This window comes from Synechococcus sp. MIT S9451 (assembly GCF_047304725.1).
GTDB lineage: Bacteria > Cyanobacteriota > Cyanobacteriia > PCC-6307 > Cyanobiaceae > Synechococcus_C.
In genome coordinates this window covers 719,248-948,494 of sequence record NZ_CP138971.1, presented here as the reverse complement: position 1 = coordinate 948,494, position 229,247 = coordinate 719,248, and the positions used below count along the sequence as shown (strand labels likewise).

218 protein-coding genes, 3 tRNA genes, 1 other RNA gene, 1 pseudogene and 1 riboswitch (2 of these 224 only partly in view) are annotated in these 229,247 nt (G+C 59.6%); of the genes and pseudogenes, 99 read left to right on the top strand and 124 right to left on the bottom strand.

All coding sequences use genetic code 11. The features are described 5' to 3' along the window. Positions 1–1,446, top strand: partial view of a glycogen/starch/alpha-glucan phosphorylase gene (locus tag SIB72_RS04910; protein ID WP_413744791.1) — the 3' portion only. Its footprint begins 1,077 nt before the window's first position; 1,446 of the gene's 2,523 nt are visible here — the last part of the coding sequence; its start codon lies off the left edge, out of view; its stop codon occupies positions 1,444–1,446. A 187-nt stretch (positions 1,447–1,633) separates the two neighbouring features. On the opposite strand, the gene SIB72_RS04905 is transcribed toward SIB72_RS04910, so the two are convergent. From SIB72_RS04905 to SIB72_RS04895, 3 genes are all read right to left on the bottom strand, one after another. Further along, a complete protein-coding gene (locus SIB72_RS04905) occupies positions 1,634–2,089 on the bottom strand; it encodes a hypothetical protein (protein ID WP_115118674.1) in 456 nt (151 codons plus the stop codon). A 38-nt stretch (positions 2,090–2,127) separates the two neighbouring features. Next, a complete protein-coding gene (locus SIB72_RS04900; RefSeq protein WP_115118676.1) occupies positions 2,128–2,493 on the bottom strand; it encodes a hypothetical protein in 366 nt (121 codons plus the stop codon). A 95-nt stretch (positions 2,494–2,588) separates the two neighbouring features. After that, positions 2,589–2,662, bottom strand: a tRNA-Arg gene (locus SIB72_RS04895). Between the two features lie 22 nt (positions 2,663–2,684). Between SIB72_RS04895 and rnpB the strand changes: the two genes are divergently transcribed. Next, an RNA gene (gene rnpB / locus SIB72_RS04890) (RNase P RNA component class A) lies at positions 2,685–3,078 on the top strand. 125 nt (positions 3,079–3,203) lie between these two features. After that, the gene (rnc, locus tag SIB72_RS04885; protein ID WP_413745049.1) at positions 3,204–3,878 is read left to right on the top strand and encodes a ribonuclease III; all 675 of its coding nucleotides are present in this window, start codon (positions 3,204–3,206) and stop codon (positions 3,876–3,878) included. On the opposite strand, the gene SIB72_RS04880 is transcribed toward rnc, so the two are convergent. Both SIB72_RS04880 and SIB72_RS04875 read right to left on the bottom strand, forming a co-directional pair. Beyond that, on the bottom strand, positions 3,845–4,717 hold the full coding sequence (locus tag SIB72_RS04880) for an ion transporter (RefSeq protein ID WP_413744790.1): 873 nt from the start codon (positions 4,715–4,717) through the stop codon (positions 3,845–3,847). The genes rnc and SIB72_RS04880 overlap by 34 nt on opposite strands. Then, positions 4,717–4,899 carry an NAD(P)H dehydrogenase subunit NdhS gene (locus SIB72_RS04875; protein ID WP_115016600.1) on the bottom strand — a complete coding sequence of 61 codons (183 nt, stop codon included), beginning with the start codon at positions 4,897–4,899 and terminating at the stop codon, positions 4,717–4,719. The genes SIB72_RS04880 and SIB72_RS04875 overlap by 1 nt, the downstream gene beginning before the upstream one ends. A gap of 68 nt (positions 4,900–4,967) precedes the next feature. Here SIB72_RS04875 and rimM point away from each other — a divergent pair, with 68 nt between their 5' ends. Both rimM and SIB72_RS04865 read left to right on the top strand, forming a co-directional pair. Next, positions 4,968–5,522 (top strand): ribosome maturation factor RimM, encoded by a 555-nt coding sequence (gene rimM, locus SIB72_RS04870; RefSeq protein WP_115118696.1) that lies wholly within the window; start codon positions 4,968–4,970, stop codon positions 5,520–5,522. 64 nt (positions 5,523–5,586) lie between these two features. After that, positions 5,587–7,053: a mannose-1-phosphate guanylyltransferase/mannose-6-phosphate isomerase gene (locus SIB72_RS04865; protein WP_413744789.1), complete on the top strand. Its 1,467-nt coding sequence runs from the start codon at positions 5,587–5,589 to the stop codon at positions 7,051–7,053. A gap of 12 nt (positions 7,054–7,065) precedes the next feature. Here the strand turns inward: SIB72_RS04865 and glmS are convergent, their stop codons facing one another. Together glmS and psaC are read right to left on the bottom strand one after the other, a co-directional pair. After that, positions 7,066–8,952, bottom strand: a complete 1,887-nt coding sequence (glmS, locus tag SIB72_RS04860; RefSeq protein ID WP_413744788.1) for a glutamine--fructose-6-phosphate transaminase (isomerizing) — start codon at positions 8,950–8,952, stop codon at positions 7,066–7,068. A gap of 52 nt (positions 8,953–9,004) precedes the next feature. After that, positions 9,005–9,250, bottom strand: a complete 246-nt coding sequence (gene psaC, locus SIB72_RS04855; RefSeq protein ID WP_007099573.1) for a photosystem I iron-sulfur center protein PsaC — start codon at positions 9,248–9,250, stop codon at positions 9,005–9,007. Between the two features lie 174 nt (positions 9,251–9,424). Here psaC and acpP point away from each other — a divergent pair, with 174 nt between their 5' ends. From acpP to tkt, 3 genes are all read left to right on the top strand, one after another. Then, positions 9,425–9,667, top strand: coding sequence for an acyl carrier protein (gene acpP / locus SIB72_RS04850; RefSeq protein WP_007099572.1), 243 nt, complete (start codon positions 9,425–9,427; stop codon positions 9,665–9,667). An 8-nt stretch (positions 9,668–9,675) separates the two neighbouring features. Next, positions 9,676–10,923 (top strand): beta-ketoacyl-ACP synthase II, encoded by a 1,248-nt coding sequence (fabF, locus tag SIB72_RS04845; RefSeq protein WP_115118702.1) that lies wholly within the window; start codon positions 9,676–9,678, stop codon positions 10,921–10,923. A gap of 86 nt (positions 10,924–11,009) precedes the next feature. Beyond that, on the top strand, positions 11,010–13,019 hold the full coding sequence (gene tkt, locus SIB72_RS04840) for a transketolase (RefSeq protein WP_413744787.1): 2,010 nt from the start codon (positions 11,010–11,012) through the stop codon (positions 13,017–13,019). A gap of 259 nt (positions 13,020–13,278) precedes the next feature. Here tkt and thiC read toward each other — a convergent pair whose 3' ends face one another. The 6 genes from thiC to ruvB form a co-directional block, all read right to left on the bottom strand. Further along, positions 13,279–14,733, bottom strand: coding sequence for a phosphomethylpyrimidine synthase ThiC (thiC, locus tag SIB72_RS04835; protein WP_413744786.1), 1,455 nt, complete (start codon positions 14,731–14,733; stop codon positions 13,279–13,281). Further along, positions 14,718–14,826, bottom strand: a riboswitch (TPP riboswitch). It overlaps the preceding gene by 16 nt. A 23-nt stretch (positions 14,827–14,849) precedes the next feature. Further along, a complete protein-coding gene (locus SIB72_RS04830; RefSeq protein WP_413744785.1) occupies positions 14,850–15,476 on the bottom strand; it encodes a HEAT repeat domain-containing protein in 627 nt (208 codons plus the stop codon). Beyond that, complete coding sequence (locus SIB72_RS04825) at positions 15,473–15,721, bottom strand: DUF3188 domain-containing protein (protein WP_115118708.1); 249 nt, start codon at positions 15,719–15,721, stop codon at positions 15,473–15,475. The genes SIB72_RS04830 and SIB72_RS04825 overlap by 4 nt, the downstream gene beginning before the upstream one ends. Continuing rightward, on the bottom strand, positions 15,718–16,911 hold the full coding sequence (locus tag SIB72_RS04820) for an amidohydrolase (RefSeq protein WP_413744784.1): 1,194 nt from the start codon (positions 16,909–16,911) through the stop codon (positions 15,718–15,720). Before SIB72_RS04820 ends, SIB72_RS04825 begins: the two co-directional genes overlap by 4 nt. Then, complete coding sequence (locus SIB72_RS04815) at positions 16,908–17,702, bottom strand: tetratricopeptide repeat protein (RefSeq protein ID WP_413744783.1); 795 nt, start codon at positions 17,700–17,702, stop codon at positions 16,908–16,910. Before SIB72_RS04815 ends, SIB72_RS04820 begins: the two co-directional genes overlap by 4 nt. Further along, positions 17,699–18,835 carry a Holliday junction branch migration DNA helicase RuvB gene (ruvB, locus tag SIB72_RS04810; RefSeq protein ID WP_413744782.1) on the bottom strand — a complete coding sequence of 379 codons (1,137 nt, stop codon included), beginning with the start codon at positions 18,833–18,835 and terminating at the stop codon, positions 17,699–17,701. The genes SIB72_RS04815 and ruvB overlap by 4 nt, the downstream gene beginning before the upstream one ends. A gap of 84 nt (positions 18,836–18,919) precedes the next feature. Between ruvB and smpB the strand changes: the two genes are divergently transcribed. Beyond that, the gene (gene smpB, locus SIB72_RS04805; RefSeq protein ID WP_115118715.1) at positions 18,920–19,420 is read left to right on the top strand and encodes an SsrA-binding protein SmpB; all 501 of its coding nucleotides are present in this window, start codon (positions 18,920–18,922) and stop codon (positions 19,418–19,420) included. 43 nt (positions 19,421–19,463) lie between these two features. Here the strand turns inward: smpB and SIB72_RS04800 are convergent, their stop codons facing one another. Continuing rightward, positions 19,464–21,530 (bottom strand): protein kinase domain-containing protein, encoded by a 2,067-nt coding sequence (locus tag SIB72_RS04800; RefSeq protein WP_413744781.1) that lies wholly within the window; start codon positions 21,528–21,530, stop codon positions 19,464–19,466. 115 nt (positions 21,531–21,645) lie between these two features. On the opposite strand from SIB72_RS04800, the gene egtB reads away from it, so the two are divergent. The 4 genes from egtB to SIB72_RS04780 all read left to right on the top strand — a co-directional run bounded on the left by egtB (position 21,646) and on the right by SIB72_RS04780 (position 24,593). Then, positions 21,646–22,848 (top strand): ergothioneine biosynthesis protein EgtB, encoded by a 1,203-nt coding sequence (gene egtB, locus SIB72_RS04795; RefSeq protein ID WP_413744780.1) that lies wholly within the window; start codon positions 21,646–21,648, stop codon positions 22,846–22,848. A gap of 98 nt (positions 22,849–22,946) precedes the next feature. Continuing rightward, complete coding sequence (gene egtD / locus SIB72_RS04790) at positions 22,947–23,858, top strand: L-histidine N(alpha)-methyltransferase (RefSeq protein ID WP_413745048.1); 912 nt, start codon at positions 22,947–22,949, stop codon at positions 23,856–23,858. Positions 23,859–23,862: 4 nt separating this feature from the next. Further along, the gene (locus tag SIB72_RS04785) at positions 23,863–24,108 is read left to right on the top strand and encodes a hercynine metabolism small protein (RefSeq protein WP_115016579.1); all 246 of its coding nucleotides are present in this window, start codon (positions 23,863–23,865) and stop codon (positions 24,106–24,108) included. Beyond that, positions 24,108–24,593, top strand: coding sequence for a hercynine metabolism protein (locus SIB72_RS04780; protein WP_413744779.1), 486 nt, complete (start codon positions 24,108–24,110; stop codon positions 24,591–24,593). Before SIB72_RS04785 ends, SIB72_RS04780 begins: the two co-directional genes overlap by 1 nt. Before the next feature lie 6 nt (positions 24,594–24,599). Here SIB72_RS04780 and SIB72_RS04775 read toward each other — a convergent pair whose 3' ends face one another. From SIB72_RS04775 to SIB72_RS04745, 7 genes are all read right to left on the bottom strand, one after another. Beyond that, the gene (locus SIB72_RS04775) at positions 24,600–24,863 is read right to left on the bottom strand and encodes a hypothetical protein (RefSeq protein ID WP_006042532.1); all 264 of its coding nucleotides are present in this window, start codon (positions 24,861–24,863) and stop codon (positions 24,600–24,602) included. 29 nt (positions 24,864–24,892) lie between these two features. Continuing rightward, a complete protein-coding gene (gene lysS, locus SIB72_RS04770) occupies positions 24,893–26,392 on the bottom strand; it encodes a lysine--tRNA ligase (protein WP_413744778.1) in 1,500 nt (499 codons plus the stop codon). Positions 26,393–26,451: 59 nt separating this feature from the next. Further along, positions 26,452–27,264 (bottom strand): response regulator transcription factor RpaB, encoded by an 813-nt coding sequence (rpaB, locus tag SIB72_RS04765; RefSeq protein WP_413744777.1) that lies wholly within the window; start codon positions 27,262–27,264, stop codon positions 26,452–26,454. A 91-nt stretch (positions 27,265–27,355) separates the two neighbouring features. Beyond that, complete coding sequence (locus SIB72_RS04760; protein WP_413745047.1) at positions 27,356–28,669, bottom strand: ABC transporter substrate-binding protein; 1,314 nt, start codon at positions 28,667–28,669, stop codon at positions 27,356–27,358. 35 nt (positions 28,670–28,704) lie between these two features. Next, entirely contained in the window at positions 28,705–29,211 is a 507-nt protein-coding gene (locus SIB72_RS04755) for a rod shape-determining protein MreD (RefSeq protein ID WP_115118774.1), read from the bottom strand. Then, the gene (mreC, locus tag SIB72_RS04750; protein ID WP_413744776.1) at positions 29,211–29,954 is read right to left on the bottom strand and encodes a rod shape-determining protein MreC; all 744 of its coding nucleotides are present in this window, start codon (positions 29,952–29,954) and stop codon (positions 29,211–29,213) included. The genes SIB72_RS04755 and mreC overlap by 1 nt, the downstream gene beginning before the upstream one ends. A 4-nt stretch (positions 29,955–29,958) precedes the next feature. Then, complete coding sequence (locus tag SIB72_RS04745) at positions 29,959–31,011, bottom strand: rod shape-determining protein (RefSeq protein WP_115118725.1); 1,053 nt, start codon at positions 31,009–31,011, stop codon at positions 29,959–29,961. A gap of 146 nt (positions 31,012–31,157) precedes the next feature. Between SIB72_RS04745 and SIB72_RS04740 the strand changes: the two genes are divergently transcribed. Continuing rightward, positions 31,158–31,550: a single-stranded DNA-binding protein gene (locus SIB72_RS04740; RefSeq protein WP_115118727.1), complete on the top strand. Its 393-nt coding sequence runs from the start codon at positions 31,158–31,160 to the stop codon at positions 31,548–31,550. Positions 31,551–31,612: 62 nt separating this feature from the next. Here the strand turns inward: SIB72_RS04740 and SIB72_RS04735 are convergent, their stop codons facing one another. The 4 genes from SIB72_RS04735 to ahcY all read right to left on the bottom strand — a co-directional run bounded on the left by SIB72_RS04735 (position 31,613) and on the right by ahcY (position 35,377). Next, positions 31,613–32,272: a DedA family protein gene (locus tag SIB72_RS04735; RefSeq protein ID WP_413744775.1), complete on the bottom strand. Its 660-nt coding sequence runs from the start codon at positions 32,270–32,272 to the stop codon at positions 31,613–31,615. A 39-nt stretch (positions 32,273–32,311) separates the two neighbouring features. Then, a complete protein-coding gene (locus SIB72_RS04730; protein WP_413744774.1) occupies positions 32,312–32,884 on the bottom strand; it encodes a hypothetical protein in 573 nt (190 codons plus the stop codon). Continuing rightward, positions 32,881–33,855 carry a glucosyltransferase domain-containing protein gene (locus SIB72_RS04725; RefSeq protein WP_413744773.1) on the bottom strand — a complete coding sequence of 325 codons (975 nt, stop codon included), beginning with the start codon at positions 33,853–33,855 and terminating at the stop codon, positions 32,881–32,883. Before SIB72_RS04725 ends, SIB72_RS04730 begins: the two co-directional genes overlap by 4 nt. Positions 33,856–33,946: 91 nt before the next feature. After that, positions 33,947–35,377, bottom strand: coding sequence for an adenosylhomocysteinase (gene ahcY, locus SIB72_RS04720; RefSeq protein WP_413744772.1), 1,431 nt, complete (start codon positions 35,375–35,377; stop codon positions 33,947–33,949). On the opposite strand from ahcY, the gene tsaE reads away from it, so the two are divergent. Next, positions 35,376–35,894, top strand: a complete 519-nt coding sequence (tsaE, locus tag SIB72_RS04715; protein WP_413744771.1) for a tRNA (adenosine(37)-N6)-threonylcarbamoyltransferase complex ATPase subunit type 1 TsaE — start codon at positions 35,376–35,378, stop codon at positions 35,892–35,894. The two genes, ahcY and tsaE, sit on opposite strands and share 2 nt — an antisense overlap. A gap of 18 nt (positions 35,895–35,912) precedes the next feature. Here tsaE and SIB72_RS04710 read toward each other — a convergent pair whose 3' ends face one another. Continuing rightward, complete coding sequence (locus SIB72_RS04710; protein ID WP_413744770.1) at positions 35,913–36,974, bottom strand: carbohydrate kinase family protein; 1,062 nt, start codon at positions 36,972–36,974, stop codon at positions 35,913–35,915. Positions 36,975–37,038: 64 nt separating this feature from the next. Next, positions 37,039–38,244: an 8-oxo-dGTP diphosphatase MutT gene (gene mutT, locus SIB72_RS04705; RefSeq protein ID WP_413744769.1), complete on the bottom strand. Its 1,206-nt coding sequence runs from the start codon at positions 38,242–38,244 to the stop codon at positions 37,039–37,041. A gap of 109 nt (positions 38,245–38,353) precedes the next feature. Here mutT and bioA point away from each other — a divergent pair, with 109 nt between their 5' ends. The 4 genes from bioA to SIB72_RS04685 all read left to right on the top strand — a co-directional run bounded on the left by bioA (position 38,354) and on the right by SIB72_RS04685 (position 45,056). Continuing rightward, complete coding sequence (gene bioA, locus SIB72_RS04700; RefSeq protein WP_413744768.1) at positions 38,354–39,622, top strand: adenosylmethionine--8-amino-7-oxononanoate transaminase; 1,269 nt, start codon at positions 38,354–38,356, stop codon at positions 39,620–39,622. 79 nt (positions 39,623–39,701) lie between these two features. Further along, positions 39,702–40,835 (top strand): efflux RND transporter periplasmic adaptor subunit, encoded by a 1,134-nt coding sequence (locus tag SIB72_RS04695; RefSeq protein ID WP_371410847.1) that lies wholly within the window; start codon positions 39,702–39,704, stop codon positions 40,833–40,835. Positions 40,836–40,840: 5 nt separating this feature from the next. After that, the gene (locus SIB72_RS04690) at positions 40,841–44,119 is read left to right on the top strand and encodes an efflux RND transporter permease subunit (protein WP_413744767.1); all 3,279 of its coding nucleotides are present in this window, start codon (positions 40,841–40,843) and stop codon (positions 44,117–44,119) included. Continuing rightward, entirely contained in the window at positions 44,109–45,056 is a 948-nt protein-coding gene (locus tag SIB72_RS04685) for an alpha/beta fold hydrolase (protein ID WP_413744766.1), read from the top strand. Before SIB72_RS04690 ends, SIB72_RS04685 begins: the two co-directional genes overlap by 11 nt. A gap of 49 nt (positions 45,057–45,105) precedes the next feature. Here SIB72_RS04685 and SIB72_RS04680 read toward each other — a convergent pair whose 3' ends face one another. Beyond that, positions 45,106–46,131: an RpoD/SigA family RNA polymerase sigma factor gene (locus tag SIB72_RS04680; protein ID WP_413744765.1), complete on the bottom strand. Its 1,026-nt coding sequence runs from the start codon at positions 46,129–46,131 to the stop codon at positions 45,106–45,108. Positions 46,132–46,243: 112 nt separating this feature from the next. After that, positions 46,244–47,626 (bottom strand): magnesium transporter, encoded by a 1,383-nt coding sequence (mgtE, locus tag SIB72_RS04675; protein ID WP_115119395.1) that lies wholly within the window; start codon positions 47,624–47,626, stop codon positions 46,244–46,246. Between the two features lie 88 nt (positions 47,627–47,714). On the opposite strand from mgtE, the gene SIB72_RS04670 reads away from it, so the two are divergent. After that, on the top strand, positions 47,715–48,194 hold the full coding sequence (locus SIB72_RS04670) for a glutathione peroxidase (RefSeq protein WP_115119470.1): 480 nt from the start codon (positions 47,715–47,717) through the stop codon (positions 48,192–48,194). Positions 48,195–48,202: 8 nt separating this feature from the next. Here the strand turns inward: SIB72_RS04670 and SIB72_RS04665 are convergent, their stop codons facing one another. Genes SIB72_RS04665 through gyrB form a run of 4 tightly spaced genes read right to left on the bottom strand, consistent with a single transcriptional unit; the run spans position 48,203 to position 51,297 of the window. Then, positions 48,203–48,601, bottom strand: a complete 399-nt coding sequence (locus tag SIB72_RS04665; protein ID WP_413745046.1) for a fluoride efflux transporter FluC — start codon at positions 48,599–48,601, stop codon at positions 48,203–48,205. After that, a complete protein-coding gene (locus SIB72_RS04660) occupies positions 48,598–48,999 on the bottom strand; it encodes a fluoride efflux transporter FluC (RefSeq protein ID WP_413744764.1) in 402 nt (133 codons plus the stop codon). Before SIB72_RS04660 ends, SIB72_RS04665 begins: the two co-directional genes overlap by 4 nt. Next, the gene (locus SIB72_RS04655) at positions 48,992–49,330 is read right to left on the bottom strand and encodes an SH3 domain-containing protein (protein WP_170953809.1); all 339 of its coding nucleotides are present in this window, start codon (positions 49,328–49,330) and stop codon (positions 48,992–48,994) included. Before SIB72_RS04655 ends, SIB72_RS04660 begins: the two co-directional genes overlap by 8 nt. Continuing rightward, the gene (gene gyrB / locus SIB72_RS04650; protein ID WP_115119389.1) at positions 49,330–51,297 is read right to left on the bottom strand and encodes a DNA topoisomerase (ATP-hydrolyzing) subunit B; all 1,968 of its coding nucleotides are present in this window, start codon (positions 51,295–51,297) and stop codon (positions 49,330–49,332) included. The genes SIB72_RS04655 and gyrB overlap by 1 nt, the downstream gene beginning before the upstream one ends. 117 nt (positions 51,298–51,414) lie before the next feature. Here gyrB and miaA point away from each other — a divergent pair, with 117 nt between their 5' ends. Continuing rightward, on the top strand, positions 51,415–52,359 hold the full coding sequence (miaA, locus tag SIB72_RS04645; RefSeq protein ID WP_413744763.1) for a tRNA (adenosine(37)-N6)-dimethylallyltransferase MiaA: 945 nt from the start codon (positions 51,415–51,417) through the stop codon (positions 52,357–52,359). Positions 52,360–52,424: 65 nt separating this feature from the next. After that, on the top strand, positions 52,425–53,084 hold the full coding sequence (gene infC / locus SIB72_RS04640; RefSeq protein WP_115018916.1) for a translation initiation factor IF-3: 660 nt from the start codon (positions 52,425–52,427) through the stop codon (positions 53,082–53,084). A 3-nt stretch (positions 53,085–53,087) separates the two neighbouring features. On the opposite strand, the gene SIB72_RS04635 is transcribed toward infC, so the two are convergent. After that, positions 53,088–53,840, bottom strand: a complete 753-nt coding sequence (locus tag SIB72_RS04635) for a dienelactone hydrolase family protein (protein ID WP_115119464.1) — start codon at positions 53,838–53,840, stop codon at positions 53,088–53,090. A 79-nt stretch (positions 53,841–53,919) separates the two neighbouring features. Between SIB72_RS04635 and SIB72_RS04630 the strand changes: the two genes are divergently transcribed. Further along, entirely contained in the window at positions 53,920–54,909 is a 990-nt protein-coding gene (locus SIB72_RS04630) for a GntR family transcriptional regulator (protein ID WP_115018918.1), read from the top strand. A gap of 36 nt (positions 54,910–54,945) precedes the next feature. Continuing rightward, complete coding sequence (gene cysE, locus SIB72_RS04625) at positions 54,946–55,716, top strand: serine O-acetyltransferase (protein WP_256359479.1); 771 nt, start codon at positions 54,946–54,948, stop codon at positions 55,714–55,716. An 11-nt stretch (positions 55,717–55,727) separates the two neighbouring features. Here the strand turns inward: cysE and secA are convergent, their stop codons facing one another. Then, positions 55,728–58,577 carry a preprotein translocase subunit SecA gene (secA, locus tag SIB72_RS04620; protein ID WP_413744762.1) on the bottom strand — a complete coding sequence of 950 codons (2,850 nt, stop codon included), beginning with the start codon at positions 58,575–58,577 and terminating at the stop codon, positions 55,728–55,730. A 102-nt stretch (positions 58,578–58,679) separates the two neighbouring features. Here secA and SIB72_RS04615 point away from each other — a divergent pair, with 102 nt between their 5' ends. Beyond that, positions 58,680–59,618 carry an N-acetylmuramoyl-L-alanine amidase gene (locus tag SIB72_RS04615; RefSeq protein ID WP_413744761.1) on the top strand — a complete coding sequence of 313 codons (939 nt, stop codon included), beginning with the start codon at positions 58,680–58,682 and terminating at the stop codon, positions 59,616–59,618. Positions 59,619–59,639: 21 nt separating this feature from the next. Next, entirely contained in the window at positions 59,640–60,095 is a 456-nt protein-coding gene (locus tag SIB72_RS04610; RefSeq protein ID WP_413744760.1) for a GNAT family N-acetyltransferase, read from the top strand. Between the two features lie 3 nt (positions 60,096–60,098). Here SIB72_RS04610 and SIB72_RS04605 read toward each other — a convergent pair. The 3 genes from SIB72_RS04605 to psbZ form a co-directional block, all read right to left on the bottom strand. Continuing rightward, positions 60,099–60,170, bottom strand: a tRNA-Gly gene (locus SIB72_RS04605). Between the two features lie 67 nt (positions 60,171–60,237). Next, a complete protein-coding gene (ribH, locus tag SIB72_RS04600) occupies positions 60,238–60,714 on the bottom strand; it encodes a 6,7-dimethyl-8-ribityllumazine synthase (RefSeq protein ID WP_413744759.1) in 477 nt (158 codons plus the stop codon). Between the two features lie 74 nt (positions 60,715–60,788). Continuing rightward, entirely contained in the window at positions 60,789–60,977 is a 189-nt protein-coding gene (psbZ, locus tag SIB72_RS04595) for a photosystem II reaction center protein PsbZ (RefSeq protein WP_115119380.1), read from the bottom strand. Between the two features lie 164 nt (positions 60,978–61,141). Here psbZ and mutS point away from each other — a divergent pair, with 164 nt between their 5' ends. Continuing rightward, positions 61,142–63,913, top strand: coding sequence for a DNA mismatch repair protein MutS (gene mutS, locus SIB72_RS04590; protein ID WP_413745045.1), 2,772 nt, complete (start codon positions 61,142–61,144; stop codon positions 63,911–63,913). A 23-nt stretch (positions 63,914–63,936) separates the two neighbouring features. Here mutS and SIB72_RS04585 read toward each other — a convergent pair whose 3' ends face one another. Further along, positions 63,937–64,584, bottom strand: coding sequence for a precorrin-8X methylmutase (locus SIB72_RS04585; RefSeq protein WP_413744758.1), 648 nt, complete (start codon positions 64,582–64,584; stop codon positions 63,937–63,939). A gap of 51 nt (positions 64,585–64,635) precedes the next feature. Between SIB72_RS04585 and holA the strand changes: the two genes are divergently transcribed. Together holA and SIB72_RS04575 are read left to right on the top strand one after the other, a co-directional pair. Then, positions 64,636–65,640, top strand: coding sequence for a DNA polymerase III subunit delta (holA, locus tag SIB72_RS04580; RefSeq protein WP_413744757.1), 1,005 nt, complete (start codon positions 64,636–64,638; stop codon positions 65,638–65,640). A 30-nt stretch (positions 65,641–65,670) separates the two neighbouring features. Further along, positions 65,671–67,473 carry an aspartate kinase gene (locus tag SIB72_RS04575; RefSeq protein ID WP_115119374.1) on the top strand — a complete coding sequence of 601 codons (1,803 nt, stop codon included), beginning with the start codon at positions 65,671–65,673 and terminating at the stop codon, positions 67,471–67,473. Positions 67,474–67,491: 18 nt separating this feature from the next. Here the strand turns inward: SIB72_RS04575 and SIB72_RS04570 are convergent, their stop codons facing one another. The 3 genes from SIB72_RS04570 to SIB72_RS04560 all read right to left on the bottom strand — a co-directional run bounded on the left by SIB72_RS04570 (position 67,492) and on the right by SIB72_RS04560 (position 71,302). After that, entirely contained in the window at positions 67,492–68,331 is an 840-nt protein-coding gene (locus SIB72_RS04570) for a methyltransferase domain-containing protein (protein ID WP_413744756.1), read from the bottom strand. Between the two features lie 10 nt (positions 68,332–68,341). Beyond that, positions 68,342–70,381 carry an excinuclease ABC subunit UvrB gene (uvrB, locus tag SIB72_RS04565; RefSeq protein ID WP_115119370.1) on the bottom strand — a complete coding sequence of 680 codons (2,040 nt, stop codon included), beginning with the start codon at positions 70,379–70,381 and terminating at the stop codon, positions 68,342–68,344. A 144-nt stretch (positions 70,382–70,525) separates the two neighbouring features. After that, positions 70,526–71,302, bottom strand: coding sequence for a DUF561 domain-containing protein (locus SIB72_RS04560; protein WP_413744755.1), 777 nt, complete (start codon positions 71,300–71,302; stop codon positions 70,526–70,528). A gap of 35 nt (positions 71,303–71,337) precedes the next feature. On the opposite strand from SIB72_RS04560, the gene tilS reads away from it, so the two are divergent. From tilS to SIB72_RS04535, 5 genes are all read left to right on the top strand, one after another. Further along, positions 71,338–72,372, top strand: a complete 1,035-nt coding sequence (gene tilS / locus SIB72_RS04555) for a tRNA lysidine(34) synthetase TilS (RefSeq protein WP_413744754.1) — start codon at positions 71,338–71,340, stop codon at positions 72,370–72,372. Positions 72,373–72,384: 12 nt separating this feature from the next. Then, complete coding sequence (locus SIB72_RS04550) at positions 72,385–73,152, top strand: hypothetical protein (RefSeq protein WP_413744753.1); 768 nt, start codon at positions 72,385–72,387, stop codon at positions 73,150–73,152. A 68-nt stretch (positions 73,153–73,220) separates the two neighbouring features. Beyond that, entirely contained in the window at positions 73,221–73,964 is a 744-nt protein-coding gene (locus tag SIB72_RS04545) for a peptidylprolyl isomerase (protein ID WP_413744752.1), read from the top strand. After that, on the top strand, positions 73,961–76,930 hold the full coding sequence (locus tag SIB72_RS04540) for a type I secretion system permease/ATPase (protein ID WP_413744751.1): 2,970 nt from the start codon (positions 73,961–73,963) through the stop codon (positions 76,928–76,930). The genes SIB72_RS04545 and SIB72_RS04540 overlap by 4 nt, the downstream gene beginning before the upstream one ends. A 1-nt stretch (position 76,931) precedes the next feature. After that, entirely contained in the window at positions 76,932–78,158 is a 1,227-nt protein-coding gene (locus SIB72_RS04535; RefSeq protein WP_115119358.1) for an HlyD family secretion protein, read from the top strand. 72 nt (positions 78,159–78,230) lie between these two features. Here SIB72_RS04535 and SIB72_RS04530 read toward each other — a convergent pair whose 3' ends face one another. The 3 genes from SIB72_RS04530 to SIB72_RS04520 form a co-directional block, all read right to left on the bottom strand. Then, positions 78,231–80,297 carry a ribonuclease J gene (locus tag SIB72_RS04530; RefSeq protein WP_413744750.1) on the bottom strand — a complete coding sequence of 689 codons (2,067 nt, stop codon included), beginning with the start codon at positions 80,295–80,297 and terminating at the stop codon, positions 78,231–78,233. A 91-nt stretch (positions 80,298–80,388) separates the two neighbouring features. After that, complete coding sequence (dapA, locus tag SIB72_RS04525) at positions 80,389–81,297, bottom strand: 4-hydroxy-tetrahydrodipicolinate synthase (RefSeq protein ID WP_413744749.1); 909 nt, start codon at positions 81,295–81,297, stop codon at positions 80,389–80,391. Between the two features lie 5 nt (positions 81,298–81,302). Continuing rightward, positions 81,303–82,286, bottom strand: coding sequence for an aspartate-semialdehyde dehydrogenase (locus SIB72_RS04520; RefSeq protein ID WP_413745044.1), 984 nt, complete (start codon positions 82,284–82,286; stop codon positions 81,303–81,305). A gap of 226 nt (positions 82,287–82,512) precedes the next feature. Here SIB72_RS04520 and tig point away from each other — a divergent pair, with 226 nt between their 5' ends. From tig to SIB72_RS04495, 5 genes are all read left to right on the top strand, one after another. Then, positions 82,513–83,943, top strand: coding sequence for a trigger factor (tig, locus tag SIB72_RS04515; RefSeq protein ID WP_413744748.1), 1,431 nt, complete (start codon positions 82,513–82,515; stop codon positions 83,941–83,943). Between the two features lie 46 nt (positions 83,944–83,989). Beyond that, complete coding sequence (gene clpP, locus SIB72_RS04510) at positions 83,990–84,679, top strand: ATP-dependent Clp endopeptidase proteolytic subunit ClpP (protein ID WP_413744747.1); 690 nt, start codon at positions 83,990–83,992, stop codon at positions 84,677–84,679. An 87-nt stretch (positions 84,680–84,766) separates the two neighbouring features. Beyond that, positions 84,767–86,122 (top strand): ATP-dependent protease ATP-binding subunit ClpX, encoded by a 1,356-nt coding sequence (clpX, locus tag SIB72_RS04505; RefSeq protein ID WP_115119348.1) that lies wholly within the window; start codon positions 84,767–84,769, stop codon positions 86,120–86,122. Positions 86,123–86,126: 4 nt separating this feature from the next. After that, positions 86,127–86,765, top strand: a complete 639-nt coding sequence (locus tag SIB72_RS04500; RefSeq protein WP_413744746.1) for a lecithin retinol acyltransferase family protein — start codon at positions 86,127–86,129, stop codon at positions 86,763–86,765. A 23-nt stretch (positions 86,766–86,788) separates the two neighbouring features. Then, entirely contained in the window at positions 86,789–88,870 is a 2,082-nt protein-coding gene (locus tag SIB72_RS04495; protein ID WP_413744745.1) for a DNA polymerase III subunit gamma/tau, read from the top strand. 153 nt (positions 88,871–89,023) lie between these two features. Here SIB72_RS04495 and SIB72_RS04490 read toward each other — a convergent pair whose 3' ends face one another. Both SIB72_RS04490 and SIB72_RS04485 read right to left on the bottom strand, forming a co-directional pair. Then, entirely contained in the window at positions 89,024–90,343 is a 1,320-nt protein-coding gene (locus SIB72_RS04490) for a glycosyltransferase (RefSeq protein ID WP_413744744.1), read from the bottom strand. Between the two features lie 38 nt (positions 90,344–90,381). Beyond that, positions 90,382–91,953: a SpoIID/LytB domain-containing protein gene (locus SIB72_RS04485; protein ID WP_413744743.1), complete on the bottom strand. Its 1,572-nt coding sequence runs from the start codon at positions 91,951–91,953 to the stop codon at positions 90,382–90,384. A gap of 57 nt (positions 91,954–92,010) precedes the next feature. On the opposite strand from SIB72_RS04485, the gene rpmI reads away from it, so the two are divergent. The 3 genes from rpmI to SIB72_RS04470 are packed head-to-tail and all read left to right on the top strand — an operon-like array spanning position 92,011 to position 93,229. Further along, positions 92,011–92,208 carry a 50S ribosomal protein L35 gene (rpmI, locus tag SIB72_RS04480; RefSeq protein ID WP_115018965.1) on the top strand — a complete coding sequence of 66 codons (198 nt, stop codon included), beginning with the start codon at positions 92,011–92,013 and terminating at the stop codon, positions 92,206–92,208. 60 nt (positions 92,209–92,268) lie between these two features. Next, a complete protein-coding gene (gene rplT / locus SIB72_RS04475) occupies positions 92,269–92,616 on the top strand; it encodes a 50S ribosomal protein L20 (protein ID WP_115018966.1) in 348 nt (115 codons plus the stop codon). A gap of 43 nt (positions 92,617–92,659) precedes the next feature. Then, positions 92,660–93,229, top strand: coding sequence for a hypothetical protein (locus SIB72_RS04470; protein WP_413744742.1), 570 nt, complete (start codon positions 92,660–92,662; stop codon positions 93,227–93,229). On the opposite strand, the gene SIB72_RS04465 is transcribed toward SIB72_RS04470, so the two are convergent. After that, on the bottom strand, positions 93,197–93,715 hold the full coding sequence (locus SIB72_RS04465; protein ID WP_413744741.1) for a hypothetical protein: 519 nt from the start codon (positions 93,713–93,715) through the stop codon (positions 93,197–93,199). The two genes, SIB72_RS04470 and SIB72_RS04465, sit on opposite strands and share 33 nt — an antisense overlap. A gap of 92 nt (positions 93,716–93,807) precedes the next feature. Between SIB72_RS04465 and SIB72_RS04460 the strand changes: the two genes are divergently transcribed. The 4 genes from SIB72_RS04460 to SIB72_RS04445 all read left to right on the top strand — a co-directional run bounded on the left by SIB72_RS04460 (position 93,808) and on the right by SIB72_RS04445 (position 97,314). Further along, positions 93,808–94,644, top strand: a complete 837-nt coding sequence (locus tag SIB72_RS04460) for a thiazole synthase (RefSeq protein WP_413744740.1) — start codon at positions 93,808–93,810, stop codon at positions 94,642–94,644. Between the two features lie 76 nt (positions 94,645–94,720). After that, entirely contained in the window at positions 94,721–94,888 is a 168-nt protein-coding gene (psb34, locus tag SIB72_RS04455) for a photosystem II assembly protein Psb34 (protein WP_115019167.1), read from the top strand. A 58-nt stretch (positions 94,889–94,946) separates the two neighbouring features. Continuing rightward, positions 94,947–96,143, top strand: a complete 1,197-nt coding sequence (locus SIB72_RS04450) for an NAD-dependent epimerase/dehydratase family protein (protein ID WP_413744739.1) — start codon at positions 94,947–94,949, stop codon at positions 96,141–96,143. Between the two features lie 25 nt (positions 96,144–96,168). Next, positions 96,169–97,314, top strand: coding sequence for a glycosyltransferase family 4 protein (locus SIB72_RS04445; RefSeq protein ID WP_413744738.1), 1,146 nt, complete (start codon positions 96,169–96,171; stop codon positions 97,312–97,314). Positions 97,315–97,323: 9 nt separating this feature from the next. Here the strand turns inward: SIB72_RS04445 and mrdA are convergent, their stop codons facing one another. The 5 genes from mrdA to cbiD all read right to left on the bottom strand — a co-directional run bounded on the left by mrdA (position 97,324) and on the right by cbiD (position 103,037). Next, entirely contained in the window at positions 97,324–99,135 is a 1,812-nt protein-coding gene (gene mrdA / locus SIB72_RS04440) for a penicillin-binding protein 2 (protein ID WP_413744737.1), read from the bottom strand. Between the two features lie 17 nt (positions 99,136–99,152). After that, a complete protein-coding gene (locus SIB72_RS04435; protein ID WP_413744736.1) occupies positions 99,153–99,572 on the bottom strand; it encodes a hypothetical protein in 420 nt (139 codons plus the stop codon). Positions 99,573–99,583: 11 nt separating this feature from the next. Then, positions 99,584–100,195: a hypothetical protein gene (locus tag SIB72_RS04430; protein WP_115119325.1), complete on the bottom strand. Its 612-nt coding sequence runs from the start codon at positions 100,193–100,195 to the stop codon at positions 99,584–99,586. A 64-nt stretch (positions 100,196–100,259) separates the two neighbouring features. Further along, positions 100,260–101,846 (bottom strand): glutamine-hydrolyzing GMP synthase, encoded by a 1,587-nt coding sequence (gene guaA / locus SIB72_RS04425; RefSeq protein ID WP_413744735.1) that lies wholly within the window; start codon positions 101,844–101,846, stop codon positions 100,260–100,262. Positions 101,847–101,903: 57 nt separating this feature from the next. Then, positions 101,904–103,037, bottom strand: coding sequence for a cobalt-precorrin-5B (C(1))-methyltransferase CbiD (gene cbiD / locus SIB72_RS04420; protein ID WP_413744734.1), 1,134 nt, complete (start codon positions 103,035–103,037; stop codon positions 101,904–101,906). 67 nt (positions 103,038–103,104) lie between these two features. Between cbiD and SIB72_RS04415 the strand changes: the two genes are divergently transcribed. Then, on the top strand, positions 103,105–104,256 hold the full coding sequence (locus SIB72_RS04415) for a pyridoxal-phosphate-dependent aminotransferase family protein (RefSeq protein WP_413744733.1): 1,152 nt from the start codon (positions 103,105–103,107) through the stop codon (positions 104,254–104,256). Between the two features lie 59 nt (positions 104,257–104,315). After that, positions 104,316–104,387 (top strand) — tRNA-Gly (locus tag SIB72_RS04410). A gap of 35 nt (positions 104,388–104,422) precedes the next feature. Here the strand turns inward: SIB72_RS04410 and SIB72_RS04405 are convergent. From SIB72_RS04405 to SIB72_RS04395, 3 genes are all read right to left on the bottom strand, one after another. Then, the gene (locus SIB72_RS04405; protein WP_115119317.1) at positions 104,423–104,605 is read right to left on the bottom strand and encodes a hypothetical protein; all 183 of its coding nucleotides are present in this window, start codon (positions 104,603–104,605) and stop codon (positions 104,423–104,425) included. Between the two features lie 110 nt (positions 104,606–104,715). Further along, on the bottom strand, positions 104,716–104,943 hold the full coding sequence (locus SIB72_RS04400; protein ID WP_413744732.1) for a hypothetical protein: 228 nt from the start codon (positions 104,941–104,943) through the stop codon (positions 104,716–104,718). Positions 104,944–104,980: 37 nt separating this feature from the next. Continuing rightward, the gene (locus SIB72_RS04395) at positions 104,981–105,364 is read right to left on the bottom strand and encodes a chemotaxis protein (protein ID WP_413744731.1); all 384 of its coding nucleotides are present in this window, start codon (positions 105,362–105,364) and stop codon (positions 104,981–104,983) included. A gap of 81 nt (positions 105,365–105,445) precedes the next feature. Between SIB72_RS04395 and SIB72_RS04390 the strand changes: the two genes are divergently transcribed. From SIB72_RS04390 to SIB72_RS04380, 3 genes are read left to right on the top strand one after another with little or no spacing between them, the layout of a single operon-like run. Continuing rightward, entirely contained in the window at positions 105,446–105,961 is a 516-nt protein-coding gene (locus SIB72_RS04390) for an AbrB family transcriptional regulator (RefSeq protein ID WP_115119313.1), read from the top strand. Between the two features lie 59 nt (positions 105,962–106,020). Beyond that, positions 106,021–106,440, top strand: a complete 420-nt coding sequence (locus SIB72_RS04385; protein ID WP_413744730.1) for a DUF6554 family protein — start codon at positions 106,021–106,023, stop codon at positions 106,438–106,440. Continuing rightward, positions 106,418–106,831: a hypothetical protein gene (locus SIB72_RS04380; protein ID WP_413744729.1), complete on the top strand. Its 414-nt coding sequence runs from the start codon at positions 106,418–106,420 to the stop codon at positions 106,829–106,831. The genes SIB72_RS04385 and SIB72_RS04380 overlap by 23 nt, the downstream gene beginning before the upstream one ends. On the opposite strand, the gene SIB72_RS04375 is transcribed toward SIB72_RS04380, so the two are convergent. Then, the gene (locus SIB72_RS04375) at positions 106,786–108,336 is read right to left on the bottom strand and encodes a DEAD/DEAH box helicase (RefSeq protein WP_170953815.1); all 1,551 of its coding nucleotides are present in this window, start codon (positions 108,334–108,336) and stop codon (positions 106,786–106,788) included. The two genes, SIB72_RS04380 and SIB72_RS04375, sit on opposite strands and share 46 nt — an antisense overlap. A gap of 213 nt (positions 108,337–108,549) precedes the next feature. Here SIB72_RS04375 and SIB72_RS04370 point away from each other — a divergent pair, with 213 nt between their 5' ends. Both SIB72_RS04370 and SIB72_RS04365 read left to right on the top strand, forming a co-directional pair. After that, entirely contained in the window at positions 108,550–108,984 is a 435-nt protein-coding gene (locus SIB72_RS04370) for an HNH endonuclease (RefSeq protein WP_115119309.1), read from the top strand. A 251-nt stretch (positions 108,985–109,235) separates the two neighbouring features. Beyond that, a complete protein-coding gene (locus SIB72_RS04365; protein ID WP_413744728.1) occupies positions 109,236–110,168 on the top strand; it encodes an SDR family oxidoreductase in 933 nt (310 codons plus the stop codon). On the opposite strand, the gene SIB72_RS04360 is transcribed toward SIB72_RS04365, so the two are convergent. Next, complete coding sequence (locus tag SIB72_RS04360) at positions 110,134–110,331, bottom strand: 4-hydroxythreonine-4-phosphate dehydrogenase (protein ID WP_413744727.1); 198 nt, start codon at positions 110,329–110,331, stop codon at positions 110,134–110,136. The genes SIB72_RS04365 and SIB72_RS04360 overlap by 35 nt on opposite strands. On the opposite strand from SIB72_RS04360, the gene pdxA reads away from it, so the two are divergent. After that, positions 110,330–111,352 carry a 4-hydroxythreonine-4-phosphate dehydrogenase PdxA gene (pdxA, locus tag SIB72_RS04355; protein ID WP_413744726.1) on the top strand — a complete coding sequence of 341 codons (1,023 nt, stop codon included), beginning with the start codon at positions 110,330–110,332 and terminating at the stop codon, positions 111,350–111,352. The two genes, SIB72_RS04360 and pdxA, sit on opposite strands and share 2 nt — an antisense overlap. Here the strand turns inward: pdxA and accB are convergent. Continuing rightward, on the bottom strand, positions 111,339–111,827 hold the full coding sequence (gene accB, locus SIB72_RS04350) for an acetyl-CoA carboxylase biotin carboxyl carrier protein (RefSeq protein ID WP_170953807.1): 489 nt from the start codon (positions 111,825–111,827) through the stop codon (positions 111,339–111,341). The two genes, pdxA and accB, sit on opposite strands and share 14 nt — an antisense overlap. Beyond that, positions 111,824–112,387: an elongation factor P gene (efp, locus tag SIB72_RS04345; RefSeq protein WP_115019175.1), complete on the bottom strand. Its 564-nt coding sequence runs from the start codon at positions 112,385–112,387 to the stop codon at positions 111,824–111,826. Before efp ends, accB begins: the two co-directional genes overlap by 4 nt. Positions 112,388–112,451: 64 nt before the next feature. Between efp and SIB72_RS04340 the strand changes: the two genes are divergently transcribed. After that, positions 112,452–113,525, top strand: coding sequence for a peptidylprolyl isomerase (locus SIB72_RS04340; RefSeq protein ID WP_413744725.1), 1,074 nt, complete (start codon positions 112,452–112,454; stop codon positions 113,523–113,525). A 10-nt stretch (positions 113,526–113,535) separates the two neighbouring features. Continuing rightward, on the top strand, positions 113,536–114,522 hold the full coding sequence (gene thiL / locus SIB72_RS04335; protein ID WP_413744724.1) for a thiamine-phosphate kinase: 987 nt from the start codon (positions 113,536–113,538) through the stop codon (positions 114,520–114,522). A gap of 75 nt (positions 114,523–114,597) precedes the next feature. Here the strand turns inward: thiL and gap are convergent, their stop codons facing one another. Then, positions 114,598–115,623, bottom strand: a complete 1,026-nt coding sequence (gap, locus tag SIB72_RS04330) for a type I glyceraldehyde-3-phosphate dehydrogenase (protein ID WP_115019001.1) — start codon at positions 115,621–115,623, stop codon at positions 114,598–114,600. A 219-nt stretch (positions 115,624–115,842) separates the two neighbouring features. Between gap and murC the strand changes: the two genes are divergently transcribed. From murC to SIB72_RS04315, 3 genes are read left to right on the top strand one after another with little or no spacing between them, the layout of a single operon-like run. Further along, positions 115,843–117,294: a UDP-N-acetylmuramate--L-alanine ligase gene (gene murC / locus SIB72_RS04325; RefSeq protein ID WP_413744723.1), complete on the top strand. Its 1,452-nt coding sequence runs from the start codon at positions 115,843–115,845 to the stop codon at positions 117,292–117,294. Beyond that, entirely contained in the window at positions 117,294–118,217 is a 924-nt protein-coding gene (murB, locus tag SIB72_RS04320) for a UDP-N-acetylmuramate dehydrogenase (protein ID WP_413744722.1), read from the top strand. The genes murC and murB overlap by 1 nt, the downstream gene beginning before the upstream one ends. A gap of 32 nt (positions 118,218–118,249) precedes the next feature. Next, positions 118,250–118,591, top strand: coding sequence for a YbaB/EbfC family nucleoid-associated protein (locus tag SIB72_RS04315; protein ID WP_115019006.1), 342 nt, complete (start codon positions 118,250–118,252; stop codon positions 118,589–118,591). Here SIB72_RS04315 and rsgA read toward each other — a convergent pair. Genes rsgA through grpE form a run of 4 tightly spaced genes read right to left on the bottom strand, consistent with a single transcriptional unit; the run spans position 118,566 to position 121,619 of the window. Next, the gene (gene rsgA, locus SIB72_RS04310) at positions 118,566–119,465 is read right to left on the bottom strand and encodes a ribosome small subunit-dependent GTPase A (protein WP_413744721.1); all 900 of its coding nucleotides are present in this window, start codon (positions 119,463–119,465) and stop codon (positions 118,566–118,568) included. The two genes, SIB72_RS04315 and rsgA, sit on opposite strands and share 26 nt — an antisense overlap. Beyond that, positions 119,458–119,700 (bottom strand): sulfurtransferase TusA family protein, encoded by a 243-nt coding sequence (locus SIB72_RS04305; protein ID WP_413744720.1) that lies wholly within the window; start codon positions 119,698–119,700, stop codon positions 119,458–119,460. Before SIB72_RS04305 ends, rsgA begins: the two co-directional genes overlap by 8 nt. A gap of 2 nt (positions 119,701–119,702) precedes the next feature. Beyond that, a complete protein-coding gene (dnaJ, locus tag SIB72_RS04300) occupies positions 119,703–120,836 on the bottom strand; it encodes a molecular chaperone DnaJ (RefSeq protein WP_115119293.1) in 1,134 nt (377 codons plus the stop codon). Between the two features lie 45 nt (positions 120,837–120,881). Continuing rightward, positions 120,882–121,619 (bottom strand): nucleotide exchange factor GrpE, encoded by a 738-nt coding sequence (gene grpE / locus SIB72_RS04295; RefSeq protein ID WP_413744719.1) that lies wholly within the window; start codon positions 121,617–121,619, stop codon positions 120,882–120,884. Positions 121,620–121,728: 109 nt separating this feature from the next. Between grpE and SIB72_RS04290 the strand changes: the two genes are divergently transcribed. Genes SIB72_RS04290 through SIB72_RS04280 form a run of 3 tightly spaced genes read left to right on the top strand, consistent with a single transcriptional unit; the run spans position 121,729 to position 125,861 of the window. Next, complete coding sequence (locus tag SIB72_RS04290) at positions 121,729–123,465, top strand: GspE/PulE family protein (RefSeq protein WP_413744718.1); 1,737 nt, start codon at positions 121,729–121,731, stop codon at positions 123,463–123,465. 10 nt (positions 123,466–123,475) lie between these two features. Next, positions 123,476–124,552, top strand: a complete 1,077-nt coding sequence (locus SIB72_RS04285; RefSeq protein WP_413744717.1) for a type IV pilus twitching motility protein PilT — start codon at positions 123,476–123,478, stop codon at positions 124,550–124,552. 10 nt (positions 124,553–124,562) lie between these two features. Continuing rightward, positions 124,563–125,861, top strand: coding sequence for a type II secretion system F family protein (locus tag SIB72_RS04280; RefSeq protein WP_413744716.1), 1,299 nt, complete (start codon positions 124,563–124,565; stop codon positions 125,859–125,861). Positions 125,862–125,898: 37 nt separating this feature from the next. Here the strand turns inward: SIB72_RS04280 and SIB72_RS04275 are convergent, their stop codons facing one another. Both SIB72_RS04275 and msrB read right to left on the bottom strand, forming a co-directional pair. After that, positions 125,899–127,194 carry an NAD(P)/FAD-dependent oxidoreductase gene (locus SIB72_RS04275; RefSeq protein ID WP_413744715.1) on the bottom strand — a complete coding sequence of 432 codons (1,296 nt, stop codon included), beginning with the start codon at positions 127,192–127,194 and terminating at the stop codon, positions 125,899–125,901. Continuing rightward, positions 127,121–127,633 (bottom strand): peptide-methionine (R)-S-oxide reductase MsrB, encoded by a 513-nt coding sequence (gene msrB / locus SIB72_RS04270; protein ID WP_413744714.1) that lies wholly within the window; start codon positions 127,631–127,633, stop codon positions 127,121–127,123. The genes SIB72_RS04275 and msrB overlap by 74 nt, the downstream gene beginning before the upstream one ends. A 71-nt stretch (positions 127,634–127,704) precedes the next feature. Between msrB and dusA the strand changes: the two genes are divergently transcribed. Further along, the gene (gene dusA, locus SIB72_RS04265; RefSeq protein WP_413744713.1) at positions 127,705–128,709 is read left to right on the top strand and encodes a tRNA dihydrouridine(20/20a) synthase DusA; all 1,005 of its coding nucleotides are present in this window, start codon (positions 127,705–127,707) and stop codon (positions 128,707–128,709) included. Between the two features lie 9 nt (positions 128,710–128,718). On the opposite strand, the gene SIB72_RS04260 is transcribed toward dusA, so the two are convergent. The 7 genes from SIB72_RS04260 to SIB72_RS04230 all read right to left on the bottom strand — a co-directional run bounded on the left by SIB72_RS04260 (position 128,719) and on the right by SIB72_RS04230 (position 136,162). Then, positions 128,719–129,243, bottom strand: a complete 525-nt coding sequence (locus SIB72_RS04260) for an RNA recognition motif domain-containing protein (protein WP_413744712.1) — start codon at positions 129,241–129,243, stop codon at positions 128,719–128,721. 130 nt (positions 129,244–129,373) lie between these two features. After that, positions 129,374–130,774, bottom strand: coding sequence for an argininosuccinate lyase (argH, locus tag SIB72_RS04255; RefSeq protein ID WP_413744711.1), 1,401 nt, complete (start codon positions 130,772–130,774; stop codon positions 129,374–129,376). A gap of 65 nt (positions 130,775–130,839) precedes the next feature. Continuing rightward, positions 130,840–132,249 (bottom strand): PP2C family protein-serine/threonine phosphatase, encoded by a 1,410-nt coding sequence (locus SIB72_RS04250; RefSeq protein WP_413744710.1) that lies wholly within the window; start codon positions 132,247–132,249, stop codon positions 130,840–130,842. Positions 132,250–132,287: 38 nt separating this feature from the next. Continuing rightward, on the bottom strand, positions 132,288–133,985 hold the full coding sequence (gene ftsY / locus SIB72_RS04245) for a signal recognition particle-docking protein FtsY (RefSeq protein ID WP_413744709.1): 1,698 nt from the start codon (positions 133,983–133,985) through the stop codon (positions 132,288–132,290). Between the two features lie 24 nt (positions 133,986–134,009). Then, a complete protein-coding gene (gene nusB, locus SIB72_RS04240; protein ID WP_413744708.1) occupies positions 134,010–134,651 on the bottom strand; it encodes a transcription antitermination factor NusB in 642 nt (213 codons plus the stop codon). A 28-nt stretch (positions 134,652–134,679) separates the two neighbouring features. Next, the gene (locus SIB72_RS04235; protein ID WP_115019026.1) at positions 134,680–135,429 is read right to left on the bottom strand and encodes a DUF502 domain-containing protein; all 750 of its coding nucleotides are present in this window, start codon (positions 135,427–135,429) and stop codon (positions 134,680–134,682) included. Positions 135,430–135,496: 67 nt separating this feature from the next. Further along, positions 135,497–136,162: an HpsJ family protein gene (locus tag SIB72_RS04230; RefSeq protein ID WP_244281507.1), complete on the bottom strand. Its 666-nt coding sequence runs from the start codon at positions 136,160–136,162 to the stop codon at positions 135,497–135,499. A 41-nt stretch (positions 136,163–136,203) separates the two neighbouring features. Between SIB72_RS04230 and queG the strand changes: the two genes are divergently transcribed. From queG to SIB72_RS04215, 3 genes are all read left to right on the top strand, one after another. Then, entirely contained in the window at positions 136,204–137,181 is a 978-nt protein-coding gene (queG, locus tag SIB72_RS04225; protein WP_413744707.1) for a tRNA epoxyqueuosine(34) reductase QueG, read from the top strand. Beyond that, positions 137,181–138,059, top strand: a complete 879-nt coding sequence (locus SIB72_RS04220) for a tetratricopeptide repeat protein (protein ID WP_115119271.1) — start codon at positions 137,181–137,183, stop codon at positions 138,057–138,059. The genes queG and SIB72_RS04220 overlap by 1 nt, the downstream gene beginning before the upstream one ends. Positions 138,060–138,128: 69 nt before the next feature. Further along, positions 138,129–140,636, top strand: coding sequence for a DNA gyrase/topoisomerase IV subunit A (locus tag SIB72_RS04215; RefSeq protein WP_413744706.1), 2,508 nt, complete (start codon positions 138,129–138,131; stop codon positions 140,634–140,636). Positions 140,637–140,671: 35 nt separating this feature from the next. Here SIB72_RS04215 and purF read toward each other — a convergent pair whose 3' ends face one another. The 7 genes from purF to SIB72_RS04180 all read right to left on the bottom strand — a co-directional run bounded on the left by purF (position 140,672) and on the right by SIB72_RS04180 (position 150,780). Continuing rightward, positions 140,672–142,105, bottom strand: coding sequence for an amidophosphoribosyltransferase (gene purF / locus SIB72_RS04210; RefSeq protein ID WP_413744705.1), 1,434 nt, complete (start codon positions 142,103–142,105; stop codon positions 140,672–140,674). 89 nt (positions 142,106–142,194) lie between these two features. Next, entirely contained in the window at positions 142,195–144,495 is a 2,301-nt protein-coding gene (purL, locus tag SIB72_RS04205) for a phosphoribosylformylglycinamidine synthase subunit PurL (RefSeq protein WP_413744704.1), read from the bottom strand. 65 nt (positions 144,496–144,560) lie between these two features. After that, positions 144,561–145,460 (bottom strand): RNA methyltransferase, encoded by a 900-nt coding sequence (locus tag SIB72_RS04200; protein WP_244281506.1) that lies wholly within the window; start codon positions 145,458–145,460, stop codon positions 144,561–144,563. Between the two features lie 21 nt (positions 145,461–145,481). Then, on the bottom strand, positions 145,482–146,657 hold the full coding sequence (dnaN, locus tag SIB72_RS04195; protein ID WP_413744703.1) for a DNA polymerase III subunit beta: 1,176 nt from the start codon (positions 146,655–146,657) through the stop codon (positions 145,482–145,484). Positions 146,658–147,123: 466 nt separating this feature from the next. After that, complete coding sequence (gene thrC / locus SIB72_RS04190) at positions 147,124–148,182, bottom strand: threonine synthase (protein ID WP_115119436.1); 1,059 nt, start codon at positions 148,180–148,182, stop codon at positions 147,124–147,126. Between the two features lie 82 nt (positions 148,183–148,264). Then, the gene (locus SIB72_RS04185) at positions 148,265–148,864 is read right to left on the bottom strand and encodes an alpha/beta hydrolase (protein WP_413744702.1); all 600 of its coding nucleotides are present in this window, start codon (positions 148,862–148,864) and stop codon (positions 148,265–148,267) included. A gap of 38 nt (positions 148,865–148,902) precedes the next feature. Then, positions 148,903–150,780, bottom strand: a complete 1,878-nt coding sequence (locus tag SIB72_RS04180; protein ID WP_413744701.1) for an ABC1 kinase family protein — start codon at positions 150,778–150,780, stop codon at positions 148,903–148,905. A gap of 66 nt (positions 150,781–150,846) precedes the next feature. Between SIB72_RS04180 and recN the strand changes: the two genes are divergently transcribed. The 4 genes and pseudogenes from recN to SIB72_RS04160 all read left to right on the top strand — a co-directional run bounded on the left by recN (position 150,847) and on the right by SIB72_RS04160 (position 159,479). Further along, positions 150,847–152,553 (top strand): DNA repair protein RecN, encoded by a 1,707-nt coding sequence (gene recN, locus SIB72_RS04175; protein ID WP_413744700.1) that lies wholly within the window; start codon positions 150,847–150,849, stop codon positions 152,551–152,553. A gap of 51 nt (positions 152,554–152,604) precedes the next feature. Further along, the gene (gene uvrA, locus SIB72_RS04170) at positions 152,605–155,580 is read left to right on the top strand and encodes an excinuclease ABC subunit UvrA (RefSeq protein WP_413744699.1); all 2,976 of its coding nucleotides are present in this window, start codon (positions 152,605–152,607) and stop codon (positions 155,578–155,580) included. Continuing rightward, positions 155,577–157,097: an alpha/beta hydrolase family protein gene (locus SIB72_RS04165; RefSeq protein WP_413744698.1), complete on the top strand. Its 1,521-nt coding sequence runs from the start codon at positions 155,577–155,579 to the stop codon at positions 157,095–157,097. Before uvrA ends, SIB72_RS04165 begins: the two co-directional genes overlap by 4 nt. A gap of 244 nt (positions 157,098–157,341) precedes the next feature. Further along, positions 157,342–159,479, top strand: a pseudogene (locus tag SIB72_RS04160) (HAD family hydrolase). 7 nt (positions 159,480–159,486) lie between these two features. On the opposite strand, the gene purT reads toward SIB72_RS04160, so the two are convergent. Continuing rightward, entirely contained in the window at positions 159,487–160,653 is a 1,167-nt protein-coding gene (gene purT, locus SIB72_RS04155) for a formate-dependent phosphoribosylglycinamide formyltransferase (RefSeq protein ID WP_413744697.1), read from the bottom strand. A 46-nt stretch (positions 160,654–160,699) separates the two neighbouring features. Here purT and SIB72_RS04150 point away from each other — a divergent pair, with 46 nt between their 5' ends. Next, a complete protein-coding gene (locus tag SIB72_RS04150) occupies positions 160,700–160,861 on the top strand; it encodes a cytochrome B6 (protein ID WP_413744696.1) in 162 nt (53 codons plus the stop codon). Positions 160,862–160,872: 11 nt separating this feature from the next. Here the strand turns inward: SIB72_RS04150 and SIB72_RS04145 are convergent, their stop codons facing one another. After that, positions 160,873–161,121 carry a hypothetical protein gene (locus tag SIB72_RS04145; protein ID WP_115119248.1) on the bottom strand — a complete coding sequence of 83 codons (249 nt, stop codon included), beginning with the start codon at positions 161,119–161,121 and terminating at the stop codon, positions 160,873–160,875. A gap of 314 nt (positions 161,122–161,435) precedes the next feature. Here SIB72_RS04145 and SIB72_RS04140 point away from each other — a divergent pair, with 314 nt between their 5' ends. Then, positions 161,436–161,690: a hypothetical protein gene (locus SIB72_RS04140; protein WP_413744695.1), complete on the top strand. Its 255-nt coding sequence runs from the start codon at positions 161,436–161,438 to the stop codon at positions 161,688–161,690. 223 nt (positions 161,691–161,913) lie between these two features. On the opposite strand, the gene SIB72_RS04135 is transcribed toward SIB72_RS04140, so the two are convergent. The 3 genes from SIB72_RS04135 to SIB72_RS04125 all read right to left on the bottom strand — a co-directional run bounded on the left by SIB72_RS04135 (position 161,914) and on the right by SIB72_RS04125 (position 164,729). After that, positions 161,914–162,969, bottom strand: a complete 1,056-nt coding sequence (locus SIB72_RS04135; protein WP_413744694.1) for a CDP-glycerol glycerophosphotransferase family protein — start codon at positions 162,967–162,969, stop codon at positions 161,914–161,916. A gap of 306 nt (positions 162,970–163,275) precedes the next feature. Then, positions 163,276–164,346 carry a phospho-N-acetylmuramoyl-pentapeptide-transferase gene (gene mraY / locus SIB72_RS04130; protein ID WP_413745043.1) on the bottom strand — a complete coding sequence of 357 codons (1,071 nt, stop codon included), beginning with the start codon at positions 164,344–164,346 and terminating at the stop codon, positions 163,276–163,278. A 131-nt stretch (positions 164,347–164,477) separates the two neighbouring features. Continuing rightward, positions 164,478–164,729, bottom strand: coding sequence for a DUF3134 family protein (locus tag SIB72_RS04125; protein ID WP_244281504.1), 252 nt, complete (start codon positions 164,727–164,729; stop codon positions 164,478–164,480). 65 nt (positions 164,730–164,794) lie between these two features. On the opposite strand from SIB72_RS04125, the gene SIB72_RS04120 reads away from it, so the two are divergent. Both SIB72_RS04120 and SIB72_RS04115 read left to right on the top strand, forming a co-directional pair. Beyond that, positions 164,795–165,019, top strand: coding sequence for a hypothetical protein (locus tag SIB72_RS04120; RefSeq protein WP_115119238.1), 225 nt, complete (start codon positions 164,795–164,797; stop codon positions 165,017–165,019). Beyond that, a complete protein-coding gene (locus SIB72_RS04115) occupies positions 165,019–166,224 on the top strand; it encodes an argininosuccinate synthase (RefSeq protein ID WP_413744693.1) in 1,206 nt (401 codons plus the stop codon). The genes SIB72_RS04120 and SIB72_RS04115 overlap by 1 nt, the downstream gene beginning before the upstream one ends. A 40-nt stretch (positions 166,225–166,264) precedes the next feature. Here the strand turns inward: SIB72_RS04115 and SIB72_RS04110 are convergent, their stop codons facing one another. The 4 genes from SIB72_RS04110 to SIB72_RS04095 all read right to left on the bottom strand — a co-directional run bounded on the left by SIB72_RS04110 (position 166,265) and on the right by SIB72_RS04095 (position 168,595). Continuing rightward, entirely contained in the window at positions 166,265–166,570 is a 306-nt protein-coding gene (locus SIB72_RS04110; RefSeq protein ID WP_413744692.1) for a hypothetical protein, read from the bottom strand. Between the two features lie 153 nt (positions 166,571–166,723). After that, positions 166,724–167,101, bottom strand: coding sequence for a 30S ribosomal protein S6 (rpsF, locus tag SIB72_RS04105; protein WP_115019066.1), 378 nt, complete (start codon positions 167,099–167,101; stop codon positions 166,724–166,726). An 81-nt stretch (positions 167,102–167,182) separates the two neighbouring features. Then, positions 167,183–167,671, bottom strand: coding sequence for a Tic20 family protein (locus tag SIB72_RS04100; RefSeq protein ID WP_115119234.1), 489 nt, complete (start codon positions 167,669–167,671; stop codon positions 167,183–167,185). 24 nt (positions 167,672–167,695) lie between these two features. Continuing rightward, entirely contained in the window at positions 167,696–168,595 is a 900-nt protein-coding gene (locus SIB72_RS04095; RefSeq protein WP_413744691.1) for a shikimate dehydrogenase, read from the bottom strand. 129 nt (positions 168,596–168,724) lie between these two features. Here SIB72_RS04095 and dnaK point away from each other — a divergent pair, with 129 nt between their 5' ends. Beyond that, complete coding sequence (dnaK, locus tag SIB72_RS04090; protein ID WP_413744690.1) at positions 168,725–170,635, top strand: molecular chaperone DnaK; 1,911 nt, start codon at positions 168,725–168,727, stop codon at positions 170,633–170,635. A 260-nt stretch (positions 170,636–170,895) separates the two neighbouring features. On the opposite strand, the gene pstS is transcribed toward dnaK, so the two are convergent. From pstS to psbQ, 3 genes are all read right to left on the bottom strand, one after another. Next, the gene (gene pstS / locus SIB72_RS04085) at positions 170,896–171,897 is read right to left on the bottom strand and encodes a phosphate ABC transporter substrate-binding protein PstS (RefSeq protein ID WP_413744689.1); all 1,002 of its coding nucleotides are present in this window, start codon (positions 171,895–171,897) and stop codon (positions 170,896–170,898) included. Positions 171,898–171,981: 84 nt separating this feature from the next. Next, a complete protein-coding gene (locus SIB72_RS04080; RefSeq protein ID WP_413745042.1) occupies positions 171,982–173,010 on the bottom strand; it encodes an NAD(P)/FAD-dependent oxidoreductase in 1,029 nt (342 codons plus the stop codon). A gap of 70 nt (positions 173,011–173,080) precedes the next feature. After that, a complete protein-coding gene (psbQ, locus tag SIB72_RS04075) occupies positions 173,081–173,539 on the bottom strand; it encodes a photosystem II protein PsbQ (protein ID WP_413744688.1) in 459 nt (152 codons plus the stop codon). 118 nt (positions 173,540–173,657) lie between these two features. On the opposite strand from psbQ, the gene purU reads away from it, so the two are divergent. Together purU and SIB72_RS04065 are read left to right on the top strand one after the other, a co-directional pair. Continuing rightward, entirely contained in the window at positions 173,658–174,485 is an 828-nt protein-coding gene (gene purU, locus SIB72_RS04070; protein ID WP_413745041.1) for a formyltetrahydrofolate deformylase, read from the top strand. Between the two features lie 30 nt (positions 174,486–174,515). Continuing rightward, positions 174,516–175,829 (top strand): O-antigen ligase family protein, encoded by a 1,314-nt coding sequence (locus tag SIB72_RS04065; RefSeq protein ID WP_413744687.1) that lies wholly within the window; start codon positions 174,516–174,518, stop codon positions 175,827–175,829. On the opposite strand, the gene SIB72_RS04060 is transcribed toward SIB72_RS04065, so the two are convergent. Genes SIB72_RS04060 through acnB form a run of 3 tightly spaced genes read right to left on the bottom strand, consistent with a single transcriptional unit; the run spans position 175,830 to position 181,580 of the window. Next, on the bottom strand, positions 175,830–177,410 hold the full coding sequence (locus SIB72_RS04060) for a B12-binding domain-containing radical SAM protein (protein ID WP_413745040.1): 1,581 nt from the start codon (positions 177,408–177,410) through the stop codon (positions 175,830–175,832). A gap of 56 nt (positions 177,411–177,466) precedes the next feature. Further along, on the bottom strand, positions 177,467–178,960 hold the full coding sequence (locus tag SIB72_RS04055) for a ClC family H(+)/Cl(-) exchange transporter (RefSeq protein WP_413744686.1): 1,494 nt from the start codon (positions 178,958–178,960) through the stop codon (positions 177,467–177,469). 19 nt (positions 178,961–178,979) lie between these two features. Continuing rightward, complete coding sequence (gene acnB, locus SIB72_RS04050) at positions 178,980–181,580, bottom strand: bifunctional aconitate hydratase 2/2-methylisocitrate dehydratase (RefSeq protein WP_413744685.1); 2,601 nt, start codon at positions 181,578–181,580, stop codon at positions 178,980–178,982. Positions 181,581–181,695: 115 nt separating this feature from the next. On the opposite strand from acnB, the gene SIB72_RS04045 reads away from it, so the two are divergent. Both SIB72_RS04045 and SIB72_RS04040 read left to right on the top strand, forming a co-directional pair. Then, positions 181,696–182,757, top strand: coding sequence for a 3-deoxy-7-phosphoheptulonate synthase (locus SIB72_RS04045; RefSeq protein WP_413744684.1), 1,062 nt, complete (start codon positions 181,696–181,698; stop codon positions 182,755–182,757). 126 nt (positions 182,758–182,883) lie between these two features. Continuing rightward, on the top strand, positions 182,884–183,219 hold the full coding sequence (locus SIB72_RS04040) for a hypothetical protein (RefSeq protein ID WP_413744683.1): 336 nt from the start codon (positions 182,884–182,886) through the stop codon (positions 183,217–183,219). A gap of 27 nt (positions 183,220–183,246) precedes the next feature. Here SIB72_RS04040 and SIB72_RS04035 read toward each other — a convergent pair whose 3' ends face one another. From SIB72_RS04035 to SIB72_RS04015, 5 genes are all read right to left on the bottom strand, one after another. Next, on the bottom strand, positions 183,247–183,897 hold the full coding sequence (locus SIB72_RS04035) for a diacylglycerol/polyprenol kinase family protein (RefSeq protein ID WP_413744682.1): 651 nt from the start codon (positions 183,895–183,897) through the stop codon (positions 183,247–183,249). Between the two features lie 31 nt (positions 183,898–183,928). Then, the gene (locus SIB72_RS04030) at positions 183,929–184,954 is read right to left on the bottom strand and encodes an RpoD/SigA family RNA polymerase sigma factor (protein WP_413744681.1); all 1,026 of its coding nucleotides are present in this window, start codon (positions 184,952–184,954) and stop codon (positions 183,929–183,931) included. A gap of 197 nt (positions 184,955–185,151) precedes the next feature. After that, positions 185,152–187,320 (bottom strand): polyphosphate kinase 1, encoded by a 2,169-nt coding sequence (gene ppk1, locus SIB72_RS04025; protein ID WP_413744680.1) that lies wholly within the window; start codon positions 187,318–187,320, stop codon positions 185,152–185,154. Positions 187,321–187,397: 77 nt separating this feature from the next. Next, positions 187,398–188,648 carry an MFS transporter gene (locus SIB72_RS04020; protein WP_413744679.1) on the bottom strand — a complete coding sequence of 417 codons (1,251 nt, stop codon included), beginning with the start codon at positions 188,646–188,648 and terminating at the stop codon, positions 187,398–187,400. Positions 188,649–188,681: 33 nt separating this feature from the next. Beyond that, on the bottom strand, positions 188,682–189,761 hold the full coding sequence (locus SIB72_RS04015; protein WP_413744678.1) for an anthranilate phosphoribosyltransferase family protein: 1,080 nt from the start codon (positions 189,759–189,761) through the stop codon (positions 188,682–188,684). 440 nt (positions 189,762–190,201) lie between these two features. On the opposite strand from SIB72_RS04015, the gene cynS reads away from it, so the two are divergent. Beyond that, a complete protein-coding gene (gene cynS / locus SIB72_RS04010; protein WP_413744677.1) occupies positions 190,202–190,681 on the top strand; it encodes a cyanase in 480 nt (159 codons plus the stop codon). A gap of 76 nt (positions 190,682–190,757) precedes the next feature. Here cynS and SIB72_RS04005 read toward each other — a convergent pair whose 3' ends face one another. The 4 genes from SIB72_RS04005 to SIB72_RS03990 all read right to left on the bottom strand — a co-directional run bounded on the left by SIB72_RS04005 (position 190,758) and on the right by SIB72_RS03990 (position 194,826). Further along, positions 190,758–191,498, bottom strand: coding sequence for a HEAT repeat domain-containing protein (locus SIB72_RS04005; RefSeq protein WP_413744676.1), 741 nt, complete (start codon positions 191,496–191,498; stop codon positions 190,758–190,760). A gap of 10 nt (positions 191,499–191,508) precedes the next feature. Then, positions 191,509–192,399, bottom strand: coding sequence for a formate/nitrite transporter family protein (locus SIB72_RS04000; RefSeq protein WP_115119207.1), 891 nt, complete (start codon positions 192,397–192,399; stop codon positions 191,509–191,511). A gap of 311 nt (positions 192,400–192,710) precedes the next feature. Then, the gene (locus SIB72_RS03995) at positions 192,711–194,324 is read right to left on the bottom strand and encodes a ferredoxin--nitrite reductase (protein WP_413744675.1); all 1,614 of its coding nucleotides are present in this window, start codon (positions 194,322–194,324) and stop codon (positions 192,711–192,713) included. A gap of 256 nt (positions 194,325–194,580) precedes the next feature. After that, entirely contained in the window at positions 194,581–194,826 is a 246-nt protein-coding gene (locus SIB72_RS03990; RefSeq protein ID WP_115019094.1) for a hypothetical protein, read from the bottom strand. 60 nt (positions 194,827–194,886) lie between these two features. On the opposite strand from SIB72_RS03990, the gene SIB72_RS03985 reads away from it, so the two are divergent. Beyond that, positions 194,887–195,609 (top strand): CbiX/SirB N-terminal domain-containing protein, encoded by a 723-nt coding sequence (locus tag SIB72_RS03985; protein ID WP_244281498.1) that lies wholly within the window; start codon positions 194,887–194,889, stop codon positions 195,607–195,609. Beyond that, entirely contained in the window at positions 195,606–196,391 is a 786-nt protein-coding gene (gene cobA / locus SIB72_RS03980) for a uroporphyrinogen-III C-methyltransferase (protein WP_413744674.1), read from the top strand. Before SIB72_RS03985 ends, cobA begins: the two co-directional genes overlap by 4 nt. On the opposite strand, the gene moaB is transcribed toward cobA, so the two are convergent. Further along, complete coding sequence (gene moaB / locus SIB72_RS03975; protein WP_413745039.1) at positions 196,388–196,909, bottom strand: molybdenum cofactor biosynthesis protein B; 522 nt, start codon at positions 196,907–196,909, stop codon at positions 196,388–196,390. The genes cobA and moaB overlap by 4 nt on opposite strands. A 35-nt stretch (positions 196,910–196,944) precedes the next feature. Between moaB and SIB72_RS03970 the strand changes: the two genes are divergently transcribed. After that, positions 196,945–197,223 (top strand): MoaD/ThiS family protein, encoded by a 279-nt coding sequence (locus SIB72_RS03970; protein ID WP_413744673.1) that lies wholly within the window; start codon positions 196,945–196,947, stop codon positions 197,221–197,223. 1 nt (position 197,224) lies between these two features. Beyond that, on the top strand, positions 197,225–197,686 hold the full coding sequence (locus SIB72_RS03965) for a molybdopterin synthase catalytic subunit (RefSeq protein ID WP_413745038.1): 462 nt from the start codon (positions 197,225–197,227) through the stop codon (positions 197,684–197,686). Here the strand turns inward: SIB72_RS03965 and SIB72_RS03960 are convergent. After that, entirely contained in the window at positions 197,650–198,522 is an 873-nt protein-coding gene (locus SIB72_RS03960; RefSeq protein ID WP_115119199.1) for an NAD-dependent epimerase/dehydratase family protein, read from the bottom strand. The two genes, SIB72_RS03965 and SIB72_RS03960, sit on opposite strands and share 37 nt — an antisense overlap. A 59-nt stretch (positions 198,523–198,581) precedes the next feature. Here SIB72_RS03960 and SIB72_RS03955 point away from each other — a divergent pair, with 59 nt between their 5' ends. After that, a complete protein-coding gene (locus SIB72_RS03955; RefSeq protein ID WP_413744672.1) occupies positions 198,582–199,379 on the top strand; it encodes a hypothetical protein in 798 nt (265 codons plus the stop codon). Here the strand turns inward: SIB72_RS03955 and glp are convergent, their stop codons facing one another. From glp to SIB72_RS03935, 4 genes are all read right to left on the bottom strand, one after another. Continuing rightward, positions 199,380–200,630 carry a gephyrin-like molybdotransferase Glp gene (gene glp, locus SIB72_RS03950; RefSeq protein ID WP_413744671.1) on the bottom strand — a complete coding sequence of 417 codons (1,251 nt, stop codon included), beginning with the start codon at positions 200,628–200,630 and terminating at the stop codon, positions 199,380–199,382. Then, positions 200,614–201,090 carry a cyclic pyranopterin monophosphate synthase MoaC gene (gene moaC / locus SIB72_RS03945; RefSeq protein ID WP_413744670.1) on the bottom strand — a complete coding sequence of 159 codons (477 nt, stop codon included), beginning with the start codon at positions 201,088–201,090 and terminating at the stop codon, positions 200,614–200,616. Before moaC ends, glp begins: the two co-directional genes overlap by 17 nt. A gap of 40 nt (positions 201,091–201,130) precedes the next feature. Then, a complete protein-coding gene (locus tag SIB72_RS03940) occupies positions 201,131–201,886 on the bottom strand; it encodes a carbonic anhydrase (RefSeq protein WP_413744669.1) in 756 nt (251 codons plus the stop codon). 78 nt (positions 201,887–201,964) lie between these two features. Next, positions 201,965–202,306, bottom strand: coding sequence for a hypothetical protein (locus tag SIB72_RS03935; RefSeq protein WP_115119189.1), 342 nt, complete (start codon positions 202,304–202,306; stop codon positions 201,965–201,967). A gap of 277 nt (positions 202,307–202,583) precedes the next feature. On the opposite strand from SIB72_RS03935, the gene SIB72_RS03930 reads away from it, so the two are divergent. After that, complete coding sequence (locus SIB72_RS03930) at positions 202,584–203,051, top strand: nitrate reductase associated protein (protein WP_413744668.1); 468 nt, start codon at positions 202,584–202,586, stop codon at positions 203,049–203,051. On the opposite strand, the gene SIB72_RS03925 is transcribed toward SIB72_RS03930, so the two are convergent. After that, the gene (locus SIB72_RS03925) at positions 203,032–205,254 is read right to left on the bottom strand and encodes a nitrate reductase (RefSeq protein ID WP_115119185.1); all 2,223 of its coding nucleotides are present in this window, start codon (positions 205,252–205,254) and stop codon (positions 203,032–203,034) included. The genes SIB72_RS03930 and SIB72_RS03925 overlap by 20 nt on opposite strands. A gap of 81 nt (positions 205,255–205,335) precedes the next feature. Continuing rightward, the gene (locus SIB72_RS03920) at positions 205,336–206,898 is read right to left on the bottom strand and encodes a NarK family nitrate/nitrite MFS transporter (protein WP_413744667.1); all 1,563 of its coding nucleotides are present in this window, start codon (positions 206,896–206,898) and stop codon (positions 205,336–205,338) included. Between the two features lie 293 nt (positions 206,899–207,191). On the opposite strand from SIB72_RS03920, the gene SIB72_RS03915 reads away from it, so the two are divergent. The 3 genes from SIB72_RS03915 to SIB72_RS03905 all read left to right on the top strand — a co-directional run bounded on the left by SIB72_RS03915 (position 207,192) and on the right by SIB72_RS03905 (position 209,430). Then, positions 207,192–207,779 (top strand): molybdenum cofactor guanylyltransferase, encoded by a 588-nt coding sequence (locus tag SIB72_RS03915; protein WP_413744666.1) that lies wholly within the window; start codon positions 207,192–207,194, stop codon positions 207,777–207,779. 2 nt (positions 207,780–207,781) lie between these two features. Continuing rightward, positions 207,782–208,825 carry a GTP 3',8-cyclase MoaA gene (locus tag SIB72_RS03910; protein WP_413745037.1) on the top strand — a complete coding sequence of 348 codons (1,044 nt, stop codon included), beginning with the start codon at positions 207,782–207,784 and terminating at the stop codon, positions 208,823–208,825. A gap of 113 nt (positions 208,826–208,938) precedes the next feature. Then, entirely contained in the window at positions 208,939–209,430 is a 492-nt protein-coding gene (locus tag SIB72_RS03905; RefSeq protein WP_413744665.1) for a redox protein, read from the top strand. On the opposite strand, the gene SIB72_RS03900 is transcribed toward SIB72_RS03905, so the two are convergent. The 8 genes from SIB72_RS03900 to SIB72_RS03865 form a co-directional block, all read right to left on the bottom strand. Beyond that, entirely contained in the window at positions 209,418–210,314 is an 897-nt protein-coding gene (locus tag SIB72_RS03900; RefSeq protein WP_413744664.1) for a transglutaminase family protein, read from the bottom strand. The genes SIB72_RS03905 and SIB72_RS03900 overlap by 13 nt on opposite strands. After that, positions 210,287–211,282, bottom strand: coding sequence for an alpha-E domain-containing protein (locus tag SIB72_RS03895; protein WP_413744663.1), 996 nt, complete (start codon positions 211,280–211,282; stop codon positions 210,287–210,289). The genes SIB72_RS03900 and SIB72_RS03895 overlap by 28 nt, the downstream gene beginning before the upstream one ends. Further along, positions 211,276–212,751: a circularly permuted type 2 ATP-grasp protein gene (locus SIB72_RS03890; RefSeq protein ID WP_413745036.1), complete on the bottom strand. Its 1,476-nt coding sequence runs from the start codon at positions 212,749–212,751 to the stop codon at positions 211,276–211,278. Before SIB72_RS03890 ends, SIB72_RS03895 begins: the two co-directional genes overlap by 7 nt. A gap of 140 nt (positions 212,752–212,891) precedes the next feature. Beyond that, positions 212,892–213,647 (bottom strand): type 1 glutamine amidotransferase, encoded by a 756-nt coding sequence (locus SIB72_RS03885; protein WP_413744662.1) that lies wholly within the window; start codon positions 213,645–213,647, stop codon positions 212,892–212,894. Beyond that, positions 213,644–215,353: an urease subunit alpha gene (gene ureC, locus SIB72_RS03880; RefSeq protein WP_413744661.1), complete on the bottom strand. Its 1,710-nt coding sequence runs from the start codon at positions 215,351–215,353 to the stop codon at positions 213,644–213,646. The genes SIB72_RS03885 and ureC overlap by 4 nt, the downstream gene beginning before the upstream one ends. 4 nt (positions 215,354–215,357) lie before the next feature. After that, complete coding sequence (locus SIB72_RS03875; RefSeq protein ID WP_413744660.1) at positions 215,358–215,678, bottom strand: urease subunit beta; 321 nt, start codon at positions 215,676–215,678, stop codon at positions 215,358–215,360. Between the two features lie 11 nt (positions 215,679–215,689). Further along, complete coding sequence (locus tag SIB72_RS03870; RefSeq protein ID WP_115019134.1) at positions 215,690–215,992, bottom strand: urease subunit gamma; 303 nt, start codon at positions 215,990–215,992, stop codon at positions 215,690–215,692. Positions 215,993–216,010: 18 nt separating this feature from the next. Then, positions 216,011–216,955: an urease accessory protein UreD gene (locus tag SIB72_RS03865; protein ID WP_413744659.1), complete on the bottom strand. Its 945-nt coding sequence runs from the start codon at positions 216,953–216,955 to the stop codon at positions 216,011–216,013. Positions 216,956–217,058: 103 nt separating this feature from the next. Between SIB72_RS03865 and ureE the strand changes: the two genes are divergently transcribed. The 9 genes from ureE to urtA (SIB72_RS03820) all read left to right on the top strand — a co-directional run bounded on the left by ureE (position 217,059) and on the right by urtA (SIB72_RS03820) (position 225,827). Continuing rightward, on the top strand, positions 217,059–217,568 hold the full coding sequence (gene ureE, locus SIB72_RS03860; RefSeq protein ID WP_413744658.1) for an urease accessory protein UreE: 510 nt from the start codon (positions 217,059–217,061) through the stop codon (positions 217,566–217,568). Continuing rightward, the gene (locus SIB72_RS03855) at positions 217,565–218,236 is read left to right on the top strand and encodes an urease accessory protein UreF (protein WP_413744657.1); all 672 of its coding nucleotides are present in this window, start codon (positions 217,565–217,567) and stop codon (positions 218,234–218,236) included. Before ureE ends, SIB72_RS03855 begins: the two co-directional genes overlap by 4 nt. Next, the gene (gene ureG, locus SIB72_RS03850) at positions 218,236–218,847 is read left to right on the top strand and encodes an urease accessory protein UreG (protein ID WP_413744656.1); all 612 of its coding nucleotides are present in this window, start codon (positions 218,236–218,238) and stop codon (positions 218,845–218,847) included. Before SIB72_RS03855 ends, ureG begins: the two co-directional genes overlap by 1 nt. 114 nt (positions 218,848–218,961) lie before the next feature. Then, on the top strand, positions 218,962–220,269 hold the full coding sequence (gene urtA / locus SIB72_RS03845; RefSeq protein WP_413744655.1) for an urea ABC transporter substrate-binding protein: 1,308 nt from the start codon (positions 218,962–218,964) through the stop codon (positions 220,267–220,269). Between the two features lie 100 nt (positions 220,270–220,369). Then, a complete protein-coding gene (locus tag SIB72_RS03840) occupies positions 220,370–221,524 on the top strand; it encodes an ABC transporter permease subunit (RefSeq protein WP_115119168.1) in 1,155 nt (384 codons plus the stop codon). Positions 221,525–221,527: 3 nt separating this feature from the next. After that, positions 221,528–222,805 carry an urea ABC transporter permease subunit UrtC gene (gene urtC, locus SIB72_RS03835; protein ID WP_413744654.1) on the top strand — a complete coding sequence of 426 codons (1,278 nt, stop codon included), beginning with the start codon at positions 221,528–221,530 and terminating at the stop codon, positions 222,803–222,805. Beyond that, complete coding sequence (gene urtD, locus SIB72_RS03830) at positions 222,802–223,557, top strand: urea ABC transporter ATP-binding protein UrtD (RefSeq protein ID WP_413744653.1); 756 nt, start codon at positions 222,802–222,804, stop codon at positions 223,555–223,557. The genes urtC and urtD overlap by 4 nt, the downstream gene beginning before the upstream one ends. Beyond that, positions 223,554–224,264, top strand: a complete 711-nt coding sequence (gene urtE, locus SIB72_RS03825) for an urea ABC transporter ATP-binding subunit UrtE (protein ID WP_413744652.1) — start codon at positions 223,554–223,556, stop codon at positions 224,262–224,264. Before urtD ends, urtE begins: the two co-directional genes overlap by 4 nt. A 255-nt stretch (positions 224,265–224,519) precedes the next feature. Further along, positions 224,520–225,827: an urea ABC transporter substrate-binding protein gene (urtA, locus tag SIB72_RS03820; protein ID WP_413745035.1), complete on the top strand. Its 1,308-nt coding sequence runs from the start codon at positions 224,520–224,522 to the stop codon at positions 225,825–225,827. A 199-nt stretch (positions 225,828–226,026) separates the two neighbouring features. Here the strand turns inward: urtA (SIB72_RS03820) and SIB72_RS03815 are convergent, their stop codons facing one another. The 3 genes from SIB72_RS03815 to queC form a co-directional block, all read right to left on the bottom strand. Then, positions 226,027–226,851: an aminotransferase class IV gene (locus SIB72_RS03815; protein WP_413744651.1), complete on the bottom strand. Its 825-nt coding sequence runs from the start codon at positions 226,849–226,851 to the stop codon at positions 226,027–226,029. Then, on the bottom strand, positions 226,848–228,140 hold the full coding sequence (locus SIB72_RS03810; protein WP_413745034.1) for an anthranilate synthase component I family protein: 1,293 nt from the start codon (positions 228,138–228,140) through the stop codon (positions 226,848–226,850). The genes SIB72_RS03815 and SIB72_RS03810 overlap by 4 nt, the downstream gene beginning before the upstream one ends. A 95-nt stretch (positions 228,141–228,235) precedes the next feature. Beyond that, the gene (queC, locus tag SIB72_RS03805) at positions 228,236–228,913 is read right to left on the bottom strand and encodes a 7-cyano-7-deazaguanine synthase QueC (RefSeq protein ID WP_413744650.1); all 678 of its coding nucleotides are present in this window, start codon (positions 228,911–228,913) and stop codon (positions 228,236–228,238) included. A 27-nt stretch (positions 228,914–228,940) separates the two neighbouring features. On the opposite strand from queC, the gene SIB72_RS03800 reads away from it, so the two are divergent. Next, positions 228,941–229,247: the 5' portion of an ecotin family protein gene (locus SIB72_RS03800; RefSeq protein WP_413744649.1), read on the top strand. The gene runs 260 nt beyond the window's last position; only the first 307 of its 567 coding nucleotides appear in the window; the start codon lies at positions 228,941–228,943; the stop codon falls past the right edge of the window.

The following is a 229,247-nucleotide window of genomic DNA, read 5'->3' as shown; positions in this document are numbered from 1 at the left end:
CTGACCTGGGAGAAGGCCTGGGAAATCACCACCCGCTCAGTGGCCTATACCAATCACACGCTGCTGCCCGAAGCTCTTGAGAAGTGGGACCTAGACCTGTTCTCCAATCTCCTACCCCGCCACTTGGAGCTGATCTACGAGATCAACAGCCGCTTCTTACAACAAGTGCGCCTGCGCTTCCCCGGCAATGACGCCATCATCCGCAAGCTGTCCATCATTGATGAGGACGGCGGCAAGGCCGTGCGCATGGCCCACCTGGCCACCATTGGCGCTCACCACGTGAACGGTGTGGCCGCTCTCCACTCCGAACTGGTGCGCACCCAATTGTTGCCAGAGTTCGCAGCCCTCTGGCCCGAGAAGTTCACCAACGTCACCAACGGCGTTACACCACGGCGCTGGGTGGCCCTGGCCAATCCCCCCCTGTCCTCCCTGCTGGAGCAACACGTGGGTAGCGACTGGATCTCCAACATGGAGAACCTGCGCAAGCTGGAAGCCCATCAAAACGACAGCGGCTTCCTCGAGCAGTGGGGCAACACCAAGCTGACGGTGAAGCGCAAACTGTCGAGCTACATCCATCGCCATACAGGCGTCTTGGTGGATCCCGCCAGCCTGTTCGATGTGCAAGTGAAGCGCATCCACGAATACAAGCGCCAGCATCTCAATGCGCTGCAGATCATCACCCAGTACCTGCGGATCAAGAACGGCCAGGCCGACGGCATGGCGCCTCGCACCGTGATCTTCGGGGGCAAAGCTGCTCCGGGCTATTACATGGCCAAGTTGATCATCCGCTTCATTAACGGCATCGCCGAAACGGTGAACGCTGATCCGGACATGGATGGCCGTTTGCGCGTGGTCTTCCTCCCCAACTACACCGTGAAACTGGGCGAGCAGGTGTACCCAGGATCCGACCTTTCCGAGCAAATCTCCACCGCCGGCAAGGAGGCTTCAGGCACCGGCAACATGAAGTTCGCCATGAATGGAGCGCTCACCATCGGCACCCTCGATGGTGCCAACGTCGAGATCCGCGACCAAGTCGGTGAGGACAACTTTTTCCTGTTCGGTCAGACGGTTGAGGAAATCGCTGCACTCAAACGCAGTGGCTATCGCCCATGGGAGGTGATCGACTCACGCCCCGAGCTTTCGGAAGCGATTCATCTGATCCAGACCGGCCACTTCAGCAACGGCGACGCCGACTTGTTCCGGCCCCTCATCGACAACCTCAGCAACAGCGACCCCTTCTTTGTGATGGCCGACTTCGCTGACTATCTACGGGCCCAAGATGCCGTTAGCCAGGCATGGAGTGATCGCAGTCAGTGGAATCGCATGTCTGTGCTGAATGCCGCTCGAAGCGGGTTCTTTTCCTCCGATCGTTCGATCCAGGAATACTGCGACCACATCTGGAAGGTGAAGCCACTCAAAGTGGACATCACCTGCGACGTGCGCTGATCGAGCGCCTCAGCCGTCCTGGATGCTGGCGATCGGAGCACCTCAGCGAGGTGATCATCCGCGTCAGCTCCAACTTCAACTCTTCAGCCAAGGATCAAGACTCAGCTGAAAAGCCCCCCTCAGGCTCATGGATGGATGGATCGAGACCGATCTGTGATTCAGAGCTCTCAGATCCAATGGAATCAGATCAGCTGCGATCAGGCAGATCAGGCGTCTGGTGCAGCAGGCGATTCAAGCGCAGGCGATCTGCATTCAGAGGATCAGGGGCGAGCTCGCCAGCCAGTTCACGGAACTTCTGTTCGATCGCTTCAGGGACGCGCACGTCGAAGATGCGTTCCATCAACGCCTCAATCGAGAACAGGTGAGCGTTGATGTTCTCCAGATCAGCCATGGCCTGATGCAGGGCGTCTGCTGGCTCCTCGGTGGGGCCCACCGGAGTTGCATGGGTCTGAGCTTCAGCCGGACGTGCTCCATGCTGCTTTTGAAGATCCTCCAGCACACGACCGGAAAGCGTGCGGAAGGCCTGAAGAGCAGCCCAACTGAGTTCTTGCTGCTGACGCAGAGTCGGTGATTCCCGAATCAGGCGATCGTGCTCGCGGTAGAAGCGCTGGCAGTCAGGGCATTGACAGGGCTCTTCAGGCACGTCAGACCCTCAAGATCAATCCCCATCATGACATCTGGTTAAGCAGCCAGAGGTGGCTCCCCGGAAAATCCATCGGAATCCGACGGGAAATCAGACAAACCATCGCCACCGTCCTCATCTCTGAGATCAGACATGGCCGGAAGAGGGATCTCAATCGACGACACCACTTGGATCACGTCACGAAGGCGCATCGAATCGGCAAACCATCCCATGGCCTGCTCGGTATCACCACGCCGTTCCGCATCACTGGCCTGATCTTCATGGGCTTCAGCCAAAAGCGCTAACCAGCACAGGCAGCGGGCCTGAACGACTGAGAGATCGAGGTCTGTGGGCTGGGAATCAGCGATGCGCTCGCTTTCCTGCTGCACCAAAAGTCGGAGCCGCAGATCGTGAAGCTGGGTCATGGAACCGGGTTCACTGCATCAACGCTAGCGACAGAGTGAGGGAACGCCACCCCGCTAGATGTAGTGGCGGCTACGGGATCACAAGGCAATCATCACGGGGCTGGCGGGACTCGAACCCACGACCTACGGTTTAGGAAACCGTCGCTCTATCCGGCTGAGCTACAGCCCCATTAACAGCCATTATGGGGTTTGAAAGCAGGCGAGGTGGTCGCGATCAGGGCATGCCTGCCTTCGGGCAGACATGGGCCTGGTTGAGGAAAGTCCGGGCTCCCCGATGGCCAGGCTTGCTGGGTAACGCCCAGTGCGGGTGACCGTGAGGAGAGTGCCACAGAAACACACCGCCGATGGCCGGTTCGCCGGCACAGGCAAGGGTGCAAAGGTGCGGTAAGAGCGCACCAGCAGCATCGAGAGGTGCTGGCTCGGTAAACCCCGGCTGGGAGCAAGGCCGAGGAACGACGGTTGGCCATCTACCCCGTTCCGCTTTAGTGCGCCGCTAGAGGTCGTCGGCAACGGCGATCCCAGATAGATGACCGCCCCCTTCCAAAGGAAGGAGAACAGAACCCGGCTTATGCCCTGCTTTCACCCTTTTCGCGCCCCACGTCTCTTCGGGCTCCACATCGCACTGAACTGTGCCCATCGATCTGGCCACTGCCTCCGCCCCCACCCCATCACGCAGCGATCAACTTCGCTGCTTCTGCGAGGTGCTGGGCATGAACACCGCCGACAGCCCGGATGAACCCCGCACCCTGTCCCTCCTGGATGAAGCCCTCACCCACACATCAGCGGGCCTAGCCATCCATCACGAACGCCTGGAATTTCTTGGCGATGCGGTGCTGAGACTTACGGCCAGTGAATTCATCGAACAGCACTACCCCCAGCTCCCCGTGGGAGAACGTTCAGCGCTCCGGGCCCAGATTGTTAGCGACCGTTGGCTAGCACAGCTTGGAAAGCAGATCGGGATCGACGCCATGCTTGTGATCGGCGCCAAGGCCAGGGGAGATGACGCCGGCCAAGCCACGCTGCGGGCGGAAGCCTGCGAAGCACTGATCGGCGCGATCTATCAAGCCTGGGGGTCTCTAGAACCGGTGCATGCCTGGCTCACACCGCACTGGCAGCGCACCAGTGCAGCGGTACTGGCTGACCCTCACAAGGGCAATGCCAAATCCGCCCTACAGGAGTGGAGTCAAGCCCGCAAACTAGGGCTGCCCGTCTACAACAGCCTTGAGACCAGTCGCCGCCATGGCGACCCACGCCGCTTCCACTGCCAGGTGGAGCTGAAGGGACACACCGTGGCTGAAGGATGGGGCGGATCTCGCAGGGACGCAGAGCAGAAGGCGGCCCAGGCGGCTCTTCAAAACGTTGAGGGAGACGGAGCCGAGCCTTGATGCTCGGCTCGTTCACGCTTCGGCAACTCTGCTCCACAGCGATCGCAGAAGCGAGCACGGTTGCGATGACTGACCTGACCGCAGTCAATGCAGCGTATGGCCCGCAAGCTTGCTCGAGCTCCGGACCGACGCAGACCCTCAACAGTGACGATGCCCGTGGGGATGGCAATGATCCCAAAGCCAAGCAGCATCACCAACGCCGCGAGGATTCGGCCCAGCGCGGTTTGGGGCACGATATCGCCATAACCAACGGTGGTCATGGTCACGATCGCCCAATAGACCCCCTGGGCAACGCTACGGAACTGACTTTCGGGGTGAACACTCTCCACCACCACCATCACGTAGCCCAAAACAACCTGAAGGATCAAGACAAACAGGATGAAGACAGTGATGCGACGGGCGCTGGCCCGAAGCGCCGCGCCCAGAGCGCGGGCTTCATCCATGAAACGCAGCAATTTGAACACCCGCAGAATGCGGCCGAACTTGAACACCCACAACACCAAACCACTGCTGATCTGGGGCACCGCAAAAAAGAGCACGGCGCAGAGATCGATCAAGCCATAGAAACTCCGCAAATAAGCCAATGGCCTAGGACTGGCCATCAGATGCAGGGCTAAGTCAGCCGCAAACACCGCCAAGGCCATGCGATCGATCAGATCGACCCAAACGGGAACAGCAACCTGAACTGACCCAGGCAGAAGTGGTGCGGGCTCGAACATCAAGCCCACAACACTGAGCAGGATGGCCCCGAACACCACAAGGTTGTAAAGACGACCCGCCGTTGTGTCGGAGTCGAGCACCACCCGCGCCAGGCGCCCGCGGATGGTGGTCTTGTCCATCAGCCGGCCTGGAGATCGCGCAGACGCAGGGTGACGAGCTTGTCCCAGTTACCGCCCTCAAACAGCACCGCAGCGCGATCGCCACTAATGCGCTGCACAAACCCGGTGTAACCGTTGTAAATCGAGGTGACATCCACCACTTTCACCGTGGCGCCGGGAAGGATCGGAGCACTGGTGGCCATGACAGGAAAACGATCAGAGCCTCAGTATCGCGTGACGCCATGATCAACAGACTTCTGAACGAGCGGCCATGGCCGGCCACGGCACCACCACCTCAAGCGATCCGGCTGAATGGCTCACCGTTGGCAAGGTCGTAGGCGTTCAAGGCCTGCGAGGGGAGCTGCGCATTAACCCCGCCAGCGATTTCCCGGAGCGGTTCACGGAACCCGGTGCTCGCTGGTTGCAAGCCAAAGGCAACCCGCCCAAGCCAGTGGAGCTCAAAAGCGGCCGTCAGCTGCCCGGAAAGAGCCTGTTCGTGGTGCGTTTTGAAGGCATCAATGACCGCAGCGGCGCCGAAGCCCTTGTGGGGCAAAGCCTTGTCGTACCAGCCGATGACCGACCCGAACTGGCTGAGGGTGAGTTCCACCTCCTCGACCTGGTGGGCCTGGAGGCCCGTCTCGGCACCGAGGGCACGGTGATTGGCACCGTCACCGACCTCACCAGCGCCGGGAACGACCTGCTGGAAATTGAACGGGACGATGGACGCCGCCTCCTGATCCCTTTCGTGGAAGCGATTGTGCCGGAGGTGCACCTCAAGGAGGGCTGGCTACTGCTCACCCCGCCACCGGGACTGCTGGAGCTGTGACCTCCAAGGGCTGACAGCGATAGGGACGTGGGGCAGGATCGAGCCATCACGCGTCCAGGCTTCGGTGAGCACCCCCTTAATCCCTGTGATTCTTTGCGGAGGCACAGGAACCCGTCTCTGGCCTCTTTCCCGCGCCAGCTACCCAAAGCAGTACTGGCCGCTGGGGGGCAGCGGTGAGGAGACCCTGCTGCAACAGACCCAGCAACGCCTGGAGGGGCTGGACGATCTGCAGGATCCGCTGCTGATCTGCAATGACGACCACCGCTTCATCGTGGCCGAGCAGATGCGCCAAATCGACGTGAAACCTGGTGCGATCCTGCTGGAACCGATGGGTCGCAACACCGCACCCGCCGTGGCCATCGCCGCCCTGCAGGCAACGGTCAAGGGAGAGGACCCGCTGCTGCTAGTGCTCGCAGCCGACCACGTCATCCGTGATGGCGAGCGCTTTCGCGCCACGGTTCAAGCCGGCCGGAGCGCAGCGGAGGCTGGGCGATTGGTGACCTTTGGCATCGTGCCCACGGCACCCGAAACCGGCTACGGCTACATCGAAGCCACTGAACCTTTACAAGCAAGAACTCTGAGCCCAGCCCCAATTGCACGCTTTGTAGAAAAACCAGACCAAGCCACCGCTGAGCAGTTCCTCACCACCGGCCGCTTCACCTGGAACAGCGGCATGTTCCTATTCCGGGCCAGCGCCATGCTGGCGGAACTGGAACGACTCGCCCCCGAGGTGGTGAGCTGCTGCAGGTCGGCACTGGAGCAAGACCATCCCGACCTTGACTTCCGTCGGCTCGACCACCATGCCTTCGCCCGTTGCCCCGAGGTGGCCATCGATGTAGCCGTGATGGAGCAGACCCAATTGGGCAGCGTGCTCCCCCTCGATGCTGGATGGAGTGATGTGGGGAGCTGGAGCGCCCTTTGGGACACCTCCAACAAGGACGCTGACGGCAACGTGCTGCGCGGCCGTGTCATCAGCGAAAACAGCCGCAACTGCTACCTACGCAGCGAGCACCGTCTCGTGGTGGGCCTAGGGGTCGAGAACCTTGTTGTGGTTGAAACCGATGACGCCGTGCTGATCGCCAATCGTGATCAGGCCCAGAACATCAAGAAAGTGGTCGCCCAACTGGAGGCTGACGGCAGCCCCGAGGGCAAGGCCCACCGCAAGATCTACCGCCCCTGGGGCCATTACACCGGCGTGATGGAGGGCAGCCGTTGGCAAGTCAAACGCATCTCCGTGAAGCCAGGCGAGAGCCTGTCGCTCCAGATGCACCATCACCGAGCTGAACACTGGGTCGTCGTGCGCGGTACCGCTTTGGTGGAGCGCGACGGCGATGAACAACTTGTGGGCGAAAACCAGAGCACCTATATCCCGATGGGCTGCCACCATCGCCTCAGCAATCCCGGACGCATCCCTGTGGAGATGATCGAGGTGCAGAGCGGCGAATACCTAGGCGAGGATGACATCGTGCGCTTCGACGATGTGTATGGGCGCAGTGATCAACAGCTTGATCCAAGCGAAAAAGCCGCCTGAACCCGCTTTGGATCACTCCACCGTGACGCTCTTTGCCAGGTTGCGGGGCTGATCCACATCAAGGCCGCGATGCGCAGCGATGTGATAGCTGAGCAGCTGCATCGGCACCACCGTGAGCAGGGGGCTGATCCACTCGCTCACCTCCGGTACCGGCAGCAGATCATCGAACAAATCAGTATCCGGGCCTTCAGGAGCTACACCGATCAAACGCGCATCCCTGGCCTTCGCTTCCTGAGCATTGCTGAGCACTTTCTCAAAGACATTGCCGGGTACTGCGATCGACACCACGGGCACACGGGAATCGAGCAAAGCAATCGGGCCGTGCTTCATCTCGCCAGCGGGATAGCCCTCGGCGTGGATGTAGCTGATCTCCTTGAGCTTCAGAGCACCTTCCAGGGCGATCGGATAGTTGATGCCCCTTCCCAGGAAAATCACATCCTGCGTTTCTGCAAAACGGTGGGCAAGCGCCTCTGACTGCTTGTCGTGCGCATCGACCAGCTGACGCAACTGGGTCGGAAGCTGGCGCAACTCCTGCACCAAATCATGGATCTCCGCATCACTGCGACGACCCCGACGGGCTGCGAAGGCCAAGGCCAAAGCGTAAAAAGCGAGCAACTGGCCCAGAAAAGTCTTGGTGGCAGCCACACCAACCTCAATACCGGCGCCGATGTCGAGGATCGCGTCCACCTGGCGCGCCAGGGAACTTTCCGGTCGATTGGTGATCCCCAACTGTCGGCTGGCATAGGCAGGATCTAGATGGCCAGCACGACGGTCCGACTCCATGGCCAGAGCCGCCAAGGTGTCGGCTGTTTCACCCGACTGGGTGACGCCGATCGTGAGGGTGTTCGGTGCCAACGGAGGCGGGGCATAGCGAAATTCACTGGCGTAGAAAACGCTCGTGGGGAGGCCAGCGAACTGCTCCAGCAGATAGCCCCCGACCTGGGCAGCATGGCGACTGGTGCCGCAGGCCAGGATCTGGATGCGCTCGACCCCGGCATAGAAGTCTTCATCAAAGGGCAAAGCAACAGGATTGCCGGCCGTTAAGCCTGCGGGTAGATGGCGTGCCACCCACAGTTCAGCTGTTTCCGGTTGCTCATGAATCTCCTTGAGCATGAAGTGGCGGAAATCACGCTTATCCGCCACTCCCTCCTGGTTACTGAGCACGGTGGGCGTGCGCTGCTGGCGCTCTCCTTGCGCGTTATAGAGCTCGATGCCGAGAGGACTGAGCAGAGCCACCTCCCCGTCTTCCATCGGCAAAATCGTGCGGGTGAAACCGGCTAGCGCAGGCGTGTCACTGGCGCAGATGAATTCCCCCTCCCCCAGGCCGATGAGCAGCGGCGCGGCGCGGCGCGCCACCACCAGGGCCCCAGGCACCTCCGCCCAAACCACTGCCAGCGCATAGGCCCCTTGCAGTGCGGGCAATACCGCTTGAAGAGCATTGAGCAACAGGGCACCACTGGGCTTCTCACCAGCAGCAACAAGACGGTCCAACTCGGCTCCCACCAGATGGGGAATCACCTCGGTGTCGGTCTCGGACTGAAAAACCACCCCAGCCGCTGTCAGCTCGTCCCGCAGGCTTCGGTGGTTCTCAATGATGCCGTTCTGCACCACCGCCACCCGTCCGGAACCGTTGCGATGGGGATGGGCGTTGTGTTCCTCCGGCTTGCCATGGGTCGCCCAGCGGGTATGACCGATGCCGCACAGCCCAGGGGCTCCCTCCTGGTCGACACGGGCAGTGAGATTCACAAGCTTTCCCTTGGCCCGAACGCAGTGCAGCTCACCGTTCTCAACGGTGGCCACACCGGCGGAGTCATAACCGCGGTATTCCAGCTGACGCAGACCCTCCAAAAGCAACGGGGAAGCGTCCCTAGAGCCGATCACCGCAACGATTCCGCACATACAAAAAAAGCCCGGCTGAAGCCGGGCTGAGCTTATTGCTTTTCAGAGGTGATCAGTAGGCCAAGCCCATGCTTCGGCTGGTCTCATCACCAAGATAAACACGGATGCTGAGGAAGTCCGTGGGACAGGCGGTTTCACAACGCTTGCAACCGACGCAATCTTCAGTGCGAGGAGATGAAGCGATCTGACCGGCCTTGCAACCGTCCCAGGGCACCATCTCAAGAACATCGAGAGGGCAGGCACGCACACACTGTGTGCAGCCGATGCAGGTGTCGTAGATCTTGACGGCGTGGGACATGCGTCCGGTCCTGAACAAATGGCTTGGCGCCAACGTACCCGCCATCAACGCAGCTGAACCACACTCACGCTGGGGCCTTCACCGTTGTTAACGACAGTGGGGGCTTGAAGAGGGGGCCAAAAGCAGGGGTCACTGAGGCCAGCCCGTAAGATGCGTCGTCCCGTCTTCACGGCTATGTCCCAGGAAGCGATCCTAGAAAAAGTCCGTTCGATCGTGGCGGAGCAGCTCAGCGTCGATGCCGGCGAGGTCAAGCCGGAGTCGAATTTCCAGAACGATCTCGGCGCCGACTCCCTCGACACCGTTGAACTCGTGATGGCCCTGGAAGAGGCCTTTGACATCGAAATCCCCGATGAAGCAGCTGAGGGCATCACCACCGTCGGTGACGCCGTCAAGTACATCGAAGACAAGCAGGCCTGAGGATTGGCATGGTGAAGGGTCTTCAACGCGTTGTGGTCACCGGCCTCGGCGCGGTGACACCGATTGGCAATACCGTTTCCGACTATTGGAACGGTCTCGCTTCGGGCTGCAATGGCGTAGCGGGCATCACCCTGTTCGATGCGTCAGCTCATGCCTGTCGGTTCGCTGCAGAGGTCAAGGACTTTGACCCCACTGGATTCCTTGAAGCCAAGGAAGCGAAGCGCTGGGATCGGTTCTGCAAGTTCGGTGTGGTGGCAGCCAAACAAGCTGTTGCTGATGCCGGCCTCGAGATCACCGAGGCCAATGCTGATCGAATCGGTGTCAGCATCGGATCGGGCGTGGGTGGGCTGCTCACGATGGAGACTCAGGCCCATGTGCTTGACGGCAAGGGCCCTGGACGGGTCAGTCCGTTCACAGTGCCCATGATGATTCCCAACATGGCCACTGGCCTGGCGGCGATCGCCCTTGGCGCCAAAGGTCCCAGTTCAGCTGTTGCTACCGCCTGTGCAGCTGGCTCCAACTCAGTGGGCGATGCCTTCCGGCTGCTGCAGCTAGGTAAGGCCGACGTCATGATCTGCGGTGGTGCTGAATCCGCCATCACGCCACTTGGAGTGGCTGGTTTCGCCAGCGCCAAGGCATTGTCTTTCCGCAACGATGACCCAGCCTCAGCAAGCCGACCCTTCGACAAAGAACGCGACGGCTTTGTGATTGGCGAAGGAGCCGGCGTGCTGGTCCTCGAGACCCTGGCCCACGCGGAGGCTCGAGGCGCCACGGTACTGGCCGAAGTGGTGGGTTACGGCACCACATGCGATGCCCATCACATCACCGCACCGACCCCCGGTGGCGTTGGTGGTGCAGCAGCAATCCGCCTCGCCCTTGAGGACGGAGAGATCAGTGCTGAATCCGTGGATTACATCAATGCCCACGGCACCAGCACCCCAGCCAACGACAGCAACGAGACCGCTGCGATCAAGAGCGCCCTTGGCTCTCGTGCTCTCGCAATTCCAGTGAGCTCCACCAAGTCGATGACAGGCCACCTCCTAGGAGGATCCGGCGGCATCGAAGCGGTGGCCAGCGTGCTGGCAATCCGCAACGGCGTGGTGCCTCCCACCATCAACTACGCCAATCCCGATCCCGACTGTGATCTGGATGTCGTGCCCAACACGGCCCGTGAGCACACACTGGGAACCGTGCTCTCCAACTCCTTCGGCTTCGGCGGCCACAACGTCTGCCTTGCCTTCCGTCGCATGCGCTGAACCAACCGATAGGTGGCACGCTTTCGTGCCGCCGACCCGTTGTTTCAGACTGACGGCATTCTTTACCGCTTCTCCACTCGTACGCCATGGTCGCCGCGCCCGCTTCTATCGACACGCTCTGCGTCAACAGCATCCGCATGCTGGCCGTTGACGCCATCAACAAATCCAAGAGCGGTCACCCCGGCCTTCCCATGGGCTGCGCTCCGATGGGCTATGCGCTATGGGACAAGTTCCTGAAGCACAACCCCAAGAACCCCAAATGGTTCAACCGCGACCGCTTCGTGCTCTCCGCGGGTCATGGCTGCATGTTGCTCTATGCGCTGCTGCACCTCACCGGCTACGACTCGGTGTCGATTGAAGACATCAAAAACTTCCGCCAGTGGGGCTCCAAGACCCCAGGACACCCTGAAACCTTTGAAACCCCGGGTGTGGAAGTGACCACCGGGCCTCTCGGTGCGGGCATCTCAAACGCAGTGGGCCTGGCGATCGCCGAAACCCATCTCGCTGCCAAATTCAACAAACCCGGTTCAACCCTTGTCGACCATTACACCTATGTGGTGATGGGTGACGGCTGCAACCAGGAAGGCGTCGCATCGGAAGCCGCGTCCTTGGCTGGACATTTGAAGCTGGGCAAGCTGATCGCTCTTTACGACGACAACAGCATCACGATCGACGGACGCACCGACGTGTCCTTCACCGAAGACGTTCTCAAGCGCTACGAGGCCTACGGCTGGCATGTGCAGCATGTGGCCGAAGGCAATACCGATGTGGATGCCATCACCAAGGCAATCGAAGCCGCCAAGGCTGTGACCGACAAGCCTTCGATCATCAAGGTCACCACCACCATTGGCTACGGCTCACCCAACAAAAGCGACACCGCAGGTGTGCACGGTGCCCCTCTGGGAGAAGACGAAACAGCCCTCACCCGTCAGCAACTGAACTGGAACTACGGCGCCTTTGAAGTCCCCCAAGAGGCCTATGACCAGTTCCGCCAGGCCATCGATCGCGGCGCCAGCCTCGAGGCCGAATGGAACCAAACCTTGGCCACCTACCGCACCCAATATCCAGCTGAGGCCGCTGTCTTCGAGCGGATGCTCCGGGGTGAACTCCCCGAGGGTTGGGATAAGAATCTGCCCACCTACACACCTGAGGACGGTGGACTGGCAACCCGCAAGCACTCTCAGATCTGCCTTGGTGCCCTCGGCCCCAACCTGCCCGAGCTGATTGGTGGGTCGGCCGACCTCACCCACTCCAACTACACCGACATCAAGGGTGAAACCGGCTCCTTCCAACCCGAGAGCCCCGAGAAGCGCTACCTCCACTTCGGTGTGCGTGAGCACGCCATGGCCGCGATCCTGAACGGCATTGCTTACCACAACAGTGGTCTTATCCCCTACGGCGGCACATTCCTGGTATTTGCCGACTACATGCGCGGCTCCATGCGCCTGTCAGCCCTCAGTGAGCTGGGTGTGATCTACGTGCTCACCCACGATTCCATCGGCGTGGGCGAAGACGGTCCTACCCACCAACCGATTGAGACCATCCCCTCGCTGCGTGCGATTCCGAACATGCTGGTGTTCCGTCCAGGCGACGGCAACGAGACCAGCGGTGCCTACAAGCTGGCGATCGAAAACCGCAAACGCCCCAGCGCCCTGTGCCTCAGCCGCCAGAACATGGCCAACCAGGCCAACTCCTCGATCGACAAAGTGGCCCTCGGTGGCTACATCCTCGAGGACTGTGACGGCACTCCTGAGCTGATCCTGATCGGCACAGGCTCCGAACTGGACCTCTGCGTTCAGGCCGCCAAACAGCTCAGCAGCGAGGGCCGCAAAGTACGCGTGGTTTCGATGCCCTGTGTGGAACTGTTCGACGAACAGAGCGACGCCTATAAGGAGCAGGTGCTTCCCTCTGCCGTGCGCAAACGGATCGTGGTCGAAGCCGCCGAAACCTTCGGCTGGCATCGCTTCATCGGTCTCGATGGCGACAGCGTCACCATGCACCGCTTCGGCGCTTCAGCACCCGGCGGAACCTGCATGAAGGAATTCGGTTTCACCGTGGACAACGTGGTGACCAAGTCGAAAGCTCTGCTGGGCTGATCCTCGACTGAGATAGGAATGACCTTCGGGTCCATTCAACCAAGCGTCCGAGCCCTCCTAACGGGGGGCTTTTGCATGGCATGCCATGGCGGCATGGCATGGCCCCTGGAGCACGACGCATCGCATGCGCAGCGAGGCAGAACTGGTCAGCCAGCACACCCAAAAGAAGCAGTCCACAACACAAAAAACCCCGGTGTCACCACCGGGGCAAAAAGACGATCAGCGCAAAGGAGTCGTCCGTCCTAAGACACCAGTCCGCTCAGGCTTTGTCCTGCTTCATAGTCACCAGCTCTGCAGCCCCCTTGGCCTTGAGCACGTCTTCCAAACCTTCGAGGTCTGCATCGGTGATCTTGGTCTGCATCGGGCAGTGCTTGGGCCCACACATCGAGCAGAACTCCGCCTGCTTGTAAATGTCGGCGGGCAGGGTTTCATCATGATATTCCTTGGCCCGCTCAGGGTCGAGAGAAAGTTCGAACTGCTTGTTCCAATCGAAGGCATAGCGGGCCCGGCTGAGCTCATCATCACGGTCACGGGCACCGGGGCGATGCCGAGCAATATCAGCGGCATGGGCGGCGATCTTGTAGGCGATCAACCCCTCTCTCACATCGTCTGCATTAGGTAGACCAAGGTGCTCCTTGGGGGTCACATAGCAGAGCATCGCCGTGCCATGCCAGCCAGCCATCGCTGCGCCAATGGCACTGGTGATGTGGTCATAACCAGGCGCAATGTCGGTGACCAAAGGACCGAGCACGTAGAAGGGGGCTTCATTGCACTCCTCCATCTGCTTCTTGACGTTGAACTCGATCTGATCGAGAGGCACGTGGCCCGGACCTTCCACCATCACCTGCACGTCGTGCGTCCAGGCGCGACGGGTGAGGTCACCCAGCGTCTTCAGCTCAGCCAGCTGGGCCGCATCGGAGGCGTCGTGCTGACAGCCAGGACGCAGAGAATCACCAAGCGAAAAGGTGCAGTCGTAGCGCTTGAAGATCTCGCAGATGTCGTCGAAGCGCGTGTAGAGCGGGTTTTGTTTGTGGTGATACAGCATCCACTGGGCCAGGATTCCGCCGCCGCGGCTGACGATCCCCGTGATGCGACCCTTCACCTTGGGCAGGTGCTCGATCAGCAAACCAGCGTGGATCGTCTGGTAATCGACGCCCTGCTGACAGTGCTTCTCAATGATGTGCAGGAAGTCATCTTCCGAAAGCTTCTCAATCGAGCCATGCACGCTCTCCAGGGCCTGATACACCGGCACGGTGCCGATCGGCACGGGTGAAGCCTTGATAATCGCGGTGCGCACATCATCAAGATTGACGCCGCCGGTGGACAGGTCCATCACGGTGTCGGCACCGTATTTCACCGCCAGGTTCAGTTTCTTGACCTCTTCCTCGGCATCCGAGGCATTGGGAGAGGCGCCGATATTTGCATTCACCTTGCACTTGCTGGCGATCCCAATCGCCATCGGCTCAAGATTTTCGTGGTTGATGTTGGCGGGAATGATCATCCGCCCCCGGGCCACCTCCTCCATGACCAAGGTCTCAGGCAGGTTCTCCCTCCTGGCCACATAGACCATTTCCTCGGTCACCAGGCCCTGACGGGCGAAATGCATCTGGGACACGTTGGACTGTCCGCGACGGGACTGAACCCAGGAAGCACGCATGATGAAAGAGCGATGGGACGCCCAGGGGTCGGCAAACCGGTGATCACGCTTGGTCACTTCCCTGCGCCGGCATGACCCGGATCAGGTTCGGAGGGTGTGATCTCAGCCCATTCTGTTGAGACAACAGAGCAGGCACCCCTAGTGTTGCTCGAAAGCTAGCAACGACATTCAGTTCAAGGCTGCAACCCATTTAGAGCAGCAGCCACCACGCGATGATCGCCGTCCTTCTGGAGCGAATGAAGCCAATGACGGGCCGTGGACGCCTGGGCAACTCCGTCATGGACAAGCCGGCCAAGGATTTCGGCGCCGCCGACGCGAACAGTGCCGTCGGCATCCTCAATCGCAAGCTGAGCCAGCTCCAGCAACCAGGCGGGATCAATCTGCGGCTGCTCAGCAAAGGCCGACAGGATGCTGCAACGCACCAACCAGGCATCATCTGCGGCAAACCTGTCGCGCAGCAGTGGCCAGGCCCGTTCGACGCCATAGCTGGCCAGTGAATTCGCAGCCTCTGCGCGCACGTTGGCATCCTCGTCATCTCGAACCAGGCGAGAGAGCACCTGCCAGCCCTGCTCACTGCGTCGAAGACCGAGCCCGCTGCAACTGAGCGATCGCACCACAAACGCCGCTTGCTCCGAACCCAACACCAGCAGGGGAACCACCACCGACTCCGTCTCTTCATCAGGCATCGCTCTCAATCGAGCCAGCGCAGGCAGAGCTCGCATCGGATCCCCAGAACCGATCGCTTGGCGCAAAGCCTGCGGATCGGGGAGGGGCTTGGGCTCATCCGGTGTGGAGGTCATTGCGCATCGTCTGAATCAAGGCGATCGGTTCGCGTGCTGCGCAGGGCCATCAAAAGGCGATAGCGCCGGCGACGCCGTCCGACCACTGCGCTGATCACCAGACCGATGCCCACCAGGATGGCAGGAAGCGCCTGCAGACGGTCGGTACCTTGACGCTGGATCAGAGCCACGATGCCAAGCAACACCAACAACGGGGCGGCCAGAGATAACCAGATATGTGCGGGAATGGCCTGACGAAGGGTCATGGGTTCAGGTCCGTCATCCAGGCCAACAGCGTGGCAGTGAGCACACGAATACCAACTTCCAAGCTGCCCTCCTCTGGGCAGAAACGACCGTGATGAAGCGGGGCGCAGCCCTCGGGGCCCGCCACTCCAAGCCGGAACATGCTGCCGGGAAGATCTTTCAACAGTTCCGCAAAATCCTCCGCACCGAGCGATGGTTGATCCAGACGCATCACCTGGGACCGACCAAGCTGATCAATGGCACAACGTTCCAGCAAATCGGTGAGTCCGGGATCGTTGTGCACTGGTGGAGCAATGCAGCGATAGGTGACCTCAGCGGAGGCGCCGAAACTGGAACAGATTGCCTGCACCGTCTCTTCAATCCAAGCGGGCAGGCGGTTATGGAGGTCAACATCCAGACAACGCACGGTACCGAGCAATCGCACCCGATCGGCAATCACGTTGAAGGCTTTACCGCCGTCGATCTTGCCAAAGCTGACCACCACAGGATGCAAGGCATCCAGACGACGGCTAATGGCCTCCTGCAAGCCAGTCACCACCCGCGCGGCAATCCAGATCGCATCCACGGATTGGTGAGGCCTGGCACCATGACCACCCTCGCCCATGACGATGATCTCCAGCTCACCGGCGGCGGCGGTGAGACTGCCACTGCGAACACCAATCGAACCAACGGCAAGGGTGGGGAACACATGAACGCCATAGAGGGCTGAAAGCCCCTCAAGGGCCCCGTCATCCCGCATCCATCGAGCACCCTCGGCCAGCTCTTCCGCTGGCTGAAATAAAAGACGCACCCCGCGAGGAAGGGGCTGATGCACCTGACAAGCCGCAAGCAGGCGAGCGACCCCAAGACCGATGCAGGTGTGCAGGTCATGGCCGCAGGCATGCATCACGCCCTGGCGCAGGGAGGCGTAGGGGAGTTCGGTGCGTTCCTCCACTGGCAACGCGTCCATATCCACCCGCAAGCCGATCCTTGGCCCATCGGAGGGTCCGAGTTCCGCCACAACACCGGTGCGGCCCACACCTTCACGCACGTTCCAGCCATGGTCGCGCAGATCACCTGCCACAAGGGCAGCGGTCTGATGCTCCTCACCACTGAGCTCAGGATGGGCATGCAAGTGGCGACGCAACTCCAGCAAGTCGGGAAGATGCTGGGCGAGGGCCTGGCTCCAAGCCGTGCTGGCCAGTTCGCTCATGGGACCTCCAATCTGAGAAAGGCCATCAGATCAGCCGTCGGTTGTGGCGGCCAGCGCCGAATTTCAAGCAGCCATTCCGCCTGGCGGTAGCGGGGATCCAGACCTGCCGCGGCTGCCCAATGGCTCTCAGCCTCACCTCGCTGGCCGCGTCGCCACAGCAAAGCGCTGAGGCCGGCACGAGCATCCGCAAACAGTGGGTAACGGCGGATCAGATTGCGCAACTCCCGCTCAGCCGAATCGAACTGCTCCAATTGGTACCGCGCCAGCGCCTCACTAGAGCGGGCCATGGCAAAGCCTGGTCTCGCCAGGGATGCTTGGCTGTAAAGCTCGGCCGCATCGTCCCAAACCGCCTGGGAGCCGAGCACATTGCCGAGGTTGTACAGGGCGGACGCTTCAGCAGGATCTCGAGCAAGGATCCAGCGATAGTCGGCTGCCGCGGCGTCCCACTGCCGAAGCGCTTCTTCTGCAGTACCGCGATTGAGATGGGGATCCATCTCCTCGGGGGATAGCTCCATAGACCGGGTCTGGTCTGCAATCGCACCCTCGGCATCGCCCAGCAAAAGGCGAACGTTGCCGCGGTTACTCAGAGCCGCCGCATCCTGCGGATGGTCTGTGAGAAAGCGGTCCCAAAGCAACAAGGCCTGCGATGCGTCCCCATTGCGACTGGCAACCAACGCCTGCTTGAACAGGGCCTGATCCGTTGAGGTGGCCGATAAAGCGGCCGCAGGCAAGGCCATCGGGAAGAACCAACAAGCCATCAGCACCAACAGCACGCAGGGAAGCCGGCTCATGCAGCGGGATCCTCCACAGCAGGATCCTTCAAAGTGGGCTCCCCCACCGCTGGCCAGCCGAGATGGCGCCGACCGGCAACCGTCACGACCCGGCCACGGGGGGTGCGCTGCAAAAATCCGAGTTGGAGCAGATAGGGCTCCACAACCGTTTCCAAGGTGGTGGCGTCTTCCCCCAGAGCGGCCGCAAGGGTATCGAGCCCCACCGGACCTCCGCCATGGGACTGCAGCAACAGCTCCAACAGGCGGCGATCACTGGCATCAAGGCCTCGACCATCAACCCGGTGCAAGCTCAGGGCTTCGTCCACCAGATCGGCGTCGATCAACACAGAGCCATCGGGCGGTGTTGAGTCACCGTTGACAGATACTGCTCGCACACTGGCCACGTCGCGCACACGCCGCAGCAGACGGTTCGCAATCCGCGGCGTTCCCCGGCAGCGGCGAGCGATTTCGGTGCAGCCATGGGCCGACAAGCTCAGGCCAAGCAGCCCGGCAGCCCGCTCAACGATCGCCTCCAGATCCTCCTGCCCATAAAACTCAAGCCGCTGCAACAGCCCAAAGCGATCCCGCAACGGGGAACTGAGAGAACCTGCCTTGGTGGTCGCCCCAACCAGGGTGAAGGGAGGCAAATCGAGGGTTCGCGTGCGGGCAGTACTGCCCTTTCCAACCGTGAGATCGAGGCGGCGATCCTCCATTGCCGGATAGAGCAGCTCCTCCGCCACGCGGGTGAGCCGGTGGATCTCGTCGATAAACAGCAACTCCCTTGGTTGCAGATTGACCAGCAGGCCCACAATGTCGCGAGGTCGCTCCAAAGCCGGGGCGCTAGTGATCCGACAGGGGACGCCAAGCTCTTCAGCCAGCACAAGAGCCATGGTGGTCTTGCCCAGGCCAGGGGGGCCGTAGAGCAGCACATGGTCGAGGGCATCGCCGCGGGCACTCGCCGCCTGCACAGCGATGCCAAGCACCTGCTTGAGCTCCGCTTGGCCGATGTAGTCATTCAGGCGGCGGGGCCGCAGGCTGTCTTCCCTGCCAGGAGCACTCTCCTGGGCAGAGCGTTCCGGTGACAGAAGCGGCGACGGATCCTTCAACTCCCGTCGCGGTCGCTTGGATCTGGCAGCTGAAGACTCGATCGCCATGGCACGAGCGTACCGAGCCCAGAGGTTGGATGGGAGTCAAGATCCCTCTAGGCTCGTGATTAGCAGCGGCAGCAGCGCAGCGTTATGGCAAAAGGCCCGGGCCGCAGGGGAAACAGCGGGAAGGATGCCAACGACAAGCCACGGATCCTGGCTGACAACCGCTTTGCGCGGCATCAGTACGACATCCTTGAAACTCTGGAAACCGGGATCGAACTACTGGGCACCGAAGTGAAATCGGTACGGGCCGGACAGAGCAACCTGCGAGATGGCTTCTGTCTGATCCGCAATGGCCAGATGCAACTGCACAACGTGCACATCTCTCCGCACACCCACGCAGGCAGCTATTTCAACCACGACCCCCTGCGCGTGCGCCGACTTCTCGCTCATCGGCGTGAGATCGACAAACTACGCATTCAACTGGACCAAAAGGGCCTCACCCTGATCCCCCTCAACCTGCATCTGAAAGGGTCCTGGATCAAGCTCACCATCGGCCTCGGCAAAGGACGCAAACTGCACGACAAGCGGGCCTTTGAGAAAGAGAAACAGACCAAGAAAGAAACAAAAGCAGCACTGTCGCGTTACTAATTCAACGCATCTATCACACGAAACAGTGCTCCACCGGCCTGTCTCAAGGCTGAGTGCTGTCGACGGGAGGAGCAGGCTCAACGGGATCAACCGGTGGAGCCATGGCGGGACGCGGGCCCGGAGCTTGAGGCGCCGCATCGATGGCGCCGCTAACGCCGGTGGCTGAATCAGGAATGGGATCAGAATCGACAGCCGGCAAGGGCTTGGGCGCAGGCCAATCCGCACGGCACGAAAGGGTGAGCACCCCGGATGACACCCCTTCATTGGTCACAAGCACCTGAACGGGCGATCCCGCATCCGGCGGGAGCGTCACCACCCGAAGCGGACCCCGTTGCGCTGCCACATCTCCATTGGCTCCGTACACAGTCATCTGCATCAGCGGCGTGCCATTGATGCCCAGCACTAACCGTCGGCCCTGCGGCACCTTGATCGAGATCAACCGAGCGCCCCCGGCCTGCACGCGGCTGGACAGCACCGTGGGCTGCCGTGGCCGGGCCGTGAGGGTTTCGATGCGCACATTCTCGAGACTGCGGATCGCCGCGGCAAACCACAACTGGCGATAGGGCTCTGGGGGCTTGGTTCCCATCGCCACCCCGGGCAGGAGATTCTGTGCCGAAGCCGTCACCAACTGCTCCACCACCTGAGCATCCACCCCCTGCTCGGTGAGCAGATCACGCTGCTTGCGCCAGTCAACCGCCTTGAGGCGTCCGAGACGGGCCCGCAACACAGGGGGCAACTGCTCGACTCTGGCCAGCCATTCCTCCGCCAACTCATTCCAGACCCGGCGCAAGGGCGCATCCTCCAGGGCATCCCCAGGCAGACGACCGTTGCGCTCGGGATAGCGAGCCAGCAGGCTGTCATCCACCAATTTCAGGAACCAACTGCGATCCACCTGCAGAGCCCGAAGACGACTGAGCAACTGCTGGCGCTGATCCACTTCCGCAGGCGGAAGACTGGCCTGCGGGGCCCGACCGATCAGATCGCGATCAGTGGAGGGAGCCGCACCAGGTGTCGTGCCCCGGGTCAACAGAAACCAACCGATGGCCGTTCCAACCACAGCCGACATGAGCAAAGCAACCACCACAGGCCAGAGCCGGCCTTCGGCCGCCTGCTGACGTTCATGCTCACGGGGGCGGGCACGCCGCCCCCCATCAGGGGCTGCTGCTCCTGACGAATCACGGTCTCCCTCAGGCGTGCCTCGATCCAACCGCGGCAGATCAGGGGATGTGACAGGACTCTCGCACTCCGGCACAGTTGCCGGCGCCAGCACCAAGGTGCGCTCAGCCCGCGCGATTGGTCCGGTGGTCTCAGGCATCACGACCGCCTGCAGCGCCTGCAGAGCTTCGGTCGCTCGCTCAAAGCGCTCACCCGAACGCTCGCTCAACAGGCGATGTAAAACCTCGCGAAAGTTCGAACCCAAACCCAAACCGTCGGGAATGCTCCAGGCCTGACCAACGGGATCCAGCAGCTGCTCCGGCCTACGACCAGTCAGCAACGCCAGGGCCGTAACCCCAAGGGCGTGCAAATCCATCCAAGCCGCTGCAGGCTCGCCGCGACCCTGGGCCTGGGGTGCAAAAGCAGCCGTTGCCCCAGACATTGGCTGGGCTCGCTGGCACTGCAGCAGCCCAAAATCGAGCAGCACCGGCATGCCGTCCTGATCCCGACGCAGCAAGTTGCTGGGATTGATATCACCATGCACCAGATCCTCGGCATGGAGGACCGCAAGCGCTGGCAGTAGCTGCCTCAGCAACAACAGGACTTCACCAGGACCGAACACCAGTTGACGGTCTGCTCGTTGCTTCTGGATCTGATCGAAGGTGGTTCCCTGCTGCCACTCACGCACAAGCCAGAGGGCACCTTCCTCTTCAAACAAACCGCCAAAACGAGGGATCTGGGGATGCAGAACTTTCTGCATCGCCGGCCAGAGCGAGCGAAACCGCTGCTGGGACGAAATCGACAACAACTCCCGCAGGGCCACAGGTGCTTCCGCAGCCAAGAGATCGGCACCTCGCCAGAGCAGACCCTGCGGTGCGGTGTGATCGGCCGCATCAACCGACGTGAGCTGCTGATCGATGCGGTAGCGCTCCGCGAGCACAGACCCGATCACCATCGCCTCCCCAGCAGTGGGCCGATGCTAGGGGCACTGTCATGGCTTCACCGCCATCTGTGGGGGTCTGCAGGGCTGACAGGATCTCCCTAGGGTCTGCCCCAACACATCTCAGGCCATGCCCTCCAGCACCCTGCTGCAACGGTTGCTGACGGTGCGCCATCAAAGCGAAGCACTGATCGCCCCCTTGGAGCCAGAGGATCTCTGCCTGCAGGGAATGGCAGATGCCAGTCCACCCAAATGGCACTTGGCGCACACAACATGGTTCTTCGAGACCTTCGTCCTGAAACCCTTCCAACCGGAGCACCGCAGTGCGGATCCGCGCTGGGGGTATCTGTTCAATTCCTATTACGAGACCGTCGGACCGCGTCAACCCCGCCCTGATCGCGGTTTACTCAGCCGACCACCCATGAAGGACATCACCTGCTGGCGCCAGCGGGTGAATGCATCCCTTGAAGCACTTCTCAACCAGGGGGAAGATCCTCGTTACTGCGAGCTGATCGAACTCGGATTGCAGCACGAACAACAGCATCAAGAGCTGCTGCTGATGGATCTGCTCGACGGCTTCAGCCGTCAGCCGCTTGAACCGAGCTACAACGCCAGCTGGGAACCTGCATCATCCACCTGCTCAGCGCCGTGCTGCTGGCTCGAGCATCCAGGTGGGTTAGTCGAAATCGGTGCCAGCCGCGACGCAATCGAACCTCGAGCCTTCCATTTCGACAACGAGGCCCCCCGTCATCGTGTCTGGCTGGAACCGTTCGCGATCTCCAGCCAGCTGGTGCGCAACGACGCCTACCAACACTTCATCGACGATGACGGCTACAAACGTCCTGAACTCTGGATGAGCGAAGGCTGGGCTATCTGCCAGCAGCGGGGCTGGCAAGCGCCCCGCTACTGGCGCCAGGACCACCCCGACGCAGCCTGGAGTTCGGAATTCACCCTCGCTGGTCGCCAACCGCTGGATCCCCACCAACCGGTCCGCCATCTCAGCTGGTTTGAAGCGGATGCCTTTGCCCGCTGGGCTGGCTTGCGGCTTCCAAGCGAAGCGGAATGGGAAATAGCGGCCCGCAGTCATGGAGATGCCCTGGAAGAAAGCCACGACACGCTCTGGCAATGGACATCCAGCCCATACCGTCCCTATCCCGGCTTTCAACCAGCAGCAGGTGCAGTGGGGGAATACAACGGCAAATTCATGACCTCCCAATTCGTGCTGCGCGGCAGTAGCCAGCTCACCCCAACGAGCCATGCCCGTCTGACCTATCGCAATTTCTTTGCCCCAGCGAGCCGCTGGATGGCAGCTGGCATTCGCCTCGCCCGATAACCATGACCAGGTCCGCTACTCGTGGCAGCACGAAGGCAACAAACGCCCTTACAACAGCACCGATCACGCTGATCGACCTCCATCCCCCCGCCACAGACATGCTGAAGCTGGTGCAGGCGGGATTGCGTTGCCAACCCAAGCAACTTCCGGCCTGGCTCCTTTACGACGCGGAAGGATCCCGGCTATTTGACCAGATCTGTGAACAGCCCGAATACGGACTCACTCGGACGGAAATCGCTCTGCTTGAACAGCAGGCGGATGCGATTGCCGCAGCCCTTGGACCCGGCGTGATCGTGGAATTTGGTGCGGGCAGTGCCCGCAAAGTGGGCCCCCTGCTCAGGGCCCTTCAACCAGCGGCCTATGTCGCCCTCGACATCAGCGCCAACCATCTCAGCCAGGCCACCCAGGCCCTGCAGCAGCTCCACCCCCAGGTTCCAATGCTCGGGATCTGCTGCGACCACAGCCAACTGACAGCGCTTCCCCCCGATCCGCTGCTCAACAACCAGCGCAGACTCGGCTTTTTCCCGGGCAGTTCCCTCGGCAATTTCAACCGCACAGAGGCCGTGCAACTCCTCAGCCGCTTTCACCACATCCTGGACGGTGGTCCACTGCTGCTGGGCCTCGATCACCCCAAACCAGCTTCGGTCTTAGAAGCGGCGTACGACGATGCAGCGGGAGTGTCTGCCGCCTTCGCCCGCAACCTCCTGCATCGCCTCAATCGCGACCTGAACGCAAACTTCCAACCCGACCAGTTCGTCTACCGAGCCCAATGGCAACCGGAACACAATCGCGTCGAAATGGCCTTGGTCAGCCGTTGTGAACAGAGTGTGACCATTGATAACCAATCCTGGTCGTTCAGGGCCAGGGAACCCTTGGTGACCGAATACAGCCTGAAGTACAACCCCGCCATGACCAGGACACTGACGGCTGCAGCAGGTTGGCGCATGCTGGATCGCTGGCATGATCCGGACGAAAGCCTGTCCTTGTATCTGCTGACACCAGCAGAATGACGTTATGAGCAGAGAAGAACAGCGCCAGACGATCCGCAGCCAACGCGAGACGCTGATCGAAGACCTTGAGCTCCTTTATGCGCAGGCGTTTGAACGCCTGGGCGGACTTGAACTGGGTGAAGGCTCTGTCGCCCGACTGACCCAGTTGCTGCTGCGCTCCCGTGATGCAGCAATCACCCCACTGCGACAGGAGATCGAAGCACCGCTGATCACACGAGCCCCCGACGCCAGCCCCGACTCCGTCGACTGATGGCACCCTCCTGGCTTGACGAACTCGAGCGCAGCCTCGAGCAACGACTGGATGCCTTTCTGCGCGCCAATCCTCACCAGAACGAGCTGCTGCAGCAGCAACATCTGCAGGACCGCCAGCGTGGCCTGCAGACCCGCCTCACACAACTGCAGGATCAAGCAAAAGACCTGCGCCGCCAACTTTTAGCCCTGGCCAGCGACGTTCGTGACTGGAACGCACGCAGCCAAAGAGCCCGTGATGCCGGAGCCCAGCCGCTAGCAGAGCGAGCCGATCAACATGTTCAGACCCTGATGGCACAGGGCCGTGAGCTATGGGGTGAACTGGATACGCTCGGAACCAACTTCCGAACAGTGGAACACCAACTCAGCCAACTGATCGCCGACGATCAAAAAGCCAGCCCTGATCGATCACTCAATGAGGACTGGGCGTTGTTTGAAGCCGAACAGGAACTCGAGCAGCTGAGGCGCAAAAACGGCCTCATCTGATCGTGCTCAGGCCTTGGGTGCGGGGGGCTCGAGGCTCACATTCTCGGGCGGCGGAGTGGGATCCGGATCGGCGATCAGCATGTGCTGAAGCACGATCTCAGGGCGCTCGCTATCGCGCCAGCGGATGCGATAGGCGGGCATCTTGGTGCCACGACTGGTGGTCTGCTCAACCGGCTCCATCACCCAACCCCGGCGCGACCGCCCCTGGGGATTGCGCTTGACCACCGCATCGGCGTGCTTGAAGCGGAAACCTACGCGCTCACCACTCATTGGAAGAGGACCCTGCCACTGAACCTTAATTATCCATGCTGAGGGGATGAAACGTCAGTACGGCTCTCCGGACGAAGCAGAGGGAAAGCGATCACATCCCGAATCGAGGGGCTATCCGTGAGCAACATCACGAGGCGATCAATCCCGATCCCAAGGCCTCCGGTGGGGGGCATGCCGATCTCAAGGGCATTCACAAAGTCCTCATCCAGGCCCTGGGCTTCCAGATCTCCAGCTGCCTTGCGCGCTTGCTGGGCCTCCAAACGTTCACGCTGATCGAGTGGATCGGTCAGCTCACTGAATGCATTGGCAGTTTCACGACCAACGATGAAAAGCTCAAAACGCTCCACCAAACCAGGCTTGCTGCGGTGCTTGCGCGCAAGCGGAGAGATCTCGATCGGATAGTCCGTCACAAAGGTGGGTTGGATCAGCGTCGCTTCCACCTTCTGCTCAAATGCCTCATTCAGCAGCCTTCCGACAGTGTCGGCCTGCTCAGGCACAACCAAGCCAATCAATTCCATTGCCGCTGCCGCCGCAGCCCGGTCGGAGAAGGTGTTGAAATCGAGCCCCGTGGCCTGGTGCACCAACTCATGCATGGTGGCGCGACGCCAGGGCGGAGTGAGGTCGATTTCCGTGCCCTGGTAGTTGATCTTGGTGTCTCCGCACACCTGCTCACACACCGTGGCGATCATCGCCTCGGTGAGCTCGATCATGTCGTTGTAATCGGCATAAGCCTGATAAACCTCCACCGTTGTGAATTCAGGGTTGTGACGCGTGCTAACTCCCTCATTGCGAAAGATGCGCCCGAGTTCGTAGACGCGCTCGAAGCCACCAACGACCAGTCGCTTGAGATGCAGCTCAGTGGCGATGCGGAGGTAAAGGGGAAGATCAAGCGTGTTGTGGTGAGTGATGAAGGGGCGTGCATCCGCACCACCCGCCTCCGACTGCAACACCGGCGTTTCGATCTCCAGAAACGATCGCTCATCCAGCCAACGCCGGATGCCGCTCACCAGCAGGGCACGTCGCCGAAAGGTTTCACGCGACTGGGGGCTGACGATCAGATCGAGATAACGCTGGCGGTAACGCTTCTCCACATCCGCCAGGCCATGCCACTTGTCCGGCAGGGGCTGCAGCGCCTTGGTGAGCATCTGCCAGCCGCTCACCTTCACCGAAAGCTCACCGCGATCAGTGCGGCGCAAGATGCCCTCCACACCGATCAGATCACCAGCATCCACCAAGCTGGTGATCTGAGCAAAAGCATCACCGAGGGATGATTTCTCTAGGAAAAGCTGGATCGTTCCGGTTTCATCGGCGAGGGTGAAAAAGGCCAACTTGCCCATCACCCTTCGGGTCATCACCCGACCGGCGACAGCCACCTCAACCGCACGCTCTTCTCCTTTTGGGAGATCCGCGTGATCCTTCTGCAACTGAATGGTGCGATGGCTGGGTGCAAAGCGCAGGGCATAGGGCCCCTGACCCATCTCGCGTAGGGCATTCGCCTTCTCAAGACGGGTCTCGCGCAGATCGGACACAACGAAGCAGTCAGTCGGGCGCCATCCTGCCCGAGCAGGGGCCCAAGCGAAGAGAATCGCTAGGCGTTGACGGCAACCTGAGGCAATTCACCCATGCGTTGGGAGGCATAACCAATGCCTCGAACCGTGAGAATCAGTTCAGGATTGCGCGGATCCGGCTCAAGCTTGCCGCGCAAACGGGCGACGTAGACGTCAACGACGCGGAGATCTGCCGCCCGACGAGGCGGATACCCCCAGAGCTGCTCCAGGATCTCAGCCCTGGGAACAACCCTGCCAGGCTCGCGGAACAGCAGCTCCAACAGACTGAATTCGGTATAGGTGAGCGAGATGCGATCACTGCCGCGACTGACCTGGCGGCGATTGGTGTCAACAACCAGATCACCCACCCGGAGCACGCCCTGGCCTACAGGAATTTCCCGAGGCTCTGCTGTGGCGGAACCGCGTCCGACCCGACGCAGGATGGAGGCAATTCGAGCTTCGAGCTCTTTGGGGCTGAAAGGTTTCGGCAGATAGTCGTCAGCGCCAAGGTCAAGACCAGCTACGCGCTCAGAAATCGCTTCAAGAGCCGAGAGAAAGATGATCGGCACACACGACTCAGCCCGCAGACGTCGGCAAACCGCAAAGCCATCCATCTTGGGCAGCATCACATCGAGCACCACCAAATCTGGCGACTCGTTGTGGAACATCTCCAGGGCCTGCTCGCCGTCTTCGGCGCAGATCACCCGATAACCCACTAACTGGAGACGCATCACCAGTACACGACGAACCGCGGGCTCGTCATCGACCACAAGGATCGTGGCTTGCGGCGATTCAGGAGCGTGGGATTTCGCTGCTTCGCTGCTTTTCGGGTTGGAGGACCCGCTCTCGGCCATGCGACCGCCGCCATGAAGAATCGCAACCCTACCCTTCCGCGAAGACAAAACCGGGAGTAATCCCCGCAGGACCGTCAGACTTTCGGTTCTCTTAATGTTCTGGCCAGCGGGCTTCGGCGTAGCGATTCCATTCCAGCGCAGCCTGTTCCACGGCCTGATCACTACTAATCTGGCCCAACATCGCCCGCTGCAACTGGGTGTAGATGATGCTCTGCAGGCGCTTGATCCCTGGCGAAGAGGGCACCAACACCCGGGCACGCTCCAGGGTGGCGAGAGATAACAGGCGGGCTTCACGCAACTGGGCCTGCTGAGAACCCTCCGGACTGGCCGCCTCCAACTGGGCGCGCACCTCAGCAAGGGCCTCCAGCGACGACGGCAACACCGGAGCCTCCTGCACAAAACGGGCCTGATTGGGCCCATTGGTGAGGAAGAGCGCCAGGGCCAGGGCCTCACGGGGCCGAGCACTCTGGCGGGGAACCGCCAGAGTCATCAAGGCCACATTGGCAGTGCCATCAGCTCCGGTGAGAGGTGGATGAGCTCTCGTCGCAGCCGCCACCTGGGGTGCGTTGGTCTGAATGCTGCGCAAGAACTCCGGACCCTTCGCCAATAACGCCAATGCGCCGCTTTGGTAGAGCTCAACAGCACGGCTCTGGCCCTGACTGACTACTTCACGGGGTAGAAGCCCCTGGCGGTAAAGATCCACCCAGAAAGCAAAGGCACGCCTCCCCTCAGGGGTTGCGAAGGCGGCACGTTGCCGATCATCCAGCAAGGTCACTCCCATCTGCACCAGCGATTCGAGTAACTCGGCAGAGTCATCCGGAACCACGGTGACAAACAGGGCATAGCGCCCAGTTGTCTCGCGAATAGCGCGGGCGAAAGCGGGCACATCCTTCCAACGCTGCGGCGGTTGCTTGAGCCCCGCCTGCTGCAGCAAGCCCTGATTCACCAGATTCAGCCGCACCGTGAGATACCAAGGCACCGCGATCTGTCCTGCCTGGGGATCGCGAGCCGCTGTCCAAACGGATGGCAAATAGCGATCTGCAGCACCCTCAGGCAACAACGGGGTCAAGTCGGTCAGTCCCCCTTTGCTGGCGAGATTGGCCGCGAAAGGGGGATTGAGATTCACGACATCAGGAGCAGTCCGAGCAAAGACAGCTGCCAGCAGCTTGCGCTCCACCGAACCCCAGGGAAGATCAGTCCAGCGCACAGGCGCATCGGGATGATCGGACGTCCAGGCCGTCATCACGCCCTCCATATAGGTATTGAATTTCGGCGCCAGTTGCAATGTCCACAGCTGGAGTGGTTGGTCTGCTCGCGGCTGGGGTCGACAACCGATTGCCAGCAGGGAGGATCCCGCTAGAGCAGCGGCGATCAGCGTCATCCGAAGTCGCCGATCCCAGTGCATCGTCCTCAGCGTTTGCATGCCGTCATGGTGACCGCTCATGCCCGAGAGCGCCGTCGCCAAACCAGCAGCTGCCACGAGGAGAGCATCGGTGCGAGCAAGCCAGTGATCACGGCCTGGGTAAGACAGAGATGCCAGGCCCAGTGCTGCAGCAATGGCGCATCGAGCCCCTGGACTAAACGCAACTGCAGCCAGAGACTGACACCAACCACCATGGCCCCGATCCAGGCCAGCAAGCCAAGATTGAGACTGCGCTGAATCGGTCGTCCCCGACGTCCCAATCGGCCCCACCACCACCCCAACAAGACCAGGGCCGGCAGTTGGGTTAGGCCATCAACACCAAGGCCATCAAGGACCAGGGCGATGGCCGCACCGGCAATCGCGCCTGAAATGGGTCCATCCACCAGGGCCCAAGGCAGCAACCACAACACCGCCCAGCTCGGACCCACTCCAGACAGAGTGAGCCAAGCCGGCTGGGCGAGGACAAGCATGGGGATAGCCAAAGCCGAAGCCACACAGATCGGCTGGGCATGCAAACGGGCCATCAGCGGGTCTGCACCTGCACCCAATCCACCGCCTCAGGAGCAGCGATCAGCTGCACCACCCCTTTCGGTGCTGGCACGGCGCGGCTGTTGAGCGACTGGATCACAGCGACCGGAAGGTTGGGAGGAAGCAGGGTGCTTGCTGGAGAGGTACTGACCAGATCACCGGGCCGCGCCTTGATGTCCTTGTCGATGAAACGCAACTGCGGCCGGGCGGTACCAACCCCGACCAACAATGCGTGCTGGCGCGTGCGAGGCACCCAAACGCCCACTTTGCTGCCAGGTGCTGTCAACAACTTGACCCTGGCGGTGGTGGGGGTGACGCTCTGAACACGGCCAATCAGGCCTCCTGGGCCAATGACCGCATCACCACTCGCAAGGCCGGCGCTTGCACCTTGCCCCAGTTCCAGCTGCTGCCACCAGGCTGCAGCGTTACGGGAGATCACTGCCGCCGCCACTTGACCATCCCCCGAACCACGGTTGAGCTCAAGCAAATCGCGCAAGCGGGCGTTGTCCTGACGGAGCAACTCAAGCTGGGCCTTCTGCTCCAGTGTTCCTGCTGACTGCAACCACTCCTTCTGAGCCGAACCCGGCCAGAACGGCCGACTCAGCAAGGCATAGGCATCGACAAAACCAGCACCCTTGCTCCAGCGCACAAGCGCTAAAACGACGAGGAGTGCAAGCCATGGCCAAAGCCGACGCCCTCCACGCCAACGGGGACCGGCTGGCCACTGAGAGGCCGCCATCCGATCAGGCCGTCACGGTGTTGCGCACGTATTCGGGAGTATCAAGCACCCGCTGAAGACGCTTGTAGTCCTCAAGCACCTGACCGCATCCGTTCACCACACACAGCAAAGGATCCTCAGCGATGTGCGTGAAAATCCCAGTCTCGTGGCTGATCAGATCACTGATGCCACGCACAAGCGCACCGCCACCGGCCAGCATGATGCCGCGATCAACGATGTCAGCAGCCAGCTCGGGTGGCGTGCGCTCCAGGGTGCGCTTCACAGCCTCAACGATGACGTTGAGGGGCTCGGCGATTGCTTCGCGGAGGTCACCAGCCTGAAGCTGAATCGTGCGGGGCAAGCCAGAGAGCAGATGCAAACCGCGCACATCCATCACCGTCTGGTCGAATTCGTTGTCTGGGAAGGCAGAACCAATTCGGATCTTGATCTCCTCCGCAGTGCGTTCGCCAACGACCAAGTTGTGCACCTTCTTCAGGTAAACACCGATCGAATCGCTGATCTCATCCCCCGCGACGCGGACCGACTCACTCAGCACGGTGCCGCCAAGGCTGAGCACGGCCACCTCGGTGGTGCCGCCACCGATATCCACAATCATCGTTCCCACAGGCTCAGTCACGGGCAGACCGGCCCCAATGGCAGCCGCTACAGGCTCATCAATCAGATGCACTTCCCTCGCACCGGCCAGGCCCGCCTCACGGACAGCGCGGCGCTCTACACCGGTGACGCCACTAGGGATACCAACCACCAGACGGGGGGCCACGATGCCTCGGCCTTCATTGCCTTTCTGGATAAAGGTCTTGAGCATCTGCTCAGCCGCATCGAAATCAGCGATCACCCCGTCGCGCAGGGGCCGGACGGCCTTGATATTGCCTGGGGTGCGGCCGAGCATCAGCTTGGCCTCATCACCCACGGCCAGAGGCACTCCCCGTTCCAGATCCAGGGCCACCACAGAGGGTTCCTGCAGCACAATGCCGCGGCCGGAAACGTAAATCAGAGTATTGGCGGTGCCAAGGTCGATGCCGATGTCGCGGGACAGCTGGAAGCGACGAAAAAGCACGGAACAAGGCTCAGGTTCGGCGAATCATAGGGGCGTTTCCCCAACCTTTCTGGGACCTTTTGAGACATCCGGACAGGAGGGTGGAACTCCTTGAAGGCAGCCACGAAAACCGTGGCGCATCATGAACCAACGAAGAGGAGGAATCCATGGGCGTCAATTCAGTCACCCTTGTGGGCCGTGCAGGCCGCGACCCCGAAGTGCGTTACTTCGAGTCGGGAAGCATGGTTGCCAACCTGACCATGGCCGTTAACCGCCGCAGTCGCGACGACGAGCCGGACTGGTTCAACCTTGAGATCTGGGGCAAACAAGCCCAGGTGGCCGCCGACTACGTCAGGAAAGGCTCTCTGCTTGGCATCATCGGCAGCGTCAAACTTGACCGCTGGACCGATCGCAACAGCGGTGAGGAGCGCAGCAAGCCGGTGGTGCGGGTCGACAGGCTTGAGCTGCTGGGATCGAAACGCGAAAATGAAGGTGGGGGAAACTACGGCGGCGGCGGCTTCGGTGGTGGCAGCCCCAGCGACGAGGAAGTTCCGTTCTGACCAGCACCGCGATCAAGCGGCCGGCACTGCTGGGGTGATCCAAGGGGGGATTTCCCCTTGGATCAATTGGCAGAGCGACGACGGCGCCAGATGCGCAGACCCAGCCAGATGCCTCCCGCCACAACAACGATCACCAGGCCAACCTTGATCAGCTTGGAGACAGGCTCGATCCAAAGCTCGACGTTGCTATAGCTCTCCCCCAGCAGGAATCCTGCGAGGGTGAGCAGCAAGGTCCAGATCAAGCTGCCGGCAGTCGTCCAGATCAGGAATGGCGCCATCGGCATCATCTCGATCCCTGCAGGCACTGAAATCAGAGTGCGAATGCCAGGCACCAGGCGACCCCAAAACACAAGGGCCGTACCAAAGCGATTGAACCAGCGGCGACTACGGGCCAGTTCAGCAGGGCTGATACCGATCCAGCGACCATGCCGCTCCAACCAATGCTCAATCCGCTCTTCATTGATCACGCGGCCGATGCCGTACCAGGGGAGGGCACCAAGCACCGTTCCCAGCAGACCAGCGAACACCACTGGTACAAACTGCAGCTGGCCTTGCTGCACCAGAAATCCCCCTAGGGGCATGATCAGCTCAGAAGGAATCGGCGGAAACAGATTCTCAAGAAACATCGCCGCGAAAATCGCCCCATATCCAGCCAAGGGGTTGACCGCCACCGCCTGCTTAATCAGCTCAGGCAGCTGGGTGATCAGTTCCGACAGTCCCATGAAGAGGTGTGAAGGCGTCGTCAGTGTTTCACAGCTGGCCTAGAGAGCCGGCCGCTCCGGGGCAATTTGGAGCACAAAGGTGTCATCAGTGACCCGCTGAAGCGAAAACTCCGAAGAGCAGATTGCATCCAGCGAGGGCTCACAGCCAGCTGGCCACCCACCCTCCAGCTCCTCAGGTCGTCGTTTTTCAAGATCAAGACCATGAAGCCGCAACTGGCTAAAGGAAAAAGTTTGATTGCCATCCAGAAGCGGAGGAATCAACCGATCCATCAAGGGAAATTTGCGAGTCGTGTTCTGCAAAACCGGAGAACGGGGCATCGTGCCGTCCACCACCAGAAAGCGCACTGGGTGCTCCATGTCACGGCTCTGCAGGGCAGAAGCAGCAGCCACGATGCGTGAAAGACGTGGCTGTTCGAAACGGGCCTGCGCCGCAAACCCATGGCCATAGGCATAGGAGACAACCACCATCAGCCAGATCAACGGCACCATGCCCAGGCTCCAGAAAGGACGACCGATTGAGCGCGACATCACCACGATCTGAAGAATGAGGCAGGTGCCGAACGGGCCGAGATAAAGCAGCACCCGTGGATGGCGAACGAATGACTCCCTCAACAGGAGCATCCCGCCTGGCGACAGCAACAAGACCAGGAACAAAATCCCACACCAACTGCCAACGCCACACGCCATGAGCGCCACTGCCGCACCAGCAATGCATAGGTGCAGATGAACAGACAACAAGGCAGCACTAGAGGCCAGCGACCAAAATCCGCAAGCAGCTGCTGCAGAGGCTCAATGACCGACGTGCTCAATGCCATCGGCAGAGCACTATCCAAAGGCTTCAGTTCAGCAGCACTGCTGGCGTAGCGATTCAGCCTGTGTTCAAACAGCAGGGAAAACAACAGCCGATAGAGGCCATAACCACCCGCATAAACAACAGCACTGAGGATGAGGCGCAACCGCAGGGAGAGCACCTGCCAAGGGCGATTCAAGAGGCCGAGCACCGACGCGATGCAGAGACACCCCGTCATCATCAGGAAGCCGTTGGCTCCCGGTTGGTAGAGATTGAAGGCAAACAGCTGCAGCACAAGGGCTGCTGCAACCCTTGACCAAGCAAAACGAAAATGCACCAACAAAGCGGCCGTTATGGAGCAAGCCAAAGCCGCTGCCATAAAGAGCGCGTCAAAGCCGTAAGACATGGCCTGCAACGCATAGGGCTGGGCCATCAGCGGCAGGCTGGCGATCGCCGTCCAGAACGGTGAACGAATGCCATGAACACGAGCAACGGCCACGCCAACGCTGGAGAGGAATGCAATCGCCACCAGCGTGTAAAGCGGAGCCACCGCCGTCGCCGGCGACCCAAAATTCAGCCACTCCACGAGGGTGTCCGCAAGCGGCCGACCCACACGAACCCAACCACGGCTGCCATCCATAGCCCGCTCTATGTCGTCGATATAGAGGTCAACCGAGAGGATCAAAGGCAGTAATGCAAAGAAGCCGGCGAACATCGCTGCTCCCCACTGCCGCCGGATCACGGGATCACGTGCCAGCCCGACCCATTCCCGCCAGATCATGAGATTTGCCATGGCTTAGACCCTGACACATCAAAAAAGCCAGGCCGCTCAAGCGACCTGGCCAAACAAAAAGCCCAAAGCAAACCGCTTTGGGCTGCAGTGATCAATAGCGATAGTGATCGGGCTTGAAGGGTCCCTCCACAGGCACATTGATGTAGTCAGCTTGTTCTTTGCTCAGCTCGCTGAGCTTGGCGCCGATGCGATCCAGGTGAAGACGAGCCACCATTTCATCGAGGTGCTTGGGCAGCACGTAGACCTCCTTGCCGTACTCACTGCCCTTCGTGAACAGCTCGATTTGGGCCAGCACCTGATTGGTGAAGGAGTTACTCATCACGAAACTGGGGTGGCCGGTGGCGCAGCCCAAGTTCACCAGACGACCCTCGGCCAGCAGGATGATGCGATTGCCATTGGGCAGGGTGATGTGATCCACCTGCGGCTTGATGTTGTCCCACTGGTACTCCTTGAGGGAGGCAACATCGATCTCATTGTCGAAGTGACCGATGTTGCAGACGATCGCCTCGTCCTTCATGCGCACCAAGTGCTCACTGCGGATCACCTGGAAGTTGCCGGTGGCGGTGACGAAGATGTCCATCTGATCGACCACATCGTCCAAACGGACAACGCGATAGCCCTCCATCGCAGCCTGCAGGGCACAGATCGGATCGACCTCAGCAATACAAACCGTGGCACCGAGTCCACGCAGAGACTGGGCTGAGCCCTTGCCCACGTCGCCATAGCCGACCACAAGAGCCTGTTTGCCAGCAACCATCACGTCGGTGGCACGCTTGATGCTGTCAACCAGCGACTCGCGACAGCCATAGAGGTTGTCGAACTTGCTCTTGGTGACCGAGTCGTTGACGTTGATCGCCGGGAAGGGCAGCTCACCGCTCTTCTGCATCTTGTAAAGCCGAGCCACACCTGTGGTGGTTTCCTCAGTCACCCCCTGAATCTGGGCCTTGGTTCGTGAATAGAAGCTTGAATCCTCAGCCAGCTTCTTCTTAATCGAGGCAAATAGGAAGGTCTCCTCCTCATTGGAAGGGTTGTCGAGCACGCTGATGTCCTGCTCAGCCTTGCTGCCCAGCATCACGAGACCGGTGGCGTCGCCACCGTCGTCGAGGATCATGTTGGGGCTGCCGCCATCACCCCACTCGAGGATGCGGTGGGTATAAGCCCAATACTCCTCAAGGGTCTCACCCTTGACCGCAAACACTGGAATGCCGCGGGCTGCCATCGCAGCAGCAGCGTGATCCTGCGTCGAAAAGATATTGCAGGAAGCCCAGCGCACCTCAGCGCCCAGTTCCACCAAGGTTTCCATCAGACAAGCCGTCTGAATGGTCATGTGCAAAGAGCCGGCGATGCGAGCACCCTTAAGAGGTTTCTCAGTGCCGTATTTGGTGCGCAGCGCCATCAGACCGGGCATCTCGGTCTCGGCGATGTCGAGCTCCTTGCGACCAAAATCAGCCTGATTCAGATCCGCAACGACATAGTCATCAGCGACCTGTAGGCCGGTCGTTGCCGTGGGTGTTGCCACCATGGTTAAAAAGCTCCCTGGGGAGAACGTGAACGGAAATCTCTGCAGAGTCGCCGAGGCTTCGGGCTCGCCAGATCGCCAATCTACAGACAACCGCTGGATCCTCGACGACCTAGAGGCCACCCACCGCCTGGGGCGTGATCTTGCCGGCCAGCTTTCGGCAGGGACAGTCCTGCTGCTTCAGGGCCAACTCGGTGCCGGCAAGACCTCCCTGGTGCAAGGCATCGCTCTCGCTCTTGGCATCCACGAACCGATCACAAGCCCCACCTTCGCCCTGGCCCAGCACTACCCCCAAGGTCAGCCCCCCCTGGTGCATCTCGACCTCTACAGGCTTGAACGCCCTGAATCGGCCAATGATCTATTTCTGCAGGAAGAAGAGGAAGCTCTGGCGATGGGAGCCCTACTCGTCGTGGAGTGGCCAGAGCGTCTCAAGCTGAACTGTCAGGACGCTTGGACGCTCCAACTGGATCATGGGCCAGGGGAAGGAAGGACTGCCGTCCTTCACCCACCCAGCTCATGAAGTGCTTGATCGATTGATTCAGCGCAGTCCAGAGACCACCGCTGCACTTTGCTGGAGGAAATGCTCCACGTCAGCCGCCGACGGCTGAGGGTCAATACCACCGGCACCAGCGCAGACCAAAGCACCACAGGCAGCGGCATAACGGATCACTTCCTCAACCAAAGCTGCAGACAGAACCAGAGGGGCACCACCCGAGGGTGTAAGAGCGAGAAGCTGATGCAGCAGCCCTGCTGTGAATGCATCCCCAGCACCGGTGGTATCCACCACCCTTGGCGGGGGCAGAACATCCATCGCACCAACGTGGCCAGCGATGCACCACTGCACGGGATGACCGCCATCAGTGACCACCACATCGGGGTGGGTAGGCAAACACTTGCTGATCGCCTCAGGGTTGTCGCTGTTGAACACCCAGATCGCTTCCTCCCGTGCCAGCTTGATCAATGAAGCCCGATCGAGCAAAGGCGCCATTGAGGCCAAAGCCTGAGGTGAAGGTCCTGCAGAGGGATCGGCGGCTGGATCCCAGAACGTGGGCCGCCAGTTGACGTCCAAGGCCAAACGCAGATCCGACTGATCCACTTGCTCAATGGCCCACTGGAGGGTTTCCGCTGACTCAGGCGTCGCCAGCGGAATCGTGCCGACCAATAACCAGCGAGCAGCTGACGCCAACGCAGGCCAGGACAACGACAGCTGCTGGCAATCAAGACCCTGATCAGCAAAACCCTCGCCCTGATCCCCGGCAAAGCCCTGAAACACCCTCTCCCCAGTTGCATCCCGGCGCACCAGCACCACCCGACTGGGGCGGACGGTATCGGCCTGAACACCCCTCAGGTCAACGCCACGATCCCGCAGTAACTCGTTAAAACTGGCGCCGATATCGTCCTCTCCAAGCCGGCCGAGGAAGCCCACAGGGGTGCCGAGACGGGCCAGAGCACAGGCCACATTGGCAGGGGCACCGCCAAGGCGATCATCGCAGTCAGACAGTGAGGCAGTCGCCGGATCACCGCCCAAAGGCCCCAGACGATCAACCAGTGCTTCCCCCAAACACAGCACCCATGGGGCACAGACCGCACGATTGGCCATCAGCTGGCATCTAACTTCCCGCAGCCTGGCTAGCAGTGCGACAACTGCCAACTGCGCAAACCACTCAACCCGAGACGGACTGATCCAACGCAGGCAAACCGAGATGGGTCATCAGCGCCGCGATGATGCGGGCATTAGCAGCAGGGAAGGGATAGGCCCCGAGCTCCTGGGGCTGCACCCATCGCACCTGCTGACTGGCCAAGGGCTGCGGCTCACCTGAGCACCAAGTGCAGAGGTACACCTCAAAACGCAGCCGTTTATGGCTGTAGGCATGATCCACGCAAATCAGCTCCTGATCCACCGTGACCTCGATCGCCAGTTCCTCCATCAACTCACGGGCAATCGTGGCCTGAATCAGTTCGCCTGGCTCCTGTTTGCCACCAGGGAATTCCCACATCCCCCCCAGTAAGCCCTCATTAAGACGCTGATCGATCAACACCTGGCCAGCTTGATTGAGCACAACACCCACACCGATCACCTGAAAGGGCACATCGCGGGGAGCTTCTTTCACGGGGTAATGATCAGGGCTGCCCGAAGCGTACGCAGCGCAAGCCGATTGCCACGGACATGAAGCGCAGGCCGGATGACGCGGCGTGCAGAGAGTCGCGCCCAAATCCATGAGGGCCTGATTGAGATCCCTGGCTCGTTGCGGCGCCGCAGCGATCAGGCACTGGCTCCAAGTCCAGAACAGCCCTTGATGGCGCATCGGCGGGTGCGAGTGGGCCATCACCCTGGCGAGCACCCGGCGCACATTGCCATCCAAAATCGCCAGGGGGCTATTAAAAGCAGAAGAGAGGATGCCACCCGCGGTGCTGCGACCGATGCCGGGCAGCAGAAGCCAGCGATCCAGTTGGTGAGGCCAAGCCTGAGGATCGGCCTCACCAATCGGCCTCAACTCTGCAAACAACTGCTGAGCTGCTGCAAGCAAACGACGAGCCCTGGAGTAGTAGCCCAGCCCCTGCCAGCGCAACAGCACCGCCTGTTCATCCGCTTCAGCCAAGACCTCGAGCCTCGGGAAGGCCTCCATCCAGGCCCGCCAGTAAGGAAGCACCACCTGGAGCTGGGTCTGCTGGAGCATCACCTCAGCGACCAGAACCCCATATGGAGGAAGGCTGTGCTGGGGTTCGGGCCATGCGCCATCAGGCATGAACATCCAGGGTTTTTGTGCCGGATCACGGCGGCCATGCTTCTCCCACCACTGCAACAACGCCTGATCAAGGTCAGCAGAGATTGCCTCCAAATCTGTTGTGCCTAAAGGCAGCGATGGCATCAGCAAGGTGCGCCCTATCGAGACGCATGATGCAAGACGACATCCATGACGGTGCGGCGATCACTGCAGCCACTCTGCAAATCTGAACTCACCAACGCAACCTGCCTGGATGCCCTGGCACCCGCACCTCTGGCACCCCACCACCCAGGTCGCCCTGCATCCTGAGCCCCTTCGGGTCAGCGGCGCCGACGGCTGTGTGCTGCAACTCGACGATGGACGCACTCTGATTGATGCGATCAGCAGCTGGTGGGTCACCCTGCACGGCCACAGCGAACCATCGATCGCAGCGGCCGTCGGCCTTCAGGCCCAGGTGATGGAGCAGGTGATCTTCGCCAACTTCAGCCACGAACCTGCCGAGCAACTCGCCACCCGATTGGCAGCCCTCAGCGGCCTGGACCGTCTCTTCTTTTCAGACAACGGATCCACTGCCGTAGAAGTGGCACTGAAAATGGCCTGGCAATGGTGGCGAAACCAAGGCAGTGACCGCCGTCGTCTCGTGGCTTTCGAAGGGGCATATCACGGCGACACCTTCGGAGCCATGGCCGTTGGGGACCGCTCGGTATTCACCGAGGCCTATGACGAACTGCTGTTTGATGTGGCCCGCATTAGCTGGCCCCATACCCACTGGGGAGACAGCGACATTGAAACGCGGGAGGCCCAAGCCCTCAACGAGCTAGACGACGCCCTGGCGGTTCCCACTGCTGGCGTGATTCTGGAGCCGCTGATCCAAGGCGCCTCTGGGATGCGCATGGTTCGGCCTGAATTTTTAAGGGCTGTAGAGGCACGCGTGCGCGACCGGGGCACACTGCTGATCGCCGATGAAGTGATGACGGGCTTCGGACGTACAGGCAGCCTGTTTGCGTCCCAACGCGCGGGAATTCAGCCGGATCTGATGGCCCTCTCCAAAGGCCTCACCGGCGGCTTCCTGCCCATGGGCGGCACCCTTGCGAGCGAGCGGATCTTTGCCGGTTTTATTAGCGAAGAACCACTGAAAACCTTCTTCCATGGCCACAGCTTCACCGCCAACCCTCTTGGCTGTGCGGCTGCACTCGCCAGCCTCGACCTGCTGGAACAACACCCCGAGCGCTTCCTCCACTTTGAAGGCCGACACAGACCCCATCTACAAGCACTCACAGCCCACAGCATGGTGAAACAAGTCCGCTGTCTCGGCACCATGGCCGCATTCGAGCTCGACTGCGGTAGCACCAACTATCTCAATCCTGTGGGCCGCCAGCTGCAGCGTCTTTGCCTTGAAGATGGCGTCTACATCAGGCCCCTTGGCAACGTGGTGTACCTTCTGCCACCGCTCTGCATCAGCGACAAACAACTGCAGAACTGCTACTCCGCCATCGGCGATGGCATCACCAAGCTCTACTGAGCTCGGTGGGACTGGGTGAGGTGACCTTAACCAAAAAGACTGGAAGCCAAAACCCCACCTAGGGTCTGAAAAAACAGTGATGATGCATCGCCAAATCCCGGTCTTGGCCCTGCTGCCATCCGTGATCGTGCTTGCGAGCTGCAGTCATCACCAGCACGACAAGACCCTCCTGTCGGTCAATACCGCCCGGATCAGAACGGCCACGTTCCAACCAAGACTTCAGGCCATCAGCCTGCTGGAATCCACCAGCAACGTGGCACTCAAGCCGGAAAGTGAAGGCCGCGTGGTGAAGATCGTGGCCCGCGAAGGCCAGCGCGTCAAAGCCGGTGAAACGATCCTGGTGCTGGACAACGTGCAGCAAAGTGCATCCCTCAACGCCTCCAAAGCCCAGGCCCGCACCGACCGGCTAAATGCGGAGCGCTACGAGTTCCTTTACCAGCAAGGTGCCGCCTCCGCCAAACAACGGGATCGCTACGTCACCCAGGCAATCGCCTCACGGGATCAGGCCCTCGCCGATGAAGCCACACTCGGATACAAATATGTGCGATCACCCATCGATGGAATCGTCGGCGATCTCGACACCGTGAAGCTTGGCGATTACGTCAGAACTGGCCAGTCCATCACAGGCATCGTCGACAACACCATGCTCTGGACGCTGATGCAAATTCCGGCATCACAGGCCGATGCTGTCAAAACTGGCCAGACCGTGAAGGTGGCGTCCCAAACCGATCCCCCCGTGAAAGGGAGCGGTGAGGTGACCTTTATCTCCCCCTACTTCGGTCTTCCCGGCAGCAAGAACGCACCTAACACGGTGATGGTGAAAGCCACCTTTCCTAACCTCACCGGACGGCTGAAAACCGGCCAGTACGTCAAGAGCGAAATCATTACTGGCGAACAACAACAACTGGCGGTGCCAGTGCAGGCCGTGATGATGCAGGCCCAGCAGCCTTTTGTGTATCGGCTGGTTCCCCTTAAAAAAGCATTGCCGGCGATCAAAGCCTCCGCGCATGCCTCCAAGCAAGCGCTGACAACGCTGGAGCGGCTGCCTGGAGACACACCGATCGTGATCCAGACCAAGGTTGAACTGGGGGATCTGCAAGACAACCTCTATCCCGTGACGTCGGGTCTTCAGTCCGGGGATCAAGTGGCAGTGAGCAACACCAGCCGACTGCGCAGTGGCATGCCGGTGAAGGTCAGCAAGGGAAGGAACTAATCGCAATGTCCTTCTCTGACAACTTCATCAAGCGCCCAGTCCTGACAACGGTCTGCAGCATTCTGATTGTGCTGATTGGCGTCATCGCGATCCCCACCCTGCCGATCGCCAACCTGCCGAATATCGCCAATCCTCTGATCCAAGTCACTGCGGTGTACGGCGGAGCGAATGCCGAAGTCACCGAGCAAGCGGTCACCAATCCTCTGGAGCAGCAGATCAACGGCGTGCCTGGGGTCAATTACATCTCGTCGAACAGCGACATGACGGGAAGCAGCACGATCAATGTCTATTTCGACCAGACAACTGATATCGACATTGACCAGGTGAATGTGCAGAACCGGGTTTCCCTGGCCCAGCCACAGCTGCCTAAGCAGGTGGCTGCTACCGGAGTTTCGGTCAAACAGAGCAACCCCTCCATTCTGCTTGCCTATGAGATCAGCTCAACCGAAGGGCAATTTGATGCTGCTTACTTAAACGGACTCGTGTATGAGCAGCTTTACTACCCCCTCTCACGGGTAGAGGGTGTTGCCACGGTCACCGTTTTCGGAGGAGCTAATCCTGCGTACTGGCTCTTTGTCGATCCCGAGAAGCTGGCCGCTAATCAGCTCACTGCCGAGGACGTTCTCAACGCAGTCAAGTCCCAAAATAGTGTCGCCGTTGGAGGCCTTGTTGGCGGTCCTCCAGCATCAGGCGAGCAGGCTTATACCTACCCAATTTTAGTTGAAAACAATGGCAATCTCATCTCGATCGAAGACTTCAACAACCTGATCGTCAACCGCTCTCCTGCAGGAAACTTGCTCAAACTCCAGGATGTTGGCGAGGTGCGCTATGGAACCAACACGTTCTCAGTTCAAGGAATTGACAAAAACGGCCACGAAGCCCTCACCCTTGCGGTTTATCAAACACCATCCAGCAATGCCCTCGATGTCTCCAATGCGGTGGTGGAAAAACTCAACCAGTTCAATTCCATTGTGCCTCCTGGGGTCACCGTCGATCAGATTTATGACATCGGTCAATTCATCGAAGCCTCCGTTGATGGGGTGATCGATGCCCTCGGCCTGGCGATCGTGCTGGTGCTGGTGATTCTATTTCTCTTCCTCCAAAATTGGCGGGCCACTGTGGTTCCCAGCCTGGCGATCCCGATTTCTTTAGTGGGTAGCTTTGCATTCCTGAAGGTCTTCGGTTTTTCCATTAACCAACTCACTCTCCTAGGCCTGGTGCTGGCCACAGGCCTTGTGGTTGATGACGCGATCGTGGTGATTGAAGCCGTATCCACCAACATCGAGAAAGGCATGAAACCTCGCGAAGCAGCCTTGGCCTGCATGGGTGAATTGTTCGGCGCCCTGCTGGCAACAGCCCTTGTACTGATGGCAGTTTTCGTGCCAGTGGCCTTCTATCCAGGCGGCATCGGAATTATCTACAAGCAGTTTGCGCTCACGATTGCCTTCTCGATTGCGATTTCAGCCTTCAATGCCCTGACCTTCTCGCCAATGCTCTCAGGCCTGATTCTCCCAAAACAGAAGCCACCCGAACCAAGAGGTCGCAGTTGGATCGTGGTTGGAGTGATTGTGGGCCTCGCCTTTGGACACTTCAGTGCCGCCGCTTTTGGCAGTTGGACCTATCTCGCCGGTGTCGCTGTGGGTGCCATCGCGGGTGCCAATCTGCCTCAGATCTTCCGTGCCTTCAATCAAGGCTTCGACTGGCTACAACAAGCCTATGGGAGCTTGCTGAACAAGCTGATTGCCCTGCGAAGACTCATCCTTATTGGTCTAGCAGCAGGCATCGTTCTTACCTGCTTTTCGTTTGCCGCTCTACCAACAGCCTTCATTCCCGATGAAGACCAGGGCTATGGACTCGGTATCTTCCAACTGCAAAATGGCGCCTCCTTGGTTGAAACCAAGAAGCTTGGCGCTCAGATCGCCAAGGTCCTAAGCGAAGAAGAGGACGTGGACAACGCCTCAATCATCAACGGCTCCGGCTTCAATGGCTCCAGCCCCGATCAAGGCATCTTCTTCTTCGGCCTCAAACCTTTGGAAGAGCGCAAAGGAGCCACGCATAGTTCAAAGGCAATCGTGAATCGGCTCAATGCGAAGTTGATCGAGCTCAGCGATGGACTGGCTGCAGCATCAGGGCCTCCTGCAGTTCCAGGTTTCTCCTCCCAAGGTGGTTTCTATTTCCAATTCAATGATCTCAGCAATGGTGCTTATAGCTTCAACGATCTATCTGATCTATCAGGCCAACTGATTAAAGAAGCAACCGCAAGCGGCGATTTCTCCAGCATCTATAGCCAGTTCAATCCCAGTTCACCGGCCATTGGCCTCAAGGTGAATCGGGACGTGATGGGAGCTCTCAACATCGACTATCAAGAGGCGATGAACAATGTTGCGGCACTGGCAGGAAGCAACTACTCAGGCTTGACATACGAGAGCGGCCAGGTTCGCAACATCTATCTCCAAGGAAGTCCAGACCAGCGCCAAAACATCGAAGACATCCTTAGCTTCTATGTACGCAATCGCGATGGCGAACTGGTACAGGTCTCCCAGTTCGCCGAAGCAAACCTGAGCAGCGCCCCACCGGTGATCAGTCATTACAACCTGAACCGCACTGTTCTGATCCAGGGCGTACAGGCCATTGGCAAGAGCAGCGGTCAGGCTCTCAGCAAGATCCAACAATTGTTCAAGGCTCAGAACTACACGAACATCGGTTCGGCCTTCACCGGCCTTGCCGCACTGCAACTCTCTGCCGGGAATGCAAGTGTGCTGGTGTTCGGGCTCGGTGTGCTCATCGTCTACCTCGTTCTTTCAGCCCAGTACGAGAGCTACATCACACCGGTGATCATCCTGGCCACCGTGCCTTTGGCCATGCTCGGGGCACTGGCTTTCCTTGCTGTTCGTTCCATTGATCTGAACATCTACGCCCAGGTCGGTCTCGTGACCCTGATCGGTCTAGCCGCCAAGAACGGCATCCTGATCGTGGAGGTCGCTGAGCAGAAGCTGACACAGGGCAAGAGCATTACCGAAGCCGCCGTTGAATCAGCCGAATCCAGGTTGCGACCGATCCTGATGACCGCCATTGCTGCCCTGGCAGGCTTCCTACCCCTGGTGGTGGCCAACGGTGCAGGTGCGAACAGCCAGCAGTCCCTGGGCACAGTGATCTTCGGCGGCCTCGTGGTGGCGACCGTTCTCTCTCTTGGGGTGGTGCCACCTTTCTATGTGACGGTCAAGGACCTGGAAGCTCGCTGGTTCGGCCCCAAACCGATCAACAGCCTGAACGATGCAAGCTGATCAGATCTGGCACTGGCAAGGACCCCAGCACCAACTGCTTGAGGTGGGTTGGTGCAGCCAGGAGTCAAGTCAGCACAGTGGTCCGGCCTTGATTCTGATCCATGGCTTCGGGGCCAACACAAACCACTGGCGTCACACCATCCCGGCTCTCAGCCGCCATGCCACCATCTACGCCCTCGACCTGATTGGATTCGGCAGCAGTAGCCAGCCGCGAGCCCTGCTCCAGAACGATGCTCAGGTCGTCCATCAAGACGGAGCTCTGCGCTACAGCTTCGATCTCTGGGGCGAACAAGTCGCCGACTTCTGCCGTGAGGTGGTGCAGCAACCAGTGGTACTCGTGGGCAATTCGATCGGGGGCGTGGTGGCACTTCGTGCCAGCCAACTGCTGAAGGCGACCCCCGGAAATAGTCCCTGCCGGAGCGTGGTGCTCATCGACTGTGCTCAACGGCTGATGGATGACAAACAACTCGCCACCCAGCCGGCCTGGATGGCGTGGATCCGACCGCTGCTGAAAACACTCGTGGCGCAGCGATGGTTGAGCTCAGCCCTCTTCCGCAATGCCGCCCGGCCTGGAGTGATTGAACGGGTGCTTCGTCAGGCGTACCCAAGCGGCGGCAATCGGGACGACGCCCTTGTGGAGCTGCTCTACAGACCAACGCAACGACAAGGTGCGGCCGAAGCCTTCCGAGGTTTCATCAACCTCTTCGACGATCATCTGGCTCCCGATTTACTCATGACACTGACCGTACCGGTGGATCTGATCTGGGGAGAACATGATCCCTGGGAGCCCCTCAGCGAAGCCCAGAACTGGGCAGAGCGCTTTCCGGTGGTACGCAGCCTGCATGTGATCGCCACAGCAGGACATTGCCCCCATGACGAGTGCCCTGATCAGGTCAATACCCTGCTACTGGAGTGCCTCCACAAGTCTTCAGACTGATCAGCGCAGAACCGCACTGATCAGCCAACAATCAGCAAACAACCCGGCTTCAGCAAGCCACGTAGGCCTCCACTTGATGGCTGAGGCGACGAAGACAGGCCAAACCATCGCGTTCAAGATTGCGAACCCTGTCTCGGCTAATGCCGATGATGCGGCCGATGCCAGTGAGGCTCATCGGATCCTCCCCCGTCATCCCGTAGCGCATCCGCAACACCTTCCGCTGCAGTTCCGGCAGTTGCTCCAACAGATCGCGCAGATCTCCCTTCAAGCACTCGCCTTCCACCTGCTCGGACAGCAGCTCTCCATCACCTGAGAGCAAATCCAGCAGTTCCGTGTCATCTCCGTCGCCCACCTTCATCTCCAAACTCACCGGCTGACGGGCACGGCACATCAGCTCCTTCACCTCCTCCTCCGGCAGCTCCACAAATCCAGCCAGCTCCGACACCGTCGGCGTCCGTCCCAGCTCTTGGCTCAACTCGCGTTGCCCTTTCTTCAGCTTGTTCAGCATCTCCGTGATGTGGATCGGCAGACGGATCGTTCGGCTCTTCTCCGCAATCGCCCGCGTGATCCCCTGACGGATCCACCAATACGCATACGTACTGAACTTGTAGCCCCGCGTTGGGTCGAACTTCTCCACTCCCCGCACCAGGCCGATCGTTCCCTCCTGGATCAAATCCAGAAGCTCCATATTCCGCTTGGTGTATTTCTTGGCCACGCTCACCACCAGCCGCAGGTTCGCCGCCACCATCCGCTCCTTTGCCCGTCTCCCCGCTTGAAACTTGCGCTTTAGCTGCACTGCACTTAATCCAGCCTTCTTGGCGAGCTCCTCACGCGGCACATCCTCCTCACCACGCTCACTCCTCAGCTCTGCTTCCAGCACCTCCAGTTCCATCAGCTCTTGCACCTGACGGCCCAGCGTGATCTCCTGCTGGTGGCTCAGCAGCGGCACTCGACCGATATCGCGCAGATACGAACGCACCATGTCGACATCTGCCACAACCGAGCGAGACCCGGAAGGCCGACGCGCTTTGGCGCTGGCGGAGGCAGCTGGGGCGAGAGCAGTAGCGGCGATCATGCGTGCTCCTTGGCGTTCATTGCGTTATGTAAAGAGTACCCCTAAAGAAGTGTAAAGAGACTCTCAGAAAAGAAACTGTCGCCAAATTAGGTAAATATCCCTAGTGGGCCTCTCAGGCCGCTAAGGGGAGATTCGCCAGCAGCCAGGCGGCGGTGCTGAGATAGATGATGACGCCAGCCACATCCGTGGCGGTGGTGATGAAGGGAGCCGACATCAGCGCCGGATCCAGGCCCATGCGATTGAACAAAAGCGGTAACGCCGCTCCAGCCGTAGCCGCCAAGGTGGTGATCGCCATCAGGCTGATGCCCACCGCCGCAGCGACCAAGGGCCCTCCACCACGCCACCAAGCGAACGGAACCACCACCAACAACATCAGCAAGCCCAGCAAGGCCCCGGCAATCGCCTCACGCACCACCACCCATAGGGGTCCAAGCGTCTGGATGCGCTGGGTGCTCAAACCACGAATCACCACTGTGGAACTCTGGGCACCAACGTTGCCGCCGCTACCCGTCAGCAAAGGAATGAAAGCGGTCAGCAACACCACCTCCTTCAGCACCTGCTCGTTGAGGGCAATCACCTCCGAGGTGAAAAAGCTGGCCACCACCAGCACCGTGAGCCAGACCACCCGGCGGCGGGCCACTGTGAACAGGTTGCTCTGGAAGTAATCGTCTTCATCACCCGCCTGCACAGCACCTGCTGCATAAAGGTCACGGGTTGCTTCCTGTTCGATCACGTCGATGACGTCATCAACAGTGACGATGCCCACCAACCGCTGCTCAAGGTCCACCACGGGAACAGCCAGGAAGTCATAGCGCTGGATCGCCCGAGCCACCTCCTCCTGATCCGTGTTGGTGCGCACGCTCACCACATCCCGCGTCATCACATCGCCGACGTGATCATCTGGATCGGCCGTGACCAGATCGCGAAGGGACAGGATGCCGGTGAGATGGCGCTCCCCATCGGTGACATAGAGGCTGTAAATCGTCTCCGTGTCCCGAGCGCGACGACGCACGATCGTGAGCGCCTGAGCGGCACTGTGGAACTCCTTGAGGTCAATGAACTCAGTCGTCATGAGACGACCGGCGGTCTCCGCCTCATAACCCAGCAACTGTGCGGTCACCCGACGCTCCGCCGGGCTCAGCTCCATCAACAACCGACGCACCACCTTGGCGGGAAGTTCATCAAACAACCGCACACGGTCGTCGGGTGACATCTCCTCAACGAGCTCGAGCACCTCTCCTGAGCGCAGTCGCTCCAGCAGGCTCTGCTGCACCGCCGGCTCGAGATATTCATACACCTCGATTGCTTCATCCTTGCTCAGCAAACGGAATGCGAGAGCCTGCAACGTTCGTGGCAGGCTGCCGATCGCCTCGGCAATATCCACAGGCTGAACAGGCTCCAGCAACAATTTGACGGCGTCGTAATTCCCCGCCGCCAGCATTGATTCCAGCTGCTGGGTCACCACGGACGCGACCACCCCAGTTGCCTCGTCCATCGGCCTGTGGTCTGGGCCTGCTCAGTGTATGGCCCATGCCTGCACCAAACAGTTCCCAGCTAGGGTTTTCGCTCCTAATCGGATGAGCATGGGCCTGAATGTGAATGGAGTGACGGTGCGCGGCGCCGATGGCAATGACAAAAGCCTCAGCGACTACGCCGGCAATGTGCTGCTGATCGTGAATGTGGCCAGCCGCTGCGGCTTCACCAAGCAGTATTCCGGCCTGGAAGCACTCAACAAAACCTATGGGTCTCAGGGCCTGCGCGTGCTGGGATTTCCCTGTAACGACTTTGGTGGCCAGGAACCCGGCACGCTTGAAGAAATTCAAGCCTTCTGCTCTACCACCTACGGCGCCAGCTTCGAGCTGTTCGACAAGGTGCACGCCATGGGCACAACAACCGAGCCTTACTCCACTCTCAACCAGATGGAGCCGGCCGGTGATGTGGCCTGGAACTTCGAGAAGTTCCTCGTGGGCAAGGACGGCAGCGTGATCGCACGCTTCAAGAGCGGAGTTGAGCCCGAGTCAACCGAATTGACAACCGCGATCGAAGCAGCACTGGCCTGCTAAGCCTCAGCTCAACGGGTCGGTACCGGGGCCGTCAGGGCCCGACCGACCCAAAATCCAAGCGCTGCGGCGCCGACACCCAGGCCAAGGGTCAAACCAATCAGGCCCAGGGCCTCAACCCATTGCCCAGAGGCAATCAGCTCAACACTGTTCACCATCCAACTGCTGAACGTGGTGAGCGATCCACAAAAACCAATGCCGAGGAGGAGCTGACGGCGGGGGCGACTGGGGCATCCAGCCAACAAGCCCAGCACCAAGGCACCGACCACATTGGCAACGAGATCCTTCTCGCCGAGATGGAGACCCAGTTGCCAGCGCAACACAGCGCCTGGAACAGCACCGATCGCCACCAGAACAAGCTCCCACAACTCCTGCTGAAGAGTGAATCGGCTCGTCTTCGCCTCCATCAGGCCACCCCGAGGCCATAGCCGAGTGCAGCCACCAGTAAGCCACCCAACACCGAACCGACTGCGAGCACAAGGCATTCCAGCCACTGATGGGCCCTGAGGGTGTTGAGCAACTCAACCGCAAAGGTGGAAAAGGTACTGAGACTGCCAAAGAAACCGGTGGCGATCAGCAATAGCAACGGTGCGGTCGCTGTGTCGGACTGGCATTTGCCACTCACGGTCAGTCCTGCCACAAGACCGAGACCAAACGCCGCGATCAGGTTGACCGCAAACGTTCCCCAGTGTTTGCGCGGCACCATCGGTTCGTAGTGGTTAACCACCCGCAGCCGCAACCACGCACCGGGAATGGCCCCCAATCCAACTAGGGCGACCTGACGGGTGAACAACAGGGCGTCAGCCATGCATCCAGCCACGCTGGACCGCACCAGGATGCTCAGTACCCACGGTTGAGGCCACCTGAACTTGCAGCCACTCCTCACCGTTTTCACATCGCCAACGCCGCAAGACCCGCAGCGGGGTGCCCAAGTCGAGTCGACGCAGAGAAGGAGCATTCACCCTGGGGGAGGCATGCAAAAGATCGTGGGAACCACTGATCAACGGCCCACCACCATCACGACGTCGCACTTCTGGAAGACGTCGATCTGCTCCTCCAGCGGGAAGGGCCGCCGGGGCCAGCAGAGCAACACCGAGCAGCCAGCTCCAGCGCATCGCGGTAACCAGCGAAGCCTGCATCAGATGTCGAGGTTGGTCATATCAAGTTCAGCGCTGTGGGTTTCAATGAATTCACGACGCGGTGCCACCTTGTCGCCCATCAGGATGGTGAAGATGCGATCGGCTTCGAGGGCATCTTCAATTTCCACGCGTTTCATCATGCGCGTGGTGGGATCCATTGTGGTCTCCCAAAGCTGTTTCGGCATCATCTCACCCAAACCTTTGAAACGCTGAATGTTGTAATTAGCTTTTTCTGGAAAGCTTGATAGCGTTTTTTGGAGATCTTGCTCGTTGTAGCAGTACGTGTGATTTTTTCCGCGCTCCACTTTGTAGAGAGGAGGGCAGGCGATGTAGATAAAACCACCCTCCACCAGCTCCTTCTGATAGCGGTAGAAAAAGGTGAGCAATAGGGTGCGGATGTGAGCACCATCCACATCAGCATCGGTCATGATGACAACGCGATGGTAGCGAAGATTCTTCTGATCAAAGTCTTCGCCTTTGATGCCAAGGCCAAGGGCCGTGATCAGAGCCTGAATCTCGGTATTTTTGTAGATTTTGGCATCGTCTGTTTTCTCAATATTGAGGATCTTTCCGCGCAAGGGAAGAATCGCTTGGAAACGACGATCACGGCCTTGCTTGGCGGAGCCGCCAGCTGAATCACCCTCAACGATGTAGATCTCAGACTCGGATGGATCCCTTGAACTGCAATCTGCCAACTTGCCGGGGAGCGTGGAGCTCTCCAACACGCTCTTGCGCCGTACAAGCTCACGCGCCCGGCGCGCTGCTTCGGCTGCATTAAAGGCCTGAATGGCCTTCTCCAGGATCATGTCGATCACTCCTGGATTGAATTCCAGGTACTGACCGAGAGACTCACCGACAAGACTGTCAACAATGCCGCGAACTTCGGTGTTACCCAGTTTGGTCTTGGTTTGACCCTCAAACTCAGGCTCCGGAACCTTCACCGACAGCACAGCGGTGAGGCCCTCGCGAATATTTTCACCAGCGAGATTGGAATCAGCTTCTTTGCGCTTACCGCGCTTCCGAGCAAAGGTGTTGAGCGTGCGAGTCAGAACAGTTTTCAGACCCTCAATATGGGTGCCGCCATCAACAGTTCGGATGTTGTTGGCGAAACCAAGAATACTGTCGGAATAGGCATCAACACACCACTGAAGAGCTGCTTCAACCGAGACACCATCTTTCTCGGCATTCACATAAATAATCTCCGGATGAAGGGGTTCCTTCTCCGCATTCATATAGGCAACGTATTCTTTGATACCACCTTCGTAGAAATAAATTTCTTCGTGAGGCTCACCTTCTGGACTTCGGGCAGATTCACGCTCATCGCGAAAGACGATGCTGACTCCGCCATTGAGATAAGCAAGCTCTCTCAGCCTGGCGGAAAGAGTGGAGTAATCAAAGACAATGCCAACCGTAAAAATATCGATGTCTGGCTTGAAGCAGACACTCGTACCGGTGCGGCCATTCTCATCAGCGGGCTGATCTTCTGAGCGAAGACTGCCAATGGCTGCACCACGTTCAAAGCGCTGACGGTGCACCTGACCCTGACGGCGGACCGTCACCTCAACCCATTCACTCAGGGCATTAACAACGGAAACCCCCACCCCATGGAGGCCTCCAGACACTTTGTAGCCACCGGCACCGAACTTGCCGCCGGCATGCAGCACCGTGAGCACTGTCTCCAAAGCACTCTTGCCAGTGCGCGGGTGCACGTCCGTCGGAATGCCTCTGCCGTTGTCGGTGACTGAGGCTGAGCCGTCCTCACCAAGGACGACAAGGATCTCTGAGCAATGCCCAGCCAGAGCCTCGTCGACAGAGTTATCGACAACCTCGTACACCAGGTGATGGAGTCCACGCGGCCCTGTGGTGCCGATGTACATCCCCGGGCGCTTACGGACTGGCTCAAGCCCTTCGAGGACCTGAATCTGTTCAGCGCCGTAGGCGGCTTGAACCTTTGAGGCTTCGCTCATGCGTTCGTGGTCTGCAAAGCCTCCTGTCAGGCTGAATTTACCACCGGTGCACCAGAGGCGCTTGCAGAGGCCTCTGAGGCGTCATTTTTCCCAGGGGTGCACCCCCAGGATTCACCCATGGGCGACACCAGTGCCATTCCCACCAGCCCCGACAACCCCAATCAGGCAGCACATCATCCCCTGGTGATCGTGGTGCTGGGCCCCACCGCCAGTGGCAAGACGGCGCTTGGAATCGCCCTGGCCCAGCAGCTGCAACTCGAGGTGATCAACGTCGATTCCCGCCAGCTCTACAGGGGGATGAGCGTGGGTACGGCCAAACCCACACCCGCCCAGCAAGCCGAGGTCACCCACCACCTGCTCGACCTGCGCAACCCAGACCAGCCTCTAACGCTCCAGGAATTTCAGGGCGTGGCGATGGAGGCGGTCAACCGCTCGATCGCAACGCGGAGCATGGCCCTCCTGGTGGGAGGAAGCGGTCTCTATCTCAAATCCCTCACCAGCGGTCTCAAGCCACCTGCCGTGGCGCCACAGCCTCAGCTACGCGCCCAGATGGAACAGCTCGGGCAACCGCTCTGTCATGCACTGCTGCAACAGTCAGATCCAGAGGCCGGTCGTCGGATCGCACCGGCCGACGCGGTGCGCACCCAACGCGCGCTTGAGGTGCTCTATGCGACCGGACGCACCATCAGCAGCCAGCAGAGTGCCAGCCCCCCGCCCTGGAGGGTGCTGGAACTGGGGCTCGACCCGATCGACCTACGTGAGCGAATCAGCCATCGAACACGCCAGCTCTACGTGGATGGCTTGCTGGAGGAAACGGATCTACTACGCCAGCGCTTCGGTGCTGACCTCCCCCTCCTTCAGACCATCGGCTACGGGGAAGCGCTGCAGGAACTGGACGGAACCCTGAGTCGCGAGGATGCAATTGCCATCACCACCCGACGCACGCAACAGTTCGCCAAACGCCAGCGAACTTGGTTTCGCCGCCAGCATCAACCCCACTGGCTGAGGAGTAAGGAACCCTTCAACGAAGCGATGAATCTGATCAAAGGAGGTCTAGTGTGAGAGGAGAAGTGCCTGCGTTTGTCCAAGCTGGGCCGCCGTCCTTCCCTGTTCCCTCAACACCCTGAATGGCTCCACGTCCCCGTTTTGATCGACGCGCTCCTGTTCGTGAGCTCCCCAACATCAACGAACGCATCAATTATCCGCAGCTGCGAGTTGTTGATGCTGATGGCACCCAGCTTGGCGTGATCGACAGGGAAGAGGCGCTATCTGTCGCCCAGGAGCGCGAACTTGACCTGGTGCTGGTGAGCGAAAAAGCCGATCCTCCGGTCTGCCGGATCATGGATTACGGCAAGTTCAAATTTGAGCAAGAGAAGAAGGCCAAAGAAGCCAAGAAAAAGTCGCATCAGACCGAGGTGAAAGAGGTCAAGATGCGCTACAAAATTGACCTGCATGACTACGACGTCCGCATTGGCCAAGCCCAGCGTTTCCTCAAGGCTGGTGACAAGGTGAAATGCACCGTGATCTTCCGCGGTCGGGAGATTCAACACACCGCCCTCGCCGAAGTGTTGCTGCGGCGGATGGCCAAGGATCTTGAAGAGCAGGCCGAAATCCAACAGCCTCCGAAGCGTGAAGGCCGCAACATGATCATGTTCCTCACACCGCGCAAGACGCCGCTGGTGAAGAAGGACAAGGACGACGACCAACCCGTCGTGAAGGCAGTACGGACCATCACAGCCCCTCCCCGTGCGGCCAGGATGAGCGGCAAAAGCGGCACCACCCCATAACGCTCAAGCGTGAAGGTGGTCGAGCAACAGTTGCCAACCCAGCTGTGCCGCTACTGGATCATGGTTGCTGCGAGCTTCACACATGAAGCCATGATCAGCCCCATCAATGCCCACATAGCGCAACCGCTCTTCTGAAGGGTCAGATGCTTTCAAGGCATCCGCTATCTGCTGCTGGTCCGCTGGTGGAATCAGCGGATCGGCTGCAGCGCAAATGCAGGTGAGATTGCCAGCGACTCGATCCAAGAGCTCCAAACTGGGCGGCCCTCCACCAGGGCGGCCTTGGCAAACACCGGCGCCGTAAAAGTCAAAACTGCTCTGCACCTCTGGAAGCGTGGCCGCAAGCAGGGCAGCATGGCCCCCGAAACAAAACCCCAACACTGTGAGCTCCGTGCAGCCCTGCGTCCGCAGCCAGGCGGCGGCATGGCGAACGTCAGCGAGGATCCCCGCCATGGTGGTGCTGTCTTTGTGACGGCGCCCCTCCGCCAGCGCATCCGGGTCGTAACCCAACTCCAACTGCGGCGCTGTGCGCGCAAACAGCGGCATGGCCAGCGCCGGCACCCCTTCTGCGGCGATCCGATCAGCAATGCTGCGCACCCAGGCATTCACGCCAAACACCTCAGGTAGCACGAGGACAGCACGAGAACGACACTGTTTAGTGTCATTTACTGGCGCCCACCAACAGCGCAGTGGTGCATGCGAACGGGCAAGTGTGTGCCAATGAGAGGGAGTTTTTAAAGCGCGCTCAGGAATTGGCATCAGGACACAGACCACCCAACCAATTGTCACCAGGACGATCACTTCTTAGGGTGGCCGCAATTCGATCCGGTCCACCGGCGTGCGATTCCACATTCAGCAGGAAAGCGACATTCCGGCTTCGACCCAGCTTTACAACCAGATCTGCTTCGCGATCGCCGCCCGGCACTACCCGCCAGGCCACCGGCTACCAAGCACCCGCCAGCTCGCGATGCAGACCGGTCTGCATCGCAACACCATCAGCAAGGTCTATCGCCAGCTGGAAACCGACGGCGTGGTGGAAGCGATGGCCGGGTCTGGCATTTACGTGCGTGACCAGCAAAAACCCCGAGAAGTGCGCACCCCTGTGCACATCCGCAACCGTGGGGTGACAGATCTCGACCGCGAGGTGCGCAAATGCGTTGACGGACTCCTCAATGCCGGCTGCACCCTGCAGCAGACCCGGGAACTGCTCACGCGCGAGATCGACTGGAGACTGCGCTGCGGCGCGCGGGTGCTGGTGAGCACTCCGAGGGAGGATATCGGTGCCTCCATGCTGATTGCTGAAGAACTCGAGCCAAGCCTGGATGTGCCCGTTGAGGTGGTGCCGATGGAGGAGCTCGAGAGTGTTCTGGAGAGCGCCAGCAATGGCACCGTGGTGACAAGCCGCTACTTCCTGCAGCCGATCGAGGAGCTGGCCAAACGTCACGGCGTGCGCGCGGTGGCAGTGGATCTGAACGACTTCCGTGAAGAACTCAATCTGCTCAAGGAACTCAGAGCCGGAAGCTGCGTGGGCCTGGTGAGCATCAGCCCGGGCATCCTGCGTGCCGCCGAGGTGATCTTGCACAGCATGCGTGGCAATGAACTGCTGTTAATGACCGCAACTCCAGACGTGGGTAGCCGGCTACTGGCACTGTTGCGAGCCTCCAGCCATGTGCTCTGCGATCGGCCAAGCCTGCCCCTCGTGGAACAGAGCCTGCGCCAGAACCGGTCCCAGCTGATGCGCATGCCCCAAGTGCACTGCGCTGAGAGCTACCTGAGCAGCGACACGATCGAACTGCTGCGCAAAGAGATCGGTCTGCAGACCAACTGAAAGACCACAGCCCGCACCCCTGACAGGTGATGATGCCTGCACCAGGCAAGCGTCCAAACTGACAAGGCCATGTTCAAGCAGATCCGAGCTGACATGGCCCTCATCCGTGAGCGGGACCCTGCGGCACGAGGCGCTCTAGAGATCCTGCTCTGCTATCCGGGCTTTCAGGCCATCACAGTCCACCGTCTCAGCCACCGGCTGTGGCACTCCCGCCTACCCCTCAAACTTCCAGCTCGGCTGCTGAGCCAGCTAAGCCGGGGCCTGACCGGTATCGAAATTCACCCCGGTGCCCGCATCGGCAGCGGCGTGTTTATCGACCACGGCATGGGGGTGGTGATCGGCGAAACCGCCGAGGTGGGAGACCACTGCCTGCTGTACCAGGGAGTGACCCTGGGAGGAACAGGCAAGGAAAGCGGCAAACGTCACCCCACCCTCGCCAGCAATGTGGTGGTGGGAGCCGGTGCCAAGGTGCTGGGGGCTCTGAAGATCGGCACCAACACCCGCATTGGAGCAGGCTCGGTGGTAGTGCGCGACGTGGAGGCCGATTCCACCGTGGTCGGGATTCCCGGCAGGGTGATTCACCAGAGTGGAGTGCGGATCAACCCGCTAGCCCACTCCGCCTTGCCAGATGCCGAGGCCAACGTCATTCGCAACCTGATGGAGCGAATCGATCAACTGGAGAGCCAGGTGGGCACCCTGCAGGCCTGCCTCAAGGCCGTCGCAGCGGGACGGCCGATCAGTGAGGTGCGTAGTGGCAAATCTCAGAACCTCAAGGACCGAGAGATCCTCGAGTTCTTGGGGGACTGACCCAGAGACAATCAGGCGCTTGCTGTCTGCTGAGCCGCAGGAGCTGGCTGGAACATGAACATCGAATAAATCACGTTGCGGCGCATGTTGGTCATCATCTCCAGGAACATGTCATAGCCCTCATTCTTGTATTCGATCAGCGGATCTTTCTGGCCATAACCGCGCAGGCCAACCGATTCGCGCAGCGCATCCATCGCTTGGAGATGCTCCCGCCAGAGGGTATCGATCTGCTGGAGAATGAAGAAACGCTCAGCTTCGCGCATGAGGCCTGGGCGTTCTTGTTCAATCTGGCCCTCCTTGAGGTCGTAGGCGTTGCGTAGCTGCTCCTGCAGAAATGCCTTGAGGTCATCCATGGAGAGACCACTGAGTTGATCGGGCTTTAGATCCTCAAGCAGATAGACAAACTCCTGAACCTTGCCCACCAGCTGACCAAGATCCCACTCCTCAGGCGGGAGATCGGGGTTCACATAGGCCTCAACGATTTCATTCATCGTGCGCTCTCCATAGCCAATCACCTGCTTCTTAAGCTCACGCCCCTCGAGCACGCGGCGCCGTTCGGTGTAGACAGCCCGGCGCTGATTGTTCATCACTTCGTCGTACTCAAAGACCTGCTTACGGATGTCGTAGTAATACGTTTCCACCTTCTTTTGCGCACCTTCGAGAGAGCGGGTCAACATCCCCGACTCAATCGGCATGTCCTCCTCGACGCGGAAGGCATTCATCAGTCCAGCGACCCGGTCACCACCAAAGATGCGCAGCAAGTTGTCGCCAAGCGACAGGAAAAAGCGAGTGCTGCCGGGGTCCCCCTGGCGGCCGGCTCGACCTCGTAGCTGGTTATCGACACGACGGGATTCATGCCGTTCAGTGCCGATGACATGGAGACCACCCGCCTCACGCACACGAGCCTCTTCCTGTTTGACCACCTCGTCGTATTCCGCCTTCACTCGGCCAATCGCCGACCGCAAAGCGGCAATCTGCTCATCCTCAGTAGGAGCCTTCTCTGCCGCCGTGGCAATGCGATCCTCCAGCTCAATCACGCTGAGGGCACGATCACCCCAGGCCTTGATCAGATCACGAGCAAGATCGGCCAGCGCCTGGTCCGTGTCATCACTGAGTTGACAGGGATACAGGCTGCCGATGGCCCTGGCTTCGCTCGGTGCGCTGCCGTGGGGCCCTGAGGAAGGCGCTGCCTTAGCCGCAAACCCAGAAGCCTCTTGACTGCGCTGGAGAGGCACAGGTGGGCGATGACCCTCCTCCGGCTTGACCAGCCTGGGCAAGAGCACCTCTCGCAACTTCAGGCGTGCCATGTAGTCACTGTTTCCACCGAGAATGATGTCGGTACCGCGGCCCGCCATGTTGGTGGCGATCGTCACAGCACCGGAGCGGCCGGCCTGCGCCACGATCTCAGCCTCCCGCTCCACGTTTTCTGGCTTGGCGTTGAGCAGGTTGTGAGGAATGGATTCCTCGGCCAACAGGGTGCTGAGCAGCTCGCTCTTTTCGACGCTGGTGGTACCCACCAGGACCGGCCGGCCATCGTGGTGGATCTGAGCGGTCTCTTTCGCCACCGCTCGCCATTTAGCGGTTTCAGTTTTGTAAACCTGATCGGCCAGATCACGGCGGGCTCGCACTCGATTGGTGGGCACAATCGTGGTCTCGAGTTTGTAAGTCTTCTCGAACTCCACTTCCTCAGTCTTGGCCGTCCCTGTCATCCCGGCTAAGCGGGGGTAAAGCAAAAAGAAGTTTTGGTAGGTAATCGAAGCCAGCGTCTGTGTTTCCGGCTGAATCTGCAGGCTCTCTTTAGCTTCGATCGCCTGGTGCTGCCCATCACTCCAGCGTCGACCAGGCATCACCCTGCCGGTGAATTCATCAACAATCACGGCTTCGCCATCACGCACGATGTAGTTCACATCGCGGACGAACAAATCCTTTGCCTTCAGCGCATTCGTAATGTAATGCGCCCAGGGATCTTGAGGGTCATAAAGATCACTCACACCAAGTAGTTTCTCTGCCTTTGAAAAACCTTCATCGGTAAGGGTGCAACTGCGCTGTTTCTCATCCACCTCGTAATCCCCTTCGGGATCGATGCCGTCCTTCCCCATTTCGGCCGCACGCTCGAGAGTATCTGCCACCTGCGCCGCCTGCTGGTATTTCTCCTGAGGTCTTTCCACCTGACCGGAAATAATCAGAGGCGTGCGGGCCTCATCGATCAGGATCGAATCAACCTCATCAATCACGCAGTACTGGAACTCGCGCTGCACCACCTCGCTGATGTCATTGGCCATGTTGTCGCGAAGGTAATCAAACCCCAGTTCTGAATTGGTCGCATAGGTGATGTCACATCCATAGTTTTTGCGCCGGGTGGCGGGATCCATGTCCTGCTGGATCAGACCCACCGAAAGGCCCAAGAAACGATGCACCTGGCCCATCCACTCCGCGTCACGCCGAGCCAGATAGTCGTTCACGGTGACGACATGAACGCCGCGGCCGGTGAGTGCATTGAGGTAACTGGGCAACGTGGCCACCAAGGTCTTGCCCTCACCGGTCTTCATCTCGGCGATCTGACCCTCATGCAGAACCATGCCCCCGATCATCTGCACATCGAAGTGACGCATGCCCAGCACCCGCTTCCCGGCTTCACGCACAACCGCGAAAGCCTCCGGCAGAAGTTCATCAAGAAGGGGCCGCTGTTTCTGAAGCGAGCCGGCGTTCTCCAGCTTCTGACGGAAGTCAGCCGTGCGACGGCGCAGGTCGTCATCACTGAGAGGAGCAATCTCCTCCTCCAGCAGATTGATGTCAGAGACGATCGGCTGGTAGCGCTTCAGCTTGCGGGCATTGGGATCACCCAGCAGGAGCTTGAGCATGGATGCAGCGGATCGTCTGGGGGCCAGCCTACTGAGAACACGCGACTCGCCCGCCAGCTCTGCAAAACAGCACGCTTCAAAACAGCTGGCTAAGCAGACAACATGGGAGCCACCATCTATCTGCACTGGACGGCAACCCACTACGACTGGGTTCGCAGCGGCCACTACCACTCCATCATCAATGGTGATGGGCGGGTGCACCGCCTCCATGCCTACAGCGTTGATCTACCAGCGCATACATGGGGGCGCAACAACAATTCCGTTGCCCTCTCCTGCGCCTGCATGGGAGGTCAGCCCGATCCCTGGAGCCAGCCGCCAACGGTGGCGCAATTGCAAGGATTGTGCGCGGAAACGGCAGCCATTGCCCGCAGCTGGGGCTGGCAGGCGGAAGACATCACCATCCAAACGGTGATGACCCATGCCGAAGCAGCCTCCAACCGCGACGGTCGGATCCTGCACGACAACTATGGCCCCATGATCTGGGGCGGCACTGGAGAACGCTGGGATTTACTCCAGCTCGAAGCCAATGGCAGCAGCGATGGCGGCGATCAACTGCGTCAGCGGATCAAGAACCTGCTCAACAAACAGGCTTCACCCGAGCCCGATCCGGACGAGAGCGTCATCGAACAGAAGACTCCACTTCAGTTCCAACGAACCAGCAGCATGCGGGCCCGTGGCGAAGCTCTGCCCGTCGTCATCGATACAGAAGGCCGCTCCTGGGCTTTGGCGGCAGATCTGCTGGTGCGCTATGGGATTGCCTACAACTGGGACAGCAACCTCCGGCGCGTACTGATTGGCAGCCTGGATGTGGTGCCCAGCTTTCGGGAGGATGGGGTGCAGAGCGATGTGGGCTGGCCTCTGTTCGAAATGACGCTTCAGAGCCATCAGGCGCCCGTGATCCTGCGCGGAATCCTTCGCCCCTCAGCAGACGAATCAGACGGTCACCACAGGGCCTGGTGCAGGGTGCTGGAATTCGCCGAGGAGTTCGGGATCTCCGTTGTCTTCTCACCATTCAGCCTTGGTGAACGCAGAGGCGGATGATGAAGACCAACATCCAATGCCATGGCACGCATCCGCCTGGTTGAACATGCCCCTGGAGCCCCAGGCCTGCGCTGGTTTGGCATGGGACCCGGGCTGCGTCCGAGCCGGGGCCTGATCAAGTTGCGCCGGCTCTTCCAGAAGCACGCCTTCTGGGCTGAGAACCGCACCACGAGCGACCTCAAGAAGATGCTGGCAGGCAGCACGGTGGTCGTCAGCCTGTGGCGTGGCAAGCGGATCGTGGGCTTCGGCCGCGCCCATAGCGACGGCATTCATCGCGCCGTGCTCTGGGACGTGGTGGTTGCCGGAGACTTGCAGGGGCGAGGACTGGGGCGCCGGGTGGTCGAGGCCCTGCTCGCAGCCCCTGCGATTCGGAACGCCGAACGTGTCTACCTCATGACGACGAACAGCGCGGGCTTCTACAAGCAGCTGGAATTTGATGATGCATCCCCCCAGCAAGTACTGATCAGGAAGCAATAAGCAAGCGGATGAAGAGATTCGAACTCTCGACCCTCTCCTTGGCAAGGAGATGCTCTACCACTGAGCTACATCCGCAAGTCGGCCGTGAGGTTGTGTCCCTCGCGACCTGGAAAGCATGCACTAACAAGGTGCCCTCAGTCAATCAACCGAGAGCTTTCATCAGAGAGCCCATCTCCAGAGCCTCAAGGCCATAGCTCCAGCCAAGATTGTTCTTGATCCCAGCCCGTTCCAGGGCCTGTTGCATGGTGTCTGTGGTAAGGACCCCGAAGATCACCGGCACAGCCGTATCACGCGCGACTGAGGCCACCCCCTTGCTGGCCTCAGCCACGACGACATCGAAATGGGGGGTGTCGCCACGAATCACTGCTCCGAGAGTGATCAGCACGTCATAGCTGCCGCTGCGAGCCATTGTTTGAGCCACCAATGGCAGTTCAAAAGACCCCGGAACCCAGGCCACATCCAATTGGGAGCTGGTATCGGTCGCATCCACACCATGCCGGGACAAGCAGTCGAGACAGCCACTGAGCAGCTTGCTGGTGACCAGATCGTTGAAACGAGCCACAACAACACCGATGCGCAGAGCCTGCGCATCGGTGAAGCGACCCTCAAAAATGGCCATAAGACCGGCTGAAACTGATCACATGCTCCCACCTCGGTGGAAGACCCACGTGCGATCAGATCAATGTCTGTGTGTCAGACGACAAAGAAACTGACACCCCAATTGAGCAGCACTAGGGCCACCCAGGCGATGCCGCCGAGAAGAATCAGGCGATTGGAGTTGCCACTGTCCTCGTTAGAGGCGTAGAGGACGGGCACAGCCACAATCATGGCGAACGACATCACCACCAGGGCCAGAACGGTGAGGGTGTTGAGGATCTGCATGGAGTAAGTCGACGCCAGGTCGGTGGTTGGGATTCTCCCACGCGGGGGCCGAGGGTCCCGGCATGACCAGCGCCAACCTTTACAGCTTGTGGTGAAGAGTCGCTATCAAGACCCTTACGATCAAACCCCCGCCAGCGCTCCCCGTGCCCCAACTGGATCTGGCCATGCAGGGCAATCTGTTCGGGGATCCGGAGCTGGCAAGGCCGGACAACTCCCAGCCAACCGGGAGGGCAGATCGACACGGCAATGGCGACGGCACCACACCGCTGAATGACGCAGCCCTCACCGCTGATGCCGAAGCAAGGCCTCGACAGCGTCAGGCCTCGGAGGAGACCGCGACAGCCGCACAAGACGGTGTCAACGATCAGCCCGACAACGACAACCCCTCTGCAAACACCAGCCTGCTCGAAAGCAATGACGACGACCTGCCCGCCTGGAGCCATCACAGTCTCGTGGAGCCGGCGCAGCTCACGCCAATGCTGCGCCACTACGTTGAGCTGAAAGCAGCCCATCCGGAGCGGGTGCTGCTCTATCGACTCGGCGATTTCTTTGAATGCTTCTTCGAGGATGCAATCGAGCTCTCGCGCCTGCTGGAACTCACTCTCACAGGTAAGGAAGCAGGTAAAAGTGTCGGACGGGTGCCCATGGCTGGCATCCCCCACCACGCAGCCGAGCGTTACTGCTCCGATCTGATCCGCAAGGGGCGCAGCGTGGCACTCTGCGATCAACTGGAGGCTGCGCCAGCAAAGGGGAGCGCGAAGGGCACCTTGCTGCGGCGTGACATCACACGGGTGCTCACGCCAGGCACAGTGCTTGAAGAAGGCATGCTGAGCGCTCGCCGCAACAACTGGCTGGCCGCCGTGGTCGTGGAACCGGCACAGGGCAAGCAACCCTTTCGTTGGGGCCTGGCCAGCGCCGATGTGAGTACCGGAGAACTGGTGCTGCTGCAAATGGAAAGCAGCAGCGAACTGCATCAAGAGCTGGCGCGGCTCGATGCGGCGGAACTGCTTTGGGGACCTGGACACGAGCTCAATCCAAACGACAGCGCCAACGGCCGACCGGCCTGGTGCCCGGAACGACAGCGGCTCACGGCCATGGCCAGCACCCCCTTCAGCCGCCCGGAAGCAGAGCAGGCACTGCTCAGCCACTACCGTCTCGCAACCATTGATGGCCTCGGTCTGCAGAACCACCCCCTGGCCTTAAGAGCTGCCGGAGGACTGCTCGCCTATCTCAACGAAACCCGACCGCTGGAAGAGGATGACCTCAATGCGCCTCCACTGGATCGACCGAGCCTGCGCTTCAACGGTGATGCACTGGTGCTGGATGCCCAAACCCGACGCAACCTCGAACTGACCTCAACCCAGCGTGATGGTCAATTTCAAGGCTCCCTGCTCTGGGCGATCGACCGAACCCTCACCGCCATGGGTAGTCGCTGTCTACGCCGCTGGCTCGAAGCCCCGTTGGTGAAGACGCAGGCCATCCAGCAACGTCAATCCACCGTCAGCACCCTCGTGGAGAACCGGCCACTGCGGCAGGCCCTGCGGCGTTTGCTGCGGCCGATGGGAGACCTTGAACGTCTGGCGGGGCGCGCTGGAGCCGGCCAGGCTGGCGCTCGTGATCTCGTCGCCATCGCTGATGGGCTCGAACGGCTGCCCTTGCTAGCGGAACTGATCAGCGAACGCCTCAACGCTGGCCCCCACTGGCTCGAGCACTTGCTGGTACCGGATCGCGAACTCCAGAGCCTGGCTCGCACGATCCGACACGAACTCGTGGAGAACCCTCCTCTGAACCTGAGTGAGGGTGGTCTGATCCACGACAGCGTCGACCCCCTCCTTGATGGGCTACGCAACCAGCTCGACGACCAGGACAGCTGGTTGGCGGACCAGGAACTTCTCGAACGCCAGCTGAGCGGCAACACCAATCTGCGCCTGCAATATCACCGCACCTTTGGCTACTTCCTCTCCGTGAGCCGCGCCAAATCCACGTCCGTGCCCGACCACTGGATCCGCCGCCAAACCCTGGCCAACGAAGAACGCTTCATCACCCCCGACCTGAAGGCACGAGAAGGCACCATCTTTCAGCTCAGAGCTCGCAGCGCTCAACGCGAATACGAACTGTTCTGCACCCTGCGGGAGGAGGTGGGCCAGCACGCTGAAGCAATCCGAAGATCAGCCCGAGCCGTTGCTGGTTTGGATGCCCTCAGCAGCCTGGCGGACGTGGCCGCCACCGAAGGTTGGTGCGCACCTGAGATCAATGACAGCCGCGCGCTGATCGTGGAGGCCGGCCGCCATCCTGTGGTGGAACAACTGCTGGTGGAAGAGCACTTCACACCCAACGACATCGGGCTCGGAAGCGACATCGACCTGGTGGTTTTGACCGGCCCCAATGCCAGCGGCAAGAGCTGCTATCTCCGTCAGATCGGTCTGATCCAGCTGCTTGCCCAAATGGGTGGATGGGTGCCGGCGCAGTCGGCTTGCATCGGTATCGCCGACCGCATCTTCACCCGTGTTGGCGCCGTTGATGATCTGGCAGCAGGCCAATCCACCTTCATGGTGGAAATGGCCGAAACCGCCAACATCCTCCACCACGCCAGTGAACGATCGTTGGTGCTTTTGGACGAGATCGGGAGAGGCACCGCCACCTTCGATGGCCTCTCAATCGCCTGGGCCGTGAGTGAGCACCTGGCTGGCGAACTCCAAGCCAGGACTGTGTTCGCCACGCATTACCACGAACTCAATGCCCTGGCGGATCAGCGGGGCAATGTGGCCAATTACCAGGTCCTTGTGAAAGAAACCGGGGAAGACCTCCTGTTCCTGCATCAAGTCGCCCCTGGAGGCGCCAGCCGCAGCTATGGCATCGAAGCAGCACGACTGGCGGGCGTGCCCACACCGGTGGTGCAAAGGGCTCAGCAGGTGCTGGATCAACTCGCTGCCTGAACTGCCTCCCCCAAACCGAATGCCTAAGCGCTTGCTCCTGCCCGCAGCAACGCATTGCAAGCTGCCGCCACCAGGCCTGCACCACCACGGGTTCCTTCGAGCCGGATCTGGGGCAGGTCCGTGGCTGCCAAACGACGTTTGCTTTCTGGTACGCCCACAAACCCAACGGGCATCCCGATCACCAGGCTGGGCGCAGCTGCACCCTCCAACAGTTGGTCCATCAGTTGCTCCAGCGCAGTCGGGGCACTGCCCACCAACAACAGCGGTAATGGCCTGGCCTCTGCCAATGCACGGCGCGAAAGCACAGGCCAGCAGGCTGCCATCGCAGCGGCCGAACGGGTCGACCCTTCCGGTGCTTGGGAAGGGGCCCAATCCAGTAATGAATTGACTGCATTCCCTCCCGTGCGCTTGGCCATCGGTGCCACCGCCGCTGCTGCCATCGCCGTGTCGGTGAGAATCAGCGCACCGGCCTGAAGCGCTGCCAGGCCCTGGTCGCAGGCCCCTGCACTGAACCGGAGCAGAGGAGCCAAAGAAGGATCCCCACTGCTGTGCACAAGCCGTTCCAAAACCTGCTGCTGCAGAGGGTCTAAACCGGTGTCGCCGAGTAACAGGCGAATGCGTCGGATGCTTTCGGTGAAGATCGGATGATCACTGTGCACCTCTTGGGTCACAAGGGCTTGCGGCAGGGGGCAGACTTCAGCATCCTCCGCGGTCAGCCTGCCATGCCCGTGCACCTGTTCTGGGGCGACGACAGCGCAGCCCTTGAAAGAGCAGTGACAAAGCTGATCGACAGCGTGGTGGACCCAACCTGGAGCAGCATCAATCTCAGCCGCCTCGATGGTGGCGACAGCGGCCAGGCTCTGCAGGCTCTGGAGGAGGCCCGAACCCCGCCATTTGGCAGCGGCGACCGGCTGGTGCTTTTACAACGGTCTCCCTTCTGCAACGCCTGTCCAAGCGAACTGGCCGACCGCTTCGACGCTGCCCTTGAGTTAATCCCCGACACAAGCCATCTGGTGCTGTGCAACCCGGCCAAGCCCGATGGCCGTTTGCGCACCACCAAGACCCTTCAGAAACGGATCAAAGCCAAGCTCGCCAATGAAGAGCGATTTCAACTCCCGGCCGTCTGGGATGGAGCTGGCCAGCGCCAACTGGTGGAACGCACCGCCAGCGAGCTCGCCCTCGACCTAGAGCCCACAGCAGTGGATGCCCTGATCGACGCCATTGGCAATGACAGTGCGCGGCTGAATGCGGAACTGCAAAAACTTGCCCTTCATGCCAGCAGCACCGGCAGCGCCACGATCACTGCCGATGCTGTGGCTGCATTGATTGATGGCCAAGCCGCCAATGCTTTGCAAGTGGGCGATGCCTTGCTGGAAGGCCAGGTGGGCGAAGCCATCTGTCGCCTGGATGCATTGATCGATGCCGGTGAACCAGCCCTGCGCATCGTGGCAACCCTCACCGGCCAGATCCGGGGATGGCTTTGGGTGAGCCTGATGGAACAACAAGGCGAACGGGATGTCGCCGTGATCGCCAAAGCGGCGGGAATCGGCAACCCCAAACGCATTTATGTAATGCGCAAGCAGTTGCAAGGTCGCCCGCCAAACCGCTGCCTCAACCTGCTCGGTCGGCTGCTGGAGGTGGAAGCATCACTCAAACGCGGAGCCCAGCCGGCTGCTGCCTTCCGGGATGGGCTCTTGGGAGCCGTAGCCGGTGGGGGAGCCCAGTGAGACAATCACCAGCGGTATGAGACGGCTGGCATGGCGCTGCTGGTGCAGAAATTCGGTGGCACCTCCGTCGCTGATGTGGAGCGCATCAAGGCGGTAGCCCAGCGCATTGCCGCCAGCAAAGAGGAGGGCAACGATCTGGTGATCGTGGTGTCGGCCATGGGCCACACCACTGACGAGCTCACCAGCAAGGCACGGGCGATTAGCAGTGACCCGCCTCAGCGAGAGATGGACATGCTGCTGGCCACCGGGGAGCAGGTATCGATCGCCCTGCTGTCGATGGCCCTCAATGCCCTTGGCATCCCAGCGGTGTCAATGACAGGGCCCCAAGTGGGAATCGTGACGGAATCGGCCCACGGACGAGCGCGCATCCTCGAAGTGCGGACCAACCGGCTGCGCAGTCGTCTCGATGAGGGTCAGGTGGTCGTCGTGGCAGGGTTCCAAGGCACTAGCCAGAGCAGCGGCGGAACCGCGGAGATCACCACGCTGGGCCGAGGCGGCTCCGACACCTCTGCCGTAGCCCTGGCGGCAGCACTCGGTGCGGATGCTTGTGAGATTTACACCGATGTCCCCGGGGTGCTCACCACCGACCCGCGCAAGGTGAAAGATGCCCAACTGATGCCTCAGGTGAGCTGCGACGAGATGCTCGAACTCGCCAGTCTCGGCGCCGCGGTGCTCCATCCCAGGGCCGTGGAGATCGCACGCAATTACGGCGTCACCCTCGTGGTGCGCTCCAGTTGGAGCAATGAACCCGGCACCACCCTCACCAGTCGCAGCGGCCGACCGATCGGCCGCGACGGACTCGAACTGGGCCGGCCGGTTGATGGCGCTGACCTGGTGGAAGACCAGGCCGTGCTGGCCCTTTCCCATGTGCCAGATCAACCGGGCGTGGCTGCCAAGCTCTTCGAAGCCCTCTCCGCCGGAGGCGTGAATGTGGACCTGATCATTCAGGCCACCCACGAAGGCAGCAGCAACGACATCACCTTCACCGTTGCCGATGCAGATCTGCCCACAGCGCGGGCGATTTGCGCAGGCCTTCTAGATCGTGATGGGGGGCAGCTTGTCGCACAAGGCGGCATGAGCAAGCTGAGCATTAATGGCGCCGGGATCATGGGCCGCCCAGGCATTGCCGCCGGTCTCTTCGACACTCTCTCCAGGGCCGGTATCAATCTGCGCCTGATCGCCACCAGCGAAGTGAAGCTGAGCTGCGTCATCGATGCGGAATTCGGCGGCAAAGCGCTAAGAGCCGTCTCCGACGCCTTTGAACTCGATGAACACCAGGTTCACCTCAATCCACCAACGTCCGGAGAAGGCGAGCCCGAAGTACGCGGCGTTGCCCTCGATCGCGATCAGGCCCAGGTGAGTGTGCGCCATGTGCCCGACAAGCCGGGCACTGCAGCAGCCCTCTGCTCCGCCCTCGCTGATGCGAGCATCAGTCTGGACGCGATCGTGCAGTCGGAACGGCAACATGCCGACGGCAGCCGCGACATCACCTTCACCCTCAAGCGGGACGAGCGCTCGCGCGCCGATCAGGCGCTCGCACCTTTGCTTGCCCAGTGGCCTGGTGCCCAGCTTGAGGATGGCCCCGCCATCGCCCGCGTTAGTGCCGTTGGAGCAGGCATGCCTGCCACAGCCGGGACAGCTGGCCGGATGTTCCGCTATCTGGCCGATGCCGGCCTCAATATCGAACTGATCGCCACCAGCGAAATCCGTACCAGTTGCGTGGTGGCAGAAGCCGATGGCATCGCTGCCGTTCAAGCGGTCCATGCCGGCTTCGGACTCGGCGGCAACGAAGTGCATCAGGCCCAGGGCAGCGAATCACCTCTAGAGGGCTAAGCCCCAAAGCTGCCGGCTTCAACGCCGGCGCAACACCATCCAGGTGGAGTGGTAATCCAGCACCGCTGGCCCTTCGCGTAATTGCTGATCCAAGACACGCCGCAGACGAACCAATTGGGGGCGCGAATAGCGAGAGGTTGGTGGACGGGCGCCGATCAGTGCGAAGTGGCGCAGGTAGGCCAGGGCCGAATCCACCGCGACCGCGTTGGCAAACGATCCACTACCAACCCAAATGAACCTGGAATCGAGGCAGCGTTGCGCCGCTGGCCCAATCAAATCCTGTTCTGCGGGCAGCTCGATCAAATGATTGGGTAAGGACGCCGCTGACAGAGCCCTCCTGAGCAAGGCCAAGCTGCGGGCATCTGGCACCACGAGGGCCAACCAGTCACCAGGTTGGAGCAGCCTCGCCCATACCTCACGCAACACCGTCAGCGGGGCCTCACTCCACTGGAGCGCATAGCTGGACAGGATCAGACGCATGCCATCGGCAACAGGCCTCTCGGCGAGAACACGCACCAGATCGGAGCTGAAGGCATCAACGGACAGCCCCTGCACCGCTCCATGACGCTCTGAGAGCAGAGCCATGGCGTGAGCCACCATTTCGGGAGCCTGATCCAATAGCAGCAGCTGACGAGGTGGCAGCTGCCCTTGGTCCTGCAACAGATCCAGCCAGGCACGCGTGACCAGACCAGTGCCGCATCCAAGATCGAGCAGACAATCAGGCGCCTTGACAGGGGCAGCGCTGCTGTCAGACGCGAGCAACCGCCATGCTTCCTCTGCCAGCCGATCGGCTGCCAACCGCTGAGGTGTTGCCGCAGCGTCATAGGTGGAGACCGCAGCACCGAACGACGAGTTCAAAAGAATCGGCTCAAGCCTTACCCACCAGTTTCTGGCGCAACTGCTTAATGCGATCCCGCAGATTGGCGGCCTCTTCAAAATCCAGCTTCTTGGCAGCGTCTTTCATGCGCAGCTCAAGCTGATCGATCAGTTCCGGCAGGGCATCAAGGGCCATGCCATCGACGTCATCCTCGATCGCCTTCACAGCCTTACCAGCCACCTTGACGAGATCAGCGTCAGGCCCATCAGACTTGAGTTTCCGAGACAACTCCAGAAAAGAGAGAATCGAATTGCTGGCTTTTTTACCAGCGGCCCTGGGCACGATGCCGTGCTTTTCGTTGTAGGCCTGCTGGATACAGCGTCGCCGCTCGGTCTCCTCAATCGCCTTGGCCATGGAGTCCGTCATGTTTTCGGCATACAGCAAGGCCATCCCCTCAACATGGCGTGCCGCCCGACCGATGGTCTGAATCAACGAGCGCTCGGCGCGCAGAAAGCCCTCCTTGTCGGCATCAAGGATTGCCACGAGCGACACCTCCGGCAGATCCAGTCCCTCCCGCAGCAGGTTGACCCCAACCAATACGTCGTATTCACCGAGCCGTAAGTCCTGAATGATCTCGATTCGTTCAATCGAGTGGATCTCCGAATGCAGATAGCGCACTCTGACGCCGTTCTCCGCCATGTAATCGGTGAGATCCTCCGCCATGCGTTTGGTCAGCGTGGTCACCAAAACCCGCTGCTGCTTCTTGGCACGCGTGCGGATCTCCCCAAGCAGATCATCCACCTGACCGGTGGTGGGGCGCACTTCCACCACCGGGTCGAGCACGCCGGTAGGACGGATCACCTGCTCGGCTACCTGCCCCTCGCTTTCGTTCATCTCCCACTTGCCTGGCGTGGCACTTACGAACACCGTCTGGCGGGCTTTGGTCCAGAACTCCTCAGCCTTGAGAGGGCGATTATCAGCAGCACTGGGGAGGCGAAAGCCATGGTCGATCAGCACCTTCTTACGGGCCTGGTCGCCGTTGTACATCGCTTGCAACTGAGAGCAGGTGACATGACTCTCATCCACGATCAGCAGCCAGTCATCAGGGAAATAATCGATGAGGCATTCCGGTGGCGAACCGGGCTCCCGACCGGCCAGATGACGGGCGTAGTTCTCCACTCCATTGCAGTAGCCCACCTGATCCAACATCTCCAGGTCATAGGTGGTGCGCTGCTCTAGCCGCTGGGCCTCGAGGAGCTTGCCTTCGGCGTTGAGGAGGTCGAGCCGTTCCCTGAGCTCGGTGCGGATGTCCTTAATCGCCAGATTCAAACGCTCCTTAGGCGTCACAAAGTGTTTGGCCGGGTAGATATTGATCGTCTCCAAGCTCTGGAGGATCTCACCCGTCGTGGGATCCACATAACGGATCGCCTCCACTTCATCCCCAAAAAGCTCGATGCGCACCAACCGGTCTTCGTACGCAGGGCCAATTTCGAGCACATCTCCACGCACCCGGAAACGACCCCGAGTGATGTCGGTGTCGTTGCGGCTGTACTGGTTGTTCACCAGCTCTCGCAGCGATCCCCTCAGATCAAGGCTCTCTCCCACCTGGAACTTGACAGAAGCCTTGAGGTATTCGCTTGGAATCCCGAGACCGTAAATGCAACTGATCGACGCAACAACAATCACATCGTTGCGCTCAAAGAGGGAACGGGTCGCGGAGTGGCGCAACATGTCGATCTCTTCGTTGATCGACGCTGTCTTGGCGATGTAGGTATCGCTGACCGGAACGTAAGCCTCCGGTTGGTAGTAGTCGTAATAGGAGATGAAATATTCGACTGCGTTTTGAGGGAAAAACTCCCTCAACTCATTGCAGAGCTGAGCCGCCAAGGTCTTGTTATGGGCCAGCACCAATGCCGGCCGGCCGGTCTTAGCGATCACGTTCGCCATCGTGAACGTCTTGCCGGTGCCTGTCGCTCCCAGCAGCGTCTGGTAGCGCTGACCGCTATTCACCCCCTCCACTAACTGGGCGATTGCTTTGGGCTGATCCCCTTGGGGGGTGTATGGCGCGGTGAGGTCGTACTGGGGATTCACGTCACTGCCAGCGCGGCCGAGGATCCAGTTTATGGCGCCAGCCCAGGCCGTTGGGGCGCATGCGGCAGTTGGCGTGCAGCCACAAAAAAAGGCGTGATGCAATCACGCCCCTTGGTCTCGATCAGGAGAACAACAACCAAACGATCACAACCGCAGCAAAGAGGCGCTGGTGCCCAAGGCCTCGCGAAGACTGCGCACCACAGCCACCATGGCCAGCTCATCACTGAGACGATTCACCGCAGAACCGACACCCACACCGGCAGCCCCAGCGGCAATCGCCATCGGCAGGGTGACAGACGAAAGCCCAGAGGCGCAAAGAACAGGCACGGACACAGCGGCCTGCTGCAGTGCAGCGTTGATGCTGTGAGTCGCCGCCAATGTGGGCGCAGCCTTTTCAATCAGTCCAAGCGTGCCGGCACTGAAAGGTTTAGCGCTGGTGCCGCCTTCGGTCTGAATCAGATCAGCACCAGCTGCCACCAGATCCAGCGCCAATTGCTGCTGCTCGTCCATGGGCAACACATGGGGCACCGTGACACTCATCACCACCCCGGGCAGGAGGGCACGGGTCTGGCGTGTGAGCTCCAGAACTTCGTCGGCTGAAAAGAGGCGGCCCTGGGGATAAAAAGCATCGAAGTTGCCGATCTCAACCATCACGGCACCAGCGGCGACAGCGGCGGGAAAGAGCTCGGGATCGACAGCTGACACACAGACCGGCACACCGCCCGATTCATGGACCGCCAAAGAGACAAGCTCGGGATCACAGGCCACATCGATCAGATCAGCACCACCATGGCCTGCCGCACGGGCAACTCGGGCGACGGAAGCGGGATCGAAGTTCATCAGACCAGCAATCACCTTCAGAGCCGAGCGCTGCTCAAGGCGCTGACGCAGGGTGGTAGGCAGCTGAGCGAGGCGGGTCATCAAGCCAGAGTCAGAGACGTTGATTCTCCCACCGCATGGATCCCCAGGCTGATCCAGCCCTAAGCAGCTGCTGGTCGGGCTGGCACGATCGTTTGCACCGCGAGCTTCTCAAGCAGCCCAAGCTGCTGCCCCAGGGGGCGATGCTGCTGCTGGCGGTGTCTGGCGGGCAAGACTCGATGGCCCTGACCGCCCTGCTACTAGGCCTGCGCCGACTCCACAACTGGACGCTTCATGGCTGGCATGGTGATCACAGCTGGCATCAGGGATCCAGTGCGATCGCCACAGAACTGCAGCGCTGGTACGAAGACCAGGGCCTCCGCCTTGCCATCAGCCGTGCCAATGCCGAGCAAGCCGGTAGCGAGGCCAAGGCCCGTGACTGGCGCTATGACCAGCTGGGTCGCACCGCCGTAGAGATCAGCCAAGCCCATCCGGATCTGCCCTGTCGCCGGGTGATCTGCGCCCACACCGCTACCGACAAAGCCGAAACCCTGCTGCTCCAGATGGCTCGCGGTACGGACCTGGCTGGCCTGGGCAGCCTGCGGCGAGAACGGACTCTCGATAGCGCCAACGACCCCACGCTGCTTCTCGTGCGACCCCTACTGAGCTTCACGCGCAAGGAAACCGCCACGATCTGCTCAGAACTGAAGTTGCCGATCTGGAACGATCCAAGCAACAACGATCTGAGGTTCGGCCGGAACCGCATCCGCCAGGAAGTCCTGCCGGTACTCAACGCCATGCACCCTGGCTGTGAACAACGGATGGCGCATCTCTCCGAACGCCTCTCCCAACTGGAAGACAGCCAATCCGCCTTACTTCGGCTCAGCCTCAGAACTCTGGAGGAAGGCCCAGGCCTGAACCGACGCCACGTCGCAGCTCTGGCCCCCGGCCTGCGCCGAATGCTGTTAGCCCAATGGCTAAGGGACCAAGGCGCACCACCCCTCAATCACCGACAACTCGACGATCTGACCTCAGCCACAGCCTCTGGGGAGGGACCTGGAGGTAGAGATCTCGGCTGCGGCTGGCGCATCCAGTGGGACAAGAACGCACTACAACTGGAGCAGAAGCCTTGAGGCCTTGTGGACGTGGATGTTCAGCAGCAGTATCTCGCCGCTGAACAGGCCTATGGCGATGGCAATTTCCAACAGGCCGAGACCATCGCCAGCAGCCTTCTCCGCCAGCTCGAAACAGGAACAAGGTCGGGTGCGGAGCAGGACGCCCGTCTGGCCTGGCGCGCGTTTGTAGCCCTGTTACTGGGACATATCTACTTCCATGGATTGGATCAATCGAGACAGGCACTGGATCACTACCAGCTGGTGCTGAACAGCCATCCTCCTGACACCCTGCGCGATCTCGCTCAACAAGGGCTGGATCGCTGCAAAGGCCTGGCTGAGCTGGAGCAGGGCCAGACGCCAGACGAGCCGGAGACAAAAACAGGCGGTGCGCTCGACAACAGCTCGGAGACCCGAGGCGATGAAGACATCGGCCAAGCGCTGATCCGAGATCCCTTCCTCCAAAGCTCCGTCAGCCCACCCACCCAGCTCCAACCCGTGGCATCGGCCACACCCTGGCTCAACAGCACGACATCAACGCGTGAAGCAATCCTGGCCCAGACCGACAGGGCCGTCGTGCCGTCCAAACCCCAGCCACCAGAGCCAGAGATTGTCGATCCGAGCAGCGACAAGACCAAGCTGGACAGCACTTCACCCTCAGGCACGGACTCTGAACCAATCCGTCAGGACGAAACGATCGAAGCGGACACCGATCGCCTGGATGCAGAAGCATCGGTCCAAAAAGCTATCGATCTGACGCCTTGGCTGCTGCGCAAGACCCTTTCCTTCAACAAGCTTTGAACAAAACTGCCTAGGCCTGCCAACAGACCTAGCTTGCATTCAAGTGGCCAATTCGCGTGCTCGAACCAATGCTGCCCGATCTGCGATCGGTGCTCAGTCCAGAGGCCCTAAAGCTACTGACCAAGCATGGACTGCTGGATTCGTTAATCGAACGGATGCTGGTGAGTGATATCACCAACATGGTGACGCTCACTGAGGAGACTCAAAAGGCTGCCATCAATGACTTTCTTCGCCAGCAGAACGCCCCCTCTGCGGAAGCCATGAACGAACTCATCAGCTCCAGCGGCCTGAGTGAAGAGGCTTTTTACGAGCAGCTTTTTCGACCCGCTCGGATGGCTCAGTTAGCAAAAGAGGAATTCGGTGCCAAAGCAGAAGCCCGTTTCCTCTCCCAAAAAGGTCGTCTCGATCGCGTCGTCTATAGCCTGCTGCGGCTGAGCAGCCAATCCCAGGCCCAGGAGCTCTATCTCCGCATCGCTCACGGGGAAGCCAACTTCAGCGACCTGGCGGGGCGCTACTCCCAGGGAATGGAACGCAACACCAACGGTGTGATCGGACCGGTTCCCCTGAACCAAGCCCATCCCACACTGTCGGAAAAACTGCGGGCCGCCCGGCCAGGCATGCTGCTGGAGCCGTTCCGGATCGACCGCTGGTGGGTCGTCACCCGGCTGGAACGATTTGCACCGGCCAGCTTCGATGAACGCATGGCCGAGCAGATGAGCATGGAACTGCTTCAGGAATGGTTAAAAGAGGAAACTGGCCGCCATTTGCAAGCACTTTCCACGCAAACTGACGCCGGTTCCGCTTCCTCATGAACCAGAACGTCATCAACCAACTCCTGCAGCATGAGGCCTTCAAGGGGCTGAGCGATCCTGCCCGAATTCGGTTGCAGGATGGCATTGAGTTGCTGTCATTCGAACTCGGCCAACAGCTCGTGGATCCAGGGGTGATTCCTGGTCGGGTGCTGATCCTGATTGAGGGACGTGCACGTCTGGTGGGCAACGACCAGGGACGATTGATCTCTCTGGGGAAATTTGACCCAGGGGCAGTCCTCGGTGCCGCCAGCCTGCTGTGCGGTCGTAGTTGCGAAAACCTGATCGCCAGCGATGCCCTCAAGGCTGCCGCCATTGGTGATGAGCTTTGGGCTCACCTCTACCAGGAGGAAGAGAGCTTCCGCCGCTGGTGCGACAGCCAGCTCTGGGGTCAGGAGGTCATCGCCCTGATGCAGGATCTGCAGCAAAGCAATGCACGGGCTGAAGGCAGCTCTCTGCGCCTTCTGCCAGATACGCTGCGCGCCGCCGAACGGGTGCCTCTCAACCCGGCTGCAATCAAAGCTGCAGACGCTGATCAACGCGATGTATTCCTTGTCTCAGCCTGGAACGGCAGCACCCCAGGAACAGCCGTTCAAGAAGAAACGCTGCCAGCCGAGAGCAAGCCGTTTCCGTCACGGCTGATCAGCCTCCCCAGGCCACTGGTGGAGATGATCATCAGCTCGGCTGAACAAACCGACACAGCCAACGAACCAGAACCAGCACCTACAACCAAGGCAAACGACGACCAAGGATCCCAAGCGCTCTCGACCCTGCAGGCTGGTCCGACACCTGTGAGTCGCTTCGACCCCAGCGGTGATGTGCTTGATCAGCTGCGCCTGATTCGTGCTGAAGGCGTCCTGCAGGAGACCCTGGCCTGCTTCCAGATGCTGGCGCAGCTGATGAAACTGCCCGTGCGCCGCGATGCCATTGACAAGGTTCTGCGCGAAACGATTCGCCGTGGCCAAACCCCCAATCTGCGGCTGTGCGGCCAGATTGCGGCGGGCCTTGGTCTGCACGTGTCCGGAGCCCGAGTCGGTGCGGCGATGGGAACCCGGCTACAGACACCAACGCTGATCCCCTGGGGCGAAAGCTTTGCCGTCGTGGCCCGCAGCAACCAGAACGGACTCACCCTGGCGTCCCCCCGTGACGGCATCGTCAACCTGCAGCCCGAGCAACTGGAAGACACCTTCCCCGAAGGCATCGATCTGCTCTTGCTGGATCGCACCAACACCACCCCGAACGAAACCTTCGGACCCAACTGGTTCTGGCCCGCCCTGAAACGCCACCGTGCCGTGTTGGTGCAGGTGCTCGTCGCCAGCTTCGTGGTGCAACTGTTCGCTCTCGCCAACCCCCTCCTGATCCAGGTCATCATCGACAAGGTGATCACCCAACGCAGCCTCGACACGCTCCAAGTGCTTGGCATCGCCTTGGTGGTCGTCACCTTGCTGGAGGGAGTGCTCGGCAGCCTCAAGACATTCCTGTTCTCTGAAACAACCAACCGAATCGACCAGCGCCTTGGTGCAGAGGTGATTGATCACCTCCTGCGGCTGCCCTTGGGATATTTCGACAAACGTCCCGTTGGTGAACTGGGCTCTCGCATCGGCGAGCTGGAGAAGATCCGAAATTTCCTCACCGGCCAAGCCCTCACCACCCTTCTGGATGCTTGCTTCTCAGTGATCTACATCCTTGTGATGGTGGTCTACAGCTGGCTTCTCACCCTGATCGCCCTGGCGGTTCTACCGATTCAAGTGGGGCTCACCCTGATCGGGGCTCCCTTGTTCCGGCGCCAATATCGCCAGGCAGCAGAAGCAAACGCCAAGACTCAGAGCCATCTGGTGGAGGTGCTCACGGGGATCCAAACCGTGAAAAGCCAGAACGTTGAGATGGTGAGCCGCTTCTCCTGGCAAGAGTTCTACGCCGGCTACATCAATCGCTCGTTTGAAAAAACGATCAGCGGCACCGTGCTGAGCCAAACCTCCCAGGTGCTGCAGAAGCTCTCCCAGCTGATGGTGCTATGGGTTGGCGCCACTCTCGTTCTCAGTGGTGATCTAACCCTGGGTCAGTTGATCGCCTTCCGAATCATCTCCGGCTATGTCACCCAGCCCCTCCTTCGCCTCTCCAGCATCTGGCAGAACATTCAGGAACTGAAGGTCAGTTTCGAGCGACTGGCCGATGTCATTGACACCCCCCAGGAGTCGAACGAAGTCGACAAGGCCAAGGTGCCATTGCCACCAATCGAAGGAGCAGTGAACTTCGAGAACCTCACCTTCCGGTTCCGTCCCGATGCAGCTCCTGTCCTCAAAGATGTGAACCTGCAGATCAAGGCAGGCACCTTTGTAGGAATCGTCGGCCAGAGCGGAAGCGGCAAGAGCACACTGATGAAACTCTTGCCTCGCCTCTACGCGCCTGAGGAAGGTCGCATCCTCATCGATGGCTATGACATCGACAAGGTTGAGCTCTATTCCCTACGGCGGCAAATCGGAATCGTGCCTCAGGATCCGTTGCTGTTCTCCGGCACAATCAGCGAAAACATTGCCCTCACGCAGCCCGATGTCGGTAGTGATGAGATCGTGATGGCCGCCAAGTTGGCCGATGCCCATGACTTCATCATGGAGCTGCCCAGCGGCTATAGCTCACCGGTGGGCGAACGCGGTGCCTCCCTGAGTGGGGGCCAACGCCAACGCATCGCCATCGCACGCACCTTGCTCAGCAACCCCAAGCTGCTGGTGATGGATGAGGCCACCAGCGCCCTTGACTACGAAACAGAACGCCGTGTCTGCGACAACCTGGTGCAAGCCCTGCAGGACTGCACGGTGTTCTTCATCACCCACCGTCTGGCCACCGTGCGTCGCGCCGATGTGATTGTGGTGATGCATCTTGGAGTGGTCGCCGAAGTCGGCAGCCACGATGAATTGATGGCCAAGCGCGGCCGTTACTACGCGCTCTACCGCCAACAGGAGGCCAGCTGACATGGGCAAGATCAAACAGAACCCCGTTGGTGGCCTGATCCGTAAAGCTCAAGATCAACTTGAGAAACGTGCCGGTTCCATCACCAACAATGAAAGTGTTCTGCAACAAGATCGTTTCTGGCTGAAAGCCACCACTTGGGCCCTGATCGGCACCACCGTTTTCGGAATCGGCTGGCTAGCGATCGCCCGCACCGAGGAAGTGGTCGTCGCCCAAGGAAAACTCGAACCTGTCGGTAACGTCAAAGAAGTTCGGATCCCTACCGGAGGCGTTGTCGAGGAGATCCTGGTGAAAAACGGCGAGCGCGTGAAAAAGGGCCAACTGCTCATCCGCCTCGATCAAGAGAGCACCGCTGAACAACTCAACTCTTTAGAGCAAGGTGTGAGTGAAAAAAGTACTCAGATCAATCAAAAAAAAGAACAACTCAAACTCAAACGACTTGAGCGAGAACGCACCCTCGAGCTCAATCGTGAACAACTCATCACCACCAAGACCAATCTATCTCTGGAAAAAGAAATTCTTGAGCGCCTTGCAGGCCTAGCCCGCGAGGGCGCCTCACCAGACATCCAATATCTGCAACAACGCAACAAAGTCACTGAATTGAAGGGTGAGCTGGTCAAGCTCGAACTGGATGGGCGCCGCCAGATCAATCAGATCGATCAACAGATCGAACAACTGAGTGCTGAGTTAGCAGGCCTGCGCAGTGAACGCGCTCAGCTGGAAGCCAGACGCACCGAAGTGAAAGTGACCAACCGCAACCAGTTGCTGCGCTCTCCTGTGGATGGCATTGTCTTCGACCTCAAGCTCACCAACCCGGGCTTCGTCTCCCAGGACCAATCCAGCCAAGCAGCACTGAAAGTGGTGCCGTTCAACACCCTGGAAGCTGATGTGGAAATCCCAAGCAGCAAGATCGGCTTCGTGCGCAAGGGTCAAAACGCGGAAGTCAGCATCGACTCCTTTCCGGCCACCGATTTCGGTGTGCTCGAAGGCAGTGTCTCCTCGGTGGGATCCGATGCACTGGCACCAGACGCCCAACAAGGACGAGAGGAATATCGTTATCCGGCCACCATCGAGCTCAATGACCAACAGCTCAAACTGAAGAACGGCACGACTCTGCCGCTTCAGGTGGGCATGTCACTAACAGCCAATATCAAGCTACGCAGCGTCAGCTATCTGCAGCTTCTTCTCAACACCTTCCGGAGCAAAACCGACTCGCTCCGACAAATCTGACCCTCCCAAACAGCCAAACAAAAAGCGTCGCCAAAAGGCGACGCTTGATTCACTGATTGGCGGAAACCAAGCTCATGCCGCGGCTGAACGGCGGCGGCGAGTGCGTCCTGCGGGCATCTCGGGCTCCAGCTCGGCCTTAGGACGACTCACCACCGGCGCTGCCGCTGCAGGGGCCTGCTTCGAAACGGGTGCAGCAGGGGTCGCAGACGGTGAAGACGAGGGTGAAGACGACGGTGAAGACGACGGCGACGCAGGAATCACACGCTTAGGAGCCTGATCCCGGTCACGGCGACCATGACCACCCTGGCCGCGATAGCCGCCGCGGCCACCGCGACCACGAGGCGCCGGACGGTCATCCGGCTCAGCATCAGCACGGCCCTTGTACACAGGCGTGCCTCCTGGAGCTGGCTGCACAAGGCAGAGGATGAGGGGCTCCACCTGAAGCTCTCGGCGCATGCGCCGACCCAAGCCCACTTCCACCTCACGCTGCACACCCATCCAATCCACTTCTGGCGTCTTTTCACCAGTCATGCGGCAGAGCTGCTTCCAGCGGTTCTCAAGCACCCACTTGATTTCCCGCTCAGTCCAGAGCGACATCTTGCGGGCGTCAGCCGTGGTGACCACACCGCGAAGGTTGACCCGTGGCGGTGCAACCATGGCGCCATCGGTACTGATCGCCGCCAAGATCGTGACCACCCCGTCTTCAGCGAGCTGCTGTCTTTCCTTAAGAACACGTGCATCGACAATGCCGTTGCGGGACTGATCGAGCAGCTCAATACCGGCCTTCACAGGATCACCCTTGCGGATCGAATCGGCGGTGAGCTCAACCACGTCTCCGTTGTCGATGATCAGCGTGTTGTCTTCCGGCACCCCCATGGAATGGCCGGTCTTGGAATGGCAGACGAGCATGCGGTGCTCACCATGCACCGGCACAAAAAACTTGGGCTTCGTCAGCGCCAACATCAGCTTCTGGTCTTCCTGGAAGCCATGACCTGACACGTGAATGCCTTCGCCTTTGCCATAAACGACCTTGGCGCCAAGCATCATCAAACGATCAATGGTGTTAACCACTGAGATCGTGTTGCCAGGGATAGGACTCGCCGAGAAAATGATCGTATCTGTGGTTTTGACCTTCACCTGCGGGTGCTCGCCGCGGGAGATGCGGCTGAGAGCCGCCAGCGGTTCTCCCTGACTTCCCGTCATTAAGAGCAGGGTTTCGCGATCGGGCAGATCGTTGATCTGCTTAATCGGCACAAACAAATCATCGGGCGCGCGCATGTAGCCAAGTTCGCGAGCTTTGGCGATCACATTGAGCATCGAACGGCCCAGCAGACCCACCTTGCGGCCGTTCTTGAGCGCCAGCTCAAGAATCATGGCCACCCTATGGATCGAACTGGCAAAGGTGGTGATGATCACCCGGCCCTCCGCCTCCGCCATGCGGCGATCGAGATTGGGAAACACCGAACGCTCTGGCGGACAGAAACCAGGTACCTCGGCGTTAGTGGAGTCGCTGAAGAGACAGAGCACACCCTGATCACCGTGATGTGCCAGGCGGGCGATGTCGAAGTGCTCACCATCCACCGGGGTGTGATCAAATTTGAAATCACCGGTGAAAATCACCGTGCCCACAGGAGTGGTGATAGCCAAAGAAAAGCTATCCGCCATCGAGTGGGTGTTGCGGATGAACTCCACCGAGAAGTGCTGACCCACCTTGACCACGTCCCGCGGACCCACGGTCTGCAAGGTGGTGCGATCGGTAACGCCAGCCTCATCCATCTTGCCGGTGAGCATCGACAGAGCCAAACGCGGCCCATAAATCACAGGAATGTTGAAGTGCTTGAGGTGATGGGCAATGCCACCGATGTGATCCTCATGACCATGGGTGACGATCATTCCCCGGATGCGCTTCTGGTTCTCCCTCAGAAAGCTCGTATCCGGGAGCACGACATTGACACCGTGCATGCCATCGCTGGGAAAGGCAAGACCAGCGTCAACGAGCATCAGATCATCTCCGTACTCGAACACACAGGTGTTCTTGCCGATCTCATGCAGACCACCAAGAGGAATCACCCGCAGGCAGGGCTCGTTTGCTGTGGCTTGGCCATTACGTGATCGGTTGAGGGAAGAGATCGGTGTCATGGAATTGCGTCGTAACTAGAGAGAGAAAACAGGTCGGGCGCTGGCACCGAAGCCGCTGGCCTCGGAACGCCTTAGGAGATCAGCCGTGGCGTCAGGTCTGACGCAAGGCGGCCAAGGCTTGAGAGAGGGTGTCACGCATGGATGAATCGAGCGGTAGCAAAGGAAGACGAGGAGCACCGACTGGCCAACCGCTGAGCTCAAGTGCAGCTTTGACGGGAATCGGATTGGTGGTGGCGAACAGGGCCTTACAGAGCGGCAAGAGCTGGTCATGCTGCGCAAGAGCCTCAGCATGACGGCCGGCAAAGAAGGATTCGATCATCGAGCACAGGCGACGACCGGCCACATGGCTGGCCACACTCACCACACCAACAGCACCAACTGAGAGCATCGGCAAGGTCAGGGCGTCATCACCGCTATAGATCGCCAGTTTGGGGCCACAGGTAAGACGCAGCTGACTGACTTCTTCAGTAGTGCCGCTTGCGGCCTTGATGCTCACCACATTGGGACAATCCATCAGACGGGCCACAGTGGCAGGAGCAAGACTGCATCCGGTTCGGCCAGGGATGTTGTAGAGCATCAGAGGCAACTCAGGAGCAGCCTGAGCCACGGCGCGGAAATGGGCCTCAAGCCCCTCCTGAGGAGGCTTGTTGTAGTAAGGCACAACCACCAAAGCGCCATCAGCACCAGCAGCTGCCGCCTCACGGGTTGCCTCCACTGCTTCAGCGGTGCTGTTACTACCAGTGCCTGCCAGCACCTTCACACCAGGACCAACGGCCTCACGAACCGCAGCCAGCATCTGCACCTGCTCCTCCCAGCTGAGGGTGGGGGATTCACCAGTGGTGCCGCAGACCAAAATGCCTTCCGACCCTTCCTCCACCAGATGGCTGGCGAGCCGGCCGGCCAAGGCCAAATCAACCTTGCCTTCGGCATCGAAGGGGGTCACCATCGCCGTGAGCAAACGACCGAAAGGAGTAGGGGACAGCTGGGCAGCAGTACTCATAGCGATCAGGAAGAAATCAACAGTTCTGCGATCTGAATCGCGTTCAGCGCGGCCCCCTTGCGGATCTGGTCACCGCACAGCCAGAACTCGAGAGCATTCGGTTCGCTGATGTCCTGACGGATCCGACCCACAGCGATGGGATCTCGACCGGTCACATCAGTGGGCATGGGGAAACGGTTGTCGTCCCGTCGATCGATGAGCTCGACCCCAGGGGCTGCGGCAAGCAGGGAACGGGCTTCCTCGACCGGAAAGGGCTGTTCGAACTCCACATTCACGGCTTCAGAATGGGCCCTCAAGACGGGCACCCGTACACAAGTGGCACTGAAACGCAAATCCGGAAGTTCCATGATCTTGCGCGTTTCATTGACCATCTTCATCTCCTCCTCGCAATAGCTGTTTGCCTGCAGCGGGGAATTGTGAAGGAAGAGATTGAAGGCCAAGGAGTGAGGAAGCACGGCACTTTCAGGTGTGCCGCCATCGAGCACCACCTGGCTGAGATCACGCAGCTCCTCCATGGCGCGAGCGCCGGCACCACTAGCGGACTGATAAGTACTCACCACCACCCGACACATCGGAACCCTGGCAGCAAGAGGCGCCAGGGCAAGGGTGAGCAAAATCGTGGTGCAGTTCGGATTCGCGATGACACCCTGATGCCCAAAGGCAGCATCAGGGTTGACCTCAGGCACCACCAGCGGCACGCCCTCCTCCATCCGAAACGCGCTGGAGTTGTCAATCATCAACGCTCCGGCAGCGATGATGGCCTCACGCCACTGCTTGGAGACAGTGCCCCCGGCAGAAGCGAGCACAAGATCAACACCCTGAAAGGCCTCAGCGCTCACCTCCTGAACCGTGAGCTGCTGGCCTTTCCAAGACTGGGTCGTGCCGGCCGAGCGGGAAGATGCCAACAAGCGCAGTTCAGAGACCGGGAAAGCCCGTTGCTCGAGCAGCTGAAGCAGTTCCTGACCCACAGCACCGCTGGCGCCAAGCACAGCAACGGTGAGAGGTCGGGACGGCAGGGATCGGTCGCTGGTTTGAGAGGAGATGAGCAAACGCTTGTCGCTGAAGCTGGGAAACGATTTCAGACGTCTTCTGACTTTCGAAGGGTGACCAGGATGGAGAGCTGTTGGTACACCCGAGAGAACGCTGGGGTCACAATACGCGGCGAAGCCTGTGCTGGCTCTTTCATAAAGTGTTGGGCTGCCCGTACCAGTTCAGATGAGCGCCGCTTCGTTGAAGGTCAAGACCACCACCCGTCCCGGCAGCCGCCTGGCCGTTGAAGTGGCAGTGCCAGCTGCACGCTGCAAGGAGAGTTACGAAGCGGCCGTGGCTCAGCTCAGCCGGACGATCAATCTGCCCGGCTTCCGCAAAGGCAAGGTGCCCAGAGCCGTGCTGCTGCAGCAGATTGGTCCGCTTCGCATCCGTGCAACGGCTCTCGAGTCGATGGTGGATGGCGTTTGGCGTGAAGCGATCGAACAGGAGAAAATCGAGGCCCTGGGTCAGCCCGACCTCGCCGATGGCTTCGAGAAACTGCTCGACGCCTTTGATCCCAGCAAGGAACTGACCGTCACCCTGGAAACCGATGTGGCGCCGGTCCCCAAGCTGAAGGCCACCAAAGGCCTGAATGCGGAAGCTGAAAGCGTGAGCTACGACCCCGCCAAGGTCGAGGAGATGATCGAGCAATCACGCAAGCAGATGGCCACCTTGGTCCCGGTCGAGAACAGGCCAGCAGCCAGCGGTGATGTGGCCGTGGTCGGCTTCAACGGCACCTACAGCGATGACGGCAGCGCCATTGAAGGTGGCAGCGCCGACTCGATGGATGTGGAGCTGGAAGACGGCCGCATGATCCCCGGATTCGTGGAAGGGATTGTGGGCATGAGCATCGGCGATGAGAAAACCGTTGCATGCCAGTTCCCTGATGACTACTCCAAGGACGATGCCCGTGGTCGCAAGGCCAGCTTTGTGATCAACCTCAAGGATCTCAAGACCCGTGAGCTGCCTGAGCTTGACGATGCCTTCGCCAAGCAGGCCAGCGACAAAGACACGATGACCGAACTGCGCGCTGATCTGGAACAGCGCCTCAAAGACGATGCTGATCGTCGCCAGAAGAGCAACCGTCACGACGCCCTGATCGCCGCCTTAGTGGAACAGCTGGAGGTGGAGTTGCCCGAGAGCCTGGTGCAACAAGAAGTGCGCAACCTGGTCGAACAAACCGCCGGACAGTTCGCTCAGCAAGGCATGGATGTGAAATCGCTCTTCACGCCTGAGCTCGTGCGCAATCTGATGGAATCGTCCCGACCGGAGGCGGAAGAGCGGCTTCGCCGCAGCCTGGCCCTCTCGGCCCTGGCCGAAAGCGAAGGGCTCAAGGTTGAAGACGCCGATATCGACGCGAAAGTGACCGAGGTGAAGCGGGAACTCTCAGGGGAACGAGACATCGATCCCCAACGCTTGCGGGATGTCGTGATCGAAGACCTTCTACGCGACAAGCTGCTGGGTTGGCTCGAGGACAACAGCACGGTGACCGAGAAAGCCGCTGAAGAGGCCTCGGCCAAAACTAAGTCCAAACCATCAGCCAAAAAGGCCAAGGACACCAAGGCCAAAACCGCCAAGACCAAGACCGCAAAATCGGATGAGGACACCAAGGGCTGATCAAGCCCCATAGATTGCACCCACAACGTTCTGCCCCGACCGCCGCGTGATCAACGCCCGCAGCCACCACCCGATCCAGAACCGCTGGCATGGCATCCGCCCCAGTGCAACCATGCCATCCGCGGCTCCGGGGGTGTTGCCCACAGTGGTGGAGCAGTCGGGGCGTGGCGAACGCGCCTTTGATATCTATTCGCGTCTTCTTCGCGAACGGATCATTTTTCTAGGCACTGGTATCGATGACCAGGTTGCGGATGCCTTGGTGGCGCAACTCCTCTTCCTCGAAGCCGAGGACCCCGAAAAAGACATCCAGATCTACATCAACTCACCGGGTGGATCAGTCACAGCAGGGCTGGCGATCTACGACACGATGCAGCAGGTGACTCCAAACGTGGTCACCATTTGCTATGGCCTAGCAGCGTCGATGGGGGCCTTCCTCCTCTCCGGCGGCTGCAAAGGCAAGCGACTGGCACTGCCAAACGCCCGGATCATGATCCACCAACCACTCGGCGGCGCCCAGGGCCAGGCAGTGGATATCGAAATCCAGGCCCAGGAAATCCTCTTTCTTAAGGAAACCTTGAACGGACTGATGGCCGAACACACCGGCCAACCCCTCGACAAAATCTCCGAAGACACTGACCGCGACTACTTCCTTTCGCCGGCAGAAGCGGTTGAATACGGCTTGATCGATCGGGTGGTGGACAGTCCCGCAGACGGAGGAATCGTTACGGAGGGCTGACATCGCCCGTTTCAGCAACGATCCTTGGTACCGGACCGTCCCTACACGAGAGGTCCGTTTCTGCCCGTTTGAAGAGTCCGGCGCCCGATGGCCAAATTCGATGCCCATCTGAAGTGCTCCTTCTGCGGCAAGTCCCAGGAACAGGTGCGCAAGCTGATCGCCGGTCCCGGCGTCTATATCTGCGATGAATGCATTGATCTCTGCAACGAGATCCTTGATGAAGAGCTGATCGACGCCCAGGGCAATCCCCGTCATGGCGCTGATGCAGGTCGCAAAACCGCCCAGGGCACACGCAAGAGCAGCAAGCCAGCACCCACCCTGGCCACGATTCCCAAACCGCAGGAGATCAAGTCATTCCTGGATGAACAGGTTGTTGGTCAGGACGCTGCCAAGAAGGTGCTCTCTGTGGCTGTTTACAACCACTACAAGCGGCTGGCCTGGCAGGGGGATGGCAAAGGCGAAACGGAAGAGACCGCGACCCGATTGCATAAGAGCAACATCCTGCTGATCGGCCCGACTGGCTGCGGCAAGACCCTGCTGGCCCAAACGCTGGCAGAAATGCTGGATGTGCCCTTCGCCGTGGCCGATGCCACCACCCTCACGGAAGCGGGATACGTCGGTGAAGACGTGGAAAACATCCTGCTGCGACTGCTGCAGAAAGCCGACATGGATGTGGATCAGGCGCAGCGCGGCATTATTTATATCGACGAGATCGACAAAATCGCTCGCAAGAGTGAAAACCCCTCAATTACCCGCGATGTCTCTGGGGAAGGCGTTCAGCAAGCCCTGCTGAAAATGCTTGAGGGCACCGTCGCCAACGTGCCGCCCCAAGGTGGTCGTAAGCACCCTTATCAAGACTGCATCCAGATCGATACCAGTCAGATCCTGTTCATCTGTGGCGGCGCCTTCGTGGGGCTGGACGATGTGGTGCAGAAACGGATGGGGCGTAACGCCATCGGCTTCGTGCCAAGCAGCGATGGCCGCGGTCGCAACCGCGCCAACCGCGACCTCCAGGCCGCCCAAGTACTGCGCCATCTGGAGCCCGACGACCTGGTGCGCTACGGCCTCATCCCTGAATTCATTGGCCGGATGCCAGTGAGCGCCGTGCTTGAACCCCTGGATGAACCAGCCCTCAAGTCAATTCTCACCGAGCCTCGCGATGCGCTGGTGAAACAGTTCCGCACCTTGCTGAGCATGGACAACGTGCAGCTCGAATTCGAGAACGATGCCGTAGCAGCCATCGCCTCAGAGGCCCACCGACGCAAAACCGGCGCCCGTGCCCTCCGCGGAATCGTGGAGGAGCTGATGCTCGATCTGATGTACGACCTCCCCTCACGCAAGAACGTGAAAACCTTCACCGTGACTCGCGCCATGGTGGATGAACACACCGGCGGCAAGGTGCTGCCGCTGCCAGGCGCTGATCGCCAACAGGAATCCGCCTGAAGCGATGGCCGCTGCCGATCACCTTCAGGTGCCTCGGCAGCACGGCCTTTTTCTCCACCACGGCATCGACTTAGGCGACGGCACCGTGGCCCACTACCTGGAGGGCCGTGAAATCCTGCGCAGCCTTCAGGACGACTTCAGCTCCGGCCAGCCTGTCACCGTGGTGGAGCATTCTCAGTGCTCCCCCCAGGGCGTCACCCTGCGCAGGGCGATGAGCCGCATCGGTGAGCAGAACTACAACCTGCTGTTCAACAACTGCGAACACTTCGCCACCTGGTGCAAGACCGGCCGCCATCGCAGCGATCAGGTGAACTCCGTCTTGGAACGAGCCCGGCACTGGAGCCAGCTGATGCCTTCGGCCTTAATGAAGGGGCTGGAACTGCTGGTGCAACGGGGCCTGCTGGACGACAACAGTCGGGCGATGGCCCGGGAAGGGGTGGCAAAGCTGGAGCGGCTGCGCCTCAATCTGCTCAACAAACTCGAGACGCTTCTGCAGCAAGCAGACCATGAAGGCAACAAGCGCCTACTGCTCAGTGGCCAGACCCTGGCCGATGAACTGGCGGCGGTCGAGGAGCTGAAACAGAAGATTGATGCCCTGCTGGAAGAACCCCGCGCACTGCCTGAAGCGAAGCAACCTGAGTAGTCTCCCGGCAATACCCAGGTCGCATGAGCCAGGCCTACCAGCCGCTGCATCACAAATACCGGCCCCAGCGGTTTGACCAGCTGGTGGGGCAGGACGCGATTGCCGCGACCCTGGGGCACGCCCTGCGCACTGACCGGATCGCGCCTGCCTACCTCTTCAGCGGCCCGCGCGGTACCGGCAAGACCTCCAGCGCCAGAATCCTGGCCCGTTCGCTCAACTGCCTCAGCAGCGAAGGGCCGACGCCTGAACCCTGCGGCACTTGCGAGCTCTGCACCACGATCGCAGCCGGCACCGCCCTTGATGTGATCGAGATCGACGCCGCCTCCAATACCGGCGTTGACAACATCCGCGATCTGATCGAACGCTCCCGATTCGCACCAGTGCAGGCGCGCTGGAAGGTGTACGTGGTGGACGAGTGCCACATGCTCTCCACTGCAGCCTTCAATGCCCTGCTCAAGACGCTGGAAGAGCCGCCACCGCGGGTGGTGTTCGTGCTGGCCACCACCGACCCGCAGCGAGTGCTGCCCACGATTCTGAGCCGCTGCCAGCGCTTCGATTTCCGTCGCATCCCGATCGATGCACTGGAGAAACACCTCACCTGGATCGCTGAACAGGAATCGATCCCCATCCAGCCAGAAGCAGTGCATGTGGTAGCCCAGCGAGCCCAGGGGGGCCTGCGCGATGCGGAAAGCCTGCTGGATCAGCTCAGCCTGCTGCCGGCTCCGATTGAAGCCGATGCCGTATGGGACCTGCTCGGCGCCGTTCCCGAACAGGACCTCATCGCGTTGGCGGAAGCCCTGGCGAGCGGTGATCCACTGCAGCTGGTGGAATCGAGCCGCAGCCTGCTGGACCGGGGGCGCGATCCTGGCGCCGTACTGCAAGGCCTGGCCGGCATCCTTCGGGACCTGGTGCTGATGGCAGCTGCGCCGGATCGTCCGGAGCTCACCAGTGTGTCGCCCCAGTTCCGTGCGCAGCTGCCTGATCTGGCGCAACGAATCGGGAGGCAACGGTTACTGCACTGGCAAGCGCGCTTACGAGGCAGCGAACAGCAACTGCGTCTGAGCGTGCAACCCCGGCTGTGGCTGGAAGTCTTGCTGATGGGCCTGCTGGCCGAAGCCGAACCCGTTGCCGCCAAAGGCATGGCCACCGCGCCTCAAGCTGCAGCACAGACTCCAGCCCCAGCTGCCGCAGCACTGAGAACAACTGCACAAGCGGCTGCCGTTGCACACCCTGCTGCAGCTTCAGTTCCCGTGCCCAGCGAAGCGACTGCAGTGGCGGCTCCACCTCCCTCAGCTGCGCCAGCACCCCCAACTGAAACAGCTGCGGCCCCAACAACCGCTTCGGTTTCCTTACCTCCCACCGGCCCAACTGCCACCACTGCAGCACCAGCGACCGATCTGGAAGCAGAGCAAACGAGCCCAGACGAGACTGCCAGTGCTACTGCCGGTGCCACCAGCACCAACCTGCCCGAGCTGTGGCAGCAGATCCTGGCCAGCCTGGAATTGCCCTCCACGCGGATGCTGCTCTCCCAGCAGGCTCAATTGGTGCGGATGGATTCGCATCGGGCCGTGGTGCAGGTAGCCGGAAACTGGATGGGCATGGTGCAAAGCCGCGCCACCTTGCTGGAACAGGCCATCGCCCGGGCCTGCGGCGGCAACCGCCAACTGGTGCTGGAGAACCACGCTGGTGTCATCACCCCAGCAACAGCAGCCCCCGGTGCGGCCCCACCTACTTCAGCGCCAACGCCGGCACCAGCACCGGCACCAGCCAGGAGTGCAGCACCAACCATCTCAGCGCCCACCCAACCGCCTGCTGTGCAGTCCACTGCTGCCATCCCCGCTCCGCCTCCTGCTCAGTCCCAGCCCCAAACCGGATCCATGCCAACGCCCGTGACTACACCGACGGGTGCACCACCAGCAATAACGACAGCAGGCACACCACCATCGCCTCAGCTACCCCAGACAGCTGCACCGACGCAGGAGCAGGGGCAGCCAACCGTTAATCCACCAGGCCAACCTCCAATGCGCTCACCAATGGACGACAAAGTGAAGCGCTTCGCTGACTTCTTCAATGGCCAAGTCGTCGATGCTGACCTGGACAGCTAATTCAAACCGCAACTAGAAAAGAGAAGCAATCAGACTCAATAACTCCTTCCGGCAAAAGAATTATGCGTTGCCCCAAAAGCTTTAAGCGACATCTATTTCAACGAAGCAATCAACAAGCAAAAGCCATAAATGGCTCAAACTTGATTGTTTAGATTAGGCCGGTGCCTCGCCGCGATGACTGGTCTTGGCCCACACCAATCGCTTCGGGAACAGGGTCATCTTGAGCGTGACCCAGGGAATCACGACAAACCAATGACCCAGATAAGCGATCCCAAGCAGCAAGTTGAGCAACCCGGGCCGAGGAAGCTCAGGGCCCTCGCTCAACCTGCGACAACCACGCCAATACGCCAAACCCGACACGCTGAACGCAACGATTGAGAGAGGCCAGTACACCGGCATCGTGCGCAGGATCAGGCTCGTGACCAGATCCGCAAACGACAGCAAGGGCAGCACGTACTGGAGCAAAAAGAAACAGGCCAGATCGAGCTTCTGACCAGCACTCAGCGATCCAGAGGTGAGTTTCGGCCAGTAATCAAAGAAACGCTGCAACCCACCTTCAGCCCAACGTTGACGCTGCTTCCACAGGGCCGGGAGCGATTCCACCGCCTCCTCCTGGACTGGGGGATCCCAGAGCAGACCCACAGGGGCGCCATCCGTCAGAAGCCGAAAGCTGAGATCGAGATCGTCAGTGACCGTGTCTTCGTTGAAGCCCCCACAGGCCTGCAGTCGGCTGCGCTGAAGCAACTGCCCGTTACCGCGAAGCTCCATCACGCCGGCGCCCCGGAGCCGACCCTGCTGCAAAAGAGCGTCGAGAGCCATCTCCATCGCCTGCACCCTCGTGAGCCAACTCTCCTGGGCGTTCGTGACCGCTTTACGCAACTGCACGGCAGCCCAGCGGCCACGAAGCGCAAAAGGCAGCAAGCGCTCCAACACATCGTTCTGGAGCTGCGCATCAGCATCAAGCACCAACATCCAATCGCCCTTGAGCTGCTGAAGCACGGTGTTGAGCGCGCCCGACTTTCCTCCACCTGCACCGCGCTTGCGATGAATCACCTGCAACTGAGGATGCTGCTGCTTGAGGTCATCGAGCAAGAGGCCGGTGCGATCCTGACTGCCGTCATCCACGACCCAGAGCGAAAGGCGCTCCTTGGGATAGCGCAAGGCAGTAAGACGCTCCACCAACCTGGTGACTACTGCTTCCTCATCCCGGGCGGCCACCACCACATCCACGGCGGGCAAATCCAGAGAATCATCCTCTCGATCTGGATCAGCGCCCGGAGCACAGGGCTGATCACGACTGCGAAGCACAGTGCGAAGGCCGTAACCCCCCAGCAGCAGTGCCAAGGTGACCGCTGGCGCCAGGCTGCGCAGAGGATCCAACCAGTGGGGTGCTGCCCCCGCCCAGCCGCAGGCCACAAGGAACAGGGCTGACTTGCCGCGTCGGTGATCACCAGTCACTGCCGCCACGGCCATCGCACTTCGCGGAATAGCGGGACTCTAAGCGGCGCGCCCTATGGGGCTAGCGGTGCCAGGGTCGCTCCCGGGTAGTAGTGCTGAAGAATGCGCTGCACCGACCATCCCCGAGAGGCCAGATCAATGGCCCCGGCCTGGGACAGTCCGGCCCCATGGCCGAAGCCACCGCCGTTGAAGCGCCAAACTCCCTCTCCACTGGTTTCGAGTGTGAACAGAGTGCTGGGCAGCCGCCGCAAGGTGCGGCGAATGGCATCAAGACGCAGATCCACAGCGGAACCTGGCCCATCGCCCTCAATGCGCAGGGTCAGAACCCTCCCACTAGGGCCACGCTTCACCACCGCTACGCCCTGCACAACACCAGGGGACTGAGAGGCCAAGGCCCTTTCAAGCTGAGATGCCGTATAGGTCCGCGTCCAGCGGAATAACGGATGACCAGCCCCATAAGCACCACGACCAGCCTGAACAAGACGGCGGACGGCATCGGCATCGTTCAACGGCAGCACAACGGCATCAAGCCAGCCCTGGTCACCATCGGCTTGAGCCTGCAAGTAAGCAGCGGGAGCCATCGCCCACGCCTCAGGCGCCGAGGCCATCACACCACCATTGGAGGCGTGATAAACAGCACTGATCGGTTTGCCGTTCCACTGCAACACCTGACCAGTCGTGGCCTTAATGGCCTGTCGCACCGCTGAACCGGCATCGCGGGGATCGCTATAGACCTGGCACTGGGTGTCACTGCACAGGTGATAGCCGTCGATGCCAAAACGATGGCTATTGGCCAGCGCCCATGTGCGGGCCAGGACAGCCTGAGCCTGCAAAGCCGCCTCCGGCGAACCAGCCCCAATCTCATGGGGCACCACACCCTCGAGGTAACGCTCCAGTGGTACCTGCTCAAGCAGCGTCCAGCTGCCGTAGGCATCTGGCTGCAGCCGGAATGGCCCCTGCATCACACCACCCTTCCAGCTCAAACCATCGGGGGCCTCGAGCAACAAGGGACCAGCAAGGGGCTTGAGGTCGCCATCGATGCCCTCAAGTACCGGACGAACCACTGAAGTGATCGTGTTGCGCCAAGGACGGGTCGCAACTCCCTCCAGCACAGAAGCAGTCTCTGGAGCCCAGACCTCCCACTCACCCGGATGGGCGACCAACGCCTGAACGCCCTGCTGACGCCACCGCTGCGCCACCCGATCGGCGGTCTCGAAACTGGCGTAAGGCCCCGCCACTAAACGGGACACCTTGACGGGCTCAGCAAGCGGCTCCAACCGCCAACTGATCGAGAGGTTTGGCGCAGTCGCTAGTGGCTGGGAGACCCCCGAAGCGCTGCCATCTCGGAGCACCAGTGGGGAAGCCCCAGCACTGCGAAGCGTCAATGTCGGAGCGGGCTGATCACGCTTTGTGCCCCGTCCTAGGTGATCGTCAAGGGCAACCCAAAGACGATTCCCAGACGCCTGGGGCGGCGCTGGCACAGGACGATGCGTGGGGATTACAGGCTTGGCAGGCCCAGGAGAGACCGCCGCCTCCTGGGCCCGACAACCACCGCAGATCACACTCACCACCAGCACAGAAGGGGTGATGACCCCCAGCGACAGGACGCGTCCGAAGCGGTTCATTGGCTGGGGGAGGATGAGGGCGTATTGTTGTCGTTTGTGCCACGTGCTGCCAGAGACATGCCCAAGCTGAAGACCCGCAAAGCAGCCGCCAAGCGGTTCAAAGCAACAGGTACTGGCAAATTCATGCGTCGTCGTGCCTTCCACAATCACCTTCTGGATCACAAGAGCCCGAAGCTGAAGCGCCACCTGGGCACCAAAGCCGTTGTGGACCGCACCGATGAGGAACGTGTGGCCCTGATGATGCCTTACGCCTGATCGAGCTTGCGCTCGCTCGTCGCGAACCCGAACTGTTTCCCTTACTGACTCCCCTGATCCATGGCCCGCGTTAAAAGAGGCAACGTTGCCCGCAAGCGCCGTAACAAAATTCTGCGCCTTGCCCGTGGTTTCCGTGGCAGCAACGGCACCCTCTTCCGCACCGCCAACCAGCGCGTGATGAAGGCGCTGTGCAACGCCTATCGCGACCGTCGTCGTCGCAAGCGTGACTTCCGTCGCCTCTGGATTGCACGGATCAACGCTGCTGCACGTCTCAACGGCATGAGCTATAGCCGCCTAATCGGCGGCCTCAAGAAGGCCGATGTGCGCCTGAACCGCAAGATGCTGGCCCAACTGGCCGTAGCTGATCCCGGCAGCTTCACCAATGTGGTGACAGCAGCAAAAAGCTGAATCAAACGCCGAACCATTGAACTGAGAGGAGGAGTTGCTCGTGATGGATGGACTCCTCCCACAGACTTATCTGCTGGGTCTGATCGTCTTGCTCGCGATCGTTGCCGTTGTGGTCGGTCGACAGCTGCTTCGAACCCGCAGGGATGAGCTCAACCTGATCCAGTTTGAGCAAGAGGGTGCTGCAACGTCGAAAGATGCTGGCCGGCTCTATGAGCTCGCATCTGTGCAACTTCGCAAGCGGCTCTACCCACAGGCCACGGCCAACCTGCGCCAAGCCCTAAAGCGCCTTTCAGGGGAGCCTGATGAAGCCAAGGCGCTGATCGAGAACGCCCTGGGCTTTGCTTTGGCGGCTCAGAAAGACTTTGACGGTGCGGTGAAGCATTACAGGTCTGCTCTGAATGCCAAGGCGGACTACCCCGTCGCCCTCAACAACCTTGCCTTTGCCCATGAGCGCCTGCTCGAGCCGGAGAAGTCTGCAGATCTCTATCGCAAAGTGTTGGAATTTGAACCAGCCAACACCACAGCAACCAAACGGCTGAAACGCATTGAACGCCAACTTCGTTCAGGCAAAGACGCCAGCTCACCAGAGGCCGCGAATCGGAAGGGCTTCTGAGACGCAACCAGGCGACAGAATCAAGCGTCCGCCGGGATTGGTGAGCCGAGGCGCTTCCCAGCCAGCAAGGTCAAACCCCTGAAGACCCAGAAACTCGCCGCCACTCTCCAACCCGTCGGGGAGGCTGTCAGCAAGGGGAATCAGATCAAGCTGATCTGACTTGGCATTGAGATTGCCTTGAACTGGGGTCTTGATCGTGCCAATCGTCATGTCTCCGCGGAGCGCCACCATTTGGCCATAGGCCTGCACGCTGGAAAGATTGAGCAGCACCTCCTGATCCATGCCGTTGGGGAAGCTCTTGTAACGCCCGCACCATTGGCGCGGCATCGTGACGGCCAAGTCGGAAGCACGAGCTACCGGATCAAAGCTTTCAACATTGCCCTCGAGCATCAGAGGCATCGCCAGCCTTGAACTATCAAAAGGCAGCTGGCTTTCAAAAGGCACGGCACTTTCAACAGGCAGATCCACGACGGGTGGAACAGGCATGGCTGAAACAGGATGATGGGCTCAAGTTAGGGCCATTCCAACTGGCCTGTTCAGTCCCCACCCGGTTCTCACACCCTTTTCTGCTCTTCGGCATGTCCACGGTTTCGACCTCTCCCCTCTCCAGCTACACCAACGCTTCGGATCCGCTGCTGATCGCAGGGCGACAGTTCAACAGTCGCTTGTTCACTGGCACGGGCAAATACCCGAATCTGGCCACAATGCAGCAAAGCCTGGAACGATCGGGTTGCGAGATCGTCACCGTGGCCGTACGCCGGGTCCAGACGGTGGCTGTAGGGCATGAAGGCCTGATGGAAGCGATCGACTGGTCAAGAATCTGGATGCTCCCCAATACGGCAGGTTGTGCCACCGCTGATGAAGCAGTGCGCGTGGCACGGCTGGGTCGCGAACTCGCCAAGCTTGCAGGCCAGGAGGACAACACCTTCGTCAAGCTGGAGGTGATCCCCGATAGCCGCCATCTCCTCCCCGATCCGATCGGCACGCTCGAAGCCGCCAAACAACTCGTGAAGGAGGGGTTCACCGTTCTCCCGTACATCAATGCCGATCCTCTATTGGCCAAACACCTGGAGGATGTGGGCTGCGCCACGGTGATGCCCCTAGGCTCGCCGATCGGCTCCGGTCAGGGTCTCCGCAACCTCGCCAACATCGCTCTGATCATTGAGAACGCCAGCGTTCCAGTTGTGGTGGATGCGGGGATCGGCGTTCCGAGTGAAGCCGCCCAAGCACTGGAGATGGGGGCAGCAGCGGTCCTGGTCAACAGTGCCATTGCTATGGCAGGAGACCCCCCAGCCATGGCCGAAGCCATGGGCTTAGCCGTTCAGGCAGGCAGACAAGCCCACCTAGCAGGCCGGCTGCCACTGCGTCAGGACGCCTCCCCTAGCTCCCCCACCACCGGAACGGTGAAAAGCTAGTCATGACAGACCATGGCGCAATCGGCCCAAAGCAGCCAGAAGCCCATAAGGTCTCCCCTTCGGAAACATCGAATCCATGCAAGTCACAGAAGAGGATGGAGGAAGGCTGAATGCCTTCGCCAAAGAACCACGCATGGAAGTGATTGACGTGAAATCCAGCCGCAGCAGCAGCTCTCAGCTGTTGATCGTGGTTGGCGGGGTGCTTGTGGTCGCCCTAGTGGCCGTGACTGTGGTGATCAGCTGAAAACCCTGTAGTAGCTTGCCCGGGATTAGCGCTCAGCACGCTTCGGCAGGAGTTTGAGGTGAAGGTTCTCGTTCTCGGCGGCGACGGCTTCTGCGGCTGGCCCTGTGCAGTGAATCTTGCGGACCAGGGTCACGACGTGCTGATCGTCGATAACCTCAGTCGCCGCAAGATCGATATCGATCTCGAGGTTGAATCGCTCACCCCGATCACCAGCATCGGCGAGCGTCTGAAGGCGTGGGAGGAAATCGGCGGCAAACCCATGCGCTTCCTGCACATGGATATCGCCCACGAATACCAACGGCTGCTCGATCTGCTGATCGAAGAAAAACCCAATGCAGTGGTGCATTTCGCCGAGCAACGGGCTGCTCCCTATTCGATGAAGAGCAGCGCCACCAAGCGCTATACAGTCGACAACAACGTCAACGGAACCCACAACCTACTGGCCGCCATCGTCGAAAGCGGACAAGACATCCATGTGGTGCATCTGGGCACCATGGGCGTTTATGGCTACGGCTCGCACCGCGGCGCCACCATTCCTGAGGGCTACCTCAAAGTGGAGGTTCCCCAGCCTGACGGCAGCCGCTTTGAGGAAGAGATCCTCCACCCCGCCAGCCCTGGCAGCGTCTATCACATGACCAAGACGCTCGATCAGCTGCTCTTCCTCTACTACAACAAGAACGACAACGTCCGCATCACCGACCTGCACCAGGGCATCGTCTGGGGCACCAATACCGATGCCACCGACCGGGATCCGCGTCTCACCAACCGCTTTGATTACGACGGCGACTACGGCACTGTGCTCAACCGCTTCCTGATGCAAGCGGCCATCGGCTATCCGCTCACCGTGCATGGCACGGGCGGCCAGACCCGGGCCTTCATTCACATCCGCGACTCGGTGAAGTGCGTGCAGCTCGCTCTGGAGAACCCCCCCAGCAAAAGCGAGCGGGTGAAGATCTTCAACCAGATGACCGAAAGCCATCAAGTGGGCGAGCTGGCCAAAAAGGTGGCCGCACTCACCGGAGCCCAGGTGAACAACTTGCCCAACCCTCGTAACGAGGCTGTGGAAAACGATCTGATCGTGGACAACCGTTGCTTCCTCGAGCTCGGCCTCAATCCCACGACCCTTGATGATGGTCTGCTGAAGGAAGTGATGGAAATCGCCACGCGCTACGCCGACCGTTGCGATCGCAACCGCATTCTCTGCACCTCCGCCTGGACCAAGACCCAGGCGGAAGCAATCGGCACTGCACCTTGATCCGCATCTCCCCACCGCCGACCCAGTGAAAGTCGCTTTTTTCACCGAAACCTTCCTTCCGAAGGTAGACGGCATCGTCACCAGGCTTACCAAAACGGTGAGGCACCTGGTGGAAGCAGGTGATGAGGTGGTTGTGTTCTGTCCGGAGGGATGTCCAAGCGACTACATGGGCGCCCAGCTGATTGGCGTGCCCGCCATGCCGCTGCCGCTGTATCCAGAACTGAAGCTTGCCCTGCCCAGACCGGCAGTATCAGAAGCGATCGACAGCTTCCAGCCAGACCTTATCCATGTCGTCAATCCCGCCGTCCTTGGGCTTGGAGGCATCTGGCTGGCCAAAACCAAGGGAATTCCCCTGGTTGCGAGCTACCACACCCATCTGCCCAAATATCTCGAGCACTACGGCATGGGCATGCTGGAGCCGCTGCTATGGGAACTGCTCAAGGCAGCCCATAACCAGGCCGTACTCAACCTCTGCACCTCTACCGCAATGGTGCAGGAGCTGAGCGAGAAGGGAATTCAGCACACCGATCTCTGGCAGCGAGGGGTGGATACAGACATGTTCCGCCCGGAACTACGCAGCGACGCGATGCGAGAGCGACTGCACGGTTGCCATGACGACCGCGGTTCACTGCTCCTTTATGTGGGCCGTCTCTCAGCCGAAAAGCAGATTGAAAGGATCCGACCGGTGCTCGAGGCCATGCCCGATGCGCGGTTAGCGCTGGTGGGCGACGGACCCCATCGGCAGCAGCTAGAAAAACACTTCGAAGGCACCGCAACCACCTTCGTGGGCTACCTGGCGGGTGACGAACTGGCCAGTGCCTATGCAAGCGGTGATGCCTTTCTGTTCCCTTCCAGCACCGAAACCCTCGGCCTCGTGCTTCTAGAAGCGATGGCCGCCGGCTGCCCCGTTGTCGGGGCCAATCGCGGCGGCATTCCCGACATCATCAGCGATGGCATCAACGGCTGCTTGTATGAACCGGATGGCGCCGATGGTGGTGCCAAAAGCCTGATCGAAGCCACCAGCAAGCTGCTTGGCAACGACATTGAGCGCCAGAGTCTTCGCTCTGCAGCCCGCCAGGAAGCCGAACGCTGGGGATGGGCTGGTGCCACAGAACAACTGCGGGGCTACTACCGCCATGTGCTGCAGCAAGAGTTAGGCGCTGTTGCCTGAGCCTCAAGCTCAGCTCTTCTGGCGTTTGCGGTTCCACACCTCCATCACCTTTTTTGCCATCGGCAGCGCATGCACTGAGCCGCCACCTGGGGTGTTCTGCGCAAATGCCACGATCACGATCTCACCCTCCGGATAGGGGGCATAAGTGGCAAACCAGGCATGATCCGCTCCATGAGAGCTGTTGTCTTCTGCCGTGCCGGTCTTACCGCCAGCCGATGGGATCCCAGGACCGTTCAGTCCATAACCGGTTCCATCGGAGACCACTTTACGTAATCCTTCCCGGATCTTGGCCAAAGTGGCGGGTTTGATGGCCACCCTGCTCCGCCGCGACGGTGCCGTCCAATCCAGACCCTGATCCGCCAAGTGAGGGGTGACCAGCCAGCCGCCATTGGCAAACACGCTGTAGGCCCGTGCCAGCTGCAACGGTGTGATTTGCACCACCGACTGACCGATCGAGGCGCTCGCCATATCTTCGGGAATCCAGGGCGTGGTTCCAGGTTGACCCCAGCCACGGCCGGCGGCCGCCCAATCTTCATCGGCCACTAAACCCACGCTTTCCTCCCAACCAATCTCGATCCCGCTCTTGGCACCAAACCCCAGATCCGTGGCCGCCTTCTTGAGGTGGCGTGATCCAACACCGACACCAATCTGATAGAAAAAAGTGTTGCTCGAGAAGCGAAGGGCATCGGCGTAACCGATGGTGCCGAAACCTGCACCGTTATGGTCTGGGAAGCAGTGCCCTCCATAAGTAATACAGGCAGCAGTTTTCAGCTTGGTTTCAGGGGGATACTTTCCTGACTCCATCCCAGCCATTGCAGTGACCACTTTCCAGGTGCTGCCTGGGTTGTAAGCATTCAATGCACGACTGAACAAGGGCAGGCGTGGGTTGTCGAACAGCTGGTCGTACTCCTTCTGGGTGGTGACCAGTTTGGAGAAAAAATTGGGGTCGTAATTGGGCTTACTGGCCAAGGCCAAGATCGCACCAGTGCGGGGATCCATCGCCACAATCGCGCCGCCCTTCTTATCAGCCAAAACCTGCTCCGCCACCAGCTGGAGATCGAGGTCAAGGGTGAGAGTGAGGTCCTTTCCGGCCACCGAGGGGCGATCACCGAGGTTCCGCTGCACCTCACCCATGGCATTCACTTCCAACATCTGGCCGCCCCACTTACCGCGCAGATGGGGTTCATAGGCAGCTTCAACGCCGGTGCGGCCGATGCGGTCGCGAATTTTGTAGCCCTTGTCGCCGAGCAGCTTGTACTCGCTTTCCGTGATCGGGGAGGAATAGCCAAGGGCGTGAGCCGCCATCGTGCCGTGGGGATAGAAGCGGAGGATGTCCACATCCACCATGGCTCCCTTCAAACCCAAAGCCTGCTCCTGGAAACGCAGCACCTGTTCGGGCTTGAGCTCGGTGGCCAGGGTGGTGCGATAACCATCGCGGTCCACCCCACGCTCGCGCCGCCGATCGAGCTCGACCGGACTCAAATTGAGCAACCGAGACAGACGATCTCGTAACGGAGGCCAGCTCGCGTCATCCACCAATCGGGGCTCGATATAGAGCGAATAGGTGAGCTTGCTGGATGCCAGCACGCGGCCTTCTCGGTCGAGCAGACGACCACGAATTGGAGAACGGGGCACCAAACGGATGCGGTTCTCATCCGCCAGCTCGCGGTAATGGGCACCCTCCAACACCTGCAACCAAGTGAGCCGGGTCAACATCGCCCCGCTGAACACCAGCACCAAGCCGATCAAAACCAGCGGCTGTTGCTTCAGACCGCTGTGGCGATAACCGCCCTCACGTCCGGTAAAGCTGGATCGGGCCATGGGAGCGGAAGCGATGCTCAGGACGCGAGATGCTGCTGGAGCTGATCCAGCCGCGTCTCAATCCTGGCGAGAACCACCTGGAGCGACTCGCGATCGTCAGAGGTCGTTGTTGTCCCATCCATCGTTGCGCCAATCTCAGCCGCCGATTCAGGAGACTCAGACAGCGTTGAGGCAGAACCTGGCTCAACATCCACATCCACCTGAATCACAGGATTGCCTAGTCCAGGACTGACTTGATCAAGCCGTTCCCGCACCTGCTTTGCCGCGGTTTCCCCTTCATCACGCAGATCTCCCAGGGGGTCAGATGAACCCGTGAAACCCTCAACCATTTTGGAGGCACCACCCTTGCGCACCCGTTCAACCATGGCCAGACCCACCGGCAGAACCTCCTGCATCAGGGTGAGCCTGAACGCTTCGAGCGGTCTTTGATCGGCCATCGGACCGGTAGTCAGCGAATCCCAGTCTGCTCCGAAGGCAGCACCAATGTGGGACAAGCCGCCTGCCGCGTCCCGAAGGTCCAACCCATCACACCACTGAGCACAATCAGGGCCAACACGGGCACAATCGCTTGATGGGTCGTCTCCTGCCCGATCCACTCCCGCCAGCTGCGCAGAAAACGATCCCTGGCAAAGCGACGCCGTTCCCGCGACTCCAGCTTGAAGCGACGCCGAAATGATTTCTCCACCCAACGCTCAAATGAGCGCTTCTTAGTGATCGCCATCTTGCGCTCCACCTCCAGCATCTGACCGGCGGTGAGCTCGGGATGGAAGGTGCTGATCAACTCAAGGCTCTTGAGAAACATCTCAACAGCACCATCTTTGATCTGGCGCCCATCCTCATCAAGGAGATCCCAAGCCAGCTCGGGATAGAAACGGCCTCGATTTTGAAGAATCTGCTCTTCGGTGAGCTGACCGGGCTCCCTCAACCAGCGATCGGTGTTGCTGTCAAAGCGACGCCAGTAGAGGAAGGGGTTGATGTAGATCGTCTTGCCGACCAGCTGGATACTGTCTTGCTGCAGACGTCGCTGAAGCTGCAGGGTCTGCTCTTGAGCAGCGGTCACAACGAATTCCGGCCGGGGGCTCAGAGTATCGGCGCCGTCGACCCTCCACCAGCCCCTAGCAGCACTATTCCCACTCAATCGTGCCGGGGGGCTTGCTGGTGATATCCAGCACCACCCGGTTCACGCCCTTCACCTCATTGACGATGCGGTTGGAGATCCGCTCCATCAGCTCGGGTGGAAGCCTGGACCAATCAGCGGTCATACCGTCTTCGCTGGAGACACAGCGCAGCACGATCGGCCAGGCGTAGGTGCGCTTGTCGCCCATCACACCAACTGAACGCACAGGCAGCAACACAGCGAAGGCTTGCCAAATGTCGTGATAAAGGCCGGCCTCCTTGATCTCCTCACGCACGATCAGATCGGCATCGCGAAGGCAATCGAGCTTCTCGTCCGTCACCTCCCCAAGAATGCGAATCGCCAGACCCGGACCGGGGAAGGGATGGCGACGCACGATCTCCTCGGGCAATCCAAGGTTGCGGCCAACCTTGCGCACCTCGTCCTTAAACAATTTGCGCAGAGGCTCCACCAACTTGAACTGCAGATCCTTAGGCAGGCCACCAACGTTGTGATGGCTCTTGATCTTCACCGCCACCCGCTCTCCGGTTTTCGGGTCAACGTTGGTGCCGGCGCTCTCGATCACATCCGGATAGAGAGTGCCCTGGGCAAGGTAATCAAAGGGGCCAAGGCGCTTGCTCTCCTCTTCAAACACACGAATGAACTCGGTGCCGATGATCTTGCGCTTCTGCTCAGGATCCGTCACTCCATTGAGCTTCTCTAGAAACCGCTTACGAGCATGGATGTATTCAACGTTGATGTTGAACTTTCGATCAAAGAAATCCATCAGGAATTCAGGCTCGCCTTTACGCATGAAGCCCTGATCAATGAACATGCAGGTGAGCTGATCGCCAATCGCTTTCTTCAGCAAAAAGGCGAGGGTGGATGAATCCACACCACCAGACAACGCCAGCAGCACCCGCTTATCGCCCACCTGCTGCCGCACCTGTGCAACCGCCTCCTCAATGAAGGCATCGGTGGTCCAATCCGGCTCACAACCACAAACGTGATAAACGAAATTGCGGATCAGAGCCATGCCGCAGGTGGAGTGCACCACCTCGGGATGGAACTGCACGCCATAGAGCCTGCGGTTGTGATCAGCCACCGCAGCTTCAGGTGTGTTGGTGGTGTGGGCCAAGCGCACGAAGCCTTTCGGCAACGCCTTCACCGAATCGCCATGGCTCATCCACATCGTGGAGCCGTCGTCGACGTTGGTGAGCAAATCAGTAGGGTCATCCACCTGTAGTGGCGCTTTGCCGTATTCGGCCTTGCCTGTGGCCGCCTCAACCTCACCCCCAAGCTGCTGCACCATCAGCTGCATGCCGTAGCAGACCCCTAACACCGGGATTCCCAGAGTCCAGATCTCCGGATCACATAGGGGGGCACCGTCGGCGTAAACAGAGCTGGGTCCACCACTCAGGATGATTCCCGCTGGAGCCATTTTGCGAAGCTCCTCAGCAGAGGTGCTGTAGCCGATCACCAGAGAGAACACCTCCGTTTCCCTCACCCGCCGGGCAATCAGTTCGGAATACTGCGAACCGAAATCGAGAATGACGATCGCTGGCTTTCGCTGGCCGTCAGGCTGAATCTGAGTCATCTCTACGAATGGGGTCGTGGGCAAACGACCGTCAATCAATCAGCGTAGAGAAGGGGCTCAAAGGCTTCGTCCCCAATCCGCCAGCAAGACCTGTCCAACTGGACCTGGCCAGCGTCGCTGCCTGGAGCGATCGAACAGCACAGCACCCACCTGCAGGGCCCAATCTCCATAACGCTGGAGATAGGCCCTAACCCGAGCCTCCACTGCTGCCGCCATGGCCTGCCGCAACGCCTCAGCCTGCCTCGGCTCCCGAGTCTGGAGATCCTCAAGAGCCGCTTCAACGGACGCCGCTTGACCCAGGCTTTGCAGCAGATCCAAAGGAAAAGCAAGGTCCACCGCCAGCGCTACCAACACCTCCAACCGCCCGTCAGCCAGGTGGTGATGGGTATGAAAAATGCCGCCGGCAAGCTTGACCAACTTTCCCTGATAACCCAAAAGCACCAACTCCTCCACGCCCGCTTCCGCCGCCGCCACCAGCATCGGTCCGATCCAGTTACCGGTCTTGAGCAGCGGCCCTGAAGACCCGAAGCCGAGCTGCTGCGCCAAGTGAAAGCCGTTCTCGCCAATCACCAGCGTCAGCCGCCCAGCGAAGTCCGGCTCAACAACCAGCGCCCGCAACCGCTCCAGACTGCTCTGTAACTGATCCGGCGAGGCACTGATCTGCACCTCAGCCTGAGTGCCGATCAGCGCCAGCCCCTCCACCACACCAAAGGCAGCATTGCTGGTGCGTTGAGCCAGCTCACGCCCGCGGGGAAGCACCACCTCCACCACCAGACCACGACCCTTAGGAACAAAAGGCCGCAGATTCTGCTCCAGCAGCTCACGGGCAAAGGTGGAGAGACAGATGCCTCCACCCTCGGCGAACCGACCAACACCAGCACCTGGAATCACATTCAGCCAAGGATCGGCAGTTGGGGCCCAGGCCACACGCACCCAGACCTCCAATCCCCGGGTGAGATCCAACCCTGGCCCGGGATCACACACACTGATCGCCAAAGCCTGCACTCCGCTCTCCAGGAGGGAGACGGATCGCACAGGCACGGTCTGCACAGGATCGCCACCTGGCTGGAACAGCTGCTGATTCAGCACAACCGGCTCACCGACCAGGCACTGCATGGCAGCCCTGGCAGCAGCAGCCACCCACATGGGCAAGGTCAAACCCAAGCTCGGAGAAGGGGACGCCTCAGGCATATGGACTGACCAGCAACAAGACGTTCAGGACCATTTTTTAAGATGATGGATTGGCATTTCCGCGGCCGTGCAGGACAAGCTCACCCTGATGATCCCCGGGCCCACCCCGGTGCCCGAGACGGTGCTCAAGGCCATGGGCCGTCACCCCATCGGACATCGCAGTGGTGAGTTTCAGGCTGTGGTGCAGCGCACCACAGAGCAACTGCGTTGGCTGCATCAAACCAGCAACGATGTGCTGGTGATCACAGGCAGTGGAACCGCTGCAATGGAAGCCGGCATCATCAACACCCTCAGCCGCGGCGACAAGGTGGTCTGCGGAGATAACGGCAAATTCGGAGAACGCTGGGTGAAGGTGGCCAAGGCCTATGGCCTTGACGTGGAAGTGATCAAGGCCGAGTGGGGCCAACCCCTGGATCCAAATGCCTTCCGCAACGCTCTGGAAGCCGACACGGAGAAAGCAATCCGTGCCGTGATTCTCACCCATTCCGAAACCTCGACTGGAGTCATCAACGATCTCGAAACCATCAGCGCTCACGTGCGCGCCCACGGAACAGCACTAACGATTGCTGACTGTGTCACCAGTCTCGGAGCCACAAATGTGCCCATGGACAGCTGGGGCCTGGACGTGGTGGCCTCCGGCTCCCAAAAGGGATACATGATGCCCCCTGGCCTGAGCTTCGTGGCCATGAGCGAAAGGGCCTGGAAAGCCTATGAGCGTTCCGATCTGCCCAAGTTTTATCTCGATCTGGGGCCTTACAGGAAAACTGCTGCGAAGAACAGCAACCCGTTCACCCCTGCTGTGAACCTCTACTTCGCCCTAGAAGCAGCACTGGAGATGATGCAGACCGAAGGCATGGAATCAATTTTCAACCGTCATGCCCGCCACCGTGCCGCTGCTCAGGCAGGCATGAAAGCCATGGGCCTCCCCCTCTATGCCGCAGACGGTTATGGGAGCCCTGCGATCACCGCCGTGGCTCCAGACGGCATCGATGCAGAACAACTGCGCAAAGCCGTCAAGGACCGTTTTGACATCTTGCTGGCCGGAGGTCAGGATCACCTCAAGGGCCAAGTCTTCCGCATCGGCCATCTTGGATTTGTATGCGATCGGGATGTGCTAACAGCCGTTGCTGCGATTGAATCCACGCTGCATTCCCTCAACCTGGGCAAAACCAACATGGGTGATGGTTTGGCAGCAGCAGCAGCAGCCTTAAACAGCTGAGGCGACAAGGCGAAACGATCAGAAGGATGATCGGCGGCAGTGCCATAAACTGCCGATGTGCGGGTGTAATTCAGTGGTAGAATGTCAGCTTCCCAAGCTGAACGTCGCCGGTTCGAGTCCGGTCACCCGCTTGAACGATTGAACAAGGAAAGATCCAAGTTTCGCCTCACTGGCGTGGCTTGATCAGTTGCATGACCTGCGGGCCAACCCCACCGGCTCGACGTTCCTGATCGAGAGCACGGAGAATCAGAGATCCGGATTCAGGAACATCACCCTTTTCAGCTGCTACACGGGCTTGGGCAAACAACCGTTGTGCCGAGTCAAGATAACCCTGCCGCTTATCGATCACTGCCGCAGAGCCCCCAGAAGCTCGTGCAAGTATTGACGTCAATGTCTAAACGATGATCTGTTTTGAGTTTAACGTAATCGTCACCATTGCAATACAAAGTGAGAGATCAATCAAGTACCTGGCTCCTCAACATTGCCACCCATCGCATCGATTTGCTCGCGCAGAAGAGTGATGCGTGACTGATCACCGCGGGTGATTGCCACAGCAAGAGCAAACTCAAGTTTCTCAAGCTGATGGCCCCCTTCGACGTATCCACGCCCGGAACGACCAGCGGGGAACGAACGAAAAGCACTACGGCTACCGCCGCTTGCACATGCACCGGGCTGAGGAATGGCCATGGGTCACTTTCTTTTCATTTTGACACCTCCGGCCTGTTCATGCCGCCTCGTGATCGACCTGATTGCCATCCTCTGACCCAGAAAACAGATCGGAGACAGCATCGCTTTCATCGCCATCATGAACAGCGTGATCGGCGAAATCCTCTGTGGCCGTCTCCGCAACGGGCATCTCAGCCATGGCCTCTGTGCTGGCGGCGGTGGATTGCAGCAGCGACTGACAGTCCATCAGCAGACGATCCACGTCATCAAGGCGGGCAAGTTCATCCGCTGGCATCTCAGGGGTGTCATGGTGCTGCCTGACCTGCAGTTCAAGGCTCTCGAGACGCTGCTCGAGCTTCACCAATCGCTGCGACAGGGCATTGATCGCCTGAGCGACATCCTCTGCCGTGCGGGTGATCCGAAAAGACACGGACTGGGTCATGGCCGATGCATGCCAATGGGAATGCGCCGATGACAACACATCTGGGATCAGACTGAAACCCTTATGCGATCGGAACCTCCAATGCCCCCTCTGGCAACTCTTCTGATCTATGCCCTCGCCGGCACCAGCATGGGCCTGCTCGCTTTACGCACCGGCATCCCCGCCGCTCCCCTTGCAGGCGCACTGCTGGGGGCAGGGATCGTGAGCATGAGCGGACGGCTGGATGTTGCCGAATGGCCTACAGGAACGCGAACAACGATCGAGATCGCCATTGGCGTGGTGATCGGTACCAGCCTGACCCGCGCCTCACTGGAACAACTGCAGGAACTCTGGCGACCGGCCATCCTGATCACCCTCACTCTTGTGATGACAGGGATCGCCATCGGACTGTGGACCAGCCGCTTACTCGGGATCGATCCAATGGTGGCCCTGCTCGGAGCCGCACCTGGCGGCATCAGTGGTATGAGCCTTGTTGGGGCGGAATTCGGCGTCGGCGCTGCAGTCGCTGCCTTGCATGCGGTACGGCTCATCACCGTGCTTCTGGTCCTGCCGCTGCTGGTGAAACTGTTAGTGCCTCTTGGCCTAGGTGAATCCTGAGGCCTGGACATCATCGGTCGAGTCGATACGTTGGCGCAGATCGACCACTTCGTCCAGCCATGGCCAGGAACCGTGCAAGCTCCGTTCTCACCCTGTCCTTGGCGGGTCTTTGCCTCAGCAGCCTGCTGCCTGGAAACGCCCAGGCTGCCAACGCCTCCCCAAACAAAGGGGCTCAGGTGTATTGCTTCATGCGCAGCAACGGCAACGATCACAACGTGAGCTGGGATGCCTCTTACGCCCTGATCAAGCGGCAGAAAAGTGGGATGTTCAAGACCTCGCCTGAACATGCGGCGGTCATGATCACCGAAGCGGTGGTCAACGACCCCGGCACCTACCCCGACTGCGGTCGCTACCTCGGCGATTTGTTCGGACCCCGGAAAAGCAACGCTTCTCTTCCCGAAAACCGCCCTCTAGGCGGCGAAAGTAGCCAGTCCTCCTCTTCTGCCTCTTCTTACGGTGACCAGCGTTACAGCTACTAAATCCAAGCGAGCACTGGGCGCAGCGCTACTCACCAGCCTGCTTCTCACCGGAGTGGGTTGCCGCAGCCGCTCAGCACCGACATCCGGCCTGAGCGAGGCGGAACTGACACCTCAAGCCTGTCTTGAGGAACTTGACCTCAGTCAACTCAATCAGGCACTCAATCGCTGCAATCAAGTGGTGAAAGCCCACCGCAGCGATCCAGCCCCGCTAACGGATCGCTCATTGCTGCATACCCTTCTGGGCCAAATCGATGAGGCATGCCTGGATGTGAATCGAGCCCTCACACTGGTGAAGGACCAGGGGACAACAGCCGACCCGATGATCAGTCATGAACTGAAGGTGCGTCAGGCGTCCTGCAAACAGCGCAAGAGCATGGCAGGCAAGGGCTGACGATCCAGCCTCAAGCGACGCGTGCCAAGCAGCACCTCGATCTGCTTGGCCTTGCTGGCCACAAGCCCATCCACCAACTGATCAGCAACCCCAAGCTGCAGCCAGTGACTGGTCAGCCCACCATCCATTCCCAAGCGGTGACAGCGATCCTCCGCCTGATCCACATCTCCGGGAGTCCAAGGTCGCTCCAACAGCACCACGTGGCGGGCCCGGTGGAGGGTGAAGCCAAGCCCTCCGGCCCCATAGGTCGCCAGCAAAAGATCACTCTCTCCAGACTGAAAACGATCCACCACCGCCTGACGCTCCACAGGCTTCAGTCGCCCAGTGAGCAACTCCCCGCCGATCCGCTGCTGCAATAACTGCAACGGATCAACGAAGCCACTGAACAGCACCACAGGCTGCTGTTGTCGGCGCAGCTCCTGAACAAGACGCTCTGCAAAGGGCAACTTGAACTCCGCTCCGATCCGCCGTAGGGCTGTGAGCACCGCAAAGGCCTCAGCATCAGAGCGCACCTGTCCCTCTCGCACGCGACGGCGGTAGTCATCGATCACCTGAGACATTCGATGATCCAAACCCAGGGATTCCGCATCAGCGATGGCGATGGGATGAAAACAACGCTGCTTTGGGGGCAGGCCTAACACCTGCTGTTTGCGACGGTGCAAAACCAGTGGCTTGGTGAGGCGACGGAGTTCCTCCAATTGACTGGCGCCTTTGGCTTGCCAGCGCCGATTGTTGCCCTCATCGCGCCAATGCCCCTGACAAAACGTCTCCTCAAAAGCGCGTTGATCACGAGCAATCGGATGATCGATCGCAGCGAGCAGGGGATAGAACTGATCAGGCCGTCCGTTCTTCATCGGTGTGCCAGTCAGCAACCAGATGGCCCTCAGGCGCGGATGGCGGGCAAGACGGAGGAGTGCCTGGGTGCGCTGAGCCAGCATCGACTGGCCGTAGTGGGCTTCATCCACCACGAGCAAGGTGCCGGCAGCAGGCAGGTCTTGAGGCAGCCGAGCCCAGCTGAGCAGGGTGATCCTCAAATCCAGAGCCTCCGCTTCCCGACGCCAATGGCCGTGGAGTCCGACCGGTGCCACCACCATCAACCGCAACGACATTGCCCGCATCAAGGCCCTCGCCGCCAGCAAAGCCGTGAGTGTTTTACCGAGACCCATCTCATCGGCCAGAACGGCACCACGACGAGCCAGCAGCCATCGCGCTCCCGAACGCTGGTGAGGCAACGGCTGGCGGCCGTCAGGGAGCACCGTCATCAAGTCGGCCAACTCCACAAGCTGCCGATGATCCGGCAGCGGAGGCAAGGGATGACGATGCCAATGGATCCAACGTGCGAGATCGTCGCGGGTGGGGAAACGGGATCCCAACTGCTCTTGAAGCGACTGCGCTGCAGCCAGGGGAAACTCCCAACCTTTCTTGACTCCCCTCCAGATGCCACGAGGGCGAACCCGACCAATCTGGGCATGGGTCACCGCATCAAAAGGATGGATCACCTGCACCAGCCCTGAAGGGGAGAGGCCGAGATAACAGCGGGAGCTGGAGGACGCCGTAGCCACAGAACCAGCGAAGAAAATCTTAGAGGCCTGTGCAGAGCAGACAAGGCATCAAAAACTTTCTTGATCAACAAACAGCTGGAACTTGCAAAAATGCATTCTTCGACACATTGACGGCCGAGCAAAACGGGGCAAACTAGCTCTAACCGAGATACTCGGATGCACAACAGGGACGCGGTTTTCCTCGACGAACTCTGCCCCAAATTGCGCGTTCGACGATGGCGTCAATCCCTTCACACATATACGGGTAAAAGTTGTATTTATTGTGGCAAACCCTCTGAATCAATTGATCACATTGTCCCCCAATGTCGTGGCGGCCTGAGCATTACCGAAAATTGTGTTCCGGCTTGCCTCTCATGCAATGGGCATAAGTCCGATGCTGATGTTTTCGACTGGTATCGGCGTCAGCGCTTTTATGACCCACGTCGGGCGATGGCGATTCGCGCCTGGATGGATGGAGATCTACGCCTAGCGATGCGCTTGCTGCAATGGGCCCAACCGGAACTCAACAACACCGCGTCGCCCCATCACCACCAGCCCCAGCAACAAGACGATGACCCTCTAACGGGCGACTGGAATCTGCAGGCGGCCTGAACTCAACAGCTCACCAAACGCGACAGGCCGACACTGAATGATGTCTTTCACAGATGGAGGCCTGCTGTTGGGGCTGCTCGGGAGCCAACACAAAAGCGCCAGTGACAAGAGCCGCGGCCATCAAAGCACCGGCGCAATGGGGCAAGGCCAAGCGCGCAGACGGGCGCCGGGGCACCATAGAGGCAGTTGGTGAGACCAAAGAAAGAGATGCGCCTGTCATGGCCGATTCGTGAACTAATACACTTGTACTGATGGCAAGCGAAACTGTCAACCGTTCCCGTCCTTGGCCGGCCAACGCCACCCTGCTAGTTCTTGGTGCAGGGTTCAGTGGGAAGCGAATCGCCTCGCTCGCACGCCAGAGCGGCGCCCATGTTCTCACCACGCGTCGTCTTGTCGATGACAACGGCTCAGACGAAGAACTGTGCTTTGACAGCCAGCTAGGTCGCATTCCGACCCCAGAACAGCTCAACGGAGTGACCCATCTGATCAGCACCATCGCTCCAGAACGCGATGGTCAAGACCCCGTGCTGCGCTGCCTTGGCGATCGGCTCGGCTCGATGCCGCTGCAATGGGTGGGCTACCTCTCAACGACAGGGGTCTATGGCGACCGCCAGGGACATTGGGTGAGCGAAACAGACGCCCCCAACCCCACCCAGGAACGCAGTAAGCGCAGACTCGACTGTGAAGAGGCCTGGATGCAGACCGATCTTCCCCTTCAAATCATGCGTTTACCAGGGATCTATGGCCCCGGGCGCTCTCCGCTGAAGGCCATTCTCCGCGGGGAGATCAAGCCAGTGGAAAAACCAGGGCAGGTGTTCTCCCGCATCCATGTGGATGACATTGCGGGAGCATGTCTGCATCTGATCGATCGAGCCTCAAACGGCCAAAGGCCGGCGATCGTGAATGTGTGCGATGACCGACCAGCCCCGAGTGCGGAGGTGCAGAGCTATGCCGCCGAGCTGCTAGGGATCGCTCTGCCTGCCTGCCGCTCCTACAACGCTGTGGAAGGGTCCATGAGCCCCATGGCGCGTTCCTTTTGGGCAGAAAATCGACGGGTGAGCAACCAGCTGCTCTGCCAGGAGCTTGGCTACCGACTCGTTCACCCCGATTTCCGCAGTGGTATGCGTAACTGCTGGGAGCAAGAAGGATTCAGGGCTCGCGGCTCGGAGCCGGGGGCGGCTTGAGGATCGGATGCTCATGCAGACGCAGCGGCTGCTCAGAGTCATCAAAGCCAAGACCCGCATCTTCGAACAACTGCTGCCATTGCACCTCCAACCAGCCGTTCTTGAACGCAGTACCCAGTCCGTAGATCAGCAGCCCCAGAAGCAACCAGCGCAGCATCGTCATGTCCCTTGAACCCACTGACGCTAATCAGCGCTTGGTGATTGCTCTCGGCGATCCAGCCGGGATCGGCATGGAAGTCACCCTTAAAGCCTTAGCCAACCGCGGCTGTCCCAGCGAGATGTCTCCCCTACTGGTGGGCTGCCGGCGCAGTCTCGAGATCACCTATGAGGAGCTGAGCCGGCGGGGAGCAATCTCCCTTGCCAATCCCGATCGATTCGAGATCGACGACATGCCCCTTGCGGAGACTGTCAAACCAGGAGAGCCCAGCCCTGCGGGAGGTGCCGCCAGCTTCCAGTGGCTAACGCGTGCTGCCAGCCATGCTCTCGAGGGCAGAGCCCGCGCTCTGGTCACCGCGCCGATCGCCAAACACATCTGGCACGCTGCAGGTCATTCCTATCCCGGCCAAACCGAACGACTGGCCGAACTGGGGGGCTGGTCTGAGGCCTCGATGCTCTTCACCGCAGTCTCTCCCCATACCAGCTGGCGACTCAACACCCTGCTGGCCACAACACACATCCCACTAGCAGAAGTACCCAGAGCGCTGACTCCAGAACGAATCCACAGCAAACTCAACACCCTGGCGGACTTCTGTCGGCGTTTCCACCAACGACCAAAACTGCACGTGGCCGGACTCAATCCCCATGCCGGAGAGAACGGTCAACTGGGCCAGGAAGAAGCCAGCTGGCTCAAACAAGTGATGCAGCGGTGGGCCTCCGCCAACCCCGATGTGATCCTCACAGGCCCGCTCCCGCCAGACACCTGTTGGCTGAGCGCAGCTCAAGCCTGGAGCAAGGGCGCAGACGACACCAGTCCTGATGGGTACCTAGCGCTCTATCACGATCAGGGACTGATCCCAGTGAAGCTGCTGGCCTTCGATCAAGCCGTGAATACCAGCCTCGGGCTGCCTTTCCTTCGCACCTCACCAGACCACGGCACAGGATTTGATATCGCCGGGATGGGTGTAGCCCGCCCGGCAAGCATGCTTGCAGCAATTCAAGCCGCCTGGGATCTCAGCCAGGCTTGACCCTCATCAGCACCTGGCCGAATTCCACCGGAGTTCCATTGTCCACAAGAATCTCCACCACTTCACCGGAGGTCTCCGCTTCCAACTCATTCATGAGCTTCATCGCCTCAAGAATGCACACCGTCTGACCGACACCGATGCGACTGCCCACTTCCACAAAGGAGGGTTCACCCGGAGCAGGGGCTCGATAAAAAGTTCCAACCATCGGAGCGGTGACATCCACCAAGTCAGAGCGGGAAGCAGGCACCGGTGGTGGCGGTGTGCTTGGTGCAGACGACTCATGGGCAACCTCCATCGGAGCTGCTGGAGCCGCAGCTACTGCGGCCACAGGAGCAGCAGCCACTGCCACAGCGGGCAGATTGCGCCTTACCTCAAGACGGAAGTCGTCTCCTTCAAGACGGAATTCCTGGATATCGCTGTCTGAGAGGACCTCCAGCAAGCGATGAAGCTGGTCGTGATCAAGCTGCATGGTCATCCGTTCTCCCGGCCCAGATAGGAATCATTGCGAGTATCAACCTTGATTTTCTCGCCAATGGAGAGAAAGAGAGGCACCATCACCTGGGCGCCGGTCTCAAGAATCGCAGGTTTCGTGCCACCCGTGGCTGTGTCGCCCTTCACACCCGGATCAGTTTCGGTGATCTCCAGCACCACGGAGTTGGGAAGTTCCACCTCCAGGGGCTTCTCATTCCACGAGACAACGCTGACCTCCATTCCTTCCTTGAGATATTTGCGGCTGTCACCGATCTGTTTGGCGGTGAGCCGAGTCTCCTCATAAGAGGACATGTCCATAAAGACATAGTCCTCACCTTCCATGTAGGTGTGCTGAAGGGTGGCCTTTTCAAGAATCGCCTGAGGCAGCATCTCCCCGGCGCGAAACGTCTTCTCAACCACGTTGCCGCTCTGGACAGCCTTGAGCTTGGTGCGCACGAAGGCAGAACCCTTGCCAGGCTTGACATGAAGGAACTCGACAACCCGCCAAACGGCACCATCAAGCTCGATGGTGGTACCGGTGCGAAAGTCGTTGCTGGAGATCATTCCGGCTGGACGGTTCAGGGGATCATACGGCTGTGCCAAAGTCCAGGCAGCACCTGGCTTCCTCATGGCCCATCAGCGTCTTGCCGCACTGCTGGTCGCCCTCATCACATCCCTTGGTCTTCTCGTTGCTGAGCCGGCCAATGCCGGCCTACCGCAGGGCAATGCGGTCAAGGACCCTGCCGCGATCCTGCGCGATGCTCTCCCCTTCGAGCAGCCCGATTTGCGCGATCTCCAGCATCGACTTGAAGGCACTAGCGATGACCTCCGGGCCAAACGTTGGAGCGCGCTCAGCCGTTCACTGACCAAGAGCCAAGCCTTCCTGTCCACCCGCCGGGACAGCATCCTCGCCTCGATGGCAAGCGACGATCAAACCATCGCTGAGGGACTACTCGACGCAGTCGACGCAGGCATCACCGCGATGCAGACCGAAGTCGACCAACAGAACAAAACCGGGTTGATCCAAGTGCGAAGGAAGACCCTCACCACAGTCGGCGATCTGGAAGCTCTGCTCACCGATGAGACGATTCCAGCCATCCCGACCGAGTTCGATGCGCTGCCTCGTCTGAAGGGTCGCGCCACCGTGAGCATCAGCACGAGCCAAGGCGAACTCACCGCTGTGGTGGACGGTTACAACGCTCCACTCACCGCAGGCGCCTTCATCGACCTCAGTCTCAAAGGCTTCTACGACGGCCTTCCATTCATCCGTGCGGAGGATTTCTACATCCTTCAAACCGGTGATCCGAAGGGTCCCGAGATCGGTTACATCGACCCCAAAACCAAGCAGGAGCGCCACGTCCCCCTCGAGATCCGTGTACCTGGTGAAGCCGAGACCATCTACAACGAAACCTTCGAAGATGTGGGGCTCTACAAAGCCACACCAACCCTGCCCTTTGCCACCCTCGGCACCCTGGGATGGGCCCATTCCGATCAATCTCTTGGCGACGGTTCCTCCCAGTTCTTCATGTTTCTCTATGAAGCGGAACTCACCCCAGCAGGCCTGAATCTGGTGGATGGCCGCAATGCCGCCTTCGGCTATGTGGTGGACGGTTTTGATGTGCTGGAAGAACTGGGAGTCGATGACCGCGTCGTGAGCATCAAGGTGATCGACGGGGCAGATCGACTCCAGCCGCACGCCTGAGGTCTCAACCTTGGCTGAGACGCTGCAATCACTAGGAGAAGCGGAGCTGCTGCGGCGGCTGGCAAGGTTTGCGCCGCCCGGTCAGCTCGATGACGACACGGCCCAACTCAAGAATCCCGCCGCCGACCTCCTGATCAACACAGACGTGTTGGTCGAGAACGTCCATTTCAGCGATGCCACCACAACCGCGGCCGACGTGGGATGGCGAGCCGCGGCCGCCAATCTCTCCGATCTGGCCTCCAGTGGCGTGGACACCGTGCTTGGGGTCACCGTTGGGCTGGTCGCACCACCACAAACCCCATGGAGCTGGGTGGAGGGGGTCTATAGCGGCATCGCAGCGATGCTGCAGTCCAGCGGTGGACAGCTGCTGGGAGGAGACTGCACCAGGGGCAGCGAACGAATCCTGTCCATTACTGCTCTAGGGACCCTGGGACCGCTGCGTCTGCATCGCAATCAAGCCCGGGCCGGAGATTGGATCGTGGTGAGTGGTGCCCATGGGCTGAGCCGCCTGGGGCTAGGCCTGCTTCAAAGGGAAGCAATGGCCATGCAGACCGACTTACCCGAAGCCTTGAGGACGATGGCCATCACACGGCATCAACGCCCTGAACCACGCCTGGATGCTCTGGTCCAACTGATCGAGTGCAAACCGAAGGACCTTGCCTGGAGAGCCGGGGGAACAGACAGCAGCGACGGGCTACTGGCAGCAGTACAAAACCTTTGCCAGAGCAGTGGCTGCGGTGCTGTGCTCGAACAAAAGCGCTTGCCACATGCTTCAGGTTGGCCCAAGGGCGAAGCTTGGCGGGAATGGTGTCTTAGCGGCGGAGAGGACTTCGAACTGGTGCTGAGCCTGCCCCAAGCTTGGGCGGAGGCCTGGCTGACTGCACGTCCAGAAAGCAGTCAGGTGGGCTGGATCACTGACCAACCTGACGTGATCCAGTGGAAAGAGGGTGGCCGTCCAATGAGGCGCAGTGGTTTTGATCACTTTCAAGGCCTCTGAGATCAGGAGGCGATCACAAAAAAATCCCTCCCCGAAGGGAGGGATCAAGCAAAACAGAGTCGGACGATCAGCTGATCACTTCCAATTACGAGCAACCACTTCAGCCAGATCAACAACACGCTGGCTGTAGCCCCACTCATTGTCGTACCAGGAAACGATCTTGAAGAAGTCGTCACCCATGGACAGGGTCAGGTCGGCATCGAAGATCGTCGACTGATCAGTACCGGCGTAGTCGGTTGAGACCAGAGGCAGATCGCCGTACTTGATCACGTTGCTCATCGGGCCTTCGGCCGCGGCCTTGATGATCGACTTGATCTCATCGACAGACGAGGCGCGGGAGGACTGGAACACCAGGTCAACCGCGGACACGTTCGGGGTAGGAACGCGCATGGCAATACCGGTGAACTTGCCCTTCACCGCGGGATACACCAGAGCAACAGCTTGAGCTGCACCGGTTGAGGTGGGAACCATATTCACGGCTGCAGCTCGGGCACGACGCAGGTCGCGGTGGTTGTTGTCCAGGATCCTCTGGTCACCGGTGTAGCTGTGAATGGTGGTCATCAGACCACGGTTGATACCGATCGACTGATCAATCACCTTCACCAAAGGCGCAAGGCAGTTGGTGGTGCAGCTGGCATTGCTGAGGATGTCCCAATCCTCATGGCGGTACTGGTCCTCATTCACACCGACGACGAAGGTGCCCACCTTCGGACCTTTACCAGGAGCGGTGAGGATCACCTTCTTGGCACCAGCCTGGATGTGCATGCTGGCTTTTTCATCGGTGTTGAAGACACCGGTGGACTCAATCACCAGATCCACACCCCATTCTTTCCAGGGGCAGTTGAGCGGATTGCGGTCGGAGAAAAACTTGACTTCTTTGCCATTGATGATCATGGAATCATCAGTGGTTTCGATCTTTACGCTGGGGTCGAGTTTGCCCAGAATGGAGTCGTAGGTCAGCAGGTGAGCGCTGGTCTTGGGGTCAGACGTGGCGTTGACGCCCACGATTTCAATACCGGTGTCAGCGCCACGGCTGATCCAACCCCGCATCACATTGCGACCGATTCGGCCGAATCCATTGATCGCAACGCGCAGGGTCATTACTTAAGCGGAAATCCGCAGCTAGGTGGTTTGGCCGCCGATCATACAGAAATTGGTGTTTTCTCTCGGGTCCGCGTGCCACTCCACCCGACAGACCATCGTCAACCGCTGGGCCAGGTCTCCCCTAGATCGACCTCCAGGACCAACTGCTGACAAGCGTGTCGATGACAAGCTTTCGGCCAGATCCTGACCTATCTTTCGGACCCACGGTTCAACCCCTTGTCCAGTTTGCTCAGCCGCCAGCAACCCATCCATTTCATCGGAATCGGCGGCATCGGCATGTCAGCCCTTGCGCTGATTCTGGCCAAACGCGGACAACGCGTTTCCGGTTCAGAGCCCAAGCAATCATCAACCGTGCAGGAGCTGGCTGAGCTCGGAGTCCGGGTGTTCCCGCAGCAGATCGCAGAAACGATCAAGGCCGTCACTTCTGCTGATGGGCCTCAGCCCCATGTGGTCATCAGCACCGCCATCCCTGATCACAACCCAGAGCTGATGGCAGCGCGAGCCCTCGGGCTCACCATCCTTCATCGCTCCGATGTTTTGGCGGCCCTGATTGCCGAACAGACGTCGATTGCCGTCGCCGGCAGCCACGGCAAAACAACCACGAGCACGGTGATCACCACGCTTCTGGCCGCCGCCGGAGAGGACCCAACGGCAGTCATCGGCGGCGTCGTGCCCTGCTACGGGAGCAATGGCCACGCCGGTGAAGGGCGGTTATTGGTGGCAGAAGCCGACGAATCCGACGGTTCGCTTGTCAAGTTCGCTGCACACTTGGGCGTGATCACCAACCTCGAGCTGGACCATACGGATCACTACGCCGATCTCAACGATCTGATCGCCACCATGCAACGGTTCGGAGCCGGCTGCGATCGGCTGCTGGCCAACCATGACGACCCGATTCTCAGGGAGCATTTCCAGGCCACCCACTGGTGGTCTGTGAGCAGCCACGAAGGTGTGGATTACGCCGCCCTTCCCGTCGCACTGGAAGGGGACCTCACCGAGGCGGACTTCTACGAAGGTGGTGCTCGCATCGGTCGCATCACGCTGCCCATGCCCGGCCTGCACAACCTCAGCAATGCCACCGCTGCCCTTGCGGCCTGCAGGATGGAAGGCCTGCCCTTTGAACAACTGCAACTGGGTCTCAGCCAACTGCGCCCGCCCGGACGCCGCTTCGATTTCCGTGGGAGCTGGCAGGGACGGCTGGTGGTTGACGACTACGCCCATCACCCCAGTGAAGTGCGAGCCACTCTCGAAATGGCGCAGTTGATGGTGAGCAGCGGTCGCAGCCCCCTGCCCCGTGCACCACAACGGCTGCTGGTGGTGTTTCAGCCCCATCGCTACAGCCGCACCCAAGAGTTTCTCGACGCCTTTGCTCAAGCCCTCAGCAGTGCAGACACGGTGGTGCTGGCCCCGATCTATTCCGCCGGAGAAGCAGCTATCGAAGGCATCAACAGCCACACCCTGGGTGAAAAGCTGCAGCAGTTAATTCCAGAGCGCTCTGTTTTGGTGGCCGACACCATGGACCAACTCACTGCCCTGGTTCAAGAACACAGCCGACCCGAAGATCTCGTGCTGGCGATGGGGGCTGGTGATGTGAACAGCCTCTGGAACCGTCTTTGCCCCGACGAATCGTCTGCTGACGCCACCCAGCCGACATCGCTAGCAGCCTGATGGTTGATCACGACCCGGAACTGTTGCGTTCCCAGGTCTCCCTGGCTGACTACACCACCTGGCGGGTGGGTGGACCAGCCGAATGGCTAGCGGAACCAACGCACAGGGATCAGCTGATCGAACTGATCAGCTGGGCGCATCAGCACCAACTGTCCTGGAGAGTGATCGGTGCAGGCTCCAATCTGTTGATCAGTGATGCCGGCCTGGCAGGTCTCACCATCTGCCTACGCAAGCTTCAAGGCATGAACCTCAACGGAGAGACCGGTGTGGTGGAAGCTTTAGCCGGTGAACCGATCCCAACCCTGGCCCGGCGCGCGGCCCGTGCAGGTCTTCATGGCCTGGAATGGGCTGTGGGTATCCCTGGCACCGTGGGGGGTGCTGCCGTCATGAATGCCGGAGCTCAGGGAGGCTGCACCGCCGAGAGACTGCTTTCCGTTGAGGTGATCGATACTTTGCCAAATGGCAGCGAGAACGCTGCCATCCGCATCTTGAACAATGCTGAGCTCGACTTTTCCTACCGCCATAGTCGCCTCCAGGACTGCGACCTGATGGTGATCTCGGCGCGCTTTCAGCTGGAGCCAGGCCACGATCCCAAGGCACTCAGCCGCGCCACCAGCAGCAACCTCAACCACCGCACCACAACGCAGCCGTATCAGTGGCCTAGCTGTGGCAGCGTCTTCCGCAATCCCGAACCTCTTAAAGCCGGCCAGCTGATCGAAGCCTTAGGGCTGAAAGGCCACCGCATTGGCGGCGCTGAGGTGTCACCCGTGCACGCCAATTTCATCGTTAACAACGGCTCTGCGAGTGCGAATGACATCCTCAGCCTGATTGCCCTGGTGCAAAAAGAAGTGGAAAACAACCACGGCATCACCCTTCACCCAGAAGTGAAACGACTCGGATTCAGTCAAACGATCACGCACTGACCGCTTAACCTGCCCGTTCTCCCTTAGGCGCCATGGCAGGGTTCGGACTCCCCAACTTCGGACAACTCACCGAGGCTTTCCGCAAGGCTCAGCAGATCCAACAAGACGCCCAGAAGCTTCAGGAGGAACTCGATGGTATGGAAATCGAAGGAAGCAGCGATGATGGCCGGGCAAGCATCTGGCTGTCAGGCAACCAGCAACCCCTGAGAGTGCGCCTTGACCCGTCCCTGCTGGCAGAGGGGCAGAGTGCCTGTGAAGCGGCCACTCTCGCGGCACTCCAGTCGGCCTATGAGCACTCCACCGCCACGATGAAAGAGCGGATGGAAGAACTCACCGGAGGCCTCAACCTCAACCTCCCCGGGATGGGCGGCTGAACCCCATCAGCTCCTCAACGGCCCGCCGATAAATGCCGTAACGCTCCCAATCACGACTGACCCCGCAGCCTGGTTCATCCCGATGCAGACAGTCTCGGAAACGACAGGGATGGGTCTCGAGTTGACTGCGTAATTCGGGGAACAGCACCTCAAGGTTATGAACGTCATCCGGTAAGTCGGGACGATTAAACCCCGGTGTATCGGCCACTCTCGCTTCAGGACCGAGCGCATGCAATTCAACGTGGCGCGTCGTGTGCCGCCCTCTTTGCAGGCGCCCTGAGACGGCCCCAACTCTGAGCGACAACTGCGGTAGCAGGCTGTTGAGCAAAGAGCTTTTGCCCACACCGGAAGGACCGCATAACACCGACAGGGCCTGACCCTTGAGGAGCGTGCGCAAAGACTCCATACCTTCACCGGTCTCAGAGGACAGCAGCAAAGGTGCATACCCCCAGCCCTGAAGCCGATCCACCAATTGCCGAGAGGCCTTCTCCTGCAGCAGGTCGCATTTGGTCAGCAGCACCTGAACGACCAGGCCCGTTTGCTCAGCTGTGAGCAGGAACCGACTGGCCTGATCGGGATCAAACGCTGGTTGCTCCACCGAGAAAGCAACCACCACCGCGGTGACATTGGCCACGGGAGGGCGGCTCAACCAACTGAAGCGAGGTTCCACATCCGCTACCACAGCACGACGCTGCTGCTGATCAATCGCCTCGACCCATACGCGATCGCCAACATGAACGGCAGCGCCACGATGATTGAGGCGGGTGCGGCGGGTGCAGAGCAGTCGCGTGGCGGCGTCGGGCGGATCCAGTTCCACCTCGAGGTAGTTGGCCTGCAACGCCACCACCACACCCCTAAAGCGTTGCTCAACCACCCCCACAGGTCACCTTCAAACTCACCCAGTCGTCAGTGCCGCCATCCAGCTGAACCTGATGGCCGTCCTGTTCCAAACCGGGCACCACCATTGCCTCCGGCTCGCCCCGATCCAGGCTGACCGCCAGAACCTGTCCAGGGACCATGGTCTCCAGCGTGAGCCGACAGCGAATGAAGTTCACCGGACACGGAGTGCCGCGGAGATCGAGCTGCTGATCAACATCGGAGCCAGTCAACGTCAACCTTGACCAAACAGTCGTGCGAAGAGACCGCTGTTGTGGTGGTGATGCTGCACACCTCGAGCTGAATGGTGACCGGCCAACTGTTCCAGCAGCGTGCGCTCCTCCTCATTGAGACGAGTGGGCAACTGAACAGACACTGTGACCCTTTGATTACCTCTGGCCACTGGGTTACCCAACTTGGGGATGCCCTTGTTCTCGAGGGTGAGCACCGCATTGGGCTGAGTGCCGACCGGAATCTCCAAACTGGTGGGACCGTCAACGGTCTCCACCTCAATCGTGTCTCCGAGAATGGCCTGGAGATAGCTCACCTTCACATCAGAGAGAACGGTGAGGCCATCCCTGCGCAAACTGGGATGGCTTTTGACCGTAAGAAAGACGTAGAGGTCACCGGAAGGACCACCACGGAGGCCGGCATTGCCTTCGCCCGCAACACGCAAGCGCGTGCCCGTATCAACACCAGCGGGAATATTGATGCGCAATTTCTTGCGCACCTGAATCACCCCTTGGCCACCACAGGCTGAACAAGGATCAGCGATGACCTGACCGCTGCCGCCACAGGTGGGACATTCCGCCACCTGGGTGAAATTTCCGAAAGGAGTGCGGGTGGCGCGCCGCACCTGACCGACACCACCGCAGGTGGAGCAGGTGGTGGGACCACTTCCCGACTTAGCCCCAGAGCCGTTGCACGTGGTGCAGGTTTCCAGGTGAGGAATGCGGATCTCCCTCTCTTGGCCGAACACGGCCTGATTGAAGTCGATCGTCAGGTCGTAGCGAAGGTCATCGCCTTGCTGGGGGCCCCGCCGCCGCGGACGAGCTCCAGCACCTCCAGCAGCACCCCCGAAACCACTGAAAAAGGTCTCAAACAGATCAGCAAAGCCGCCCATATCGCCCATATCGGGCATACCTGCAGCTCCACCAAGACCAGCTTCACCGAACTGGTCGTAACGGGCCTTGGTCTGTGGATCGCTGAGGACCTCGTAGGCCCTGCCGATCTCCTTGAAGCGATCCTCAGCACCAGGATCCTTATTGATATCAGGGTGATACTGACGAGCAAGCCGCCGATAGGCACGCTTGAGCGTGTCGGCATCGGCGTCACGACTGACGCCGAGCAGGTCGTAGTAATCGGCCATCAGCTCGTCATCCCGTTCATCACCCTAAGGGCCAGCCAAGGGAGCTCAACTCTCCTGTTGGTTGGGTTCTCCCTCCATCGCAGGGCCAGAATCCTGAGCATCAGCGGGAGAATCAGGCGCCGTTGCCGAGGCGACATCACCTTGGGGTCCGGGCCCCATCGACACCTTCACCATGGCGTGGCGGAGCACACGGCCATTGAGGTGATACCCCCGCTGCAGCTCTTCGATCACCACGTCTTCATGGTGCTGATCGCTCGGTTCCCGCAAAACAGCCTCATGCAAGCTGGGATCGAACTCCTGACCCACAACCCGCATCGGAGCAACACCAAGTTGCTTCAACACATCCACCAGCTGCTTGTAGAGCCCCTGATAGCTGCGATGTAAAGCCTGGGCCTCTTCACCTTCGGGATTGAGCTGATGCCGGGCACGCTCGAAGTTGTCCACCACCGGCAGGATCTCGCTCAATGTGCTGCAGGTGAGTTGCACCTTGAGATCATCCTGATCTCGGCTCTGACGCTTGCGGAAGTTGTCGAAATCAGCAGCGATGCGCATGTATTGGCTGCGCAGGGTCTCGTGTTCTTCGCGCAAGCTGCTGTGTTCGCGCTCCAACTGCTCCAAGCGCGCTTCATTGTCTTTGCCACCCGCTGCTGTTGGATCCGGAGAGGGAGCGCTGGCTGCATCACTCGGAGCCTCCACAGTCTCGGCCGCAGCCTCGGGACCTGGACCGGGTGCTGCAGCATCAGCGGCGGGATCGTGAGCTGATGAAGAGGGATCGCCACTCATGCTGACCAGTTGCAGATTCACACCTAGACATGTTGATAGGTAAGGCTCACCTCCCACAAGCGGCGGAAGCCCGCACCTCCAGCACCAGATCCCTCGCCGCAGCCCCACCGTGAGAGACCAGCAGCGTTTTGTCCTGGAGCTGCTGTTGCAGGAACCGGTCCCGGAACGACTGGATCAAGACAGCCATCAGCAACTGCTGACAAGACTTGAAGCAAAAGGACTTGTCCCCAACAAGCATCCACGCCTGGCCGCAGCCCTGATCGCCCTCCAGAGCCAGGAGGCCAACCAGACCACTGCTGCTTTGGCGGAGTCAAATCAAGCAGAAGCAGACATCAACCTGCCGCAGGATCCTGGAGAAGAAACACTGGATGACCCCCCAGAAAGCCAGGAAGAGAGCGAGGCACCCATCAACCTCGATTCACTGCTCTCTGGCTTCAACAGCGACGGGGTCCTGGAAGAAGAGCCCGAAGAAGCAGCCCGACTGGGCTCAAGACACGAAGACCTCGAACAAACCTTCCGAGACACGAACGCCTCACCAGTGGTGAATCTGGTGAACCGCATCCTGCTTCAGGCCCTGCAACTTGGGGCAAGCGACATTCATGTGGAACCCCAACAAATCGGCCTCCAGGTGCGCTTCCGCCAGGACGGTGTGTTGCAGAGCTACAGCGAACCGCTGCCCAGTCGCCTGGTGCCAGCCGTGACCTCACGCTTCAAGATCATGGCCGACCTCGATATCGCCGAAAGACGGCAAGCCCAAGACGGTCGAATCCGCCGCCGCTTTCGCCAACGCAGCGTTGATTTCCGCGTCAGCAGTCTGCCGAGCCGCTTCGGGGAAAAGATCGTGCTGCGGCTCCTCGACAGCTCATCCACGCAACTGGGCCTCGACAAGCTGATCAGCAACCCGGAGGCACTCGAACTGGTGCGCAGCCTCGGCTCCAAGCCATTCGGCATGATCCTGGTGACTGGTCCAACAGGATCAGGAAAATCGACGACTCTCTACTCGCTGCTGGCGGAACGCAACGATCCCGGGATCAATATCTCAACGGTGGAGGATCCAATCGAATACACCCTCCCAGGCATCACCCAATGCCAGGTGAACCGGGAAAAGGGCTTCGACTTCAGCACGGCCCTACGGGCGTTCATGCGACAAGACCCAGACGTGCTTCTCGTGGGAGAGACCCGTGATCTAGAAACAGCCAAAACAGCGATCGAAGCTGCCCTGACCGGCCACCTGGTGCTCACCACCCTGCACTGCAACGACGCCCCAAGCGCTATCGCCCGCCTTGGCGAGATGGGGGTGGAACCCTTCATGGTCAGCGCTTCCCTGATCGGGATTGTGTCGCAACGGCTGCTACGGCGTGTCTGTAGCCATTGCCGCGAAAGCTATCAACCCGATGCCACTGAACTGGGCCGATTCGGGCTCATGACGCACCATGAGACAGGTGTGCGCTTCTACCGAGCCCACCACCACGATGGCAATCGTGACCACAGTGGCGACCCCTGTCCCCACTGTCAGGGCAGCGGTTATCGAGGCCGGATCGGTGTGTACGAAGTGCTGCGCATGAACGAGCAGTTGGCCACGGCTGTGGCCAACGGTGCCACCACCGATGTGCTCCGTCGTCTGGCTCTGGAATCGGGCATGAAAACCCTGCTGGGCTACAGCCTCGAGTTGGTGCGTCAGGGTCAGACCACCTTGGAAGAAGTGGGCCGGATGATCCTCACCGACTCAGGCCTGGAGTCGGAGCGACGAGCCAGGGCTCTCAGCACCGTCACCTGTGAACGATGTGGTGGCGGACTACAGGAAGGCTGGCTGGAATGTCCGTACTGTCTGACCCCTCGTCAGTGAGGTGCCTGCCATGGATCTGATGATCGAAGACCTGATGGAGCAACTGGTCAAGGCCGAAGGCAGTGATCTGCATCTCGCCTGCGGCCAACCACCGTACGGCCGTTTCAGCGGCGAACTGCGCCCCCTCTCCGACACACCGCTGAGTGAGGAGAGCTGCAACCGCCTGATCTTCTCAATGCTCAATAACAGCCAGCGCAAGACGCTGGAACAGACCTGGGAGCTCGATTGTGCCTACGGCCTCAAAGGCGTGGCACGCTTCCGCGTGAACGTCTATCGCCAGAAGGGCAGCTATGCCGCCTGCCTCAGGGCGCTCGGCAGTTCAATTCCCAGTATCGAGGCACTCAACCTGCCCCCAGTGGTGGTGGAAACCTCTGCCCGCCCCCGCGGCCTTGTGCTGGTGACGGGACCGACCGGATCCGGCAAAACCACCACATTGGCGGCACTGCTCGACCACATCAACCACACCCGCAGCGAGCACATCCTCACGATCGAGGATCCGATCGAATTCGTGTACCGCAGTGACCGCAGCATGGTGCACCAGCGCCAGTTGCATGAAGACACTCGCAGCTTTGCCAATGCCCTACGGGCTGCGCTGCGCGAAGACCCCGACGTGATTCTGGTGGGTGAGATGCGCGATCTGGAAACGATTCAACTCGCCATCAGTGCAGCCGAAACCGGTCACTTGGTCTTCGGCACCCTGCACACAAGCTCAGCCGCCCAGACCGTCGATCGCATGGTGGATGTGTTCCCACCTGGCCAGCAGACCCAAATCCGTGTGCAGCTATCGGGAAGTCTGATGGCCGTGTTCTCCCAAACCCTCTGCCGTCGCGACAAGCCGCAGCCCGGCGAATTCGGACGGGTGATGGCTCAAGAGATCTTGATCAACACCCCGGCAATCGCAAACCTGATCCGTGAAGGCAAAACGGCTCAGCTCTATTCCCAACTTCAGACCGGGGGTGAACTGGGCATGCAGACCCTGGAACGGGCCCTTGCCAATCTCGTCCAAACCGGAGCAATCAGCCAGGCAGAAGCCATGACCAAGGCCGGGAAACCAGGCGAACTGAATCGTCTCCTAGGGAACAGCTGAGCCGAACGCCATGGCCAGCTTCGTTGCCACCTATCAAGCCACCAGTGGCGGAGACCGAACCCTGCGGATCCAAGCTCCGGATCTAGCAACGGCGCGCAAGCTGCTGCGACGGCGGGGCATCAAGGCGACAACGGTTCAGATGGAGAAGCCAACCGACCAAGGTGGAAGGCCACGGAAGCGTGGAAGCAACCCCAACAACACGAGCGAAGGACAGGCAAAAGGCGGCCTGCAAACCATGCTCTCCTTCGATCTCAGTGGCGCCTTTGAAAAGGCACCGGGGGTGCGAGAAAAGGCGGTTTTTGCGAGCAAGCTGGCGGCACTTGTGGATGCAGGGGTGCCGATTGTGCGCAGCCTGGATCTGATGGCCAGCCAGCAGCGACTGCCGATGTTCAAGCGAGCATTGCTGCAGATCGGCCTGGATGTGAATCAAGGCACGGCCATGGCGACTGCCATGCGCCAATGGCCGAAGGTGTTCGACAAGCTCAGCATTGCCATGGTCGAAGCCGGTGAAGCGGGAGGCGTCCTCGACGAATCACTGAAACGTTTAGCCAAGCTGCTTGAAGACAACGCCAGGCTGCAAAACCAGATCAAAGGCGCCCTGGGCTATCCAGTCGCCGTTCTGGCAATCGCCATCCTGGTGTTTCTGGGAATGACCATCTTTTTGATTCCAACCTTCGCGGGGATCTTTGAAGACCTAGGAGCAGAGCTACCGCTGTTCACTCAGCTGATGGTGGATTTGAGCGCCTTATTGCGATCGTCTTTTGCCCTACTGATTGCCGGCGCCGGGCTGATAGGGATCTGGCTGATCAGCCGCTACTACGCCACGCACAACGGGCGGCGTGTGATCGATCGCCTGATCCTGAAACTGCCTCTCTTTGGGGATCTGATCATGAAAACGGCCACCGCCCAGTTCTGTCGGATTTTCAGCTCCCTGACCCGGGCAGGAGTTCCAATCCTGATGTCCTTAGAGATCTCGAGCGAAACCGCCGGCAACGCGATCATTTCCGACGCGATTCTGGAATCCCGCAACCGGGTGCAGGAAGGGGTGCTGCTGAGCGCGGCCCTGATCCGCCAAAAAGTTCTACCCGATATGGCCCTCAGCATGCTGGCCATCGGCGAAGAAACCGGGGAGATGGATCAGATGCTGAGCAAGGTGGCCGACTTTTACGAAGACGAGGTCTCGGCAGCGGTCAAGGCCCTCACCTCGATGCTCGAACCAGCAATGATCGTGGTCGTTGGCGGCATCGTCGGCTCCATTCTGCTGGCGATGTATCTGCCGATGTTCACCGTGTTCGATCAGATCAACTGAGCCTGCATCGCTTTGAAGACGATGCAGGCCATTCCGATCAAGACAGAGACGCGGCTATGGCCTGACCAGCCAGCCAGCCGCTGCTCCAGCAGTGCTGAAAATTGAAACCTCCGGTGACCCCATCGACATCCATCAGCTCACCAGCGAGATAAAGCCCTGGCAGCCGCCGACTCTCCATCGTGGCCAGATTGATCTCCCCGAGATCCACCCCGCCAGCTGTGACGAACTCCTCCCCGAACGGACCGCGACCGCGAATCGGGTAACGACTTCCGGTGAGAGCCTGAGCCAAAGCCCGCTCCCAACTCCCGGGACAATCAGCCCAGCGGCGCTGCGAGTCGGCCCCTACCTGCAAGAGCAAAGCCAACCAAAGGCGACGCGGCAAGCGTTCAGGCCAAGGCCTGGCCACCGCCAAACTGCGTCGTGGCTGCTGCCGGCGCAACTGCGCCAACTCAGACGCGACCTGATCCAGTGTGTGGCCCCCAACCCAGCGCACTAGCAGAACACCCCGATAACGCTGGCCATGCAAAGCACGCGCTGCAAAAGCACTCAGGCGCAAGGTGGCGGGTCCGCTGAGACCCCAGTGAGTGATCAGCACACGACCGGTCTGCCGAAAACGCTGCTGATCGCACTTCACTTCGAGGCTGACATCATCAAGAGCGATGCCACTGCAAGCCGTAATCGCGGGTGCTTCCAGAGCCAAGGTGAACAAGGAAGGCAACGGAGGCGTCACCCCATGCCCCAAAAGCTGAGCAAAGCGTCGGCCACTGGGGTGGCCACCGGTGGCCAGCAACAGCCTGCAGCCACGCCAGACCCGACCACCAGAACCATGCACCACGAAACCGGCTTGGGTGGTCTCCACCCGGCGCACCGGAGCACGGCATTCCAACGCCACACCAACTGCACGGGAAGCCTTGAGCAGGCAATCGATCACCGCCTCGGAACGGTTGGCTTGGGGGAACATGCGGCCATCAGGTTCCTCCACCAACTCAAGGCCATGGTCTGAGAACCAGCCCACGGCATCACCACAAGCAAAACGGCTGAACGGCCCGCGCAGGGGGCGGCTACCGCGGGGGTAATGACCGACCAGTTCCCGAGGGTCCCAGCAAGCATGGGTGACATTGCAACGGCCCCCTCCGCTGATCCGAACCTTGGTCAACGGGTCCGGTGTGGCCTCCAGCACCAGCACTCTCTGGCAGCCCTGCTCCGCCGCCGTGATCGCTGCCATGAAACCGGCGGGACCCCCACCGATCACAATCAAATCATGGGGAGGGCTGGAATCGCAGTGCAACTCCGTTGTTGCAGAAACGCTTGCCGGTGGGTTTGGGCCCGTCATTAAACACATGGCCCTGATGACCACCACAGCGACGGCAGTGGTATTCGGTGCGGGGAATGATCAGCTTGAAATCTATCTTTGTGGCGATCGCTCCAGGCAGTGCCTGCCAAAAGCTGGGCCAGCCGGTGCCGCTGTTGAACTTGGCCTCAGAGGAGAACAGAGGCAGATCACAACCGCTGCAGTGAAAGGTGCCTGGTCGCTTTTCATCATTGAGAGCACTGCTAAACGGTGGTTCCGTTCCTTCCTGTCGCAAAACGCGATAAGCCTCCGGAGACAAGCGGCGCTTCCACTCCGCATCACTGAGGTCCCAGGCCGTTTCATCAGCCTTGGAGGCAGCCAGCACAAGCTTCGGCGACCTGAACAGACCGACCGATCCGGCCAAGATCGCCAACAGCAGGGAACGGCGACTCAGCCACCAGTACTGCAGTGAAGAGGCCATGGCTTCAGGCATGAATCGATCAACACCCCTTATCTAAGTGCTTCGGTCCAAGGGAAGGGAAGAATGGAGCGATGGATTCCCCACCCCCTATTGATCGGGAACCCGCCTGGCGGTTCAGCGTCGCGCCGATGCTCGACTGCACCGATCGACACTTCCGAGTGCTGATGCGGCAGATCAGCCGTCGAGCTCTGCTCTATTCAGAGATGGTGGTGGCTCAAGCGCTGCACCACAGCAAGCGTCGGGAACGCCTGTTGGCGTTCGATCCGGTGGAACATCCCATTGCCCTACAGGTCGGGGGCGATGACCCCGCTCTGCTGGCTGAAGCCACAAAAATGGCTGCCGACTGGGGGTACGACGAGATCAACCTCAACGTGGGCTGCCCTAGCCCCAGGGTGCAAGCAGGCAATTTCGGTGCCTGCCTGATGGCGGAACCAGAACAGGTCGCTCGCTGCGTAGAAGCGATGTGCCAGGCCTCCCCGCTGCCGGTGACCGTGAAACACCGCGTGGGCATCGACGACCTCGATAGTGATGCCCTGCTCCAGACCTTTGTCGACCTGGTTGCTGCCGGCGGTGCCTCACGCTTCGCGATTCATGCCCGCAAAGCCTGGCTGGAGGGACTCGACCCCAAGCAGAACCGCACAATTCCACCGCTGCAACATGACCGGGTCATCGCCCTGAAACAACGCAGACCCGAGCTGACGATCGAACTCAACGGTGGCCTCGACACCCCGGAACAGTGTCTGGATGCGCTGCGCAGCTGTGATGGCGCCATGGTGGGGCGATCGGCCTATGCCCATCCTCTGCGTTGGGGATGTGTCGACCAACTGATCTACGGCGAGAGCGAACGCACCATCACCGCCTCAGGTGTGGTGCTTGGCCTGATCCCCCATGCCCAAGCTCATCTCGAACGGGGCGGGAGGCTCTGGGACCTCTGCCGCCATCTGGTGCAACTGGTGGAAGGAGTCCCTGGAGCCCGGCACTGGAGACGCAACCTCGGGCTCAAAGCTCAACGCCGTGGAGCTGACATCCCGGTGCTGGAGGAAGCAGCCCGGCAACTGCTTGATGCCGGGCTGTAAAAGCAGAGATCAGCCCTCAGCACCGCCGTAACTGTCACCACCACCACCAGCACCGCTGCGACGGCGACGACTGCGACCGTCGTCATAGTCACTGGACTGACCGCCAGCGCCGCCGCCGCCGCCAGCGCCACCGCCGTAACTGCGATCTTCCCAGCCACGGGCACCAGAGCCACCGCCATAACCGCCACCGCCACCGCCACCGCTGCGGTAACCACCTCCTTCCGAACCACCGCCGCGGTAACCACCACCGCCGCCGCCATAACCGCCACCGCCACCACGACGTGGAGCGCTGCCACGAGGCTCGGCTTTATTGATCCTCAGGGGACGACCCATGAGCTCAACTCCCTGGAGCGCCTCGATCGCAGCGTCTTCGGCAGCTTCATCGACCATTTCGATGAAGGCGAAGCCACGCTTTCGACCGGTGTCCCGTTCCAAAGGAAGGGCGCAGTTTGAGACCTCGCCATGGGTCGCAAACAATTCAATGATGTCTTCCTGCTCAGCGCGGAAGGGCAGATTGCCGACGAAGATGCTCACTTTCCTAGTGGACCGTTGATGAAGGGGACCGATGGGACCTGACCTGCCATCGGTTCATGCTCCGGAAAGGAATCAATGGCCTTTGGCCTACTCAGCGTAGACCCAGTCAGTCACTTCGTTTCATCCACCTTCATGCCAATCGCGATTCCCAGCGTTTCAACTGTTCCTCAACACGCACAAAACCAGTGCCCCCTTCACTGACGCGGGCCGCCACCACTTGACGCGGAGCTAGAGCCTCGAACAGATCCGCCTCAAACACAGGGTGAAAGCTTTTCCATTGGTCGAGGCTGAGATCGAGCAACAACACACCGTCCTGCAGACAACGTTTCACCACGGCCCCGACTAACTGGTAGGCCTCCCGGAAAGGCACACCGCGGGCCACCAGATAATCAGCGACATCCGTGGCATTAGAAAAATCAGACGCCACCGCCCGTTCAAGCCGCTCAGGACGAAACTCGACTCCTTCCTCCATCAGGATCGCCATCGCCTCAAGACAATCGGATGTGGTGCGAACCAGATCGAACAGGGCTTCCTTGTCTTCCTGAAAATCCTTGTTGTACGCGAGGGGAAGACCCTTAATCATCGTCAGCAAACCTTGCAAGTGGCCGAAAACGCGCCCGCACTTACCCCGCACCAATTCAGGTACATCAGGATTCTTCTTCTGGGGCATCAGGCTGCTGCCGGTGGCACAGCGATCGCTGAGTCGCACAAAGCCACACTCCTCGCTCGCCCAGAAAATCACCTCTTCCGCAAGACGACTGAGGTGCACCATCACCAGCGCCGCAGCCGATGCGAATTCAACAGCGAAATCTCGGTCACTGACAGCATCAAGACTGTTGGCATAGATCGCCTCGAAACCAAGGGCCTCGGCTGTGCTGCGGCGGTTGATCGGCACCGGGGTTCCTGCCAAGGCAGCAGCCCCAAGTGGTGAGACATTGACCCTGCCGCGCACATCAGCCAGGCGCTGGCGATCACGCTCCAGCATCTCCACATAAGCAAGAAGATGATGCGCCAGACAAACGGGCTGTGCCCGCTGCAGGTGCGTATAGCCCGGGATCAGGGTGGTGCGCTGGTCTAAGGCCTGTTGCAGCAGCGCCCGCTGAAAACGGAGCACGCGATCGTTCAGTTCATCAAGACGACGGCGCAGCCAAAGGCGCAGGTCGGTGCCCACTTGGTCGTTACGACTGCGACCGGTGTGAAGCTTCTTTCCGACCGGTCCGAGCAGGGTGATCAAACGCCGCTCAACGGCAAAGTGAACATCCTCATCAGCCAGGCCGGGACGGAAAGATCCGGCCGCGGCCTCATCGCGTATCGTCTCCAGCCCTGCGCAGAGCTGGCTGGCTTCCTCGGCACTGATCACACCACATTCCGCCAACATGCGGGCATGGGCGATGGAACCGTCGAGATCCTCTTGAAGAAGAGTGATGTCGAACCCGATCGAAGCATTGAACCTTTCGATCGCAGGGTGGAGGCCCTGATCAAAGCGGTCACTCCAGGTGCCGGAGCCTCCACCCGTCACTCCCCCAGCCATACCGTCATCCGAGCTCAGCGTGCAGTCAGCTTGTCAGGCCGAGGGATCCCAACGGTGCCGAACAATCAGAGCGCAGCCCGGGGAACAGAAGGCAACATCACCTCCTCCGGGACCTTCAACACCACCATCGAGGCATCATCTTCCAGTTGGCGATCCACTCCAACGAAGCGATCCAGACGGGTGAAGAGCTGATCGAGGATGCCTTGAGACCCGGTGCCAGATCGACAAGCCGCCTCAAGGCTGCGCATCAGGCGCTCCTCATCAAAGCGATCACCAGTGATCCCAGGTGCCTCGGTCACCCCATCGGTGTAATAGAGCAGCACATCACCAGGTTCAAGCACCACCTCACCGCAACCGTATTCCGCCTCCGCCTGCAAACCAATCAGCAGACCCGGGGCATCCAACCGACTGATACTGCGCTGCTGCGCCCTCCAAATCAAGGGCGGATTGTGGGCAGCATTGGCAAAGCGCAAGCGTCGGGTACGGGGATCGAAATCGGAATAGAACAGCGTGACAAAACGGTGCGACTGAGCCAGATCCTCCTGGGCCAGCTGGTTGAGATCGTGGAGGATCCGATCAGGAGGCAGGCCGCTGAGAACTTCGGCCCGCAACATCCCGCGCAGCATGGTCATCAGTAGACCAGCGGGGACCCCCTTCCCCATCACATCACCCATCAACAGAGCCCAGCGTCCACGCTCACGGCGCCGACCCATCAGCTCCGGACGCGTGGGAATGAAGTCGTAGTAGTCACCACCCACCTGAAAGGCGGGACGACAACGAGCGGCAAGCTCCACCCCTTCGATCACCGGACAATGATCGGGAAGCAATTGCGCCTGAATTTCGGCACCAATGCTGAGCTGGCGATCCACACGCTCATGACGGCGTGCTTCCTGGAGCATCAAATCGTGTTCGACAGCAACACCAGTGAGATCAGCCACCAGTTGCACATGGCGCCGGTGCACGTCACTCCAAACCAGAGGACCGGTACTGCTGAACACATACAGACGACCCCGCTGACGGCCGCGAGCCACCAGAGATGTGGCAAACAGACCGGCCCGGCCGAGATGGCGCTGGACTAGATGGTCGAGAGCAAGCACCTGGCGTTCATCCGAACCGAAGCCCACCGCTGTGCCCGGATCAAAGGCGGCGATTTGTCGCAACAGCTCTGGCGACCGCTGATCTGGCAACATCTGCAATTGCTCGCGCCAGATCCTGCCATCAGCGGTGAAAGGGACCAGCAGGGAACCGTCAACACCCACCAGACGGGAGGCCACCACAGGCACCAACTCCAGGAAGCGATGCAGGTTGGTGAAGCTACGCAGGGCAAATCCAAGGGAGGCCAGAAGCTCCTGGCTGGATCGCTGCTCCCTAGAAAAGCTGTCGAACAGTTCTCGCAGCGAAGCAGTCGCCGTTAAGGGCTGAGCCACGGTGCGTTGATGCGGCGTGGAATGGCGACGGGTTGACTTGCTGCTCACGGCCGTCCATGGCAGTGCGCGAACGCTAGCTACGGCGATCAGCGGCCGGCCAACAAAGCCTCCACAAACTCAAAGCTGTTGAACGGTCGGAGGTCACGGATTCCCTCTCCGGCTCCGATGAACCTGATCGGAAGACCCGCCTCAGACGAAACAGCCAGAGCAACTCCACCGCGGGAGGTTCCATCGAGTTTGGTGATCACCACCCCCGTGAGATCGGCAGCCTTGGCGAAGGCCAGCGCCTGTTTCAGCCCGTTCTGACCCTGACTGGCATCAAGGACCAGGAGAGATTCCACCTTCGATTCCGGAGCTAGACGATCAACGATGCGCCGAATCTTCTGAAGCTCCTCCATCAAATTGTGCTTTGTCTGCAGACGACCAGCCGTGTCGACCAAGAGCAGATCTGCCTCTTTGGAGCGGGCCGCTCCAATCGCATCGAACACGACAGCAGCAGGATCAGCGTTGGCTGTGGGATTGGACACCACGGGCACATCACTGCGTTGACCCCACACCTCCACCTGCTGCACTGCAGCAGCTCGGAACGTATCCGCAGCGGCGATCATGGCGCTGTAACCGCTTCGCACCGCCAGGTTGGCAAGCTTGCCGAGGGTCGTGGTCTTACCGACTCCATTGACACCCACCATCAACCAGATATTCAGACGCCCGCGCTCAGGGGCAAGTAGCTCAAAACCACTGGCCTGAATCGGCTCATCCAGCAAGTTTCGCAGCTGCTCCTTCAAGAAACGGATTCCTTCGCTGGGATCCACCACCTCTTCATTGAGGCGTTTTCTGAGCGCTTCCATCACCTGATCGGTCGCCACAACACCAGCATCTGCACGGAGCAGAAGGGCCTCAAGGTCATCCACCACCTCAGGGGTGAGGGGATCATCTCCAAGGCTGTCGAGAAGACCAGTAACAAAGCCCTGTCGGGTTTTTTCAAGGCCACGACGAAGGCGAACGAGCCAGTCGATTTCTTCCAGCGAGACCTGATCGGCCTGACGACCCTGGGCCGCCAACACCTCGGCAGACCAAGTGAAGCTGTCATCGAACTCGCCAAGCTGAGGTTGATCAGAACCATCTGCCAGAGCAGGCTCAACCGAGGGAGCGGCCGGTGCAGGCATCGACACCGGTGCGGACGTGGCACGGGCCTCAAGCTCCTGCTGGCGTTGCTGCCGCTCAGCGGCGGCCTGCTCGAGAAGAGACAGCCTTGGTGCGGGAGTCGTACTGGACTCCGAAGTGGCAATCGGGGTCGAAAGCGGAGTGGCAGACGAAGCGGTGCTCACCGGTGATTCAGGTGAGGCCACCTCAGAGACCTCTTCAACTGAGGGCTGCTCTGGTAAGGGCTGCTCTGGCGCAACGGGCGTCTGAATTTGTTCAGCTTCAGCCGCCTGCTGCGCCTTCAGACGGGCATAGGCCTGACGAGCCCACTCAAGGGGATCGTCGTCCACATCAGCGGTCGCCGAAGCTTCGGCAGCGGTTGGAGCTGCCTCATCCACTGCCGCAACTGCCGCAACTGACGGCTGTGATGCAGGGATGCTGGGCTCAGGCTCAGGCTCAGGCTCAGGCTCAGGCTCAGGCTCAGGCTCAGGCTCAGGCTCAGGCGATTGTGCGTTGGCCAGCTCGTCTGCTGCGGAAGACTCTGGTGTCTCGCCATCACTGTCGATCGGTGATGCCGAGTCACTCTCCGCTGGAGTCGGCTCGGGTTGAGCGGAGCGACGCTGGAACCAGTCGAAAACCATCGAAACTGCCGAAGCGAAACGAAATCAGGAGCCTGCAGATGAAGCCTGAGCCGCATTCTGCAGACGCCGCAGAACGCCATTAATCATGCGACGACCTTGATCATCGCTGTAGCGGTTAGCCAGTTCGACCGCCTCATTGCAGGCGACAGCGGAAGGTGTCTTCAAACTGGTGAGATCAACCACGGCTAGGCGCAGGATGTCACGGTCGATGCGGGGCAAACGACTCAAACGCCAGCCCTCCATCACCCCATCTAGACGAGCATCGATGCCACTCCGCTGTTCCAACACCAGACTCACCCGACGCATCGCTCCGTGGCGCACGGTCTCCTGATCAGCCAAGGCAAGCAGACGGGGCAGCTCCAGGCTTCCGGAGAGACTGTTCAACACCTGCTCAGCGGTAGTCAGTGAAGCCTTGAGGTGATCCCGAACCACGGATGAACTGTGATCGCCACCATCTTGAAGCTCGCTATCGAGCAGAGACTGCTGAGCCTTTTCAAGATCCTGAGCCGAGGCATCCAGCGACTCTCGCCAATGCTGCTGCAAAGTCTCAAGAGCTTTCTGGAGAACGGAATCCAGCTGCAGATCCGCAGCATCCTGATGATCACGATCAGAGAGCTGACCAAGCACCAGCAGTGCCAGCTCACGGGCTAGAGAACGGGACTGCATGAAAGCAAGTAAAAAACGAAGGGATGGGTCAGACCCCTGACGTGGACGACGAGGGGGATACCGATGCTCGCAGCTGGGAGATCAGACTTGAAAAACTGCGATTGACCGGAGCCTCCCGCTCATCGGGATTCACAATGCCAGCCGAAATAATCGTTCGGAAGGCATCCTCCACCGAAATCTCGAGATCCCGCACCGAGGATTCAGGAACCAGGGTGTACCAGCCAGTGGTGGGATTGGGCGCTGTGGGAATGAAGACGCTGAGCAACGGTTCCTTCAAATCGGCCTGGAGTGAGGGACCAACCACTCCGGTCACGAATCCAACGCTGAAGAGTCCTTCACGGGGATATTCCACGAGAACAACCCGGCGGAAACGACTGGAGTTGTCTCGCAGAAAGGTCTCAAGCAACTGCTTGAGCGTCTTGTAAACGGAGCCTGCCAGGGGGATGCGTTGCAAGGTCCCCTCACCGAACTCAAGCAACCAGCGGCCAACGATGTTGCGAGCCATCAGGCCGATCAACAAGATCCCGAGCAGAGGCACCGTTAAACCCAGCGCCAGGTTGATCAGATCCTGTAGAAGCGGATTGAGGGTGATGAAAGGATTGAACTGCTTCGGAATCGACGTCAAAAACGCGAGTACAAAGCGGCTCACCGTTGTCGCCAACCAAATCGTGGTGGCAAGCGGAATGACCACCAGCAGACCGGCGATCAGATCATTTTTCAGATCCTTCTGAAGTCTGTCGCCGAGCGGCAGATCAGGTCTGGGGTTGGACTGCACCAAGGAACGACCAGGGCTTGGAGCCGACGTGATCTGCCCAACCTAACCAGCTGCCAGCGAAAACCCGCCTTTAGAGAACCGAGGCGAGAGCAAGCAGCACAAAGGCCACAGCCAAAACGACCGCACTGAAAGTGCCCCCAAAGCGCCGCTGATTCACAGCCAGATTGCGCTGTCGTTCAGCCTGCTGGATCTGGTCGTCCATCTGAGCAAGCTGACCATCAATAAACCTCTGGGCAGCCTTGGTTTTGTCGTCATCGCTGGCACCTGCAGGCAGCTGGCCGGCCTGGGCCAGCTGTTCACCCAACATCTTCACGCCTTCAGGATCCTTGGACTGCTGGCGGGCCATCTCCAACTGACCACGCTTTTGCTCGAGGGTCTGATCAGCCTGACCAGCAAGGGTCTGATTACCGGTGATCGCCATGGGGACGACACCGATCAGGGCGATGGTGAGCAAAGAGGAGAGGACGCAGACCACCCAGCGAATCGGCGTACGCGCAGCACCTGGATGATCAAGCCGCGAACCAATCAACATCAACAACAGACCCACCAAACCCATCGGTGCCTGATTCACCAGGCGCTCAATCAGCACCTGCTGAAAAGCTGGATCACTCCATTCCGCAGCACTGAAGATCACGACGAGCTGGAGAATCAGCAGCACCACGAGAGTGATGCCGAGCCAGCGAAGCACTGCCGCCAGGCGCAGGTTGGAGGAAAGACCCGAAGCTGAAGCAGACACGGCAAACTGCCAGAAGGTGCCCAACTTTAGAGTCAGTTTCCGTGGAGGCTCTGTCGGCTCAGAAGGAACTCAGCAGCGCTCTGAAGCATCAGGCCCGAGCACAGGGATTCGAACCGGTCGGAATCGCCCGACTGCCAGGAAGCGCACGGATGCGCTTACGCAGCGCAGCTCTGGAACGGTGGCTGGACGCGGGGTACCAAGCCGACATGGGCTGGATGGCAGCACCGCGACGAAAGGATGCGACTCAATTGCTGGAGGGCGCTACGAGCCTGCTGGCCGTGGGCCTCAACTACCACGTGAAACACGAACGGATGCCAGGCCGTCTGGCAATCGCGCGCTATGGCTGGGGGCGGGACTACCACCGGGTGGTGAGCCAACGACTGAAACGACTGGGACGGTGGCTGGAAAGCCAGAAACCTGGCACCCGCTGGCGAGCTTGTGTGGATGCCGATCCCTTGCTGGACAAAGCCTGGGCCGAAGAAGCTGGCCTGGGCTGGATCGGAAAGCACAGCAATCTGATCCACCACGAACGCGGCTCCTGGATGGTGATTGGCCATCTCCTCTGCGACATCGAGCTCAGCCCCGACCCCCCCGCAGCACCCCTTTGCGGTCGCTGCACGCTCTGCATGGAGGCCTGCCCGACCCAGGCGATCCGAGAACCGTTCGTGGTGGATTCAGGGCTCTGCCTTGCCTATCACACGATTGAAAATCGAGACGCCGAGCTACCCGAAACAATCAAGGCAGCGATGGGCCCCTGGGTGGCTGGTTGCGACATCTGCCAGGACGTCTGCCCCTGGAATCGAGGCGACATACCGAGCAACGACGATCCAGATCTGCAACCACGGCAATGGATGCTTGATCTCAGCCGTGAACAGGCGATGACATGGGATGACGCCACCTGGCAAGAGCAACTGCGCGGTTCGGCACTACGCCGGATTAAACCCTGGATGTGGCGCCGAAATGCCGCCGCGGCAGAGCCGAAGGACGTGCCTACGCTGGACAAATCTGGATCAAGGTGATGGGGAGACGTCAACGTTCGTGGTGCTCAGCCCTGGTGCTGTCGATGGCCAGCATCGTCAGCACACTGCCCGCTCAGGCGCTTGTACCTACGGTTTACCTACCCAGTGCCCAGGAATTAGAGGGTTCAGCCATCGGCATCGGCCGAACCGCCGCCCAACTTCTCAGCCTGGGACAACCCGAGGAAGCAGCCCGACTCGCAGCCCTGGCCGTACGGCTGCGTCCGAATGATGAACGCTTATGGGCCGTGCTGGCAGAAGCCCAACTACGCAGCAAACAGCTCAAACCGGCCGCCGACTCCCTGGCCCGCGCCAAAAAACTCGACCCAAAGAATGCAGGACTCTGGTTTGCCGAAGCCTCTTTAGCTCTTCGGGACAATCGACCGAACGATGCCATCCCGCTCCTGGACCAAGGGCTAAAGCTGGATCCGAAGAACCCCAGTGCCTACTTCGACCTTGGCAATGCACGGGTGATGCAAACGGAATTCCGTGCCGCCCTCAGCGCCTTTGAAAAGGCGTCATCCCTCAAACCAACATTCTGGGAAGCACTGAACAACCAGGGGATCGTGTTGTTCGAAATGGGGAACACGCGAGAAGCGATCCAGCGTTGGCGCCATGTCCTAACCATCGAACGCAACGCCGAACCGATGCTGGCCCTGGCCGCAGCTCTGAATCGTCAAAAAGACGGAGATGAAGAAGCGATCACGCTTGCTCAACAGGCCCTAAAACAAGATCCCAACTACGTTCTGCCTGATCATCAGAAGCAGCAACTCTGGGGTCTCAGCCTGCGCCTCGCCACCCGAGATCTGCTGACCAACCCCGGGCTTAAAACTGCGGTTGAACGTGCCCAAGCCAATGCGGATCCCTCCAGCAGTCCTTGAACAGGGCTGTTCAAACAGAAAGACATCTGTAGGCTGAGCCCCGTTCGCCCTCGGTAGTTCCAGACACGGATGGCAGAGGAGCGCGTTCAACCGATCGCCCTGCATCAAGAGATGCAGCGCTCCTACCTCGAATACGCGATGAGCGTGATCGTGGGTCGGGCGCTTCCTGATGCCCGTGACGGTCTCAAACCGGTGCAGCGCCGCATCCTGTTTGCGATGCATGAACTGGGGCTCACCCCAGACCGCCCCTATCGCAAATGCGCCCGCGTGGTGGGTGACGTGCTGGGCAAGTATCACCCCCATGGTGACCAGGCGGTCTACGACGCACTGGTGCGATTGGTTCAGACCTTCTCGAGCCGCCATCCACTCCTCGATGGCCATGGAAACTTCGGATCGGTGGACGATGACCCACCGGCAGCCATGCGTTACACCGAAACGCGGTTGGCCCCCATCGCCCATCAAGGCCTTCTCGATGAGATCGGCGATGACACAGTTGATTTTGCCTCCAACTTCGACGGGTCCCAACAAGAACCAACGGTGCTTCCGGCCCAGCTGCCGTTCCTTCTCCTAAACGGTTGCTCCGGCATCGCGGTGGGCATGGCCACCAGCATCCCGCCACACAACCTGGGCGAAGTGGTCGATGGCTTGATCGCAATGGTGCGCAAGCCCGATCTAAGTGACGAGAAGCTGCTGTCGATGATCCCTGGGCCCGATTTCCCCACAGGCGGTGAGGTGCTGCTGGGAACCGGCGTCCGTGAAACGTATCTGCGCGGCCGGGGAAGCATTCCGATGCGGGGCGTCGCCCACATCGAGGAAATCCAACCCGGGAAAGGGCGCCACAAACGAGGCGCAGTGATCATCACCGAACTGCCTTACCAACTCAGCAAGGCCGGCTGGATCGAAAAACTCGCCGACCAAGTCAACGACGGCAAGATCGGAGGGATTGCCGACATCAGGGATGAAAGCGATCGCGAAGGCATGCGCGTCGTAGTGGAACTTCGCCGCGACGCTGAACCCGACAAAGTGCTCGCCGAATTGCAACGCCGAACATCGCTGCAAAGCAATTTCGGCGCCATTCTCCTGGCCCTGGTGAATGGTCAACCACAACAGCTGTCGTTGCGACAGCTGATGCAGACCTTCCTGGAATACCGGGAACTGACGCTGATCCGGCGCACCAGTCATGCCCTACGCAAGACGGAAGACCGGCTTGAGGTCGTGGAGGGTTTGATCACGGCCCTGGATTCACTCCAACGGGTGATCGCCATGATTCAAGAGGCCAAGGATGCCGCCTCCGCCAGGGCAAGCCTGATGGTGCATCTCGATCTAACCGAACGACAGGCTGATGCCGTTCTGGCAATGCCCTTACGACGGCTCACAGGCCTTGAGCAAGAAAGCCTGCGCAATGAAGCAGAGGATCTGCGCCGAGAACGGCAACGCCTTCAGTTGCTGTTAAAGGAACGAGATCAACTGCTCGATGCGATGGTGCAGGAGCTGAAGCAACTGAAAAAACGCTTCGCCACACCGCGACGCACCCGCCTGATCGAAGGAGGCGACCACTTGCTGGCCGAAAAGGCTGCGAGTCAGCGCCCCAATGCCGAACTACAGCGACGTCAGGCGCTTGGAGCCCTGCCCACGGACGGACGTCTCCTGATCCAGACCGATGGTCAGGTGAAAGTGGTGAGCCCTCAACTGCTCGGTCGGCTGCATCTGAACGAACCAGTGGAACTGGGTGATGAACCCTCTCCGGCCCGTCTGATCCTGCCAATCAAGCCTGAGCCCCGATTGCTGGCCGTGACCAGCAGCGGACGCATGGCCTTGGTGCGCTGGGAATTCGCTGGCCAGCAACCGGGAGGACTGGAACGCTTCCTGCCAACCGCCATGGAAGGCGATCCAGTGGTCAGCCTGCTGCGCCTTCCGGCCTCTGACGACGACAACGCCAACCGTTGCCGCTCCTTAGGACTGCTCAGCAGCGATGGACGCTTTAAACGACTTCCTCTGCAAGAGGTGCAGGATCTCTCAGGACGTGCCACCAGCATCGTGAAACTGAAAGAAGGCGTCTCACTGCTCTCGGCTGTGGTGTGTGAAGACGACGGAACAGTCGCCCTGGTCAGCGACATCGGCCGAGTGCTCTGCCTACCTGTCGAGGAACAAGCGCTGCCATTGATGGGGAAATTGGCTCAGGGTCCAATGACAATGCGAATGCTGCCCGGAGAATCTCTGGTCGGGGCCGTCAGTCAACCAGCCCACAACGACCACAGTGCTGAATCACAAGGAAACAGTGGTGAGATTCTTGTGGGTAGCCGTCAGGGGAAAGTCATACGCCTGCCACTAAGCGATTTACGCCGGTGCAAAAGGGGCGATATGGGCGACATGATCATGCAGCTCGAAAGCAAAGGGAAGGATCCAGACCGCCTCGTTTCCATCTGTGCTGTCGAAGAGCTTGTGGGGGTGGTCAGCAGCAAGAACCGCCATGGCCGACTGCTCAGCGCCGAGCTGAGCAACAACACCGATCAACCCACCCAACTGACTCTCAAGGGCGATGAAAGCCTCGCCGATCTGGTGCCCTTGCTGAGCTAAATCCCTGCCCAGATCCGGATGGAAGCTTGCTGTGCTCAGCCTTTGGACGCCGCCACACCTGAGGGTTCGAGCATCAGTTTGCTGGAACGAACCGAGTCATCCATGGGAATTGGATAGCTGCCATCAAAACAAGCCGTGCAGAAATGTTCAGAGCTGGCGTGAGCGGCTTCAACCATGCCTTCCTTGCTGAGATAAGCGAGGGTGTCAACCTTGAGATGGTCCTCGATCTGCTTCACCGTCAACCGAGCGGCAATTAACTGATCCTGCGTATCGGTATCGATGCCGTAGAAGCAGGGATGGGTGACTGGCGGTGAACTGATCCGCATGTGCACCTCAGTGGCGCCTGCATCACGCAGAGCCTGCACCAATTTGCGGCTGGTCGTACCGCGCACGATGGAGTCATCAATCACCACCACCCGCTTACCAGCCAAGACATCCGGCAACGGATTGAGCTTGACGCGGATTCCAGCCTCTCGCATCGCCTGAGTGGGCTGAATGAAGGTGCGACCCACATAGCGATTTTTGATCAGACCATCAGCGAAGGTGATGCCACTGGCCTGAGAGAAACCAATCGCTGCCGGAATCCCAGAATCCGGTACACCGATCACCAAATCAGCCTCAACGCCCGATTCACGGGCCAGAATCTGACCAATCCGTTGGCGATAGCTATACAGCGACTCACCGAAAAAGCGACTATCTGGACGAGCGAAATAAATCATCTCGAACACACACATCCGCGTTGAAGGCTCCGCCCATTGCTCCCGCTGGGGCTCAGTGTCTCCAAGCCGAAAGGTAATCAACTCGCCAGGTTCGACGTCAGCCTCAAAAGCTGCACCGATGATGTCCAGACCACAGCTTTCACTGCTCACCACCCAGTGACCACTCTCGGCATCTCCCAACCGACCGAAGACCAACGGTCGGACGCCATAACTGTCCCGAAGGGCATACAACGCGTCGACGGTACCGATCACCAAGCTGAAGGCTCCGCGGCACATGGCAGCGGCTTCGATGATGGCCGGCTTCCAATCCAGCCCACGATTCACGGCCTGCTGAATCGCGAAAGCAATTAATTCCGAATCAGTGGTGGAGGTGAATTCGGTCTGACCATCATCGAGCTTGTCCCGGAGCTCAGCGGCATTGACAAGATTGCCGTTGTGAGCAAAGGCAAAAGGCCCCAGACGGGTCATCAACACCACAGGCTGCGCATTGCAAGCCTTGCTGCTGCCCGTTGTGGAATAGCGGTTATGGCCGATGGCGAGGTTGCCGGGCATTCGCGCCAGCACGTCCTGATCGAACACCTGGCTGACCAAGCCCATGTCTTTGTGCAAGCGCACCTTGCCGTGGTTGAAAACGGCGATACCGGCCGATTCCTGACCGCGATGCTGCAGTGAATACAGACCGAAGTAAGTGAGATTGGCAACAGGTTGCCCATCGGCCAACACCGCATAAACCCCGCACGCCTCCTCCATCCGATCGGGTCGCTCTGCGATGGGCTGATGCACAGGGCGCCTCAACTTCAGACTTCCGTCATGATTTTGCACCACGCCCCAGCGGCCGCTCACGAGACCTCAAGGCGACGGGGCAACGCCTGCTCATACGTGGATGCCAACGCATCCACCGACAGAGTCAACACAGACTGCCCCTCACAGGTGATGGAGAGCTGATCATGATCAGCCACGGATCCCAGTCGCTGCAGCGGAACATCGACAGAGGACAGCAAAGCTTGCCAGTCCTCCCATCGCTCCGATTTCACCGACACCACAATGCGGGCTCCACCTTCTGCGAACAAACGTCGCTGCAACGACGCCGGAGAAGCTCCCAACTTGATCTCAACGCCTTGCCCAGAAGCTAACGACGCTTCCGCCAGGGTTACCGCCAGACCTCCATCACTGCAGTCATGAGCGGAAGCGAGCAACCCTTGCGCAATGGCTTCACGCACAAGGGCCTGGACGCTGACCTCCAAGCCGAGATCGATCCGTGGGGGACGACCGGTAAGCAAGCCGTGAATGACACCTTGGTAAGCGCTACCGCCAAACCCGACCCGATCATCCTCAGGATGCTCACCCGAGACCCCAAGCATCACAATCGGATCACCGGGCTGACGCCAAGCCATACCGCACACCCGATTGATGTCGTCCACCAAGCCCACCATGCCCACCACAGGAGTGGGATGAATGGGTGTGAGGGTGCCGTCGTCGCCGCGGGTTTCGTTGTAGAGAGAAACGTTCCCTCCAGTCACCGGAGTGTTGAGCGCACGACACGCTTCTGACAATCCTCGACAAGCCAGGGCGAGCTGCCAATAACCACGATCGGTCTCTGGGGAGGGGAAGTTGAGGTTGTCGGTGACCGCGAGGGGCTCAGCACCGACACAACTGAGATTGCGAGCAGACTCAGCCACCGCTGCGATGGCGCCGCGTTCTGGATCAAGAGCCACCCAGCGGTTGGGACAATCGACCGTTGCAGCCACGCCACGGACCGTGGTCTGCAGGGAGGCCTCACCTTGCTGTGGTCGAAGCCGCACCACAGCGGCATCAGCCCCACCGGATGGAACCACGGTGTTGGCCAAAACCTGCTGGTCGTACTGGCGATAGACCCAACGCTTACTGGCGATCGTGGGATCATCCAGCAGCTTGAGCAGGTCAGTACCCCAGTCATGGCCAACAGGCGCCGGGGGTAGATCGGCATCACACCAGGTCCAGTGCTGCTGGAGATCAGCCGGGGGTTCAGCCAGCAGTTCGTGATGGTTGATCGGGGTGTCCTCCGCCAGAGCCCGAGAGGGCACCTCAGCAGCAACCTCGCCATGCTGCAACACCCGCACAACCGGTTCCTCCAACACACGACCGACCACAGCAGCCTGAAGGCCCCAGCGCCGGAAACGTTCCATCAGCGGCTCCTCCCGACCGGCGCGCACCACAAACAACATGCGCTCCTGAGATTCGGACAGGAGGTACTCATAAGCAGTCATGCCCTCTTCACGGGCAGGAACCTTGTCGAGGTCGAGCTCCACGCCCACATCCCCCTTCGCAGCCATCTCTGAACAGCTGCAGGTCAACCCGGCCGCCCCCATGTCCTGGGCAGCCACCACATCTCCAGTCTGGAACGCCTCCAGACAGGCTTCAATCAAACCTTTCTCGAGAAAAGGATCACCCACCTGAACAGCAGGGCGGTCATCCAAAGAAGCAGCACTTAGTTCAGCACTGGCGAAACTGGCTCCACCCATGCCATCACGACCGGTGGTGCTGCCGACATAGACGACGGGATTACCGACACCGGAGGCGCCGGACTTGACGATGTCGTCGGTCTCCATCAAGCCCAAAGCCATGGCATTCACCAGGGGATTGCCGCTGTAAGAGGCATCGAACGCCACCTCTCCTCCCACGGTGGGCACGCCAACGCAGTTGCCGTAATGGGCGATGCCGGCAACCACACCCTCAACGAGACCGCGGGTGCTGGTTTCCTCCAAGGGCCCGAAGCGAAGGGCATTGAGCAGGGCGATCGGGCGAGCACCCATGGTGAAGATGTCTCGGAGAATGCCACCCACACCAGTGGCTGCGCCTTGGAAGGGCTCCACAGCAGAGGGATGGTTGTGGCTTTCGATCTTGAAGGCAAGGCGATGGCCATCGCCGAGATCCACCACTCCTGCGTTCTCTCCAGGCCCCACCAAGATGCGCGGTCCTTCCGTAGGGAAACCACTGAGCAGAGGCCGGGAATTGCGATAACAGCAGTGCTCCGACCACATCACGCCAAACATCCCCAGCTCCGCACGGTTGGGATCTCGACCAAGACGACGCTGAATCTCCAGGTAATCGTCCTCGGTAAGTCCCTCCTGGCGGAGAGCGGCGGCCACATCAAACGGCATTGCCGATTCAAGGGACTGGACCACAGGGTGGATTTCAGCTTCTACCAGTGTTGCCGACTGTGGTCTCAGACCCAGGGATCAGAATCCGACTCCTCCTGCGGATCGGGAGCGGACGAATGGGGACGACCGCGGCGAGGTCGCCTGGAGCGAGGGGGATCCTCTCTCCAATCAGACTCATCCCAACCATTGAGAGGATCATCAAGATCCTCATTGAGAGGCTCGAGAGGCGAAGCAAATTCAGATGTCTGATCTCGCACGGACTCAGGTGTCGTGGCATAGGAACCCTCCCAATCACCGGAGTCATCCCAATGGTCGGCGTTGTCCTGATCACGCTCCACCCAACCTGCGGTGCCATCCCAAGGGGGCTCTTCCAGCCAGCCTTCCAAGCGCTCACCAGCCCGATCTCCGATCTGCTGAATCTGCTCACGCCAATGCTTTGATCGACGCAGTAGGTCTTGACGGACGCTTGAGCGTGCCAGCGGTAAGTCATCGAGAGCTGAGAGACCGGTGGTGACCAAACCCGGCTGCTGATCGAGAATCCGATCAGTCGTCAGCCGCCAGCGACTGCTACCAGGAAGACGCGGATCGCTTCGAGACACGAGGTAGTGGAGGATCTTGCCGGTGGCAGGCACGAACGTGAGGTCGGCAATCTGGCCCAGACGCTCACCATGCCGATCCACCAGATCAGCATCAATCAGAGTCGGAAGCCGCTCCAAAGTGAGCTGATCACTGACTGAGGGAAGCCCTTTCACAAACACTTCCTGGTCGGAGATGCCACGCCATTGATCCAGACGCCAGACATCACGACTGTTGCGAAGGGCGGAAGGACGGCTCACCCAACCAAGCAACCGATGCACTGGCGGATGCATCCAAGCCATCACACCAGCTCCATGGTCGATGCCCTGATCACAACGCACCCTGTGGTGCAGCAGATCACTCAACAGGACCTGATCCGGAAGCTCCACGGTGACGGACGTTCGAGGGTGTCAATTGCGGATCTGAACGGGCATCACCAGATAGGTGAACCCTGCTTCATTATCGGCGGGTGTGAGGATCGCCGGTGTGGTTGGGGCATTGCACTGAAGCGAGATCCGATCTCCCTCCATGGCTTTGAGGCCATCGAGGACATAGCGCACATTGAAGGCAATCTGCACAGCCTCTCCAGTGAGCGTGGCCGGTAGTGATTCCGATCCACTACCCACATCCTGTGCATCAGCACTGATCTGCACCAGACCCGCAGTGGGATCCGTGCTGATCCTCACCACGTTGTTGTGCTGATCAGCAAGCACGGCCACCCGTTCCAAGGCCGCCATGAATGGACGGCGTTCCAAATCAATCGTGCGGGTGAACCCATCGGGGATGAGCTGCCGATAATTCGGATAGGTGCCTTCCAAGGTGCGGCTCGTGACCATCTGGTCAGCAGCGAGCACAACCACCTGGCCGCGGTCATAAAAGAGCGTGACTGGATCATCACTTTTCCAGCCAGCAATCAGACGCTCCACCTCACGCAAGGAACGAGCTGGCAGGGTGACAGCAAGAGAACCATCGTCAGACGTGATCCCCTCCGCTGATCCAGCGGCGGTTGGATCGTCCTGCAACGCATCGTTCACCGTCAAAACGGCAAGACGGTGGCCATCGGTAGATGCCGCTTCGAGATGACGCCCTTCGAAGCGAAGGTGAACGCCTGTGAGGAGCTGTTTTGCTTCGTCAGCGCTACTCGCAAACAAGGTTCCTCGCAGAGCCTGAACCAGCGAGACTGCATCCACACGCAGAGCGGTGCCGTTTTCAACCAGCGGCAGATCAGGAAATTCATCAGCCGGCATGGCGCGCATTTGGTAACTGCCGCTCAAGCTGGTGAGCTCGACCTGCTCGGAAGCTTCATCTGTGGCCAGGGTGATTGGTGAATCAACAGAAAGCCGTGAAACGATCTCGCCTAGCAAACGGGCAGGCAGTGTCACGGCGCCGCTCGCTTCAACCGATGCCGATAGAGAAGTCTGAATGCCGAGATTGAGATCAAATCCGGTGAGGCTGAGGCGACCCGTGCCTGCATCAGCAGTGAGCAGAACATTGGCCAGTACCGGGTGGGTTGGGCGAGATGCCACAGCACGACTTACCAGTTGGAGGGCTGTATTGAGCTCCGCCTGGGAACAGACCAGTTTCATGGAGTCAACGTCCCGACCAAGTGTCCTGAAGAGCTCCCACGGTTTCACAGGCTGAGGAGATGTGCAACGGCCAGAGCATTTGGATCGGCATCATCCGTCTTTTGGATTTGATGATTTTTAAAACCAAATAAAACAGCCGTAGTCGGTCCTGGGGAAAGCGTGGAAAACCGTTCAGAATCCAGTTGGATCCTGATTGGTTGCTTTCACAGGCCTGGGGAAGTGGCTTCAGCGAATGCGGAGAACCTCTCGTTTTGCACAGCTTCCACAGCCTGGGGAAAGAATCACTTGTCGAGCCGGGGGGAGTTGTCAGCCGTTTTCCACCATTTTTTTGTGGCTTTTCTGGCGTCTTCCGCAGCCGCTTTGTCGGGTGGTTCGCCGAAGAGCAACCTCTCAGAGTGACGTCGACCCATCAAAAAGCCCCTACCTAGAGGGGCCAGATCGAGAGATTGATCCAGAGCTGCACAGCTCAGAAACCCATCACCTTGGCCACGGTCTCGAGATTTGGATCCAGATCTGTATGGAAGGCGGCATCGTTGTTGTTGATGGCACAGTCCGGATCCTTGAGTCCATTGCCGGTCAGTACACACACCACCGTGGCCCCTTCAGGCACTTCGGCAGACCGCTTCAGCAAACCTGCGACGGAGGCAGCGCTGGCTGGTTCGCAGAAGATCCCTTCTTGGCCACCCAGCAGCTTGTAGGCCTCGATGATTTCGGCGTCGGTGACGTCGAGGAAGGCGCCGTTGCTGCCTTCGCGGGCGGCAAGAGCCTTGTCTCGGTTCACCGGGTTACCGATTCGGATCGCGGTGGCGATGGTGTTGGGATCCTCCACGGTGGTGTTGTGGACGAGAGGAGCTGATCCGCTGGCCTGGAAACCCATCATTCGGGGCAGTGTGCGGCTGTGGCCTGCCTGGTAATACTCCTGGAAGCCCATCCAATACGCCGTGATGTTGCCGGCATTCCCCATCGGAATGCAAAGCCAATCGGGGGCATTGCCAAGGGCATCGATCACCTCAAAAGCAGCGGTTTTTTGACCCTGCAGGCGGTAGGGATTCACCGAGTTCACCAGGGTGACCGGATAGCTTTCGGCTGCTTCCCTCACGATGTCGAGAGCACGGTCGAAGTTGCCACGGATGGCCAGTACCTCAGCTCCGTAGACGAGGGCCTGGGCCAGTTTCCCTTGGGCGACATAGCCATCTGGGATCAAGACAAACGCCCGCATCCCGGCACGCCGGGCATAGGCGGCTGCGGCTGCGGACGTGTTGCCCGTGCTGGCGCAGATCACTGCTTCACAGCCGACTTCCTTGGCTTTGCTGATTGCCATGGTCATGCCCCGGTCTTTGAAGGAGCCGGTGGGGTTGAGACCGTCGTATTTGACGTAGACCTTGACGCCTCGACCGATCCTTTCGGCCACCGAAGGGACGGGAATGAGGGGAGTGGCACCTTCATGCAGGGTCACCACAGGCGTGGCATCTGAAACCGGCAACCAGCCTCGATAGGCTTCAATCAGGCCGGGCCAGTCCTGCATGACGGGTCCGGTGATCAGACGCCTGCGGAGGTTCTGCAGCAGAGACACCGGCGAATGGCAAGGGACCAGAGGAATCTATGTCTCAGGGTTGGGCGTCCTTGAGGCCGTCGAGTGGGGATTCTGAGAAAAATTGCACCAGACCTGAAATTGATTGAGCCTTTTCAATCACAGCCATCAACGCCGGGATGTTGACCTCCATCACTTCAGCTGGATAGGCCTCTAGAAACTTGATGGCTGTTAGGCCGCCGTCGCCGATTTGTAGTCCGTTGATCACGCCGGCCCTGATTGCAGGCACGCTCACTTCCGGTGCAGGAACCATCAGCGGATAGATGATTCGAGCCACCCGGCGGATGATCACATCACCGATTCGGGTCGACATCAGCCGACTGGTGAGTACAAGCGGCAGATTCAGTTCCTGGTTGAGCAATTTGGCGACGTCTTCAGGGTTCTGATTGCTCAGGCGGAGGATATCCACCATCAGTCCCCTGGGCTTACCAGTCTCAGCCAGGTAGGCAAGATCGGCCACGGAGATCGAACGACGAAAGGCTCCGCTCACCAGAGCGACATCTTTGGCTGCTTGGCTTGGTGGGCTGGCGATGGCTCCAAGGCCCGTCAGGGTCACTCCCACTCCAGTGCACAGAGCCAGCAGCCGGCGGCGACGCGTCTTGGACGAATGATTCACAGCTGACTGGCGGATGGCCTTTTCTTTGTCTGTGAAATTTAGGCAGGGATTCCAGCGGCCACCTTCACTAGGCGGACAACTCCGCGTTCGGCCAGTCCCTTCGCCACTTGTGCTCCCATCCGGCGGGCATCCGGTTCGCGGATCAATCGGGGCAGACGTTTGAGGACAAGATCGGGGCTGAAGCCTGGTAATTGCTGCAACACGACCAGGAGTTGGCGGATTGGTTCGAGGTCAAGCAACTGTTCCTGTTCGATGCCCCAACTGCTCGTGTTGCTGATTAGCGCTGGTTGCAGAGCCCGGGGGAGTTGGCGTCCGAGACGTTGAACGGTCAGCCAGCCAAGAGCATCGAGTCGCTCCACCACCGCTTCGACTAACTGCGTTCGCAACAGTCCGCCGTTGGCAGAGAAAAGAAAATCGAGCACTTGATCGAGAAGGGTGTCTAAATCGAGTTGGGCCTGACTGGCTGCACTGGCCACCAGGTTTTCCAGCCGAGTCCAGCGGAATGCTTCACCGTCGAAGAGCATTTCCTTCAGGCTTTGACGCAGCTGGGGATCCGGGTCCTCCATGAGGCGCTGGGCGAAATACGGATAGGCGGCCCCAAGAATTTTGAACTCTGGATCCACACTCAGGGCAATGCCTTCCAGCGTGACTAATGAGCGGATGATCAGGGCGTAATAGGGCGGCACCCGGAACGGGAATTTGTACATCACCCCCGACATGTCGTCGGTGACGCTCTTGAAGTCCATGCGGTTGACCCCCATTTCCAGGGCTTGGCTGAACACCGATTCGAAGGCCGGAACGATGGGTTCGAGATTCACATCTTCAGCGAGGAAGCCGAGGGTGACGAAATCTTTGGAGAGCTGAGCGAAATTGCGGTTCACCAGGTGCACAACAGCCTGGATTAAGCCGGTGCGCGATTCTCGGCTCACCTCACTCATCATTCCGAAATCGAGATAGCAGAGGCGGCCGTCTTCGAGAGCTAGCAGGTTGCCTGGGTGTGGATCGGCATGGAAAAAACCATGTTCCAGTAATTGCTGCAAGCTGCAGCTCACGCCCACTTCGACCATGTCATCTGGATCGATGCCGAGGGCGCGCACGGCACTGAGATTGGTCAGTTTCACGCCGTCAATCCACTCCATCGTCAGCACCCGGCGACTGGTGGAGTCCTGATAGATGGCAGGAACGGCGATGCGCGGATTTTGGTGGTGCAGTTCGCGGAATCGTTCGGCGTTCGCTGCCTCGTTCAAGTAGTCCATCTCTTCGAACACCCGTCGACCCAGTTCGTCGATCAGAGCCACCAGATCACTGCGGATTAGGCCGATATTGCTGTTCAGCCAGGCGGCAATATTCCTAACGATGTAGAGATCCAGAGTGATTTGCTCGCGTAGACCCGGTCGTTGCACCTTCACAGCGACGGCCTGGCCGCTCATCAGCACACCGCGGTGCACCTGGCCGAGAGAGGCCGCGGAAATTGGCTCACGCTCGAGATCCTTGAAAATTTCTTCGATTGGAGCGCCAAGGTCCTCTTCGATGCACGCCATCGCCAGATCACTGTCGAATCCAGGCAGTTGATCTTGTAGTTGGGCTAGTTCCTCCAGCAGAACGGGGGGAATGATGTCTGGACGCGTGGACAAGGCCTGTCCAGCCTTAATAAAGGCAGGCCCCAGTTCGACCAAAAGTTCGGCGCATTCTTTTGCACGGTTACGGGCTCGTTCAGGACTCTTCAATAGACCCAGAACCCAATCAGTCGCTAATCCCAGCAGCAGTAGGCCGATGGGTACCAGGGTTTGCCACAGCCTTCGCAGCAGCCGTTGGGGGTGACCGGCATAAATGCGTGTGATCGCAGCTGGGTCGTAGCTGAGCAGACCAGCGGCTTCGATGAAATCACCTAGTTCCTGTTCGATCACAGCCGGCATTGGCAGTGACCCCCTTCTAAACGAGCTGAGCAGCCGCTACGGTCAATCCGATCACCAGGAGCTGCCGTGCTAGCCGGTCTGCGACTGCACAACATTGCTCTGATTGAGAGCCTGGAGCTTGATTTCGAGCCGGGTTTCACGGTGCTGACCGGTGAAACGGGTGCTGGTAAATCGCTGTTGCTTGACGCCCTTGATGCGGTGCTCGGCGGACTTCAGGGAACAGCGGCCACTCGTTTGGTGCGTGGTGGTGAGCCACGAGCCGGAATCGAAGCCCGTTTCACTCCCAGTGATGGCGTCATCGATTGGTTACAGCAGCAGCAACTGGCTTGGGACGCTGATGACGACGATGGGTCTGATGCTCTGGTGGTGAGCCGTGAGTGGCGCCGACAGGATGAGCGTCTGTCCTGTCGCTTTCGGATCAACGGTGTGGCGGTCAATCGCCAGCAGGTGCTTGGGCTGCGGCCACTGCTCATCGATCTCACTGTTCAGGGGCAGACCCAGCAGTTAGCTCGGCCGGGTCAGCAACGTCGCTGGCTGGATCGGCTTGGGGCAGCACCATTGGTAACTGCTCTAGCCGAGGTGCGCGTGACGTGGCTTCAATGGCGAGAAGCCTCTGCGCTGTTGGACCAGGCGCGTCAACAGGCGGATCAGTGGCAGGAGCAGCTGGAGGAACGTCAGGCGTTGCTGGCGGAGCTGGAGGCCGCGGCCCTCAACGATTGCGATGAGCTCAAACAACTCAGTGCTGAACAGGATCGCCTCGTGCATGGTGTGCGTCTGCAGGAGGGCCTGGCGCAATTGATCGGACGCCTTCAGGACGGTGCCGACCAGGCTCCGTCCGCCATGGATCATTTGTTGGCCTGTTGCCATGAGCTCCAGCAGATGCAACTGCTGGATCCTTCTTTGCAGTCCCTCAGTGGGCAATGCCTTGATTTGGAGTCTGGATTACGGGATCTGATTCGAGAGCTCGAGAGCTATGGAGCTGTTCTCGATAGTGATCCCGCCCGGCTGAGTGAATTGCAGGATCGGCTTGCCCTGCTCAAGCGGTTGGAGCGTCGTCATGGCTTGGATCTGGCGGGTCTGTGTCGGTTGACCGATGCACTGCGGGATCAGCTGACAGAAGGTGGTGCAGATGCGGCTCTTGATCAGTTGCTTGCCGATGAGACCAAGGCACGTCTCGAAAGGGATGCGGCTAATCATCGTTTGACGCAGTTGCGGGAGCAGGCTGCCAGTGATCTGGAGCAGAGCCTGCTCAATCACCTCCGGCCGATGGGGTTGGCGAATGTTCGCTTTCAAGTGGCAATCACAGCCTGTGATCCCAGTGAAATAGGGGCTGATGCCGTCAATTTCCTCTTTTCCGCCAATCCCGGTCAGCCTCTCGCTCCACTGGCTGAAGTGGCTTCAGGCGGTGAGATGTCTCGGTTTCTGCTGGCGCTCAAAACCTGTCTTGCCGGTGTGGATGGTTCCAGTTCTTTGCTCTTCGATGAGATCGACTCTGGTGTGAGTGGTCGGGTCAGTGGGGCGATGGCTGATTTGCTGCGCACGATGGCTAGCCGTCGACAGGTCTTCTGTGTGACCCATCAACCGCTGGTTGCTGCTGCTGCCGATCACCATTTCCGTGTCAGTAAAACCGTCGTTGACGGTCAGACCCGTTCGCGAGTGTCCCAGCTGCGGGACACTCAGGCCAGGCAGCAGGAACTGGCGGAGCTTGCCGGCGGTGATCTTGGTGAAGCGCGTGCTTATGCCGCAAGTCTTTTGGATCAGCGGGCGGCCTGACCAATCGGTCCCTCAGTCTCTCTACACTGCTGGGCTGCTGACGAGCGCTGCATGCGGCCTGTTGCTTCCAACTCGACGGATGCTGAGTTCAGGCCGCCGGTGAATCTTGCTGGAAGTTCATCGGAAGGTGTGATCCGGGTGCGTGGAGCCCGTCAGCACAATCTCAAGAATGTCGACGTCACCATCCCTCGCAACAAGATGGTGGTGTTCACCGGTGTGAGCGGGAGCGGTAAGAGCTCGTTGGCTTTCGACACGATCTTCGCTGAGGGTCAGCGACGGTACGTGGAGAGTCTTTCCGCCTACGCCCGCCAGTTCCTCGGACAGGTGGATAAGCCGGATGTGGATGCGATTGAGGGGCTTTCCCCTGCGATCTCCATCGATCAGAAATCCACTAGCCATAACCCCCGTTCGACGGTGGGAACGGTCACTGAGATTCAGGACTATCTGCGCTTGCTTTTCGGTCGTGCCGGAGAGCCTCATTGCCCGAAGTGTGGACGTTCAATCCGGCCTCAGACCATCGATGAGATGGTCGATCAGATCCTCACCTTGCCGGAGGCCACCCGGTATCAGCTGCTGGCACCGGTGGTGCGCGGTAAGAAGGGCACCCACAGCAAGTTGATTAGTGGTTTGGCTGCTGAGGGCTTTGCTCGTGTTCGCATCAACGGAGAGGTGCGTGAGCTTGCCGACAACATTGAGCTGGATAAGAACCAGAGCCACAACATCGAAGTGGTCGTTGATCGTTTGGTGGCTCGGGAGGGAATCCAGGAACGCCTCACCGATTCCCTGCGCACAGCGTTGAAGCGCGGCGACGGCTTGGCCTTAGTGGAGGTGGTGCCGAAGAAAGGCGAAGAGCTTCCCGAAGGTCTGGAACGCGAGCGTCTTTATTCCGAGAACTTTGCGTGTCCGGTTCACGGCGCCGTGATGGAAGAGCTGTCACCACGGCTCTTTTCTTTCAACAGCCCTTACGGAGCCTGCGAGGCTTGTCATGGCATCGGTCATTTACGCAAGTTCACCGCGGAGAGGGTGGTGCCCGATCCATCCTTGCCCGTCTATGCCGCTGTTGCTCCCTGGGCTGAGAAAGATAATTCCTACTACTTCTCCCTGCTGTACTCCGTTGGCGAAGCCTTCGGCTTTGAGATCAAAACCCCCTGGCAAGAGCTCACGGATGAGCAGCGAGATGTGTTGCTGCATGGCAGTCGTGAACCGATTCTGATCCAGGCCGATAGCCGCTTTCGCAAGAGCTCTGGCTACACGCGCCCGTTCGAGGGCATTCTCCCCATCTTGGAGCGACAACTCCGCGATGCCAGCGGGGAGGCCCAGCGCCAAAAGTTGGAGAAGTATCTCGAGTTGGTGCCGTGCGCCAGTTGCGCCGGTCAGCGCCTGCGGCCAGAAGCCTTGGCAGTAAAGGTTGGCCCGTTCAGGATTCCTGAGCTCACGGCTGTGAGTGTGGGTCAGACCCTGGAGCGAATTGAACAGCTGATGGGTGTGGGGGCTTCCGAGGGATGTGAGCCACTGCTGAATCCTCGCCAGATGCAAATCGGTGATCTGGTGCTTCGCGAGATCCGCATGCGTCTGCGCTTTCTGCTGGATGTGGGCCTCGACTACCTGAGTTTGGATCGGCCGGCGATGACGCTTTCAGGTGGTGAAGCGCAGCGCATCCGGCTCGCGACTCAGATCGGTGCAGGACTCACCGGTGTGCTGTACGTGCTTGATGAACCCAGCATCGGCTTGCACCAGCGTGATAACGATCGACTGCTGGCCACGCTGCATCGTTTGCGCGACCTGGGAAACACTCTGGTTGTCGTGGAGCACGATGAGGACACGATCCGGGCCGCTGATCACCTCGTTGATATCGGCCCAGGAGCGGGTGTACACGGTGGTCATATCGTTGCTGAGGGCAACCTGAAGGAACTGCTTGAAGCTGAGCAGTCACTCACCGGTGCCTATCTCAGCGGTCGGCGATCCATTCCGACGCCGGCAGAGCGGCGCCATGGGAGTACTCGCAGCCTCAAGTTGCTCAATTGCACACGCAACAATCTTTGCGATGTCAGTGTTGAGTTTCCGCTTGGCAGGCTCGTTTCGGTGACCGGTGTGAGCGGGAGCGGTAAGAGCACTCTGGTGAACGAGCTGTTGCATCCCGCGCTGGAGAACGGTTTGGGTCACAAGGTGCCTTTTCCAGCCGGTTTGGGTGAATTGCGTGGTCTCAAATCGATCGACAAGGTGATCGTGATTGATCAGTCACCGATCGGTCGCACCCCTCGCTCTAATCCAGCCACTTACACGGGTGCTTTTGATCCGATTCGTCAGGTGTTCGCTGCCACGGTGGAGGCCAAGGCCCGCGGCTATCAGGTGGGACAGTTCAGCTTCAACGTCAAGGGTGGTCGCTGCGAGGCCTGTCGTGGTCAGGGCGTGAACGTGATTGAGATGAATTTTCTGCCGGATGTTTATGTGCAATGCGACGTCTGTAAGGGGGCTCGCTTCAACCGTGAAACCTTGCAGGTCACCTACAAGGGCCACACCATCGCTGACGTTCTAGAGATGACGGTGGAGCAGGCCGCTGAAGTGTTCTCGGCGATCCCCCAGGCAGCGGACCGTCTGCGCACCCTGGTGGATGTGGGGCTCGGTTACGTCAAACTCGGGCAGCCGGCGCCCACGTTGTCGGGCGGTGAGGCCCAGCGCGTGAAGCTGGCGACGGAGTTGTCCCGGCGGGCCACTGGCAAGACCCTCTACCTGATCGATGAGCCCACCACAGGTTTGAGCTTCTATGACGTGCACAAGCTCATGGATGTGATGCAGCGGCTTGTGGATAAGGGCAATTCGATTATCTGCATCGAGCACAATCTGGATGTGATTCGTTGTTCCGACTGGTTGATCGATCTTGGTCCTGAAGGGGGCGACAAGGGTGGCCAAGTGTTGGTCTGTGGCACGCCGGAGGAGGTGGCCCAGCATCCGACCAGTCATACGGGTCGTTATCTGGCCAAGGTGCTTGAACAACATCCAGCGGAGATCCTTCCGGAGGCTGCGTGATCACAGTTTGGAAGCATGGTCTGCTCACTTCCACTCTGGTGGCGTTGAGCGGCGTTCTGATTGCTCTGATGCCTCTGCCGAGTCGTGCTATCGAACGCTTGCGCATGATCTTGCCCCTGTTGGAGACCGAGGTGAGCTTTGAGCTCGGCCAGGCGGAGACGGCTCAGCAGTTGTTACTGGCGAATCCAGATTTAGCGGAGCTTGATCGCGTTGGTGAGGGGGCGGTCACTCGGGTTCTGGAGCAGATGCTGACGGCTCCGCTGCCGGACCAGAGTGTTGGTTTCTTGAGCGAATCGGCCGGTCAGCCTTTGTTTGAGCAGGCCCTACTGGCGGCTTCAGAACTGATGGATGTCGAGGGTCTGTCGGGTCCCTTGACCGGTGCAGATCTGAGATCAGCTCTGAAGGCGGCCTACCGAGATGACCAGCCCAATCTCCTCGGTTTGCTGCGCCATCTACCGGGAACGACGGCATCGATTGATCTGCAGGCCTTGGTGTTCTATGCCAACCGTTTGGCACGTCATCAGCGTTCGGCTCAGCTGCTGATCGCTGCTGGCCGAGTGGAGCAGTCGGTTGATGTCGCTCTAGCGGCCGAGCTGTTGCAACGGCGAGGCTGGAGGCGCATGCAGACATCAATCGCGGCGGCCCATCGATCGCGGCCGCTTGAGCTCGTGATCCTCCAGCCCAGTGCTGACGCCAATGGTCAGTTAGTGGTGATCTCCCATGGCCTTTGGGATGAACCGGCCAGTTTTGCGGGTTGGGCCCAGTGGTTGGCTTCCCGTGGTTACACGGTGGTGTTGCCAGTTCATCAAGGCAGTGATCTGGCTCAGCAGCAGGCAATGTTGATGGGAGATCAGCCGCCACCGCAAGCCGATGAGTTGCGTCTTAGGCCGCTCGATGTCACCGCCTTGATTGATGCCGTGGCGGCCGGTGATCTCTTGCCTGGTGTTGGGCTCGATACCGATGCGGTGGCGATGGTGGGGCATTCCTGGGGAGCCACCACCACGTTGCAAGTGGCTGGTCTGCGCACGACCGATGAACAGCTGATGTCCCGTTGTCAGGATCCTCGAGATCCTGAACGCAACCTCAGTTGGCTGCTCCAGTGCAGTTGGCTCAAAGTGGCTTCGGATGGTTCTTTGGGGGACCCGCGTATCAAGGTGGCGGTTGCGGTTAGCCCGCCTTTGCGTCTTCTGTTTGATCCCGGTAGCGGCCATGAACTCACGGCCAAGGTGCTTTTGGTGAGTGGTAGTGGTGATTGGTTGGTGCCTTCCGGGCCGGAAGCGGTCACCCCATTGCGCAACGGTCGACCTCTGGCGAATGGCCACCGATTGGTTTTGGCATCGGGTGGTGGCCATTTCAATCTGCGTGCTCCCAGCGCAGCCACAACAGCGCCGGTGTTGGCACCATTGATTGAGGCATGGATCAACCAGCAGCTGCAACCTGCCTCGTCCTTTCGGTTTGATGGTGGAGGTTGGGGCAGTGATCGCATTCCCTTGGTGGATGTCACCTCCCAGCTATGAGTTGCGTCGGTTGTTAAACCAGTTGCATGGATCAGGCAACCGCTGAAAGTTTGCATTTGCTTAGCATTCAGACTGAGCCCCGTTTGCAGAGCAATCCCAGAAATGCCTGTGCTGGCATGGATTTGCGAGATTTCTTTGTTGGAGTTCGCTTGATTTCTCAGCTTTTTTTCACATTTTTGATGGTGGATGCCCCTAACCCTTGATCAGGCCTTTTGGTCTGTCGCGTTGTGCATTAGGGGTGAGTGTGGGATTCAAGTTGTTGCAACTGCACCTGCACGGTCTCTTCCGTTCCCGTGATCTTGAGCTTGGCCGTGATGCCGATACCGGTGGCCAGACCCTCTACGTTCTTGAACTTGCCCGTGGCCTGGCTGCTCGTCCGGAGGTCGAACGGGTCGAAGTGGTGACACGTTTGGTCCAGGACCGGCGGGTCTCCCAGGACTATGCACAGCCGCACGAGGAGATTGCTCCTGGAGCGTCCATCCTGCGCTTTCCTTTCGGACCGCGTCGTTATCTGCGCAAGGAGCAGCTCTGGCCCCATCTCGATGATCTGGCCGATCAGCTTGTGGCCCGTCTTCAGCAGCCTGAGCACAGACCCGACTGGATTCATGCGCATTACGCCGATGCTGGTTACGTCGGGGCATTAGTGAGTCGTCGCCTCGGAATCCCACTGGTGTTCACCGGTCATTCCCTTGGTCGCGAGAAGTTGCGACGCTTGCTCGCGGCAGGAGGCGATCACGATCAGATTGAGCAGTCGTATTCGATTAGTCGTCGTATCGATGCCGAGGAGCTTGCCTTGGCGCATGCGGATCTGGTGGTGACCAGTACCCGTCAAGAGGTCCAGGAGCAGTACGCCCGTTATGGCCGTTTTCAGGTTGAGCGCGCTGAAGTGGTTCCGCCTGGCGTGGATGCCCGTCGTTTTCATCCTCAACCCACCGGCGCAGAAGCTGAGGCATTGGATGCTCTCTTAGGGCCGTTCTTACGGGATCCGGAGTTGCCGCCCCTTTTGGCGATCTCCCGGGCTGTGCGACGTAAAAACATCCCTGCATTGGTCGAGGCTTTCGGACGTTCCGCCGTCCTCCGCGAACGCCAAATCTGGTGCTCGTGCTGGGTTGCCGGGAGGACCCCCGCCAGCTCGAGAAGCAGCAACGGGATGTGTTCCAGCAGGTTTTCGATCTGGTTGATCGTTATGACCTTTACGGCCAGGTGGCTTATCCGAAGCAACATCGCCGTGAGCAGATACCCGCCGTCTATCGCTGGGCGGCGCAGCGTCAGGGTCTGTTTGTGAATCCTGCTCTCACCGAGCCCTTTGGGCTCACCCTGCTTGAGGCTGCAGCCTGCGGTCTGCCGATGGTGGCCACCGATGACGGAGGTCCCCGCGACATCCTTGCCCGCTGCGAGAACGGATTGCTGGTGGATGTCACTGACCTCGAGGCCGTGCAGGACGGTCTTGAACAGGCTGGAGCCGATCAGGCCCGTTGGCATCGCTGGCGTGACAACGGTATTGAAGCCGTCAGCCGTCATTTCAGTTGGGATGCCCATATCTGCTCCTATCTCGCCCTGATGCAAGGCAAGCTGGAGGCACGTCAGCCGGCCGTGGCTCGCTCTGGTGATTCTTCAGCAGTGCCCAGTCGTCTGGCCGATCGCCTTTTCCTTCTCGATCTCGATCACAGCCTCGAGTTGCCGGCTGGGGATGGCTTGGTGGCTCTGCGCCAGCATCTGGAGAAGGACGCTCGGTCAGGACGCCCAAGTGCCCTTGGCATTCTCACGGGTCGGTCATTGGCTGTCGCCAGACATCGGTTCACTGAGTTACATCTGCCCGACCCAGGCGTGTGGATCACCCGAGCTGGCACAGAGATCGTTTACGGCCAGGAGAACAGCTCCGATCCAGAGTGGTCGCGCATGATCGCGGTGGATTGGAACCGCGAGCGGGTGGAAACGACCCTTCAGGATCTTGGAGCCCATTTGAAGCTGCAGGAACCTGAGCATCAGGGGGACTTCAAAGTGAGTTACCTGCTCCGTCAGTCTGGGGAAGGGATCCTTCCTCTGGTGCGCCAGCGATTGCGTCAGCGTCAACAGGCGGCGCGTCCGTCACTGCGCTGCCATTGGTTTCTGGATGTGGTGCCGATGCGGGCTTCGCGCAGCGAGGCGATCCGTTTCCTTTCCCTCCGTTGGGGTCTTCCCCTCGAGCGCATCTTGGTGGTGGCCAGTGAGCAGGGTGATGGTGAATTGGTACGGGGGCTTCCCGCCACTGTGGTGTTGGCGGAGCACGACCCCAGCCTGGACAGCTTCCGCCATCAACAAAGAGTGTTCTTCGCCAGCCGTCAGTCGATGTCAGGAGTGCTGGAGGGCCTCCAGCACTACCGATTCCTCAGCCGTCGTTGAGCTGCTGTCAACCGGGCATGACCTTGATCCTGCCGGCTGCCCGGTCAGCCTTGGTCTGCGCCTCAGCGACGTCTTGACCGCGGGCTAACACCACCCCCATGCGCCGGCCGGGGCGAGCATCAGGTTTGCCGAACAACAGCACCTGGCTATCGGCTTCTTCCAGGGCCTCTCCCACTCCGGAATAACGGACGCTAGGCAGCTGGGCATCCGCCAAGATCACACGGCTGGCTGAGGGGCTTTGGCATTGGATTGAAGGTATCGGGAGCCCTAGCACTGCCCTGAGGTGCAATTCGAACTCGCTCAGGTTCTGGCTGATCAGCGTGACTAGACCCGTGTCATGAGGCCGGGGTGAGAGTTCAGAGAACACCACGTCATCGCCGCACAGAAAGAATTCAACGCCGAACAGTCCCACGCCGCCGAGATTGTCGGTGACAGTGCGAGCCATGGTTTGAGCCTGGTTCAGTTGGGCGGCACTTAGAGCTGCGGGTTGCCAGCTGCACTGATAGTCACCGCCGCTTTGTTCATGGCCGATCGGTGGGCAGAACAGGGTGGGGCCATTGGCTTGGCGGATGGTGAGCAAGGTGATCTCTAACTCGAAGTTCAAGAATTCCTCGACGATCACCCGCTCGCTGCTGCCCCTGGCACCCGATACGGCGGTCTGCCAGGCCTGTTCCAGTTCGTCGACGTTGTGAACCACGCTTTGGCCTTTGCCGGACGAGCTCATCACCGGCTTCACCACCACGGGCCAGCCCAGGGGAATGGCGGCTGATCTCAGTTCTTCAAGGTTGGTGGCATAAGCGAAGCGGGCCGTGCGCAGTCCCAGTGCATCGGACGCCAGATCTCTGATGCGGTCGCGGTTCATGGTCACCGCCGTGGCTCTAGCCGTGGGGATCACCTGGATCCCCTCATCTTCAAGAGACTGCAAGGCGTCGACCGCCAGGGCTTCGATCTCGGGAATTACCACATCAGGTTTGTGGCGGCGCACCACGTCCTGCAAGGCCGCGGCATCCGTCATGGCGAACACCTCGGCTTGATCGGCGACTTGCATGGCAGGCGCCTGGGCATAGCGGTCGCAGGCGATCACCCGGCAGCCAAGGCGTTGGGCTGCGATCACCACTTCTTTGCCCAGTTCGCCGCTGCCTAGAAGCATCACGGTTTTGGGAAATAAGGTCATGGACGGCCAGGCATCAGCATGGTGCGATCTTCGCTCTTCGCCGGCCATGGCCTTCATCCTTGCCTTCACCACTGCCGGGGATGCGGCCGATGGTCTTTTGTTCGGCTGGGAGATCGCCAGCCTGCAGAAGTGGGCCCTGATTTATCTCGGAGTCTCGTCGTTGGCGTTTGTGGTGGTGTGGATCGTCGGTTACGTCCGTGAGCAGTGACGGTTTGCGGCTCAGTGGGGAAGATCAGGCATCAGGGTGAGCTGACGCTCTGGAGATTCCTCATTGACGAAGCCCCAAGCATCAAACACGTCTGGGGTGGGATGGGTGATGCGCTGCAGTCCTTTGCTGCGTTCCAGCTGGAAGCCTTCCTTGGCCATCCTTCGCATCAGGCTGGCGGCTTCCTCAAAGCGGGCGGCCATGGCTTCGAGGCTGGCGCAGTCGCTGGTGAGACCGGCTTCCTTCCAGGTGAAATAGGCCATTATTTGAGTTGACTCCTATGACACGAACTGTCGTTGTGGTTTGAGGCATTCATCGTTACTTAAGCACCATTTCAGTCGTCTGTGACTCCATTCTGTTTGGCTGATGTTCCGCAAGCCACTCATCAACCGTACGCTAAACATCAGTTCAGATCACGAGATCGTGGTTTGTGGAGCTGAGCTGTATGGCGCAGGTGGATCTCCATGGGGTCGTTTGTTTGGTCGATCTAGACTGAAGATCGAGCGAATGGTTCTGTCACAGCTTGGCAAGGCGGTTTTGGGTTCAGGTTGCGCTCACGGCTGCTGTCGTCAGCGTCATGCTTGAAACGGCGCGCAAGCCCAGCCATCAGGACGTGATGGCGCATTGCTCTCACTACAATTTGACTCATTACCAAGGCATCCAAGGTTTTGAGAACGGAACGTTCTCAGGATGTTTGACCGAAAGCAAAAAAGATCTTGTTTGGTTTGTCTGGCGAGGCCAAAAGAAGCTGCATTGGCGTTATCAACAAGGGACCTATCGATTCAAACCCTCACGATCAAAACCTGAGTCGTTGAAGCCGGGCTTGATCTGACTCAAGCAGAGTCACAAGCTCCGTCACAACCCTACAATTTTCTTCTGATCGGATTGGTCTAGATGAGTCACTGCGCCTGCAGATGTTGATTTTGAGCCATGCGATCTTGATAGCCATGATAGGGGCGAGCCTCTGATTTGAGAAGATCTTGGGCTCTTGTTTCATGTGGCAGACATGGTGAAGACGACAGGTTGCTGAGATTGAATCCAATGATTCTTGTTGATTATGCTGTCTTCAAGTTAGACACAGAGTTGAGGATAATCTTAGCTACTTGTTTTGATGAATTTCCGATATTGTAGCCAAATAATTCTCTTACTTTTTTGAGCATGTTGTCTCTGTTGCTGGGAAACTCAACGCCATTCATAAAGGCCTGCATGAGATCATCTGCACCCTCGAACTGGACGCTTATATCTTTGTAGATTTCATAAGTCTGGTTGTTGCGAAAGGAGTCTTTGTCGATGTTTAATAGAAGTGGCTTCTCCAGTAAAGCTGCTTCGATCACAATTGAGCTGATGTCAGCGATGACGACGTCAGAAGCCAGAAGAGCAATGGCATCACTGACTCCAAGGCTTAACGAAGCCGAACCCCTATCTCTTTCATGGCAGAGAGACCTGTAGATCCATTCCGATGTTTGAGTGCTAACATGATTCGTCCATAAATTCGGATGTGCACCTTGAATAATATGGACTTTGTCTCCCAGTGTTGAGAGTGCCTGTATCAGGCTGGTGCCAAATCGTCTTAAGATTCCACGTGATGTCCAGTGAGAAGCAATAAAAATAACTGCTTGATCGCTAGCAATATTCAGCGCTTGTTTGACTTCATGTTTGATTTGATCTCTCTTTTCTTGTGAGCCAGATATGTAGTCAGAGAACATATCGTTTTTTGGGCATCCTGTGGCAACAAATAGTGCTTCTTTTCTGGCAAGCTCGCCGATTGAGTCGGTGATGTATTCCCCTTCTGTTGGTGATACTCCGCAATAGATATTCGAGGCTTTGTAGCAGGATAGTAAATAATCTGAGGCCATATTGTTGCCAAAGGCAGAGCCGTGTGGAACATGGATATACAAGCCCTTGTTTAATCCATGTCTTTCGTCTGGGATGTGGGTGGTGACAAGCGCGTATTCGTACTCATTGGGTTTGGGTAATGTGTCTTGAGGTGGTGTGCTGAATTTTTCCTTGAAAAGTTCAAATAAATCTTTTGAGTTGTCGTTTCTAAACTCATAGCGATCACAAGGTGCGCAAACGCTCATCCAGTTTTTTGCGTTTGGTTCTTGGACCAAGATCTCCTTAATGATGGGAAAATATGAATCCCAACTCTGAGAGCTAAATGCATAAAAGATGATTTTTTCTTTCATCTGTCGTGGGTTTCTGCCGTTGGGATGCTCAGGGGATTGAGTCCGTTGATCGATGCTATCGCATTCATTTTTCCTTCAACATTCATGGTTGCGAACAGCATGAATGTTGCTCACTTTTCAATGAACCACCAATCGCCAGTTGCTGGGTTTTAGCAGCCATTCCACTCTTTTTGGGTCTGATTGCCTCGCGATTGAGACTGCGACTTCGATTCGTTTCCGTTGGGGGCTGCCCTAGCTGTGTGGTCGCAACAACACTCCTGCTATCACGAGTAAAGCGGTGATCAGCCAGAAGGCTCTCACCACCTGTTGTTCGCTGGCACCACCTAGCTCGAAGTGATGGTGCAGGGGCGCCATCCGGAACACCCGTTTGCCCACTCCATCAGATCCCTTGGTGGCTTTGAACACCCAGACCTGAATAATCACAGAAAGCGATTCGGCTAGAAACACCCCGCCCATCACCAGCAGCGGCCAGAGGCTGTTGCTCAGCAGGGCTACAGCGGTGAGGGCTGCTCCCATCGCCAGTGATCCTGTGTCTCCCATGAACACTCGGGCTGGATTGCGGTTGTGCACGAGGAATCCGATCCAGGTGCCGGCCATGGCCATACAGAAACCCGCCAGAGATGGGTCACCGCCATTGCCGCGCAGCATCAGTTGTAGCGCCAAGCCGCTGAACACCAAGGCTCCGCAACCGGCGGCGAGGCCGTCGAGCCCATCGGTGAGATTGGTGGCGTTGCTTTCGGCCAGAAACACGAATAGAGCCAGGGGCCAGATCAACCATCCCAGTGCCAGGTTGAGCCCGAAGGGAAAGGCAATCGTGCCCGTGATCCAGCCCTGCCAGCCCGCTACAGCCAGAAACAAGCCAGCCGCACTTGCCTGAAGCAACAGTTTTCCCCGGGGCGTCAGGCCAGTGTTGGTCTGACGGGTGAGGCTGCGCCAATCATCGATCCCGCCGATCAGCATGAAGGCCAGGGTGACGGTGGCGACTGCAAGCAGTCGTTTGTCGTCGCCGTTCATCACGCTCACGAGAGCACCGATGATCACACCCACTGGCACCACCAGTAGCCCTCCCATGGTCGGTGTGCCGGCCTTGCTCAGATGCGCCTGGGGGCCGTCTTCGCGGATCACTTGCCCCATTTTGAGGGCCCGAAGCCAGGGGATTCCTAGCCAAGCCACCACGCTTGCCACCAGTGTTGTGATCAGCAACGGCAGGCTGAGCAGGCTGCCGGGTATGAGGCGATCGCTGGCGAAAGCGAGGCCAAACACGGCTATGGCAAGGACCATCGCTGGCAAACGACCGTCCATCACCTGGGACGCTTCCGTTGTTTGATCCACAGCTGCGTGTCTGGGCGCCGTGAGATTAAGAGAGCCCCAGACGTGCTTGATCTGATCAGGGTCAGTCGACTGTCAGTCAGAACGCCAGGAGACCTGTTGTCTCAGTCTTCCCAGTTCTCTTCCTGCTCATCATCTTTGTTGTAGTCCTCTTTTTCGCCCATCAGTGCAGACAGTTCCTCTTCCTCGACGGTGCTCACGTCGCTGGAGGAGGATTCCTCGTCTTCGACCAGACGGCCACTGGTTTCCAGCCAGCTGAGGAGATCAGGCTCTTCGCGCAGGGGCAGCACCGGTGCAGGCTCCTTGCGCCCGTAACGGGTCAGGGCTGGATTGATGTTATCGAGTGCGCTGCTCATCGCCGAGGACAAAGTCCAATTAGTCCAATTAACCACCATAGTGGACGGCAACAGCAAGATTCAGCTTGAGCGGCAAACCTCGTGCCCTGTTGCTGCTCTGGGCACTTGCTTTGCTCATCAGTGCCGGTCTACGCCGTTGGGGAGCTCTCCATCCCGGCTCTCCGATTGTTGACGGCCCGACTGTGGTGTGGCTGGTGTTTGGTCCCTCTGTGCTTGTTGTGATCTGGCTGTTGGTGGGCCTGACCGGCGGGGAGAGAGAATCAGACGATTGTGATCAGGAGTCGCATTGATGGGCCGTGCGAAGAAGGTCGTGCTCGCCTATTCCGGGGGAGTTGATACCAGCGTTTGCATTCCTTACCTGAAGGAGGAGTGGGGCGTGGAGGAGGTGATCACCTTCGCTGCCGATCTGGGTCAGGGTGATGAGCTCGAACCAATCCGCCTCAAGGCACTTGAGGCTGGCGCCAGCCAGTCGCTGGTGGGTGATCTGATTCAACCGTTCATTGAGGAGTTCGCCTTCCCGGCGATCCGGGCCAATGCTCTGTATGAGGGTCGCTATCCCTTGTCCACTGCCCTGGCCCGTCCTCTAATCGCCCGCCGTTTGGTTGAGGTGGCCCGGGAGGTGGGTGCTGATGCCGTCGCCCATGGTTGCACCGGCAAGGGCAACGATCAGGTGCGTTTTGATGTGGCGATCGCCGCTTTGGCGCCGGATCTCAAGGTGCTCACCCCTGCGCGCGAATGGGGTATGAGCCGTGAGGAGACCATCGCCTATGGCGAGCGCTGCGGCATCCCGGCGCCGGTGAGCAAGAAGTCGCCCTATTCGATCGACCTCAACTTGTTGGGTCGCAGCATTGAAGCCGGCCCCCTTGAAGATCCGATGGTGGCACCCCCTGAAGAGGTGTTCGCCATGACCCGATCGATTGGGGAGACGCCTGATGACCCCGACGAGATTGAGATCAGCTTCGAGGCCGGAAACCCCGTGGCGATCAACGGCCAGCGTCTGGATCCGATTGCCCTGATCCGCGAAGCCAACCGTTTGGCTGGAACCCATGGCATCGGTCGCCTCGACATGATCGAGAACCGGGTGGTCGGCATCAAGAGTCGTGAGATCTACGAAACCCCTGGCCTGCTTCTCCTCATTCAGGCCCACCAAGAGCTGGAAAGCCTGACTCTCGCCGCCGATGTGCTGCGCAGCAAGCGCCAGCTGGAGATGCAGTGGGCTGACCTGGTGTACCAGGGTCTTTGGTTCGGGCCGCTCAAGGATGCCCTTGATGGCTTCATGGATCGCACCCAGGTGCATGTCAACGGTGTCGTGCGGCTGCGGCTACACAAGGGCACTGCCACCGTCACCGGTCGTTCCTCTGCAGGCAGCAGCCTCTACGTTCCGGAAATGGCCTCCTATGGCAGCGAGGATCAATTCGATCACCGTGCTGCAGAAGGCTTCATCTACGTCTGGGGGTTGCCAACCCGTCTTTGGGCAGCGACCCATCGCCGTTGAGGTTGGCAAGCACTCAGAGCAGTCACGCTCAGCCTGATCGTCAGGCGGCGTTCTCTTCTGAGTCTTGATTGTTGAAGCTAATTCGCCTCACTCTGGGCCAGCTCCATCGCAGTGCTGCTTTCTGTAAGGGTGCCTGGGGTGCGTGCAAGTCCTGGGCTTGAGCGAGCAGGCGATAGCGCTCCAGCAGCGGTTCAAGTCGCTGCTGGAACTTGCGTTCGAAGAGATCAGGGAGTTCCTCGAGCAGGGCTTCGTAATCGGCAACGTTGGCTTCTAGTTCCTGCACCCGTGCGCGTAGATGCGTCAGTTCAGCGTCGCTTGCTTCGCTGTGTCCAGTGCTTTGCTGCATTGAGCTGGATGTTGGCTCTGATCGTTCCAATGGATCCGTCGAGGCTTGCCACAAGGGTGTTGGAGCCTGATGGTGACCAGAAAAAAAGTCCATGGCCAGACGGTATCGCTGGGCCATGGACTGAACAATCCCTGCACTGAGCAGGAGTTGGAATCAGGCTGGGGTGCTGGCAGGCTCTTGCTCTTCCTGTTGCGCAGGTGCTTCCGTGCCGGGCATGACGCGAGGAGCGGGCAGCGGGCCGTCTTGCTTGACGGTGAGATAGCGGATCACGTCTTCGCTTAAGCGCATTGCTTTCTCAAGCACGGCAACCTGCTGGCCATCGCCGTTGTGGCTCAGCTGCACGTAGATGCCTTCCTTGTTCTTGTTGATCGCATAAGCCAGTCGGCGCTTGCCACGCATCTGGTTGTCGAGCACCTCGGCACCGGCCTCAACGATGATGTCGCGGTACTTGAGCAGATGAGACTCAACTTCCTCTTCCGGAATATCCGGACGGAGGATGTACATGGTCTCGTAGTAAGGCTGCTGGGTCATGGAAGGTCACTCCGACAGGGACTCAAGGCTCACCAAAGTGAGCGACGGATCAATCACCTTATCGTCTGGGGGGTTGACAGCTCAGTAGAGCTGCATCCGCACGGCCTGGCTGATCCCGGGAAGATCGGGCTCTCGACCGCGCAGGCACTCGATCAGGGCGAAGATCACGATCCCCAGCACACCTAGGAACACTGTGCTGCCCAGGGTGCGGATCACGAGGCCATCCCCGAGGCTGCCTAGCTGCATCGACAGCGGAGTGTAGACGTAGGTGATCAGGATCACCACGATGTCTATCAACAGTGCCTGAAGTGTGTTGAAACGCAGGAAGTAAGGCACGTTGGGATTGCGCACGACCCCCAGGAACAGCACGAAGAACAACAGCAAACCACCAAGAGCTAGCGGTCCAAAGCGGATGCTTTGCTCGAGGATCACCAACGGGACTGCCGGAAGCAGGAACAGTCCCAAAATTGGGTACTGAGTTACGAGAGACTGTCCGAAGGGCAGAGCATCGCTGAGGGGTAGCAGGTACACCAACAGTCCGAGCAACCGCTGCCAGACGGGAATCGACATAGAGGCCTTTGTGCTGGGCTGACGCTAGGTGGTCAGTTGTTGGAGGGCTGCATCACGCATGGCTGCCACTGGCACATCGTCGCGACCAGACCAGAGACGCAGGGCCGCTGCGCCCTGTTGGACGAGCATTTCCAGACCGTCGAGGGTGCGATAGCCCCGCTCATCTGCAAGTTGCAGCAAGCGGGTCGGTCTTGGGGTGTAGATGATGTCGTACACCCAGGATTCTTGCTTCAGTCGGCCAATCAGATTGGGGCTGAGGGGGCTGGCGAGGGCTGCGTTCGGGTCACTGGGCGAAGCCATCCCCACCGGCGTTGTATTCACGACAAGATCCGCCTGCTCCAGGCTCGTGGCCAAAGCAGTTTCATCGCTCAAGCACACGGTCTTCAGCTGGGGTGCCCAGTCAAGGCACTCCCGTTGGAATGCGATCAGGGCTTCGTTCCGACGTCCTGCGATTTCTACGCAGGAGCATCCCAGCTCGATCAGTCCCGCTACGACCGCTCTGGCACTCCCTCCACAGCCCAGCACTAGGGCCCGTCGCTCGTTCCAGCTCGACTCTGCATCGCGCAGGGGTCGACAGAAGCCTTCGACGTCGGTGTTGGTGCCGAACCAACCGCCATCGGCATGGGGGACCAGCACGTTCACTGCGCCTAGACGCTGCGCCAGTGGGCTGAGCGTTTTGCAGAGGGCGGCCACAGTTTGTTTATGGGGAATGGTCACGTTCAGGCCGCGGCAGCCGATCGCTTCCAGTCCCTTCAAGACGCTGCTGAGCTGGTCGGCCGGCGTCGGCATGGCCAGAAAGACCCAGTCGAGTTCCATGGCCGATAACGCCGCGTTTTGCAACGCCGGAGACAGTGAGTGATGCACCGGATCGCCGAGAAGGCCCACCAGTGCTGTGCTGGCCCCGATCGTTCCTGGGCTGGTCATGGGCGGCTGCCTGCTCTGATGACCAGCCTGCCGCCCCGGCTGTTCGGGAACCACACCTCGTCTTGAGACCACTGCTCTGGAGAAGATGCAGAGGTTCAAGACGACATTTCGACGAGGAGGTGGGATCCCATGGGCAAGGTTGTTGGCATTGACCTAGGCACAACGAACAGCTGTGTTTCCGTCATGGAGGGCGGCAAGCCCACCGTGATCGCTAACGCGGAAGGATTCCGCACCACCCCCTCGGTGGTGGCTTACACCAAAAACCAGGATCAACTGGTCGGGCAGATCGCCAAGCGTCAGGCGGTGATGAACCCGGATAACACCTTTTATTCGGTGAAGCGCTTCATTGGTCGCCGTGTCGACGAGGTCAATGAGGAATCGAAGGAGGTGAGTTATGGCGTCGAGAAGGCTGGCTCCAATGTGAAGGTGAAGTGCCCGGTTCTGGAGAAGCAGTTCGCTCCTGAAGAGGTCTCCGCCCAAGTGCTACGCAAGCTGGCCGATGACGCCGGCAAGTACCTCGGTGAGACTGTCACCCAAGCGGTGATCACTGTTCCCGCCTATTTCAACGACTCTCAGCGTCAGGCCACGAAGGATGCCGGCAAGATCGCCGGCCTTGAGGTGCTGCGCATCATTAACGAGCCCACGGCTGCCGCGCTGGCCTACGGACTCGACAAGAAGAGCAACGAGCGCATCCTCGTGTTTGACCTGGGTGGTGGCACCTTCGACGTGTCCGTGCTCGAAGTTGGCGACGGCGTGTTTGAGGTGCTTTCCACGTCTGGTGATACGCACCTCGGTGGCGATGACTTCGACAAGGTGATCGTTGATCATCTGGCTGGAACCTTCCAGTCGAATGAAGGAATTGACCTGCGTCAGGACAAGCAGGCTCTGCAACGTCTGACTGAGGCCGCTGAGAAGGCCAAGATCGAGCTCTCCAACGCCACCCAGAGTGAGATCAACCTGCCGTTCATCACGGCCACCCCTGAGGGTCCTAAGCACTTAGATCTCACCCTGACCCGCGCCAAGTTTGAGGAACTCGCTTCCAAGTTGATCGATCGCTGCCGTGTGCCGGTGGAGCAAGCCCTCAAGGACGCCAAGCTTTCCTCTGGTGAACTCGACGAGATCGTGATGGTGGGTGGTTCCACCCGTATTCCTGCCGTGCTCGAGTTGGTGAAAAGGGTCACCGGTAAGGACCCCAACCAGACGGTGAATCCCGATGAGGTGGTGGCCGTTGGTGCCGCGATCCAGGGTGGCGTCCTGGCTGGTGAGGTGAAAGACATTCTTCTCCTTGATGTCACCCCCCTCTCCCTGGGTGTCGAGACCCTGGGTGGCGTGATGACCAAGATGATCACCCGCAACACCACTGTTCCCACCAAGAAGTCGGAGACCTATTCCACCGCTGTGGACGGTCAGACCAACGTGGAGATTCACGTGCTTCAAGGCGAGCGTGAGATGGCTTCCGATAACAAGTCGCTCGGAACCTTCCGCCTTGATGGCATCCCCCCGGCTCCCCGTGGCGTGCCTCAGATCGAAGTGACTTTCGATATTGATGCCAACGGCATCCTTAGCGTGACGGCCAAGGACAAGGGCAGTGGCAAGGAGCAGTCCATCTCGATCACGGGCGCATCCACGCTGAGTGAGAACGAGGTGGACAAGATGGTGAAGGATGCCGAAGCCAACGCCAGCGCTGATAAGGAGAAGCGCGAGCGTATCGATGTCAAGAATCAAGCTGAGACCCTTGTTTATCAGGCAGAGAAGCAGCTTGGTGAGCTTGGCGACAAGGTTGATGCCGATGCCAAGACAAAGGTGGAGGAGAAGCGTGTCAAGTTGAAAGAAGCCGTCGACAAGGATGATTTCGATGCGATGAAGTCCTTGCTGGAGGAGCTTCAGCAGGAGCTTTATGCCCTGGGTGCTTCGGTGTATCAGCAAGCTGGTGCTGATGGTGCAGCTTCGGGAGCTGATGCTGATGCCGGTGCCACAGGCGCCTCCGCTGCTGATGGTGGTGACGATGTGATCGACGCTGAATTCACTGAATCCAAGTGAACTCGTTCCCAATGATTGTCTGAACAGCGTTCCTGTATGGGCTCTCTTTGAGCAGCATCCCCTTTTCCCCGTCTGTACTCAGGCGGGGATTTTTTGTGGGAGAGATTCACTGTGGATTGGGGCAAAAAATCGAGTGGGCTTTCAGCCCTGGGGTCCTACAAAAGCCAGTCATCTTTCAACTTCTTGATCAACACAGCACAACACACAGCAAAAAGGGGGCCTTAAGCCCCCTCCTCAGTCTCAGCGATGGGCTGATTGGATCATTCGCTGATCGAGTTGGCAGCAGCCTTGGCTTTGCTCACCACTTCTGGAGGCAGGGAGACATAGCCCAGCTCCGGTGCTTTGGACTGGGACTCATCCGACAGCATGTAGTCGAAGGTCTTCTTCAGAATCGGAGTCTTCTCTCCGTTGCCGGTGGCGTAGGCCAGCACCCAGGTGAAGGTCACGATTGGGTAACCGCCTTCGGGGTTGGGGTTGCCACCGATCAGGTCTGGACCGAGGTCGATGGAGCCGAGCGCTTCGCTCGCTGTTGCGTTGGTGGGCTTCACTTGCATCCCAGAAGCATTTTCAACAGCGGCGGCCTGTAGATCACCTTTCACGTAGGCCAGCTCGACATAACCGATGCCGCCCCCGATCTGGCTCAGCTGTGCTGCCACGCCTTCATTGCCTTTGGCTCCGACGCCCGTGGGCCACTGCACCGATTTGTCGGCACCAACATCCTTCTTCCAGTCAGGGCTGATGGCGGCGAGGTGCTTGGTGAAGTTGTAAGTGGTACCGGACCCATCGGAGCGATGCACCACCTTGATGCTTTTGTCTTCGCAGCCGAGCTCGTTGAAGTTTTTGATCGTTCCCAGGAAGATCCCGGCGAGTTGCTGCTGGTTCAGCTTCAGGTCGCAACCGGGATTGTTGTAAGCGACGGCGATGGCGCCTGCGGTCATTGGGATCTGAACCACACCACGTTCCACTTTGGCGATGGCCTCAGCTTTCATGGGTTTGTCGGAAGCCCCAAAGTCCACCGTGCCAGCAGTGAACTGACGCACACCTGCGCCGGAGCCCACGGACTGGTAGTTGACGTTGATGCCCTGAGGAGCAAGATCCTGGAACCAGCGCTGGTAAATCGCGGCGGGGAATGAAGCGCCGGCTGCTGAGAGGCGACCTTCCACCTTTTCGCCATCACCACCGGAGGAGCAGGAGACGAGGCTGACAGCAGCACCGATGCCGAGAAGGCTGGCGGCTGTGCGTGTCAGAAGAGAGCGAGTCATGTGTGGCGGATGCTTGTCGCGTTTTCAATGTTTAGCTGGTGCTCCTGCTTGTTCTGTAAAGGCAGGCTTAAGGCTTGGTAAGCATCACGCTTTGGATGTCTCGCCGTCGATCTCCTTGCTGACCCATTCGGCCGTGGCCGGAGCCAGTAGAACTCCGTTTCGGTAATGACCACTGGCCAGGATCAGACCGGGTTCGAGCTTTTCCAGTAGTGGAGCTGGACGACCACTCGGGCGGGCCCGCAGCCCGTGCCAGTGCCCTATCACCTCAGCCTGCTCCAGCCAGGTTGGGGCGTGTCCATTCAGGGCGCGCATGGTCAGAGTGGCGGCCTCGAGTGGTTCTTCACCGGGTTCGAGCGTGGCTCCAAGCAGGAGCTGATCGGACCCATGGCGTATCAGGTTTACGCCATGGCTCATCAGCACTGCTGGCCAGTGGGGGTTCAGTGCATCTGGATTGCGCAGCTTGAGTTGCAGCACTTGTCCCAGCACTGGCTCCATGGCTCGTGCATGGCCCAAGGGGGCCAGAAGTGTCTGGCTGGCCAGGCCACTGCAAACCACCACGGTGTCTGCGTAGCTACGGCTGCCATCGCTCAATTCCAATTGCCATTGGTTGCCATCCCGATGGAGGGTCTCCACCGCAGCTGTCTGCATGGGCACGCTGAGCCTGTGCAATTGACGGCGCAGGCTTCGTTGCAGGATCAGTGGATCTAAACGGCCATCGTGGTTCGACTGCAACCCACCATGCGATGACTTGGGCCAATCAGGGTGCTCATCGGCCAGCGTGTCTGCGGTGATGAAGCTCAGCCCGAGATGGGAACGTTCTTCCACCAGCTTTCGCTGCAGTGCAGCCTCCTCATCTGTGGTGGCTAACTGCACCAGAGGAGTTTGAAGCAGTAGTGGTTCGTCTGGGCAGCTGAGTTCCTCCACCCAGAGAGGCCAGAGCTCCATGCTGCGGCGGCGCAGGCGCCAGGCGCGACCGCTGGAGCGGCGGAAGACATGGCCCATCAAGATCCCGAGGGACGCTGATGTTCCTGTCAATGGCGAACTGGAATGCCGGCTTGGGTCTTTGGCCAGTGCTGGGTCGATCAGTTCAACCTGGTGGCCTGATCGCGACAGCCACCAAGCTGTGCCAGCACCAATGGCGCCAGCACCGATGACGGCAATGGAGTGACTCAGAGTGCTTGGATCAGTTCAGGGCCTGTTCTGGAATCACCCGGGCATAGTTGGCGAAGCCGGTGGCGACAGAGGTGTAGGACTTCTGCAGCTTCGCGCCGTCTTGCAGGCGGGCTGATTCGTCAAGATCAGCGAGGGCTTCTTTCAGGGTGGTGGCCAGCTTGTTCGCTTCGGAGCGATCGTCCTTGAGAAGGCGCTGATTGATGTAGGACATTTCCCGGCCCACTTCCTGCATCGGACCGTGGATCAGGTTGCGGGTGAAGGTCCAGTCGCGTGCGTTCACGAGCTTGGCCAGATCGGGCAAACGCTCCTGTGCATTCTTAAACCCTTCGGCATTGCGGCGAATCACCTCCATGTCGTCGGGGCTGATGGTGCGATTGATGCTTTTGGCGGCGTTCGCGGGGGCTGCGAGTCCCAGGCAAAGGCAGGCGCAGAGGCAGAACGAGGCGAGGCGACGCAGGGCGCTCAGCATCACGAAGCAGGGGCATAGAGATGGGCGGCATTTTACCGGGTTTACCCGCTTGCAGCGTGATTGGGAGACTGGTTGTTCATGCGTTCTGGTTTTGAGTTCCCCTTCCGTGATCCTGCAGATGATCTGTCCGGACCGGCCTGGTTTAGTGAGTGAACTCGCGGGCTGGGTTGCGGCCAATGGCGGCAATATCTGCCATGCCGATCACCACACGGATGCAGGAGCGGGCTTGTTTCTCAGTCGTTTGGAATGGGAACAGCAAGGGTTTGGTTTGCCTCGAGAGGCGATTGAACCGGCGGTTAGCGCTCTGGCAGAGCGGCTTGGAGGGGAAGCCCAGTTGCATTTTTCAGACGCCTTGGCTCGCGTCGCGATTTTTGCCAGCAAGCAGAGCCATTGTTTGCTCGATCTGCTTTGGCGCTCTCGGAGCGGCGAGTTACCGATGCAGGTTGCTTTGGTGGTGGCCAATCACCCTGATCTTGAACCGCTCTGTCAGGAATTCGGAGTGGCGTTTGCTTGCGTGCCCGTGACTGCGGCCACCAAGCCCGAATCGGAGGCGCGCATGCTCGAGTTGCTGGAGAGCAACGGCATTGAGCTCGCCGTGCTGGCTAAATACATGCAGGTGCTGAGTGCGAATTTCCTCAGTCGTTTTCCCACGGTGATCAATATCCACCATTCCTTCCTTCCCGCTTTTAAGGGTGCGCAGCCGTATCACCGAGCCTGGCAGCGGGGTGTGAAGCTGATTGGTGCCACGGCCCACTACGTGACAGAGAACCTCGACGATGGCCCGATCATTGAGCAGACGACGGTGCATGTGAGCCATCGCGATGAGGTGGAGGATTTGATTCGCAAAGGCCGTGATACCGAGCGCCTCGCCCTGGCAAGGGCTGTGCATTTGCATCTGCATCGTCAGGTCATGGTTTATCGCGGCCGCACGGCCGTTTTTGCATGAGCACCGTTTTTGCATGAGCACTGTTTTCGCATGAGCACTGTCGTTGTGCAGTTCTGCGCGTTGTTTGAGCGTCTGCGCCAGCGCCTTGCGCTGGGCTGTCCCGACGCAGCCTCTCCAGCGGGCTGGTTGCTGGTTCAGCTGGGTTTGCTGCTGTTGCCATCCAGTGCACTGCTGGCGAGCTTCTTGCTCTTCCCTGCCCTTTTGCTTGGCAGCCTGCGCCGTGAATGCCCCTATTGGCGCGATCCTTGGAATTGGCCGCTGATTGCTGCTGGTCTGTTGATGCTGCTGGGTTGCTTCAACGCCTACAGCGGGGGCCTTGCCTTGTCTGGTCTGGGCAACTGGATCCCTTTTTTCTGGGCGTTCTGGGGATTCCAGCCCTATCTCGCCGATGCCAAGGCCCGTCGTCGGATGGCCCTCTGGCTGGTTGCCGGCACTGTGCCTGTGGTGGTGACCGGTCTCGGACAGCTTTGGTTGGGCTGGCAGGGACCTTGGCAAGTACTTGGGGGCTTGATCATTTGGTTTGTTGCCCCAGGTGGAGAACCGGAGGGACGGCTCTCGGGCTTGTTTGATTACGCCAACATCGCTGCTGCCTGGCTGGCCCTGGTGTGGCCGCTGGCGTTGGCGGCTTTGGTTCAGCCTGGTTTGAAACGAGGCCGCCGCCTGCTCGTGCTGGCGGTTGTGGTGGCCCTCGTGGCGGCGCTGGTGCTCACGGATTCGCGCAATGGCTGGGGTGCTTTGGTGTTGGCGGTGCCCTTGGTGCTGGGGCCGCTGAGCTGGCCTTGGCTTCTGCCGTTGTTGGCGCTTGCTCTGCTGCCCGTTTTGCTGTCGGTGCTGCCAGGGGTGCCGACTCTGCTTCAGGACCCAGCGCGGTCCCTGGTGCCTGAGTCGGTTTGGTCGCGGCTTAGTGATAGTCGTTATGCCTCGGAGCGGGCACTCGCCTCCACTCGGCTCAGCCAGTGGTCTGTGGCATTGCAGCTGATCAGCGAGCGTCCCTGGCTGGGATGGGGCGCCGCAGCCTTTTCGGTGCTTTACCCGTTGCGCACGGGTAAATGGCATGGCCACTCTCACAATTTGCCGTTAGAGCTTGCCGTCAGTCATGGTTTACCCGTGGCGATCGCGGTCGTCGGGCTGGTTTTGGCCCTATTGGTTGTCAGTCAGCGCTGCGCCTCGATGTCCCTCTTCGATCGGGCCTGGTGGGCCGCGATTTTGATCGTTGTGGTGCTCCACGGCACCGATATGCCGTTCTTTGATAGCCGTCTGAACATTGCCGGTTGGATGCTCCTGGCGGGGTTGCGCAGTCGTATCGGCGAACCTCGCTCCAATGATTCGGTGACGGTGTTGTGATCAGTTGCTGCCCAGGCTGAGGGCTTCCTGTTGATGCTCCAACAACCGTTCTCTGCTGAGCGGTCCTTCCAGGTGTTCCCAGGGCAGCACCTGGTTCGAATCCCAGCATTCATGCACCACGGACTCCCAACTGGGCGGGAGCGGCAGGGTCACGCCGGCGCTTTGGGCTTGGGGCAGTTCGCCGGCTCTGGCTGCTCGGTAGGCCTTCTTCCAGCCTCCGAGGCTTTCTTGGGAGCCACGCACCGCTGCAATCACCGGTGCTAGGCGCCTGTCACTGCGCGAGAGCAGAGCTTGGATCACGCTCCAGCCATAACTTTCTGGGCGTAGGTCGATGCCTTTGGGTTTGAGGCGTTTGGCCAGCAGCTTGAGACGTTTCTCCGCCTCTGGCCTCACTCCTTGCCATTGGAAGGGTGTGTGGGCTTTGGGGACGAAGGTGCTCACGCCCAGGGTGAAACGGAGGCCTGGTGTGCCCTTCTTCAGATGGAGCAGAAGGGCTGCTGTGCTCTCCACGTCGTCGTTGTCTTCGCAGGGCAGGCCAACCATTCCATACAGCTTCAGAGCCTTTAGTCCCCCTTGTTTGGCGTGTCGGGCCGCAGCTTCGATTTCGTCCCCGCTCAGTTTTTTGTTGACGACCCGTCGGATGCGCTCACTGCCACTTTCGATTGCAATCGTGAGTGATTTGCTGCCTCGCCGGGTCAGCACGCTTGCCAGTTCGGGTGTGACCGTGGCGGCTCGCACGGAACTGACGCTCAGTCTCAGATCATCGAAGCGGTCCTGCCCTAGCCATTGCAGTAGGTCTGTGAACTGCGGGTGTTGGGTCACCGAGGCTCCCAGTAAGCCCAATCGCTTGGTGGCTGTCAGCCCCTTTTCGACGGCCGGGATTAATCCGTCCTCGAGGGATGGGGTCCGAAACGGCAGGGTGAGGTAACTGGCCAGGCAGAAGCGGCAGAGCTCAGGGCAGCTTCGGACCACTTCCACCATGTGAATATCCGGCCAGGCGGCTTCGGGGGTGATCACCGTGGAGTGGCTGAGGCTGTTGCCACGCCAGGTCTGCTTGGCGATCGTGCGGGGTAGCGTCGCCTCCACCGGTTCTACCGCTAATAGCGTGCCTTCACGGTCGTAACGGGGGGCATGCAACTCGGGAACGTAGATCCCCGGCACCGTGCTCAGATGCCGTAGGCGCTCTGGCCTGGGTTGGTCCTTCACGGCCTGGAGGGCATCGATGAAGGCCGGTAGAAGATTCTCACCATCTCCCAGCAGCACCACATCGAAGAACGGGGCTAACGGCTCGGGGTTAGCGGTGAGGACGGGACCGCCTCCAAACACGATCGGGTGTTCATCACTGCGTTGGTGGCTCCAGATCGGAATGCGTTGCTGCTCGAGCAGATCAAGCAGGACCGGGCCATCGAGTTCCCAACTCAGGGAGAGACCGAACAGGTCGCACTGGCGGTGGGGCCGATCCCCCTGATCGGTGAATAGGCGGCGCACATCCAAGTCCGGACGCATCGCCAGAGTCGCCCAGACAATTTGGTAGCCGAGGCTGGTGATTCCCACGGTGTAGGTGCTGGGAAACGCCAGCACTGTGCGCAGGGCACCGGGCTCCGGCACCGCTGGGTTGAACAGCAGGGTTTCCTGTTTCAGTGACTGTCTTCCGGTGGGGTGGGTTTGGGGTGTTGAGGCGGAGGAGGCGCTGTAAAGGCGCGTCGACGGATGGATCCTTCCCAGGCGTGATGGATGCCACCGCGCCGCTCCCTGCGGGCTTCTAAGTGATCCTCCTCCAGCAGCTCCATGCCGAGCTGGCGTTCGTAGATCGAGCGGCCGTCGAAGAGACGGGCCACCAGGAAGCTGGCCAGACAGGCCACCAAGATTGGCTTCAGAATCAGAAGATCCTTGGTGAGGGCGAAGGCCAGGAACATGGCCGTGATTGGTGTACGGGAACAGCTGGCCACGAAGGCACCCATCCCTGCGAACACATAGGTGCTGGGCACGTGGCCGGTGAGGGCCTCCACCCAGATGCCACAAGCCAGACCGATGGCGCCTCCCAGGGTGAGCATCGGGTAGAACAGCCCGCCTGGAGCTCCTGAGGCTGCCGCTAGGCCTGTGCTGAAAAACAGCACGATGAAGGTGCCCAGAGCCATGGGGATGTCGACTTTGCCGTCGGCAATCAGATGCTGCAGACCTTCGAGGTTGTGAAATGCATCCGGCAGAAAGGCGTACACGCTGCCCAGCACGCCACCACTGATCACCATGCGCAGCACCAAGCGATCACCAAACCAGGCGTTTCCCTTGCGCTGCATGGTCAGCACGTAGCGGCAGTAGAGCTCTGCCAGCACACCCACCACCACACCCAGTCCGATCAGATAGCCCAGATCGATTGGCAGAAAGCTCACGAGTGGCGTGTACTCCCTTTCCAGTAGGAAGCCTTGGGTGGCATCCAGTCCGCCCGTGGAGGGGCTGATGCCCACTAGCCCAAAGACATCTGCCCAGGCATCGGCCCAGAAGGTGGTGACAATCACCAGAAGCAACACCACCGGTCTGGCGGAGTGCAGCAATTCCTCTACGGCGTAGACGAAGCCTCCGATGGGGGCACTGAACACTGCTGCGATACCGGCTCCGCCTCCGGCGGCCACGATCAAGCGGCGAAAGGCCACGGGTGCTTTCAACCAGCGCGCCATCTGCCATGCCACGGAGCCACCCATCTGCACGGCCGGACCTTCCGGTCCGAGTGGGAAGCCGCTGCCGATGGCCACGATCCCAGCCACAAGTTTCACCAGTCCCACCTGCAGGCCCATTGGCACCGCACGGTGCTTGAGGAAACCCATGATGTGGGTGATGCCTGAGCCCCCTGCAGCAGGGGCCAGCCGTGACACCAGCAAGCCAGACACCAGACCGCCTAGTGCGCCAAGGCTGGGTAACACAACCCAGGCGGGAAACTCGGCTAGAAGTTCAAGCCGCCAGCCGCCCAGCAGTTTGAGCCCCGCCTTGAAGAGCACACCTGTGAGGGCCGCGCCGAGCCCTGTGAGCATGAGCGCCAGCACCACGACCCACCAGCGGCGTTCCAGCAGCCTGCGGATGCTGCGGCTGGAGCCAAGTTGATGGCGGCGGTGTTTCAGTTCACTCAGAACGACCATTGATGACGACTGGCTGGCTTCAGGCTTTCGCCAGAACGTCAGCCTGGTCGGTTGCGCTGATGATGCGGCCCTCGTCATCAAATCCATCGATTTGATCGAAGTTCAGATAGCGATAGAGCTCAGCTGATAGCGGGTCGATTTTTTCGGCGGCAATGCGCTGATATTCCTCGGCTGTGGGGATGCGCCCGAGCAGGGCACAAACTGCGGCGAGTTCTGCGCTGCCGAGATACACCTGAGCACCCTTGCCGAGACGATTATTGAAGTTGCGGGTGCTGGTTGAAAACACGGTGGTGTTGTCGTCGACCCTGGCCTGGTTTCCCATGCACAGTGAGCAGCCGGGCATCTCCATACGCGAGCCAGCTGCTTCGAACGTGGCGTAGTAACCCTCGGTCTTGAGCATGTCCTCGTCCATTCGGGTGGGTGGGCACACCCAGAGACGCGCCTTGTTGGCGCCGGCGCCTTCGAGCACCTTGGCCGCGGCGCGGTAGTGGCCGATGTTGGTCATGCAGGAGCCGATGAACACTTCCTGCACTGCATCCCCGGACACTTCGCTCAGCAGCTTCACGTTGTCGGGGTCGTTAGGACAGGCCAGGACGGGTTCGGTGAGGTCGTTGAGGTTGATCTCGATGATTTCGGCATACTCGGCATCGGTATCGGCGCTTAGCAGCTGTGGGTTGGCGAGCCATTCCTCCATCGCCTTAATGCGTCGAGCCAGGGTTCGGGCATCGCTGTAGCCCCGGGCGACCATGTTTTTGAGCAGTGCCACGTTGCTGCGCAGGTATTCGCTCACCGTTGCTTCTGAGAGCTTGATTGTGCAGCCGGCGCAGGAGCGTTCAGCGGTGGCGTCGGTGAGCTCGAAGGCTTGCTCCAGCTTGAGGTCTGGCAGGCCTTCGATCTCCATGATCCGGCCGTTGAATACGTTTTTCTTGTTTGATTTCTCCACGGTGAGCAGACCTTTCTGAATGGCCACCCAGGGGATGGCATTCACCACATCGCGCAAGGTCACCCCCGGTTGCAGCGAGCCGCTGAAACGCACCAGCACCGATTCAGGCATGTCGAGTGGCATGGCGCCGATGGCGGCGGCGAAGGCCACAACGCCAGACCCGCCTGGGAAGGAGATTCCGAGAGGGAATCGGGTGTGACTGTCACCTCCTGTTCCCACCGTGTCGGGCAGGAGCATGCGGTTCAGCCAGCTGTGGATGATGCCGTCACCTGGACGCAGAGCCACACCGCCTCGCTGGGCGAAGAAGTCAGGCAGGTCTTTCTGGGTCTGTAGATCAACAGGCTTGGGGTAAGCAGCTGTGTGGCAGAAGCTCTGCATCACCAAGTCGGCTGAGAAGCCGAGGCAGGCGAGTTCCTTCATCTCATCCCGTGTCATCGGTCCAGTGGTGTCCTGGGAGCCGACGGTTGTCATCAGCGGTTCGCAGCTGGTGCCGGGGCGCACGCCCGGAAGCCCACAGGCTTTGCCGACCATCTTTTGAGCGAGGGTAAAGCCCTTACCGGTGTCTGCAGGTGCGGAGGGTCGGATAAACAGTGTGGAGGGAGCCACGCCGAGTTGATTGCGCACTTTGTCGGTGAGGGCGCGGCCGATCATCAGGGGGATGCGGCCACCGGCGCGCACTTCATCACTGATGGTGCTTGGTTTGAGGTCGAAGCGAGCAATGATGTCGCCGGCGCCTGCCTCTCCGGCGGCCCGTTCGATCGTGCCGGCGTAGGGACGGATGGTGATCACATCCCCGCTGTTGAGCTGGCTGACGTCACATTCGATTGGCAGAGCACCGGAGTCTTCTGCCGTGTTGAAAAAGATTGGAGCGATTTTGCCGCCGATGATCACACCGCCGGCGCGTTTGTTGGGGACGTGGGGGATGTCGTTGCCCGTGTGCCAGAGCACCGAGTTGATCGCTGATTTCCGGGAGCTGCCGGTGCCCACCACGTCTCCCACATAGGCGACTGGGTGGCCCTTGCTTTTCAGTTCGGCAATCGCGGCAAGGCCAGCGGGGTCCCGCGTCTCCAGCATCGCCAGAGAGTGAAGGGGAATGTCCGGTCGGGTTGTGGCGTGGGTGGCGGGAGAAAGATCGTCGGTGTTGGTCTCGCCCTCCACCTTGAACACGGTGACGGTGATTTCCTCGGCCAGTTCTGGTTTGGATGTGAACCACTCTCCGGCTGCCCAGCTGTCCACAACCTGCTTGGCGAAGCGGTTGGTGGCGGCCAGTTCCATCACCTCGTTGTAGGCGTCGTAGACCAACAAGCTGCGGCTCAGGCCTTGGGCAGCGCAGTCCGCGAGGTCTGACTCGCTGTGCAGTAGCAGCTCGATCAGGGCCGCCACGTTGTAGCCCCCCACCATCGTGCCCAGCAGCCGTGTGGCTTCCAGCGGTGAGATCAGAGGGCTGGTGGCCCTGCCCTGGGCCACGGCACTCAGCCAGGTGGCCTTCACATAGGCGGCTTCGTCCACCCCGGGTGGGATCCGTTCACTGAGTAGATGCAGCAGCTCCTTCTCCTCTCCTGCTGGAGGGTTTTGAAGCAGCTCCGTGAGTGCCTGGGTCTGCTCTGCGTTGAGCGGAAGGGGGGGGATCCCCTGGGCGGTCCGTTCGGCGGCGCTTTCGCGGTATGCACTCAGCATCGGGATGGGGCTTCTGACGGTGGGCTCTGCCACCATTCTTCTTGTTGATGGGTCCGTCTTTGGTGATTGATGCATCCGGTGGCTTACGTAACCTGGGTTTTTATCGGCCAGAGGTATGACCACCACTTCCGATCTGCATGTGGTGGAGACCCGCCCACTGGTGGCCCCGGCCCTGCTTCATGGTGATTTGCCGATTGATCCTGTTGCTGCCGAGACGGTGACTGGTGCCCGTCGGCGCATTCAGGCCATTCTCAGCGGTCAGGACCGGAGGCAGCTGGTGATCGTCGGGCCCTGTTCGGTCCACGATGTGGATGCTGCTCGTGCCTATGCCAGCCGTTTAGCACCTCTGCGTGAACGTCACAGTCAGGAGCTGGAGGTGGTGATGCGTGTGTATTTCGAGAAACCCCGCACCACAGTTGGTTGGAAGGGGCTGATTAATGACCCCCATCTCGACGGCTCCTATGACATCAACACAGGATTACGCCTGTCGCGGTCGTTGTTGCTCGATCTTGCTCGTGATGGCATGCCCACTGCCACCGAATTACTTGATCCCGTGGTGCCTCAGTACATCGCGGATTTGATTAGTTGGACCGCGATCGGTGCGCGCACCACCGAGAGCCAGACCCATCGGGAGATGGCCTCGGGCCTGTCGATGCCGATCGGTTACAAGAACAGCACGGATGGCAGTGCCACCATCGCGATTAACGCGATGCAGGCAGCATCGAAGCCTCATCATTTTCTTGGCATTAATCACAGTGGTCAGGCTTCGATCGTCAGCACCACCGGCAACCCCCATGGGCATTTGGTTTTGCGCGGCGGCAATCGCGGAACCAACTACCACTTCGAAGCGGTGCAAGATGCAGCCGCAGAACTGAGCAAGGCTGGTTTACAGGAACGTTTGATGGTTGATTGCAGCCACGGCAATTCCAATAAGGATTTTCGCCGTCAGGGAGACGTGCTTGAAGCCGTTGCCGATCAGGTGCGTCAGGGCTCTACCCATGTGATGGGGGTGATGCTGGAGAGCCATTTGGTTGAGGGAAGCCAGAAGCTCAGTGCTGATCGCTCGGCGATGACCTACGGACAGAGTGTGACTGATGCCTGCATCAGCATCGACACCACAGCGCAACTCCTGGAGCGGCTGGCGGGGGCGGTGGCTGCATCCCGCGTGCCTGTCTGATCTGGCACTTGCACCTAGAGAGTGCCAGCTTGATTATCAATGATTTCGTTCATGTAAGGGATCTCGTTGATAGCTTCTTTTTCAAGTTCTGTCTGCTGTTTGATCACTACATTGGGGTGATTGCGCATGGAGGTTGCGTCCGTGGTCTTTCTCCATTTCTTCGGTTTCGGAGATCCCCTGCGCTTGTTTGAACTCGAACAGCAGACTGGACTGTGGGTCCGGGGGTTCCGTCCTCTTCAGTTGGATGGTCTCTTGCAGTGGAGCCAGCGGGTTGCCAGCTCTCAGCACTGGGATTGTGATGCTCTCCAGCATCAGGTGATGGGCTTGTGGATGGAGCGGGCCGATCAGATACGCCGCTGGCAGGTTGGTCTCCAGACGCTGCCGCAGGAGCAGGTGTTGGTGGCTGGTCTTGGCAGCCATGGTGACTGGAGTCGTCATTGGGAGCGGATGCTGCAGTTCTGACCGTCTGCACCGCGGTTTGGACGCGAATCAGATCGTCATCCAGTGCCAGCTGATGCCGACGGCGATCGGCACGCTGAGGTTGTCGATACCCCAGCGACTGAGTTGCTCTAGGCCGACTGCTAGCAAGCTGATCACCACCAGACCGATGGGGCCAGGACTGCTGGGGCTCAGCATCGCCAGTGTGGTGAGCGCCACCAGGCTCACTATCAGCATGGTGACAGTGCCGGCGGTCGATTTGGTTTGCCCCCAGATTCGCCAGCTGGGGGATTGCAGCGCTCGTCCGATCAAGCCAGCCAGTCCGTCCCCTGCGGCCATCACCAGCACACCGGCGCATGCTGCCTGGGGTTGTTGCGGCCAGAACAGAACAAGAAGGGTTGTGATTGCCAGGCCATAGGCAACGGTGCCGTAGCTGTTGCGGTCGACATCCTCAACGACAGAGAGCAGACGCCAGCGATGGTTGATCAGAGCCACAAGGGTGACGCCGAGAGCGACAGGCACCGCCAGGACTGCAGGAATCTGCAGCCACCAAGCAACTGGCAGCACAGGACCTGAGCCGATGTGCACGATCTTGCGGCTCAGTTCTCGCTGCATCGGCCATTGCTTGCGGGCGAAAACCGCCAGGATGATCACCAGTACCATCCAGAGCGCAATCACGCCAACACCAACCAGGTGGCTCAACGCTGCATGGGCAGGACTTGCCTGAACGATGTCAGGCTGCCTGCTGATGGTTGGTCATCATCCGCAGTTTGAGGATGGCTTTGGCTTCCAACTGACGCACCCGCTCTCTCGAGACGTTGATCTGTCGTCCGATTTCAGCCAAGGTCAGAGGCTCTTCTCCATCGAGGCCAAAGCGCAGGCGCAGGATCTTCTGTTCCCGTTCGTTCAGTTGTGAGAGCCATCCACCCAGGTGCTCTTTCTGAATGCTGCGGTCCATTCCCTCCATGGGCTCTTCGCCATTGGGGTCAGGAATCAGCTCACCCAGCGTGCTGCGGTCTTCTTCGCCGCGGGCATGGGCATCGAGGGAGGCACAGGGTGCGCTCTGGGAAATCAGATCTTCCAGATCCCGGGGTTCGATGCCCATGGCATGGGCCAATTCCAGACGGTTGGGTTGGCGGCCAAATCGGTGCGACAGCTCCCTGGAGATGCGTCGCATCTTGGAGAGCTTTTCGCTGATGTGGATGGGCAGGCGGATGGTGCGTGCACTGTTGTCGATGGCCCGGGTCATCCCCTGTCGGATCCACCAGTAGGCATAGGTGGAAAATTTGTAGCCCATGGCTGGGTCAAATTTGTCGACAGCTCGCTCAAGGCCTATAGCCCCTTCCTGAACGAGATCAAGCAGTTCGAGCCCTTGGTTCTGGTACTTCTTGGCAACGCTCACCACAAGGCGGAGGTTGGCTGCCATCATCCTGTCTCGGGCTCGCTTGCCCATTCGGATTTTGTGGCGTTGGCGAGGCGTGCGTTCCTCTTCAGGCGTCTCAAGCAGCTCTTTCATGTCTTGCACATGATGTGCAAGCTCGATCTCCTCGGCTGCTGTGAGCAGCGGAATTCTGCCGATACTGCTCAGGTAATAGCCGATCGAATCAGTGGAAAGCCGACCAGCCTGTTTGATCTGCCGCGCTGCTTGGGCAGCACGTTTTCCCTGATCTGTTGAGCGAACACGTTTGGTGTTCGGCAAAACAGGTTCTGACGGAGTGGTGCGCAATGCATCACCCGCAGATTCCAGAGGGATCCCCATCACCCTGGCCTCCTGAGATTTGATTTGGGCGCAACTTAGCACCGTGTATGCACGGTAGCTGTGTCAAATCTGTAATTTTCTAGGACAAAGTTAAAGTCGGTCGATGTTGCTTGGCTCAAGCCAAATTCAGCCACGTTTTTGCGTTTTTTTGTGTCTTCAGTGCACGAACTGGTGTTGTGATGTAACAGCGATCACAATCATTCAGCGATTTCCGACTCCGTTTTGTCGTTGGTGTTGGTTGCTGGTAGGCCGTGACGCCAAAGGTCGGTCAGTTCCAATTGGGAGTGGATGGTTTTACGGCTCGGTTTGCGCTGGCTGAAGCTTCCATCGCTGAGCATGTCCCAGGCGCCTCGATTGTCGTCTAGGTAGAGGTTCAGAAGCCGCTCAAGCTGTTCTCGTAATTCCGGTTCCTCCACAGGGCTGACCGCTTCGACGCGACGATCGAGATTGCGGGGCATCCAGTCGGCACTTCCCAAATACACCTCGGCTTCGCCTTTGTTGCTGAACCAGAAGATGCGTGAATGTTCGAGGTAACGGCCAATGATGCTCACCACGCGGATGCTGTCACTCACTCCTTCTCTGCCGGGGTAGAGGCAGCACATTCCTCGGATGATCAGCTCGATGACGACGCCAGCTTGAGACGCTTCATAGAGCAGAGCCACGATTGCTGGATCCACCAGCGAATTCATCTTGGCTTTGATGTGGCCACCATGGCCTTGTTTGGCGTGCTTGATCTCACGGCGGATCAGTCCTTCAATCCCTTTGCGAAGCGTGACGGGTGCCACCAACAATCTGCGGAAGCTTTGCTGCTTGGAGAAACCGGTGAGGTAGTTGAACAGTTCCACCAGGTCTTGGCCTAGTTCCGGTCTGGCCGAAAGCAAGCCGAGATCTGTATAGAGCTTGGACGTCTTGGAGTTGTAATTACCGGTGCCAATGTGCACATAGCTGCGTAGTCGCTGTTTTTCCTTGCGCACCACCAGAACAATCTTGGTGTGGGTCTTGAGGCCGATCACGCCATACACCACATGCACCCCCGAACTTTCCAGTTGCTTGGCCCACTGGATGTTGTTGTCTTCGTCGAAGCGGGCCTTCAGTTCAACAAGGGCCATCACTTGCTTGCCGTGCTCTGCTGCACGGATGAGGGCCGCGATGATCGGTGAATCCTTGGAGGTTCTGTAGAGGGTCATCTTGATCCCCATCACCTGGGGGTCGTCCGCTGCCTGATTGATGAATTCCTCTACGGACGTGGAGAAGAGGTCGTAGGGATGGTGAAGAAGCACATCGCGGCGCCGGATCACGGAGAAGATGCTCTCGAACTCCTCTTCCTTGATGGAGCCGTCTTCAAGCATGCCCCGCTGGGCTCTGGCCAGGGTTGCCGGAGTGTGTCCATTGAGAGGTTCATCCTTGAGCGCTTCGAGGGGAAGGCTCAGGAGGCCGAACAGATCATCGAGTCCTAGGGGGCCGTCGACTCGGTAAAGGTCGTCCTCCGCCACCGACATGCCATCCATCAGCATTTCGATGACGTCGTCAGGCATTTGGTTGGCCACCTCTAGGCGCACCACCTCACCGCCCATACGCCGTTTGTGCAGTCCTTGCTCGATTGCAATCATCAGATCGTCGGCCTCGAGGTCGCGCAGTTCTAGATCTGCGTCTCGGGTCACGCGGAAGAAATAGTGACCCTCCACGGTCATGCCTGGGAACAGCAGGCCGATGTTGAACGCCACCACCTGCTCCAGCGGTACGGCGGTATGCACGGGTTCAGGATCCGAATCACTGAGATCTGTAGGGATCGCCACGAATCTGGGCAGGATTTTTTGCGGCACTTTGACTCTCGCCAGTTGGCGTTGCCCGCTGTCAGGGTCGACCACAAGGGCACCCACGTTGAGGCTCAGGTTGCTTACAAATGGGAAGGGGTGGGCAGGATCCACCGCCAGTGGTGTCAGCACTGGAAAGATTGCCGTTTGAAAGAAGTTGTCGATCCAGAGGCGTTGGCCTTCGTTCAGCTGGGCGTAATCGAGCAACTGAACGGCGTGCTTGTTCAGTTCAGTTTTGAGCGAGTTGAGGTAGTGCTTTTGTTGCTGCTCCAGCAGTGGGAGCAGCTCTGCACGAATCGCTTTGAGCTGTTGTTGCGGTGTTCGGCCATCGGCACTGGCGGTGCTGATCCCGGCCTCAACTTGCGACTTCAGAGATGCCACCCGCACCATGAAGAACTCATCAAGGTTGTTGCTGAAGATGGCGCTGAATTTCGCTTGTTCGAGCAATGGCGTGCGTTGATCCAGCGCCTGAGCCAGCACCCTTTGGTTGAACGCGATCCAGCTCAGTTCCCGGTTGATGTACAGATCAGGATCCAGGGAACGTGCTGCCATCAGGGTGTTGAAAGGAACGGAGATCGCTGCCGGCAAGGTAGCAATCACATCTCTGTTGGGGGGTGTTGTGTACTGCCTTAGCCCTGTTGCACTTGAGCCCGCTTGGGTAGGCCGCCCGCCATTAGCAGAGCGACTCCCACCAGCATCATTCCGCCGAACCAGAAGGGACTCGTCGGTCCGAGTTTGTCGTAGCTGAAGCCGGCCGCGGAGGCGCCAAGGAAGGTGCCCAGGCTCTGCAGACCTTGCAGGCCTCCCAGGGCTGCACCCTGTCCGTCGTGATCGAGGCGACGGGAGACGAGAGTTCGCAGGCAGGGGGTGACCAGGCCGGTGCCAACGGCCAACAGGGATACGGCTGTATAGACCACCGGGATGGAAGTGATGGGGGTGGCAAGAGGAATAAGTAGGCATCCCACCATCAGCAGCGCGAGTCCCAACAGGGTGAGGCGAAGTTCCCCGAAGCGTTTGACCAAGGGACCGATCAGTCCGCCCTGAACCACCATGGCAATCACTCCCACAAGTGCGAAGGCTGCTCCGAGCATGCCCCCGGTCCAGTTGAAGTTGTTGATCAGGTAAAGGCTCAGAACGTTGGTAAATCCGTTGAAGGTCATGAAGAAGCCGAAGAAGGCGATCGAGAGTCGGCGCACATCTGGTCTGGAGAACACGCGTCTCAGCAGGGTGATGGGATTGAGTTCGCGTTTGCGCGGAAGCTGTTTGCGGGCCTTTAAGGAATGGGTTTCTGGCAGCAGCTGAAGGACGACGATCAGATTGATCAGGGCGAAGCCAGTGGCTGCCCACGCTGGAAGACTCTTGTTGATGTCACCAAGCAGTCCGCCTAGGCCTGGCGCAATGGCAAAGCCAAGGCCGAAGGCCACGCCGATCAGGCCAAAAGCCCTGGCGCGGTTTTCTGGGGTTGTGATGTCGGCCAGAACGGCTGTGGCCGTTGCAGCGGTGCCTCCGCTGGCGCCGTCGATGATTCTGGCCACGAACAAGATGGCCACCGGCAGGCCTGCCGCAGCGGCACCCGGCCAGATTTGCTGCCAGGGCAGGCTCAGAGTGGTGGCGAACAGGCCCATGCCGAGCACGGACCCCATGACGCAAAGGGTGATCACAGGTTTGCGCCCAAAGCGGTCGCTGAGGGCTCCGATCAGTGGGGCGACAGTGAACTGCGACAGGGCGTAGGTGCCTGAGAGCAGCCCCAAGGTGGTACCACTGCTAATGAAATCCTTCAGTAGCAGTGGCAATAGGGGTAGAAAGATGCTTTCACTCAGCCGGTCATTGAGGAGCGTGAGGAAGGCGCTTAGCAGGGTGGGGAACTGAAACCGTCTCACGCGTGCTCAGGCCTGCGGGGCTGATGGGATCGCTCACCCTCCCACAGACGCCCTCCACTGAATCAGCGCTTGCAAGGTGGAACTGGCGCGACCCTGGCTCAGTGTTGCTTCGGCGAGTTCAAGCCCGGCCTCAAGGCTGGTTGACCAGCCGGCCATCCAGAGATAGACGCCAGCATTCCAGCGCAGGGCAGAGATCAGAGGGCCTTGGTTGTGCAGGGCGTCCTGCGCCTGGTCTTGCCACACCTCCAGGCTTTGCCATTCCTGATCGGGTCCGAAGCTGCCATGGTCGCGGGGATGAAGAATGAGCCGTTCAGGTGCTTTCCCATGGCGCATGCGGGCGGTGATGCAGGCCCTACTGATGGGCAGATCGGTGCCTCCCTCCAGTCCCTTCACGGTGATGACATCCGCTTCTCCCGCAATGGTGAGGGCCTCCCAGGCACGGCTTTCGGTGGGGGGGTGCACAAAACCACTCACCAGCAGATGCTCGCCTGCATGAGCTGTCCAGAGCAATTCCGCACTGGCGATCGGGGGGCGTTTGCCCAGGTCGTCGCGATGGGGGATCAATTGATCGGCCAGTGGAAAGTGGCTGGGCTGATGGATCAGGGCCAGCCCCTGGCTTTGGAAGCCGCTCTGAACCTCATCAAGAGACAGTGTTGCCAGTTCCAGCCCAAGCGCGGTGAAGAGTTCTGAGGCGGTGATGCCGTATTTGACGGGCATGCGTCCACCGGCCTGAAACACCACGGGTTGGCCGACGCTGAGCAGCACCAGGGCGGTGAGCGGATACAGGGGAGCTGTGCGTTTGCGACCGTCAAAGGGCATGCCGAAGCAGATGGGCCGTTGCTGATCAGGCGCACTAACGATTTCCGGCCCAAGCCGCCGATAGGTGTCGACCATGCCGCTTAATTCCTGCGGCTCGGGTCGTCGGATGCGATGGGCGATCAGAAAGGCACCGATTTGGGTATCACTGGCCTGGCCTGTGAGCATCAGATCAAAGGCTTCATCGGCCTCGGCCCGGGTTAAGCCTTTACTGGTGTGCTCACCACTTCCCACTTTGCGGAGCAGCTGCTTGAAGCGCTCCTTTGCTGGTTGCGCGGTGGGGCTGGCTTGAGGCACCGGCACAGATGGAGTCTTGAACGATCCTCTATTTTTCCTCAGAGCCCTGGGAGTAGCGGTTGTTACCAGGCACAAAGCCCTGAATGGGTGCCATGGAAAGGGTGGTCTGGGTGATGGCGGCCTTCTGCGTAATACAGGCGCTCAATCATCAGAGTTGGAAACCGTAGGCGGCTTGGTCTTGATCGGCGCAAGCCAACATCTGCGCGGTTGAATCGGGAAGCAATGTATCTGATCATGAGTTCAGAATCTTCTCTTTTAAAAGTGCAGGAGTTGGTGATCGCTTGCTGTCGCGATTGCTGCAGAATTCAGTCTGCCTGGAAGTGATTTTTGGTAGTGAAAGTGTCTTTTTTGCGTTTGGGATGCGACGAGTCTTGGTCTACTGCTGAGACGTCCCCTCTGGGATGCGGTTTTTGTGCAGCAGCCCCATTCTCTGAGTTTTTATGACTGCTTCCACGCTGACTCCCTCTCTGGCAGCGCCGTCTCAAGCCACGGTGACCTCAACTCTGATGGCTGCCAAAAAAGCCAAGGGCATGAGCTTTGCTGATCTTGAGGCTGCTCTCGGCCTTGATGAGGTTTGGATTGCATCGCTGTTTTATGGCCAGGCCACCGCTTCGGCTGAAGAGGCCGAGAAGTTGGCATCCTTGCTTTCTCTTGATCCTGCAATCACGGCAGCTCTTCAAGAGTTTCCTACCAAGGGCAGTCTTGAGCCCGTGATTCCCACTGATCCTTTGATCTATCGCTTCTACGAGATCATGCAAGTTTATGGGATGCCTCTCAAGGATGTGATTCAGGAAAAGTTTGGTGATGGCATCATGAGTGCAATCGATTTCACTCTTGATGTTGAGAAGGTTGAGGATCCCAAGGGTGATCGTGTGGAGATCACGATGTGTGGAAAATTCTTACCTTACAAGAAATGGTGATGATCTCAGGCTGAGTGAGCATGTAAAAGCCCGGAATAATCCGGGCTTTTTTGTTGGATGAATGAGTCGGGTTTGATTAGGTTCTGTATTGCTGTTTGAGCTGTTTGCATGCCATTTGGCGTCGATCTCCTTCCGGCAGAGCCTGACTGAGTTCCAGTAACCATCGCTGACTTGCAGGTGTGGCAATACAACCGAGCGCCTTGAGGGCTGCGGCTGCCACAGGGTCGGAACCGTCCATGGTGAGCTGAGCCAGGCGCTCTGTTATTGCGGTGCCGTTTCGGCGTTGCAGCAGTCGGATCGTTGTCAGCGCAACGGGATCCCGGAAATCCTTGAGTAGCTTGTTGCAGACGCGAAGCAACTCCCTGTCGTCGAGCAGATGGGCATGGAAATTGAGCAGCTGCAGGCCGGCCAGACGCAGATTCATGCCTGGCATCTCCAGCGTTTGTTCGATCAGGGATAAGGGAAGTTCGCCACCCCAGCAGGCCAGTGACTGCAGCACCAGTAGGGCTCGATCGGGTTCTGTTTCTGGATCGATGCTGCGGAGGTGCTTCATCAGCCAGGTACGGCTTTCAGGCTGATGGCTAAGACCTGCGGCCAGGATCAATTCGTCTTTAGGGCCGTATTGGTCCATCAGTTTCAGGATGAGCGGCCAGCCCCGTTCGGCCAGCATGCCGATTTTTTCAGCTATGGCATGGCGCAGTTCATCAGAAAGGCTGGGGGAGTAAACCTCCCCCAGCCATGCGGGATCCAAAGGAGCCCGTCGTGATGCTTTGGAAAGCCGCTCCCAAAGAACGGCTTCATTGGCAACCTCATTCACAGAGTCGTGATCAGCGGGCGCCCAACTCGGCGGCCAGTTCACGCTCCAGCTTGTCATCATGCTCGTTGGGAAGCACGTTCTCCACCTTGGTGCGGTGGGTGCTGTAGAAGAGCATGCCGATGAACACCATGCCACCAATGATGTTGCCGATGGTGACGGGAATAAAGTTCCAGATGAAGACCTGACCCATGTTCACGCCAGAGCCAAGGATGGGTCCCGCAGTGTGCAGGAATTGATTCACAACGATGTGCTCCATGCCCATCGATTGGAAAGCAGTGATGGGAAGCCAGCACGCCAGGATTTTTCCAGGAACACTCTTGCTCACCAGTGCCATGGTGACCCCTAGGCACACCAACCAATTGGCGATCACCCCGCGAAGAATGGCGAGGAAGAAGCCGAGAGTCTGAAGGTTCTCGTATTTGGTGACAACGTTTGTCTTGTTGAGGGCAATGATCTTGGCGGCAACCTGTTGCCACATGCCACCACCATCAGCAGCCGAGGCTGGGTCAACGGTGCCGCCGCTTGTGAGGCTGATGGCCATGAGTAAGGCAACAACAGCAGTTCCAATCCAGTTCCCTAACCAGACCCAGGCCCAGTTGCGGAAGGTGGCGCGCCAGCTGCTGCGACCTGCCCAGGTGGCCATCGGTAAGAGGGCGAAGTTACCGGTGACTAGCTCCATGCCAAACAGCACGATGCTTGCGAACCCGAAGGGGAACAGTAATGACCCGAGCCAGGGTTGCCCACTCTTGATCCCGACGGTCAGTGCAAGGATCACGGCCAGGCCGAGAATCGCTCCGGAATAGAAGCCACGCAGCAGCAGGTTCTTAATGCTGACAGTGGCTTTTTTGCCGCCGGCGCCAATCATGCCGTCGACAAGTTCATTAGGTAGGACGTAGTCCATCTGGGACGCAGTGACACTCATGGTGTAGGTGCTGATTTCAGGTGTTTGGAGTGGTAGGTCAGTGAATGTATGGGCCCTTTAATCAGCCACTGATTTTGTTCATTAGCTTCGAGAAGCCATCCAGTTGATTAGAAGGACGGGAAATCGGAGCTTTGTCAGCGCCGCTGCTGGTGAACCAGTTGACGAGGCGGGAGAAGAGATCGCGGGATTCGGACATGGGTACTTCTAGAGAGGGTTGTTGGAGAATCGAGTGACCATGGCTTCAAAAAGTCAGCGCCACGGCTTGTTCGATTTTGAGTTTCGTTTTTGGCTTAGTTACTAATGCGATTCATAAATCGGGAGAAGAAATCAGTGCCTCCCTTGGGCTCAGAATTGGTGCTGGGGGCAGGTTTGGGTGTTGCTCCAAATTGTTCGATGAGTAGCTGTTTCAACACAGTTTGAATTTCATCTGCTGGAATGGCTTTGTGCAGCACTGATCCCATTGTCGGGTCACTGCCTTGAGAGCCACCAATCGTAATTTTGTAGCCTTCACCCATCACACCTTCACTATTTTTTGTTTTGGTTCCGGTGAGGCCGATTGCTCCCATATCTGCTTGTCCGCAGTTATTAGGACAGCCCGTCCAGTGGATCTTGATTTCTTCCGTAAGGTTGATCTCTGCGTCAAGTGTCTTGGATAATGCAAGAGCTTGATCCTTGGTGTTGGTGAGAGCAAAGCCGCAGTAACTGTTTCCTGTACAGGAAACGGTGCCTGCTGCTACTGCCTGTGGCTGAAGCGGGAAACGCTTCAGCAGTGGATCAGCTTCCAATGGTTTGATTTGCGCGTTCGGGACTCCCACGAGGATCACGTTCTGGTCCTCGGTGAGGCGCACCTCGCCATTGCCGTATTGGAGGCTGGCGCTTGCCAGGTCTTGCAAGTCATCGGCTCTAAGTCGTCCGACGGGTACGTGCAGGCCAGCAAAGTTCAGGCCTTCTTGCTTTTGGGGATGGATCCCGTAGTGAGAGCGTGGGGTCTGATCGAACACCGAGCCTGGGTCTGGGGTGAGTGGACCGAAGTGCTCCTCAACCAAGGTGCGGAACTGATCCAGCCCGACTTGGTCGAGGTAGAGGCGGAAGCGACCCTTGGGGCGCTTGTCACGCTCACCGTTGTCACGCCAAGGGCGGATGACCGCGTCAGTGATTTTGCAGAGTTCGTCAGGTTTGACCCATGCGTTGAGCGGCAGGGCATAGGCGTTCATCTGGGAGGACAAAACGCCTCCAACCCACACACCGAATCCAAGCTCCCCATCCTTCTCAACCGGATGAAAGATGATGTCGTTGTGGAGGAGGAAGTTGTCTTTTGATCCGGCTACGGCTGTGTTCCACTTGCGTGGAAGGTTGGAGTATTCAGGATTTCCCTCTTCATTGTTGGTGAGGAATTGATTGAGTTCATGGGTATAGGGTCGCGTATCCACAATCTCTTGCGGATCAATGCCTGCCAGGGGATTGCCCGTGACGTTTCGGGGATTGTCAAATCCCGATTGAATGGTGCTTAGTCCGGCTTCCTTCAGTCGTTTGAGAATTTCTGGTAGGTCGCTGAGAAGCACTCCTCTGAGCTGCAGGTTCTGGCGGGTGGTGATATCACAACTGCCGTTTTCGCCGTAGCGCTCGACAATCGAACCAACGACGCGCAGCTGTTGGGCGGACAAGATGCCGTTCGGCACCCTGAGGCGAAGCATGAATTTGCCTGGTGTCTTCGGCCGCCAAAACATGCCGTACCACTTAAGGCGAAGCTGTAGGTCGGTTTCATCGACCTGCTCCCAACCCATCTCTGCGAATTTCTCAATCTCGCTGCCCACGAGCAAGCCATCCTTGGCAGCCTTGTTTTGCTCGATCTTGTTCAGTTTTTTGCCTTCCAGATAGGTTCTGGAGGGAGCGCTGCTGGTCATAACTGGGGGGGGAGATAGACGAGCTTCGAGCTCGATATCGGTCTTGGCAGTGAGGGGCAATCTCGAAATATCGAGCCAGCAGTGCCGATTAGTTCGGTAAAGCTGTGAACGGTTGTTTAGCGATCGGCCTAGTGCTTGCGCGGTAGCGGATCGAACAAAACGCAGTGTTTGTTGTCCTTGATTTTTGGTGTGATTGGATACAAGGAGGCGCTGGGCTTTCTGGCTCGATAGCCCCATGCCTGAACGCCACCACCAATCAGTACTGACGGCCTATTTCGCCCAGCATGCGCGCGGCACCCTGGCGGATCATCGACCAAACCTTGCCCATCGCTGCCAGGTCCCGGTCGAATTCCGAGCGTTGGTTGGAGCGGGGGTAGTGTCCGCGGTCATGCCTGTCCCAGTACCCCTCCTCACTCTCGATCGGGGATCTGCTGCGCCTTTGGCGCCTAGCGTCGACCATCTCGTCTTCCCAGGCTTGTTCACGCCGGGAGCTGGCTTGCATGCTTGGTCGTCGTTGTGCTTGGGCCGGTCTGCGTCTCTGGCTGGGCATGATGCGATGGTCATGGCTGACGATCGTTCGACTTCAACAGTACAGGGGGCGGATCATCCGTTGCCGTTGTTACGGAATGCTCCGTTTGGGTGTTCCTCGGCACGGTTTGCGGCCGTGCCAGTGGATCGAGAGCCTGCGGTGATCCGACTGGTGGTGCATGGCCGTCGTGGGGGTGAAATTCCCCAGTGTTTGATCCGCTTGGCTGACGACCTGGCCCGGCTTCGACGTGCCCCTGTGGAGGTGGAGGCACTGACGGCAGCACCTCTAGCCACGGATCCGCAGCGCTCTTATTGGCTTTTGCCGTTGCTTCTGCTGCCGGGGACTCATGCTCGTAGTGATGTGCCGCAGATCCGAGAGCGGATGCGCCAGGCGGGTGGCAGCGTGACGTTGTTGCCCTTTCTGGGCGCATGGCCGCAGTGGTGGGATCTGTTGCGCCGTTGGATCGCTGCACTGGAGCGTGATGGTCGCTCTGCGGTGGTGGTGCATCACCCTCTGAGACCGGGCTTGGCGGATCGTTATCTCGACATGCTTGAAGAGAAGCTTGGCTGTGCCCTGGTGGCGTTCGATGCATGGGAGGAGTACCTCCAGCAGCATCCCGCCGCTTGGCCTTTACCTCTGGCCCTGGCCCCGAATCGGATGGCGGAGGCGCTGCGGCAGGCTGGTGGAGTGTCTTCGCTGCTTGACGATCCTCAGCTCCGCGCCGGTCTGGTTTCTCTGCTTTCTCTTCTGTCGTGACTGATTCGTCTCAGGGCACTGTCTATCTGGTGGGAGCTGGGCCCGGTGATCCGGAGTTGTTGACCCTCAAGGCGCATCGATTGCTGGCCTCCTGCGATGCCCTGGTGTACGACTCACTCGTGCCCAAGGAGGTGCTCGACCTCGTGCCAGAAGGGTGTGAGCGCCATTTCGTGGGAAAGCGCCGCGGCCATCATTCTGTGCCGCAGCCGAGCACCAATGCAGTGTTGGTGGAACTGGCGCACCGACATCGTTGTGTGGTGCGGCTTAAGGGAGGCGATCCCTTTCTGTTCGGACGTGGTGGCGAGGAAGCGGCCCATCTGGCTGCGCGTGGCATTGGCGTGGAAGTGGTGCCTGGCGTGACCGCTGGGATCGCAGCTCCTGCCTATGCCGGTATTCCAGTCACCCATCGCCGAGCTGGCTCTTCGGTGACCTTTGTCACCGGCCATGAGGAGATCGACAAGAGGCGTCCTTCAGTGAATTGGCGGGCGCTTGCCACGGCGACTGACGGCTTGGTGATTTATATGGGTTTGCATAATCTGCCGCGGATCGCTGAGGAGCTGATCACTGGAGGCTTGGCCGCGGATACTCCCGTGGCCTTGATCCAGCAGGGCACGGTTGCGGGGCAGCGCTGCCTTACCTCCACGCTGGCAGTGGTGGCGGAGGAGGCACGGGCTCAGGCCTTTGCATCCCCATCGATTGTGGTGGTGGGGGAGGTGGTTGACCATCGGATTGATGCCTGTGCTCCAGAACCCGCGGCGGTCACGATGCCGATTCCCTTCTAGGACCTGGCGGGTTGATCAACTGGTTCGCGCAGTCTTGGCATCAGCTGTACGAGGTTGCAGGGCTTGGTCGTGCTGTCGAGCTGCAACTTGATCAAGCGGTCCCATGCTGTTTGCACGGCATCGAGGGATCCTGGCAAGACAAACACGATCGTGCCGTTGGCTACCCCCGCCAGACAGCGGCTCTGCAGGCTGCTGGTGCCAATCGTCTCGAACGACAGCATGCGGAACAGCTCACCGAAGCCATCGATGCTTTTGTCCAGCAGGGGGGTGATGGCCTCCGGAGTGCCATCACGGCCGGTCAGTCCTGTGCCGCCACTCGTGATCACCACATCCACGTTTGGTGCGGCAATCCAGCCGCTCACCACAGCTCTGACCCGATAACGGTCATCTGGACAGATCGCACGTTCCGCCAGGAGATGGCCTGCGGCTCCCAGCCTCTGCTCCAGGCAATGCCCACTGTCGTCATCGGCGATGGTGCGGCGATCGGAAACTGTGAGAAGGGCGATTCTGAGAGTCAGAGTTGGCAAGCAAAGCTGTAGTCGACGCTAAAACGATGGAAGCTCGCCTGCAGGCTGTGATGCCGCATGACGATTTGGGATCGGTGCGTGTGCTTCTATTTGCGGCATTGCGGGACCAGGCGGGATGGGAGGAGAAGCGCATGCCTCTCGCTGGTGATGGTCCGCAAACGGCGTTGCAGCTTTGGATGGCTCTGGAGTTGGGAGCGTTACCTGCCGCAGTGCGCGTGGCGGTGAATCAGGAACTGGTTGATCCGGATCAGCAGCTCCATGCTGGTGACGAACTCGCCTTTCTGCCTCCCTTCACCGGTGGCTGAGATGGGGGACGCGAAGGCTCAGCAGTCTGAGAGGCCCAAGGCTGTTCAGGTGGAGATTCACCCAGAGCCATTCTCTCCATGGCAGCGGTTGGAGTCCTGCTGTGATGGGTTTGCTGCTAGCGCTGTATTCATCGGCCGGGTGCGTCCGGAGAGTGCGCAGGGAGAACATCTTGATGCCCTTGAACTCACGCATTACCCGGGCATGTGCGAGCGCCGCATTGATGAGGATGCGGAGAGGCTGCGTCAGCTCCATGGCGCTGGTGCGGTGCTCGTGCTCCATCGGGTTGGTCGCCTTTCCCCGGGTGAAGTGATCGTTTTAGTTGTGGTGCAGGCGGATCGCCGCGGCCCTGCCCAGCGTTGCTGCAACGAGCTGATTGAGGCCCTCAAACATGACGCCCCGTTTTGGAAACGGGAGTGGTGCGGTGATCAGGGCGCCTGGCTGAGCGGGAACACCCCACTCTGAGAGTGCAGGGTTGGGTGTTGGAGTTGGTATCCGAGTGCTTTGAGCCGTTCATTGTTGATGCGTCGACTGCAGAGCCGTTGGTTTGCGCTTCTGCCCCATTGCACCGGATCCAGTCCCTGTCTGCGCAGACTGTGATCGACAAGATCCTTGAGGCAGATCGGTGCGTCGTTCACCACATTGACGACACCATTCCATTCTCCGTCCATGGCAGCGATCAAGGCGCCTGCGGCATCCTCCACATGAATCCAGTTGGTGAACTGCTGTCCATCGCTGGACTGTTCGCGGCCTGCCAGGCCCTTGAGTCGGGTGTCTAGATCTCGCCCCGGACCATACAGGGCGCCGAGCCGAAGGATGCAAACGTTTCGTCTTCCATCAGCCATGGCTCCAATCAGTTGTTCGCTCTCCACCAGTACCTGCGCATGACCATTCCTGGGATCGGGTGGAGCTGCTTCATCAACCCAGCCGCCATCAGCGTTGCCGTAGATCGAGCAACTGCTCGTATAGAGGATTTGTTGGAGATCAGGTAACTGTGGCAACAGTGACTGCAAACACGTGAAGCTTGCGATGAAGGTCTGCCGGTAGCCGTCCTCATTGACCTGACGATCCCCTTTAGGACCAAGACAGAACACAGCGCGGCGGCTCTTGTTCAGAGCTCTCAGCAGTTGGGTTGGGTTCGTGGCGTCACAGACCATCACGCCATCACTCAGCGCCGCGAGCTCGTGGCGTCGCTCCTCGCGTGTGGTCGTCAGGGTCAGTGGCAGGTGCGAACGGCGGGGTTGCAGTTGACGGGCCAGTGCGAGCCCGACAAACCCGCAACCGACGATGGTCAGTCCCATGGAATGGATGGCTCTAGACCCGACACTAGGAATCTTGATTGGTCAGGGAGGAGCCGACCATGACGAATCAGTGGACTCTCAACCGGCTCAATTTCGAGGGTTGCTGGCAGGGCCGGGGTTGCTGGCACGTGCGTGATTCGGAAGGAGATCTGAACTTCGCGACACCGACACGGGTGATCACGCCAACGCGATATGCCATCAGCTTCAGCGATGAGGACACGGGCGTTTGGGATGGATCAGGCTTGTTCTTCGCGCCGGATGGCAAGGCCACCTACGCCATCAGCCGTGAGTCTTACAACGCTGGCGGTGGTTGCTGGCAGTTCGCTGGTGCTGGCGGTCAGTCCAGCCGACGCTTGGATGCTGGAGCATCCCGGTTCGGCCACGAAATCAATCTGTTTCAGGCTCGTTCCCGTTCGATGCTTGTGCTCATCTGGGAGCCGATCGATCACCATTGGCGGCTGCAGGTCGTTGGTGCGGTTGGCTTCCGTTGTCTGCAGGGTCAATCCGTGGAGCCTGAGCGCCCGATCTGCGCTTCACCTGAGGCGTTGTTGGAACCGTTGCGGGGTTGGCAGGGAAGTTCGGAACGCCTCACCCCCAGCGAGGCCATCCAGGGACAGCCCAGTGCCCCTCAGCCGGTGGTGTTTGACCCGAAGCAGTTGCTTCGCCATGACTGTTCCGCTGTGATGGCCGATGGGTTGGTGTTCTCCGTTCCAGAGCAGCTGCCCAACGCAGCCTTTCGGCTTGAGATCGGTGGTCTGCTCGGACCAGCCTTGTTTCAGCAGGTCAGCATTCTTTTTGATTCAGCTGGAACACTGACGGCCTGGCAACGGTCCACTTTTCAGGCCACTCGGATCTAATTAGAGCAGTCTTGTCCGCACCAGCTGGGCCCAGAGTGGTGTGCCGACGTCGAGCGTTCCAGCGTCGGCGGGCACTTCTAAGAGCAGATCGGCTTGGTGCAGAGAACTGATCCGGGAGGAGGCTTGGGATCCATTCAGCCGCGCCAGCAGCTTTCCCTGAGCGTTGCTTTCCAAGCGTGCTCGGGCCAGTTCAGGCCTGCCTGGGCGTCGTTGTAATGGATCCGCCAGTTCCACTCGTAATCGAGGGAAGAGTTCGGGTGAGGCTTGTCCTTCCAGTCGCTGCAGGGCAGGCCAGAGCAGTTGCAACGCAGTGATGGCTGCTGCCACCGGATTGCCCGGTAGACCGAAGAACGGCACCCCATGGCCCAATGTTCCAAAGGCAAAGGGGCGCCCTGGCCGCAGGAACAGTTTCCAGAAGTCGACGCTGCCCAGTTCCGCTACCAGAGGACGGATCCAATCGCTATCCCCAGCGGAGACACCCCCTGTGGTCACCACCACATCGCAGACGGCTGCAAGGTCGCTGAGGTTGCTGCGGAGTGCTTCCGGCTGGTCTGGCACGACGCGACGGTCGTGAACGTTGTGGCCAAGCTTGCGCAGCATCGTCTCCAGAAGGGTGCCGTTGCTTTCCCAGATCGCACCCGCAGGGCGGATGCTGCCGGCTGGCACCAGTTCGTCACCACTGATCAGCATTCCGATCTTTGCTTGCTGGTGCACCTTGAGATCGGCAATGCCGCAGCTAGCCAGTCGGGCTAGATCCGCAGGCCCGAGTCGATGCCCTGCTTCCAGAAGAACGTCATCGGCGCGGCACTCCTCGTCCGCTGCGCGGATCCATGGCCTGTCGGAGGCCTCTTGCACCAGCGTGATGGCCTGGTCGTTCTCCCTCACCAGTTCCTGGGGCAGCACCCAGTCGGCTCCTTGAGGGAGGGGGGCTCCCGTCAGAATTCTGATCGCTTCTCCGGCGCCAAGACTTCCTTGGAATGGCTGCCCGGCGACGGCGCGTCCGCGCAGACTCCATCGCTCTCCTTGTGCTGGTTGAGTGGCTTGACCAAGGGCATAGCCATCCATCATTGAGGCCCTGAAGCCGGGTACGGCTTCTTGAGCCACGGTTGGTTCGGCACTGACCCGTCCCAGGGCATCAGCCAGTGCAAGCGTTTCGAGATCGGTGAGGGGTTGGATCGCCTCCAAGATCCGTTGGCGGGCGTCCTCCAAGGGCAACCCTTCGGGGCCATAGGGCTCAGCGGATCCAGACACCGTTACGGCCTCCTTGCTTGCGCAGCAGCTGAATGGCTTCGATGGTCATCGCCGGATCCACGGCCTTGAGCATGTCGTAGAGGGTGAGGAGTCCCACCGAGACAGCCGTCATGGCCTCCATCTCCACACCGGTTTGGTGGGTGGTGCGACAGCTGCAGGTGAGGCGGAGCCCTGGCAGATCCTGATCGGGTTCGATGCAGACATCGATGCCACTGAGAGGGAGTGGATGGCAGAGCGGGATCAGCTCCCAGGTGTGTTTGGCAGCTTGAATCGCGGCCACACGCGCCACCGCCAGTAGATCACCTTTCGGGGTTTCGCCGCGTTGAATCAGGGCCAGGGTGTCTGTTGCCATCCTGATCCTGCCTTCAGCGACGGCTTCGCGTCGTGAGGCGGAGCGGTCGCCCACCTCCACCATGTGCACCTCACCTTGCTGGTTGAGGTGGCTGAGGTTTTCACCCATCCGATGCCGGAGGTCGTGCTTATCGATTCAGCCTGGCAGATCAGACCAGGCTGACTTTGCCCGACCGGATGTCGAAGTAGCTCACCACGATCGTGAGACGGCCATCGACCTCTGCATCGGCCAGCACCCGGCTGCGTTGTGTGAGTTGTTTGGCGGCGAAGCCGGCGTTGCGTTTGATCGCTGTTGCCAGAGTGTTCTCTGGGCTGAGGCTGGCCCGGATCGGTTTCACCAGTTGCTCCAGCAGTGGAGTGAGAGGGGCGCTGTCGCGGGCTGCTTTGACAGCGCCGCAGTCGCTGTGACCCATCACCATGATCAACGGTGTGTGGAGCGTGGCCACGCCGAATTCGAGCGAGGCGATGGCGTTATCAAATGCGGTGTTGCCTGCGCTGCGGATCACGAACAGATCCGCTGGGGCAGCATCGAAGATCCATTCCGGAGATACGCGTGAATCGGCGCAGCTGAGAATGGAAGCCCAGGGGGCCTGGCCTGTTGTCAGCGTGTCGCCTGGTAGATAGCAACCCTTGGTCCAGAGGCTTGACATGGCCTCAGCCCTTGCCGCCATGGTCGTTGCGGTGTTGTTGCTCTGCCAAGCGGCGGCGAAACGTTCGTTGCCCTCGAGCAAGGCTGCCAGAGGGTCTTGGGGCTGGCAGGAACGGGGCGTTTCATCTGCCTGAATTGCAGTATTGACCTTGAGGGGAGCAGCTTCAGCAGGGTCGGCTTCCCCCAGCCATGAACCAACGAGTCCGGCGGCTGTGAGTCCACTGCCGAGCAGGAAGGAACGTCGATTCAGTCCCACGGTTCTGCGTCCTGACGCTTGGGACGCTAAACCCCGTTCCGGTGCAGAGGGCGTGGTTGGCTTGGCATCAGTGCTCGATCAGCGCGCTCCGAGTGGGGCCCACAGGGTGGCTTCAGAGCCCACAACAGCCTCAACCTTGACCGCTTCAATGTTGGCGGCCGTGGCGTTGGTGGGTTGGACGTTGGCGGCGGCGGTGGGAACACGGCTGCTCTCACTCACTGCATCCCGTTCTCCCAATGCAGCCCACAGCGTGGCGGGGCTGGCGACGACAGGCTCAACAGCTGCCGCTCCGGTTTGAACCGCGGTGGATTGGCTGTGAACCAACTGCACGGCAAGGGAACCGACGATGAAGGCACCCAGGAAACCGGCCGCCACAGTGATGGGACTGCGGCCTGAGACGGACGAAATGGTGTGTGTCACGCCTGAAACTCTTCAACAGAATTTCAGTATGAGAAAAAATGGTGCGAACCGCTACTGAATGGAGAGAAATCAGTATCAGAATTAACGCTTTGTCCAGTATTCAGGAAGCTCGGTTTGTTTTGAGCCAAGTTTTCAGACATCACCCATCCGTGGGAGATGCCAAGCAACATTCCAAGGGAGAGGGCGAAGCGCACGACGTTAATCTTGTAACAGCGTGAACATCGCTGGTTCTGCGTTCCTTTGTTGTCATCATTGACACCATTCACCCTCCTGGTTGATGGGCAGTCATCACAATTCGGCCAGTCATTGTTTTGCTTTTGAGCAGGATTTCATTGGCAACTGGCGCTGCATTCCCCTCTGTGTGCGCCGCAAGTTGGATCTGATCGGCCTCAAGCTCAAACTCAATCACTGGCTTGCTCTCAGCCAGGTACAGCGTCAGGAGTTGGTGGACTGGCCTGATGCGTCTGACGCTTTAGAGCGGTTGCGCGAGCATCTGCGGTCCTGCACTAGTGGCATGGCCGAGGGGATAGCGAAGGATCTTCTCCCCATCGTGGATGCAGCGTGGCAGCAGGCCGATCGATGCCCAGCTGAAGTCTTGACTGCTGCCGCTACCCGGGGGGTTGGGTTGACGCCAGCCCAGTGGTCAGGGATGAGTGAGCTGGAACGGTTCGCTCTCTGCAAGCTGGTGCGGCCTGGGCACGATCACCACAACCTTGAAGCGGCTTTCAGTGAAGTGCTGGCGTGAGCAGGTTGCGAAGTGCCTTCAGTCGTCCCATCTCTTGCTCCACCGGTTTGACGACGGACACTGCTGGCGCCACGACAACAGCGCAGGCCTTCAGCTCCGGTTGCTTCGACACAGGGCAGGCTTGATCATGCATCAGCACATTGGCTTCGCAGGCTTTGTCCTGAGTAAATCCCCAGTGCATGGGTAAAAACACAGTGCCGCGACGGATCCGGGGGCTGACCTGTACCTTCGCGGTGATGTGGCCGCGACGGGAACTGATCGCTGCGAGTTGCTTGTCTTCCACTTGATAAGCGCGGGCATCGTCTGGGTGGATTTCCAGGACCGGTTCGGGGTGCATGGTTTGCAGACGTTTCACCTTGCCGGTGCGCGTCATCGTGTGCCATTGCCCGAGGTAGCGCCCCACTGTGAGCACCAGTGGAAAGGTGTTGCATGGGGGTTCGGCCAGACCCAGCGGTTTGTCGTTGCTGAAACGGGCTCGGCCCGTTGCTGTGGCGAAGTGATGGTCGGTGTAGAGGCGTTTCGCGGTCTGCGTCGGAGCACTGCCTTGGGGGAAGGGCCACTGCTGCGGACCCTCTTGAGCCAGCAGGTCATGGCTCAGACCTGACATGTCACAGAGTCGTCCAGTGGTCAGCCTGGTGAATTCTGCATACACCTCTGCGGAGGAGTGGTAGCTGAACTGATCCACAAAGCCCAGGCGTCGTCCGATGTCTGCGAACACTTCCCAGTCGGGCCGGCTGTCGCCATGGCGGGGCCGATAGGCCGGACAGTAGGTGACGCGCCGTTCGGAGTTGGTCATGGCGCCGGCCTTCTCGCTCCATTGCGAGGCAGGCAGTAGCAGATGGGCGTAGTGGGATGTTTCCGAGTCTGCGTAGGCCTCGCTGACCACAACCAGTGGACAACGCTGCATCGCTGCCTTGACCCGTTCCAGGTCTGGCATGCTCACCAGAGGGTTGGTAGCAGCCACCCACCAGAGCTCAAGCTCGCCTCGTTCCATGGCTTCCACCTGCTGCCAGGCGGCGAGTCCAGGCATCGGAGAGATTCGCCCTGCTGGAACGTTCCAGGCTTGTTCGACTTGGCTGCGGTGTTCGGCATTGGTCACCAGTCGGTAGCCGGGAAGGAGATGGGCCAGCCCGCCGGCTTCACGCCCACCCATTGCATTGGGCTGGCCGGTGAGTGAGAACGGCCCGGCCCCTTCCTTGCCGATCTGGCCACTGAGCAGATGCAGGTTGATCAGCCCCTGTACCACAGCAGTGCCCTCACGCCGTTGGTTCACGCCCATCGACCACAGGCTCAGCACCCGCTGACGCCTGTGGAACAATTCGGCGACGTCGCGTAGACGTTTCTCGGGAATGCCGCAGAAGCGCGCCACCTTGCGTGGCGTCCAGCGGGTCACCACATCGAAGAATGGTTTGTAGTTTTCGGTGTGCTGGTCGATGAAGCTGACGTCTTGACCGTTCTCCCGCAGCACGAGATGGGCCATGCCATGGAGCAGGGCCAGGTCGGTGCCTGGTGCCACGGCAAGGTGGATGTCGGCAGCTTTGGCGGTGTTGGTCTGGCGTGGATCGATCACCACGATCGTGAGGCTGTTGGGGTTGCGTTTTTTGCGTTTGAGCAGTCGTTGGAACAGCACCGGGTGGCATTCGGCCGTGTTGGTGCCGATCAGCACGGCCACACTGCAATGGTCGATGTCCTCGTAGCAACAGGGGGGGCCATCGGAGCCGAGGCTGCGGGTGTAGCCGGCTACAGCCGAACTCATGCAGAGGCGTGAGTTGGCATCAAAGTTGTTGGTGCCTAGGGCTCCCTTCAGTAGTTTCTGGGCGAGGTAGTAATCCTCGGTGTGGAACTGACCAGAGCCATACATGGCAATGGCATCAGGGCCTTTGCTTTGCAGGGTTGTACGGATCTGATCGGTGATCGTCTGGAGGGCCGTATCCCAGCTCACCGGCTGGAAGTCCTGATCAAGGCTGGCGCGATAGAGCGGTTGTTGGAGGCGTCCGCGGGAGAGGGTTTCCCCCACGGTGGCGCCTTTGATGCACACCTGTCCAAGGCTGGAGGGGTGCTGCCGGTCGCCGCGCGCGGTCCAGATTGGGTTGCCTTCGGGATCGCGTTTGACGGCTTGACCGGGTTGGGCTGGAGCGAGCAATTCAAGGCCGCAGCCCACACCGCAGTAGGGGCACTGGCTGCGCACAGACGGTGTGGTCATGGCTTTGAGAATGAAAAGCCTGGGCTTTTAGCCCAGGCCATGGAGCCGCAATCTGCGGCGTTTGTTGTGGGGCTTGAGGGGTCAGCGACCAGCCAGCACAGGAATCGCTTCTTCTCCTTCATGCAGTTCTGCGAAAGACCCTTTGGGTTCCTTCAGGAAGAAGAAGCAGAAGAAGGCCACAATCAGCCCAGCAATGCCAAGGATCATGAAAAAGGCACTGTTCGAGTTGGCGATCACCTCCGGTGAGGGATCTGAACCACCACCCATCCACATCGGCAGCAGGCTGAAGATGGTGAGATAGGTCACAGCACCGACATTTCCGTAGGCACCCACCAGCCCGGCAACCTGACCGGTGACGCGGCGCTTCACCAGAGGGACTAGGGCAAAAGTTGCACCTTCTCCGGATTGGACAAAGAAGGACGCAAGCATCGTGATCACCACGGCCACGGTGATGCCGCTGGCCCCTGAGAAGGTGCCGGGTTTGATCATGCTCATCACCAGGTAGCCAAAGCCCAGGCCGGCGGTGAGGAAGCCCATGGTGTTCTTGCGGCTGCCGACTTTGTCGGAAATCAAACCACCTGCAGGGCGGGCAATCAGGTTCACGAATGCAAAGCAGGAGGCAAGAATGCCGGCCGTCGCTTTTGGCAGATCAAACGTGGTTTCAAAGAAGGTGGGCAGCATCGACACCACAGCGAGCTCGGAACCGAAGTTGACGATGTAGGTGAGTTCCAGAATGGCCACCTGACGGAACTCGTAGCGGTCTTCCTTGGGGTAGACCTTGTTGCCCAGGATCAGTTCACGGTTGGTGCGGATGATGCCCCAGGTTTGGAAGGCAAACCAGAGGGCAACAGCGCCCAGGGCCAGTGGATAGGTGGCGGCAGTGAGGAAGCCCACTTTCTGCAGGCGCCAGCAGAGCACGCACAGAATCGCAGCAAAGGGGACATTCATGCCCAGCAGACCCCAGAAATCACGCATGGAGGTCACTTCCAATCCAGCGGTTTTCTCTGGCTTTTGATACGCCTTGCCTGGAGGTGTATCGGTGACGTTGAAGAAATAGAAGACGCCGTAAAGGGCAGAGATAATGCCTGTGAGGGCGATTGCACCGCGCCAGTTCAGCACTGCACCTGTTGGTAGTTCGAAGCCACCGGAGAACGAGAGAACGCCAGCTAGAAACACCATGGTGAGTGCCGAGAAGGCCGAGCCGAAGTTGCCCCAGCCGCCGTAGATGCCTTCAGCTAGGCCGATTTCTTTCGGCGGGAACCACTCAGCCACCATGCGGATGCCGATCACGAAGCCGGCGCCGACGATGGAGAGTAAAAGACGAGCTACGACCAGCTGGTTGAAGTCCTGAGCGGAGGCAAACAGCAGGCAGGGAAAGGCCGAGAAGACCAGGATCGAGGAATAGGTAATCCGGGGTCCGAATTTGTCGAGCAGCATGCCGATCAGCACCCGAGCTGGGATAGTGAGGGCCACGTTGCAGATCGCCACCGTGCGGATCTCGCCGAGTTCGAGGCCGAGATCTGCTCGTACTGTGGTGGCTAGAGGGGCCAGATTGAACCAGACGACGAACGTCAGGAAAAAGGCAATCCAAGTGAGATGAAGTGTTCGATATCTCCCTTGGAACGACCAAAGATCGCCAAGCATGAAAGTGAAATTTTGGTGCCCTCGAGCGTCAGAAGAGAAGTGCTGAGGATGGAATTAGACGGCGCTGAACAAAAGGACCGTTCACAAATTGATTAAACGCCACTCGCTACCCTCTCAATGGTTGCAGCGGCTACTAAACAAGTGAAAACGGTTCTCGCTAAACATTATTTCCGCTAATCAATGCAATGAGTTCTTGCGATTGATCTTCCAAAGGTGATCATTGCTACATGTTTGCCGTGATGTTTTGGCACGATTGCCAGTTGGCTTCAGTGGTCGTTTGGTCAGCTGTTGTGATGAGATCTGATGGCCTCACAGCCTGCGTTTTCAGTGGCGGTGCCAGTGAACGGATGGGTCGCGATAAGGCATTGCTTTCCCATCCCAGCGGTGGCCTCTGGTTGCCCACCCTTGTTGATCATCTGCGGGCATTGCAGTTGCCGGTTTTGGTGGTGAGCCGACATCAGTCCCACCAAGCCCTGCTGCATGGACGGCCTCAGGTGCAAGTGATGCTGGAATCGCCCCCCTGGCAGGGGCCTTTGCGTGCGTTGGAGCGGGTCTTGGCTGTTGACTCTGGTTATCCATTGTTGGTGGCGCCGGTGGATATGCCGCTACTCACTCCGGCGGTGTTGCAGCAGTTAATCGATGACTGGCAGACCGATCCCCAGCGTGTGGCCATAGCGGATGATGGCGAACGCCTGCAACCCTTACTGGGCATCTATCCCTCCGGTGCACCGTTTCAGCCGCTGCTTCGGCAGCAGTTGCAGCAAGGCGATCGACGTTGGTTGCGCTGGCTGGATCAGATTCCCCATCAGACGGTTCGTCTGCCTGCTGCTGCTCTTCGCAATGTGAACGCTCCTGCTGATCTGGCAGCGTTACAGGCATGACAATGACCCCTGTGATCGATCAGTTGGATCGCCCCCTAGGGGTGTTGCGCCTCTCGCTGACTGCTCGCTGCAATCTGGCCTGTCCCTACTGCTGCCCGGATGCAAAGGAGCCGGAAGGTTTGTTGAATCTCGAGGCCCAGTTGGCGGTGATCCGCGCAGCCTGCCGGCTTGGTGCCCACACGTTGCGGCTCACTGGTGGCGAGCCTTTACTCAGTGATCGGCTTTGGCCATTGCTGGAGCAACTTGCCGCGGGTCGTACCGATCCCTCTGACCCCTTGCACCAGTTGCGTCAGCTCACTTTGACCAGTAACGGTATTCTGCTCACGCCGCAGCGGGCCCTTCAGCTCAAGGCCCTTGGGTTGGACCGCGTCACGATCAGTCTGGATGGAGCTGATGCCATCAGCGTGGCGCGTATGACGGGTTTCCCTGGGGAGGCGCGCACGGGTGAGCGTTTGCTGGCTCAGGTGCTGAGAGCTCTCAAGGCTGCTCGGGCGGCTGGCTTCGATCCGCGTCTTGGCCAATTGAAGTTGAACAGTGTCATCCAGAACGGTGTCAACCAGGACCAGCTCATTCCTTTGGCGGCACTGGCCCGCGACCAGCAGCTGGAGCTGCGCCTGATCGAATATATGGATGTGGGCAATCGCAACGGCTGGACCGAGCAGCAGGTTGTGCCGGCTGCGGAGATGATTGCCCGTTTGCACCGTCAGTGGCCGCTCGAGCCTGTGGGTCGCGCTCATCACGCCACTGCAACCCGTTGGCGTTATCGAGATGGTGGTGGGCTCGTGGGGGTGATTGCCTCCATCACCGAGCCGTTTTGTGGTGATTGCAACCGGCTGCGGGTCACCGCCGATGGTCTGGCCTTCACCTGTCTGTTCGCGAATGAGGGGCTTGACCTACGCCGCTGGTTGATGCCCCGTCCTGATCACGCCGGCCTGATGGCAGCGCTGACCACTGCATGGCATGGACGGGAGGATCGTTTCAGTGAGCTGCGGGCCCAGCTGGGTTCACCGTCGCCCCATGCGGAGATGGCCTACCTGGGGGGTTGATCTGATTGCGGTTGAGCCGCAATCCGTGGTGAAAGGGGTGTTGGTTGCCACCACGTTGATCGGGCGGTTTCGATACAACCAAGCAAGAGAGCTGCCTTGACTGGATTCACACCATGTTCGAGCTGCTGGCCTATGAACGGTTTCGCGACACGCCATCGGTGCGTTTCTTCGACGTGACGGTGGAGACGTCGAATGCCCGTGATCTGGTGATTCACTCAGGACCGGCCGTCAGTCCTCCGGACGACCCGAAGACAGGAGCCTGGCAGTTTTATCTCCATCCCCATCAGGAGGACAATCTGCTGGCGGCTAGCGGCGGACGCACGTTTTATTTGGTGAACCTCGCCTGGGATGTTCCCTTCCACATTGTTCGTTTAAACAGTGGAGGCGACATCCTGCGCATCCCTCCCGGCACGTTCCATCGTTCGATTTCTGATGCCGAGGGATCGGTGGTGCTCAATCAGGCCGTGCGTGAACAAGGCGTGTCCCTACTGCGGGAATTTCGGGTCTACAACAGTGCTCGCATTCCGGCGTTGATGGCAGCCACTGTGGCGTCGGCTCCGAAGCCTTTGCTGCATGGTGTGCGACCCGTGCTTCAGGCCGCCTGAATCAGCGCATTCGCTGCTTTGGCAGGGATTTGCTCCTCCTGGACGCTGATTCTCCAGCTCAGCTCACTTTCGGTCTGGGGCGGACCACTGAACGTGCCGCTGACCGCTGCGGTGAGAGCCGCTTTGGATGAGGTGGCCAGGACGACGTATCGCTCATTCACTTCACTGCCGGCACTGGGGTCAAAACCACGCCAGCCAGCGCCTGGCACATACACCTCCGCCCAGGCGTGTAGGTCGTAGTGCTCTGGGGCCGGATCCAGCAGCTGATAGCCGCTCACAAACCGTGCCGGAAGGCCCACCACCCTGCAGCAGGTCACCATCAGCATCGCTAGATCCCGGCATGAACCAATTCGTTCCCGCAGTGTGCGGCCTGCTGGCCAGGCCGGGCCCAGATGGCGCTGGGTGTATTTCACTCGATCTTGGATCAGCCCGATCAGTTGCATCAGGAATGCAAGGGTCTGTTGATTGCTGCCCATCAGCGCCTCCTGGGTGAGATCGATCGCCGCAGGTTCGTGTTGGCCATTGGGTAGCCACCCCTCCAGAGCGCCGAGCAGATCCTGATTGAGTTGGCCTCGGGGGTAGGGAAGGGATGGCTCCAGGCCGTTGAAGCAGATCTCCAGGGGTGGGGCTGGTCGTGTTTCGACACAGCTGCGCGCTTCGAAGCAGAGTCGGTCGGTGCTGCCGAAAAAGTTGAGTCTGAGGATTTCGTCACCGCTGGCGGCCAAGAGTTCCCTTTGCTGGCTTGGTTCCGGAAGCACCATGAGCTGGTGGTCGAGTAGGCGTTGAAATCCCTGGCCCCGGGGTTTCAGACAGAGGCGGTGTTCCCCCAGCGTCACTGGGTCCTCGTATTGATACGTCAGGCGGTGAAAGATGTGAGCACGCATTCGGGATTGGCGACGTTGGGGCGTAGTTCAGTCGTGGTGAAGTAACGCGCTTGGATCAGCGTGTGGAGGCGGTTGAGGTCTTGCTGTAGTTGGTCGATGGCCTCGTGCAGACCAGCGTTGATCAAGGCATCGATGCGTACGTAACTCCAGCGGGCGAGCAGTTGACCGCTCAAACAGTCGAGATCATCTGGAGGCCCCTGCACAGGTTGCTGTTGAATTTGTTCCAATGTGGCGTTGATGCCTTGTAGGCAGAAGCGCACCGAGCGGGGAAAAATCGGATCGAGCAGAAGGAAGCTGGCTACGGAGATCGGATTGATCGCCTGCTGCATCTTCTGGCGGTACATCTGATAGGCACCGGCGGTGCGCAGCAGAGTGATCCACTGCAGTTCGTCTAGGACGCCTCCCACCGCCTCCGGTGATGGCAGGAGCAGGAAGTACTTCACATCGAGGATGCGAGAGGTTTTGTCGGCGCGCTCGATCAAACGCCCCAGCTGACTGAACAGCCAACTCAGATCGCGGCTGAGGCTGGCTTCGGTGATGCCGTAGAAGATCTGGCATCCTCGACGGATAGTGCCCAGCTGTTCTTGCAGCGGCTCCTGCCAGATCGGTTCACCAACCTGCAAGCTCCAGTGCAGATCATTGATCTGTTCCCACATCTCGGTCGTGATGACATCACGAATCTGGCGCGCGTTCTCGCGGGCGCTGGAAATACAGCGCACGATGCTGTTGGGGTTGTCCAGGTCGTAGAGCAGAAAGCGGATCACCTCTCTGGGGCTGCCAGCTGGATAGGCCAGATCAAATCGGTGACGATCGCCGCTGGCTTCGACCAGGGGCAACCAGGGTTCGGCACTGCCGGGAGGGCAATCGAGGGCCATGGCCCCACTGACTTCTAAAAAGCGGGAGATGTTCTCTGCTCTCTCTAGATAGCGATGGATCCAGTAGAGGGAATCGGCGACGCGGCTCAACACGGCACAGCCTCCTGATGGTGACCGGCACTGACGTGATGCTCATCCACGATCCAGGTGTCCTTGCAGCCGCCGCCCTGGGAAGAATTCACCACCAAGGAGCCCCGCTTGAGCGCCACGCGCGTTAATCCTCCGGGGCTGACCCAGTTGCGCTTGCCGCGCAGGACGTAAGGGCGAAGATCAACGTGGCATGGATAAAGCTCGCCGTCGCTTAGGGAGGGCACGGTGGAGAGTTGCAGTGTCGGTTGGGCGATGAAGTTGCGCGGATTGGCGCGGATCTTGGCGTCGAAGCAGGCGAGTTCCGAGCGACTGGCTTGAGCGCCGATCAGCATTCCATAGCCTCCGGCTTCGGCCACGGATTTCACCACCAGGTGTTCGAGGTGGTCGAGAACGTATTGGCGGTCTGACTCGCGAGAGCACAGGTAGGTGGGAACGTTCTCGATGATCGGCTCTTCGCCGAGGTAGTAATGGATCATCGCCGGTACATGGGCGTAGATCAGTTTGTCGTCGGCTACGCCTGTGCCTGGTGCATTGGCGATGGCCACCTTCCCTTGACGCAACACCTCAATCAGCCCCGGGATCCCCAGGATTGAGTCGCTGCGGAACACAGTCGGGTCTAGGAAATCATCGTCAATGCGGCGGTAGATGACGTCAACCGCCCGAAGCCCATTGGTGCTTCGCATCCAGACCCGACTGTCTTCGCAGACCAAATCGCGCCCCTCAACGAGGGGAATGCCCATTTGCTGGGCAAGGTAGCTGTGCTCGAAGTAGGCGCTGTTGTAAACGCCAGGAGTGAGCAGCACCACTTGAGGTGCATCATTCCAGGGAGCGATGTCTTGAAGGGTGCGCAGCAGGTGAGAGGGATAGTCGTCGATCGGTTGCACCGTTCTTCCCTCAAACAGGCTTGGGAACAAGCGCTTCATCACGCGCCTGTTTTCCAAGAAGTAGGCCACCCCGGACGGACAGCGCAGGTTGTCCTCCAGGACTCGCCAGGTGCCTTCACCATCGCGGATCAGGTCTAAACCGGAGACATGGCACCAGCGATTCAGGGGCAGGGTGATGCCTTGGATGTCTGGCCGCCAGCCGGCGGAGCTCTCCACATCGGAACGGGGAATTACTCCGTCCTTCAGAATCTGTTGGGAGCCATAGACGTCGGCGAGAAAGCAGTCGATTGCCTCAAGACGCTGGATCAGCCCCTGTTCGAGACGTTGCCACTCGCTGCTGCCAATTAGGCGTGGAAGCGGATCGAAGGGCAGGATCCGTTCGCCGCTATGGATGCCACTTTCATTGAGGCGAAAGGTGGCCCCTAAGCGCCGAAGTAGATGACTGGCGGCGGCATGGTTTCGGTTGAGTTCGGCAATGCCCATCTGCCCCAGAGAGGACAGCAGAGGCTCGAGAGATGAGCGAGGAGCCTCATCACGCCGGCAGAAGTATTCGTCATATCCAGACGTTGGTCTGTATTCCGTGAACATCACCGCTGCTCGCGCTCATTGGAATTGAACGCCAACAGCTAGGTCCCGACAGGTGGCTGTTGTTACGCATCCGGGGCTCAATGTCGTTGATTACACAGAAGCACCATCGGTTTTGTCATTCTCATTACCTTCTCGACTGCTCAGTCGAGATTCATGGCTGCCCATTGATCAAGCACGTTGCTGAACAGGCGTCGTCCCTGATGTTCGAGTCTTGGGCCGAACTGGCTCCATTGGCGTTGTAGTTCGTCCAGCCCCTGTTCGCCTCGGGCGCTCACCACATAATCCTTGTCTTCGTTGAGCCAACGGTGGATGGTCTTGCCGCTCAGCTCCAGGTGACACTGCAGCCCGATTGCATGACGGTCGATGCGGAACACCTGTTCGAGACAGTGCAGTGATGAGCCGAGCAAGGTGGCCTCGCGCGGTAGCCGGATGCGATCTCCATGCCAGTGCAGCACGATCTCACTGGCATCCAGACCCTGCAGCATTGGCTCTTGGTCGGCAGTGGTCCACCAGTGAATGGCACCCAATCCCACTTCTTTGAGAGGGGTTGGCGGTTGGCCAACCTGCAGTGGCTCGACGCTGCCGCCGGCTGCGGTCGCCAGCAGCTGGGCTCCCAGGCAGATGCCGAGCACGGGACGTTTGCTGGCATGCCAGGTCTTGAGCCAGTCCAGCTCCCTCTGCAGCCATGCCATCCCAGGCTGATGTTGCTCGTTCACCCCCATGGGTCCGCCGAGCACGAGCGCCACGGTGTTTGCACAGTTGGCGGGGTTCGGGAATGGATCGCCACGGTCTGGTCGCAGCGTTGTGATCGACATCCCCCGCTCCCTAGCCAGCTCGGCAATCACGCCTGGTCCTTCACGGTCAACGTGTTGGACCACCAGCAGGGTGATGCTCAAAGCAGCAGGTAGCGCTGGGCCAGGGGCAACACCTCGGCGGGTTCGCAGGTGAGTAGCTCGCCGTCGGCGAAGACTTCATAGGTCTGAGGATCCACGCTCACCTTCGGGAGTGCGGCATTGAGCTTTAGGGACTTTTTACCGACGTTGCGGGTGTCTTGAACAGCCATGCAGGTGCGATCCAGCCCCAGTTGGCGCTGAATGTCGGCGTCCATTGCCGCTTCGCTCACGAAGGTGAGGCAACTGGCAGCGAGGGCTTTGCCGAAGGCGCCGAACATCGGCCGGCCATGCACCGGTCCGGGGGTCGGAATCGAGGCGTTGGCATCGCCCATCTGGGCCCAGACGATTGAGCCGCCCTTGAGCACGAGCTCCGGGCGGATGCCAAAGAAGCCAGGCTTCCACAGCACCAGATCAGCCAATTTGCCGGTTTCCACCGAGCCCACTTCGCTGCTGATGCCATGGGCCAGAGCAGGGTTAATCGTCACTTTGGCGATGTACCTCTTCAGGCGATGGTTGTCGTTGCGGTTTGAGTCTTCTGGCAGGGCACCCCGCTGCAGCTTCATCTTGTGGGCGGTTTGGAAGGTGCGTGTGATCACCTCACCGACGCGGCCCATGGCTTGCGAGTCGCTGGCGATGATCGAGAAGGCACCGAGGTCATGCAGGATGTCTTCGGCGGCGATTGTCTCGCGACGGATGCGTGATTCGGCGAAGGCCACGTCTTCCGGGATCTTTGGATCCAGGTGGTGGCACACCATCAGCATGTCGAGGTGTTCCTCGAGTGTGTTGCGGGTGTAAGGGCGCGTCGGGTTGGTGCTGCTGGGCAGCACGTTCGCCTCCCCGCAGATCTTGATGATGTCTGGAGCATGACCACCACCGGCACCTTCGGTGTGGAAGGTGTGGATCGTGCGACCTTTGATCGCGGCGATCGTGTCCTCAACAAATCCGGCTTCATTGAGAGTGTCGGTGTGAATGCAGACCTGCACGTCCATCTGGTCCGCCACGGATAGACAGGCATCGATCGCCGCCGGGGTGGTGCCCCAGTCTTCGTGCAGTTTCAGTCCACAGGCGCCGGCGCGCACCTGCTCCTCGAGGGCTTCCGGCGTGCTGGCGTTGCCTTTGCCGAAGAAGCCCAGATTCACCGGCAGGCCTTCGGCGGCTTGCAGCATCCGGGCGATGTGAAACGCACCGGGCGTGCAGGTGGTGGCATTCGTGCCGGTGGCCGGTCCGGTGCCGCCACCCATCAAGGTGGTCACGCCGCTGGCCAGGGCCGTTTCGATCTGCTGAGGGCAGATGAAGTGGATGTGGGTGTCGATGCCTCCAGCGGTAAGGATGTGGCCTTCACCGGCGATCGCCTCGGTGCCGGGTCCAACCACGATCGTCACCCCTTCCTGGGTGTCGGGGTTGCCGGCCTTGCCGATGCCAACGATGCGACCATCTTTGAGGCCCACGTCGGCTTTGACGATCCCCCACCAGTCGAGGATCAGAGCGTTGGTGATCACGGTGTCGACGGCACCGCCAGCCCGTGAGGTTTGGGCCTGGCCCATGCCGTCGCGGATCACTTTGCCGCCGCCGAATTTCACCTCATCGCCATAAACGGTGTAATCCTTTTCAACCTCGAGAATCAGCTCGGTGTCGGCGAGGCGGACGCGATCGCCGCGGGTGGGGCCATAGGTCTCGGCGTAGGCCTGGCGGGAAATGCGATAAGGCATGGATTCAGGCGTCGAGGGGTCCGTTGATGCGGCCGTTGAAGCCGATCACCTGTCGGGCGCCGGCGTAGGGGATCAGATTCACGTCACGGTTGTCGCCGGGTTCGAAGCGGATCGCCGTGCCCGCAGGGATGTCGAGTCGTTGTCCGCGGGCGGCCTCCCGGTCGAATTGCAGGGCTGCATTGGCTTCGAAGAAATGGAAGTGGGAGCCCACCTGGACGGGACGGTCGCTGCTGTTAGCCACGTTGATGGTGGTGACGGGACGTCCGGCATTGAGTTCGAGTTCTCCGGGTTCGGGAAGCAGCTCGCCGGGAATCAGGGATGGCATGGAGAAAGGCCTCAACGGATCGGGTCGTGAAGGGTGACAAGCTTGGTGCCATCTGGAAAAACCGCTTCGATCTGCACCTCATTCACCAGCTCAGGCACCCCTTCCATCACCTGATCGCGTGCCAGCCAGGTCGTGCCTTCCTGCATGAGGTCTGCCACCGTTTTGCCGTCACGGGCACCTTCCAGAATCAAAAAACTGAGCCAGGCCACCGCCTCGGGGTGATTGAGCTTGAGGCCGCGATTGAGCCGTCGCTCCGCCAGCAAGGCCGCGGTTACGACCAGCAGTTTGTCTTTTTCCTGGGGACTGAGATGCATAAGGGGCCTCGGTCTTCTTCAGTGTGTCGCTGTTGTGGCCGATAACGGGTTCGTTGTGAACTCTTGTCGCTCCAATGGCTTCTCTTGCAACGGCCAGACCCGTGGAATTCTTGGCTGAGCCAATCCCCGCAGGGCCCGGGTGCGGGCCCAGATGCGGCTGAACCAAAAACGTGCGTCTCGACTGGAGGGGCCGGCGTAGCGGGCTACCAAGCCCTGCTCAAGTTGGCCGCAGCGCATGTTGCCAGTGAGGCCGGCACGGTCGTTGCGGGCGTGATCCAGGAGAGAGGTCATCACCTCTGGAGCCAGGGTCATCGGTGCCGCCCAAACCAGTGATCCGAACACGGGTTGGCCCTGGAGACCGTGTTGATCAGTGAGGCTGGTGTTGCCGAGTTCCAGGCGATCCACCAATTCCCAGCGGCTGGACTGCAGTGTTTCGCCATCGCGTCGTTGAATGGCGAGGGCTGAGCGCCATCGTCCTTGTTGCAGCACTTCATTGGCGGCGGTGCGACCTAGTCGCACGATTTCGGTGCTCAGAAAGGAGGCGTTGTTGGGCAAAATCACGCTGAGCCGTTGTTCGAACAACGCATCGGCATAGAGCACGAGCTCCTGCGGAAGCCATTCCAAATCGCTGCCTCTGGCCAGCTGGCATTGCACGGTTTGCAGCGCCCACGCCCCTTCGGGATGGAGGCTGCTGCGGCCCACGGTTCCATACACCTTCTGCGCCGCCACACTGGTGATCAGGGCGCGACTGTCCCTTTTCAGTTTGAGATCGAGACTGAGCTGGTCTCCGCCGACGAGGCCCCCGGCGGTATGCAGCAGCGGTAGCTCGCAGCGGCCATCGTCGCCTTGCTCTGCACGCAGCAGTTTGAAGGGAGCTGTGCAGCCTCCCTGGTGAAGGGTGCGATTGCCGGCGCAATCGAAGTGCAGCTGGCAGTGGCCATGCCAGGGCTCGGGGCGTTGCATTGACTCACGCTCGACGCAGCAGGCATCTTCACTGTGTAGCAATGCATGTCAAACAACGGTTCGATGGCTGGGAACGCTGGGGTTATCAGGGAGGACCGAATCGGTGGCTGACGTGGTGATCGTGCTGGAACATCGACAGGCCGCTGCTGCCCCATCCAGCGCAGCGACGGCTGAACTGCTGCAGCTCCCGCTCACTGCCCATCAGCGCACAGTGATGCGGGGCAGGAGGCGCACCAGTTGTGGCCTGGATGTGCTGTTGCAATTGCCCCGGGAGGGCTCGCTTCAGCCTGGTGAACGGTTGGTTGATGGGGCGCGGACGCGCCAGGTGGTGGTGGTGGCGACAGAGGAGGAGTTGCTACGGGTTCAGGCTGCTTCGCCCCTGGCGTTATTGCAGGCGGCTTATCACTTGGGCAATCGGCATGTGTCCCTTGAGCTGCATGAGCATGAGCTGTTGCTGTTAGATGACGCCGTGCTCGCGACGATGTTGGCCGGGTTGGGGCTCACGCTGAGCCGTTGTCGTCGTCCCTTTCTGCCGGAAGGCGGTGCCTACGCTGGCCACAGCCATCGACATGGCGACGAGCATGTCGACTCCGAGATGAATTCTTCGGTATGAGTGCATTGGCTCTGCTGCAGTTGGTCAGTCCTGCCTTGCCGGTGGGTGCCTTCAGCTACTCCGAGGGACTGGAGGTGTTGATTCAGGCGGGTTTGCTCACGGATGAGGCGTCGCTCGAGGATTGGCTCACAGCCGAACTGGAACGGGGTGCCCTGCGCTTGGAGGCTGCGTCTCTCTCGTTGCTCAGGGCAGACCTGCAGCTCTGGACTCGTCTTGGTGATGAGGCCGCTTTGAACCGTGTGCTGGATCTGGATGGATGGCTGCTGTCGACCCGGGAAGCGGTTGAGATGCGCGCGCAACAGCGGCAGATGGGGGGATCCCTGCTTCAGCTGATGGCGGATATGGGCCATGGTCTGCCGGATCCAGCCAAGCTCGCTTGGCCAGGGGCCTGGGCTTGGGCAGCATTGGCGCTTGCCGTGTCCGAGACGGAGATGGTGGAGGGCTATCTCTACGGTTGGACCGCCAATCAGCTCAGTGCGGCAGTGCGTTTGGTGCCGTTGGGGCCCACCCGGGCTCAGGTGCTGCAGCAGCGTCTGTTGCTCAGGATCGCTGAGCAGGCGCGGTTGCTTCAGGAGCAGGATCCCCGCCAGCTCTGGTCTGGCGGAGTTGGCGCATCTTTGGCTCAGCTGGCCCATGCTGAGTTGTATTCGCGTTTGTTCCGAAGCTGATGGGCAGCAAGCTGCGTGTGGGAGTGGCAGGGCCAGTGGGCTCCGGAAAAACAGCCCTGGTGGAAGCGTTATGCCGACAACTGCGGGATCAGTTGCAGCTCGCCGTGGTGACGAACGACATCTACACCCAGGAAGATGCCCAGTTCCTGACTCGCGCCGGTGCTCTCGACCCAGAACGAATCCGCGGGGTGGAAACCGGTGGCTGCCCCCATACGGCGATTCGGGAGGACTGCTCGATCAACCGGGCGGCAGTGGCAGAGCTGGAGGCGCAGTTTCCCGATCTGGATCTGGTGATGGTGGAGAGCGGCGGCGACAACTTGGCCGCAAGTTTCAGTCCAGAGCTGGTGGACCTGTGCATCTATGTCATTGATGTCGCGGCTGGCGACAAGATCCCGCGCAAGGGAGGTCCTGGCATCACCCGTTCCGATCTTCTGGTGATCAACAAAATTGATCTGGCACCGCTGGTGGGAGCAGACCTCGCGGTGATGGAACGCGACACCTTGCGCATGCGGGGGGAAAGGCCTTGGTGCTTCACCAATCTGCACAGCCTCGAAGGCCTGGAATGTGTGGTGGCCTTTCTGCAACAGCAGTTACCAAAGTTACCAAGTTAAGGAGAGATTAAAAAAACGTTATACGATTTGGTTCCTATTGATACAAAAACGATTGCTCAGGGGTCCTACTCAAGCGCTGTCGCCGCGAGGCGCGCATCCTGTGTTGAGGATTTCATGAGCTCTTCTCTCTCCAAGCGTCTGTTTGCCGGTCTGGCTTCGGCGTCATTGGGCCTGGCTGTTACTGCCTGTGGTGGTGGTAGTGATGAGGCCACCAATGCCACCTGTGATGACGACGGCAATTGCACCGTCACTGTCGGCATCCTCCATTCTCTGACCGGCACGATGGCCATCTCGGAGAAGACGCTGGTGGACACCGAGAAAATGGCCATTGCAGAGATCAATGCCGCTGGTGGTGTTGAGGTCGATGGCAAGAGCTACACGATTGAAACCATCGTTGAAGACGGTGCATCCACTTGGCCCACCTTTGCTGAGAAGTCGAAAAAGCTGATCGACCAGGACAAGGTGCCCGTCGTCTTTGGTGGCTGGACCTCCGCCAGCCGCAAAGAGATGCTTCCGGTTTACGAATCGAAGAACGCCTTCCTCTTCTACCCGATTCAGTACGAAGGCCAGGAGTGTTCCAACAACATCTTCTACACCGGTGCCACCCCGAACCAGCAGTCGGAGCCGGCGACCAAGTTCATGTATGAGAAGTCACCCGCTGCCGGTAAGGACTTCTTCCTGGTGGGCTCTGACTATGTCTTCCCCCGTACCTCCAACACCATTACCAAGGCTCAGGTTGAGCAGCTTGGCGGCAAGGTTGTTGGTGAGGATTACCTGCCCCTGGGTAACACCGAGGTGGCGCCAATCATCGCCAAGATCAAGAAGGCATTGCCTGATGGTGGTGTGATTATCAACACCCTGAATGGTGACCAGAACGTTGCCTTCTTCAAGCAGATCCAGGACGCCGGCATCACGCCTGCCAATGGCTACTACGTGATGAGCTATTCGATCGCTGAAGAAGAAATCAGCACCATCGGTTCCGAGTTCCTTGAGGGCCACTACGGTGCTTGGAACTACATGATGTCGATCGACACCCCTGCTTCCAAGAAGTTCGCTGCCGACTTCAAGGCCACCTATGGCGCTGATCGGATGGTCGCTGACCCTCAGGAATCGGCTTACAACATGGTCTACCTGTGGAAAGCCGCCGTCGAAAAGGCCAACAGCTTTGAAGACGACAAGGTGCGTGAAGCTCTGATTGGCATCGAGTTTGATGCTCCTCAAGGTCCTGTGAAGGTGATGCCGAACCATCACCTCTCCCAGACCGTGCGGATCGGTCAGATCACCAAGGACGGTCAGTTCGCCATCCTCGAGGAGACCGATGGCCCCGTGTCACCGCAAGCCTGGAACCAGATCCACCCTGATTCCACCGGTTATGCCTGTGATTGGACCGATTCCTCCAAGGGCGGTAAGTACAAGCTCTGATTCGGCTTCATCTCTTTTTGATTGCTGAATTGTTTGTGGAGGAGTCCCTTTAGGGACTCCTCTTTTTGTCGTTCCACTGACTGCTTCAGTCCCGACTTCCGTGCAACTGCTTTTTGAAAGCCTGTTCAACGGTGTCGCCATCGGCTCGGTCTTGCTGATGGCTGCACTTGGACTGGCGATCGTGTTTGGCCTGATGGGTGTGATCAACCTCGCCCATGGCGAGCTCATCATGCTCGGTGCCTACACCACCTATGTGGTGCAGCTGATCTTCAAGCTGCCTGCGCTGCAACCCCTTTACAACTGCTATGTGCTCGTCGCCATTCCGCTGGCCTTTGTCGTCAGTGGTGTGGTCGGCATCCTTTTGGAACGCACCGTGATCCGTCGCCTTTATGGCAGTCCGCTGGAGACGCTGCTGGCGACCTGGGGCGTCAGTTTGATCTTGCAGCAGTTCGTACGCAGCGTGCCGATGGCCTATGCCGCCGGTCTGATCCTGGCGCTTGTGTCTGGATTTGGTTTGCCCCTTTTGCTTCCTTCCGGCTGGTTCGCGGGAGCGCGTGCGCGGTTGATCCGATTGGGCTCCTGGGCCTTCTCCGCCTTTTTGGGTGTCTGCCTTGCTGGAGGTTTGGCCTCACAGATCGACCGAATTGCCCGTGCAGATGCTCGCAATGTTGATGTCACGGCACCGCAGTGGATGCGAGGTGGTCTGGAGATGGCCGACATGACCTTCCCAGTTCCCCGGCTGGTGATCATCGTGATGACGGTGATGGCGGTCGTGGGAGTCAGTTGGTTTTTGAATCGCAGTGTCTGGGGCATGCGCATCCGTGCCGTCACCCAGAACAGATCGATGAGCGATTGCCTCGGCATCCCAACCGAAACAGTTGATGTGCTCACATTCGGCATTGGCTCCGGTCTGGCCGGTGTGGCCGGTGTGGCCGTCTCGTTGCTCGGTTCGGTGGGTCCGAACGTTGGTGGTTCCTACATCGTCGGCTGCTTCATGGTTGTGGTTCTTGGCGGGGTGGGCAATTTGTATGGCACCGTTCTGGCGTCCTTTGCCATTGGTGTTCTCACGGACCTGATTGGTGCAGGTCGGCTGCTGTCTGTTTGGCCTGATATGCCGGCACCGTTGGCCAGTGCGGTCGAGTTCTTTGCCACGACGAGCATGGCTCAGGTGATGGTCTTTGCCCTGATCGTCGTCTTCCTGCAGTTCCGTCCCGCGGGTCTCTTCCCGCAGAAGGGCCGCATGGTGGAGGCCTGAGCCATGTTCCAATCCTTACAACAACGACGCTGGCTTCTGGTCTGCCTCTGGGTGCTGATCGTTGCCGCGATTGTTGCTGCACCAGCGATTCTTCCGGTGTTCAGGCTCAACCTTCTGGGTCGTTTTCTTTCCCTGGCGATCGTGGCCCTCGGCATCGATCTGATCTGGGGATTTACTGGTCTGCTCAGCCTGGGGCAGGGCATCTTTTTCGCCCTGGGCGGCTATGCCGTGGCGATGTACCTGCAGCTCAGTAATGCCGGTGATCTGCCCAACGGCATTCCTGAGTTTTTTGGTCTTTATGGCGTCAAAGAGCTGCCGTTCTTTTGGCATCCCTTCGCGTCGCCTTGGTTCACCCTTGTGGCGATCTGGCTGATCCCTGGGGTTCTGGCTGGCGTCTTGGGTGGACTCGTGTTCCGCAATCGGATCAAAGGGGTCTACTTTTCGATCCTGACCCAGGCCGCATTGCTGGTCTTCTACAACTTTTTCAACGGCCAGCAGAAGCTGATTAACGGCACCAACGGTCTGCAGACCCCTGCGACCAAATTGTTTGGTCAGTACGTCGGCTCCGACTTGATGCAGCGATGGTTCTTTTGGGTCACCGCTGTAGTGGTGATCCTGATCTGGGCGCTGTTGCGTTGGGTGGTGCGCGGTCGTTTCGGCGATGTGTTGATCGCGATCCGCGACGATGAGCCGCGACTGCGTTTCGCCGGCTACAACCCCACGTTGTTCAAGACGCTTGTGTTTGGACTGGCTGGGGCACTGGCCGGGATCGGCGGTGCCCTCTACACCGTTCAATCGGGAAGTGCTTCACCCCAGTTCATGGAAGTACCCATGTCGATTGACATGGTCATTTGGGTTGCGGTTGGCGGTCGTGGAACCCTGGTCGGGGCGATTCTCGGAGCTGTGGTGATCAACTTCGCCAAGAGCCTCGTGAGTGAGGCGCTGCCGGAGAGCTGGCTGTTCATTCAGGGTGGTTTGTTCATCCTTGTGGTGACGGCGCTGCCAGAAGGCGTGATTGGTTGGTTCCGCGGCGAAGGCCCTGGCAACTGGCTCAACCGTCTGGGTTATTGCCTCAACACTCTGGGGAACTGGTTGATCCGTTGGGGCAATGCGTTGATCCGTCAAAGCACTGCGTTTCCATGGCTCAACTCTCTAGGGATCAACACGCTGGGGAACTGGCTGATCGGTTGCGGTCATGCGCTCAACAGTGTTGGGATCGTGCGCCGCATTGGTACCTATCCCCGTCTCGAACTTGAAGGTCAGGTGGAGGTGCAGCCATGAGTTCAGCCCTGTTGGAATTGCGTCAGATCACCGTCAGCTTTGACGGCTTTTTGGCGCTTCGAGATCTCAACCTCGGTTTGCAGCCCGGTGAACTCCGTGCAGTGATCGGGCCGAACGGAGCCGGTAAGACCACGTTCCTTGACGTGATTACTGGCAAGACCGCGCCAACGGATGGCGACGTGGTGTTCAAAGGACGCTCACTGTTGGGACGTCCGGAGCACCGCATCGCCCGTCTGGGCATTGGTCGCAAGTTCCAGAGCCCAAGGGTGTTCGAGAAGCTGAGTGTGCAGGAGAATCTGGCCCTGGCGGTGAGTCGTCCGAAGCAGCCCTGGTCGCTGCTGTTCCAACGTCTCACAGCTGGGCAACGGGATCAGGTGCATCACCTCATGAGCATCGTCAATTTGCAGAACCGGGCTGATTGGGCTGCGGGTTCCTTGTCCCATGGCCAGAAGCAGTGGCTCGAGATCGCGATGCTGGTCGGTCAGGATCCTGATCTGTTGCTGGTGGATGAACCGGTGGCGGGTCTCACCGATGAGGAAACGGATCTCACTGCCGATCTGCTCAAGTCGTTGGCCGGTGATCACACCGTGCTGGTGATTGAGCACGACATGGAGTTCATCCGTCGGCTTGAGAGTCCGGTGACGGTGCTGCACCAGGGCCATGTGCTCTGCGAGGGAACGATGGATCAGGTGCAGGCTGATCCACGCGTGATTGAGGTTTATCTCGGCACGACCGAGGAGGAGAACGGATGACAACGCTTCTAGAGATCCGTGGCTTGAACACCTACTACGGCGAGAGCCACATCCTCCGGGATGTGGATCTCACTGTGAAAGCGGGTGAAATGGTCTGCCTGATCGGGCGCAACGGTGTGGGTAAAACCACGTTGCTGAAGTCATTAATCGGTCTGCTGCGGCCCCGTCGTGGCGAGCTTGTCTTCAACGGCGCTGGGCTTGATCGGCAACCACCCCATTCCCGGGCGCGGGCGGGAATTGGCTATGTACCCCAGGGTCGCGAGATCATCCCGCAGCTCACGGTCGAGGAGAACCTGAAGCTGGGGATGGAGGCTTTGCCTGGGGGATTGGCGCGCCATCGCCGCATTGATCCCTTCGTGTATGAACTCTTCCCAGTCCTGCAAGAGTTTTTGCCTCGCAAAGGTGGGGATCTCAGCGGTGGTCAGCAGCAGCAGCTCGCGATCGCTCGGGCACTCCTGGGTCGACCAAAATTGCTGCTTCTTGATGAGCCCACGGAAGGCATTCAGCCCAACATCGTGCAGGATATTGAGGCGGCGGTGCGACGGATTATCGCTGAGACCGGGATTGGTGTGCTGCTGGTGGAGCAGCATCTCCATTTCGTGCGTCAGGCCGACCGCTATTACGCGATGCAGCGGGGCGGAATTGTCGCCAGCGGACCCACCAGTGAGCTCAGTCAGGCGGTGGTGGATCAGTTTCTTAGTGTTTGATAAAAAACCATAAAGACCAGTCTTTGCATTAAAATCGCAATTTTAATGCAATAAATGGATCGCAAGACTAGCTCTGCTGGCTCTTCGGGAGAAGATCAATGGAAAGATATATCTAATGAAGCGAATGCTTTTCTAGATTCGTTTGAAGGCAAGTCGTCGTCTTCAGGCTCTAAATCTAAACAGGTGATTGCTTCGGAGCGGCCTTTACGTTTGCGTTGGCTGTTGGCAGGGTTATTGGCATTACCTGTCTGTTTTATGAGTGCTGGGTTTTTGCTTCTGATCTTGAATGGAGTGCGGGAGTCGCCCGTCTCTCGTACTCCTAAAGAGGCTTGGACTCCAGACGTTGAAACACCTCCCGACCTTGATCTGCCTTCGCAAGCTAATGTTGTCACTGTCGGGATTCTTCATTCTTTAACGGGAACCATGGCCATCTCGGAGTCCACCTTGGTGGACGCAGAGAAGATGGCAATCGATGAGATTAATGTCTCCGGTGGTATTCAGGTTGAAGGTAAGAAGTACAAGATCGAATACATTATTGAGGATGGAGCTTCCGATTGGCCTACCTTCGCTGAGAAATCCAAGAAGCTGATCGATGAGGACAAAGTCCCTGTTGTTTTTGGTGGCTGGACTTCAGCAAGTCGTAAAAGCATGTTGCCGGTTTACGAAGCGAAGAATGCCTTCCTCTATTACCCGATTCAGTATGAAGGTCAGGAGTGTTCCAGCAACATCTTCTACGCCGGTGCGACCCCAAACCAGCAGTCTGAGCCTGCAACCTCTTTCATGTTCAAGGACTCCCCAGCAGCAGGAAAGCCCTTTTTCCTTGTGGGTTCTGACTATGTTTTTCCTCGCACTTCCAATACCATCACCAAGGCGCAGCTGAACTCCCTTGGTGGCAGTGTTGTTGGAGAGGATTATCTCCCCCTAGGTAATACTGAAGTGGCGCCGATTATTGCGAAGATTAAGAAGGCATTGCCTGATGGTGGTGTGATCATCAATACTCTGAATGGCGATCAGAATGTTGCCTTCTTCAAGCAGATCCAGGACGCCGGCATCACGCCTGCCAATGGTTATTACGTGATGAGCTATTCGATCGCGGAAGAAGAGATCAGTGTCATTGGTTCCGAGTTCCTTGAGGGTCACTACGGTGCTTGGAACTACATGATGTCGATCGATACCCCAGCCTCCAAAAAATTCGTTGCTGATTTCAAGGCTCGGTATGGCGCTGATCGTATGGTCGCTGACCCTCAGGAGTCGGCTTACAACATGGTCCACCTTTGGAAGGCTGCTGTGGAGAAGGCCAATAGCTTTGACGACGACAAGGTGCGTGAAGCTCTGATTGGCATCGAGTTTGATGCTCCTCAGGGTCCTGTGAAGGTGATGCCAAACCACCACCTCTCCCAGACTGTGCGGATTGGACAGATCAGCAGTGATGGTCAATTCGAGATCATCGCGGCGACCAATGGTCCTGTCTCTCCTCAGGCTTGGAATCAATTCGTCTCTTTTTCCAAGGGTTATGCCTGCGATTGGACCGACGCTTCCAAGGGCGAGAGGTACAAGCTCTGATCCTTTGATCACAGCCTGATCGTTCCTGATGGAGGAGCTCGTTTCCGGGCTCCTCCATTCGTGGTTGTTCTGAATGTTTCGTTTCAGAGAGCCTTGTCACTGCTTTTGAAGGCTGCGTAAAGCCGTGCCCATAGGCTCGGTGTAGCTGAAGGCATTGGCCTTGTGGTGCACGTCCGATGACGTGTTGATTGATTGGCTTCTAATGGTCAGTTGTTAGGAGTTCGGCCCAAAGCTCCTTGGCCTCCACGGCTGTTGAGAGGGCCTGGTGGTTCACTTCACTGACTACGCGGCAATCAAGGCTATTGATGAGAAGCCACTTGTCACCTGGTTGAGGTGTGGGGTCGATGTGTTGTTCACGGGCGATGCCCAGCTCCAGCAGTTGCTGGCGCATCACTCCCGGTAGGCAGCCGCTGCTCAGGGGTGGTGTCAGCCACTGGCCCTGGCGCAGCACCAGCAGGTTGGCAGTGCTGCCGCAGCAGAGCTCCCCGGTGGTGCTGAGTAGTAGGCCTTCGTCGGCACCTGCAAGAATCGCTTCCTGGCGGGCCTGAATTGCCTGGCCGTAGGCAAAGGTTTTGCAATGGCTCAGACGGCTGTTGGCGTTGCGCCGTTCATGACGACTGATCCAGGTGCTTTCGGTGTTGAAGGTTGGTGTGTGAGGGCCGAGGCTGAACCAGAAGCGGTGCTCGCTGGGATCTGGCTCGTCAAGTGGTACTTGGATTCCCCGTGCTCCGGCACCATCGCGGCTCCAGTTCAGACGCAGCGCGCCATCGCTGCAGCTGCGTTGAACCGCTTCTGCAATGAGAGGTCGAAGCACTTCCAGGGTTGGCGGTGGGGCCATCCCCAGGACTGTTGCTCCATCGCACCAGCGCTGGTGGTGTGCTTGGAGAAGTTGGGGTTGTCCGTTGCGTACCAATACGGTTTCAAAGACGCCATCGCCCAGCTGCAGGCCCCGGTCGCTGAGAGGAAGGCTCAGTTCCGTGGGCTGCCCCCAGCGGTCATTGATCCAGGCGATGGTTTCGTTCATGCCAGAGCCTCCAGCAACGGCAGCAGTTTCCAGTCGAGTTCGTCAGCTTCCGCTTCAGGGTCAGAGTCAGCGACGATGCCGCAGCCGGCGTGCACCCGCAGCTGGTCGTCTTTACGAAGCACGGTACGGATGAGGATGTTGCTGTCGAAGCGGCCGTCCCAGTCGATCCGTAGCAAGGATCCGCAGTAGGGCCCTCGGCCACTGGGTTCCAGCTCGGCGATGCGTTGGCAGGCCCGCAGTTTGGGTGCACCGCTGATCGATCCTCCGGGCCAGCTCGCCTCCAGCAGATCCACCCAGCTGGTGCTTTCGCGTAATTGTCCGGTCACCACTGAGGTGAGGTGATGCACACGGGCATAGCTTTCCAGGCCAACCAGCTGGGGCACTTGCACCGAACCAGGGATGCAAACACGGCCCAGGTCGTTACGGAGCAGGTCCACGATCATCACGTTCTCGGCTCGGTCTTTGCTGCTGCACATCAGTTCAGCAGCGTTGGCGGCATCTTGCTCGGGATTGCTATCGCGGGGGCGCGTGCCTTTGATCGGCCGGGTTTCCACCTGCCCATTGCTTTGCACCTCGAGGAAGCGTTCAGGCGAGGTGGAGAGCAAGACTTCGCCGCTGGCGTCGCCGTCAGCCACCACGAGGCCCGCGAAGGGAGCCGGGCAGCGGGCGCGTAGTCTCTGGAAGAGATCCAGATTGGTGATTTCGGCAGTGATCGGACTGGAGGCGCAGGCTGTGAGGTTGGCTTGGAAGAGATCACCATTCGCGATCAGCGTGCGTATTCGCTCGACTCCGGCGGCATAGTCGTTGCGGTTCGTCTCTCGCTTCCAACGGGTATTGAGTGGGGTTTGGCTTCCTTGGGCATCGGCCTTCGCTGCTGCTGTTGTGATCGTCTCGCTTGTCGTCGACGTGGTGACGATCAGTGCGTTCCACCATTGCTGCATCGCCTTGAGGCGTTGCGGGTTGACCCCCTCCAGCCAGACCTGTTGTTGCTGTAGATCAAAGCGCAGCACTGGGTCATGGCGTGCGATCCAGAGGCTGGCCATGGCATCGCCGCGCCAGGGGTTGGCGGCTTCGCTCCAGGCGGCGGCGTCGTAGCTGAGCCAACCTGTCCAGTGCCCCGGTGAGAGTTGGCGCAGCACATCAAAGGGATTGGAAGCGCCGTTTTCACCGGGTAGTCCCCGGCAGCAGTGCTGCTCCACCGGATCGGCACCAAGGGTGATCCAGCGGCCGCGGGCGCTGCCGTCGCCATCGAGCCAGATGAAGCCCGCTTCTCCCCACTGAGCTGTCATGGCATTGGCCACCTGGTTCGGCTCCAGCCACGGCAACGTTTGACGCGTCGCCGGTGCACCAGATTGCGAGCCAGCACTGTGAGCGGCGGGATACGTCAACGTCCTGAACTGCAGAGATCGGGACGGCCTGCAGCGCGCAGGGCTTGATCGCGGATTCTGCAGCTATCGCACACGCCGCAGGGTTGCTCGCCGCCGGTGTAGCAACTCCAGGTCTGTTCAATTGGCACATTGAGGCGGAGGGCTTCCTCCACGATCCGTTGTTTGCTCCAGGTGACCAGAGGGGCCCATAGTTGAGGGCCATGGCCTTCGCGGCCCACCTTGCTGCTCAGATTGGCCAGAGTTTGAAAGGCAGCCAGGTAGTCGGGCCGGCAGTCGGGGTAACCGGAGTAGTCGACCGCATTCACGCCGAGGACGATGCGATCGGCGCCGCGTGCTTCCGCCAGGCTGAGGCCGATGCTGATGAACACCGTGTTGCGACCCGGTACATAGGTGCTTGGGATCACCCCTTCCTCCACGCCTTCGGTGGGGATGGTTTGTTGTGCGTCGGTGAGGGAGGAACCTCCCCAGCTGGCGAGGTTCACCTCAATGGTGTGGTGCTCCGCCAGGCCGAGGGTGGTCACTAAGGCTGCTGCTGCTTCCAGTTCGCGTCGATGGCGTTGGCCGTAATCAAAGGAGAGGCCGATCACCCGGTGCCCAGCTTCCAGGGCCAGGGCCGCAGCGGTGGCGGAATCAAGGCCACCGGAGAGCAGGGCAATCACGGTTGAATCGGTCATGCTGGGCATTCTGTTGCCGCATGGGTCATGGCCAAGGGTCTGTTCAACCTGTTTTCGGCTGTTGGTGGATTGAGGGCTGCTCGATCGGCAGCTGTGCTGACCATGCTTTGTCTGGGTGCAGCGGGACCGGTGCATGCGATCCCCAGACTTGATCTGAGTGGTTACCCCGCACCGGCAGCAGGGCTTCAGCGCTGGGTGATCCAACCCTCGGGTCTCTTGCCGCAGAGTTCGGATCCTTTGATTTCATCCCATCCGATCGATTGGCGGGTGCAATTGATCGTCGGTAAAGAGGTGGAGTTGGGCTGCAACAACACCTGGTTGTCTGGGCCGGCTT

Bases quoted from the DNA above. Each gene is read 5' to 3' on its own strand.
- SIB72_RS04900 (WP_115118676.1), bottom strand. From the start codon at position 2,493: ATGACCCAGCTTCACGATCTGCGGCTCCGACTTTTGGTGCAGCAGGAA.
- rnc (WP_413745049.1), top strand. From the start codon at position 3,204: ATGAACACCGCCGACAGCCCGGATGAACCCCGCACCCTGTCCCTCCTG.
- SIB72_RS04880 (WP_413744790.1), bottom strand. From the start codon at position 4,717: ATGGACAAGACCACCATCCGCGGGCGCCTGGCGCGGGTGGTGCTCGAC.
- SIB72_RS04875 (WP_115016600.1), bottom strand. From the start codon at position 4,899: ATGGCCACCAGTGCTCCGATCCTTCCCGGCGCCACGGTGAAAGTGGTG.
- rimM (WP_115118696.1), top strand. From the start codon at position 4,968: ATGGCCGGCCACGGCACCACCACCTCAAGCGATCCGGCTGAATGGCTC.
- glmS (WP_413744788.1), bottom strand. From the start codon at position 8,952: ATGTGCGGAATCGTTGCGGTGATCGGCTCTAGGGACGCTTCCCCGTTG.
- psaC (WP_007099573.1), bottom strand. From the start codon at position 9,250: ATGTCCCACGCCGTCAAGATCTACGACACCTGCATCGGCTGCACACAG.
- acpP (WP_007099572.1), top strand. From the start codon at position 9,425: ATGTCCCAGGAAGCGATCCTAGAAAAAGTCCGTTCGATCGTGGCGGAG.
- fabF (WP_115118702.1), top strand. From the start codon at position 9,676: ATGGTGAAGGGTCTTCAACGCGTTGTGGTCACCGGCCTCGGCGCGGTG.
- tkt (WP_413744787.1), top strand. From the start codon at position 11,010: ATGGTCGCCGCGCCCGCTTCTATCGACACGCTCTGCGTCAACAGCATC.
- SIB72_RS04830 (WP_413744785.1), bottom strand. From the start codon at position 15,476: ATGACCTCCACACCGGATGAGCCCAAGCCCCTCCCCGATCCGCAGGCT.
- SIB72_RS04825 (WP_115118708.1), bottom strand. From the start codon at position 15,721: ATGACCCTTCGTCAGGCCATTCCCGCACATATCTGGTTATCTCTGGCC.
- SIB72_RS04820 (WP_413744784.1), bottom strand. From the start codon at position 16,911: ATGAGCGAACTGGCCAGCACGGCTTGGAGCCAGGCCCTCGCCCAGCAT.
- SIB72_RS04815 (WP_413744783.1), bottom strand. From the start codon at position 17,702: ATGAGCCGGCTTCCCTGCGTGCTGTTGGTGCTGATGGCTTGTTGGTTC.
- ruvB (WP_413744782.1), bottom strand. From the start codon at position 18,835: ATGGCGATCGAGTCTTCAGCTGCCAGATCCAAGCGACCGCGACGGGAG.
- smpB (WP_115118715.1), top strand. From the start codon at position 18,920: ATGGCAAAAGGCCCGGGCCGCAGGGGAAACAGCGGGAAGGATGCCAAC.
- SIB72_RS04800 (WP_413744781.1), bottom strand. From the start codon at position 21,530: ATGGTGATCGGGTCTGTGCTCGCGGAGCGCTACCGCATCGATCAGCAG.
- egtB (WP_413744780.1), top strand. From the start codon at position 21,646: ATGCCCTCCAGCACCCTGCTGCAACGGTTGCTGACGGTGCGCCATCAA.
- egtD (WP_413745048.1), top strand. From the start codon at position 22,947: ATGCTGAAGCTGGTGCAGGCGGGATTGCGTTGCCAACCCAAGCAACTT.
- SIB72_RS04785 (WP_115016579.1), top strand. From the start codon at position 23,863: ATGAGCAGAGAAGAACAGCGCCAGACGATCCGCAGCCAACGCGAGACG.
- SIB72_RS04780 (WP_413744779.1), top strand. From the start codon at position 24,108: ATGGCACCCTCCTGGCTTGACGAACTCGAGCGCAGCCTCGAGCAACGA.
- SIB72_RS04775 (WP_006042532.1), bottom strand. From the start codon at position 24,863: ATGAGTGGTGAGCGCGTAGGTTTCCGCTTCAAGCACGCCGATGCGGTG.
- rpaB (WP_413744777.1), bottom strand. From the start codon at position 27,264: ATGGCCGAGAGCGGGTCCTCCAACCCGAAAAGCAGCGAAGCAGCGAAA.
- SIB72_RS04760 (WP_413745047.1), bottom strand. From the start codon at position 28,669: ATGCACTGGGATCGGCGACTTCGGATGACGCTGATCGCCGCTGCTCTA.
- SIB72_RS04755 (WP_115118774.1), bottom strand. From the start codon at position 29,211: ATGGCCCGTTTGCATGCCCAGCCGATCTGTGTGGCTTCGGCTTTGGCT.
- mreC (WP_413744776.1), bottom strand. From the start codon at position 29,954: ATGGCGGCCTCTCAGTGGCCAGCCGGTCCCCGTTGGCGTGGAGGGCGT.
- SIB72_RS04740 (WP_115118727.1), top strand. From the start codon at position 31,158: ATGGGCGTCAATTCAGTCACCCTTGTGGGCCGTGCAGGCCGCGACCCC.
- SIB72_RS04735 (WP_413744775.1), bottom strand. From the start codon at position 32,272: ATGGGACTGTCGGAACTGATCACCCAGCTGCCTGAGCTGATTAAGCAG.
- SIB72_RS04725 (WP_413744773.1), bottom strand. From the start codon at position 33,855: ATGGCAAATCTCATGATCTGGCGGGAATGGGTCGGGCTGGCACGTGAT.
- tsaE (WP_413744771.1), top strand. From the start codon at position 35,376: ATGGTTAAAAAGCTCCCTGGGGAGAACGTGAACGGAAATCTCTGCAGA.
- ahcY (WP_413744772.1), bottom strand. From the start codon at position 35,377: ATGGTGGCAACACCCACGGCAACGACCGGCCTACAGGTCGCTGATGAC.
- SIB72_RS04710 (WP_413744770.1), bottom strand. From the start codon at position 36,974: ATGGCCAATCGTGCGGTCTGTGCCCCATGGGTGCTGTGTTTGGGGGAA.
- mutT (WP_413744769.1), bottom strand. From the start codon at position 38,244: ATGCCATCGCTGCCTTTAGGCACAACAGATTTGGAGGCAATCTCTGCT.
- bioA (WP_413744768.1), top strand. From the start codon at position 38,354: ATGCCCTGGCACCCGCACCTCTGGCACCCCACCACCCAGGTCGCCCTG.
- SIB72_RS04695 (WP_371410847.1), top strand. From the start codon at position 39,702: ATGATGCATCGCCAAATCCCGGTCTTGGCCCTGCTGCCATCCGTGATC.
- SIB72_RS04690 (WP_413744767.1), top strand. From the start codon at position 40,841: ATGTCCTTCTCTGACAACTTCATCAAGCGCCCAGTCCTGACAACGGTC.
- SIB72_RS04685 (WP_413744766.1), top strand. From the start codon at position 44,109: ATGCAAGCTGATCAGATCTGGCACTGGCAAGGACCCCAGCACCAACTG.
- SIB72_RS04680 (WP_413744765.1), bottom strand. From the start codon at position 46,131: ATGATCGCCGCTACTGCTCTCGCCCCAGCTGCCTCCGCCAGCGCCAAA.
- mgtE (WP_115119395.1), bottom strand. From the start codon at position 47,626: ATGGACGAGGCAACTGGGGTGGTCGCGTCCGTGGTGACCCAGCAGCTG.
- SIB72_RS04670 (WP_115119470.1), top strand. From the start codon at position 47,715: ATGGGCCTGAATGTGAATGGAGTGACGGTGCGCGGCGCCGATGGCAAT.
- SIB72_RS04660 (WP_413744764.1), bottom strand. From the start codon at position 48,999: ATGGCTGACGCCCTGTTGTTCACCCGTCAGGTCGCCCTAGTTGGATTG.
- SIB72_RS04655 (WP_170953809.1), bottom strand. From the start codon at position 49,330: ATGCAGGCTTCGCTGGTTACCGCGATGCGCTGGAGCTGGCTGCTCGGT.
- gyrB (WP_115119389.1), bottom strand. From the start codon at position 51,297: ATGAGCGAAGCCTCAAAGGTTCAAGCCGCCTACGGCGCTGAACAGATT.
- miaA (WP_413744763.1), top strand. From the start codon at position 51,415: ATGGGCGACACCAGTGCCATTCCCACCAGCCCCGACAACCCCAATCAG.
- infC (WP_115018916.1), top strand. From the start codon at position 52,425: ATGGCTCCACGTCCCCGTTTTGATCGACGCGCTCCTGTTCGTGAGCTC.
- SIB72_RS04635 (WP_115119464.1), bottom strand. From the start codon at position 53,840: ATGCCAATTCCTGAGCGCGCTTTAAAAACTCCCTCTCATTGGCACACA.
- secA (WP_413744762.1), bottom strand. From the start codon at position 58,577: ATGCTCAAGCTCCTGCTGGGTGATCCCAATGCCCGCAAGCTGAAGCGC.
- SIB72_RS04615 (WP_413744761.1), top strand. From the start codon at position 58,680: ATGGGAGCCACCATCTATCTGCACTGGACGGCAACCCACTACGACTGG.
- SIB72_RS04610 (WP_413744760.1), top strand. From the start codon at position 59,640: ATGGCACGCATCCGCCTGGTTGAACATGCCCCTGGAGCCCCAGGCCTG.
- ribH (WP_413744759.1), bottom strand. From the start codon at position 60,714: ATGGCCATTTTTGAGGGTCGCTTCACCGATGCGCAGGCTCTGCGCATC.
- psbZ (WP_115119380.1), bottom strand. From the start codon at position 60,977: ATGCAGATCCTCAACACCCTCACCGTTCTGGCCCTGGTGGTGATGTCG.
- mutS (WP_413745045.1), top strand. From the start codon at position 61,142: ATGCAGGGCAATCTGTTCGGGGATCCGGAGCTGGCAAGGCCGGACAAC.
- holA (WP_413744757.1), top strand. From the start codon at position 64,636: ATGCCCGTGCACCTGTTCTGGGGCGACGACAGCGCAGCCCTTGAAAGA.
- SIB72_RS04575 (WP_115119374.1), top strand. From the start codon at position 65,671: ATGGCGCTGCTGGTGCAGAAATTCGGTGGCACCTCCGTCGCTGATGTG.
- SIB72_RS04560 (WP_413744755.1), bottom strand. From the start codon at position 71,302: ATGACCCGCCTCGCTCAGCTGCCTACCACCCTGCGTCAGCGCCTTGAG.
- tilS (WP_413744754.1), top strand. From the start codon at position 71,338: ATGGATCCCCAGGCTGATCCAGCCCTAAGCAGCTGCTGGTCGGGCTGG.
- SIB72_RS04545 (WP_413744752.1), top strand. From the start codon at position 73,221: ATGCTGCCCGATCTGCGATCGGTGCTCAGTCCAGAGGCCCTAAAGCTA.
- SIB72_RS04540 (WP_413744751.1), top strand. From the start codon at position 73,961: ATGAACCAGAACGTCATCAACCAACTCCTGCAGCATGAGGCCTTCAAG.
- SIB72_RS04535 (WP_115119358.1), top strand. From the start codon at position 76,932: ATGGGCAAGATCAAACAGAACCCCGTTGGTGGCCTGATCCGTAAAGCT.
- SIB72_RS04530 (WP_413744750.1), bottom strand. From the start codon at position 80,297: ATGACACCGATCTCTTCCCTCAACCGATCACGTAATGGCCAAGCCACA.
- dapA (WP_413744749.1), bottom strand. From the start codon at position 81,297: ATGAGTACTGCTGCCCAGCTGTCCCCTACTCCTTTCGGTCGTTTGCTC.
- tig (WP_413744748.1), top strand. From the start codon at position 82,513: ATGAGCGCCGCTTCGTTGAAGGTCAAGACCACCACCCGTCCCGGCAGC.
- clpX (WP_115119348.1), top strand. From the start codon at position 84,767: ATGGCCAAATTCGATGCCCATCTGAAGTGCTCCTTCTGCGGCAAGTCC.
- SIB72_RS04500 (WP_413744746.1), top strand. From the start codon at position 86,127: ATGGCCGCTGCCGATCACCTTCAGGTGCCTCGGCAGCACGGCCTTTTT.
- SIB72_RS04495 (WP_413744745.1), top strand. From the start codon at position 86,789: ATGAGCCAGGCCTACCAGCCGCTGCATCACAAATACCGGCCCCAGCGG.
- SIB72_RS04490 (WP_413744744.1), bottom strand. From the start codon at position 90,343: ATGGCCGTGGCGGCAGTGACTGGTGATCACCGACGCGGCAAGTCAGCC.
- SIB72_RS04485 (WP_413744743.1), bottom strand. From the start codon at position 91,953: ATGAACCGCTTCGGACGCGTCCTGTCGCTGGGGGTCATCACCCCTTCT.
- rpmI (WP_115018965.1), top strand. From the start codon at position 92,011: ATGCCCAAGCTGAAGACCCGCAAAGCAGCCGCCAAGCGGTTCAAAGCA.
- rplT (WP_115018966.1), top strand. From the start codon at position 92,269: ATGGCCCGCGTTAAAAGAGGCAACGTTGCCCGCAAGCGCCGTAACAAA.
- SIB72_RS04470 (WP_413744742.1), top strand. From the start codon at position 92,660: ATGGATGGACTCCTCCCACAGACTTATCTGCTGGGTCTGATCGTCTTG.
- SIB72_RS04465 (WP_413744741.1), bottom strand. From the start codon at position 93,715: ATGCCTGTTCCACCCGTCGTGGATCTGCCTGTTGAAAGTGCCGTGCCT.
- SIB72_RS04460 (WP_413744740.1), top strand. From the start codon at position 93,808: ATGTCCACGGTTTCGACCTCTCCCCTCTCCAGCTACACCAACGCTTCG.
- psb34 (WP_115019167.1), top strand. From the start codon at position 94,721: ATGCAAGTCACAGAAGAGGATGGAGGAAGGCTGAATGCCTTCGCCAAA.
- mrdA (WP_413744737.1), bottom strand. From the start codon at position 99,135: ATGGCCCGATCCAGCTTTACCGGACGTGAGGGCGGTTATCGCCACAGC.
- SIB72_RS04435 (WP_413744736.1), bottom strand. From the start codon at position 99,572: ATGGCCGATCAAAGACCGCTCGAAGCGTTCAGGCTCACCCTGATGCAG.
- guaA (WP_413744735.1), bottom strand. From the start codon at position 101,846: ATGACTCAGATTCAGCCTGACGGCCAGCGAAAGCCAGCGATCGTCATT.
- cbiD (WP_413744734.1), bottom strand. From the start codon at position 103,037: ATGCCTGAGGCGTCCCCTTCTCCGAGCTTGGGTTTGACCTTGCCCATG.
- SIB72_RS04400 (WP_413744732.1), bottom strand. From the start codon at position 104,943: ATGGCCATTCCTCAGCCCGGTGCATGTGCAAGCGGCGGTAGCCGTAGT.
- SIB72_RS04395 (WP_413744731.1), bottom strand. From the start codon at position 105,364: ATGACCCAGTCCGTGTCTTTTCGGATCACCCGCACGGCAGAGGATGTC.
- SIB72_RS04390 (WP_115119313.1), top strand. From the start codon at position 105,446: ATGCCCCCTCTGGCAACTCTTCTGATCTATGCCCTCGCCGGCACCAGC.
- SIB72_RS04385 (WP_413744730.1), top strand. From the start codon at position 106,021: ATGGCCAGGAACCGTGCAAGCTCCGTTCTCACCCTGTCCTTGGCGGGT.
- SIB72_RS04370 (WP_115119309.1), top strand. From the start codon at position 108,550: ATGCACAACAGGGACGCGGTTTTCCTCGACGAACTCTGCCCCAAATTG.
- SIB72_RS04365 (WP_413744728.1), top strand. From the start codon at position 109,236: ATGGCAAGCGAAACTGTCAACCGTTCCCGTCCTTGGCCGGCCAACGCC.
- pdxA (WP_413744726.1), top strand. From the start codon at position 110,330: ATGTCCCTTGAACCCACTGACGCTAATCAGCGCTTGGTGATTGCTCTC.
- SIB72_RS04360 (WP_413744727.1), bottom strand. From the start codon at position 110,331: ATGACGATGCTGCGCTGGTTGCTTCTGGGGCTGCTGATCTACGGACTG.
- accB (WP_170953807.1), bottom strand. From the start codon at position 111,827: ATGACCATGCAGCTTGATCACGACCAGCTTCATCGCTTGCTGGAGGTC.
- efp (WP_115019175.1), bottom strand. From the start codon at position 112,387: ATGATCTCCAGCAACGACTTTCGCACCGGTACCACCATCGAGCTTGAT.
- SIB72_RS04340 (WP_413744725.1), top strand. From the start codon at position 112,452: ATGGCCCATCAGCGTCTTGCCGCACTGCTGGTCGCCCTCATCACATCC.
- gap (WP_115019001.1), bottom strand. From the start codon at position 115,623: ATGACCCTGCGCGTTGCGATCAATGGATTCGGCCGAATCGGTCGCAAT.
- murB (WP_413744722.1), top strand. From the start codon at position 117,294: ATGGTTGATCACGACCCGGAACTGTTGCGTTCCCAGGTCTCCCTGGCT.
- SIB72_RS04315 (WP_115019006.1), top strand. From the start codon at position 118,250: ATGGCAGGGTTCGGACTCCCCAACTTCGGACAACTCACCGAGGCTTTC.
- dnaJ (WP_115119293.1), bottom strand. From the start codon at position 120,836: ATGGCCGATTACTACGACCTGCTCGGCGTCAGTCGTGACGCCGATGCC.
- grpE (WP_413744719.1), bottom strand. From the start codon at position 121,619: ATGAGTGGCGATCCCTCTTCATCAGCTCACGATCCCGCCGCTGATGCT.
- SIB72_RS04285 (WP_413744717.1), top strand. From the start codon at position 123,476: ATGGATCTGATGATCGAAGACCTGATGGAGCAACTGGTCAAGGCCGAA.
- SIB72_RS04280 (WP_413744716.1), top strand. From the start codon at position 124,563: ATGGCCAGCTTCGTTGCCACCTATCAAGCCACCAGTGGCGGAGACCGA.
- SIB72_RS04275 (WP_413744715.1), bottom strand. From the start codon at position 127,194: ATGACGGGCCCAAACCCACCGGCAAGCGTTTCTGCAACAACGGAGTTG.
- msrB (WP_413744714.1), bottom strand. From the start codon at position 127,633: ATGGCCTCTTCACTGCAGTACTGGTGGCTGAGTCGCCGTTCCCTGCTG.
- dusA (WP_413744713.1), top strand. From the start codon at position 127,705: ATGGATTCCCCACCCCCTATTGATCGGGAACCCGCCTGGCGGTTCAGC.
- argH (WP_413744711.1), bottom strand. From the start codon at position 130,774: ATGGCTGGGGGAGTGACGGGTGGAGGCTCCGGCACCTGGAGTGACCGC.
- ftsY (WP_413744709.1), bottom strand. From the start codon at position 133,985: ATGGTTTTCGACTGGTTCCAGCGTCGCTCCGCTCAACCCGAGCCGACT.
- nusB (WP_413744708.1), bottom strand. From the start codon at position 134,651: ATGCAGTCCCGTTCTCTAGCCCGTGAGCTGGCACTGCTGGTGCTTGGT.
- SIB72_RS04220 (WP_115119271.1), top strand. From the start codon at position 137,181: ATGGGGAGACGTCAACGTTCGTGGTGCTCAGCCCTGGTGCTGTCGATG.
- SIB72_RS04215 (WP_413744706.1), top strand. From the start codon at position 138,129: ATGGCAGAGGAGCGCGTTCAACCGATCGCCCTGCATCAAGAGATGCAG.
- purF (WP_413744705.1), bottom strand. From the start codon at position 142,105: ATGGAGGAGGCGTGCGGGGTTTATGCGGTGTTGGCCGATGGGCAACCT.
- purL (WP_413744704.1), bottom strand. From the start codon at position 144,495: ATGCCGTTTGATGTGGCCGCCGCTCTCCGCCAGGAGGGACTTACCGAG.
- dnaN (WP_413744703.1), bottom strand. From the start codon at position 146,657: ATGAAACTGGTCTGTTCCCAGGCGGAGCTCAATACAGCCCTCCAACTG.
- thrC (WP_115119436.1), bottom strand. From the start codon at position 148,182: ATGCAGGACTGGCCCGGCCTGATTGAAGCCTATCGAGGCTGGTTGCCG.
- SIB72_RS04180 (WP_413744701.1), bottom strand. From the start codon at position 150,780: ATGCCGGCTGTGATCGAACAGGAACTAGGTGATTTCATCGAAGCCGCT.
- uvrA (WP_413744699.1), top strand. From the start codon at position 152,605: ATGCGGCCTGTTGCTTCCAACTCGACGGATGCTGAGTTCAGGCCGCCG.
- purT (WP_413744697.1), bottom strand. From the start codon at position 160,653: ATGACCTTATTTCCCAAAACCGTGATGCTTCTAGGCAGCGGCGAACTG.
- SIB72_RS04150 (WP_413744696.1), top strand. From the start codon at position 160,700: ATGGCCTTCATCCTTGCCTTCACCACTGCCGGGGATGCGGCCGATGGT.
- SIB72_RS04145 (WP_115119248.1), bottom strand. From the start codon at position 161,121: ATGGCCTATTTCACCTGGAAGGAAGCCGGTCTCACCAGCGACTGCGCC.
- SIB72_RS04140 (WP_413744695.1), top strand. From the start codon at position 161,436: ATGCTTGAAACGGCGCGCAAGCCCAGCCATCAGGACGTGATGGCGCAT.
- mraY (WP_413745043.1), bottom strand. From the start codon at position 164,346: ATGGACGGTCGTTTGCCAGCGATGGTCCTTGCCATAGCCGTGTTTGGC.
- SIB72_RS04125 (WP_244281504.1), bottom strand. From the start codon at position 164,729: ATGAGCAGCGCACTCGATAACATCAATCCAGCCCTGACCCGTTACGGG.
- SIB72_RS04115 (WP_413744693.1), top strand. From the start codon at position 165,019: ATGGGCCGTGCGAAGAAGGTCGTGCTCGCCTATTCCGGGGGAGTTGAT.
- SIB72_RS04110 (WP_413744692.1), bottom strand. From the start codon at position 166,570: ATGCAGCAAAGCACTGGACACAGCGAAGCAAGCGACGCTGAACTGACG.
- rpsF (WP_115019066.1), bottom strand. From the start codon at position 167,101: ATGACCCAGCAGCCTTACTACGAGACCATGTACATCCTCCGTCCGGAT.
- SIB72_RS04100 (WP_115119234.1), bottom strand. From the start codon at position 167,671: ATGTCGATTCCCGTCTGGCAGCGGTTGCTCGGACTGTTGGTGTACCTG.
- SIB72_RS04095 (WP_413744691.1), bottom strand. From the start codon at position 168,595: ATGACCAGCCCAGGAACGATCGGGGCCAGCACAGCACTGGTGGGCCTT.
- dnaK (WP_413744690.1), top strand. From the start codon at position 168,725: ATGGGCAAGGTTGTTGGCATTGACCTAGGCACAACGAACAGCTGTGTT.
- pstS (WP_413744689.1), bottom strand. From the start codon at position 171,897: ATGACTCGCTCTCTTCTGACACGCACAGCCGCCAGCCTTCTCGGCATC.
- psbQ (WP_413744688.1), bottom strand. From the start codon at position 173,539: ATGCTGAGCGCCCTGCGTCGCCTCGCCTCGTTCTGCCTCTGCGCCTGC.
- purU (WP_413745041.1), top strand. From the start codon at position 173,658: ATGATCTGTCCGGACCGGCCTGGTTTAGTGAGTGAACTCGCGGGCTGG.
- SIB72_RS04065 (WP_413744687.1), top strand. From the start codon at position 174,516: ATGAGCACTGTCGTTGTGCAGTTCTGCGCGTTGTTTGAGCGTCTGCGC.
- SIB72_RS04055 (WP_413744686.1), bottom strand. From the start codon at position 178,960: ATGGTCGTTCTGAGTGAACTGAAACACCGCCGCCATCAACTTGGCTCC.
- acnB (WP_413744685.1), bottom strand. From the start codon at position 181,580: ATGCTGAGTGCATACCGCGAAAGCGCCGCCGAACGGACCGCCCAGGGG.
- SIB72_RS04045 (WP_413744684.1), top strand. From the start codon at position 181,696: ATGACCACCACTTCCGATCTGCATGTGGTGGAGACCCGCCCACTGGTG.
- SIB72_RS04040 (WP_413744683.1), top strand. From the start codon at position 182,884: ATGGAGGTTGCGTCCGTGGTCTTTCTCCATTTCTTCGGTTTCGGAGAT.
- SIB72_RS04030 (WP_413744681.1), bottom strand. From the start codon at position 184,954: ATGGGGATCCCTCTGGAATCTGCGGGTGATGCATTGCGCACCACTCCG.
- ppk1 (WP_413744680.1), bottom strand. From the start codon at position 187,320: ATGGCAGCACGTTCCCTGGATCCTGATCTGTACATCAACCGGGAACTG.
- cynS (WP_413744677.1), top strand. From the start codon at position 190,202: ATGACTGCTTCCACGCTGACTCCCTCTCTGGCAGCGCCGTCTCAAGCC.
- SIB72_RS04000 (WP_115119207.1), bottom strand. From the start codon at position 192,399: ATGGACTACGTCCTACCTAATGAACTTGTCGACGGCATGATTGGCGCC.
- SIB72_RS03995 (WP_413744675.1), bottom strand. From the start codon at position 194,324: ATGACCAGCAGCGCTCCCTCCAGAACCTATCTGGAAGGCAAAAAACTG.
- SIB72_RS03990 (WP_115019094.1), bottom strand. From the start codon at position 194,826: ATGCAAGCCAGCTCCCGGCGTGAACAAGCCTGGGAAGACGAGATGGTC.
- SIB72_RS03985 (WP_244281498.1), top strand. From the start codon at position 194,887: ATGGCTGACGATCGTTCGACTTCAACAGTACAGGGGGCGGATCATCCG.
- SIB72_RS03970 (WP_413744673.1), top strand. From the start codon at position 196,945: ATGGAAGCTCGCCTGCAGGCTGTGATGCCGCATGACGATTTGGGATCG.
- SIB72_RS03965 (WP_413745038.1), top strand. From the start codon at position 197,225: ATGGGGGACGCGAAGGCTCAGCAGTCTGAGAGGCCCAAGGCTGTTCAG.
- SIB72_RS03960 (WP_115119199.1), bottom strand. From the start codon at position 198,522: ATGGGACTGACCATCGTCGGTTGCGGGTTTGTCGGGCTCGCACTGGCC.
- SIB72_RS03955 (WP_413744672.1), top strand. From the start codon at position 198,582: ATGACGAATCAGTGGACTCTCAACCGGCTCAATTTCGAGGGTTGCTGG.
- moaC (WP_413744670.1), bottom strand. From the start codon at position 201,090: ATGGGTGAAAACCTCAGCCACCTCAACCAGCAAGGTGAGGTGCACATG.
- SIB72_RS03930 (WP_413744668.1), top strand. From the start codon at position 202,584: ATGGGCAGTCATCACAATTCGGCCAGTCATTGTTTTGCTTTTGAGCAG.
- SIB72_RS03925 (WP_115119185.1), bottom strand. From the start codon at position 205,254: ATGACCACACCGTCTGTGCGCAGCCAGTGCCCCTACTGCGGTGTGGGC.
- SIB72_RS03920 (WP_413744667.1), bottom strand. From the start codon at position 206,898: ATGCTTGGCGATCTTTGGTCGTTCCAAGGGAGATATCGAACACTTCAT.
- SIB72_RS03915 (WP_413744666.1), top strand. From the start codon at position 207,192: ATGAGATCTGATGGCCTCACAGCCTGCGTTTTCAGTGGCGGTGCCAGT.
- SIB72_RS03910 (WP_413745037.1), top strand. From the start codon at position 207,782: ATGACCCCTGTGATCGATCAGTTGGATCGCCCCCTAGGGGTGTTGCGC.
- SIB72_RS03905 (WP_413744665.1), top strand. From the start codon at position 208,939: ATGTTCGAGCTGCTGGCCTATGAACGGTTTCGCGACACGCCATCGGTG.
- SIB72_RS03900 (WP_413744664.1), bottom strand. From the start codon at position 210,314: ATGCGTGCTCACATCTTTCACCGCCTGACGTATCAATACGAGGACCCA.
- SIB72_RS03890 (WP_413745036.1), bottom strand. From the start codon at position 212,751: ATGTTCACGGAATACAGACCAACGTCTGGATATGACGAATACTTCTGC.
- ureC (WP_413744661.1), bottom strand. From the start codon at position 215,353: ATGCCTTATCGCATTTCCCGCCAGGCCTACGCCGAGACCTATGGCCCC.
- SIB72_RS03875 (WP_413744660.1), bottom strand. From the start codon at position 215,678: ATGCCATCCCTGATTCCCGGCGAGCTGCTTCCCGAACCCGGAGAACTC.
- SIB72_RS03870 (WP_115019134.1), bottom strand. From the start codon at position 215,992: ATGCATCTCAGTCCCCAGGAAAAAGACAAACTGCTGGTCGTAACCGCG.
- SIB72_RS03865 (WP_413744659.1), bottom strand. From the start codon at position 216,955: ATGCAACGCCCCGAGCCCTGGCATGGCCACTGCCAGCTGCACTTCGAT.
- SIB72_RS03855 (WP_413744657.1), top strand. From the start codon at position 217,565: ATGAGTGCATTGGCTCTGCTGCAGTTGGTCAGTCCTGCCTTGCCGGTG.
- ureG (WP_413744656.1), top strand. From the start codon at position 218,236: ATGGGCAGCAAGCTGCGTGTGGGAGTGGCAGGGCCAGTGGGCTCCGGA.
- urtA (WP_413744655.1), top strand. From the start codon at position 218,962: ATGAGCTCTTCTCTCTCCAAGCGTCTGTTTGCCGGTCTGGCTTCGGCG.
- urtC (WP_413744654.1), top strand. From the start codon at position 221,528: ATGTTCCAATCCTTACAACAACGACGCTGGCTTCTGGTCTGCCTCTGG.
- urtD (WP_413744653.1), top strand. From the start codon at position 222,802: ATGAGTTCAGCCCTGTTGGAATTGCGTCAGATCACCGTCAGCTTTGAC.
- urtE (WP_413744652.1), top strand. From the start codon at position 223,554: ATGACAACGCTTCTAGAGATCCGTGGCTTGAACACCTACTACGGCGAG.
- urtA (WP_413745035.1), top strand. From the start codon at position 224,520: ATGAGTGCTGGGTTTTTGCTTCTGATCTTGAATGGAGTGCGGGAGTCG.
- SIB72_RS03815 (WP_413744651.1), bottom strand. From the start codon at position 226,851: ATGAACGAAACCATCGCCTGGATCAATGACCGCTGGGGGCAGCCCACG.
- SIB72_RS03810 (WP_413745034.1), bottom strand. From the start codon at position 228,140: ATGACAGCTCAGTGGGGAGAAGCGGGCTTCATCTGGCTCGATGGCGAC.
- queC (WP_413744650.1), bottom strand. From the start codon at position 228,913: ATGACCGATTCAACCGTGATTGCCCTGCTCTCCGGTGGCCTTGATTCC.